The organism is Mesorhizobium sp. CNPSo 4661, assembly GCF_057784215.1.
Genome location: NZ_JBWGIO010000006.1, coordinates 112,089 through 309,950 on the forward strand (window position 1 = coordinate 112,089; position 197,862 = coordinate 309,950).

General features: G+C 63.8%; 198 protein-coding genes and 3 pseudogenes (1 of these 201 cut by a window edge). 87 read left to right on the plus strand and 114 right to left on the minus strand.

The features are described from left to right. On the minus strand, positions 1–576 hold the 5' portion of the coding sequence (locus tag AC0YKC_RS10665; protein ID WP_488511030.1) for an NADP-dependent oxidoreductase. It extends 348 nt beyond the left edge of the window; the window shows 576 of its 924 coding nt (coding positions 1–576); the start codon lies at positions 574–576; the stop codon falls past the left edge of the window. A 92-nt stretch (positions 577–668) separates the two neighbouring features. On the opposite strand from AC0YKC_RS10665, the gene AC0YKC_RS10670 reads away from it, so the two are divergent. After that, positions 669–1,070 carry a winged helix-turn-helix transcriptional regulator gene (locus AC0YKC_RS10670; protein ID WP_320293293.1) on the plus strand — a complete coding sequence of 134 codons (402 nt, stop codon included), beginning with the start codon at positions 669–671 and terminating at the stop codon, positions 1,068–1,070. A gap of 81 nt (positions 1,071–1,151) precedes the next feature. On the opposite strand, the gene AC0YKC_RS10675 is transcribed toward AC0YKC_RS10670, so the two are convergent. Beyond that, positions 1,152–1,529, minus strand: coding sequence for a flagellar export protein FliJ (locus AC0YKC_RS10675; protein ID WP_140811206.1), 378 nt, complete (start codon positions 1,527–1,529; stop codon positions 1,152–1,154). Between the two features lie 449 nt (positions 1,530–1,978). Between AC0YKC_RS10675 and ctrA the strand changes: the two genes are divergently transcribed. Next, on the plus strand, positions 1,979–2,674 hold the full coding sequence (gene ctrA / locus AC0YKC_RS10680) for a response regulator transcription factor CtrA (protein WP_006203583.1): 696 nt from the start codon (positions 1,979–1,981) through the stop codon (positions 2,672–2,674). Between the two features lie 70 nt (positions 2,675–2,744). On the opposite strand, the gene AC0YKC_RS10685 is transcribed toward ctrA, so the two are convergent. The 3 genes from AC0YKC_RS10685 to AC0YKC_RS10695 all read right to left on the minus strand — a co-directional run bounded on the left by AC0YKC_RS10685 (position 2,745) and on the right by AC0YKC_RS10695 (position 4,234). After that, positions 2,745–3,113: a response regulator gene (locus AC0YKC_RS10685; RefSeq protein ID WP_488511031.1), complete on the minus strand. Its 369-nt coding sequence runs from the start codon at positions 3,111–3,113 to the stop codon at positions 2,745–2,747. Positions 3,114–3,337: 224 nt separating this feature from the next. After that, positions 3,338–3,967, minus strand: a complete 630-nt coding sequence (chpT, locus tag AC0YKC_RS10690; protein ID WP_320293295.1) for a histidine phosphotransferase ChpT — start codon at positions 3,965–3,967, stop codon at positions 3,338–3,340. A gap of 15 nt (positions 3,968–3,982) precedes the next feature. Then, positions 3,983–4,234, minus strand: coding sequence for a hypothetical protein (locus AC0YKC_RS10695; RefSeq protein ID WP_320293296.1), 252 nt, complete (start codon positions 4,232–4,234; stop codon positions 3,983–3,985). 116 nt (positions 4,235–4,350) lie between these two features. Between AC0YKC_RS10695 and AC0YKC_RS10700 the strand changes: the two genes are divergently transcribed. Both AC0YKC_RS10700 and AC0YKC_RS10705 read left to right on the plus strand, forming a co-directional pair. Further along, complete coding sequence (locus AC0YKC_RS10700) at positions 4,351–4,887, plus strand: DUF1134 domain-containing protein (RefSeq protein ID WP_320293762.1); 537 nt, start codon at positions 4,351–4,353, stop codon at positions 4,885–4,887. A gap of 134 nt (positions 4,888–5,021) precedes the next feature. Continuing rightward, complete coding sequence (locus AC0YKC_RS10705; RefSeq protein ID WP_320293297.1) at positions 5,022–6,161, plus strand: coiled-coil domain-containing protein; 1,140 nt, start codon at positions 5,022–5,024, stop codon at positions 6,159–6,161. 166 nt (positions 6,162–6,327) lie between these two features. On the opposite strand, the gene AC0YKC_RS10710 is transcribed toward AC0YKC_RS10705, so the two are convergent. The 6 genes from AC0YKC_RS10710 to AC0YKC_RS10735 form a co-directional block, all read right to left on the minus strand. Continuing rightward, the gene (locus AC0YKC_RS10710) at positions 6,328–7,170 is read right to left on the minus strand and encodes a TrmH family RNA methyltransferase (RefSeq protein WP_320293298.1); all 843 of its coding nucleotides are present in this window, start codon (positions 7,168–7,170) and stop codon (positions 6,328–6,330) included. Positions 7,171–7,224: 54 nt separating this feature from the next. Next, positions 7,225–7,563: an ArsR/SmtB family transcription factor gene (locus AC0YKC_RS10715; protein ID WP_140645679.1), complete on the minus strand. Its 339-nt coding sequence runs from the start codon at positions 7,561–7,563 to the stop codon at positions 7,225–7,227. 155 nt (positions 7,564–7,718) lie between these two features. Continuing rightward, positions 7,719–8,489 carry a HugZ family pyridoxamine 5'-phosphate oxidase gene (locus AC0YKC_RS10720; RefSeq protein ID WP_488511032.1) on the minus strand — a complete coding sequence of 257 codons (771 nt, stop codon included), beginning with the start codon at positions 8,487–8,489 and terminating at the stop codon, positions 7,719–7,721. Between the two features lie 36 nt (positions 8,490–8,525). Next, positions 8,526–9,713, minus strand: a complete 1,188-nt coding sequence (locus AC0YKC_RS10725; protein ID WP_488511033.1) for a CaiB/BaiF CoA transferase family protein — start codon at positions 9,711–9,713, stop codon at positions 8,526–8,528. Positions 9,714–9,719: 6 nt separating this feature from the next. Then, positions 9,720–10,481 (minus strand): 3-hydroxyacyl-CoA dehydrogenase, encoded by a 762-nt coding sequence (locus AC0YKC_RS10730; protein ID WP_434723766.1) that lies wholly within the window; start codon positions 10,479–10,481, stop codon positions 9,720–9,722. Positions 10,482–10,508: 27 nt separating this feature from the next. After that, on the minus strand, positions 10,509–11,114 hold the full coding sequence (locus AC0YKC_RS10735) for a GNAT family N-acetyltransferase (protein ID WP_320293302.1): 606 nt from the start codon (positions 11,112–11,114) through the stop codon (positions 10,509–10,511). A 305-nt stretch (positions 11,115–11,419) separates the two neighbouring features. Here AC0YKC_RS10735 and AC0YKC_RS10740 point away from each other — a divergent pair, with 305 nt between their 5' ends. Further along, positions 11,420–12,406, plus strand: a complete 987-nt coding sequence (locus AC0YKC_RS10740) for a glutathione S-transferase family protein (RefSeq protein ID WP_320293303.1) — start codon at positions 11,420–11,422, stop codon at positions 12,404–12,406. On the opposite strand, the gene AC0YKC_RS10745 is transcribed toward AC0YKC_RS10740, so the two are convergent. Further along, positions 12,407–12,910, minus strand: coding sequence for an NUDIX domain-containing protein (locus tag AC0YKC_RS10745; protein WP_488511034.1), 504 nt, complete (start codon positions 12,908–12,910; stop codon positions 12,407–12,409). It lies immediately after the preceding gene. Positions 12,911–13,080: 170 nt separating this feature from the next. On the opposite strand from AC0YKC_RS10745, the gene AC0YKC_RS10750 reads away from it, so the two are divergent. Next, on the plus strand, positions 13,081–14,016 hold the full coding sequence (locus tag AC0YKC_RS10750; protein ID WP_434723763.1) for a metallophosphoesterase family protein: 936 nt from the start codon (positions 13,081–13,083) through the stop codon (positions 14,014–14,016). Here AC0YKC_RS10750 and AC0YKC_RS10755 read toward each other — a convergent pair. The 4 genes from AC0YKC_RS10755 to leuA all read right to left on the minus strand — a co-directional run bounded on the left by AC0YKC_RS10755 (position 14,006) and on the right by leuA (position 19,453). Beyond that, on the minus strand, positions 14,006–14,626 hold the full coding sequence (locus AC0YKC_RS10755) for a hypothetical protein (protein WP_434723762.1): 621 nt from the start codon (positions 14,624–14,626) through the stop codon (positions 14,006–14,008). The two genes, AC0YKC_RS10750 and AC0YKC_RS10755, sit on opposite strands and share 11 nt — an antisense overlap. Before the next feature lie 156 nt (positions 14,627–14,782). Continuing rightward, positions 14,783–15,586 (minus strand): alpha/beta fold hydrolase, encoded by an 804-nt coding sequence (locus AC0YKC_RS10760; RefSeq protein WP_488511035.1) that lies wholly within the window; start codon positions 15,584–15,586, stop codon positions 14,783–14,785. A 146-nt stretch (positions 15,587–15,732) separates the two neighbouring features. Then, entirely contained in the window at positions 15,733–17,505 is a 1,773-nt protein-coding gene (locus tag AC0YKC_RS10765; RefSeq protein ID WP_488511036.1) for a tetratricopeptide repeat protein, read from the minus strand. Positions 17,506–17,713: 208 nt separating this feature from the next. Then, complete coding sequence (gene leuA / locus AC0YKC_RS10770; protein WP_488511037.1) at positions 17,714–19,453, minus strand: 2-isopropylmalate synthase; 1,740 nt, start codon at positions 19,451–19,453, stop codon at positions 17,714–17,716. Between the two features lie 499 nt (positions 19,454–19,952). Here leuA and AC0YKC_RS10775 point away from each other — a divergent pair, with 499 nt between their 5' ends. The 3 genes from AC0YKC_RS10775 to AC0YKC_RS10785 are packed head-to-tail and all read left to right on the plus strand — an operon-like array spanning position 19,953 to position 22,214. Further along, on the plus strand, positions 19,953–21,119 hold the full coding sequence (locus AC0YKC_RS10775) for an ATP-grasp domain-containing protein (protein WP_488511038.1): 1,167 nt from the start codon (positions 19,953–19,955) through the stop codon (positions 21,117–21,119). Between the two features lie 4 nt (positions 21,120–21,123). Beyond that, complete coding sequence (locus AC0YKC_RS10780) at positions 21,124–21,900, plus strand: esterase family protein (protein WP_488511039.1); 777 nt, start codon at positions 21,124–21,126, stop codon at positions 21,898–21,900. Then, on the plus strand, positions 21,900–22,214 hold the full coding sequence (locus AC0YKC_RS10785) for a nuclear transport factor 2 family protein (RefSeq protein ID WP_488511040.1): 315 nt from the start codon (positions 21,900–21,902) through the stop codon (positions 22,212–22,214). Before AC0YKC_RS10780 ends, AC0YKC_RS10785 begins: the two co-directional genes overlap by 1 nt. 129 nt (positions 22,215–22,343) lie before the next feature. Here the strand turns inward: AC0YKC_RS10785 and AC0YKC_RS10790 are convergent, their stop codons facing one another. From AC0YKC_RS10790 to AC0YKC_RS10810, 5 genes are all read right to left on the minus strand, one after another. After that, entirely contained in the window at positions 22,344–23,096 is a 753-nt protein-coding gene (locus tag AC0YKC_RS10790) for an SDR family NAD(P)-dependent oxidoreductase (RefSeq protein WP_320293764.1), read from the minus strand. A 179-nt stretch (positions 23,097–23,275) separates the two neighbouring features. Continuing rightward, positions 23,276–24,379, minus strand: coding sequence for an AbrB family transcriptional regulator (locus tag AC0YKC_RS10795; protein ID WP_488511041.1), 1,104 nt, complete (start codon positions 24,377–24,379; stop codon positions 23,276–23,278). A gap of 67 nt (positions 24,380–24,446) precedes the next feature. Next, on the minus strand, positions 24,447–24,758 hold the full coding sequence (locus AC0YKC_RS10800; RefSeq protein WP_320293313.1) for a putative quinol monooxygenase: 312 nt from the start codon (positions 24,756–24,758) through the stop codon (positions 24,447–24,449). A gap of 45 nt (positions 24,759–24,803) precedes the next feature. Next, complete coding sequence (locus AC0YKC_RS10805) at positions 24,804–25,577, minus strand: SDR family NAD(P)-dependent oxidoreductase (RefSeq protein WP_320293314.1); 774 nt, start codon at positions 25,575–25,577, stop codon at positions 24,804–24,806. 81 nt (positions 25,578–25,658) lie between these two features. Continuing rightward, positions 25,659–26,093: a DsrE family protein gene (locus AC0YKC_RS10810; RefSeq protein ID WP_320293315.1), complete on the minus strand. Its 435-nt coding sequence runs from the start codon at positions 26,091–26,093 to the stop codon at positions 25,659–25,661. 98 nt (positions 26,094–26,191) lie between these two features. Here AC0YKC_RS10810 and AC0YKC_RS10815 point away from each other — a divergent pair, with 98 nt between their 5' ends. After that, a complete protein-coding gene (locus AC0YKC_RS10815; protein WP_488511042.1) occupies positions 26,192–27,283 on the plus strand; it encodes a hypothetical protein in 1,092 nt (363 codons plus the stop codon). A gap of 103 nt (positions 27,284–27,386) precedes the next feature. Here AC0YKC_RS10815 and AC0YKC_RS10820 read toward each other — a convergent pair whose 3' ends face one another. The 6 genes from AC0YKC_RS10820 to AC0YKC_RS10845 all read right to left on the minus strand — a co-directional run bounded on the left by AC0YKC_RS10820 (position 27,387) and on the right by AC0YKC_RS10845 (position 35,117). Then, entirely contained in the window at positions 27,387–28,316 is a 930-nt protein-coding gene (locus tag AC0YKC_RS10820) for a cation diffusion facilitator family transporter (RefSeq protein ID WP_430699214.1), read from the minus strand. A gap of 24 nt (positions 28,317–28,340) precedes the next feature. Next, positions 28,341–30,530, minus strand: a complete 2,190-nt coding sequence (locus AC0YKC_RS10825) for an anthranilate synthase (RefSeq protein WP_320293318.1) — start codon at positions 30,528–30,530, stop codon at positions 28,341–28,343. 235 nt (positions 30,531–30,765) lie between these two features. Beyond that, a complete protein-coding gene (locus AC0YKC_RS10830; protein ID WP_488511043.1) occupies positions 30,766–31,821 on the minus strand; it encodes a M14 family metallopeptidase in 1,056 nt (351 codons plus the stop codon). Between the two features lie 157 nt (positions 31,822–31,978). Beyond that, on the minus strand, positions 31,979–33,151 hold the full coding sequence (locus AC0YKC_RS10835; protein WP_488511044.1) for an MFS transporter: 1,173 nt from the start codon (positions 33,149–33,151) through the stop codon (positions 31,979–31,981). A 131-nt stretch (positions 33,152–33,282) separates the two neighbouring features. After that, positions 33,283–34,659 (minus strand): FAD-containing oxidoreductase, encoded by a 1,377-nt coding sequence (locus AC0YKC_RS10840; protein WP_488511045.1) that lies wholly within the window; start codon positions 34,657–34,659, stop codon positions 33,283–33,285. After that, on the minus strand, positions 34,656–35,117 hold the full coding sequence (locus tag AC0YKC_RS10845) for a DUF4126 domain-containing protein (protein WP_488511046.1): 462 nt from the start codon (positions 35,115–35,117) through the stop codon (positions 34,656–34,658). Before AC0YKC_RS10845 ends, AC0YKC_RS10840 begins: the two co-directional genes overlap by 4 nt. 143 nt (positions 35,118–35,260) lie before the next feature. Between AC0YKC_RS10845 and AC0YKC_RS10850 the strand changes: the two genes are divergently transcribed. After that, complete coding sequence (locus tag AC0YKC_RS10850) at positions 35,261–35,818, plus strand: sugar O-acetyltransferase (RefSeq protein ID WP_488511047.1); 558 nt, start codon at positions 35,261–35,263, stop codon at positions 35,816–35,818. Here the strand turns inward: AC0YKC_RS10850 and AC0YKC_RS10855 are convergent. Both AC0YKC_RS10855 and AC0YKC_RS10860 read right to left on the minus strand, forming a co-directional pair. Continuing rightward, positions 35,805–36,287, minus strand: a pseudogene (locus tag AC0YKC_RS10855) (helix-turn-helix domain-containing protein); the annotation flags it as partial. The gene AC0YKC_RS10850 and the pseudogene AC0YKC_RS10855 overlap by 14 nt on opposite strands. 128 nt (positions 36,288–36,415) lie before the next feature. Next, positions 36,416–40,441: an autotransporter domain-containing protein gene (locus AC0YKC_RS10860; RefSeq protein ID WP_488511048.1), complete on the minus strand. Its 4,026-nt coding sequence runs from the start codon at positions 40,439–40,441 to the stop codon at positions 36,416–36,418. Positions 40,442–40,876: 435 nt separating this feature from the next. Here AC0YKC_RS10860 and AC0YKC_RS10865 point away from each other — a divergent pair. Then, positions 40,877–41,106 (plus strand): annotated as a pseudogene (locus AC0YKC_RS10865) (LbetaH domain-containing protein); the annotation flags it as partial. A gap of 20 nt (positions 41,107–41,126) precedes the next feature. Here AC0YKC_RS10865 and AC0YKC_RS10870 read toward each other — a convergent pair. Further along, positions 41,127–42,122, minus strand: coding sequence for a helix-turn-helix domain-containing protein (locus AC0YKC_RS10870; protein WP_488511049.1), 996 nt, complete (start codon positions 42,120–42,122; stop codon positions 41,127–41,129). A 125-nt stretch (positions 42,123–42,247) separates the two neighbouring features. On the opposite strand from AC0YKC_RS10870, the gene AC0YKC_RS10875 reads away from it, so the two are divergent. Further along, a complete protein-coding gene (locus AC0YKC_RS10875; protein WP_488511050.1) occupies positions 42,248–42,889 on the plus strand; it encodes a cysteine hydrolase family protein in 642 nt (213 codons plus the stop codon). Between the two features lie 396 nt (positions 42,890–43,285). Then, a complete protein-coding gene (locus AC0YKC_RS10880) occupies positions 43,286–44,602 on the plus strand; it encodes a hypothetical protein (protein ID WP_488511051.1) in 1,317 nt (438 codons plus the stop codon). A gap of 66 nt (positions 44,603–44,668) precedes the next feature. Here the strand turns inward: AC0YKC_RS10880 and AC0YKC_RS10885 are convergent, their stop codons facing one another. The 9 genes from AC0YKC_RS10885 to AC0YKC_RS10925 all read right to left on the minus strand — a co-directional run bounded on the left by AC0YKC_RS10885 (position 44,669) and on the right by AC0YKC_RS10925 (position 56,228). Beyond that, positions 44,669–46,348: a formate--tetrahydrofolate ligase gene (locus AC0YKC_RS10885; RefSeq protein WP_434723746.1), complete on the minus strand. Its 1,680-nt coding sequence runs from the start codon at positions 46,346–46,348 to the stop codon at positions 44,669–44,671. 318 nt (positions 46,349–46,666) lie between these two features. Further along, positions 46,667–47,791: a DUF2333 family protein gene (locus AC0YKC_RS10890; protein ID WP_488511052.1), complete on the minus strand. Its 1,125-nt coding sequence runs from the start codon at positions 47,789–47,791 to the stop codon at positions 46,667–46,669. Positions 47,792–47,893: 102 nt separating this feature from the next. Continuing rightward, complete coding sequence (locus AC0YKC_RS10895; protein ID WP_320293332.1) at positions 47,894–49,192, minus strand: DUF6638 family protein; 1,299 nt, start codon at positions 49,190–49,192, stop codon at positions 47,894–47,896. 261 nt (positions 49,193–49,453) lie between these two features. Further along, positions 49,454–51,364 (minus strand): AAA family ATPase, encoded by a 1,911-nt coding sequence (locus AC0YKC_RS10900; RefSeq protein ID WP_488511053.1) that lies wholly within the window; start codon positions 51,362–51,364, stop codon positions 49,454–49,456. Between the two features lie 2 nt (positions 51,365–51,366). After that, positions 51,367–52,212 carry a Fic family protein gene (locus AC0YKC_RS10905; RefSeq protein ID WP_488511054.1) on the minus strand — a complete coding sequence of 282 codons (846 nt, stop codon included), beginning with the start codon at positions 52,210–52,212 and terminating at the stop codon, positions 51,367–51,369. Further along, on the minus strand, positions 52,205–53,350 hold the full coding sequence (locus AC0YKC_RS10910; protein ID WP_488511055.1) for a hypothetical protein: 1,146 nt from the start codon (positions 53,348–53,350) through the stop codon (positions 52,205–52,207). Before AC0YKC_RS10910 ends, AC0YKC_RS10905 begins: the two co-directional genes overlap by 8 nt. 136 nt (positions 53,351–53,486) lie before the next feature. Beyond that, complete coding sequence (locus AC0YKC_RS10915; protein ID WP_488511056.1) at positions 53,487–54,575, minus strand: hypothetical protein; 1,089 nt, start codon at positions 54,573–54,575, stop codon at positions 53,487–53,489. A gap of 279 nt (positions 54,576–54,854) precedes the next feature. Next, a complete protein-coding gene (locus AC0YKC_RS10920; protein ID WP_488511057.1) occupies positions 54,855–55,244 on the minus strand; it encodes a c-type cytochrome in 390 nt (129 codons plus the stop codon). A gap of 126 nt (positions 55,245–55,370) precedes the next feature. Next, positions 55,371–56,228 (minus strand): LysR substrate-binding domain-containing protein, encoded by an 858-nt coding sequence (locus AC0YKC_RS10925; protein ID WP_488511058.1) that lies wholly within the window; start codon positions 56,226–56,228, stop codon positions 55,371–55,373. 100 nt (positions 56,229–56,328) lie between these two features. On the opposite strand from AC0YKC_RS10925, the gene AC0YKC_RS10930 reads away from it, so the two are divergent. Beyond that, positions 56,329–57,225 carry a DMT family transporter gene (locus tag AC0YKC_RS10930; protein WP_488511059.1) on the plus strand — a complete coding sequence of 299 codons (897 nt, stop codon included), beginning with the start codon at positions 56,329–56,331 and terminating at the stop codon, positions 57,223–57,225. A 5-nt stretch (positions 57,226–57,230) separates the two neighbouring features. Here the strand turns inward: AC0YKC_RS10930 and AC0YKC_RS10935 are convergent, their stop codons facing one another. Then, complete coding sequence (locus AC0YKC_RS10935; protein WP_320293340.1) at positions 57,231–57,842, minus strand: thymidine kinase; 612 nt, start codon at positions 57,840–57,842, stop codon at positions 57,231–57,233. A gap of 232 nt (positions 57,843–58,074) precedes the next feature. Here AC0YKC_RS10935 and AC0YKC_RS10940 point away from each other — a divergent pair, with 232 nt between their 5' ends. The 5 genes from AC0YKC_RS10940 to AC0YKC_RS10960 all read left to right on the plus strand — a co-directional run bounded on the left by AC0YKC_RS10940 (position 58,075) and on the right by AC0YKC_RS10960 (position 64,526). Beyond that, the gene (locus tag AC0YKC_RS10940; RefSeq protein WP_320293341.1) at positions 58,075–59,010 is read left to right on the plus strand and encodes a choline ABC transporter substrate-binding protein; all 936 of its coding nucleotides are present in this window, start codon (positions 58,075–58,077) and stop codon (positions 59,008–59,010) included. Between the two features lie 121 nt (positions 59,011–59,131). After that, entirely contained in the window at positions 59,132–59,986 is an 855-nt protein-coding gene (gene choW, locus AC0YKC_RS10945) for a choline ABC transporter permease subunit (protein WP_320293342.1), read from the plus strand. Continuing rightward, on the plus strand, positions 59,983–61,164 hold the full coding sequence (gene choV, locus AC0YKC_RS10950; protein ID WP_320293343.1) for a choline ABC transporter ATP-binding protein: 1,182 nt from the start codon (positions 59,983–59,985) through the stop codon (positions 61,162–61,164). The genes choW and choV overlap by 4 nt, the downstream gene beginning before the upstream one ends. Before the next feature lie 109 nt (positions 61,165–61,273). Beyond that, positions 61,274–63,307 (plus strand): autotransporter family protein, encoded by a 2,034-nt coding sequence (locus AC0YKC_RS10955; RefSeq protein ID WP_488511060.1) that lies wholly within the window; start codon positions 61,274–61,276, stop codon positions 63,305–63,307. A gap of 181 nt (positions 63,308–63,488) precedes the next feature. After that, positions 63,489–64,526, plus strand: a complete 1,038-nt coding sequence (locus tag AC0YKC_RS10960) for an MBL fold metallo-hydrolase (protein ID WP_320293345.1) — start codon at positions 63,489–63,491, stop codon at positions 64,524–64,526. A 13-nt stretch (positions 64,527–64,539) separates the two neighbouring features. Here AC0YKC_RS10960 and AC0YKC_RS10965 read toward each other — a convergent pair whose 3' ends face one another. Beyond that, the gene (locus tag AC0YKC_RS10965; protein WP_488511061.1) at positions 64,540–66,609 is read right to left on the minus strand and encodes a transcriptional regulator; all 2,070 of its coding nucleotides are present in this window, start codon (positions 66,607–66,609) and stop codon (positions 64,540–64,542) included. Between the two features lie 170 nt (positions 66,610–66,779). Between AC0YKC_RS10965 and AC0YKC_RS10970 the strand changes: the two genes are divergently transcribed. Both AC0YKC_RS10970 and AC0YKC_RS10975 read left to right on the plus strand, forming a co-directional pair. Continuing rightward, positions 66,780–67,865 carry a PLP-dependent cysteine synthase family protein gene (locus AC0YKC_RS10970; protein WP_488511062.1) on the plus strand — a complete coding sequence of 362 codons (1,086 nt, stop codon included), beginning with the start codon at positions 66,780–66,782 and terminating at the stop codon, positions 67,863–67,865. Positions 67,866–67,961: 96 nt separating this feature from the next. Further along, positions 67,962–69,443 (plus strand): pyridoxal phosphate-dependent decarboxylase family protein, encoded by a 1,482-nt coding sequence (locus tag AC0YKC_RS10975; RefSeq protein ID WP_488511063.1) that lies wholly within the window; start codon positions 67,962–67,964, stop codon positions 69,441–69,443. A gap of 21 nt (positions 69,444–69,464) precedes the next feature. On the opposite strand, the gene AC0YKC_RS10980 is transcribed toward AC0YKC_RS10975, so the two are convergent. The 3 genes from AC0YKC_RS10980 to AC0YKC_RS10990 form a co-directional block, all read right to left on the minus strand. Further along, positions 69,465–69,839 carry a YciI family protein gene (locus AC0YKC_RS10980; protein WP_320293349.1) on the minus strand — a complete coding sequence of 125 codons (375 nt, stop codon included), beginning with the start codon at positions 69,837–69,839 and terminating at the stop codon, positions 69,465–69,467. A 95-nt stretch (positions 69,840–69,934) separates the two neighbouring features. Further along, positions 69,935–71,344: an ATP-binding protein gene (locus tag AC0YKC_RS10985; protein ID WP_320293350.1), complete on the minus strand. Its 1,410-nt coding sequence runs from the start codon at positions 71,342–71,344 to the stop codon at positions 69,935–69,937. Continuing rightward, the gene (locus AC0YKC_RS10990) at positions 71,341–72,057 is read right to left on the minus strand and encodes a response regulator transcription factor (protein ID WP_320293351.1); all 717 of its coding nucleotides are present in this window, start codon (positions 72,055–72,057) and stop codon (positions 71,341–71,343) included. Before AC0YKC_RS10990 ends, AC0YKC_RS10985 begins: the two co-directional genes overlap by 4 nt. Before the next feature lie 236 nt (positions 72,058–72,293). Between AC0YKC_RS10990 and AC0YKC_RS10995 the strand changes: the two genes are divergently transcribed. From AC0YKC_RS10995 to clpS, 4 genes are all read left to right on the plus strand, one after another. After that, positions 72,294–72,635 carry a hypothetical protein gene (locus AC0YKC_RS10995; RefSeq protein ID WP_320293352.1) on the plus strand — a complete coding sequence of 114 codons (342 nt, stop codon included), beginning with the start codon at positions 72,294–72,296 and terminating at the stop codon, positions 72,633–72,635. Between the two features lie 39 nt (positions 72,636–72,674). Next, positions 72,675–72,959, plus strand: coding sequence for a hypothetical protein (locus AC0YKC_RS11000; protein WP_488511064.1), 285 nt, complete (start codon positions 72,675–72,677; stop codon positions 72,957–72,959). Positions 72,960–73,111: 152 nt separating this feature from the next. Next, entirely contained in the window at positions 73,112–73,456 is a 345-nt protein-coding gene (locus tag AC0YKC_RS11005; RefSeq protein ID WP_320293354.1) for a hypothetical protein, read from the plus strand. A gap of 127 nt (positions 73,457–73,583) precedes the next feature. After that, on the plus strand, positions 73,584–73,889 hold the full coding sequence (clpS, locus tag AC0YKC_RS11010; RefSeq protein WP_434725759.1) for an ATP-dependent Clp protease adapter ClpS: 306 nt from the start codon (positions 73,584–73,586) through the stop codon (positions 73,887–73,889). A 44-nt stretch (positions 73,890–73,933) separates the two neighbouring features. Here clpS and AC0YKC_RS11015 read toward each other — a convergent pair whose 3' ends face one another. The 4 genes from AC0YKC_RS11015 to AC0YKC_RS11030 are packed head-to-tail and all read right to left on the minus strand — an operon-like array spanning position 73,934 to position 80,783. After that, complete coding sequence (locus AC0YKC_RS11015; protein WP_488511065.1) at positions 73,934–76,021, minus strand: hypothetical protein; 2,088 nt, start codon at positions 76,019–76,021, stop codon at positions 73,934–73,936. A gap of 3 nt (positions 76,022–76,024) precedes the next feature. Next, positions 76,025–78,847: a DUF4159 domain-containing protein gene (locus AC0YKC_RS11020; protein WP_488511066.1), complete on the minus strand. Its 2,823-nt coding sequence runs from the start codon at positions 78,845–78,847 to the stop codon at positions 76,025–76,027. Continuing rightward, on the minus strand, positions 78,844–79,779 hold the full coding sequence (locus tag AC0YKC_RS11025; RefSeq protein ID WP_488511067.1) for a DUF58 domain-containing protein: 936 nt from the start codon (positions 79,777–79,779) through the stop codon (positions 78,844–78,846). Before AC0YKC_RS11025 ends, AC0YKC_RS11020 begins: the two co-directional genes overlap by 4 nt. Next, entirely contained in the window at positions 79,779–80,783 is a 1,005-nt protein-coding gene (locus AC0YKC_RS11030; RefSeq protein WP_488511068.1) for an AAA family ATPase, read from the minus strand. Before AC0YKC_RS11030 ends, AC0YKC_RS11025 begins: the two co-directional genes overlap by 1 nt. Positions 80,784–80,938: 155 nt before the next feature. Between AC0YKC_RS11030 and AC0YKC_RS11035 the strand changes: the two genes are divergently transcribed. From AC0YKC_RS11035 to AC0YKC_RS11045, 3 genes are read left to right on the plus strand one after another with little or no spacing between them, the layout of a single operon-like run. Beyond that, entirely contained in the window at positions 80,939–81,598 is a 660-nt protein-coding gene (locus AC0YKC_RS11035; protein ID WP_488511141.1) for a DUF1285 domain-containing protein, read from the plus strand. Next, positions 81,598–82,230 (plus strand): CoA pyrophosphatase, encoded by a 633-nt coding sequence (locus AC0YKC_RS11040; protein ID WP_488511069.1) that lies wholly within the window; start codon positions 81,598–81,600, stop codon positions 82,228–82,230. The genes AC0YKC_RS11035 and AC0YKC_RS11040 overlap by 1 nt, the downstream gene beginning before the upstream one ends. Then, complete coding sequence (locus tag AC0YKC_RS11045; RefSeq protein ID WP_488511070.1) at positions 82,227–83,495, plus strand: CCA tRNA nucleotidyltransferase; 1,269 nt, start codon at positions 82,227–82,229, stop codon at positions 83,493–83,495. The genes AC0YKC_RS11040 and AC0YKC_RS11045 overlap by 4 nt, the downstream gene beginning before the upstream one ends. A 23-nt stretch (positions 83,496–83,518) precedes the next feature. On the opposite strand, the gene AC0YKC_RS11050 is transcribed toward AC0YKC_RS11045, so the two are convergent. The 5 genes from AC0YKC_RS11050 to hemF form a co-directional block, all read right to left on the minus strand. Beyond that, the gene (locus AC0YKC_RS11050) at positions 83,519–84,499 is read right to left on the minus strand and encodes a S8 family serine peptidase (protein ID WP_488511071.1); all 981 of its coding nucleotides are present in this window, start codon (positions 84,497–84,499) and stop codon (positions 83,519–83,521) included. Positions 84,500–84,579: 80 nt separating this feature from the next. Then, positions 84,580–85,158: a hypothetical protein gene (locus AC0YKC_RS11055; protein ID WP_488511072.1), complete on the minus strand. Its 579-nt coding sequence runs from the start codon at positions 85,156–85,158 to the stop codon at positions 84,580–84,582. Between the two features lie 282 nt (positions 85,159–85,440). After that, positions 85,441–85,626 carry a DUF1059 domain-containing protein gene (locus tag AC0YKC_RS11060; RefSeq protein ID WP_008877709.1) on the minus strand — a complete coding sequence of 62 codons (186 nt, stop codon included), beginning with the start codon at positions 85,624–85,626 and terminating at the stop codon, positions 85,441–85,443. A gap of 239 nt (positions 85,627–85,865) precedes the next feature. Further along, entirely contained in the window at positions 85,866–86,126 is a 261-nt protein-coding gene (locus AC0YKC_RS11065) for a DUF1344 domain-containing protein (protein WP_320293361.1), read from the minus strand. A gap of 257 nt (positions 86,127–86,383) precedes the next feature. Beyond that, complete coding sequence (hemF, locus tag AC0YKC_RS11070) at positions 86,384–87,298, minus strand: oxygen-dependent coproporphyrinogen oxidase (protein WP_320293362.1); 915 nt, start codon at positions 87,296–87,298, stop codon at positions 86,384–86,386. A gap of 120 nt (positions 87,299–87,418) precedes the next feature. Here hemF and AC0YKC_RS11075 point away from each other — a divergent pair, with 120 nt between their 5' ends. Beyond that, the gene (locus tag AC0YKC_RS11075) at positions 87,419–87,676 is read left to right on the plus strand and encodes a hypothetical protein (protein WP_320293363.1); all 258 of its coding nucleotides are present in this window, start codon (positions 87,419–87,421) and stop codon (positions 87,674–87,676) included. Positions 87,677–87,679: 3 nt separating this feature from the next. Here AC0YKC_RS11075 and soxR read toward each other — a convergent pair whose 3' ends face one another. Beyond that, complete coding sequence (gene soxR, locus AC0YKC_RS11080; RefSeq protein WP_488511073.1) at positions 87,680–88,123, minus strand: redox-sensitive transcriptional activator SoxR; 444 nt, start codon at positions 88,121–88,123, stop codon at positions 87,680–87,682. A 147-nt stretch (positions 88,124–88,270) separates the two neighbouring features. Beyond that, on the minus strand, positions 88,271–88,729 hold the full coding sequence (locus AC0YKC_RS11085; RefSeq protein ID WP_488511074.1) for a tRNA (cytidine(34)-2'-O)-methyltransferase: 459 nt from the start codon (positions 88,727–88,729) through the stop codon (positions 88,271–88,273). Positions 88,730–89,199: 470 nt separating this feature from the next. On the opposite strand from AC0YKC_RS11085, the gene AC0YKC_RS11090 reads away from it, so the two are divergent. The 5 genes from AC0YKC_RS11090 (at position 89,200) to AC0YKC_RS11110 (ending at position 95,895) form a co-directional block, all read left to right on the plus strand. Beyond that, on the plus strand, positions 89,200–89,619 hold the full coding sequence (locus AC0YKC_RS11090; protein ID WP_488511075.1) for a hypothetical protein: 420 nt from the start codon (positions 89,200–89,202) through the stop codon (positions 89,617–89,619). A 26-nt stretch (positions 89,620–89,645) separates the two neighbouring features. Then, a complete protein-coding gene (locus AC0YKC_RS11095; RefSeq protein ID WP_488511076.1) occupies positions 89,646–91,526 on the plus strand; it encodes an ABC transporter ATP-binding protein in 1,881 nt (626 codons plus the stop codon). Between the two features lie 275 nt (positions 91,527–91,801). Continuing rightward, positions 91,802–93,694, plus strand: a complete 1,893-nt coding sequence (locus AC0YKC_RS11100) for an ABC transporter ATP-binding protein (RefSeq protein ID WP_488511077.1) — start codon at positions 91,802–91,804, stop codon at positions 93,692–93,694. After that, complete coding sequence (locus AC0YKC_RS11105; protein WP_488511078.1) at positions 93,691–95,574, plus strand: ABC transporter ATP-binding protein; 1,884 nt, start codon at positions 93,691–93,693, stop codon at positions 95,572–95,574. The genes AC0YKC_RS11100 and AC0YKC_RS11105 overlap by 4 nt, the downstream gene beginning before the upstream one ends. A gap of 9 nt (positions 95,575–95,583) precedes the next feature. Next, entirely contained in the window at positions 95,584–95,895 is a 312-nt protein-coding gene (locus AC0YKC_RS11110; protein ID WP_320293370.1) for a DUF6665 family protein, read from the plus strand. Between the two features lie 137 nt (positions 95,896–96,032). On the opposite strand, the gene AC0YKC_RS11115 is transcribed toward AC0YKC_RS11110, so the two are convergent. Beyond that, positions 96,033–96,377 (minus strand): cupin domain-containing protein, encoded by a 345-nt coding sequence (locus AC0YKC_RS11115; RefSeq protein ID WP_488511142.1) that lies wholly within the window; start codon positions 96,375–96,377, stop codon positions 96,033–96,035. A gap of 312 nt (positions 96,378–96,689) precedes the next feature. Here AC0YKC_RS11115 and petA point away from each other — a divergent pair, with 312 nt between their 5' ends. The 5 genes from petA (at position 96,690) to AC0YKC_RS11140 (ending at position 101,029) form a co-directional block, all read left to right on the plus strand. Beyond that, a complete protein-coding gene (petA, locus tag AC0YKC_RS11120; RefSeq protein ID WP_042647595.1) occupies positions 96,690–97,250 on the plus strand; it encodes a ubiquinol-cytochrome c reductase iron-sulfur subunit in 561 nt (186 codons plus the stop codon). A gap of 16 nt (positions 97,251–97,266) precedes the next feature. Next, the gene (locus tag AC0YKC_RS11125) at positions 97,267–98,568 is read left to right on the plus strand and encodes a cytochrome b (RefSeq protein WP_488511079.1); all 1,302 of its coding nucleotides are present in this window, start codon (positions 97,267–97,269) and stop codon (positions 98,566–98,568) included. Positions 98,569–98,595: 27 nt separating this feature from the next. Then, positions 98,596–99,453, plus strand: a complete 858-nt coding sequence (locus tag AC0YKC_RS11130) for a cytochrome c1 (RefSeq protein WP_434723717.1) — start codon at positions 98,596–98,598, stop codon at positions 99,451–99,453. A gap of 140 nt (positions 99,454–99,593) precedes the next feature. Further along, a complete protein-coding gene (locus AC0YKC_RS11135) occupies positions 99,594–100,289 on the plus strand; it encodes an acid phosphatase (RefSeq protein WP_488511080.1) in 696 nt (231 codons plus the stop codon). A gap of 194 nt (positions 100,290–100,483) precedes the next feature. Next, positions 100,484–101,029: an adenine phosphoribosyltransferase gene (locus AC0YKC_RS11140; protein WP_488511081.1), complete on the plus strand. Its 546-nt coding sequence runs from the start codon at positions 100,484–100,486 to the stop codon at positions 101,027–101,029. 155 nt (positions 101,030–101,184) lie between these two features. On the opposite strand, the gene AC0YKC_RS11145 is transcribed toward AC0YKC_RS11140, so the two are convergent. From AC0YKC_RS11145 to AC0YKC_RS11165, 5 genes are all read right to left on the minus strand, one after another. Next, entirely contained in the window at positions 101,185–101,655 is a 471-nt protein-coding gene (locus AC0YKC_RS11145; protein ID WP_320293375.1) for a MaoC family dehydratase, read from the minus strand. Next, the gene (locus AC0YKC_RS11150) at positions 101,652–102,113 is read right to left on the minus strand and encodes a MaoC family dehydratase (protein WP_320293376.1); all 462 of its coding nucleotides are present in this window, start codon (positions 102,111–102,113) and stop codon (positions 101,652–101,654) included. The genes AC0YKC_RS11145 and AC0YKC_RS11150 overlap by 4 nt, the downstream gene beginning before the upstream one ends. A gap of 112 nt (positions 102,114–102,225) precedes the next feature. Beyond that, positions 102,226–103,200 (minus strand): magnesium/cobalt transporter CorA, encoded by a 975-nt coding sequence (gene corA, locus AC0YKC_RS11155; RefSeq protein ID WP_320293377.1) that lies wholly within the window; start codon positions 103,198–103,200, stop codon positions 102,226–102,228. Between the two features lie 135 nt (positions 103,201–103,335). Beyond that, positions 103,336–104,439, minus strand: a complete 1,104-nt coding sequence (ychF, locus tag AC0YKC_RS11160; protein ID WP_488511082.1) for a redox-regulated ATPase YchF — start codon at positions 104,437–104,439, stop codon at positions 103,336–103,338. Between the two features lie 112 nt (positions 104,440–104,551). Continuing rightward, positions 104,552–105,043, minus strand: coding sequence for a tetratricopeptide repeat protein (locus AC0YKC_RS11165; RefSeq protein ID WP_488511083.1), 492 nt, complete (start codon positions 105,041–105,043; stop codon positions 104,552–104,554). Here AC0YKC_RS11165 and AC0YKC_RS11170 point away from each other — a divergent pair, their 5' ends adjacent. Further along, entirely contained in the window at positions 105,044–105,340 is a 297-nt protein-coding gene (locus AC0YKC_RS11170) for a hypothetical protein (RefSeq protein ID WP_488511084.1), read from the plus strand. Positions 105,341–105,366: 26 nt separating this feature from the next. Here the strand turns inward: AC0YKC_RS11170 and pth are convergent, their stop codons facing one another. Together pth and AC0YKC_RS11180 are read right to left on the minus strand one after the other, a co-directional pair. Beyond that, the gene (pth, locus tag AC0YKC_RS11175; protein WP_320293380.1) at positions 105,367–106,089 is read right to left on the minus strand and encodes an aminoacyl-tRNA hydrolase; all 723 of its coding nucleotides are present in this window, start codon (positions 106,087–106,089) and stop codon (positions 105,367–105,369) included. A 109-nt stretch (positions 106,090–106,198) separates the two neighbouring features. Further along, a complete protein-coding gene (locus AC0YKC_RS11180) occupies positions 106,199–106,843 on the minus strand; it encodes a 50S ribosomal protein L25/general stress protein Ctc (protein ID WP_320293381.1) in 645 nt (214 codons plus the stop codon). A 350-nt stretch (positions 106,844–107,193) separates the two neighbouring features. Here AC0YKC_RS11180 and AC0YKC_RS11185 point away from each other — a divergent pair, with 350 nt between their 5' ends. Next, complete coding sequence (locus tag AC0YKC_RS11185; protein WP_488511085.1) at positions 107,194–107,838, plus strand: glutathione S-transferase family protein; 645 nt, start codon at positions 107,194–107,196, stop codon at positions 107,836–107,838. 76 nt (positions 107,839–107,914) lie between these two features. Here the strand turns inward: AC0YKC_RS11185 and AC0YKC_RS11190 are convergent, their stop codons facing one another. Next, positions 107,915–108,358, minus strand: coding sequence for a MarR family winged helix-turn-helix transcriptional regulator (locus AC0YKC_RS11190; RefSeq protein WP_320293383.1), 444 nt, complete (start codon positions 108,356–108,358; stop codon positions 107,915–107,917). A 147-nt stretch (positions 108,359–108,505) separates the two neighbouring features. Between AC0YKC_RS11190 and AC0YKC_RS11195 the strand changes: the two genes are divergently transcribed. Next, positions 108,506–109,363, plus strand: a complete 858-nt coding sequence (locus AC0YKC_RS11195; protein ID WP_488511086.1) for an alpha/beta fold hydrolase — start codon at positions 108,506–108,508, stop codon at positions 109,361–109,363. A gap of 77 nt (positions 109,364–109,440) precedes the next feature. Here AC0YKC_RS11195 and AC0YKC_RS11200 read toward each other — a convergent pair whose 3' ends face one another. After that, positions 109,441–110,670 carry an MFS transporter gene (locus AC0YKC_RS11200; RefSeq protein WP_488511087.1) on the minus strand — a complete coding sequence of 410 codons (1,230 nt, stop codon included), beginning with the start codon at positions 110,668–110,670 and terminating at the stop codon, positions 109,441–109,443. Positions 110,671–110,782: 112 nt separating this feature from the next. Between AC0YKC_RS11200 and AC0YKC_RS11205 the strand changes: the two genes are divergently transcribed. Together AC0YKC_RS11205 and AC0YKC_RS11210 are read left to right on the plus strand one after the other, a co-directional pair. Further along, positions 110,783–111,652: an AraC family transcriptional regulator gene (locus AC0YKC_RS11205; RefSeq protein WP_488511088.1), complete on the plus strand. Its 870-nt coding sequence runs from the start codon at positions 110,783–110,785 to the stop codon at positions 111,650–111,652. A 115-nt stretch (positions 111,653–111,767) separates the two neighbouring features. Then, complete coding sequence (locus tag AC0YKC_RS11210) at positions 111,768–112,337, plus strand: dihydrofolate reductase family protein (RefSeq protein WP_488511089.1); 570 nt, start codon at positions 111,768–111,770, stop codon at positions 112,335–112,337. Positions 112,338–112,518: 181 nt separating this feature from the next. Here AC0YKC_RS11210 and AC0YKC_RS11215 read toward each other — a convergent pair whose 3' ends face one another. From AC0YKC_RS11215 to AC0YKC_RS11250, 8 genes are all read right to left on the minus strand, one after another. Then, positions 112,519–113,034, minus strand: coding sequence for a hypothetical protein (locus AC0YKC_RS11215; RefSeq protein ID WP_320293768.1), 516 nt, complete (start codon positions 113,032–113,034; stop codon positions 112,519–112,521). 94 nt (positions 113,035–113,128) lie between these two features. After that, positions 113,129–114,064, minus strand: coding sequence for a ribose-phosphate pyrophosphokinase (locus tag AC0YKC_RS11220; RefSeq protein WP_434723708.1), 936 nt, complete (start codon positions 114,062–114,064; stop codon positions 113,129–113,131). A gap of 170 nt (positions 114,065–114,234) precedes the next feature. After that, positions 114,235–114,849, minus strand: coding sequence for a hypothetical protein (locus AC0YKC_RS11225; protein WP_320293389.1), 615 nt, complete (start codon positions 114,847–114,849; stop codon positions 114,235–114,237). Between the two features lie 55 nt (positions 114,850–114,904). Next, complete coding sequence (locus tag AC0YKC_RS11230) at positions 114,905–116,056, minus strand: M24 family metallopeptidase (protein ID WP_320293390.1); 1,152 nt, start codon at positions 116,054–116,056, stop codon at positions 114,905–114,907. Further along, the gene (gene pgeF / locus AC0YKC_RS11235; RefSeq protein WP_488511090.1) at positions 116,056–116,844 is read right to left on the minus strand and encodes a peptidoglycan editing factor PgeF; all 789 of its coding nucleotides are present in this window, start codon (positions 116,842–116,844) and stop codon (positions 116,056–116,058) included. Before pgeF ends, AC0YKC_RS11230 begins: the two co-directional genes overlap by 1 nt. An 88-nt stretch (positions 116,845–116,932) precedes the next feature. Beyond that, a complete protein-coding gene (locus AC0YKC_RS11240; RefSeq protein WP_488511091.1) occupies positions 116,933–118,000 on the minus strand; it encodes a class I SAM-dependent methyltransferase in 1,068 nt (355 codons plus the stop codon). Then, entirely contained in the window at positions 117,997–118,884 is an 888-nt protein-coding gene (gene lgt / locus AC0YKC_RS11245) for a prolipoprotein diacylglyceryl transferase (RefSeq protein ID WP_488511092.1), read from the minus strand. Before lgt ends, AC0YKC_RS11240 begins: the two co-directional genes overlap by 4 nt. 107 nt (positions 118,885–118,991) lie before the next feature. Then, positions 118,992–119,231 (minus strand): BrnA antitoxin family protein, encoded by a 240-nt coding sequence (locus AC0YKC_RS11250; RefSeq protein ID WP_320293394.1) that lies wholly within the window; start codon positions 119,229–119,231, stop codon positions 118,992–118,994. Positions 119,232–119,437: 206 nt separating this feature from the next. On the opposite strand from AC0YKC_RS11250, the gene AC0YKC_RS11255 reads away from it, so the two are divergent. From AC0YKC_RS11255 to AC0YKC_RS11265, 3 genes are all read left to right on the plus strand, one after another. Further along, positions 119,438–119,740 (plus strand): accessory factor UbiK family protein, encoded by a 303-nt coding sequence (locus AC0YKC_RS11255; protein ID WP_224636597.1) that lies wholly within the window; start codon positions 119,438–119,440, stop codon positions 119,738–119,740. A gap of 314 nt (positions 119,741–120,054) precedes the next feature. Further along, positions 120,055–120,555, plus strand: coding sequence for a type III secretion system chaperone family protein (locus AC0YKC_RS11260; RefSeq protein ID WP_320293395.1), 501 nt, complete (start codon positions 120,055–120,057; stop codon positions 120,553–120,555). An 18-nt stretch (positions 120,556–120,573) separates the two neighbouring features. Continuing rightward, entirely contained in the window at positions 120,574–120,933 is a 360-nt protein-coding gene (locus AC0YKC_RS11265; protein ID WP_488511093.1) for a tRNA-binding protein, read from the plus strand. Here the strand turns inward: AC0YKC_RS11265 and AC0YKC_RS11270 are convergent. The 4 genes from AC0YKC_RS11270 to AC0YKC_RS11285 all read right to left on the minus strand — a co-directional run bounded on the left by AC0YKC_RS11270 (position 120,925) and on the right by AC0YKC_RS11285 (position 124,967). Next, positions 120,925–121,989: a glycosyltransferase family 4 protein gene (locus AC0YKC_RS11270; protein WP_488511143.1), complete on the minus strand. Its 1,065-nt coding sequence runs from the start codon at positions 121,987–121,989 to the stop codon at positions 120,925–120,927. The genes AC0YKC_RS11265 and AC0YKC_RS11270 overlap by 9 nt on opposite strands. 273 nt (positions 121,990–122,262) lie before the next feature. After that, positions 122,263–123,678, minus strand: coding sequence for an ATP-binding protein (locus AC0YKC_RS11275; protein WP_434723702.1), 1,416 nt, complete (start codon positions 123,676–123,678; stop codon positions 122,263–122,265). Positions 123,679–123,730: 52 nt separating this feature from the next. Continuing rightward, positions 123,731–124,450 carry a response regulator gene (locus AC0YKC_RS11280; protein ID WP_040989639.1) on the minus strand — a complete coding sequence of 240 codons (720 nt, stop codon included), beginning with the start codon at positions 124,448–124,450 and terminating at the stop codon, positions 123,731–123,733. Continuing rightward, a complete protein-coding gene (locus tag AC0YKC_RS11285) occupies positions 124,437–124,967 on the minus strand; it encodes a MarR family winged helix-turn-helix transcriptional regulator (RefSeq protein WP_430699204.1) in 531 nt (176 codons plus the stop codon). The genes AC0YKC_RS11280 and AC0YKC_RS11285 overlap by 14 nt, the downstream gene beginning before the upstream one ends. A gap of 259 nt (positions 124,968–125,226) precedes the next feature. On the opposite strand from AC0YKC_RS11285, the gene AC0YKC_RS11290 reads away from it, so the two are divergent. The 3 genes from AC0YKC_RS11290 to AC0YKC_RS11300 all read left to right on the plus strand — a co-directional run bounded on the left by AC0YKC_RS11290 (position 125,227) and on the right by AC0YKC_RS11300 (position 127,341). Then, a complete protein-coding gene (locus tag AC0YKC_RS11290) occupies positions 125,227–126,120 on the plus strand; it encodes a branched-chain amino acid aminotransferase (RefSeq protein WP_320293399.1) in 894 nt (297 codons plus the stop codon). Between the two features lie 147 nt (positions 126,121–126,267). Next, the gene (locus tag AC0YKC_RS11295) at positions 126,268–126,570 is read left to right on the plus strand and encodes a hypothetical protein (protein WP_320293400.1); all 303 of its coding nucleotides are present in this window, start codon (positions 126,268–126,270) and stop codon (positions 126,568–126,570) included. Positions 126,571–126,702: 132 nt separating this feature from the next. Then, positions 126,703–127,341 (plus strand): MBL fold metallo-hydrolase, encoded by a 639-nt coding sequence (locus AC0YKC_RS11300; RefSeq protein WP_320293401.1) that lies wholly within the window; start codon positions 126,703–126,705, stop codon positions 127,339–127,341. A gap of 238 nt (positions 127,342–127,579) precedes the next feature. On the opposite strand, the gene AC0YKC_RS11305 is transcribed toward AC0YKC_RS11300, so the two are convergent. The 3 genes from AC0YKC_RS11305 to AC0YKC_RS11315 all read right to left on the minus strand — a co-directional run bounded on the left by AC0YKC_RS11305 (position 127,580) and on the right by AC0YKC_RS11315 (position 128,984). After that, positions 127,580–128,011, minus strand: a complete 432-nt coding sequence (locus AC0YKC_RS11305; protein ID WP_434723700.1) for a BA14K family protein — start codon at positions 128,009–128,011, stop codon at positions 127,580–127,582. Between the two features lie 309 nt (positions 128,012–128,320). Next, positions 128,321–128,533, minus strand: a complete 213-nt coding sequence (locus AC0YKC_RS11310; protein ID WP_006202521.1) for a cold-shock protein — start codon at positions 128,531–128,533, stop codon at positions 128,321–128,323. Between the two features lie 238 nt (positions 128,534–128,771). Beyond that, positions 128,772–128,984 (minus strand): cold-shock protein, encoded by a 213-nt coding sequence (locus tag AC0YKC_RS11315; protein WP_006202520.1) that lies wholly within the window; start codon positions 128,982–128,984, stop codon positions 128,772–128,774. 438 nt (positions 128,985–129,422) lie between these two features. Here AC0YKC_RS11315 and AC0YKC_RS11320 point away from each other — a divergent pair, with 438 nt between their 5' ends. Both AC0YKC_RS11320 and AC0YKC_RS11325 read left to right on the plus strand, forming a co-directional pair. Beyond that, on the plus strand, positions 129,423–129,809 hold the full coding sequence (locus AC0YKC_RS11320; protein WP_488511094.1) for a Kazal-type serine protease inhibitor domain-containing protein: 387 nt from the start codon (positions 129,423–129,425) through the stop codon (positions 129,807–129,809). 192 nt (positions 129,810–130,001) lie between these two features. Further along, a complete protein-coding gene (locus tag AC0YKC_RS11325) occupies positions 130,002–131,642 on the plus strand; it encodes a tetratricopeptide repeat-containing sulfotransferase family protein (protein WP_488511095.1) in 1,641 nt (546 codons plus the stop codon). Positions 131,643–131,911: 269 nt separating this feature from the next. Here AC0YKC_RS11325 and AC0YKC_RS11330 read toward each other — a convergent pair whose 3' ends face one another. The 7 genes from AC0YKC_RS11330 to AC0YKC_RS11360 form a co-directional block, all read right to left on the minus strand. Continuing rightward, complete coding sequence (locus AC0YKC_RS11330) at positions 131,912–132,265, minus strand: DUF1428 domain-containing protein (RefSeq protein WP_488511096.1); 354 nt, start codon at positions 132,263–132,265, stop codon at positions 131,912–131,914. Between the two features lie 194 nt (positions 132,266–132,459). Next, positions 132,460–132,876 (minus strand): VOC family protein, encoded by a 417-nt coding sequence (locus tag AC0YKC_RS11335; RefSeq protein ID WP_434723696.1) that lies wholly within the window; start codon positions 132,874–132,876, stop codon positions 132,460–132,462. 148 nt (positions 132,877–133,024) lie between these two features. Further along, entirely contained in the window at positions 133,025–133,207 is a 183-nt protein-coding gene (locus AC0YKC_RS11340) for a hypothetical protein (RefSeq protein ID WP_041012788.1), read from the minus strand. 93 nt (positions 133,208–133,300) lie between these two features. Continuing rightward, positions 133,301–133,690, minus strand: coding sequence for a nuclear transport factor 2 family protein (locus tag AC0YKC_RS11345; RefSeq protein WP_488511097.1), 390 nt, complete (start codon positions 133,688–133,690; stop codon positions 133,301–133,303). A gap of 100 nt (positions 133,691–133,790) precedes the next feature. Further along, positions 133,791–135,317 carry an ABC-F family ATP-binding cassette domain-containing protein gene (locus tag AC0YKC_RS11350; protein WP_488511098.1) on the minus strand — a complete coding sequence of 509 codons (1,527 nt, stop codon included), beginning with the start codon at positions 135,315–135,317 and terminating at the stop codon, positions 133,791–133,793. Positions 135,318–135,750: 433 nt separating this feature from the next. Next, positions 135,751–138,885, minus strand: a complete 3,135-nt coding sequence (gene uvrB / locus AC0YKC_RS11355) for an excinuclease ABC subunit UvrB (protein WP_488511099.1) — start codon at positions 138,883–138,885, stop codon at positions 135,751–135,753. Between the two features lie 369 nt (positions 138,886–139,254). Beyond that, complete coding sequence (locus AC0YKC_RS11360) at positions 139,255–140,508, minus strand: hypothetical protein (RefSeq protein WP_488511100.1); 1,254 nt, start codon at positions 140,506–140,508, stop codon at positions 139,255–139,257. Positions 140,509–140,647: 139 nt separating this feature from the next. On the opposite strand from AC0YKC_RS11360, the gene AC0YKC_RS11365 reads away from it, so the two are divergent. After that, positions 140,648–141,691 carry a CapA family protein gene (locus tag AC0YKC_RS11365; RefSeq protein WP_488511101.1) on the plus strand — a complete coding sequence of 348 codons (1,044 nt, stop codon included), beginning with the start codon at positions 140,648–140,650 and terminating at the stop codon, positions 141,689–141,691. 81 nt (positions 141,692–141,772) lie between these two features. Continuing rightward, positions 141,773–142,744: a DUF3137 domain-containing protein gene (locus AC0YKC_RS11370; protein ID WP_488511102.1), complete on the plus strand. Its 972-nt coding sequence runs from the start codon at positions 141,773–141,775 to the stop codon at positions 142,742–142,744. Here the strand turns inward: AC0YKC_RS11370 and AC0YKC_RS11375 are convergent. Then, entirely contained in the window at positions 142,651–143,199 is a 549-nt protein-coding gene (locus AC0YKC_RS11375) for a YegJ family protein (protein WP_488511103.1), read from the minus strand. The two genes, AC0YKC_RS11370 and AC0YKC_RS11375, sit on opposite strands and share 94 nt — an antisense overlap. Before the next feature lie 210 nt (positions 143,200–143,409). On the opposite strand from AC0YKC_RS11375, the gene AC0YKC_RS11380 reads away from it, so the two are divergent. Beyond that, positions 143,410–144,036, plus strand: coding sequence for a hypothetical protein (locus AC0YKC_RS11380; protein ID WP_488511104.1), 627 nt, complete (start codon positions 143,410–143,412; stop codon positions 144,034–144,036). Positions 144,037–144,101: 65 nt separating this feature from the next. Here the strand turns inward: AC0YKC_RS11380 and AC0YKC_RS11385 are convergent, their stop codons facing one another. Continuing rightward, positions 144,102–144,617: a hypothetical protein gene (locus tag AC0YKC_RS11385; protein ID WP_320293416.1), complete on the minus strand. Its 516-nt coding sequence runs from the start codon at positions 144,615–144,617 to the stop codon at positions 144,102–144,104. Positions 144,618–144,747: 130 nt separating this feature from the next. Continuing rightward, on the minus strand, positions 144,748–145,881 hold the full coding sequence (locus tag AC0YKC_RS11390; protein ID WP_488511105.1) for a hypothetical protein: 1,134 nt from the start codon (positions 145,879–145,881) through the stop codon (positions 144,748–144,750). Positions 145,882–146,784: 903 nt separating this feature from the next. Here AC0YKC_RS11390 and AC0YKC_RS11395 point away from each other — a divergent pair. Then, on the plus strand, positions 146,785–147,723 hold the full coding sequence (locus tag AC0YKC_RS11395) for a diacylglycerol/lipid kinase family protein (RefSeq protein ID WP_320293418.1): 939 nt from the start codon (positions 146,785–146,787) through the stop codon (positions 147,721–147,723). 72 nt (positions 147,724–147,795) lie between these two features. Here the strand turns inward: AC0YKC_RS11395 and AC0YKC_RS11400 are convergent, their stop codons facing one another. The 3 genes from AC0YKC_RS11400 to AC0YKC_RS11410 are packed head-to-tail and all read right to left on the minus strand — an operon-like array spanning position 147,796 to position 151,537. Beyond that, complete coding sequence (locus AC0YKC_RS11400; RefSeq protein WP_320293419.1) at positions 147,796–148,716, minus strand: NAD(P)-dependent oxidoreductase; 921 nt, start codon at positions 148,714–148,716, stop codon at positions 147,796–147,798. Further along, positions 148,713–149,924 (minus strand): mandelate racemase/muconate lactonizing enzyme family protein, encoded by a 1,212-nt coding sequence (locus tag AC0YKC_RS11405; RefSeq protein WP_320293420.1) that lies wholly within the window; start codon positions 149,922–149,924, stop codon positions 148,713–148,715. Before AC0YKC_RS11405 ends, AC0YKC_RS11400 begins: the two co-directional genes overlap by 4 nt. Continuing rightward, complete coding sequence (locus tag AC0YKC_RS11410; protein ID WP_488511106.1) at positions 149,921–151,537, minus strand: GMC family oxidoreductase; 1,617 nt, start codon at positions 151,535–151,537, stop codon at positions 149,921–149,923. Before AC0YKC_RS11410 ends, AC0YKC_RS11405 begins: the two co-directional genes overlap by 4 nt. A 188-nt stretch (positions 151,538–151,725) precedes the next feature. Here AC0YKC_RS11410 and AC0YKC_RS11415 point away from each other — a divergent pair, with 188 nt between their 5' ends. Beyond that, a complete protein-coding gene (locus AC0YKC_RS11415; RefSeq protein ID WP_320217521.1) occupies positions 151,726–152,121 on the plus strand; it encodes an acyl-CoA thioesterase in 396 nt (131 codons plus the stop codon). Positions 152,122–152,238: 117 nt separating this feature from the next. Continuing rightward, positions 152,239–152,457, plus strand: a complete 219-nt coding sequence (locus AC0YKC_RS11420; protein WP_488511107.1) for a hypothetical protein — start codon at positions 152,239–152,241, stop codon at positions 152,455–152,457. A 154-nt stretch (positions 152,458–152,611) separates the two neighbouring features. On the opposite strand, the gene AC0YKC_RS11425 is transcribed toward AC0YKC_RS11420, so the two are convergent. Then, on the minus strand, positions 152,612–152,980 hold the full coding sequence (locus AC0YKC_RS11425) for a winged helix-turn-helix transcriptional regulator (RefSeq protein ID WP_320293423.1): 369 nt from the start codon (positions 152,978–152,980) through the stop codon (positions 152,612–152,614). Positions 152,981–153,070: 90 nt separating this feature from the next. On the opposite strand from AC0YKC_RS11425, the gene AC0YKC_RS11430 reads away from it, so the two are divergent. Both AC0YKC_RS11430 and AC0YKC_RS11435 read left to right on the plus strand, forming a co-directional pair. Continuing rightward, a complete protein-coding gene (locus AC0YKC_RS11430) occupies positions 153,071–153,676 on the plus strand; it encodes an NADPH-dependent FMN reductase (RefSeq protein WP_320293424.1) in 606 nt (201 codons plus the stop codon). Positions 153,677–153,864: 188 nt separating this feature from the next. Then, positions 153,865–154,230: an avidin/streptavidin family protein gene (locus AC0YKC_RS11435; protein ID WP_488511108.1), complete on the plus strand. Its 366-nt coding sequence runs from the start codon at positions 153,865–153,867 to the stop codon at positions 154,228–154,230. Between the two features lie 18 nt (positions 154,231–154,248). Here AC0YKC_RS11435 and AC0YKC_RS11440 read toward each other — a convergent pair whose 3' ends face one another. Further along, positions 154,249–154,404 carry a hypothetical protein gene (locus tag AC0YKC_RS11440; protein ID WP_488511109.1) on the minus strand — a complete coding sequence of 52 codons (156 nt, stop codon included), beginning with the start codon at positions 154,402–154,404 and terminating at the stop codon, positions 154,249–154,251. A gap of 177 nt (positions 154,405–154,581) precedes the next feature. Here AC0YKC_RS11440 and AC0YKC_RS11445 point away from each other — a divergent pair, with 177 nt between their 5' ends. From AC0YKC_RS11445 to AC0YKC_RS11460, 4 genes and pseudogenes are all read left to right on the plus strand, one after another. Then, positions 154,582–155,130 (plus strand): winged helix-turn-helix transcriptional regulator, encoded by a 549-nt coding sequence (locus AC0YKC_RS11445; protein ID WP_488511110.1) that lies wholly within the window; start codon positions 154,582–154,584, stop codon positions 155,128–155,130. Next, positions 155,127–156,221 carry an HlyD family secretion protein gene (locus AC0YKC_RS11450; RefSeq protein ID WP_488511111.1) on the plus strand — a complete coding sequence of 365 codons (1,095 nt, stop codon included), beginning with the start codon at positions 155,127–155,129 and terminating at the stop codon, positions 156,219–156,221. Before AC0YKC_RS11445 ends, AC0YKC_RS11450 begins: the two co-directional genes overlap by 4 nt. Positions 156,222–156,297: 76 nt before the next feature. Further along, positions 156,298–156,957 (plus strand): annotated as a pseudogene (locus AC0YKC_RS11455) (MFS transporter); the annotation flags it as partial. Next, the gene (locus AC0YKC_RS11460) at positions 156,915–157,790 is read left to right on the plus strand and encodes an MFS transporter (protein WP_488511144.1); all 876 of its coding nucleotides are present in this window, start codon (positions 156,915–156,917) and stop codon (positions 157,788–157,790) included. The pseudogene AC0YKC_RS11455 and the gene AC0YKC_RS11460, both read left to right, overlap by 43 nt. A 46-nt stretch (positions 157,791–157,836) precedes the next feature. Here AC0YKC_RS11460 and AC0YKC_RS11465 read toward each other — a convergent pair whose 3' ends face one another. From AC0YKC_RS11465 to AC0YKC_RS11490, 6 genes are all read right to left on the minus strand, one after another. Continuing rightward, positions 157,837–159,132, minus strand: a complete 1,296-nt coding sequence (locus tag AC0YKC_RS11465) for a glucoamylase family protein (RefSeq protein WP_488511112.1) — start codon at positions 159,130–159,132, stop codon at positions 157,837–157,839. A 123-nt stretch (positions 159,133–159,255) separates the two neighbouring features. Beyond that, positions 159,256–160,566, minus strand: coding sequence for a hemolysin family protein (locus tag AC0YKC_RS11470; RefSeq protein WP_320293430.1), 1,311 nt, complete (start codon positions 160,564–160,566; stop codon positions 159,256–159,258). 167 nt (positions 160,567–160,733) lie between these two features. After that, positions 160,734–161,441, minus strand: a complete 708-nt coding sequence (locus tag AC0YKC_RS11475; RefSeq protein ID WP_320293431.1) for an LssY C-terminal domain-containing protein — start codon at positions 161,439–161,441, stop codon at positions 160,734–160,736. A gap of 66 nt (positions 161,442–161,507) precedes the next feature. Continuing rightward, complete coding sequence (locus tag AC0YKC_RS11480; protein WP_488511113.1) at positions 161,508–162,338, minus strand: extensin-like domain-containing protein; 831 nt, start codon at positions 162,336–162,338, stop codon at positions 161,508–161,510. Positions 162,339–162,476: 138 nt separating this feature from the next. Continuing rightward, the gene (locus tag AC0YKC_RS11485; RefSeq protein ID WP_488511114.1) at positions 162,477–163,523 is read right to left on the minus strand and encodes an extensin-like domain-containing protein; all 1,047 of its coding nucleotides are present in this window, start codon (positions 163,521–163,523) and stop codon (positions 162,477–162,479) included. A 75-nt stretch (positions 163,524–163,598) separates the two neighbouring features. Further along, positions 163,599–164,024 carry a DUF3775 domain-containing protein gene (locus AC0YKC_RS11490; protein ID WP_488511115.1) on the minus strand — a complete coding sequence of 142 codons (426 nt, stop codon included), beginning with the start codon at positions 164,022–164,024 and terminating at the stop codon, positions 163,599–163,601. 178 nt (positions 164,025–164,202) lie between these two features. Between AC0YKC_RS11490 and AC0YKC_RS11495 the strand changes: the two genes are divergently transcribed. Together AC0YKC_RS11495 and greA are read left to right on the plus strand one after the other, a co-directional pair. Continuing rightward, positions 164,203–164,739 (plus strand): tetratricopeptide repeat protein, encoded by a 537-nt coding sequence (locus AC0YKC_RS11495; RefSeq protein WP_320293435.1) that lies wholly within the window; start codon positions 164,203–164,205, stop codon positions 164,737–164,739. Between the two features lie 262 nt (positions 164,740–165,001). Beyond that, positions 165,002–165,475, plus strand: a complete 474-nt coding sequence (gene greA, locus AC0YKC_RS11500) for a transcription elongation factor GreA (RefSeq protein WP_027168132.1) — start codon at positions 165,002–165,004, stop codon at positions 165,473–165,475. A 205-nt stretch (positions 165,476–165,680) separates the two neighbouring features. Here greA and waaC read toward each other — a convergent pair whose 3' ends face one another. Genes waaC through rfaD form a run of 3 tightly spaced genes read right to left on the minus strand, consistent with a single transcriptional unit; the run spans position 165,681 to position 168,582 of the window. Then, positions 165,681–166,655, minus strand: a complete 975-nt coding sequence (waaC, locus tag AC0YKC_RS11505; RefSeq protein WP_488511116.1) for a lipopolysaccharide heptosyltransferase I — start codon at positions 166,653–166,655, stop codon at positions 165,681–165,683. Further along, on the minus strand, positions 166,652–167,659 hold the full coding sequence (gene waaF, locus AC0YKC_RS11510) for a lipopolysaccharide heptosyltransferase II (protein WP_488511117.1): 1,008 nt from the start codon (positions 167,657–167,659) through the stop codon (positions 166,652–166,654). Before waaF ends, waaC begins: the two co-directional genes overlap by 4 nt. Next, complete coding sequence (rfaD, locus tag AC0YKC_RS11515; protein ID WP_488511118.1) at positions 167,632–168,582, minus strand: ADP-glyceromanno-heptose 6-epimerase; 951 nt, start codon at positions 168,580–168,582, stop codon at positions 167,632–167,634. The genes waaF and rfaD overlap by 28 nt, the downstream gene beginning before the upstream one ends. 141 nt (positions 168,583–168,723) lie before the next feature. On the opposite strand from rfaD, the gene AC0YKC_RS11520 reads away from it, so the two are divergent. The 6 genes from AC0YKC_RS11520 to AC0YKC_RS11545 all read left to right on the plus strand — a co-directional run bounded on the left by AC0YKC_RS11520 (position 168,724) and on the right by AC0YKC_RS11545 (position 172,871). Then, positions 168,724–168,960 carry a type II toxin-antitoxin system Phd/YefM family antitoxin gene (locus AC0YKC_RS11520; RefSeq protein WP_488511119.1) on the plus strand — a complete coding sequence of 79 codons (237 nt, stop codon included), beginning with the start codon at positions 168,724–168,726 and terminating at the stop codon, positions 168,958–168,960. Between the two features lie 88 nt (positions 168,961–169,048). After that, positions 169,049–169,366, plus strand: coding sequence for a hypothetical protein (locus AC0YKC_RS11525; RefSeq protein WP_488511120.1), 318 nt, complete (start codon positions 169,049–169,051; stop codon positions 169,364–169,366). 31 nt (positions 169,367–169,397) lie between these two features. Further along, the gene (locus AC0YKC_RS11530; RefSeq protein ID WP_488511121.1) at positions 169,398–170,030 is read left to right on the plus strand and encodes a LysE family translocator; all 633 of its coding nucleotides are present in this window, start codon (positions 169,398–169,400) and stop codon (positions 170,028–170,030) included. Between the two features lie 153 nt (positions 170,031–170,183). Beyond that, a complete protein-coding gene (gene rfaE1, locus AC0YKC_RS11535) occupies positions 170,184–171,668 on the plus strand; it encodes a D-glycero-beta-D-manno-heptose-7-phosphate kinase (RefSeq protein WP_488511122.1) in 1,485 nt (494 codons plus the stop codon). An 8-nt stretch (positions 171,669–171,676) separates the two neighbouring features. Then, on the plus strand, positions 171,677–172,249 hold the full coding sequence (locus AC0YKC_RS11540) for a D-sedoheptulose-7-phosphate isomerase (protein ID WP_488511123.1): 573 nt from the start codon (positions 171,677–171,679) through the stop codon (positions 172,247–172,249). Next, positions 172,242–172,871: a D-glycero-alpha-D-manno-heptose-1,7-bisphosphate 7-phosphatase gene (locus tag AC0YKC_RS11545; RefSeq protein WP_488511124.1), complete on the plus strand. Its 630-nt coding sequence runs from the start codon at positions 172,242–172,244 to the stop codon at positions 172,869–172,871. Before AC0YKC_RS11540 ends, AC0YKC_RS11545 begins: the two co-directional genes overlap by 8 nt. 172 nt (positions 172,872–173,043) lie before the next feature. Here the strand turns inward: AC0YKC_RS11545 and AC0YKC_RS11550 are convergent, their stop codons facing one another. Beyond that, positions 173,044–173,520 carry an Lrp/AsnC family transcriptional regulator gene (locus tag AC0YKC_RS11550; protein ID WP_488511125.1) on the minus strand — a complete coding sequence of 159 codons (477 nt, stop codon included), beginning with the start codon at positions 173,518–173,520 and terminating at the stop codon, positions 173,044–173,046. A 276-nt stretch (positions 173,521–173,796) separates the two neighbouring features. Between AC0YKC_RS11550 and trxB the strand changes: the two genes are divergently transcribed. Both trxB and AC0YKC_RS11560 read left to right on the plus strand, forming a co-directional pair. Then, a complete protein-coding gene (gene trxB / locus AC0YKC_RS11555) occupies positions 173,797–174,771 on the plus strand; it encodes a thioredoxin-disulfide reductase (protein ID WP_140541479.1) in 975 nt (324 codons plus the stop codon). A gap of 72 nt (positions 174,772–174,843) precedes the next feature. Then, a complete protein-coding gene (locus AC0YKC_RS11560; protein WP_027168144.1) occupies positions 174,844–175,740 on the plus strand; it encodes a LysR family transcriptional regulator in 897 nt (298 codons plus the stop codon). Between the two features lie 15 nt (positions 175,741–175,755). On the opposite strand, the gene AC0YKC_RS11565 is transcribed toward AC0YKC_RS11560, so the two are convergent. The 3 genes from AC0YKC_RS11565 to AC0YKC_RS11575 form a co-directional block, all read right to left on the minus strand. Next, the gene (locus AC0YKC_RS11565) at positions 175,756–176,256 is read right to left on the minus strand and encodes a methyltransferase family protein (protein WP_320293445.1); all 501 of its coding nucleotides are present in this window, start codon (positions 176,254–176,256) and stop codon (positions 175,756–175,758) included. A 685-nt stretch (positions 176,257–176,941) separates the two neighbouring features. Further along, on the minus strand, positions 176,942–178,990 hold the full coding sequence (locus tag AC0YKC_RS11570) for an elongation factor G (RefSeq protein ID WP_434723675.1): 2,049 nt from the start codon (positions 178,988–178,990) through the stop codon (positions 176,942–176,944). Positions 178,991–179,214: 224 nt separating this feature from the next. Further along, the gene (locus AC0YKC_RS11575) at positions 179,215–180,744 is read right to left on the minus strand and encodes a putative bifunctional diguanylate cyclase/phosphodiesterase (RefSeq protein ID WP_488511126.1); all 1,530 of its coding nucleotides are present in this window, start codon (positions 180,742–180,744) and stop codon (positions 179,215–179,217) included. A gap of 311 nt (positions 180,745–181,055) precedes the next feature. Here AC0YKC_RS11575 and AC0YKC_RS11580 point away from each other — a divergent pair, with 311 nt between their 5' ends. Further along, the gene (locus AC0YKC_RS11580; RefSeq protein WP_320293448.1) at positions 181,056–181,451 is read left to right on the plus strand and encodes a (R)-mandelonitrile lyase; all 396 of its coding nucleotides are present in this window, start codon (positions 181,056–181,058) and stop codon (positions 181,449–181,451) included. Between the two features lie 60 nt (positions 181,452–181,511). Here the strand turns inward: AC0YKC_RS11580 and AC0YKC_RS11585 are convergent, their stop codons facing one another. After that, positions 181,512–182,714, minus strand: coding sequence for a pyridoxal phosphate-dependent aminotransferase (locus AC0YKC_RS11585; RefSeq protein ID WP_488511127.1), 1,203 nt, complete (start codon positions 182,712–182,714; stop codon positions 181,512–181,514). A 221-nt stretch (positions 182,715–182,935) separates the two neighbouring features. Here AC0YKC_RS11585 and AC0YKC_RS11590 point away from each other — a divergent pair, with 221 nt between their 5' ends. From AC0YKC_RS11590 to AC0YKC_RS11600, 3 genes are all read left to right on the plus strand, one after another. After that, positions 182,936–183,838 carry an EAL domain-containing protein gene (locus tag AC0YKC_RS11590; RefSeq protein ID WP_488511128.1) on the plus strand — a complete coding sequence of 301 codons (903 nt, stop codon included), beginning with the start codon at positions 182,936–182,938 and terminating at the stop codon, positions 183,836–183,838. Continuing rightward, on the plus strand, positions 183,835–184,695 hold the full coding sequence (locus AC0YKC_RS11595; RefSeq protein ID WP_488511129.1) for an EAL domain-containing protein: 861 nt from the start codon (positions 183,835–183,837) through the stop codon (positions 184,693–184,695). Before AC0YKC_RS11590 ends, AC0YKC_RS11595 begins: the two co-directional genes overlap by 4 nt. A 150-nt stretch (positions 184,696–184,845) precedes the next feature. Further along, positions 184,846–185,454: a glutathione S-transferase family protein gene (locus AC0YKC_RS11600; protein WP_488511130.1), complete on the plus strand. Its 609-nt coding sequence runs from the start codon at positions 184,846–184,848 to the stop codon at positions 185,452–185,454. 503 nt (positions 185,455–185,957) lie between these two features. Here AC0YKC_RS11600 and AC0YKC_RS11605 read toward each other — a convergent pair. Both AC0YKC_RS11605 and AC0YKC_RS11610 read right to left on the minus strand, forming a co-directional pair. Further along, positions 185,958–186,158, minus strand: coding sequence for a hypothetical protein (locus AC0YKC_RS11605; protein WP_320293453.1), 201 nt, complete (start codon positions 186,156–186,158; stop codon positions 185,958–185,960). A 327-nt stretch (positions 186,159–186,485) separates the two neighbouring features. Then, the gene (locus tag AC0YKC_RS11610; protein WP_027168154.1) at positions 186,486–186,698 is read right to left on the minus strand and encodes a cold-shock protein; all 213 of its coding nucleotides are present in this window, start codon (positions 186,696–186,698) and stop codon (positions 186,486–186,488) included. A gap of 258 nt (positions 186,699–186,956) precedes the next feature. Between AC0YKC_RS11610 and AC0YKC_RS11615 the strand changes: the two genes are divergently transcribed. Further along, positions 186,957–187,283, plus strand: coding sequence for a hypothetical protein (locus AC0YKC_RS11615; RefSeq protein WP_320293454.1), 327 nt, complete (start codon positions 186,957–186,959; stop codon positions 187,281–187,283). Between the two features lie 11 nt (positions 187,284–187,294). Here the strand turns inward: AC0YKC_RS11615 and AC0YKC_RS11620 are convergent, their stop codons facing one another. After that, a complete protein-coding gene (locus tag AC0YKC_RS11620) occupies positions 187,295–187,864 on the minus strand; it encodes a methylated-DNA--[protein]-cysteine S-methyltransferase (RefSeq protein WP_434723670.1) in 570 nt (189 codons plus the stop codon). A 245-nt stretch (positions 187,865–188,109) separates the two neighbouring features. On the opposite strand from AC0YKC_RS11620, the gene AC0YKC_RS11625 reads away from it, so the two are divergent. The 3 genes from AC0YKC_RS11625 to AC0YKC_RS11635 all read left to right on the plus strand — a co-directional run bounded on the left by AC0YKC_RS11625 (position 188,110) and on the right by AC0YKC_RS11635 (position 190,447). Beyond that, on the plus strand, positions 188,110–189,042 hold the full coding sequence (locus AC0YKC_RS11625; RefSeq protein WP_488511131.1) for a transglycosylase SLT domain-containing protein: 933 nt from the start codon (positions 188,110–188,112) through the stop codon (positions 189,040–189,042). 40 nt (positions 189,043–189,082) lie between these two features. Beyond that, positions 189,083–189,580 (plus strand): GNAT family N-acetyltransferase, encoded by a 498-nt coding sequence (locus AC0YKC_RS11630; RefSeq protein ID WP_488511132.1) that lies wholly within the window; start codon positions 189,083–189,085, stop codon positions 189,578–189,580. A gap of 339 nt (positions 189,581–189,919) precedes the next feature. Beyond that, positions 189,920–190,447: a phage tail protein gene (locus tag AC0YKC_RS11635; RefSeq protein ID WP_488511133.1), complete on the plus strand. Its 528-nt coding sequence runs from the start codon at positions 189,920–189,922 to the stop codon at positions 190,445–190,447. Between the two features lie 27 nt (positions 190,448–190,474). Here AC0YKC_RS11635 and AC0YKC_RS11640 read toward each other — a convergent pair whose 3' ends face one another. Continuing rightward, positions 190,475–190,819, minus strand: coding sequence for a hypothetical protein (locus AC0YKC_RS11640; RefSeq protein WP_488511134.1), 345 nt, complete (start codon positions 190,817–190,819; stop codon positions 190,475–190,477). A 159-nt stretch (positions 190,820–190,978) separates the two neighbouring features. On the opposite strand from AC0YKC_RS11640, the gene AC0YKC_RS11645 reads away from it, so the two are divergent. The 4 genes from AC0YKC_RS11645 (at position 190,979) to AC0YKC_RS11660 (ending at position 194,014) form a co-directional block, all read left to right on the plus strand. Then, positions 190,979–191,539, plus strand: a complete 561-nt coding sequence (locus AC0YKC_RS11645; protein WP_488511135.1) for a DUF4142 domain-containing protein — start codon at positions 190,979–190,981, stop codon at positions 191,537–191,539. A 332-nt stretch (positions 191,540–191,871) separates the two neighbouring features. Next, the gene (locus tag AC0YKC_RS11650) at positions 191,872–192,264 is read left to right on the plus strand and encodes a Rid family hydrolase (protein WP_488511136.1); all 393 of its coding nucleotides are present in this window, start codon (positions 191,872–191,874) and stop codon (positions 192,262–192,264) included. 429 nt (positions 192,265–192,693) lie between these two features. Further along, positions 192,694–193,308: a hypothetical protein gene (locus AC0YKC_RS11655; protein WP_488511137.1), complete on the plus strand. Its 615-nt coding sequence runs from the start codon at positions 192,694–192,696 to the stop codon at positions 193,306–193,308. Then, positions 193,274–194,014 (plus strand): thymidylate synthase, encoded by a 741-nt coding sequence (locus AC0YKC_RS11660; protein ID WP_488511138.1) that lies wholly within the window; start codon positions 193,274–193,276, stop codon positions 194,012–194,014. The genes AC0YKC_RS11655 and AC0YKC_RS11660 overlap by 35 nt, the downstream gene beginning before the upstream one ends. A gap of 27 nt (positions 194,015–194,041) precedes the next feature. Here AC0YKC_RS11660 and carB read toward each other — a convergent pair whose 3' ends face one another. After that, on the minus strand, positions 194,042–197,545 hold the full coding sequence (gene carB / locus AC0YKC_RS11665) for a carbamoyl-phosphate synthase large subunit (RefSeq protein WP_488511139.1): 3,504 nt from the start codon (positions 197,543–197,545) through the stop codon (positions 194,042–194,044). Positions 197,546–197,862 lie beyond the last annotated feature (317 nt).

Here is a 197,862-nt window from a genome sequence, read left to right on the forward strand (position 1 = left end):
GTCGACGACGTAGGCGCCGAGCGAGCGGACAAAATCGAGCTTGTCCGGGCTGGCTGTGGCGATGACGTAAGCGCCGCGCGCCTTGGCAATCTGAACCGCCAGATGACCGACGCCGCCGGCCCCGGCATGAACCAGCACGCGTTGCCCCGCTTGCAGGCCGCCATGGCGCACAAGGCCTTGCCAGGCCGTCAAGCCGGCCAGCGGCAAAGCGGCGGCATGCGCATGGTCGATGGCGGCAGGTTTGGCGGCGATCTCGTCTGCCGGCGCCGCGGCGAGCTCGGCATAGGCGGCTGCCTGCTTGGGGAAACGCGGCATGCCGAACACCTCGTCGCCGACCTTGAAGGCGGTCACGTCGGGACCGAGCGCCGCAACGGTCCCCGAAATGTCCCAGCCAAGGATGAATGGCGGTTCGCCGAGCAGGGGATAAAAACCGCCGCGCACGGCGCCGTCGACCGGGTTGATGCCCGCCGCCTTGACGCGGACGAGCACTTCGCCGGGCCGGGGCGAGGGGTCGGGCTGCTCGGCCACGAAAAGGACCTCGGGTCCGCCGACGGAAGTCTGGGTAACGGCACGCATGAACGCCTCCTGGTTCGATTGGATGTGCCGCTATCATTTGGAAAGTAATATTCATTTGTCGAGTATGCACATTTTCTATATATAGGCACCTTATGGATAGTGAAGACAGATCGCCACTCGGCTACGACGCATTCCGGCGCACCTGCCCGTCGCATACGGTGCTGGAGATGCTGGCCAGCAAATGGGTTTACCTCACGGTCTGCGCGTTGCGGCGCGGCCGGCTGCGCAATGGCGAGCTGGCGCGCAAGCTGGAGGGCATCACGCCCAAGATGCTGACGCAGACGCTGCGGGTGCTGGAGCGTGACGGCCTTGTCCGGCGCGAGGTGTTCGCGGTCATCCCGCCACGCGTCGAATACGAACTGACGGAACTTGGCCAGAACCTTGCGGGGCTGCTCAGCCAGATACGCTCCTGGGCGGAAGAGCATGCGCCGGATATCAAGGATGCCCGGGCCCGGGCTTCAGCCGATCACGGCGAGATGGGCGCTGCGTCCTGAACACCGCGGGGCCGATTTCTGCCGATTGCCGATCTGAAGGTGCCGGCAGGTCTCCGGCATGATTGCGAATATGCCCGGCAATCAGCCGATCATGGCGCTGCGGCCGCCGGTTTCGGCCTCGCGGATCTTGGTGTCGCGCGATTCCAGCATCTCCGCCTTGGACAGCTCCGCTTCAGCTTCGCCGAGTAATGATTCGGCGGCGCTTCGCTGCTGGGCGAGGTCGCTTTGTGAGTTCCTGAGGTTGTCGCGGCGCAGGCGAGCCGCCTTGGCGAAGGTCGGATAGGCGAAATGGTTGATGTCGGTGATGCCGGCTTTTTTCTCTTCGGCGATGATCTGCGCTTCCAGCTCCACGGCCATGCGCTCGAACTCGGCGATCATCATGTCCAGCTGCAAGAGCTGGCGCCGCTTCTCATTCACCTGAAACTGCTTCAGCCGAACGAGGTTTTCACGTGACTTCATGACTCGATACTCCGCAAACGCACACTTGCAATACCGTCCAGTCCGCCCGGAACGACCCAAGCGCCACCCGTTTCCACCGGCTTTCCCTGGGCTATGGGAAACAAAGCCCTAAAGATTTTTGCCGGCGGTAACCATTCGTTTACGGGCATTGTTAATCATACGGGCGAGGACTTAAGGCCGGGTAAAAATTCCGGCTCTCGGCGGAAGCCCTGGCCAGCGAGTCTCTGGAGTCACTTAGGCTGACTTATTAATGTGGTGCATTAGCGGTTTTGGTCTGTGATTCATTATTAGATTCAAGTGGGTGTAGAAAGGGGTTAAAAAATCTGGTATCGTGGATGGCACGAAATTAGGATTTGTTAACCAGTCAGTGGCACCTTCTGTTCAGGCAATCACTGCTCCGGGTCCCGGACGGGTCGTGACACGGTCCGGCAGCAGAAAAGGGGAATGAAATGCGTGTTCTGCTGATTGAAGATGACAGTGCAACCGCACAGAGCATCGAACTGATGCTGAAATCGGAGAGTTTCAACGTCTATACGACCGATCTCGGCGAAGAAGGTGTCGATCTCGGCAAGCTCTACGATTACGACATCATCCTTCTGGATCTCAATCTTCCCGACATGTCGGGCTATGAAGTCCTGCGCACCCTGCGACTTTCCAAGGTCAAGACGCCGATCCTGATCCTCTCCGGCATGGCCGGCATCGAGGACAAGGTGCGCGGCCTGGGCTTCGGCGCCGACGACTATATGACCAAGCCCTTCCACAAGGACGAGCTGGTGGCACGCATCCATGCGATCGTGCGCCGCTCCAAGGGCCATGCCCAGTCGGTCATCACCACCGGCGACCTGGTGGTCAATCTCGACGCCAAGACGGTCGAGGTCGGCGGCCAGCGCGTGCACCTGACCGGCAAGGAATACCAGATGCTGGAGCTGCTCTCGTTGCGCAAGGGCACGACGCTCACCAAGGAAATGTTCCTCAACCATCTCTATGGCGGCATGGACGAGCCGGAGCTGAAGATCATCGACGTCTTCATCTGCAAGCTGCGCAAGAAACTCGACGCGGCGTCCGGCGGCCAGAACTACATCGAGACGGTGTGGGGCCGCGGCTATGTGCTGCGCGAGCCGGAAGATATCCGCGTCAGCGCGTAAACGATCCAAGTGATTCGAACGAAAAACCCGGCTCAGGCCGGGTTTTTTGTTTGGAACAAGCCCTGGCGAATCAGGCGGCTATCTTCAGGACGCGGAAGCTTTCGAGCAGTTGCGCACGGTTGAAGGGCTTCAGCAGATAGCCCTGGGCGCCGGCGCGCTTGGCGCGCATGATCGCCGCGACGTCGACCTCGACCAGCGAGACCAGGATCTGCGGCTTGATGGGAGCTTCGATAGCACGGATGCGGCGAATAAGGTCCACGGCCGGGACGTCGGCAAGACCACCGTCGATGACGATGACATCGGGCATGGCGTCGGCGCAAATCTCGGAGGCCTCGACTCCTGTCGAGGCCTCGACGACAATCAAGTCCGAGCCGCCAAGAATGCGTTTTGCGACCTTCCTGATGACGCTCGAATCATCGACGAACAGGCAGCGCTTCATGTCCGGGTCCTCTTTGCCATCTGCCGCACCGGCAATCTCCGGGTAACTGCAAGGCACCATAGGCCAATCTGGTAAAGAAGCTGAAAAGCCGTTAGGTAAAGTTTTTCCAAACGGGCATCTTGCGCCGCTCTAGCTCCCGACGCCAATTATATGGATTGCAGCTGGCATTGCTCGACCGGCACTGCCAGCACAAATATTGGCAAGAAAAGATACTTCGACTTTTCTTAGGCAGCCTTCAGTACGATCTCCTCGGCGGTTGCGTGGATCGAGATCGTCATATTGGCCTCGCGCGCCAGAAGCAGCGTGTAGTAGGGCTGGACCGAATGGGCGTCGATCGGCTCCTCCGGCTTGTGGCCGGAATGCAGCTCGAGGAATTTCGGCGGCACGCGCAGCATCGGGCCACTGGCCGACAGCGAAAAACGCGGCTCGGTTTCGGGACTTTCCAGCGTGACCACCAGCTTGCCGCCGCGTGGTATGGCCGCGTTGGCGACGAGAATGAGGTTAAGCAGCAGCTTGACCTTGTTCTTAGGCAGCAGCGCACGGGGGCCGTTCCACAACAGTTCCGGCTTTTCGTTCTTCAAGAAGGCGAAGGCCACGGCCTCGGCATCGCCGGTGTCGATCATCATGCCGGCGGAACCCGCGGCGCCGAAGGCGATGCGAGCAAACTGCAATCGCGCCGAGGCGTTCTTGGCGCTCTGGCGAATGAGCTTCATGGCGTCTTCGTCGGCGCCGCCTTCGTCGAGCAACTCGAGGCCGTTATTGATGGCTCCGACCGGCGAAATGATGTCGTGGCAGACACGGCTGCAAAGCAGTGCCGCGAGATCTGGCGCGGAAAGGGTGAAAAGCTCGGCCATCGGCGAAATCCCTGCTCAAGTCATCTGTTCATGGCCGAGCGACCGTTTTCGCGCCTGCCCGCACGAATCACGCTCTTTTCCAAGGCTTTCTGAATACACAGGGCCCGAGCGCGCATCAACAAATCCAAAATTGTCGACGGCAAAAATGGTGTGTTCGCGGGGGGAAACCCGCCGCAGCGGCAAAAGTGCAGCCTTCGAACCGCCATCTTCGTGTGGGAGTTTAATGGTTGAAAAAGGATTACGGCATAGTTTGCCCGTAACAGCCATCCTGAACGGCCGGCAAGAGCCGTAGGGGTGCGAGGCGTCGGCGAAAGTGCTCCCTGACGGAGATTGGAAGCATGTTTTCCCGATACTACGACCGGACATTCGTCCGCGTCCTCACCATGACCATCACACTCCTGGGGGCTTTGGTCCTTTCGACCGCCGCGTCGCGGGCTCAGCAGTACACCGCTCAGGAGATCGTCGATTCCGGTCATAAATTCTTCGGCGAGACGTCCGGCGGCCTGGCCACCGTCGTCGAGAAGATCTTTGCCTCCTACGGCCTGCCCAACGGCTACCTGCTTGGCGAGGAAGGTTCCGGCGCCCTGATCGGCGGCCTGACCTATGGCGAAGGGACGCTCTACACCAAGAACGCCGGCGATCATAAGGTGTTCTGGCAAGGTCCGTCGCTCGGCTGGGATTTCGGCGGCGAGGGATCGCGGGTGATGATGCTGGTCTACAACCTCGACGATATCAGCAGCCTTTATAACCGCTTCGGCGGCGTCGCGGGCTCCGCCTATGTCATTGCGGGCGTAGGCTTCAATGTGTTGCAGTCCAATCGGGTGTTGCTCGTGCCGATCCGCACTGGTGTCGGCGCGCGTCTGGGAGTCAATCTCGGCTATCTGAAGCTCACCGAAAGGCCGACCTGGAACCCGTTCTGATCGGATTGCGCCCGCTATAATCGCTCGGACAGTGCTGATCGCGCCGTGGCAAGCCCTTGCCGCGGCGTTGAATTTCGGCCATGCCAAGGTGGCACAATCCAGCGATTGCCGCTCCGTAAAATGGATAGCACGCCTTGGTCCAGTCGGTTCTGTTCTTCGTTCTTGGTTTCCTCTGCGCCGTTTTTCTGGTGTCGCTGGTGGCGCCGGCGGTCTGGCGGCGGGCCGTTGTCCTGACGCGCAGGCGCCTCGAGGCTTCGCTGCCGCTGACACAAGCCGAAATCCAGGCGGACAAGGACCGGGTCCGTGCGGAATATGCCATGACGACGCGCCGACTGGAGATCACCGTCAAGAACCTGCAGGAAAAGACGGCCGAACAGCTGGTGGAGATCGGTCGCGGGCGCGAGGCGCTGAAGGGACTCGCGGTCGAAAAGAAGGACAAGAACCAGGCGCTCTCCGATCTGCAGGCAAAGAATGCGGAGCTCAGGCAGCGCGAGGAGGACTTGCATCGGCTGTCGGAAAAGCTCGCACAGACGGAGCGGGCGCTGGAGAAGCGCGCGCTGGAGTTGCAGAAGCTCGAGCAGATGTATGACGACGCCAGCTTCTCGTCCTCGAACCGCCAGATCGAACTGGTTGCCCGCGAATCGGAGCTGGAAAAGCTCGCCAGCGACATTGCGCTGCTCAAGGGCCAGCGCAAGGAGGCGGACCGACGCAACCAGGAGGTCGCGTCGGAAAGCAAGGCCGCGCGCGAGGCGTTGAAGGCGGAGAAGAAGAAAACGGCCGAGCTCGACAAGAAGGTCGAGCGGCTGCTTGCCACGCTTGCCGACCGCGAGGAAAAGCTCGACCGGCGCGAGAAGGATCTCGCTCGAATGCGCGAACGTTCGAAGGAGAGCGCCGCAAACGGCGTCGCGCGGCTCGCGGCCGGCGCGGATGCGAAAGGCGACGATGTCGACAAGGCAATCGCCAGGCTCGAGGCCGACCGGGAACGGCTTGAGGCAAGGCTGACGGCGCTGGCGCGCGAGAACAAGCGGCTGAAAACCGATCTTGCCGCCTCGGGAACGGCAATGCCCGAATCGGCGGGCGACGCACGCTCCGGCGCCGGCCTTCGCGAACAAATGAACGAGCTGGCCGCCGAGGTGGTCAATCTGACGATGAAGCTCGACGGGCCGGACTCGCCTATCGCCAAGGCTCTGGCGGGCGAGGGGCAGCAAAATGGGCGCGGCGTCAGCCTTGCGGACCGGGTGAGGGCCTTGCAGAAAGCCGGCTCGACCAACTGAGGTGTGTTGAGATTCAGGTGAGGCCGGCCTGCAAATGGCGGCTTCCTGCGCTTCCGGTGCTCACGTACTTTAAGTACGCTCCGCTCCGGTTCTCGGAACCCACCATTTTGGTCGCTTCGCGCCCGTCTTCGACTCCGACTCGGCCTGACCTGAATCACGACGCACCTCAAAGCGTCGCAGCTACTCGGGATGTGGGGTCGTTCTGAGGGTCGCTAGCCATCGAAAAGTGATGCAGGGCTATTGCCGACGCGGCGGCGACATTCAGGCTGTCGAAACCTTCCGCCATGGCGATCCTCACCGTTTGCAGCCGGGCAAGCAGGTCTCGCGGCAGGCCTTCGCCTTCGGTGCCGAGATAGAGCGCCAGGCGCGCTGATCGTTCCGCGGCGCGGATGTCGACGTTTCCGCCTGGCGAGAGCGCGAACTGGCCGAAGCCCAGCCGATCGAGCGTCGCGGTGAAGGTTCCGGTATCGCCGAAGGCGGCGAAGGGAACCTTCAGCGCCGCGCCAACCGAAACGCGGATTGCCTTGCGGTAGAGCGGATCGCAGCACGTCTGGTCGAGCAGCACCGCGTCGGCGCCGAAGGCGGCCGCATTGCGGAAGATCGCTCCCATGTTGTCGTGATTGGATATGCCGACCAGGACGACGGCCAACGCGCGCCGGGGCAAGGTCTCCACCAGAATCTCGGCGGGCACTGGGTCGCCACGCATGCCGATCGCCAGGATGCCGCGATGCATGTGGAAGCCGGCGATCCGGTCCATGACCTCGCTCGCGGCGACATAGACCGGAAACTCCGGGGGCGCCTTGCGCAGGATTTCCTGCACGCCGGCCAGTCTGTTTTCGAGGATGAGGGCAGACTCGGCGGCGAAGCGCCCGCTCGACAGCAGGAGGTCCAGCACCACCTTGCCTTCGGCGACGAAGCGGCCGTGCCGGCCGACGAGGTCGCGCTCGCGGATGTCGAGATAGGCGGCGACGCGCGGGTCCTTAGGGTCGTCGATCGGAATGAGGTTCATGCAAATCTCGCTGGAAAAATTGCCAGCGAGGTAAGGGGTTTTGGATGGCGCGGGTCAAGCCCCGGCGCGGCGCAGCCGATAGGCCATCTGGGAAAGGTCGCCGTCGCCGAAAATGCCTTCCAGCATGCGCAGCAATTCGCGCACCGCCTCGGATTTGCAGGAATAGTAGATCATCTGGCGGTCGCGCCGGGTCTCGACGAGATCGAGCGCCCTCAGCTTGGCGAGATGCTGCGACAGCGCGGACTGACTGAGCTGCACCTTCTCGGCGATGGCGCCGACCGACATTTCATCGTCGATCAGATGGGCCACGATCAGCAAGCGCTTTTCGTTGCCCATGAGGGTGAGAAACGCGGCCGCAGATTCCGCATTGGCGATTAGCTTATTTGAGATCATAGATCCCCCAAGGGTCTTGGCTCATCCAGGCGCCAGGGGGCAATGGCGCCTGATTCCGCAATGTTCAGATGTCGATGGGCGCTGAATCAGCGTCACTACAAAGGTAATTCATTTCGTCTAAATCTCAAGCGTTGCTTTCGCCGGCGAGCGATCAACTATCGCTCTTGCTCCGCTGCGCGTCCTGCCTTCGCCATCTCGATAAGCGCCGAACGCAATTCGCGCGCGCCTTGCAGAGGCCGGGGAAAGAAGATCCTGCAGGTCGCATCGGCTGCGGCGAGATCCATGCCATCGGGGTCGAAACCGGTCGCGATCCAGCCGTCGCCCTCGGCGCGGCCGAAATGACGGGCATAAAGGGCAAGCGCGTCGCGATGGTCGGCATTCATGTGATCGAGCGCTGCCTGCTCGCTGCCGGCGAACTCCTCGACAAGGGTGGCGCCGGCGATGAGATCATCGCGGTCGAGAAGAAAGGCCTTGCCGAAGCCGCCGTTCAGGCTGGCGCGCTCGGGCTCGAGCCGGAAGAACGAGAAGTCGCCGAGCCCGGCATAGAGCTTCGCCTTCGGATTGCGGTTGAGGTAGCGCCGCTCGGCGCGGATGTAATCGGCCGATCCCCGCTCCAGTCGCAGGGCCCGGCATGCCAGGCTGATGCGTGGATGCGCCAGCGGATCGCCCTTGCCGGGTTCGCCAAGCAGCAGAGAACAGCGCGGATCGGCGAGCAACGCGCCGGTATGCGCGGACAGCATCGAGATCAGGATCAGCGGCGCGCCGTCTATGTCGGTGGCGACACCAACCCTGCTTGCCAGCGGCGCGCCGGTGCCAGGCTCGATCGCCGCGAGCGCGCCGAAACGTGCCGCGCGGACCAAGGTTTTCGCCAGCCTGATCGCCTCAGCGTCGGTCTCGCGGATGACGTCCTTTTTCGGTTCGGTCACAAGCTCACCCGAGATAAGTTGATTTTCGTTATCCGGTTATCGACCGAGTATACCCGTCTTTGCAAGCGCTCCGATCTCCTCTTCGCTCAAGCCGAAACGGGTCAATATGCCAGAGGGCTCGCGATCGGCGACGGCCGGCGCTGCGGCAGGCGCTTGTACGCGTTGCGAGAAACGCAGCGCCGGCGCCGGGCGGTCGAGTTTGCCGGACTTCACGAAGCTTTGCCTGGCGCGATTGTGCGGATGGTTCCTGGCTTCGACCAGGGACAGTACGGGCGCCACGCAGGCGTCCGTCGCGGCGAAATGCGCGGCCCATTCGTCGCGCGTCTTCTCCTTGATCCGGCCGGCAATGGCGGCGCGCATCGCGGGCCATGCCGACTTGTCGTATTGGCTGTCGACAAAATGCCCGTCGAGCGGCAGCAGCCTGGCGAATTCGGCGAAGAAGCGCGGTTCGAGACAGCCGACGGCAATGTGCCTTGCGTCCGCCGTCTCATAGGTGTCGTAGAAAGGCGCGCCGGAATCGAGCAGGTTCTCGCCGCGCCTGTCGCTCCACAGACCCGATGCCATGTAGGCATGGATGGGTGCTGCGAGCATCGAGGCTCCCTCGATCATCGAGGCATCGACCACCTGGCCCTTTCCGCTGCGCGAGCGCTGGAAAAGAGCGGCGAGCACGCCCGCGATCAGCATCATGGCACCGCCGCCTTGATCCGCGACGAGGTTGAGCGGCGGCACCGGCGGCGCGTCTTGCCTGCCGATCGCATGCAAGAGGCCCGCATAGGCGAGATAGGTGATGTCGTGCCCGGCTCGCCCGGACAGCGGCCCGTCCTGGCCGAAGCCGGTCAGGCGACCATAGATCAGCGCCGGATTGCGCTGGAGAACGACATCCGGCCCCAGCCCGAGCCGCTCCATCACGCCGGGACGGAAGCCTTCGACGAGCAAGTCGGCCTGTGCCGCAAGGCGCAGCAGCAGTTCCGCGCCCGCCGGGCGCTTGAGGTCGAACTTGAGGATGGAACGACCGTGGCGGTCGAGATCGTATTCTTCCGGCAGGCTTAGAAGCGGCTGGCCGGCGTCGGCGCGTTCGATGCGCAGCACCTCGGCGCCCATCTCGGACAGCATCAGGGCGGCAAGCGGCACTGGGCCGAGCCCGGCCAATTCGATCACTTTCAGGCCGGCGAGCGGGCCGATCTTTCCGGTGGAAGCACCGGCGCCTGTAGGCGAGCCAGGCATCCCCGCTTATTTCGGCGCCATGCGGATGGCGCCGTCGAGGCGGATGGTCTCGCCGTTCAGCATCTGGTTCTCGACGATGTGGAGGGCAAGTGCCGCGTACTCCGATGGCTCGCCGAGTCGCGGCGGGAAGGGCACGGAAGCGCCGAGCGAATCCTGCACCTCCTGCGGCATGCCGGCCATCATCGGCGTCTTGAAGATGCCGGGCGCGATGGTGCAGACGCGAATGCCGGAGCGGGCGAGATCGCGCGCCACAGGCAGCGTCATGCCGACGACGCCGCCCTTGGAAGCCGCGTAGGCGGCCTGGCCGATCTGGCCGTCATAGGCGGCGACGGAGGCGGTGTTGACGATGACGCCGCGCTCGCCGCCGGCGAGCGGATCCAGTTTCGCCGCCCGGTCGGCGACGAGGCGGATCATGTTGAAGGTGCCGACCAGGTTGATCTCGATCACCTTGCGATACTGGTCGAGCGGATGCGGCCCGTCCTTGCCGATCGTCTTCACGCCGATGGCGATGCCGGCGCAATTGACCAGGATGCGCGGCGGCCCGAGCTTTTCAGCCGCTTCGGCGATCGCGGCGGCAGCGCTGTCGCCGCTGCTGACATCGCATTGGACGGCAATGCCGCCGATGTCGGCCGCGACTTTGGCAGCGCGCTCGACGCCCACATCGAGGATGGCGACACGGGCGCCCTTGGCCGCCAAGGCGCGCGCCGTCGCCTCGCCAAGACCGGATCCCCCGCCGGTGACGATCGCGATCTGGCCGTTCGGGTTCATGCAAGCCTCCCTGGATTTCGAATTATGCTATGAGGCGCGCAAAGGAGGCGCAACCGCAATAGCCGGGTCGATCGACGACTGCGCATTGGCGGCAGGCCGCGCCAGGGCCGGGGCAAATTCTGCAACCCTCGCCATGTTGGCGTGGCAGACATCGCCGGCAAAGCGGGCGACGGCGCCCGGCTTGATTTCGTGATGCAGCAGCCGGTCGAGATCGACTGGGCGCGGCATGGCGATCTGCCCGCGCGGAAAGCGCTTGAAGCCGAGCGGCCCATAATATGGCTCGTCGCCGACCAGGATGACGGCGGGCGCGCCGGCCTTCCTGGCCGCCTCCAGCGCGATAGCCACCAGCTTGCGGCCGATGCCGAGATTCTTGAAGGCGGGGCGCACCGCAAGCGGGCCGAGCATCATGGCGCGACCGGCGCCTGCTGCCACGCGCGTCATGCGCACCGAAGCGATGACCGTGTCGTCCTTGACGGCGACGAAGGACATCGAGCGGTCATGTCCGCCCGACTCGCGGATCTTGTAGGCGGCGAGCACGAAACGACCCGGGCCGAAGGCCTCGTCGTTGATGGCTTCGATTTCAGCATCATGCGCCGGGGTTTCCGGCAGGTATTTCACGTCGGCAAGGCTCATGGTCTTTGCGTTCCGGCATGCGAGGAAGGTTTGCTGCAAGCGGCAGCGTTCGCCAATCAGCGCTCTTAAGCGCGGGCGCCCTTTCGTCGTCGGTCGAACCGGATCGAGGCAAAGTCGAACATGGGCGCCTCCGCTAGCACCAATTTTGTGCCGCTGCAATCGGTGCTTTCCGGCTTTCTTTGCGTTGCATGACGAACCGGTCCATCGCTGGACCTATTCGCCATTTGACGAACTGTTCAGCGCCTGAGGGCTTCGCCAGCCCAGTCATCAGCCTAGATAATGGCAACCGCCAGGGAGATTTTCGCATGGGATTGCTGATTGAAGGCAAATGGCAGGACCGGCCGCACAACACCGACAGCGGCGGGCGGTTCATACGCACGGAGTCGCAATGGCGCGACTGGATCACGCGCGACGGCGCGCCGGCGGAAGGCCGCACGCGCGGCTTCAAGGCGGAACCCGGCCGCTATCACCTCTACGTGTCGCTCGCCTGCCCATGGGCGCATCGCACGCTGATCTTCCGCGCCCTGAAGAAGCTGGAGGGCATCATCTCCGTCTCCGTAGTGCACCATTTCATGGGCGAAAACGGCTGGACCTTCAAAGCCGAGGACGGCGCGACCGGGGACACGCTCTACGGCCTCGATTTCCTGCACCAGGTCTATGCCAAGGCCGATCCGGGCTATTCGGGCCGCGTGACGGTGCCGGTGCTGTGGGACAAAGAACAAGAGACCATCGTCAACAACGAGTCCTCCGAGATCATCCGCATGCTCAATTCGGCCTTCGACCAATGGGGCGACGCGGGTCTCGACTTCTACCCGGCGGCGCTGCGCGCGCAGATCGACAAGATCAATGCGCTGGTCTATCCGGCGATCAACAACGGCGTTTATCGCGCCGGCTTCGCCACCGCGCAGAAAGCCTATGAGGAAGCGTTCGGCGAATTGTTCCTAGCGCTCGATACGATCGAGGAGCGGCTTTCGAAGCAGCGCTATCTGACCGGCGAACACATCACCGAGGCCGACTGGCGGCTGTTCACGACGCTGGTTCGTTTCGATCCGGTCTATGTCGGCCACTTCAAATGCAACCTGCGCCGCATCGCCGACTATCCGAACCTGTCGAACTATCTGCGCGATCTCTATCAGGTGCCGGGCGTCTCGGGCACGGTCAACCTGCATCACATCAAGGCGCATTATTACGGCAGCCACAGGTCGATCAATCCGACGGGGATCGTTCCGGCGGGGCCGGAACTCGATTATGCCGCGCCGCATGACCGGGGACGGTTCAGGAAGGCGGCTTGATTACCAGTAAGCCGAGATGCGCTCGCCCTCAAAAATCTCCGCTATCCGCCGGAGCGTCGCCGGCGTCGTGCCCTCCGGCAACCGACCAAGCGGGAAGAAGCCGGCTTCGGCGATCTCGTGGTCAGGCAGTTTCGGCGCCGTCTGGCTGAAGGTGTCGATCAGATAAAGGCCGACATGATCGCGCTTGCTGGAGCGGCGGTTGAAATGCATCGACTTCAGCACCGGCGGAGCGGTCAGGGTGATGTTGCCTTCCTCGGCCAGCTCGCGGGCCAGCGCTTCCTCGAGGGTCTCGCCGACCTCGACGCCGCCTCCCGGCAATTGCCAACCTGGCACATAGGTGTGGCGGATCAGGAAGACGGCGTTGGAGGCACGGTCATAAACCAGCCCGCGCACGCCGAGCGTCATCGGGCGGCGCAGCAGGAAGTAGAAATGGAACAACCTTGCCCGCAACCCCGGCCAGCCGGTCTGGCGGAATGCCTCTTCCGGATCGGCTCGGCGGTTCATGCAACGATCCCCAAGCAGATGTTCGTGGGTTGCCCCACGAACATCTGCTTGGCTTTCCTTGTTTTTCGCAGATTCTGGCCGCAAAACCGTGGGAGACTTTTGCGGAACCTGCTTGGGCGAACAGCAAAGGGTGAGTGGAAAGCTTCGTCAGCGTCGCTTAAGAAGGGACCATGTTCAGGCTCGCGCATATTTCCGATGCTCATCTGGGACCGCTGCCCGATGTAACCTATCGCGACCTCGCGTCCAAGCGCGTGCTGGGCTACGTCAACTGGCAGCGCAACCGGCGCCGCCATATGCATGACGCGGTCATCGATACCATCGTCGCCGACATCAAGGCGAACGCGCCGGACCACCTCGCTGTGACAGGCGATCTCGTCAACCTGGCGCTCGACGGCGAGATCGAGATGGCCAAGCACTGGCTGGAGACGCTCGGATCGCCGCACGACGTCTCCGTGGTTCCCGGCAACCACGACGCCTATGTGCCGGGCGCCTTCGACAAGGTCTGCCGGGCGTGGGCTCCCTGGATGACGGGCGACGGGGTCAACAGTCCGGTCGACCGCAATTCCTTTCCGTATCTGCGCGTGCGCGGCAATGTCGCGCTGATCGGCGTCACCACGGCGCGCGCCACCGCGCCCTTCATGGCCAACGGCTTCTTCATGGAAGGACAGGCCGAGCGGCTCGGCAAGGTTCTCGACGACGCGGCGAAACAAGGGCTGTTCCGCGCCATCATGATCCACCACCCGCCGGTGCGCGGCGCCGTCACCCAGCATAAGCGACTGTTCGGCATCGCTCGCTTTCACAAGGTCATTCGCCGGCATGGCGCGGAACTCGTCCTGCACGGCCATTCGCATCTGCCGTCGCTGTTCACCATCGGCGCACGTGGCGCCAAGGTGCCCGTGGTCGGAGTCGCCGCCGCAGGCCAGGCGCCCGGTGGCAAACATCCGGCCGCTCAGTACAATCTGTTCGAGATCGACGGCGAAAAGGGTGACTGGCGTCTCCGCCTGATCCGGCGCGGCCTGACGGGGCCGGCGCTGCCGCCGTCAGACCTGCAAACGACGGATCTCGACGTGCCGGTCGCGAAGGACCGCGAACTCGTCAGAAGCTGATCTTCATGTGCACGATGCGGTCCCAGAACATCGCCAGCGAAACCGCCAGGCCGACAAGGGCACCGGCGGTAATCAGGCCGAGGCCGGCGAAGAAGGTGGTCCAGCCATTGCTGCGGCGGGTTTCGGATCGGATGGGCGGTTCCGCTTCCTGGACCACGTGGCGATGCAGGCCGGGAACGGCGCTTTCCATGCTCCCTTCCATCATGCGTTGCCGCTCGACGACCCGCTCGGCCACGTAGCGCGTCACCGCATCGGCGACGGCCTTCATCTCGGTCGTCTCGGCCAGCACAACACGGCCGACGCGCGTATCCTTGAGGAAGCGGTAGGTGCGGCGGTCGCGTCCCATGGCGACGTGGCTCACCGCGTCGATCCATAGCCGCGGCTGCAGGCCGGACGAGACGGCGAAGTCGAAGCTGTCCATGTCGGCCGGAACATCGGCAAAGATCGGGGCAAGCTCGGTTGCCAGAAGATCGAGCCGCATGCGGTGCGCCTCGCGCATGTCGACGACCACGTCGTCGCGGTCGGCGAAGGCGTTCTTGACGTCGCGTACGGCATCGGCGAGCTTCCGCGACGGCTCGATAGGGGTGATCTTGTCGCCTGCATCCTTCATGGCGGCTGCCTCACTGTTGGTTAACAGCGAGTTAACACAATCGCCGGCAAAATGCACTGCCGGTGACGAGCAGTGCGACCGCTGCGGTCTGGCGGAGCGGGTTGCGGATATTTTCGAGGCCGGTCCGAAGGGCCAATCCCGCAGGACAATCAGCGATCAGCTCGCCGCCGCGTCCCGTGATGGGCGCACCCGCCTGCGGCGCCGGCGCGTGTTGCGGCGGACGATTTCGGCGATCAGGCCCGGAGCCTCCTCGACCAGCATATGACCCGCGTCGAGAACATGGTGCAGATGGAAATGCGAGGGCAACGCCTCGGCCTGCTCGACTGGCAGCAGCGGGTCCTCCGCTCCCCAAACGACCATCACCGGCATGTCAAGCGTATCCAGCTGCGCGCGTGGGATGACCCCTTGCCGGTCATCCATTGTCATCGCGGCCGCTATATCGATCAAAGCCTGCAACTGGCCCGGCTGTTTGCGCATCCGGCACAATGCATCCACCACGTGGTCTGGCGGCACGCTCCGCGGACCCGACATGGCCGCGAGGCTGGCGCGGACCTCTCTCCTGCCGGTCGCGGCGGCATAGCGGCGCAACAAGCCTGCGTTGATTTCCGAGCCGAAGCCGCCGGGCGCCAACAGTGTGAGCGAGGCCACCCTGTCGGGGTCGGCAAGTGCCATCAATGTCGCGATCGCGCCGCCCATTGAGTGACCCACAAGATGGACTCTGCCTAGCCGCCGCGCGGCGAGATCGGCGAGGATGGCTTGCGCGGCCGGCTTGGCGCCGCCCATGCCTTCGCACTCCAGCGAATGACCATGGCCCGGCAGATCGTAGGCCAATATCCTTGCCTCCGTCGCGAGCGACAGCGCGACGTCACGCCAAATCTCGCTGCAGCCTCCGAAGCCGTGCAGAAAGACGATCGTCTTCAGGCCAGCGCCGCTCTCGACGGCATAGGGGAATGGAAGCATGAAAAATGGAGCAGTGAGCAAAGAGGGCAACACTTTCGAATTGTGGCTGGATTGCTCCTGATCCGGACCGTTGGCCAGTAAAATTTTCGCGACCGAAGCGATCCGTCAGGCGCTCGATCGGCCGCCGAAATGGGCCGAAGGCGTGTTCAGCTCGGGTTGCCGATCCCGGCCGCACGCAAGGATTGCACCAGCCGATCGGTGAGATCGGCGGGGTATTTGCGGTCGACGAATGTCGCCCGCGGGTCGGCGGCGAACTTCGGGAATTCGGCGGTGAGTTCGTTGGCAAGCTCGCCCGCCAGCTTGTCGCGGCCCGAAATCCTGGCGCCGATCAGGCGCGCGGCCAGGTAATGCGACTTGGATGCCGTCGTGCGCAGCGACTCGCTGGCGATCGCGGCCCGTTTCATATCGCCCTGCATGAAGGCTCCGACGAACAGGCCGTAATCCCACCAGGTCGGATGCCCGCTGAAGGCCTCGACCGCGTGGCTCAGGATCGGTGTTCCCTCATCATATTTGCCGGCGAAGATCAGTCCGTAGCCATAGGCGGCGGCCATGCCGAGATCATACGGGTTGAGTTCGTAGGCCCTGCGCGTCAAGCGGATCCCTTCGTCCGCGTTGCCGAGGCGCGAGTTGAGGTAGCCGAGGGCACGATGCGCGTGCGGGTTCATAGGCCCCATCTGGACGGCGCGATGCGCAAGCGACATGGCCTTTTCGAGCGTTGCTTCCGGTGGATAGGAATAGTGCGCGGTGACGGCCTCCCCATGAAGCGCGGCCAGTTCCGCATAGACAAGCGATGATTTGGTGCCTTCGGCGGCAAGCTTCTCCAGGCAGCGATAGGCAGCTTCATGGGTCTGGGCGTTCATGTCGAGAAAATAGCGGTCGTCGAGCACCAGGCAACCGATCTGGCTGGTCCGGATGTCGCTCTGGTCGATGTAGCTGTAGATCGCGCCGGAAGCGGGAACGGTCGATGTCAGAAGGCTGGCTATGTTGCTTTCAACCACGCCAGGCGCGGTTTCGGCCGATGTCAGGTTGCGCGACAGGAGAACCCGACCGGTCGCGACGCTCTGCAGTTCGACCGTGACGTCGCCGGCGGCGGGGCCGGGAACAATATCGAAGACGAAACTGATCGGGTCGGCCGATTGATCGCGCGTCGAATCCGCATCGCGCCCGATGAAGTCGATGGTGTCGAAACCGGCGAGCCCGGCGCGCAGCGACGACGCGACGCGAGCCGCCTCTGCTCCGTCGGCTTTCGTGGCAATGTAGATCAGCGGCAGGGAGTCGAACACCGGCTGGGCGGCGGTGCCGGCAACGCCCGCCGTTTCGGCCGTTGCCACCGTGTCGCCGCCGCCGAGGAAGACATCGCCCTGGCGAAGGATGAGCACGCCGAGCATGGCAATGACCAGGACCATGGCAGCCCAGAAGAAACGCAGTTGCCGCGTCAGCGATTGTGCAGGTGTGGCCGGGGCAATGGGGGCGGCAGGCTCGCCCAGCGTCGGCCTGTCGAGATGTTCGGCTTCGGCCAACACGTCGGGCCGCGCGGTGCCGTCGGAGGCGGACCTGGCGTTGCCAGGCAAGCGGATTGCGTTCAGCTCATAGGACGGGACATAACCGCCGCGCGGGATCGCGATGCGCACCGGCTCGGCAATGCCTTCATTGGCGAAGTACTGGTCCAGGAGCTCGCGCAGGCGGCCGGCCTGGACCCTGACCACGGCATCGGTGGAGGCGTCGAAATCGCCGTCCTTGCCGAAGACGTCCATGGCGATGGAAACACCCTTCAGCCTGTCCGCCTCGCCAGCCTGCTCGCGTTCGACCAGATAGCGTAAAAGCCTACGCGCACGCTCGGATCGTCCGAACGTTTCGCTGGCAAGCAGTCGCTCCAATGTCTCGCGCACTGCGGGGGCGGCAGGCGGGGCATGCTCCAAGTGTCGAGCCTTTCGAAGTCGGCACAGGTTAGGACGCGATAATATAGCGCCGGCGCCGGCGCACAAGGATGCTTCTATTATGCGATCGCGTAAGCCACCGGAAATTCCTCCGGCGGTTAACGAATGGCAGGCTTTCGCGTCTGTCTTTCGCGTCTGTCTTTGAAGTGCGGCGCATGTTGGATGCGCCACACTTCGATCGAGTTGCCGCTCAGCCGGCTTTATGGCCGATGATCCGGTTGGCGGCCGAAACGACGGCCTCCAGCGAGGCGGCCACGATATTGGTGTTGATACCGGCGCCGAACAGCTTGCCGCCCGGATACTCCATTTCGACATAGGAGATCGCCGAGGCGTTGGAGCCACGCTGCAAGGAATGCTCGGAATAGTCGAGCACCGACATGTCGACGCCGACATGGCGCGAGAGCGCATCGACAAAGCCGTCGATCGGGCCGGTGCCCGAGCCGGTGATGGTCACTTCCTTGCCATTGTCGAGGATATCCGCCTCGACCATGCGCCGGCCCTTTACCTCGGTGTCGGGATAGGTGCGATGGTCGAGGAACTTCAGCCGCGCGCCGGGCTGGTCGACATAGGTTTCGAGGAAGCGGTCATGGATGCGCTTGGCCGGCACTTCCTTGCCTTCCGCATCGGTGATCGCCTGGATCGCCTGGCTGAACTCGATCTGCAGATTGCGCGGCAAATTGAGGCCGTAATCGGCCTGCAGCACATAGGCGATGCCGCCCTTGCCCGACTGCGAGTTGATGCGAATGATCGCCTCGTAGGTGCGGCCGACATCGGCCGGATCGATCGGCAGATAAGGCACTTCCCAGATCGGCGTGTTGGCCTTCTTCAGAGCCTTCATGCCCTTGTTGATGGCGTCCTGGTGCGAGCCGGAGAAAGCCGTGTAGACCAGTTCGCCGACATAAGGGTGACGCTCCGGGATCTTCAGCTGGTTCGAATACTCGTAGACATCCTTCATCCGGTTGATGTCGGAGCAGTCGAGTTCCGGATCGACGCCCTGGGTGAACATGTTGAGCGCCAGCGTGACGATGTCGACATTGCCGGTGCGCTCGCCATTGCCGAACAGCGTTCCCTCGACGCGGTCGGCCCCGGCCATCAGGCCGAGCTCGGTGGTGGCGATGCCGGTGCCGCGGTCGTTATGCGGGTGCAGCGAGATGATCAGGTTCTCGCGGTTGTCGAGATTGCGGCACATCCACTCGATGCGATCGGCATAGACGTTGGGCGTCGACATCTCGACCGTCGAGGGCAGATTGATGATGAGCTTGTTGTCGGCCGTCGGCTTCACGATCTCGGTGACGGCGTTGCAGATCTCCAGCGCGACGTCGAGCTCGGTGCCGGTGAAGCTTTCGGGCGAATATTCGAAGCGATAGCCACCGCCGGCCTTGGCCGCCATGTCGGTGATCATCTTGGCGGCGTCGGTGGCGATGCGCTTGATGCCGGCGACGTCCTTCTCGAAGACGACGCGGCGCTGCAGCTCGCTGGTCGAATTGTAAAAATGCACGATCGGGCGATGCGCGCGTTTCAACGCCTCGAAGGTCCGCGTGATCAGCTCGGGGCGGCACTGCACCAGCACCTGGAGCGATACATCCTGCGGCACGCCGCCTTCCTCGATGCACCAGCGGGCGAAGTCGAAGTCCGTCTGCGAGGCCGAGGGGAAGCCGATCTCGATTTCCTTGAAGCCCATATCGAGCAGCAAGGCGAACATGCGCGCCTTGCGTTCATGGCCCATCGGGTCGATCAGCGCCTGGTTGCCGTCGCGCAGGTCGACCGAGCACCAGATCGGCGCCTTGTCGATGATCTTGTTCGGCCAGGTGCGGTCGATCAGGCCAACCGTCGGGTAGGATTGGTATTTGCGTGCTGCATCCGGCATGTGGCCGGCCGTGCGCTTTCCGGCTTCAGCCTCGCCGGCGCTGATTTCTTCTCGTGCGTTCATCGTCTCTTCTCCGGGCGGCTCGCGTTCGCCTTGGGCGGATTGATGGCGAGCGTCGCCTCTACCAGAATTTCGTTCGCTTGATTATGACCTTGCCAAGGAGCATGCGCCTGAGGCGGCTGGTACCGACCGCCGGGCGCTCCTTCAGCGAACCCGGCGATCGCCGATAAGGCCGAGAAGAAGCAGGGTCGAGGCGAGCGCGCACGCGGTCTCGCCGGCAAAGCCGGTGCGAGAGGAAGCGACGGAGCGGACGCGCGTGGTCATGGCGGCTCTCTTACAGGAGCGGCCATCGGGAGGCAAGTGCCGGCCAGGCCGCGCTTAAAGCGCTTCGCATCGAAATAGATTCGAGCGACGCGCTTTAAGCCTTTGGTTTTATGCATGTCGTTTTCCCAAAAGCGGCGCAAACTTTGGGCGACATGCATTAGCGCTGGCTCTTCCCCGCATCGGGCAAATGCGCCACACTCGCCCGACGCGGCCCATAGTGCCCCGGGGGAGGTTGTGCATGAATTTCGTGTTCTTCTCGCCGCATTTCCCGGCCAACGGCACGGATTTCTGCGACCGGCTGAAAAAGGCAGGCGCCACCGTGCTCGGCATCGGCGATGCACCTTACGAGACGCTGAACGGCAAGCTGAAGACGGCGCTTTCGGAATATTACCGCATCGCCGACATGGAAGATTACGATGCCGTGTTCCGCGCGATGGGGCATTTCATCCACAAATGGGGCCGCATCGACCGCTTCGAGTCGCTCAACGAGCATTGGCTCGAACTCGAAGCCAACATCCGAACCGACTTCAACATCTTCGGCACCAAGGTCGATTTCGTGAAGAATTTGAAGCGCAAGAGCCGCATGCGCGCCTTCTTCCGCAAGAGCGGCGTCGAGACCATTCCGCAGCGCAAATGCTCCGACCGCGCCGGCGCCATGACCTTCATCCGTCGTGTCGGCTACCCGGTGGTGGTCAAGCCGGATTCGGGCTCCGGCGCCTCGAACACCTTCAAGATCTCAAACGCCAAAGAACTGGACCAGTTCTTCAGGGACAAGCCCGAGGGCGTCACCTTCGTCATGGAGCAGTTCATCGAGGGGCTGGTGGTGACCTTCGACGGGCTGGTCAACCGCGATGGCGAGGTGGTGCTGGCGGCCAGCCACCGTTACGACCAGAGCATCATGGATGCGGTCAACAAGGACCGCCACATGAGCTACACCTGCTTCCCCGAGATCAGCCCTCAGGTCGAGGAGGCGGGCCGCAAGATACTCAAGGCGTTCGACGTGCGCGAGCGCTTCTTCCACATCGAGCTGTTCGAAACCAGGGACAAGCGCGTCATCGCGCTCGAGGTCAACATGCGCCCGCCCGGCGCCTGGATGACGGACGCCATCAACTACACGTTCGACATCGACGTCTATGCCGCCTGGGCCGACATGGTGGTCAAGGATGCCGCCGGCGGCCCTTACAAGGGCAAGTATTTCACCGCCTATGCCAGTCGCAAGCGCCATATCGACTATTTGCACAGCCATGCGGACGTGCTAGCCGCCCACGGCGACAAGATCGTCCATCACCAGGCCATCGAAGAGGTCTTCAGCCGCGCCATGGGCAACTACGCCTATCAGATGCGTTCGAAGGATCCGAAGGCGCTGCGCCAGGCGGTCGACTATATCCACGCGGAAAAGGCCTGAGCCGATGGACGTCTCCTATCACAAGGGCCATGCCCGCAATCTCGGCCGCGACATGGAATACAAGCGCTACGGCCATGCCGGGCGCCCGGTGGTGGTGTTCCCGACTTCGCAGGGGCGGTTCTACCAGTTCGAGGATTCCGGCGGGGTCGCAGCACTTGCCGACTTCATCGACACCGGCCGCATCCAGCTCTTCACGCTCGACGGCATCGATTCGGAGTCGTTCTTCAACAAGCATGCCGACGCGGCGCATCGCATCGCCCGCCACGAGGCCTATTTCCGTTATGTGCGCGAGGAAGCGCTGCCGGAGCTGCAGGCGGTCGCCGCCAAGGCCAATGGCGGTCGCGTTCTGAAGCCGCTGTTTTGCGGCTGCTCGATGGGCGGCTACCACTCGTCGAACTTCGTGTTCCGCTTCCCGGAGCTGGCGAGCGGCGTGATTTCGCTGTCCGGCGTCTATTCGGCCCGCGACTTCTTCGGCCGGACGCTGGAAGGCAATATCTATTTCAACTCGCCGCTCGACTACCTGCCCGGCATCGTCGACCAGAAGCTGCTCGGGCGGGTCAGAGCACTGCGGCTGATCTTCTGCTGCGGCCAGGGCGCCTGGGAAGAGCGCATGCTGGTCGAGACGCGCGAACTGGAGCAGGTGCTGCGCGACAAATCCATCCCGGCCTGGGTCGACTATTGGGGTGGCGACGTCAGCCACGACTGGCCGTGGTGGCACAAGCAGCTTGTCTATTTCTTCGGCCGCTGGCTGGACGATGATCTGATGAAGCGACTGGATTGATGACCACGCCCGATCCGATCCGCCGCTTTGTCGAAGCCACCAACGTCGGTGATACCGAAGCCTTTCTGGCGACATTCACCGACAACGCCATCCTCACCGACTGGGGCCGCGATTTCCATGGCCGCGACGGGGTCGCGCGGTGGAACCGCTCGGACAATATCGGCGTACAGTCCAATCTTCGCATCGTTCGCGTCGCCGAGCGCGACGGCGTCTACCATGCCCGCGTCGCCGTGACGGGCAATGGCTTCAATGGCGAGGGCGACATGGCCTTCACGCTCGACGGCGACCGGATCGCAAGCCTGGTTATCAGTTGACCTCTCTCGCCATCGGCTGATTTGGTGGACGGCTATCCTTCCTGGCAGGCCGGCAGCGACGCGACATCTTGCGGCTCGGCCGTACGCAATTCCGGACGGAAAACCGCTCACACTTTTCCTGGAATTGCTCTAGTAGGTCGTGCGCCCGCCGGAGAGGTCGAAGGTCGCGCCGGTGGTGAAGGAGTTCTCGTCAGACAGCATGAAGACGACCATGGCGGCCGCCTCTTCCACCTCGACGAAGCGGCCGCGCGGCACTTTGCCGAGCATATAGGCGACCTGGGCCTCGGTGAGCTGCTCGAGGATGCGGGTGCGGGCGGGCGAAGGCGTCAGCGCGTTGACGGCGATGTCGTGACCGGCGAGCTCCTTGCCGAGCGACTTGGTCAGCGCCAGCACGCCGGCTTTTGCAGCGGAATAAGCGGCGGCGTTGGGATTGCCTTCCTTGCCGGCGACCGATGAGACGTTGACGATGCGGCCATAGTTGCGCGCGACCATGCCGGGCACCAGGCGCCGGCAGCAGTAGAAGACGCCGGTGAGGTCGATGTCGACGATCTGGCGCCAGGCGGCGGGGTCGTAGTTCACAACGGTCGCCGCCGGCCCGGCAATACCGGCATTGTTGACGAGGAGATCGACGGGGCCAAGCGTCCGCTCGGTCTGGGTGGCGGCGCGATCGACGGCCTCGATCTGCGACTGGTCGCAAAGGATCGCTTCAACGCGGCCGAGCAAAGCGAGTTCGGCGACGGCCTTGGCCATCGCGGCCTGGTCGACGTCCCAGATGGCGACACCGGCGCCCGACGACAACAGGCGTCGCGCGACCGCTAGGCCGATGCCTTGCGCGCCGCCGGTCACCACGGCGACGCGGCCGGACAGATCGACGGCGTTCAAACGGCGGTTCATCGGCAATTCCCCCTCGTTTGCTTAGAGCAATTCAGCATCCTGACAGGATTGCTGAGCCGCTCCAATTTTCTGTTTCACGCAATTCCGGACGGAAGGCTACGGCGAATGCGCCGAGCCCAACCGCCGAGCGCTTTTCCTGGAACTGCTCAGGCATTGGATAGCCCGGATCAGGCCCCGACGTTTCGCGCCACCAGCTTGGCTACGCTTGGCCCAATCAGCAGTACGACCAGGAAGCGCGCCGACTGCAGCGCCATGACGAAGGAGATGTCGACGTTCCGTGCCGCGGCGGCGATGATGGCGACACTGTCCATGCCGCCAGGGCTGGTCGCCAGATAGGCGGTCAGCGGGTCGATACCGAGCAGGCGGCTGATGACGAAGGCCATGCCGCCGCAAAAGGTGATCAGCGCGACGATCGAGCCGACGATCTGCGGCAGGGCGCGCGCCGCGTGACGCAGGATCGGCCGGGTGAAATTGAGCCCGATCGACCAGCCGACCATGGCGTAGCTGATCGCCAGCAGCCAGGGCGGCAATTGCATCGGCACGCCGAGGCCGAGATGGATCACCGCGCCGAAGATGAAGGTGCCGAGAAAGAACGGCGAAGGCAGCCTGACCAGCTTTCCGAGCAGGCCGCCGACGATCGCAATGCCGATGGTGGCGGCGAAGGCGAAGGCGTCGATCGGCGGAAACCAGACGATGGGCGGCACCTCGACGCCGGATGTGTCGACCCACATCTTGGCAACGATCGCCGCCGTCATCGAAACGAAGATGACACGCAGATATTGCATGAAGGCAACCAGACGCTGGTCGGCGCCGAAGGCGCCTGCCATCAGCACCATGGCGGTGGCGGCGCCCGGCGAGGAGCCCCAGACTGCCGTGGTGCCGGGCAGGATGCGCCAGCGGCTGATCAGCCAGCCAAGCAGGCTGGAGGCGGCGACGGTCGCGATCACCACGGCGAGGAAAAGCGGCCATTCGGCATAGAACACGGGGAAGATGTCGGCCGAGATCGAACCGGCAACCAGGCAGCCGACGATCGCCTGGGCCGCGCCGAACAGCGGTCGCGGCACGCGCACCGTGGCGCCGTTGGTGCCGGCGAGGATCGCGGCAAGCATCGGGCCGATCAGCAGGGCCGCTGGCAGGGCGGCGAACTCCAGCGCACCGGCGAAGAGCAGCGAGAATACCAGAAGCACCAGCCATTGCCGCGGCGGGCGCAGGCGCTCCATGCGCTCGACGGGCGCTTGGTTCTGGGATGGCTGCTCTGGTGAAGAGTCCATGTCGGCTCTTAGACCGGATAAAGACAAATGCGAACCAGCTTTTCGCGGAAATTCCGCGTCCGCGCGGTTAGCCGGCCTTCTCGGAGGCGGGAAGGCCGAAGCCGCCGACCGGGTGGGTCTCGACCTGGAATTCGAAGCCGGCGATGAAGGGACGAGCCCTGGCGATCGCGGCCTGGACTTCCGGCAGTTGCAACGAGGCCTTGTGGCTCGCCTGGTCGGTCCACACTTCGGTCACCCAGATCGCGTCGGCGTCGGCCGGATCGGTGGCGATGATGTAGTTCAGGCAACCGGGGAGCGCGCCGGTGCTTTCGCGCAGCACGTCCATGACCGCATCGCGCTGGCCGCGCGCCGCCCGCATCTTGCCGATCAGTCCGTACATTGCCTGTCTCCCTCCGGATTACGCGAAGAGTATGCCGGTCTCGGCTCACGGCATCAACTGGCCGCCATTGACCTCGATCACCTGGCCGATGATGTAACCGCTCAAGAGGTCGGACGACAGGAACAGATAGGCGCCGACGCAATCCTCGGGCGTTCCGGCGCGGCCTTGCGGTATGGTGGCGACCATAGCCTTGATCTGCTCGGCGTTCGAATAGCGTTCGTGGAAGGGCGTCAGGATCGTGCCGGGCGCCACGGCGTTGACGCGGATGCCGAAGCCGATCAGTTCCTTGGCCATGCCGCGCGTCACGTTGGAGACGAAAGCTTTCGACGAACCATAGAGGCCGGCGCCGCCGCCGGCGCCGTTGCGGGCGGCGATCGAGGTGGTGTTGATGATGAAGCCGCCCTGGCGCTTCAGCCACGGTATCGCCTTGCGCGAGGCGGTCAGGACGGAGCGCGCATTGAGATCCATGACCGCGTCGTAATGCGCCTCGTCCTGATCGGCATAGGCGACGCGCCCGAGCATGCCGCCGGCATTGTTGACCAGGCCGTCGAGCCGGCCGAAATGTTTTGCGCTCTCTTCGACGACGCGCTCGACGTCGGCAGGTATCGAAAAATCGCCCTGGACCAGAAACACCTCGCCGCCATCGTCGCGGATGGTCCTGGCCACGGCTTCGGCGGGAGCGCGGCTCGCATTGTAATGCAGCGCGACCCGGCATTTTTGCGCCGCATAGGCGCGGGCGAGGGCGGCACCGATGCCGGTCGAAGCGCCGGTGACCAGCACCGCCTTTCCGGCAAGATCGGGGATGGCAGGTGTCGTCATGTCAGCTGGCCTCCGGGCTCCCATCCTTCGTAGGCCATTGCCGGCCTGGCCTTCAAGTGTTGGCGTTCAGTGTGGGCGCATTCAGGGTCTGAGATAGACATAGCCCTGATGCTGCAGCTCGGCGAGCTTCACGACGCCACCCTTCTCGGCAAGCTCGAAGCCCGCCAGCAGGTCGGTCAGCGTGATGTCCATGCCGTGCAGGGTGTTGCCGCAGGCTTGCGGGACAAGTCCCTGCTGGACGAGGCCGGCAAAGCGGCTGGAAACGGCGCCGGAAGCGCCCTTGGACTTGAAGGCGGCCAGGGCCGGGCCGTGCACCACAAGCACGATGTCGACATTGCCGCCGGTGCCCTCATAGTGGTTCTTGATGTTGCCGAGGACGAAGTTGACCTTGTCGGTGTCGCTGAGGTGATAGGCGACTTTCAGCCTTCCCTCGGCCGTTGCCGCATTTGCCCGGTTCAGGCCGAACAGGCCGGCGGCGCCTGCGAGACCGGCGCGAAAAATGTCACGGCGCAGCATCCTATCCTCCTTGCCTCGCCGCCTCGCATGATTTTGCATGGTCCGGGCGGCACTCCTAGACTAGCATACGCCAGTCCTGTCGGTGGGAGGAGGATCACATGACATCGAGGGCAAGGACTATGGCGGGCGCGGCGCTTTGCGCCGCCCTTGCCGCTTTTGCCGGCGCGGCGCGCGCCGAACAGCCGCCCAAACTTCCCGAGCTCAGCCCGACCGGCGCCGACGCCTGCTTCGGCCGTGTGTACGATGCCGCCCATCTCAAGGCGCATCCGCACCAGAAGGTGGCGCGCATCTTCTTCCTCTACGGCCATGACCCGGTCAGCCGGCCGAATGAAGAACCTCCCGCCAACCAGGATACTTCCTATAACGGCTTCCTCACCACCACGGTGCGTGGCGCCAAAAAACCGGAATGGGCGAGCAGCTGGTGCAACAAGGAAGACCCGAGCGACAAGGCGAGCGGCATCCGCTGCGGCATGGATTGCGACCGGACGCTGGCCTCGCTGAAGGTCGACGACAAGGGCAAGCTTCTGCTCTCCGGCCTGTCGCCGGATGTCTATCTCGACCCTGATGCGTCGGAGTCGATGAGCAAGGCGGAGTATGCCAGGCAGCAACTGGGCAGCGAGGACGACAATTTCAAGCTGGACCCGATGCCGGCCGACAGCTGCAGGGCGGAGTTCGCGCGCATCGACCCGATCGATCCGGCGCTGGGCGATCCGCTGCGCGTGCGGCTGAAGTCCGATCAGCCCTTCTGCTTCGGGCGCGACTACGACGATGCGCATCTGAAGTCGCATCCCAACCAGCTCACGCAATCGATCCGCGTCTTCCGCGGCCCGGTCGAGCTCGCCTCCTTCGCCGCCGGCGGCGATGCCGCGAACTGGCCCGACGGGGCGGATATCGCCGTTTCGGTGACGACGAGGCAGAAAGGGAAAAAGGTCACGCAGACCTATTCCTGCCAGGGCGAGGCCGACCAGTGGCGCTGTTCGGCCAGCTCGAAGATGAGCGATTTTTCCTGCGACATCTCGCAGAAGGAAATCTTCCTCAAGCGCGGCGCCAACGGCACGATGATGGTCGCGAACCCCAACAATGCGGTGGCGGTCCTCGATCTCTGCTCGAAGGCGGCGAACGGCAAGACGAGGTCGGACGACAAGGTCTATCGGCTGCAGCCGATGCCGCAATCGGCGTGCGCGCCGTAACCAGCGCTTCGTCATGTATGGACGGCCCCTCTTGCCCGAGAGGGGCCGTCCATACATGACGAAGTCTGAAGGCTTCAGCTAATTTCCAAGGTGGTTACTCGGCTCAGGCGAAAGGCACCGCCGTGGTGCCTTTCGGCAGCTTGGCCTCGTCGTCCGGCTCGACATGGATGGTGACGCGCACCGATGGGATCTCGGCCTTCAGCGCATCCTCGATGCGGTCGCAGATGACGTGGCTGGCGCCGACCGTCATGTCGGCGTCGACGACGAGATGGAACTCGATGAAGGTGGCGCGCCCGGCTATGCGCGTCTTCAGGTCATGCACCTCGAGCGCGCCCTTCGAATTGGCCGAGATGATGTCGCGGATCTGCATGTGCTCGTGGTTGTCGACTGCGCGGTCCATCAGCCCGTTCATCGACGAGCCGATGACATGCCAGCCTTGCCACAGGATGTTGAGCGCGACGATGACGGCAAGCGCCGGGTCGAGGATCTGCCAGCCGGTAAGCACCGCGCCGACGAGGCCGCCGAACACACCGACCGATGTCACCACATCGGTCATGATGTGCTGGCCGTCGGCGACGAGGGCCGGCGACTTCGCGTTCCGACCGGTGCGTATCAGCACCCAGGCCCAGATGGCATTGACCACCGTCGCGACGCCGTTGACGCCCAGGCCTTGCCAGGGCTGTTCCAAAGGCGCGGAATGTTGCCAGGACTGCCAGACCTCGTTGAGGATCAAGAGGGCCGCGACGATAATCAGAACGCCTTCGAGAACGGCGGAGAAATACTCGGCCTTGTGGTGGCCGAAGGGATGGTCCTGGTCGGCGGGTTTGTAGCTGACCTGGATCGCCCAGTAGGCGGCGATCGAGGCGATGACGTTGACGATCGATTCCGCCGCGTCGGAATAGAGGGCGACGGAACCGGTGATGTACCAGGCGGCGACCTTGAGCGCGAGCACGACGCAGGCGACGACGATCGACCAGAAGGCGAGCCTGGCAACCTTCTCCCGGGTCGCGGCTTTCGCCGCGGCCGCCGTCATGTCCTGCGTTGCGGCCATGTTCTCCTACGCGGCCTTTTCCTTGGCCTTGCGCGGCAGATGCGCGACGACGTTCTCGATGATGCGCATGCCGGCATTGTGCCCGAGTGTCATGATCGATTCCGGATGGAACTGCACCGCCGCGATAGGCTCCTTGCGGTGCTCGAAAGCCATGATGATGCCGTCCTCAGTCTCGGCGGTGACCACGAAGCCGTCGGGCAGGCGCACCGGGTCGGCGAAGATCGAGTGGTAGCGGCCGACGGTCACTTCCTTCGGCAGGCCGGAGAAGATGATGCCGGGCTTGGAGACGCGGATGCGCGACGGCTTGCCATGCATGGGGATGTGCAACTGCCTGAGCTCGCCGCCATAGGCCTCGGCCAGCGCCTGCAGGCCGAGGCAGACGCCGAAGATCGGCAGGTCGCGGCTGCGCGCCTTCTTGATGGTGGCGGCGCAGTCGAAATCCTTCGGCGTGCCGGGGCCGGGCGATAGCACGACGAGGTCGGGCTTCAGCCGCTCGAAGACCTCTTCGGGCACCGGCGAGCGCACGGTGGAGACATTGGCGCCGGTCTGGCGGAAGTAGTTGGCCAGGGTATGGACGAAACTGTCCTCATGATCGACGAGCAGGATGTTGACGCCGTCGCCGACGCGCGCGGTGGTGCGCTCGGTTCCGGTGGCGTTGCCGGTCTTGGCGTCGCGGATGGCGGAGAGCATGGCGGATGCCTTCAGTTCGGTTTCGGCTTCTTCTTCCTCGGGCACGCTGTCGAAAAGCAGCGTGGCGCCGGCACGCACCTCGGCGATGCCGTCCTTGATGCGGATGGTGCGGAGCGTCAGTCCGGTGTTCATGTCGCCGTTGAAATTGACCATGCCGATGGCGCCGCCATACCAGGCGCGCGGGCTCTTCTCGTTCTGCTCGATGAAGCGCATGGCCCACAGTTTCGGCGCGCCGGTAACGGTGACCGCCCAGGCATGCGACAGGAAAGCGTCGAAGGCGTCCATGCCTTCGCGCAGGCGCCCCTCGATGTGGTCGACGGTGTGGATCAGGCGCGAATACATTTCGATCTGGCGGCGGCCGATGACGCGCACGGAGCCCGGCTCGCAGACGCGCGACTTGTCGTTGCGGTCGACATCCGAGCACATGGTGAGCTCGGACTCGTCCTTCTTCGAGTTGAGCAGCTTCAGGATCTGCTCTGAGTCGGAAATGGCGTCGTCGCCGCGCTTGATCGTGCCCGAGATCGGGCAGGTCTCGACGCGGCGGCCGTTGACGCGCACGAACATCTCCGGCGAGGCGCCGATCAGATATTCGTTTTCGCCGAGATTGATGAAAAAGGAATAGGGCGACGGATTGATCGCTTTCAGCTTGCGCGAGATGTCGGAGGGCTGGGTCTCGCAGCGCTCGTAGAACATCTGTCCGGGCACGACCTCGAACAGGTCGCCGCGCTTGAAGCTCTCCATGGCGCGCCGCACCAGGTTGGCGTATTCGCCGGGCTCATGGTCGCCGCGCGGCGGGATGCGGTCGGCGGTCTTGAAGGGCTCGACATGGGCGTCGCGCGGCAGGCCTTCGGTCGAAAAGCCGTCGCCGGAATAGTCGTAGCGGTCGGTCCAGGCCTTGGTCGAATAGTGGTCGACGACGAGGATCTCGTCGGGCAGGAACAGCACCAGGTCGCGCTGGCTCTCTCTGCGCTCGAGCTTGTAGTCGACAGGGTCGAACTGGAAGGCGAGATCGTAGCCGAAGGCGCCGTAAAGGCCGAGATTGGCGTCCTCGGCGGTCTTGAACAGCGCGGTGATGGCGCGCAGCACGGTGAAGACGGAGGGAACGCGGCTGCGCTCCTCCTCGGTGAAGACACGGCCGGGTTTTGCCACATCGAGGCGGATGAGCGTCTTCGAGGTCTCGGCGATCGTCACGTCGTCGAGCTCGCCAAGCGCCCTGCCGATCACCGGCAGCAACACTTCGCCACGCTTGTTGAGCGCTTCGATGCGCATCGTGCGGCCCCGCGCGGAGATCACCAGCGGCGGATCGATGATGGCCGTATCCCAGCGCGTGTAGCGGCCCGGATATTCGTAGTTGGAGGAGAACACCGCGCCGCGGCGCGAATTCAGGCCGTCGACATAGGCATCGATCGCGCCTTCATAGGGCCTGTCGTGCCGCTCGCGGGTGATCGTCACGCCGCCCGCGGTAACGAAGCGCTCCGCCCCGTTGTCGAGAACTCTAGTCGTCATTGCCGTCTCCATCAGCGTTTTGGGCAACGGACCCGGGAATGGCTTTAAAAAACAAATGGCCGCCCGGACATTCCGTTGCGGCCACCCTCTACTTTCACGCGCACACGCACGAACAGGCCGCTGTCAGCGAGCCCACCACCAAACGGTCTTGTTCGAACGCATGTTCATGGCGACTCCCATAGCGGCGAATGGAGGTCGGTGCAACTGGATTTCACGTGCACGGAAGACAGAGGCTTCAGTCTTCCAGCGTACCGGAACGCGCGTCGCCGCTCCTGCCGTCGCCGGCCAGCTTCAAAAGATCCTCGCCGGTACGGATGATGCGGCGGGAGCGGCGGGTCAGGATGAAGCCCGACTGAGGGGCAAATACTTCCGTGCGGCCGCCGGTCTCGCCGGGCGCATGCACGATCGTCGCCAGCCTGTCGCCTTTCTTGACGCGGTCGCCGGGTTTGACGTCGTAGAGGATAGCGCCGGACTTGGGCGAGGGCATCATGTCGATGTTTTCCAGCGGCACGACCGGCCCGGAAAATGTCTCGAATTTGGGCATGGACGAGTCCTGGACGACGCCTCGCGCCACCAGCAGGCGATAGAGTCCCGCGGCATCGGACGCGGCCAGGGCGCCGTCGACATCGAGCATGCCGCGATATTCGACCGTGGTGACGGCGCGGCGGTCGAAGCGCGAGACGCTCGCAGGCACGTTCTGATAGGGCATGATCGAGGCGCCTTCGAAGGTGCCGGTGCTGTCCTCGCTCCACAGCAGGACGGCTTCGGCGCCCATGGCGGCGGCGCAGTCGGCCATATGCGGCCACAGGCTGGTGTGGATGTAGAGATAGGCAAGGCCTTCGTCGTCGCAGTGGAGGTCAAGGACGATGTCGTTGCCGAGCGAGAGCTGGACAAGCCGGTTCTTCAGCCGGCGATCGGCGCCGCCGAGGCTGACATCGGGCAAGAGCCGCGCGTCGGGCGCGGCAAGCAGCGGAAATGAGCGGTTGAAGTTGGTGCGGGTGCCGAGATTGAAGCGGCCCTGATGCTCGCCGAAATGATATTGCGCGCGGCCGATCGGGTTGGCCCAGGGCACGATGGTGATCGGACCCTTGATGCGGCCCTCGGCCTCGGCCTTGGCCAGCATCGGCATCAGCGCGTCGATGGCGACAACGCCCGGCAGTTCGCCCGCATGCAGCGCCGCCTGCAGATAGGCGGAAGGAGCCGCCTTGTCCTTGCCCTCGAAGCGGAAGACCGGAAATTCGTAAGCGACGCCCTCGCTGTCGCCGGCGATGCGTTCGATCGTCTTCTGCATGGGGTACCTCCAATGGAGGGCCAGACATGCATGTTTGCGGCAGGACTGTCGAGTGGTCCAGACGGGCCGGCCCGTCGGGGCAGAAGCTGGCTACGGCGAAGATGCCGAGCCCGCTACGGCGAAGATGCCGAGCCCGCTACGGCGAAGACGCCGAGCGTTATTCAGCCGGTTGCGGCTGCAGGAGAGTTCGGCGGTCGAGCGCCTGCGACAGCATGGCCACCGCGACGGCCAGAAGCGCGAGCGCCGCGCCCACCAGCGGCAGATTGGCGTAGGATACGCCCCAGGAAATGGCGAGGCCGCCGATCCAGGCGCCGCCGGCATTGCCGACATTGAAGGCGCCCTGGTTGAGCGTGGCGGCAAGGTTCGGTCCTTCGGCGGCCGCCTCGACGACACGGATCTGCAGCGGCGGCACGACGATGAAGATCAGCATGCCCCACAGGAAAACGATGGCGACAGCCACGCTGGCGATGGCGCCGAGCTCGGTGAAGACGAGGAACAGCAGGGCCATGGCGAGCAGCGTGGCGATCACCGTCGGCATCAGCTTCCAGTCTGCCAGCCTGCCGCCGATGACGTTGCCGATGGTCATGCCGGCGCCGAACAAGAGCAGCACCCAGGTGACGGTCGCCGTCGACAGGCCGGAGACGTCGGTGAGGTAAGGCTTGATGTAGGTGAAGACGGCAAACAGGCTGGCGGAAGCGAGCGAGGCGATCAGCATCGCCAGCCAGACCTGCAGCTTGCCGAGCACGCGCAGTTCGCCGACCAGGCCGCCGCCGCTGGGTTTGGCGACATCCGACGGCACCAGCCAGGCGATGGCTGCGACCGAGATCAGGCCGATGCCGACGACGGCGAGGAAAGTCGCGCGCCAGCCGAAAGCCTCGCCAAGCGCCGTGCCGGCGGGAACGCCGAGGATGTTGGAGAGCGTCAGGCCGGCGAACATCAGCGCGATGGCGCTCGCCCGCTTGTTGCGCGGCACGAGGCCCGCCGCAACCACCGAGCCGATGCCGAAGAAGGCGCCATGGCCGAAAGCGGTGAACACGCGCGCCGCCATCAAGAGCCAATAGTTCGGCGCGATGGCGCAGAAGATGTTGCCGATGACGAACAGCGTGGCAAGGCCGACAAGCACCGGTTTGCGCGGCAGGCGGGCGGTTGCCATGGCGACGATCGGCGCGCCGAAGACCACGCCCAGAGCATAGCCGGTGACCAGCAGGCCGGCCGAAGGGATCGAGACGCCGAGGTCTCCAGCGACTTCCGGCAGAAGACCCATGATGACGAATTCGGTAGTGCCGATGCAGAAGGATGCAATGGCTAGCGCTAGGATCGGCAGCGGCATGGGATGTCCGGACTGAATCGGTTCAAAAATCGAAACTGGCTTTGGGCATGCCCCCACACAAGCGACATTGTCGCAATGCAGCAATGCAGAAAGGCGAGGGCGACCCTTCGCCACCGGCCGACGGGCCAGCCTCAGGTCAGCGGCTTAAGCTCCTGGGCGATTGTGGGGAGCAACTCCGAGACATTGGGGTGAATGTGCATCGCCCGCGCGAGCGTCGAGATCGGCGCCTTGGCATACATGAGGTCGAGCACGCAGTGGATCGCCTCGTCGCCGCCTGGGCCAAGCACGGAGCAGCCGAGGATCTCGCCTGTGTCGGCATCGGCCAGGATCTTCATGAAGCCTTGCGTCTCGCCCTTTTCGACGGCGCGGCCGACACGCGTCATCGGCCGCTGGCCGACCAGCGCGCGGCGGCCGGATTTCTTCACCGCGGCCTCCGTCATGCCGCAGCGCCCAAGCGGCGGATCGATATAGAGCGCATAGGCTTCGATGCGGTCGCTGACCTTGCGCGGATCGTTGTCGAGCAGGTTGGCGGCGACGATCTCGAAGTCGTTGTAGGAGGTGTGGGTGAAGGCGCCCTTGCCGTTGCAGTCGCCCATCGCCCAGATGCCGGGCACATTGGTGCGCAACTGGTCGTCGACGACGACGAAGCCGCGCTGATCGACTGCGATACCGGCCTTGTCGAGGCCAAGATCGTCGGTGTTCGGAACGCGGCCGAGCGCCAGCAGCACGTGCGAGCCGACCGCCGCCGGCTTGTCGGCGGCGAAGGTGACGGCGACGCCGCTGCCTTGTTTGGCGAAGCTGATGTCGCCGGCGCCGACATGAACGGCGATGCCCTCGTTTTCGAGGATCGACAGGATGGCCGCGGAGGTGTCCTCGTCCTCGCGGCCGGTCAGCCGCGGCGCCTTCTCGATCACCGTGACCTCGGAGCCGAAGCGGCGGAACATCTGCGCGAATTCGAGCGAGATGTAGCTGCCGCCGACGACGATCAGATGGCTGGGCAGCACATCGAGATCCATCATCGAGGAGTTGGTGAGATAAGGGATATCGTGGACACCGGGCAGGTCGGGCACAGAGGCGCGGCCGCCGGTGTTGAGGAAGATCTTCGGCGCGGTGAGCAGCTCGTCGCCGACGCGCACCGTATTGGCGGATTCGAAACGCGCATGGCCGCGATAAAGCGTGCAGCCCTCCATGCCGGCGATCCAGGTCTCCAGCCCGGTGCGGGAAGCACCCGACACCTTGTCCTTGCGCGCCTTGATCGCCTTGTAGTCGACGCCGACCTCACCGGAAACGGTCACGCCATAATCGGCGGCGCGACGAGCAAGATGGGCGGCATAGGCGCTCGCCACCATCGTCTTGGTCGGGATGCAGCCGGTGTTGACGCAAGTGCCGCCGACCAGCTTGCGTTCGATCAGCGCCACCTTCATGCCGGCCGCGTCCAGCCGGCCGGCGAGCGGGGTGCCGGCCTGTCCGGCGCCGACGACGATGGCGTCGAAAGCTTTCGCGCTCATGCCACCGCCGCCACGATCAGCAGCCCGCCGATGACCGCCACCGCGTCCTCGATGAAGGCGGCGGGCGGATCCTTGCCGAAGGCGGCGGCCAGCCTGCCGCGGACCTCGGCGCCGCCCAGCGTGCCGATCACCGCGCCGATGGCGCCTGCCACCAGCCCGCCGATGGTGGCGCCGGCCGTGACGCCGATCACCGCGCCGGAGAAGGCGCCGGTCACGATGCGGGCGCCGAATTGCTGCGGCACCTTGCGGCTCGGCGTCGACGGCAACTGGTCGGTGACCAATTCGACGATCGCCAGGATGGTGAAGATGCCGACGGCGATCCAGTGGCCCATGAAGCTCGCCCAGGTGCCTGTGACCGGCAGCCAGCCGAGATACGAACCCCAGGCCACGGCAGCCGGCGCGGTCATGGCGCGCAGGCCGGCAACGACGCCTATCAGCAGTGCAAGAATGTAAAGCATGATCGACCCCCTCAAATGAGACCGTCGCATGGTCTCGCAACCGCAGGCTAGCATAGGCCAGGCGTTTGGCCACGGGGCTTTTGTCTGACAATCGATTATGCTTTGGCGATTATGCTTTGGCAGCAGACTCCGGAGGTGCCGCCATGACGACGAGCGAACGCATGAAGATGGCGGCGGGCGAATGGTACATCTGCATCGACGATGAGCTCGAGGGCTTGCGCGTTGCCGCGCGCGATGCGGTGTTCGAGCACAACAGCCTGACGCCCAGGCAGCGCGGCAATATCGCCCCGGCCTTGCGGGCGCTGCTCGGCGGCGCGGGCGAGGGGGCGCGCATCGAGGCACCGTTCCATTGCGCCTATGGCTTCAACCTCTTCCTCGGCGACGGCGTCTTCCTCAATGCTGGCTGCACCATCCTCGACACCGCGCCGGTGCGCATCGGCAAGGGAACGCTGCTTGGGCCCAATGTTCAGATCTACTGCGCCGAGCATCATCGCGAGCCCTCCGGCCGGCTGGCCGGGCTGGAGATCGCCAGGGCCGTGACGATCGGCGACAATGCCTGGATCGGCGGCAGCGCGGTGATCCTTGCCGGCGTCAGCATAGGCGAGGGCGCCATCGTCGGCGCCGGCGCGGTGGTGACGCGCGACGTGGCGGCGAACACCACCGTCGTCGGCAACCCGGCACGGGTCGTTACGAGAGGCTGAGCCCGCCTGGCGCCTGGGTGCTTCGGGAAAACTCGCGCCGGTAGCGCATCGGCGAGGTTCTGAGCCGCGCGGCGAAATGCTGGCGCAGCGGCGTGGCGCTGCCGAAGCCGGCTTCGAAGGCCACCATGTCCATCGATTTGTCCGTCTGCTCCAGCAGCCTCTGCGCCAGTGCCACGCGCTGGTCGGCGAGCCAGTCGCCGAAACTGGTGCCGATCGAGTTCTGGAAGCGGCGCGTGAAGGTGCGGCGCGTCAGGCCTGCCGTGTCGGCGACGCTGTCGAGACTGTGCGTTTCGCCGAGCGTTGCCCGCACCTTGTCGAGAGCGCGCGTGAACCGGTCGGCGTTCGGCGTCGGCGCGACCGGGCGCTCAATGAACTGCGCCTGGCCGCCCTGCCGGTGCGGCAAGAGCACGACGTGGCGGGCAAGGCGAAGGGCGACCTCCGCGCCGTAGCGGGCGCGCCTGATCCGCATTCCGGGTACGAGGGGCGCCTCCCGCGAAGTGGCGCCCTTCCGCGCTGATCGGCACGCGCCACCATATCTTGTGACGCGGTAGAATTAGGCAGAAACCGTTAAAATTGATCGGTCCATCAAGATCGTTCTTAGAACTTGATGGTGAGATTTGTTTTGACCGTGTGGGCGTTGAAGCCATTGCCGATCTGCCCGTTGTGGGAAAGGCCCAGTTTGGCGTTCGTTGCCAGATCGACATCGAAACCAGCTTCAAACACCAGCGCATCTTTGGCAATCGGCGAGCCCCTGTTGACGAAGATGTCACCACCTTTGAAGGCAAGGGCGGCTTCCGGCGTCACGTGGCCGACGGCATGGCGCCAGCCGATCATGCCTGATGCCGTGGCTCTCGTGCCGCCAAGCGAGAAGTGATGCGAGGCGCGCAGGCCGAGTGTCGTCGTTGTGACATCGGTGGAACTGCCGGAACCGGACAGACCGTAGGGACCGGAGTTTGTCTCCGCGAAGCCGTCAGTACTCAGATGCGTATAGGCGGCACCAACGAACGGTTCGAGGACCGCAAAGGCAGTATCGATCGTGTAGCCGGCTTCTCCAAAGATCTGCACGCTATCGCCACCGTAATTGGCTTGAGCGCTATATCCCGCGACACTGCGCGTTGTGTCGATGTCATGGCGGGCGTAGGCGGCACCGAAGCTGAGCCCAATCGCATCCCATCGCGTGCCGCCATAGACGCCGATCTGGTAGCTGTCGATGTTGGCAGAAGACGCCGCACCAAAGAGGGCGGTGTTAGCATAGCCGACCAGGAACCCCAGCCGCCAGTCGTTGGCGATGAAGCCGTCGGCACCGGTGAGGAAGCCGCCGATCTTCCGGTCAAGTTCGGCAGCGTTGCCGTCGCTGCCGATACTTGCCCACGATCCGTAAGCCTGAGCCCAGTTGGTGGGGGCAATCCCGGTATCATTGCTGGCATCCGTTGCTGCCGTCGTGGTGACGATGCCGCCCAGCGTGGCGCGCACCCGGGCGCTGGCGGCATCACGCACAATGCGGCCATCCTCGATCAACACGCCTTTGAGCGAGGCGTGGATATCGCCCGACAGCGCTGCGAAGGTCGAAGCCGGGTCGTCATCGATCGTCGAAGCCAGGATCGCATCATAAATCGGATTGCCGGCACCAAGCGATTCAATGCCGCTTGCAGTCTCCTGCTGGTTGAAGGTGCGTCCGACATCGGCAAAGGCAACACGGTTGAGCGTCAGCGTGACATCACCGGGATGATAGGCGAGATCGGTGCCGATGAAGGTGTAGTAGGATTGCGCGCCCGCGAAGGTGCCCTCGACACCGCCTGCAGCGGTCAGGATAGTGTAAGTCTGGCCCACCAGCGTATCCATGACCGCCTGGGTGAGCACAGGCGCTTCCGGGGTGACCATGACAACACCGCCGAGCAGCGTCGCTTTGCCGTCGACGGCAAGCTTGTCTGAATTGCCGTCCCCATCCACCTCGACCAGCAGGCTGCTGCCCTTCTCCAGTTTGGCGTCACCGCTGACCGAGAGCGTACCGATAGAATTGCCCGGCGATACCCAGCCGCCGTCCTTGGCCACCAGCGCCCCGACACGGCCGACACCGCCCAGTGTGCCGGCACTGTTGACGGTCACCGTCGACACAATCGAGCCGTCGACCGCCAGCAGGCCACCATTGACCAACGTGTCGCCGCCATAGGTGCTGTCACCCGTCAGCCGCAGCGAGCCAGGTCCGAGCTTCAACAACCCGCCAGGTGTGTATGTCTTCGTTAAAAGGGCATCGATAACAGGTTGTGTTGCGTTGTATTCAGCAATGGCCCGGCCGACGCGCTCTACTGCGATATTTTCAGCCAGCTTGCCGTCAGATGTGGTGGCCAGAAATTCAGCGTATTTTGCGGCTCCATTCCCTTCGTATTGCCATAATATATTCTCAACGCCTACGTTCAAGAACCTTCGATAAATCTCTTTGGCAACAGGGTCAGCATCAACAGCAGCCAAGGCCGCTTTAAGCAGCTCACTCGGGTTAAACCAATCATCGCTCGTATTGGTGGCCGCAGCGAAAACCGAGTCGATTAACTGGCGTGCTGCAGGCATCGCAGCAAGAATTGGGTCTCTGACGCCCGAGAGAATTTCGTCTGCCGAAGTCGCGTTCTCGATGCCGAGGGCGACTTTACGAAGATTCCAGGCTTCAATCCGGGCCTTGGCAGCGTCCGATTCATCGGTGATGTCGTTGTTCCATGTATCCGCGTTGCAAGATGAGTGCTTTTTTTCACCCAGGGCAAAACCGACATCCCGACAAACCGATCCGGGTTGCGTCGTCATCGCCGCCTTTTCGCCAGCCAGCTCGGCAATAAAAACGCCTCTGAGCACGGTCGGCCCATTCATGGCCTTGCGCATGTCTTCGACATCCCAGCCCATCCAGTCCTTAACGCCGGAACCATCGACAAGATGATCCGCGCCGGGTTCGCCGCTGATATCGATAAATCTATGGCGGGATGTGTCCATCAGGACATCCATCGCCTGTTGTCCGTCGAAGTAGGGGAACCGGTCCCGCACCCAATAGGAGGAAAGTTCCTGCGAGATAGGAATGAGATTTTCCAGTCCCGCTGTCTCAACCGGAATGACCTTTCCGTCCGGACCCAGAATCTGGCCACGCCATGAAATCAACCCCATGACGGGGAAAGTCTTCGACATGCCGGCATTGATGAAATCGGACGACAATCCCTTCTTTGCCGAAATGTCGTTCCAGTTGGCAACGAAAAGCCCGTCCGGCAGAATGCCGGTGGCAACATACTGGTCGATCGCCTTCTGAAACTGCCGCCCTGCCTCGGCTGGGTCCAATCCCTCCCGCGTATATCCATACCGGCCCAGCGTCGGCACGAAATAGTAATAGGGCGTGACGAGGTCGACCCATTTGACATCTTTGTCTGTTATCGCGTTATCGTGCCAGTTTTGCAGAACGATATTTGGATTTATCCCGGCATATTTCCCTGAACGTTCAAAACTCCATACGCGAATAGAATTGAAGCCATCCGGATTTGCATCGGATTTCGCGATCCTGTCATAAAGTAGGTTCAGATATTTCGTTGTTTGGGCACGCGAGTTATCCGATTCATCGCCGCCGAGATGAAAAACACCTGATTTGAACCAAGGTCGGAACTCATTGATGACGCCAACCACATAATCGGCGACGACCTGGAGTTTCTCGTCACTGCTAATATCGAAGGCACCGTACGCACCACCAAGCCATGGCAGGTCGGGATTATCCTGGTTGAACGCCCTCGAATGGCCGGGCGTGTCGATTTCCGGAATGATTGTCACCCCATATCGCGCGGCGGCCTCTTCGAGCCTGGCCCAATCCTCCTTCGTGTAAAACTTGCCATCCGGCGGCGTCAGTCCCGGATAGTTGTCACTCTGGAGACGGAAATATCCGAGTCCGGCATTGTCATTCACATGAAGATGAAGCTCGTTGAGCTTGTTCAGGCTCATCTTTTCCATATAGCCGATAATCTGATCGACGGGCATGAACAGGCGGCCGACATCCAGCATGACCTCCCGGCTCTCGAACGCCGGAAAGTCCAGCCCGGTTCCGCCGGCGATCGTATCATGCCGGCCAACGGACTTGCCGTCCGCCAACAGAAGCTGCGTGATCGTTTGCATGCCCCGCAGCGCGCCAAGGCCGGCATTATATTTGATGGTCAGGCCGTTTTCCCCGGACTGGAACTGATAGCCTTCGTTCAGTAGGTTGTTGCCGATGTCCTTGCTGACAGTGCCCTTGCTCCCCAGCGCTGTCAGCGTCAGCGTATCGGCCTGATCCGCCAGGCTTTGCCGGGTAAGAAAAATATCATTCTTGCCCGGCGTGCCAACAACGACATCCAGTTGCAGGCCCGTGGCATAGCGCAGGTTTTGAACCAAGCCGCGTGGAGCGGTCAGCGTTTCCATCAGGGCCGCGTCGTTGACATCCAGGACGATGCGGCTCGTGCTGTCCGGTTTGAAATCGGTATCGCCCCTGACAATTTGCTGGAACGCACTGGTCAATTGCTTGTCGGAAACCTGGGCCTGCGCCGGTGACAGGGCAGTCGTAGCCAGTAGCGCGGGACAGAGACCGATCCGCAGAGCACGCGATAAACCACGTAACTTTATCTGATTCATAGCATTCCCCCTGTTGTTTTTGACCGTCGAGCGCCCATTGGGCGAGATGCGCCATTGATGCGCATTGGGCGTTATTTCTTTACGCAACCTCAAAAAGTGGTATTTAATTGGTAGCGTCAATTTTGCAACTTAAGGTAAAGAAGACATCAATCACGTGCACATTTCAAGCGTTTTCTCGTGATTGTTCGAAGATTCTGCGAAATTTTAGCTGTTTGGAGGCGCGTATAGATACCACTTGTCCAAAATATAATACCACTTGGCCAGAGGTGGTTTGCGCATCTTGAAAGGCAGAAACAGAGGCCTTCTGCGTTGAACCGGGGCGGCGTCACCGCTCCACTCGCGGATGCGCCTCGAGGGCAATCCGCTTGTGCCGCAGCGGGTGATGTCGACGGCCGATGAGCACATAACGGTCGTCGAACCCAGCCCGCATCGGCAGGGGCAGGCTTGCAGATCTATTGCGCCGAGCATCACAAGGAGGCCGCAGGCGGGCTGGCGGGACCGGAGATCGCCAGGCCTTTCGAGATCGGCGACAATCTTGGATCGGCGGCAGCGCGATTCGCGGCGTTAGCATCGGCGAGGGCGCCATCGTCGGCGCGGTGGTGACGCGCGACGTTGCCGACAACCGCACGGTCGTCGGCGATCCGGCGCTGCCGACAAGGGAGGCTGAGCAAATCGTCCGGTCGGATCAGCGCGAGGAAGCGCGGGCGCGGCGCTCGCCTGAACCACCTCGCCTTGAGAATTCGCGCCGATATTGCAAGGGCGAGGTCTTGAGCCGCGCGGCGAAATGCTGGCGCAGCGACGTGGCGCTGCCGAAGCCGGCTTCGAAGGCCACCATGTCCACCGATTTGTCCGTCTGCTCCAGCAGCCTCTGCGCCAGTGCCACGCGCTGGTCAGCGAGCCAGTCGCCGAAACTGGTGCCGATCGAGTTCTGGAAGCGGCGCGTGAAGGTGCGACGCGTGAGGCCTGCCATGTCGGCGACGCTGTCGAGACTGTGCGTTTCGCCGAGCGTTGCCCGCACCTTGTCGAGAGCGCGCGTGAACCGGTCGGCGTTCGGCGTCGGCGCGACCGGGCGCTCAATGAACTGCGCCTGGCCGCCTTGCCGGTGCGGCGAGAGCACGACGTGGCAGGCTAGCCGAAGGGCGGCTTCCGCGCCGTAGCGGGCGCGCACGATGTGCAGGCAGCAATCGAGCCCGGCGGCGACGCCGGCGGAGGTGATGATGTCGCCGTCGTCGACATAGAGCACGTCGGCATCGATCGCGAGGTCGGGATGCAGCGCCTGCAACCGGTCGGTATAGGCCCAGTGGGTGGTCGCCTTGCGTCCGGCCAGCAATCCGGCGCCGGCAATGGCGAAGGTGCCGAGGCACAAGCCGACGATCAGCGCGCCGCGCCGATGCGCGCGTTGCAGCGCCTCCTTGAACGGCGCGGCCAGGGGATCCTCGAGATCCTTCCAACTCGGGATGATGACGATGTCGGCCTCGTCGAGCGCCGAAAGCCCATGCGGCACGACGATGCTCAGCCCGGCATCGGTATGAATGGGTCCCTCCTCCATCGCGCAGACGCGGAAGTCGAAGCGCGGCAGGCCAAGCTTGGTGCGGTCCGCGCCGAACACCAGGCAAGGCACGGAGAGATGGAACGGGCTGATGCCGTCGAAGGCGACGGCGGCGATGATCGGGTTCTTCATGGCAAGCATTGATCCGTTGAGAGCTGATTGTCCCAATTCTTTCGAGTGATGTCAATCGGGCCACTTTCTGGAGCTGAAGCAGCCGGCTAGCTTTGGCCCATCAACCCGGTCGAAAGGAAACCGCCATGTCCGCACCAGCCACCCAGCCACGCCGCGCGCTTGTCGTCGTCGATGTCCAGAACGACTACAATGGCGGCAATCTCGCCATCCAGCATCCGCCCTTCGCCGAGAGTGTCGCCAATGTCGCGCGCGCCATGGATGCCGCCGCGGCGGCCGGCATCAAGGTCGTCGTCGTCAAGCAGATGGCGCCCGAGACCTCGCCGATCTTTGCCAAGGGCAGCCATGGTGGCGAGCTGCATCCCGAGATCGCCAGGCGCGGCCGCGACCACTATGTCGAAAAGACGCTGCCTTCGGCCTTCACCGGCACGGATCTCGAAGCCTGGCTGCGCGCCAACGCCATCGATACGATCGTGGTCGTCGGCTACATGACCCACAATTGCGATCTGTCGACCATCATCCACGCGGTGCATATGGGCTTTGCCGTCGAGTTCCTTTCGGATGCCAGCGGCTCGGTGCCCTATGCCAACAGCGCTGGCTATGCATCGGCCGAGGACATACACCGGGTGGTGAGCGTCGTCTTGCAGTCGCGCTTCGCCGCGGTGCTGAAGACCGCCGACTGGATCGATTGCCTGAAGACCGGCGCCCTGCCTGAGCGCGACACGATCTACGCTTCGAACCAGCGTGCCTTGCAGCGGAACGCCGCCTAGCTGGAACCGCTTCGAACGGGAAGGCGCCGCGAGGATACGGCGCCTTTTTTTTGGCGCGCCAACTATCCAGGCAAAGCGTGAGCCATTTCACGGACGTCGCTCCGGTATTTTCCGAAAGTCGCCGCGCATGTGAGTAAGCGCGGTTGGCTTTTGGGGGCTGGATTGAAGGCGCGCGTTGCACGAACCCTGGTCGTTCTGGCTCTCGCCGTCGGCGCGGCGGTGCTGCCGTGGCCCGCTCTCGCGCAAGTTCCGCCGCACGCGCCGGGGACGATCTGCATCACCCAATTCTTCTGGTGCTGGGCGCAGCCACCCGGGCCGCCCGGCTATCCCTGCGGGTGCCCGTCGCAATATGGCTTCGTGCCGGGTTATCTGGGCTAGTCGTCGGAGGGGAGCGCGATGACGACGACATCCCACGATCCTCTCGTCTCCGGCTTGCTTGCCGACGCCAAGCTGGTTGCCGGCTACGGCCGCTACGGCGTGTTCAAGGACAGCGCGCTCTTCGCCGCGATCGGCGATGCGGAAAAGCTCAATGACGCGACGGCAAGCCAGCCCGAGGTCGTCAAGCTTCAGACGGTGCTCAACGACTGCTCCAACACCGTGCCGTTTTCCACCCTGGCTGCGCTCCGCACCGGCTGGTCGCCCGGCGACATGTCGCGGCGCTCCGCGCTCGCGACCTATTTTCTCATCGCCCTGTCGGTGACGATGATGATCGTCATCGGCAAGCTGACCTATGTCTACAACAGGGGCGTTTCGATCAACACGGAGCTGCAGGAGATCGACAACAACGAGTTCAGTGCTCGGTTCGGGCAGTCGATCCGGCAGGTCTGGGCGACGAAGAAGCAATTGAGCTCGGCCGCCGCCAAGCAGGCGTCGACGACCGACCTGACGCTTCTGAAGGATGCCTATTACAATTCCGTCGACAGCCTGCATTCGCTCGACCAGCGGTTCTCCTCGCTGCTGGTGCGGGCGCAGGGATTCATGACGCAGGAGGCGCCCTTTCCGCTCTGGGGCATGCAATGGGCCTATTGCAAGCTTTCGGCTTCGGCGGCCAAGGCGGGGGCGCCGCTTGATTTCTCGAACCCCAGGCAGATGGCCATAGACCAGTTCTGCGGCCAGCAAATCGCGCTGGCGCAACAGCAGAGCGGTGCCGAAAACAGCCAACCGCTCAAGCAGTCGGATTTCGATTGCAAGAACAACGGCAACATTCAAGGCGGCATGCAAGTCGTCAGCGCCACCGGCACCGCCGGCCAGACCGAAGATGTGAACGCGGATTTCGACGAGGCGACACGCGATCTGCAGTGCGAAGGCGTCATCACCATCACGCCGAATTCGATTTCGACGCTGACACTGCAGGCCAAGACGCTGAGCGAAGTCCTCAGCCCTTATGCGCTGTGGATCCTGCCCGCGCTTTACGGCGCGCTTGGCGGCATCATGTTCCACATGCGCATGATCCTGAACCCGCTCCTGCCCAATCCGCCGCTGTCGCGGCTCATTCACCGCATCGCGCTCGGCGGGCTTGCCGGCATGATCCTCGCCTGGTTCATGGCGCCCGGCACCAAGCTCGGCGGCGAGGTCACCGGCATAGGCTTCAGCCTGTTCACCTTCGCTTTTCTGTTCGGCTTCAGCCTCGATATCTTCTTCGCCATCCTCGACCAGTTCGTCTCGATGTCGGTCGCCGGCATCAAGAAATTCGGCTCGCCCACGGTGGCGTGAAAAGCTGGCGAAACAAAAGGGCGCCGCGATGATGCGGCGCCCTTTTTCCGTTCAGGTCAGTCTGGCTTAGAACAGGCCTTCGATCTGGCCGGCTTCGTTCAGGAAGATCTTCTCCGACGACGGCTTGCTTGGCAGGCCCGGCATGGTCATGACCTCGCCGCAGATGATGACGACGAAGCCGGCGCCGGCCGAAAGCCTGACCTCGCGCACCGGCACGGTGTGGCCGGTCGGCGCGCCGCGCAGGTTCGGGTCCGTCGAGAAGGAGTATTGGGTCTTGGCCATGCAGACCGGCAGGTTGCCGTAGCCGGCCTGCTCCCAGGCGTGCAACTGGTCGCGCACCGACTTGTCGGCGATCGCCTCGTCGCCGCGGTAGATGCGCTTGACGATGGTGTTGACCTTGTCGAACAGCGGCATCTCATCGGGATAGAGCGGCGAGAACTGCGAGGCGCCGGATTCGGCGATCTCGACGACCTTCCTGGCGAGGTCCTCGATGCCGGCCGAACCCTGCGCCCAGTGCTTGCACAGGATCGCCTCGGCGCCCTGCGCCTTGACGAAATCCTTCATCGCCTGGATCTCGGTGTCGGTGTCGGTGGTGAAGTGGTTGATCGCCACCACCGCCGGCACGCCGAACTGCTTCACATTCTCGATGTGGCGGCCGAGGTTGAGACAGCCCTTCTTGACCGCCTCGATGTTTTCCTTGCCGAGGTCTTCCTTCTTGACGCCGCCGTTCATCTTCATGGCGCGCACGGTGGCGACGATAACCGCCGCCGACGGCTTCAAGCCTGCCTTGCGGCACTTGATGTCGAAGAATTTTTCGGCGCCCAGGTCGGCGCCGAAGCCGGCTTCGGTGACGACATAGTCGGCGAGCTTCAGCGCCGTCGTGGTGGCGACGACCGAGTTGCAGCCATGCGCGATGTTGGCGAACGGGCCGCCATGCACGAAGGCCGGATTGTTCTCCAGCGTCTGCACGAGGTTCGGCTGCATGGCGTCCTTGAGCAGAACCGCCATGGCGCCGTCGGCCTTGAGGTCGCGGGCAAAGACCGGCGACTTGTCGCGGCGATAGGCGACGATGATATCGCCGAGGCGCTTTTCGAGGTCCTTGAGGTCGGTGGCGAGGCACAGGATCGCCATGACTTCCGAGGCGACGGTGATGTCGAAGCCCGCTTCGCGCGGATAGCCGTTGGCGACGCCGCCGAGCGAGCAGATGATCTCGCGCAGCGCCCGGTCGTTCATGTCCATGACGCGACGCCAGGCGACGCGGCGGGTGTCGATGCCGAGCTCGTTGCCCCAGTAGATGTGGTTGTCGATCAGCGCCGAAAGCAAATTATGCGCCGTCGTGATGGCATGGAAGTCGCCGGTGAAGTGGAGGTTCATGTCCTCCATCGGCACCACCTGGGCGTAGCCGCCGCCGGCGGCGCCACCCTTGACGCCGAAATTCGGGCCGAGCGAGGCTTCGCGGATGCAGACGATCGCCTTCTTGCCGATGCGGTTCAGGCCGTCGCCAAGGCCGACCGTGGTGGTCGTCTTGCCTTCGCCGGCAGGCGTCGGGTTGATGGCGGTGACCAGGATCAGCTTGCCGTCCTTGTTGCCCTTCACCGACTTGATGAACTCGGCCGAGACCTTCGCCTTGTCATGGCCATAGGGCAGCAGATGTTCGGTCGGGATGCCGATCTTGGCGCCGATCTCCTGGATTTGTTTTTTCTTCGCGGCGCGGGCGATCTCGATGTCGGACTTCACTTCGGCCATGACGGCTTTCCTCTGGATTGGGCGGTGGAAGGGACGGTTTTGATCAATTGTGCATGTTCGAACGCCGCACGGGCGCAGGGATATTTTCTAACCCTGTCGCGGCCTGGGCGTCAACTTTCATGCAACTATGTTTCCTGTAAAGAAAGAATATTGCTGTTCCCGGCTCGGCCCGCTTCGGGTCTTCGGCGCCCGGTCGCTTGCGGCGTATAGAAGCCAGAGCGGGGGCCGCTTCGCCGTCTCAAAACAGCCGCCTAATACGCGAAAAGCGACAGAGGCGACGGCGCAAATCCGCCATCGCAGTGTTGCTCCAACCCGGCGCTACTGCGTCAGCACGTTGCTGATCTCGACCATGTTGGAGCGCACACGCAGGATGTAGAAGCCCATCGTCGTCAGATGCGTCGGCAACAGCCAGCCATCCTCGCGGCCATTGGCGATGATGAAAGGCTGGATGCGCAGCGCCGAGACGAATTGCTGGTCCATCGTGTCCCACAGGTTCTGGAGGTGCTTCTCCTTGATCACGTCCTCGAAGTCGGCCTGGGCGCCCTTCATCAGGCCGTAATAGGCGTAGAGCTGGCCGTAGGCGAACCAGAAGCGGTCGTCGGCGCGGGTGTCGAACCAGCCATTGTTGTGGTTCTCGGCGCGTTCCTTGAGGATGGCCGAGGTCGAGCCGATGTCCGAAGCGATGCGGTCGATATATTGCTTCAGATTGTCGGCGCGGGCATCGAACGTCGCCTGGCAAGTGGCCAGACGCGCGTTGAAGGAGCGCAGCTTGCGCACCGCGTCGCGATAATAGCTCGGCGTCGGCGTCTTGGGGCCGAACGGATTAAGACCGAAATACCAGGTGTACTCGTCGAACTGCAGATTGCCGCGCGCATCCTGCAGGTCGGCGTCGATCTGCGAGGTGGTGCGCACGCGGCCGAGGTTGTCGGCAAGCTCGGTCGCGGTGCGCCGCACCGCCTGGTTGATGCCGCGCTGGAAGGAGGCCTTGTTGTCCATCCACGGCGTGTCGTCCCAGTCGATGCCGAACAGGCCGAGCTTGTAGAGGATCATCGAGGAGATCCAGGCATTCTGGTTGACGTTGAAGTCCGTCAAATCGGCGGCGACCTGCGCGATCGCCGAATTGCCGCAGGTCTTGGCCGTATCGGTGCCGCTGCCGGCCGCAACCTGCTCGCCGGCCGACACGTTGCGCTTCTCGAACGTGTAGGTGTCGGGATAGTTCGGGTTGAAATTGTTCCACCACTGCGTGGCGTAGAAGAAATTGGCGTAGAGGCCGATCAATACCAGAATGGCAAGGCCGACCACCGCCTTGAGAATCCAGCCGCGCTGTCCGTACCAGCGGCCGACCCACATGAACGGCCACAGGATGACGCCGATGACGAAGCCGATGCCGCGGCCAATCCACTGGAATATCCGGGTGAAGAAGTTCACGATCGGGTCGAGCATGGCTGTGGCACCCCCTTAGCATGATGCCAAAAAGTTGCAGACTTTTTGGACAACATCATGCGCCAAACAAAAAGTTAGAACGAAATGACGGTTCATTTCGTTCTAGTCAGTCAGGCCGTAAAGGCGCGCGCGGAACGCCACCTTGTCCTTCAGATATGTGGTTTTCAGAACGTCCACAACATGGCTTCGCCAGGCGTCGCTGAAGCCGTCATAGTCCTTGTAGAAACCCGGCTTGTTGAAGACGTAGCGCGAAACGAAGTCCTGCGGCACGAAATCCGAAATCAGCTGGTTGGTCAGCCAGGCATCGGGATGATCGGGCTTGGCGCGCACGACCAGGAAGCGCTGGCGCGGCGCCACGTCCTCGATCTTGAGATGACCGAACTGGGCGATCTCGCGCTTGGCGGCATTGAGGAACGGGAAATTGCCGTCGCTTGCGATCAGGTCGGCATGGCCGAGGATCCAGGTCTGCAGCCAGACCTTGTCGACGTCGGTCAGGTTGCGATTGGGCTCGGCGTCGCGGATCAGCGCCCGCACCACCATTTCGGCGCGATGTTCGAGATAGCCGGAAGCTTCGATCCAGGAGGCGCGCGGCAGGTCGAGGCGTCCGGTGGCGGCCAGGAAGCGGAACACCTTGTCGGCGTCGTTAATCGACAGATAGCTGACCTGCCAGGGTCGCGAGCGGCGGAAGCCGGGGGCGGCAGGATCGCAGATGACCGTCGTCATGTCGGGGTCGACGAAGACATAGAGCCCGCCGAAATGGCTGGTCCAGTAGGCGTTGTGGCGGAAGATGACCTGGTCCGGCACCAGCGCGTTCTCGCGGATGTCGCCGCAGACCTTGGCAAGATCGACCATGCGCTCAAGCATGGCGTTGTCGCGCCAGGCGTCGGGCTCCTGCTTCAGCCGGTCGACCAGCTTGCCGAGCTCGGCCGCCTTGCCCAGCACGTCCTCGGCCGACAACACCTTGAACTCGACCTGGTTGATCGACAGCAGGTCCTCGATGTCGTTGACCTTGGGGACCGAGTCCTCGATCTCGCCGTAGATCACGTCCTTGATGGTCAGCGCGTCGATGGCACGCTGGTTCTTCGACATGAACTCGAACATCAGCTGCGAGGTGTTGGAGAAGGCGGTGTGCACCACCGGCAGGTCGATCTGCGACGGCGTCAGGATGATGAAGCGGCGGTTGACCTCGTTGGGGTCGAGATAGTCATAATCGCCACACTCCTCGGCGATTTCGGGCGAGAAGCCGGTGCGGTCGATCTGGAAGCTTTTCAGCTTCGTCGGTTCGAGGCCGAAGGCGGCAAGCGCCTTGTTGTAGCGCTGGATAAGATGCGACTCGTCGATGGTGAGCAGCCGGCCGTAGATCAGCTCGTTGTCGCGCAGGAGGTCGGGCTTTTTCTTCACCTGTCCTTCTCCCCGTTCACGGGGAGAAGGTGCCCGAAGGGCGGATGAGGGGCGGCGCAGCCTTCCCTTCTCCCCTTGTGGGAGAAGGTGTCGCCGAAGGCGACGGATGAGGGGTGTTCCAGGGAACGCGAGCGCCTCACTCCGCTGGAGCACCCCTCATCCGTCTCGGCGCTGTCGCGCCGATCCACCGCACGGGGGCGAGCCACGGGTCTCGCCTCGTCCTTCGGACCCCACAAGGGGAGAAGGGGGCGTTGGCGCAGCTCACGCATTCCACAGCCCCTTCTTCTTCAATTCCTCCATCTCGCGCGCCGCTCTCTCGCGCAGCCTTGCGTCGCGCAGCAACTTCTCCACCGCGGCATCGTCGGACTTGTCGGAATAGCGGAACTCGGAATCGGCGTAGCGGTTGATCTCCTGCATGACCATGTCCATTGAGAATGGTCCGCGCAGTTCCTCGATCATCGCCTTCTTGTCGTCGTAGCTCTTGTGCATGAAGGCTTCCGGCTTCTCGAACCAGTCGTCCGGCAGCTCGATATCCATCGCGCGCATCTTGATGGCGTCGGTAACGTTCTTGATCGCGCGGCCGGTGAAGCGCGGCTCGGCGTCCTTGATCATGTGCAGGTAGGTGCCGACATCGGCCATGGTCTTCGGCGCGCCATTCTCCTTCATGTAGCGCTCATAGACCTTCATCAGCCCGTCTTCCTGCGGCTTCTCGTGTTCTTCATAGGCTTCGCTCACCGCACGCTGGATCTCCTGCGCGGCATAGAGCTCGTGCTTGCCCAGCGGGATCTCGTGGTTCTTGCCGGCGAGCAGCACGAAGATGTCGATATAGTCGTCGCGGGTCTGCGGTCCATCGACCAGCCACCGCGCGCCGGCGCGCTGGCGCAGCGCATCGTCGACATTTTCCGGATAGTTGGAAAACATGCCGAAGGAGCAGTTGCCGCGCACGACCGTCGAGGCGCCGGCGAAGGCGTCCATCAGCACACCGGTTATCTCTTGCTGCCCGGCGGACGCGCGGTCGTCGGAACGGCGCGCGGCCACCTGGTCGATGTCGTCGATGGTGCCGAAGCCGATGACGCGCGGATTGAGCACGTTGTTGATGAACTGCCGGCAGTTCTGGCCCGACTTGCCCTGGTAGGACGAGATCTGGTCGACGCCGAAATTCTCGTAAGCAAAGGGATAGCCGGCGACCTGACAGTAGCCGTTGACGAGGCCGGCGATCATCTGGATCAGCGTCGTCTTGCCGGTGCCCGGCGCGCCGTCGCCGATGAAGGTGAAGAGGAAGCCGCCGAGCTCGACGAAGGGGTTCAGCTCGCGCTCGAAATCATAGGCCATCAGCATCTTGGCCAGCCTGACCGACTGGAATTTGGCGATGTGGTTGCCGACCACCTCTTCCGGTTTCTTGAAGGTCATCACCAGCGGCTTGGATCGCTTGCCGGGCGCGACGTCGAAGCCGTCGAGGGTGAAATCGTCGACGTCGATGCGGATATGCGCATTCTCGAACGGGCCGATGCCGTCGAAGCGACCTTTTCGCGCAAGCAACCCGTCGATGGCGACGCGGGCGAAGGCGTGAGCGCGCGTCATCAGGTCGGCGTCGTCCTTCGAGCCGGCGATCGCCTTGTCGAGACCGGCGACGATCGACTTCACCGCGTCCTGCGGCGTGTCGAACAGGAAGTCGGGCTCGGGACTATCGTTCGGCGCCTCGCCGTCGCTGTCGATCAGCTGGAAGAGATAGGAAGCGAAACTGAAGGCGGAGACGTAGGCCGACGCCGACAGAAGCTTCTTGAAGGCGGCTGCCTCGTCGCCCTCCAGCGGCGCGCGCGCATTTTTCGCCTGCAGGCTTTCAAGGTCTGAGCCTTCGGCGAAGACGTCGGATATGGCGAGCGCGATCGCCAGGCCGCGGCGGGCGCGGTAGAGCAGCGTGTGCTGCGGGATCGTCATCAATTGGTCGTCGGGGTGGATGGCCGCGACCGTCTTCGAGAGCTCGACCTCGCGCGTGCGGCGCACCGAACCGACCGACACCGTCGAGACGAAGCGGCGGTTGGTGCCGGCAAGCGCGGTGCCGGATTCGCGCGAGGGATCCTCCAGCACGACGATGCGGGTGATGAAGCTCTGCGCGGTCGCGCGGTGCTTTTCGATTGCGGCTTCCGAGATCGTGGTCAGCCCGGTGTCCATGATCAGCTCCTCATCGGAATTATCTTGCCGGCACCGACGGACGGATCGCGAGCTTGATGCGCGGCATCGAGATAGAGGTCCAGCGTTTGGTCCAGCCTTTCGAAAAGCAGCCTGTCGAAGGCTGCATGACCGCCGCCGCGCTGGTCGATTTCAAGCGCCGCGATGTAGGCAGGGCGATCTTCGGGGCGGATTGCCACGGGCGGATAGCCGGCGCGCGCCAGCACAAGGTTCATCAACAGCCGCGCCGTGCGACCATTGCCGTCGTTGAAGGGGTGAATGCCAACCAGCCGCCGATGGGCCTCGAAGGCGGTTTGCGGCTTATTGCTTGCCGCGCCAAGCCAGCGGGAGAAAGCTTCCATCAGCGCGGGCACTTCGGTTGGCGTCGGGAAATTGTGAACACCGGCATCGGTGTTCACATAACGGGCGCGATCGGCGTAGCGGCCGGCGATCTCCGGCCTGGAATTCGCGACGACCAGGTGATGCAGGTTGCGGATGTCCGCCTCGATTATCGGAGCGTCGCGTTGGGCAGCGATTTCCAGCACCCAGTTCAAGGCCCGCGCATGATCGACCGCCTCGAGATGGTCCTTGAGGGGCTTGCCGCTGATCGTGATGCCTTTCTCAAGGACCAGGGCGGTCTCGGCCGCGCTCAGCGTGTTGCCCTCGATCGCGTTCGACGTATAGGTGATGTCAATCCGCTGGGTGTGCTCCAAGCCATCCAAGGCACCCGGGCGAGCTTTCTTTTTTAGAGCGTCAAGCTCTCTTTTCTTGGCGAAAACTCTGCCTGCTGGTGTCAATTTTCGCACCTCGCTCGCGCGCCGCGCCTCTGGCCGTGCAAGCATCTCATACATCGCTGATGACCTGTCCGTTGGACAGGACGTGGACCTTGTAGCCGGAAAAGATCTTCTGCGCCTCGCCCGCGGCGTAGAGCGCCTGATAGGCCTCGTGCGGGATCAGCGCGTGGTTCTCGTAGCTCGACACGCCCTGGCGTGCCGCTTCGAGGTCGTCGGTGTTGATGTAAAACTCCTGCGTCGTCTTTTCGCTGGAGAACAGGCCCTTGCGGCCCGGCTTCTCGCTCTTGGAAAAGACCTCCTGGATGGTCCAGGTGAGCAGCCAGGCGTTCTCCGGCTTGCGCACCTTGGCCAGAACCTCGGCCACGGTCGAATTGTTGTCGGTGATGCCGGCCGAGTAGAAAGGCCCAAGCACGACGCGCCGCAATTGCTTGGGATGCAGCGGCTCGAAATCCTTGTCGAGATTGACCGCGATCGTCGCCGGCGACAGCGTATAGGCCGAGTTCTTCTCGGTGAAATCGTCGAAGCGGTGCGCGAGCTCGGGATTGAGCAGGCCGTCGACGGGGAGGGGAATGTCGACCCGCTCGTTGAGCTTGCCGTTCACGTCGACCAGCTGGCGCACCATGCTGTCGGAGGAATCCTCGACTGTCACCATATAGACCAGCGGCAGGTTGGCGCTGCCGTCGAAAGAGGCCCAGTGCACCAGGTAATAGGGCCGCATGGTCTTCGGGTTGATCGAGACCTTCGCCGTCTGCGCCAGGGTGAACGGGCCGAAGGTCTCCTCGCTCTTGACGTCCTCCAGATAGAGCCGCTCGGCCATCGATTTCTGCAGCGCCTCGGGAAACTCCTTGTGGCGCAGGATGAAGTCGGCCATCTCCTCGCGCAGCTCACCGGCCTGCGGGATGTTGGCCAGCCGGGCATCGGCCTGCTGGCGGTCATTTTCCAATTCGAGCAGGTTCTGGAAAACGGGATAGCCGCTCTCGGCGCGCGAAATGCGGAACGTGTCCATGAAGCCGAGCCGGTTGCGCCAGCAGGCAAAGGACTTTTCCAACCGCGCGATATACTCCGCGACGATCCTGGCGACGATGCCGTGCCGGTAAAGCGGCGAGCGGTCGTCGCGCATGAACACTTCCAGCCCGCTCAGCGCCGCCGTGATAGCGGAGAAATAGCGCGCCGCCGCGTCGTTCTCAGGTGTCATGAGGCTGCCGTGGAAATGAAATCAGCGGCGCCGCCCAGGCAGATATTCGTGGGATACCCCACGAATATCTGCCTGGATTTCTTTGTTTTTCGCAGGTTCTGACCGCAAAACCGTGGGACACTTTTGCGGAACCTGCTTAGGACTGCACGTAGTTGGCGGAATTGTGCTTCTTCATCACATCGTCGAAGCGGCGGGCGAAAGCGTCGTCGGCGAGCTTCTTGCGGCGCTGGATGTCGGCTGAAGCCACCATGTTCTTCTCGTGCATTTCGAGCAGATCGCCGATGTGTTTCTGCGAGGCGGCGCCGATGCCGGCCATCGTCTCCTCGGCCGTGTTGTCGACTTGGCTGCCCAGCGTGTTGATCTTGTGGGCGACGTCCTGCTGGGCTGCGGTCTTCAGCGAATCTTCCAGCGCCTTGTACAGGACGATGCGCTGCTCGGTGTCGATGGTCAGCTTGTTGATCAGCGTCGACTGCGCGGCGATCTGGTTGTTGAGCGAATCGACGAAGGTCTGGAACATCGAGGTGTAGCGCTCCAGCGTCTGGCTTTCGGCCAGCAACTCCTGCTCCTTGGCCTGCTTTTCGTTGTATTCGGTCGCCATCTTCGAGCGCTCGCCCTCAAGCTCGGTGCGCTCCTTCTGGGTCGTGGAGGCGGCGATCTTGTTTTCGATGTCGAGAAGCTGCGGGTTGAGCTCCTCGATGCGCTTCTGCACCGCCTCGAGATTGGTCATGGTCACCTTGCGGCGCTCGATCACCTGCGACAGGCTGGCCTCCGAGGTCTTGTAGCGTTGGTCGAGGACCTGCTTCTGCGCCTTCAGGATGCCGACGATGGTGTCGGATTTCGCGAGCAGTTCCTGGAGGTTGCCGGCCAGCGACATGTTGCGGACGCGGTCGGTGCGCATGCGCTGCTTGCGCTGCGCCGAGAAGACGCCGACGAAGTTTTCCCAGCCGGTGTAGTTCTTCATGCTTTCGAATTCGGCGCCGAAGACGTTGGTGGCGTCCTCGAGCCCGATGATCAGGTCGGCGATGTTGCCTTCCATGACCTTCTGCTGCTTCAGCACGTCTTCGATGCGGGCGTTCTCGATGTCGAAATTGGCGTCGCCGATCTTCTTGTCGGCCTGGGCGAGCGTGTCGAGCACGGTGCCGGACTGCTCGATCTTGGTGCGCATGTCCTGCACGACCTGCTTGGTCTTGGCAATTTCGGCATCGAAATTCTGCAATGTCGCCATTGGGGCCTCCCGCTTCGGCATCCGTTTCCGTGTCGTGGCGGCGAATATATGTGGGGCTTCAAGGGATTGAAAGAAGGAAGACAAGGAGATGCGTCAAAACAAAAGAATTGGCTAGGTGCTTGAAAGGCAAGGCAAGCATGCGCATGGCGCCTAGTCATGCGCACCACCATCGAACAGCTTTAGCTGATATGCCTTAGGTCTTGTTTTTGCGAACGGCCAAGGTCATGAAACAACGTCGGCAAATGTCTTGCGGCGGCGATGCCGGGTTCACGGGGTCGATCAGGGCTTGGGGTCGGCCTTGAGATAGGCGATCACGTTGGCGATGTCGTCATCGCTGGTCAGGCCGGTGAAGGCCATTCTGTTGCCTGGAACCTTCTGTTTGGGCGCCTTGAGATATTGAGCGAGGTTGGCGTCGTCCCAGACGAGGCCCGCGGCGCCGGCATCCTTCATGGCTTGCGAATAATGGCTCGCGAAGCTTTCAGCGGAGCCGGCCTTGCGGCCGACGACGCCCATCAGATGCGGGCCGACCTTGTCGCGGTCGCTTGCCGCCTCATGGCAGGCGATGCAGCGGTTGAAGACCTTCTTGCCAAGCGCCGCGTCGCCATCGGCATGCGCGGCAAGGCCGCCGGCGAGCAGGAAAAGGGCGGCGCACGAGATGGCTCGAAACATGACGGGGTCTCCGGCTGGTTCTGGCTGACGACAGAAAATAGGGCGCGGGCCTTAACAAAGACATCATGGATTGGCGCGACGCCAAAGATTGCGCGTGATCCGGCCGCCTCGTCCAGATAGCCGCAATCAAGCTTGTTGGGCCAGGTCGCGGCGCAGGAAGTCGTTCAGCCGCTCGACGGCCGGCGTCGTCGACAACGGGTTGCGCAAGATGCCGATCTCGAGGTCCGGCAGCACCGGCAGCCCTTCATTGGCGCCGATGATGCGCAGCGACGGAGGCACGCTTCGCTGCGCCAGGCCGGCGACCGCGAGCCCGGCCTGCACCACGGCGACGAGGCCAAGCAGGGAGGCGCTGGAATAGGTGCAGCGATAGGACCTGTCGGCATCGCCAAGCGCCTGCAGGACGTTCATCCGCGCCGCACAGCCCGGTTCGAACAGGGCGACGGGCAAGGGATCGGCCTGCCAGGCGACGTGGTTCGGCGAGGCGACCCAGACGAAGCGCTCCAGCCGGATCACGTCGAGCGGCTGGTCCGGCAGACGGGTGACGATCGCCAGGTCGAGCCGCCCTTCGGCCAGGGTTTTCACCAGGGCGGTCGATTGCTCGCAGACGAGCTCGACAGTTACCAGCGGGTGTTCCTCGGCAAAACGCGACAGCACCGGCGGCAGCAGAAAGGCGGCGTAGTCGTCCGGCACGCCGAGGCGAACGCTGCCGGTTTCCTTCGGGCGGGTGACGCTCGCCCAGGCCTCGTCGGAGAGTTTCAGCAGCCGGCGCGCATAGATGAGGAAATCCTCTCCGGCCGCGTTGGGCGTGACCGCTCTCGGCCCACGCACCAGAAGCTGGTTGCCCACCGTCTCTTCCAGCCTTTGCATCTGCATGCTGACCGCCGATTGGCTGCGGCCAACGCGAGGTGCTGCGCTGGACAGGCTGCCGCTTTCGACGACGGCGACGAAGGTCTTCAGCAGGTTGAGGTCGAGGGGAGCGGCCATGGTGCTATCAGCATATCGAATAGGTCATCACAAATCTATTCGCTTGCTTGAGATCGCTGCAAGTGGCCAGATGGATTTCGACCCGCCGGAGAGCCTTGCGATGAGAGGCATATCGATCGACCGTTTCCCCGCCGCGACGCTTGCGCTGGCAATGGTGATTGCCGGCACGGTCGGCGCCTTCGTGACGGAATCGGGACAGCATCCGGTCACCGTCGTCTTCTGGCGATGCGTGTTCGGCGCCATATTCCTGGCCGCATGGTGCCTGCTGCGCGGCTACCTGCCGGATCGGACGCTGGCCTTATCGCGGCTTGCCCTGGCGGCACTCGCCGGCGCTTGCATGGTGCTGAGCTGGACGGCCTTCTTCGCCGGCTTCGCCATGACATCGATCGCAACCACGACGATCGTCTACCATGTGCAGCCGTTCTTCGTGGTGCTGCTTGGCGTTGCCTTCCTCAAGGAACGCATCTCGCTCGACCAGGTTCTGTGGATGCTCGGCGCGTTCCTTGGCGTCGTGCTGGCCAGCGGCCTGGTCGTCACGCGGGACCATGCCGACCCGAAATGGGCGCTTGGCATCGCGCTCACGCTCGGCGCCGCCCTGCTTTACGCGGTGGCGACGATTCTCGCCAAGGGTCTCGGACGGCAGCGCGCCGAGGTCACGGTGCTTTGCCAGACGCTGGTCGGGGTCGTGATGCTCGGCCCGTTCGCCGATATCGGTCATCCCATGCCGCCGGCATCGTGGGGCTGGCTGGCCGGGATCGGCATCCTGCATACGGGCATCGCCTATGTGCTGATGAATTCGGCCTTCCCGCGCCTGACGACGCCGGTGATCGGCATCCTCACCTTCATCTATCCGGTCGTTGCCATCATCATCGACTGGGCTTTGTATGCGCACCCGCTCCGGCCTGCGCAGGCCGCCGGCATGGCGCTGATCGCGCTGGCGACACTCGGCGTTCGGCTTGGCTGGCGGTTTCCGACACGGCGCGTCTCGGCTGCCTGAAACCGTCAGGCCCGGACAAAGCCGATGAAGTCGTCTGGCGCGGCCCGACCCATCTCTTCTTCCCAATGCCTGCGGCAGAGCGAGACATAGACATCCTTGCCGATCGCAACCTGGTCGCCCTGTTTCGCTACCTTGCCGTCGGGCCCCAGGCGCACCACCATCGTCGCCTTGCGGCCGCAGCGGCAGATGGTGCGCACCTCGCGCAGGTCGTCGGCGATGGCGAGCAGCGCCCGCGAGCCGGAGAACAGATTGCCCTGGAAATCGGTCCGCAGGCCGTAGCACATGACCGGAATGCCCAGACGGTCGGCGATGCGGGCGAGCTGCCAGACCTGCTCTTCCTCGAGGAACTGCGCCTCGTCGACAAAGATGCAATGCACCGGAGCGTGTTGGTGATGCTCGGTGACCCTGGCGTAGAGGTCGTCGCCGTCTCTGAACATCTCGGCCTCGGATTCGAGACCGATGCGCGACGAGATCAGCCCGTTGTCGCCCTTGCGGTAGTGGCCGGCGACGAACAGCATCGTCGACATGCCGCGTTCGCGATAGTTGTAGGACGCTTGCAGGAGCATCGTCGTCTTGCCGGCGTTCATCGTCGCGTAGTGAAAGTAGAGCTTGGCCATGTCGCCCTTCTAAGCCCACATGTCGGCGCACGGGGAGGGGGCCCCCGGCTCCGTCCACCAAAAACTGGATGTCGTTCAAAACCCCGTCATGTCGCTTAATGACCAGCGCGCGCCGTTCATCGCGATGTCGAACCGCTTGAAACAACATCAAAATGGTGTTTGGCTGACGAAACAAGGCGGGCGCAAGAACCGTAACTTCGCATCGCCTCGGAATCTTAATGGGAGAAAGTTCATGTCGCGTATGAAATCTTTCGTCGCAGGCCTCGGCCTCGCGGCGCTTCTGTCCACGACCGCTGCTTATGCCGGCGACCCGGCGAGCTGTAAGGCGGTTCGGCTCTCCGATGTCGGCTGGACCGACATCCAGGCCACCACGGGGCTGGCCTCGGTGCTGCTCACCGCGCTCGGCTATGAGCCGCAGACGATCCAGCTCTCGGTGCCGGTGACCATGGCTTCGCTAAAGAACAAGGACCTCGACGTCTTCCTCGGCAACTGGATGCCGTCGATGACCAATGACATCAAGGACTACACCGCAGACGGCTCGGTCGAGACGATCAGCACCAACCTGACCGGCGCCGGCTACGGCATCGTCGTACCGACCTATGTCGCGGATGCCGGCGTCAAGTCGCTGACCGATCTCGGCAAGTTCAAGGATAAGTTCAACGGCAAGATCTACGGCATCGAGGCCGGCAATGACGGCAACCGCATCATCCTCGACATGATCAAGAACCCGAAGGACAATCTCGAAGGCTTCGAACTGGTCGAGTCGTCGGAAGCCGGCATGCTGACGCAGGCCGAGCAGTCGATGAAGAACAATGAGTGGATCGCCTTCCTCGGCTGGACGCCGCATCCGGTGATGGGCGCCATGAAGATCACCTATCTCGACGGCATGGGCGACAGCGGCTTCGGCGCCGCCACCGTCTACACCAATGTGCGCAAGGGCTACACCACCGAATGCCCGAACGCCGGCAAGTTCATCGCCAACCTGAAGTTCAATCTCGACATGGAAGGCGAGATGATGGACGCGATCCTGAAGGGCGGCGACGCCCAAACGGTGGCGAAAGACTGGCTGAAGAAGCATCCCGACGCCGTTGCGCCCTGGATTGCCGGCGTCACCACCTTCGACGGCGGCGACGCGGCGGCAGCCGTCAAGACCGCGCTCGGGAGCTGAGCCGGCTTTGAGTCCGGAATGATCATCCGGAAGAGGGCAGCCAGATAGAAAAGGCTGCCCTTTTTCTTATCCTGTGAGAAGATGACCGTACGGCAAGCGCGGCGAAGCCGAGAGGGGAAAGATGGATCCGATTTCGAAACTCCTGACCGACTACAAGATCCCCATCGGGCCGTGGGGCAAGGCCTTCTTCGGCTTCCTGACCGACAATTTCGACACCATCTTCCGGGCGTTTTCAAACGGGCTGAATTTTATCCTCGACGGGGCGGTGGACCTTCTGCTGATGGTGCCGCCAGTGCTTCTGGCGCTGGTCATCGCGATCATCGCCTGGCTGCTGCAGCGTTCGCGGCCGCTCGCCATCGGCGTCTTCCTCGGCCTGATCTTCATCATCAACCAGAACCTGTGGAAGCAGACGGTGCAGACACTGGTGCTGGTGGTTGCCGCCGCCGCCATGGCCATGGCCATCGGCGTGCCGCTTGGCATCTGGGCCGCGCACAAGCCGAAGGTCTACCGGGTCATGCTGCCGGTGCTCGACCTGATGCAGACGCTGCCGACCTTCGTCTACCTGATCCCGGTGCTGACGCTGTTTGGCCTCGGCAACGCGCCCGGCCTCATCGTCACCATCATCTTCGTCATCCCGACAGCCGTGCGCCTCACGCATCTCGGCGTGGTTTCGGTGCCCAAGGCGATCGTCGAAGCCGGTGAAGCCTTCGGCGCCACCAAGCGCCAGCTTCTGTGGAAGGTGGAGCTGCCGTCGGCGCTGCCGACCATCATGGCGGGCCTGACGCAATCGATCATGCTGTCGCTGTCGATGGTGGTGTTCGCCGCCCTGATCGGCGCCGGCGGCCTCGGCACCGAAATCAACCGCGCGCTCGGCTCGCGCCGCATCGATCTCGGGCTTGAGGCCGGACTTGCGATTGTCGTGCTCGCTATCGTGCTCGACCGGATGACCCGCATCGGCGTTGGAGGCAAGAAATGACCGTCGCGGTTGACTTCAAGAACGTCGATATCGTCTTCGGGGCCGATCAGGCCGGTTCGCTGGCGATGATCGACAAAGGCGCTACGCGTGCCGAGATACTCGAAAAGACCGGCAACGTGCTGGGTTGCGCCGGCGCCAGTCTCACCGTGCATGAGGGCGAGATCTCGGTGCTGATGGGCCTCTCCGGCTCCGGCAAGTCGACTCTGCTTCGGGCCGTCAACCGGCTGAACGTCGTGTCGCGCGGCCAGGTGCTGGTCAAGGACGGCGACCGCACCGTCGATGTCGTCACCTGCGACGAGGCGACCTTGCGGCGGCTGCGGCAGAAGCAGGTGGCCATGGTGTTCCAGCAGTTCGGCCTGCTGCCGTGGCGCACGGTCGAGGAAAATGTCGGCTTCGGGCTCGAGCTTGCAGGCGTGCCGGAGGCCGAACGCAAGGCGCGGGTGCAGAAGCAGCTGCAGTTGGTCCATCTTGACCAGTGGTCGAAAAAATACGCCCATGAGCTTTCGGGCGGCATGCAGCAGCGCGTCGGTCTCGCCCGGGCCTTCGCCACCGAGGCGCCGATCCTGTTGATGGACGAGCCGTTCTCTGCCCTCGACCCGCTGATCCGCACCAAGCTGCAGGATGAATTGCTGCAGCTCCAGGCCGAACTGAAGAAGACCATCATCTTCGTCAGCCACGACCTCGAGGAGGCGCTGAAGATCGGCAGCCACATCACGATCATGGAGGGCGGCCGCATCGTCCAGACCGGCGCGCCGGAAGACATCGTGCTGCGCCCCGCCAACGACTATGTCCGCGACTTCATCGCCAACGTTAACCCGCTGTCGGTGCTGACGGCGTGGAACGTGATGCGCGACCGGCGCGATCTTGAGCACGGCGAGGACGGCTGGGTGTGGCTTGACCGGCGCAAGACGACGCGCTTCAAGATCGACGAGCATGGCCTGGTGGCCGCGGCCGAGCGCGACGGCAAGCCGGCGGTGTGGGTCTCCTGCGCTGATGTCGAGCGCCAGCCGGAGGAGGGGGCCCAGGTGTTCTGGGCCAACCCCGGCACGCCGCTGAAGACGGTGATGCTCGCCATGCATCGCTCGCAGACGGCGCCGGTGGCGCTGTTCGACGAAGGCTCGCGTTTCGTCGGCTCGATCGGCATCCGCGACGTGCTGAGCGCGGTGCTGCGGCGGTAGGCTTCTTCGCGGGTCGTTCAGCCCCGTCCAGGCGTTTTGCCCGCGGCTTGTGTTTCGTCTCCTTCGAGTGCAGAATCCGTCTGTTGCGTGCCCATGCGCCGAGGGGGTGATGCCGACGTCGCGCACAGGGGGTTCAGGCGCGGTTGCGCTGTCGATTTTCGCCGGGGTCTCGCTTGCAAGCGGCGCGGCGCTTTGCCAGAGCTTTGTCATCGGCAATGGCGCCACTGCCGGCCAGCAGACGATGACGGGCGCCGGCGACACTGGCATCGTGGCTGCAAACGGGGTGATCGAGACATTCGGCGCCGGCATCGATGCGGTGCGGATGCTCAATTCGGGCCAGCGGCTCACCAATGACGGGTTGATTGCAACATTGGGCGGCGGTGCCGCCAATGTGCATTCGCAAGGCAGCGGCGCGACCATCCTCAACAACGGAGGCATCCTGGCGATAGGCGATGCCTCGATCGGCATCTTGTCGGAAGGCGGCAATGCGCACATCGTGAACGACGGCGCGATCGAAGCGCTTGGCGTCGCCACATACGGCATCATCAGCGATGCCGCCGGCGGGCACGTCGACAACAGTGGCTTTATCGGCGTCTCGGGCACGGCCGCCGCCGGCATCATCGGCGACGGACCCGATCTGGAGATAAACAACAGCGGCTCGATCGAGGCCTATGGGACCGCCGCCGCCGGAATCATCTGGCAGAGCAACGGTCTTCAACTGCAAAATTCCGGTTCGATCGTCGTGTCGGGGCTGGCTTCCGTCGGCATCGGCGCCAGCGGCAATGACATCGCAATTGCCAACAGCGGCACGGTCGATGTCTTCGGGACAGCCTCGACGGGCATCGGCACCCTGTTCGGCAACGCCACGATCAGCAATTCGGGTTCGGTCATCGTGGGGGGCGTGGGCGGTGTGGCAATCGCCGCCCAGGGCGGCAACTCCGTCATTACCAATTCCGGCCGCGTCTTCAGCGACCAGAGCGTGGCGATCTATTTCGGCGCGCCCGACGCGGTGCTGAATCTCTTGGGCGGGACGGCCATCCAGGGGCCGATCGTCTTTTCCGGCGGCGGCAACACCGTCACCTTCGGCCCCGGACTGAACGCCGTCCTGAGCTTTTCAGGAAGCGGCCTGCCACAAACCATCGTGACCGGCGGCAGGCCGTTCGTGACGAGCGGCGACAGCGTGGCGGTGGTGGACATCACCGGGATTGCCAGCAGCGGGCCGCTGGTCGAGGACCTCGTCGACGGCATAGAAGGTGTCGCCGAGGCGCGCATGTCCGCCCCAGGCGACGATTTGCCCGCGACGCATAGAGGTCCAGACGCCTGGATCTCGACATTCGGCGGGCTACGCTCCCAGGGCGGTTCCGGCGCATCGGCCGGGTTCAGCGAGGCGCTAGGCGGCGTGGTCGCCGGCGCCGAAAGGCGCTCGGGCGACGGCTTCCTCGGCGGCTTGTTCCTCGGAGGCGCCGCCGGATCGACCGAGGTCGACGGCGCCGCGCAGGAGATCGTCCACCGTGGTGTGTTTGCAGGCGGCTACCTCGGCTATGACGGAGGCGCGCATTTTGCCGAGGCGGCATTCGTCGCCGGCCTGCTCCAGGAACGCAGCCGCCGCCGTGTCGCGAACAATCTGGTGCTCGACGGCATCGAGACGGCGCGGGCGGATTTCAACGGCGTTTTCCTCAGCCCATCGGTCACGTTCGGCATGCGGCTCCCAGTCAAGGCCGGTACGCTAATACCCAGCGTGCGGCTGCGTTACGCCGGGCTGTTCTTCGACGATTATGCCGAGACCGGTTCGGACGGCGATCTCGCGGTCGCGCGGCGCAACGTCAACGTCTTCGAGGCGCGTGGCCAGCTCGCGCTGGCTTTGGAGCCCGTCAGCACACCGAGCCAAGCCTGGCAAACCATGCTTCGAGCGGGGATCGACGCGATAGCGCAAAGCAGCGACGACGTTTCGGCGACATTGCTCGGCCAGGACATCTCGTTTCCCGCCGGCGGCAAGAAATTTGTGATGCGCGGCTTTGCCGGCGCGGACATCGCCGCGGAGGTGGGCGCCGGAATGATGCTGAATGCCGGCTTCGAGGCGGGCTACGGCAGCGACAATGCCTTCACCGTCCGGGGCGTAGCTCGTCTCAGCAAGGCTTTTTGAGGAAGCTGCTCGACCGGCCGGCGCCACATTTAAAGGTGGCATTCCGTCGCTATGGGGAAGGCCGTCTACCGACCTATATATTTTTCGAAATCCATTCCGATTCCGGAAGCCTATGCAGTAGAATGTTGCTGCGGCCGTACGGACGACGTCCGGCAGTGAAAATGCAGCGGGGTATGCGACGATGATCTTCCGTCAACTCTTCGATTCCGTCTCGGGCACTTACTCCTATCTGCTGGCCAGCCGGCGCGGCGGCGAGGCGCTGATCATCGATCCGGTGCTGGAGAAGGTCGAGCGCTACCTGCAACTGGTCAACGAGCTGGATCTGAGGCTGGTGAAGGCCGTCGACACGCATCTTCATGCCGACCACATCACCGGCCTCGGCGCGTTGCGCGACAAGACGCATTGCGTGACCGTGATGGGTGAGCAGACCAAGGCCGACGTGGTTTCGATGCGGCTTGCCGACGGCGACAAGCTCGGCATCGAGGGGTTGGCGCTCGACGTCATCTACACGCCCGGCCACACCGACGATTCCTACAGCTTCATCCTGCCGGACCGGGTCTTCACCGGCGACACGCTGCTCATCCGCGGTACCGGCCGCACCGACTTCCAGAACGGCGATCCGCGCCAGCAATATGAATCGATCTTCGGCCGCCTCCTCAAATTGCCCGACGAGACGATGATTTTTCCGGCCCACGACTACAAGGGCGAGACCGTGTCGACGATCGGCGAGGAAAAGGCCTTCAACCCGCGCCTGCAGGTGAAGTCGGTCGACGAGTATGTGAACATCATGAACAATCTCAATCTGTCCAACCCGAAGATGATGGATGTGGCCGTGCCCGCCAACATGCGGGTCGGGCTGCATCAGGACGATATTGCCAGCCGCGGCTGGGCGGTGAGCGCCGAGCAGGCGCTGGCGCTGGTCGGGCGGCCCGACGTGGCGCTGATCGACCTGCGCGAGCAGACCGAACGCGAGCGGCACGGCGTCATTCCCGGCGCGATCCATCTGCCCTATGCGCGGCTGCAGGAAAACATCGCCGCCGGCGGCATGCTGCACGAGCTGGCGAAATCGACGAGCAAGCAGCTCCTGTTCTACTGCGCTTTCGGCGAGCGCTCGGCGATGGCGGTGCAAGCGGCGCAGGATGTCGGTATTGCCAGCGCCCGCCACATCCAGGGCGGCATCGACGCCTGGCGGAAGGCCAGCGGGCCGCTCATGCATTAGCGGATGGCTGGATTCAGTTCAGCCCGATCAGCTTTGCGCCGCTGCGGAAGAGGGCTTCTCCATCCCGATCGAAGCGGAAGGTGGCGATGAAATCGTCGGCGCGATAGTTCGGCAAGGTGTTGCGGATGGCGGCGGCAAAGGTGCGCGCTTCATCCTGCCGGCCTGCCAGCGCCAGGCAGTGGGCGGCAATCGCCAGGATGATGATATGGGCGTTTGGCCTCGCGGCCGCCTTCAGCGCCCATTCCGCGGCTTCGTTGTATTCGCCGAGACGGGCATGCGCCATGGCGCGCGCGCCCATCATGCCGAACAGCAATGGATCGAAGGGGCTCAGATGGCGCGAATGGTCGGACGAACCGATCGCCGATTGCGGGTCGCCCGACTGCGAATGGACGAAGGACAGCGCGTAGTGGCCGAGCGCGAAATTGGGGCTGAGGTCGACGGCGCTCGCCAGCTCCAGCAGCGCGCCGTCCTGCTCGCCACGCAGCCATAGCGCGCGGCCCATCGCCCAGTGGGCGGCGGGGTTGCGGTCATCGACGAGCAGGCTGTGCCCGGCGCTTTCGAAGGCAAGCGCGGTCTCGCGGTCGCGGTCGCCCCAGCGCTGGAAAGCATTCTGCCAGTGGGTGAAGGACATGCCGGCATAAGCGCGCGCGAAAGTGGGGTCGAGCTTCAGCGCTTCGCTGAAGAAGTGCTGCGCCAGCTCGTTTTCCTGGCGGGTGAAGCGGTACATGTGCCAGAGGCCGCGATGATAGGCCTCCCAGGCATTGAGTGAGTTTGGCGCTTTCAGCAATGCGCGGTTGCGCTCCACCGTCGCGATCTCGGCGGCGATGGAAGAGACGATGCTGTTGCCGATATCTTCGATGACGATGAAGATGTCGTCGGGCTTGTGCTCGAAGGTCTCGGCCCAGACGATCCGCGCCGTGCGGACCTCGACGAGTTCGACCGACACGATGAACCGGCCCGGCAGGCTGCGCACCGAGCCCGCCGCGACATAGTCGACATTCAACCTGCGCCCGGCGTCGTCCGGTGCAATGTTCTTCTCGGCGAGCGCGAAGACCGAGCCGCGGGCGATGACGAAGAAATCGCGCAGCTTGGCAAGCCGCGTGATGATGTCATGCGTGAGACCGTCGGCCAGCCCGCCGCGGAAGCCGCCAGCGCCGGCGCTCTCCGCAAACGGCATCACCGCGAGCGACGCCCGGCGCGTCGCCGCGGGCTCGGATTCGATCGCGGCGACGGGCGGCTCCGAGGCCGGAAAAGCCGGCCCGGATCGGGCGCATGGCGTTGCGCCGGCGTTCCGGGTTCTTATCTCATGCCACGCCTCGCGCAGCGGGGTGAAGTCCAGCTCTTCGGAGTGGAACAGCTCCGCCGCCGTGGCGAGATGCTCTTCGCCGGCGCCGATCTGTCCGCGCCGGGCCAGATTTTCCAGCAGCGCCACATGCGCGCGGCGGTCGAAGGGCGCGAGCTCCAGCCATCTGTCGATATAGGCGCCGGCCTCCTCGGCCCCCTGCGGGACAAGACCGATGATGTGCTCCAGGACGGCGACATGGCATGCGCTGAAACGGCGGCGCTGCGCCGTCAGCCAACTGCCGAAATGCGGGCTGCGATCGAGCTCGAGACCGTCGAGAAAGTCGCCGGCGAAATGCTGCGAGAGCGCCTCCAACCGCATGAGATCGAGCGTCTCGACACCTTCGGCCACGGCCGAGGCGGCATCCAGCGCGTCCACATGGACATCATCGAGGCGAAGCGACACCGTATCGCCATGGGTTTCGACCCGGCGTCGATCCGGGTCGTCAAGCGCGGCGCGCAACTTGCTCAGGCACCAGCGCAGCTCGCCGCGCGGATCGTTGGGCACGTCCCAGAGAAGTTCGCAAAGGCGGCCGCGGCTGACAGGGTGGGGCGCCAGCGCCAGATAGGCAAGCAGCGCGCGCAGCTTGCGCGACGACGGCAAGGTAACAGGCACCCCGTCGCGGGCAATCGCCAGTTGCCCGAGCAGCCTTACGGACAGGCCAACGGGGCCGTTCAGGCTCGATCGGGTGGATTCCACGTATGTTTCCACGCTTTCTCCAACGCTGGCCAGTTGGTCCATATTCTATCACCAAAGATGGCAGGAGGCAGCCGGCAGCCCCATTCCGTACCGGAACGCCGCCGTTGCCGCTTTTGCGGCAGATCAAGCAACCTATCGCGGCCAGGTGTCGAAACCGCGCCGCCAAAGCTGCCGGTCTGTAACCGGCACGTGAGGACATCGAGGAGAAAGCCATGTTGCATCAAGTGAAAATCAGAACCACGTCCGGGCGCGGCCGTCTGTTCGACAGCATTCTCGATACGGTCGGCGACACGCCGGTCATCCGCATCAACAATCTCGGGCCGGGCCACGCGACCATCTATGTGAAGGCCGAGTTCTTCAACCCGGCGGCTTCGGTCAAGGACCGGCTGGCGCTCAACATCATCGAGGAAGGCGAGCGCAGCGGCAAGTTGAAGCCCGGCCAGACGGTGGTCGAGGCGACGAGCGGCAACACCGGCATCGGCCTTGCCATGGTCTGCGCGCAGAAAGGCTATCCGCTGGTGGTGACGATGGCCGACAGCTTCTCCATCGAGCGCCGCAAGCTGATGCGCATGCTTGGCGCCAAGGTGGTGCTGACGCCGCGCGCCCAGAAAGGTTTCGGCATGTACAAGAAAGCGGTCGAGCTCGCCGAAGCCAATGGCTGGTTCCTGGCGCGCCAGTTCGAGACGGAAGCCAATGCCGCCATCCACGAAGCGACGACGGCGCGCGAGATCGTCAATGATTTCGCCGGGTCGCGGCTCGATTATCTCGTCACCGGCTACGGTACCGGTGGCACGGTTGCCGGCGTCGGCCGTGTGCTGCGCCGCGAGCGCCCGGAGGTGAAGATCGTGCTCGCCGAGCCGGCGAATGCCCAGTTGGTCGGCAGCGGCAAGCAGCAGGAGCGCGGCGCCGGCGGGGCGCCGGCCGCCAGCCATCCGGCTTTCGAGCCGCATCCGATCCAGGGCTGGACGCCGGACTTCATCCCGAATGTCCTGCAGGAGGCGATCGACCAGCGCTACTATGACGAGGTGGTGCCGATCCCCGGTCCCGAAGGCATCAAATGGGCGAAGGCGCTGGCGCAGCAGGAAGGCATCTTCACCGGTATCTCCGGCGGCGCCACCTTCGCCGTGGCGCGGCAGATCGCGGGTACGGCGCCGGCCGGCTCGGTCATCCTGTGCATGCTGCCCGACACCGGCGAGCGTTACATGTCGACGCCGCTCTTCGACGGCATCGAGGCCGAGATGGACGCGGAGGAAACGGCGCTGTCGCGCTCGACGCCAAGCGGTCGGTTCGACGCGTAAGCGCGCTCCGTAGCGTGGGTTTTCGGGTGGGGACGCCAGATTGATTGGCGCAACGTGACCCTGTTCAGGGTCACGTTTGTTGTGCGGGAGAGATCGATGGACGGCTTGCCGGAAACCATAGCGACTGAGGAAACACTGGATCCGAGGGACTGGGCCGATATGCAGGCTCTGTCGCGCCGGATCGTTGATGACGCCATCGGCTATCTCAAGGACGTTCGGGATCGTCCGCCCTGGCGCGAGATGCCAGCCGAGGTGCGGGCTTTCTTTTCGGCGCCGTTGCCGCGCGGGCCGGCACCGCTCGCCGATGTGTACGGCGACGTCGCCCGCAACGTGATGGCCTATCCGATGGGCAACATCCATCCGCGCTTCTGGTCCTGGTACATGGGCTCAAGCAATTTCACCGGCGCGCTCGGCGATTTTCTGGCGGCGATCCAGGGTTCGAACCTCGGCGGCGGCAACCACGCCGCCGGGCTGATGGACAGCCAGGTGGTCGACTGGTGCAAGGAGATGGTCGGCTTTCCTGCCTCGGCCAGCGGCACGCTGGTCAGCGGCGGTTCGATGGCCAACATCATCGGCCTCACCGTGGCGCGCAACGTCAAGGCGGGCGTCGACGTGCGCGAACGTGGCGTCGGCGCCATCCCCAGGCCGCTGCGTTTCTACGCCTCGGACCAGGTCCATTCCTGCCACCGCAAGGCGATGGAAGCGCTTGGCCTCGGCAACCGGGCGCTACGGCGGATCCCAACCGATGCCGGTTTGCGCATCGATATCGATGCGCTGAAGACGGCCATTGCGGAGGATCGCGAGGCGGGCTTCAAGCCGGCCTGCGTGATCGGCACCGCCGGTACCGTCAACACCGGGGCCGTCGACGATCTTCAGGCGCTGGCGAGGGCGGCTACCGAAGAGGACCTCTGGTTTCATGTCGACGGCTGCATCGGCGCGCTGATCGCGATCGCGCCCGAGAGCCGATCGCTCGTCGCCGGCATAGAGCAGGCGGATTCGATCGCGCTCGATCCGCACAAATGGCTGCACGCGCCGTTCGAGGCGGGCTGCGCGCTGGTGCGGGACGCGTCCGCCCATCGCAACACCTTCGCCGTCACGCCCGAATATCTGGAATCGGCGCCGCGCGGCCTCGCCTCCGGAGAATGGCTGTTCGATTACGGATTGCAGACATCGCGGGGTTTCCGCGCGTTGAAGATCTGGATGGCGCTGAAGGAGCATGGCGTCGAGAAATTCGGCCGGCTGATCGACCAGAACATCGCCCAGGCCCGCTACCTCACGCGGCTGGTCGAAGCGGAGCCGGCGCTCGAACTGATGGCGCCGACCACCATCAACATCGCCAGCTTCCGCCACCGGCTGGCCGGCGCGTCCGAAGAGCGCCTCAAGGCTTTCAACACCGAGATCATGCTGAGACTTCAGGAAGAGGGCATCGCCGTCCTGTCCGATACCACCGTGCGCGGCCGGCACTGCCTGAGGGTGGCAATCACCAACCACCGCACGCGCCGCGACGACCTCGACCTGCTGGTCGCAGAGATGCTCCGGCTTGGACGGGAAATCGGGGCTGCCGCGACACCAACGTGAGCCACGCGGCCGAGGCGTATTTCAACCGGCTGCCAGCGCGGCGCCGGGCAAATAGAGCATGATCGGCCGGATCTCGTAGACGGCGGTGGGATTGACGCGCTTGAGATCGCGCGCGGCGGCAATCGCCTCGTCCTGGTTCGCGCAGTCGAGGACATAGAGGCCGAGCAACTGTTCCTTGGTCTCGGCGAAGGGACCGTCGATCACCATGCCGTCGCCCGGACCGCGCAGCGTCACGGCATCGGCCGTCGCGCCCAGCCTCGCCGCCGGCCCGAGCTTGCCCTCCCGTGTCAGCCTGGTGTTGACCTCGAGCAGGTCCTTCATCAGCGCCGCGTCCTCATCTGGCGTCCAGGACTGGACGGTGTCTTCGACGTGATAGGCAAGGACGGCGTAGAACATGGGTGGATTTCCCTCGTAACCAGGCAGGCCGCACTATCACAAGGATGGTTCGACTGATCCAGTAGGGCCGACGGCGGACAGAGCCCGCTCCTGACTCAAGCTGCCACCGGCAGCCGCAGCTCCGTCAGCAGCCCGCCGCCGGGGTAGTTGGAAAGATTGACCTCGCCGCCGGCGCCGCGCGCTATGTTGCGGGCGATGGTCAGGCCGAGCCCCAGCCCGCCGGTGGTGCGGTTGCGCGATTCCTCCAGCCGCACGAAGGAGCCGAACACCGCGTCCAGTTTCGTCTGCGGGATGCCGGGGCCTTCGTCGCGGATCGAAAGCGTGATCGTGTCGCCCGATCGTCGCACGCCGAGATGCGCCTTCTTGCCGTAGGTCACCGCGTTCTGGATGAGATTGGTGACGCAGCGCCGCAGCGCCACCGGCCGTGCGACGCAAATCAGGCCGCGCGACGGGACCACGTCTTCGTCGAAGGATGCGCCGTCGAAGGAGTCCGCGACCGATTCCACCAGCGACCAGAAATCGATCCGCTCGGCCTTTTCCTCGGTCACCTCGAATTTGGCGAAGTCGATGACCGAGCTGGCGATGCCTTCGATGTCGGCGAGATCATGCGCCAGCGCCTCGCGCGCCGGCGACCTGCGCAACAGTTCCAGGCGCAGGCGCATTCGGGTCAGCGGCGTGCGCAGATCATGCGCCAGCGCCGCCGCGAGGTGCTCGCGGTCCTCGACATAATCGCGCAACCGCATCTGCATGGCGTTGATCGCCTTCGCGGCCGCACGAATCTCGCGGCTGCCGCTTTCGGCGATCGGCGGACTTTTCAGGTCGTTGCCGATGCGCGTCACCGCCGTCTCCATCATCCGGTAAGGCGCCGTCAGGCGGCGCAGCGACCAGATCGACATGATCACGATCAAGCCGGCGATCAGCGAGTAGAGCGGCAGGCTGTCGAGGCTGAGGATCGGCCCCGGCGGTGTGATCGGTTCGGTGAAATTCAACCACTGTCCGTCGGAAAAGCGCAACGAAGCGGTCAGCTTGTCGCTCTGCGCGAAATCCGCGCCCAGCACCAGCAGGTCGCGCTCGACCTGGCCGACATCCTTGTTCACCGCCTCACCGTCCGGGACGTCGGACTCCTGGGTGGCCGGATCGCGTCGCACACGCGCGTCGGTGATGCCGAATTTCGACAGGCGGCCGACCAGGATGTCCTCCAACTCGGCAAGCTGGTCGTCGCCGGCGATCGAAGAGGTGACGGCGGGCGTGTCCGAAACCGTCAGCGCGTAGGTCGAGTTGAACAGGCCGGACGCGGTCGCCTTGCGCTCTTCGGGCGTGGCGTCATGCATCAGCTGAACCAGCGAATAGGCGCGGTCGTTCAGCCGGTAGAGATCGACGACACCGTTTGAGGCGGCGCGGTCGCGGGCGACGATGTAAAGCGTCGCCACCTGGCTGATCATCAGGCCGGCTATGACGATGAGCAGCACCCAGGCAGGCAGGGTCTGCGGCAGGAAGCGTTTCATTCCGACGTCGTTTCGGGCAGGAACTGGTAGCCGCCGCTGCGCACGGTCAGGATCAGTTTCGGCGTCTTCGGATCGTCTTCCATCTTGCGGCGGAGCCGGCTCACCAGGATGTCGACGCTGCGGTCGAAACTATAGCCGGTGTCGCCGCCGGACAGCTCGATCAACTGCTCGCGGGTCAGCACGCGCTGCGCGCTCTTGACGAAGGTCTGCAGCAGGTTGAACTCCGCCATCGTCAGCTCCACCCGCACGTCGTCGGGCGCCGTCAGGCGGCGTCGCGCGCAATCCATGGTCCAGCCGGCAAAGCGGTAGACCTGCTTGGCGGTCGAGCGACGCGGCTCGGCGCTGCCGTTGCGGCGCAGCACGGCGCGGATGCGCGCCAGAAGCTCGCGCGGGTCGAAGGGCTTGGGCACGTAGTCATCGGCGCCCATTTCGAGGCCGACCACACGGTCGGTCGTTTCGGTGACCGCGGTCAGCATAATGATCGGCGTGGTGTAGTTGGCGCGGATCTCGCGGCAAAGCTCAAGTCCGCTTTTGCCGGGCAGCATCACGTCGAGGACGATCAGGTCCACCGGCGTTCGGCGCAGGACCGCTTCCATTTCCGTGCCGTCGCCGGCCACCGTCGTGTGCAGCCCGCGCTTCTGGAAGAACTCCTGCAGCAGGTCGCGTATGCCCTTGTCGTCGTCGACGATCAGTATGTGTGCGTCGGATTTCACTGGTGCCCTGTCATTTGTTGGCCAAGCAATCCCTTCGCCGACCACCCACACGATAGAATTCGGGCCACATCTTGGCCAGTGGCCGCGATCGGCGCAGCGGCCGGCTTCCCCAGAAACAATCCAGAAACAAAATTCTACAATCGGGAAAAACTGGTGAAAGATTTAAAGGCCATAACCGGTGCCGTGGCGGTCAGCGATGGCTGCGACGCAAGTTTCCGGAGTAACGGGCAAGACCAATGCAGAGGTTCTGGATCAGCGTGACGGGTGCTTTGCTCAGCATGTCGCTCATCACAGCAGCAGCCGGCACCTCGACCCCCGCGAAGGTCGCGACTCCCGCGAAGGTCGCGGCCACCGCAAAGGTTGCCCCACTCACCCGGACCGAGCGTTGCACCGATCTCAGCCGTCAAGTTGACGAAGCCCTCGAAACCCATGCCGCGGCAACGCAGGTCACCGCGGCGAAAGCACTGCAAAGAAAGGGAAACCGGTTCTGCGCCAACAAGAAGCAGGCGCAGGGTATCCGGATGCTCGCAAACGCTTTGAAGCTGCTTGGAGTGACACCGGTCGACCCAGATCAGTGACGCTCGACTCTCCGACCCGCACAAAAAGGAAGCTAAGCCATGAAAAAGACCCTTCTCTCCGCTCTCGGCCTCGGCGTCGCCCTGGCCTTCTCGATGCCGGCTCTCGGCAACGCCGCCGCCACCACGACCGCCGCTCCGGCCGCCGCCACCACCACCACGACGACGACTGCTCCGGCGACCGACGCGACCGCCAAGCCTGCTCCGAAGAAGGTAGCGACCAAGAAGGTCTGCAAGCCGACCAAGAAGCACAAGTGCCCGGCCCCGAAGAAGGCGCCGGCCGCGAAGCCGGCCGATGCGAAGCCGGCTGCCAAGAAGAAGCCCTGATCCAGGGCCCGGCGTCACGCTAGACGAAAGCCGCTCCAGCCGATTTCGGCGGGAGCGGCCTTCTGGCGGCACTAGCCCGAAACCGGCAGGTTCTCGCCTTATGCGGTCGATCCTTAACCCGATTGCAATGCCGGTGCTGTAGGACAATCCGCATGAAGAAGCGGTTCTCGTCCCTGATGCGTTTGCTGACCCTCGGTGGCCTGATCGCCACCGCGGCGGCACGATCGTTGATCATCTTTACCGCAAGCCCCGTGCCGGATCCCGCCAGCGGCAGGACCGAGCCCGAGCTCTTCGCTCCACTGATCTCTTCAAGCTTCGACTACATCACGCCGGCGCAGTCCTGGATTCTGCTCCTGCTGACCGGCGCGACCATGATCGGCTTTGTCGGCTGGATGTTCTTTGCCTTCAAGGAGCGCGGCTCCGGCATGAATGGCGACGCCGGTTCCGGCAGGTCCGGCGCCGCGATGCGCCGCCCGGTCGGGCGCCAGGGCCGTTGACCCACCGCTAGCGCTTCCCCACATAGGGTTGATCTTCCAGGGGCCGTGGTTATCCGCGCGCAATTGGACGTATGCTTTCCCGCGTGACAAAGTGAGAGCGAGAGCCCAGTTCTCGCTGCCGGATCCGATGCCCGAAACCGTCATCAAACCCCGCACCAAGACGCAGCCGAAGACCGAGCGGCCGAAGCTCTACAAGGTCATTCTCGTCAACGACGATTTCACGCCGCGCGAATTCGTCGTGACGGTGCTCAAGGGCGAATTCAAGCTGAGCGAAGACCAGGCGCACCGCGTCATGATCACGGCGCATACGCGCGGCGTGTGCGTGGTCGCGGTGTTCACCAAGGATGTCGCCGAGACCAAGGCGACGCGAGCGACCGATGCCGGCAAGGCCAAGGGCTATCCGCTGCTGTTCACCGTCGAGCCGGAAGAGTAGGGGGCTCGCTTTCCCTTCTCCCGCAAGGGGAGAAGGGAAAGGCGCTACCGCCCTTCGCGATACCACATCGAGCCGATGGCGAGCAGCAGCAGGCCGAGGCCGAGGAAGCCGCCGAACAGAGGCACGCGCGACACGGCCTTGAGCGTGCTGTCGTCGGTGGTGCGCAGGCCTATCCAGTCGTCGCCCGACGCGGCCGCCGAAGAGCGGACCGGGACGATCGACGGCAAGGTCACGCCGCCGGCTAGATTGCCGAGCGCCGACGACGGGGCCAGTCGTCGCACGCTGCCGCCGGTCGCTTCGGCAGGTGCTTTCAGCCGATCCTCGGTCGAGATCACGTCCGAGAATTCCGGCGCGTTGATCGGACCGACATGGGCGAGCGCGGTCAAGTCGCCATTGCCGATCTGGTAGAGGCCGATCTCGCCGGTCTGCAGGCTGCCGGTGAAGATGCCGGGCTCGGCTTTCTCGAGCTTCACCGTGACCGCCTTGCCGGACGGCGTGATGACCTGGGCCGGACCCGGATCGTCGCTCATGGTCTGGCGGCGGATCTCGAGCATCATGCCGCGGCCGTCGGCGGTCAGCCGTTCTTCTTCGAGCTCCGGCTCCTTCATCAGCCAATGGGCGATGCGGCGATAAAGCTGGACATGCGGACCGCCGCCCTCGAAGCCGCGCGCCCACAGCCAGCCCTGGTCGGAGAGCAGCATGCCGACACGACCTTCGCCCTTGCGGTCGAGCAGGAGCAGCGGCCGGTCGTCGGCGCCCTTCATCACCACCTCGCCTTCCGGATTCTTGACGCCGATGGTGCGGAACCAGCGGCTCCAATGCGGCGGCTCGCTCGCCGAACCGTCGAGCCCGCGCGTCACCGGATGGCGCTGGCCGAGATCGGTCAGGCGCGGATAGAAGGCCTTGTCCACCACTTCGCCGGTTGGCATGGCCGGCAACGCGGCGTTCAGCGGCGTGCGGGCAATGGAGTTTTCGCCTGCGTATTCGGGACCGGCGGCAATCAGCAGCGCGCCGCCCTTTTCGACATATTCGGAGATGTAGTCGTAATAGAGGATCGGCAGCACGTCGCGGTGCTGGTAGCGGTCGAAGATGATCAGGTCGAAATCCTTGATCTTCTCGACGAACAGCTCGCGCGTCGGGAAGGCGATCAGCGACAATTCGTTGATCGGCGTGCCGTCCTGCTTTTCCGGCGGGCGCAGGATGGTGAAGTGGACGAGATCGACCGACGCGTCCGACTTCAAAAGGTTGCGCCAGGTGCGCTCACCGGCATGCGGCTCGCCGGAGACCAGCAGCACGCGCAGATTCTCGCGGATGCCGTCGACCAGGGCAATCGCCCGGTTGTTGGCATCGGTCAGTTCGCCGGGCTCGCGGTCGATGCCGAGCTGGACGATGTTGCGGCCGGCATTGGGTATGGTGACAGAGAGCTTCATCGGCTGGCCGACGGTCGCGTGCTCGACCGAGACCTGCTCGCCATTGACCGAGACGCGCACGTCCACCGGAGCGCCGTCGCCTTCCGTCGAAATGACGCGATAGGTCATGTCGAGCGGCTTGCCGACGAGGCCGAAGCGCGGCGCGTTCTCGAAGCGGATGCGGCGGTCCTTCTCGTGCTCGTTGCCGGTGATCAGCGCGTGCAGCGGCGCGCTGAACTCCGGCGCGCCGGCGGGCGCATCATGCACCTCGCCGTCGGTTATCATGACCGCGCCGCCGATGCGCGACGGCGGCACGTCGCGGAAGGCGCCCTCCAGCGCGCTGAACAGCCTGGTTTCGGTGCGGTCGTCGGCGGCTTCGGACTTGCCGGCCTCGACGACACGGACATCGAATTGCTTGAAGCGGGCAAGACGGTCTTGCATTCCGGCCAGCGCCTCGTCGGTCTGCTTGGCGCGGTCGCCGATGTCCTGGCTCTGGCTGCGATCGACGATGAGGGCGACGACGCTCTTCAGCGCCTCGCGCTCCTCGGCGAGGAACACGGGGTTGAGCAATGCCGCGGCTAGCGCGAGCAGCGCGACGAAGCGCAATGCCGAGCCGCGTTGGCGGAACCACAGGCCGACCAGCGCCAGCAGCAGCAACGGCACGAAGAGCAGGCCGAAAAGCGGCCAGGAGACGAGCGGTTCGAAAGAGATCGACCAGTTCATGACCTATTGCCCCAGCCGTTCGAGCAGCACGGGCACATGCACCTGATCGGATTTGTAGTTGCCGGTCAGCATGTACATCATGATGTTGACGCCGGCGCGCAGCGCGTAGACGCGCTGCATCGGATCCGGCGGCACGGTCGGCAGCATGGGATCGCCGTTCTCGTCGATGGCCCAGGCGCCGGCGAAATCATTGGCGGTGATCATGATCGGCGAGACGCCGTCGCCGGTGCGCACCGGGCGGTTCTCGGTGTTGCTGGCCTCCAGCGAGGCCTCGACCCAGAGCGGGCTGCCGTTGAAGCGGCCGGGGAACTCCGGAAGGATGAAGAAGGATTTGGTCAGCACGTGATCCGACGGCACTGGCTCCAGCGGCGGCACGTTGAGATTGCCGAGGATGTCGCGCAGCCGTTCGGTCGCCGGACTTGCCGAGCCGGCGCCGATGCCGTTCGAGAACTGGTCGCGCGTGTCGAACAGAACCGTGCCGCCCTGTTGCATATAGGCGTCAATGCGGGCGATCGCCGCCTGGCTGGGCATGGGCGCCGATGCGTCGATCGGCCAATAGATCAGCGGGAAGAAGGACAACTCGTCCTTGGCGATGTCGACGCCGGCCGGCGGGCCGGGCTCGAGCGCGGTCTTCTCGATCAGGAAACGCGTGAGGCCTTCAAGGCCGGCGCGGCTGATCGCATCGACGCCAGGCTCGCCGGTGATCACATAGGCGATGCGGGTTTTCGAAATGTCGTCGATCGCCTGAGCGTCGCCCGGCTTCGAATCGTCGGCGCGGGCAAGGTCGGCGTGACCGAAGAGGCCGCCCAGCACGATGAGAACGGCCGCGGTGGTTGCCACCGCTCCTGCGCGGCGCGGCCGTCGCGCCAGCAGGCCGCCCATCCAGAATACGGCCAGGGTGTCGAGCACCATCAACAGAAGGGCGATGGCGACGAGCGGCCCTTTGAGGTTCTCCGATTCGTCGAAGGCATAGGGGACGGTTGTCACCGGCAGCGACACCTGCGGGCGGGCCAGCGGCGCGAAGGTGCTCGAAGCGTTGAGAAGATTATGCGCGAACACACCCGTCTCCGAGCCGTAAAGGCCGGGCGGGTTTTCCAGCGTCACCGGCAGCGGACCGGCGCCGGGCACCAGCGGCCGCGCATCGGGCGATGGTGGCGTCAGCATGCCGTCGGCGCCGATCATGCGGTAGGGCGCGAGCGACGCGGCGGTGGCTTCGGCATTGGCGATCGCGGCGCCCTGGTTGCGAGACAATTGCACGACGCGCCGCAGCATTTCGACGAAGCTGCCGGAGATCGGCAGGTTCGACCAGGTCGCCTCGGGCGTGACATGGAAGAGCACCAGCGTGCCCTTGTCCTTCTTCATGCCAGTCACCAGCGGCGTGCCATCGGCTAGCGTGGCCCAGGTGCGCTCGACGATGTCGGGCGTCGGCTCGGCCAGAACCTGCCGGCTCACCGTCACCTCGGAGGGCGGGGAAAGATCGGCAAAGGGGCCGTTCTTCGGGAATTCGGTGACGGCCTGCGGCGTCGTCCACGACAGCGCGCCGCCCAGAGCGCGCTCGCCGCTGCGCAGCCTGACCGGCAAAAGGTCGTCGTCGTTGCCGGCCGCGGCAAGGCGCGGGCCGGCGAAGCGCACCAGCGTGCCGCCCTTGTCGACCCAGTCGACCAGCCGCTGCTTGACCTGCTCCGGGATGGTGCCGACATCGGCCATGATGATCATCGCCGGCTTCTGGTCGAGAAGCTGCGGAATGGCGTCGGCAAGGTCGGCGCTCGACGGCTCGACCAGATCGGCAAAGGGCTGCAGGGCGCGGCGGATATAGTAGAGCGGCGATAGAAGCGGCTGCGCCTGGTCGGCCTCGGCCTGCGACAGAAGGCCGACGCGGCGGCGCTTGGAACTCTCGTCGAGCACGCGCACGGCGCCGGCCTGGTGCTCGCCGTCGAGCGCGATCGAAGCGAAATCGTTGCGCAGCTCGAACGGGACCGTCATCGTCGCCGTGGCGGCGGCTTCGCCCGGCGCGAAGGTCAGCGTCGCATCGGCGATGCGGCGACCCTTGTCGTCGAAGGCGCCAGCGGTGACCTGCGCCGGCGCCGGATCGCCCGGCGCGCGGATGGCGGTCAGCGCGAAGCCGTCGACCTGGTTGTCGGCGCCAATCAGGCCGGTCAGGGAAGACCGGTCGGACGCGGCCCAGACCAGCCGTGTCGCGTTCTTTTCGAGCAGCGTCTTGAACGCGGCCTCGTCGCCCTTGGCGGCAAGTCCATCGGCGAGCACGGCAACGCTGGCGCCGGGCAGGCGCTCCAACGCGGCGGCGACGCGGGCGTAGACGGCGGGCCTGTCGGTGGGGACCGGCCGCGGCTTGGCGGCGCGCAGGTGATCGAGCGCGGCCGAGGCGTCGAAGGGGCCGATCTCGGCATTAGGCTTCTCGGCGGTGAAGGCGATGACGACCGGCACGCCGTTCGAGCCGGCATCGGCGATCAGCCGTTCGGCGGTGGCCACGCGCTTGCTCCAGTCGGCGGCGCTCGCCCAGCCATTGTCGACGACAAGCGCGAGAGCCGAGCCTTCCGCCGGCAGTTTCTCACGCGGATTGAAGACCGGCTCGGCCAGCGCCATCACGACGAGCGCCGCCATCAGCAGCCGAAGCAGCGTCAACCACCACGGGCTTTGCTGCGGGGTTTCTTCTCGCCTCAGCACCCTGGCGAGGATCTTCAACGGCGGGAAAACTTCCGTTTGCGGCTTGGGTGGGGTGAGCCGCAGCAGCCACCAGATCACCGGCAGCGCCAATAGGCCCCACAGCACCAAGGGCGCCCCGAAGGAAAGCGGCAGCCAGCTCATGCGACCGCCTTTCCGGCTCGATTGGCAATTGACGCTGCATGACCGCCTTCCACGGTCAGCGCCATGTGGATGCGCACCAGCGCCTCGGAGGCGAGGCGGTCGGTGTGGTTGACGGTGTAGCTCCAGCCGAGACGCTTGCACCAGGCAGCCAGTTCCTCGCGGCGGGCCCGGTAAAGCAGGCGGTATTCCTCGGCCAGCATCTCGGCGCGGCCGGCGGTCAGCTTGTCGCCGGTCTCGGGATCAGTGAACTCGGTGCGGCCGGCATAGGGGAAGGTTTCCTCGGCCGGGTCGGCGACCTCGATCAGATGCGCGCGCACGCCGTGGCGAGCGAGCACGTCGAGCCAGGCCATGGTTTCCTCGACCGGATCGAGGAAATCGCTGACCAGCACGATGTCGCAGAAACGGCGGATGGCCGACAGATCGGGCTTGGCGGGAAGCGCGGTGGCGTGGCTCAGCTGGGCGGCGATGCGCTCGGCGCCGTTGCGGGCGGTGAACGGGTCGGTCAGGCCCGGCCAGGCGATGCGCTCGCCGCTGCGCGACAGAAGCTCGGCCAAGGCGAGCGCCAGCACCAGCGCGCGCGATTCCTTGGAAACGCCGGCCCCGGCCGATTTATAGAGCATCGAAGGCGAGGGGTCGGCCCAGAGCCAGACGGTGTGCGCGGCTTCCCATTCGCGGTCGCGCACATAGGTGTGGTCGTCCCTGGCGGAACGGCGCCAGTCGATGCGCGAGGAATCGCCTTCGACATAGGGTCGGAACTGCCAGAAATTCTCGCCGATGCCGCGCTTGCGGCGGCCGTGCCAGCCGGCGATCACCGTGTTGACGATGCGGCGCGCCTCGACCAGCAGGTCCGGCACCAATGAAGCCCGCAACCGGCCACGGGCGAGAGCATCGCGCGTCGCAACCGGTGCCTGGACCTCGCCTATTCGACCCATCAGATGCCTTTTGCCAGCTTCGCCACCACGTCGCGCACCGAAGTGCCTTCGGCGCGGGCGGCGAAAGTCAGCGCCATGCGATGCTGCAGCACCGGCTCGGCCAAGGCGCGAACGTCGTCGACCGAAGGCGCCAACCTGCCATCATATAGGGCGCGCGCCCGGGCGCATAGGGTCAGCGCCTGGCTGGCACGAGGGCCCGGCCCCCAGGCGACGTGCTTATCGGTTTCGGCGTTGCCCTGGCCTGGCCGGGCCGAGCGCACCAGCTTGAGGATCGCCTCGACGACGCTTTCCGGCACCGGCATGCGGCGGATCAGCGTCTGGATTTCCCTCAGTCTCTCCGGCTGCAGCACATTCTCGGCCTTGGCCTCGTCGACGCCGGTGGTTTCGAGCAGGATGCGGCGCTCCGCCTCGATCTCCGGGTAGAGGATGTCGACCTGCATCAGGAAGCGGTCGAGCTGGGCCTCGGGGAGCGGGTAGGTGCCTTCCTGTTCCAGCGGGTTTTGCGTCGCCAGCACATGGAACGGCGAGGGCAGGTCGTGGCGGGCGCCGGCGATGGTGACGTGATATTCCTGCATCGCCTGCAGCAGCGCCGATTGCGTGCGCGGCGAGGCGCGGTTGATCTCGTCCGCCATCAGCAATTGCGTGAAGATCGGCCCGGAAATGAAGCGGAAGGAGCGCTTGCCGAACTCGTCCTGCTCCATCACCTCCGAGCCGAGGATGTCCGACGGCATCAGGTCCGGCGTGAACTGGACGCGGCGTGAATCGAGGCCGAGCACAATGCCCAGCGTCTCGACCAGCTTGGTCTTGGCCAGGCCCGGCACGCCGACCAGCAGCGCATGCCCGCCCGCCAGCAGCGCCACCAGCGTCCGCTCGACCACCGCTTCCTGGCCGAAGATCACCCGGCCGACCGCGTCACGGACCCTGGATATGTCGGCCAGCGCCTTTTCGGCCTCCTCGATCATCGCTTTTTCGCTGATCGGGCTTTCCTTGATCATCACGCTCATGCCGTTTCGATCCTTGTGGTTGGAAATACCGGCCTGCATTCTCAATTGGGCAGAATGCCGCGATTCGGCCCTGCCTGGCGCCTGCATTCGAACTTAAATCACAGACTTGGACGGACAAGGCTGACAATCGGGACAACAGTGACTATTTCGTGACCATGGCCGAACGCAGCGAGCATCGTGAACAAAGCCTGGGCGAACAGAGCCCTGGCAAGCAGAGCCTGACCGGCGCCACCGAGGCTCGCGGGCTGGAGGCGTTGATCTCGCGCGCGGCCCGGGCAGGCAAGGGGCCGGCGCCGGTCGAGCGCTGGAATCCGGATTTCTGCGGCGACCTCGACATGGAGATCAAGGCCGACGGGACCTGGTTCTACCTCGGCACGCCGATCGGCCGCATGCCGCTGGTGCAGCTCTTTTCCAGCGTGCTGCGCAAGGATGCGGACGGAAAGACCTATCTGGTGACGCCGGTCGAGCGGGTCGGCATCCGTGTCGCCGATGCGCCCTTCATCGCCGTCGAAATGAACGTGTCGGGGACGGGCGACGACCAGGTCATCACCTTCCGCACCAATGTCGGCGATGTCGTCGCCGCCGGCCCCGGCCGTCCGCTGCGCTTCGTCGACGAGGACGAAACCGGCGGACTGAAACCTTATGTGCTGGTGCGCGGACGGCTGGAGGCGCTGGTGGCGCGACCGGTGATGTATGAACTGGTCGAGCATGGCGAGGAGATCGACATCGACGGCAAGACGATGTTCGCGGTACGCTCGGGCGGCGAGGTCTATCCGATCATGCCGGCCGAGAAACTGCGGCGGCTGAGCGCGTGATGGACCAGGTGACGCCGGCGCCGTTTTCGATCGCTGACTTTCGTGCCCGCGTCGCGGCGCAGGCGGCGATCGTCTTGGGCGACGATTTCGGCGACCATCGCTTCAATCCCGGCCATCCCAGGCTCAACCACGTCAAGCCGCTGCGCGACGCGGCGGTGCTGATCCCGGTGATCGACCGTGCCGAGGGCGCCATGGTGCTCTTCACCAAGCGCGCCGAGAAGCTGCGCAGCCATTCCGGCCAGGTGGCCTTTCCAGGCGGCACGATCGATCCGACCGATCCCGGCCCCGAGGCCACGGCGCTGCGCGAGACCTTCGAGGAGATCGGCCTGGAGCGGGATTTCATCGAGATCATCGGCCGCATGCCCGACTACGTCTCCGGCAGCGGCTACCGGATCGTGCCGGTGCTTGCCATCGTGCGGCCGGGTTTTTCGCTGACGATCAATGCCGATGAGGTCGACGCGGCTTTCGAGGTGCCCCTGAGTTTCCTGATGGACCCGGCCAACCACGCGCGCGACAGCCGTTTCTGGAACGACCTCGAATGGTTCTTCTACGATATGCCCTATGGCGGCCAGCGCATCTGGGGCGTCACCGCCGGCATCATCCGCACGCTCTATGAAAGGCTCTATGGTTGAGTGCTGGGGTTTCTCTCTCGGGCAGGGCCGATTGGCTGGGCGACAAGCATCTGCAGAAGATGCTTGTCGCCCTGAAGCAGGGCGGCGAGGAAGCGCGTGTCGCTGGCGGCGCGGTGCGCAACGCGCTGATCGGCCAGCCAGTCGCCGACATCGATATCGCCACTACCACCGTGCCGGAGGAAACGATCCGGCGCGCCGAGGCGGTTGGCTTCAAGACGGTGCCGACAGGTATCGAGCATGGCACGGTCACCGTGGTCGCGGGCGGCAAGCCCTATGAGGTGACGACGCTGCGAGCCGATATCGAAACCGACGGCCGGCGCGCGAAAGTGATTTTTGGCCGCGACTGGAAAGCCGACGCCGAGCGGCGCGACTTCACCATCAATGCGCTCTATGCCGAAGCGGACGGCACGGTCGTCGACCTCGTTGGCGGCATCGCCGACATCGAAGCGCGCCGGCTGCGTTTCATCGGCGACGCGGAGGCGCGTATCCACGAGGACTATCTGCGCATCCTGCGCTTTTTCCGCTTCTTTGCCTGGTATGGCGACGGACGGCCGGACGCTGAAGGGCTGAAGGCCTGCGCCAGGCTGAAGGATGGGCTTGCGCGGCTTTCCGCCGAACGCGTCTGGTCCGAACTGAAGAAGCTCTTGTCGGCTCCCGATCCCTCGCGCGCGCTGTTGTGGATGCGCCAGGCCGGCGTGCTCACCGCCGTGCTGCCGGAAAGCGAGAAATGGGGCATCGACGCCATCCATGGCCTGGTCAAGGCCGGAAAGGATCTCGGCTGGACCACTGATCCGATGCTGAGGCTGGAGGCGATCGTCCCGCCCGATGCCGTGCGCATGAAGACGCTTGGCCAGCGGCTGCGACTTTCGAACGACGAGGCCGATCGCCTGCGGCATTGGGCGCTGACCACCGTACCAGATGCCAAGGCGACCGAGACGGAACTCGCCAAGAAACTCTATTACGGCGATCGCGACGGCTATCTCGACCGCATTCGGCTGGCGCTTGCCGCCGCGCGGACGCGTGCCGTCGAGGATAATCAGGCGATGATGGAAGCCGGCGGCTTTTCACGCCTGCTCAATTTCACGCTGAAGTGGGAAAAGCCGGTGTTCCCGATCAAAGGCGCCGACCTGACCGAGCTTGGCGCGTCGCCGGGGCCGAAACTCGGCGCCACGCTGAAGAACCTCGAGAAGGAATGGGTGGGGTCAGGCTTCACCCTGGAACGCGGCGCGTTGATGGAACGCGCCGCGCAAGCCCTTGAGGCTTAGACGGGCCAGAGCTCCGGTGCCGGTCAACGTATCGCGACGGGAGCCAGGGCGCGCGACAGACTTGCCTCGCCCTTGCCGTAGACGGACGGGTTGTAATTGACCAGCGTGTCGGTGCGGGCCGTGTTGAGCAGGTCGTTGGTGATCTGGACCGGCGTTGCGTTGGTGAACTTGCTGCCGATGATCGCGGCATAGCCTGAGATGATCGGCGCGGCGAAAGACGTTCCATAAAGACCGGTCTTGTCGCCCTCGACGCCGACCACCAGGAAGTGGCTCTGCACGAGCGGGTTGGAGCCGGCATAGTCGGAGTACCAGGCGAGCTGGGCCTTGTTGGCCGTCGTCCCGTTCGTCGACAGCGCGCCGACGAAGATCGCCGTCGATTTGCCGATCAGGGCAAGGTCGAGGTAGTCCTGCTGCCCGCCCGTGACGCCACCGACGGCGACCGCGTCGTTGCCGGCGGCCTTCGAGACGATGGCCGAGCCTTTGGTTGCATAATAGATGATCGACGCCTCTTCCGGAGCCCAGCCGATCTGGTTCACGCCGTAGCCCGCGGTGGCGTACATGCCGTAGCTGAGGTTGAGAACGTTGCGGCCGGCGGCCAGCGGGACGGCCGTGCCCGTCGAGAAATCCTTGGAGCGGATGGTCGCCGCGGGAGCGACCATGCTTGCCTCCTCGCGCGTCCATTCACCGTGCCGCTGGGTCTGCACGCCGAGGCCGAAATTGCCGGAAAAGCGCGACGAGCTGCTGAAGTCGTCGACCATGGTGATGGTGACGCCCTTGCCCTTGTAGCCGGCTGCCCACGCGGCGCCGACATCGGGGCTCATCCAGCTCTGTACAGCTTGCGTCGTCCGCGCGACCGGGATCGTTGCGCTTACGCAGATCGACCCACCGCCATGGCAGAGCGCAGCCATTTCGTCTGGGCTGAGAGCTTCCTGCGCCAATGCCATCGGCGCCGAAAGGATGGCCAAGGCAGCGGCGAGGCCGAACTTCAAGGACTTAACCGACATGTTCATTCTCCAGTCAGACAGAAGCAGGACGGGCGACCGTGGGTTTCGGGACAAGATGATTTCATTTGGCAGCCCTCCGATCAGAAAGTGAGACGGTAGTTCAGCCAGAGATGCATGGTCTCGGGCTTGGCGCTGACCAGATACTTCAGCGTTTCCTCAGGCGCGGTCTCGCCCGCCGCCAGCCGGCAGTTGACGCTGTAGGTTCCGAACGCGCCGTAGTCGGCCTCGCAAGGCTTTTCAGTCAGGTTGCCGCCGATGGTGGTGGTGACCGACAGGGACAGGGTGCTGTTGGGATTCGGATGGATCTGGGTGAGAAATCCGAGCTTGAGGCTCGGCTCGATACGATATTTCTCGGCTTGCTCTCCGGTGCCGAACCCCCAGAGAAAGCCGGTGTCGGGCGTGATCTGAGTGAGGAAGTCGACATGCATGTCGACCCAGCTCGCGTGATACCAACGGCTGAAGGAGACCCAGCTTCCGCTCTGCAGCTCATAGCCGCCGTTGCCGAGACCCCTGGCCTTGTCGCTGAGCGAAGAACCCTGATGGACATCGACGAGCGAGGTGGTCCATTCCTGCGCGGTTGCAGCGGACGCAAAGAGGGACACGCACGCCAGAAGCACCGCCGTGCAGAGACCGCCTCGGATGTTGGACCGCTCGCGCATGCGCGAAGCACCTCGCCCCACCATTCCGGACAGCGCCTTGATGGCGAAGGGCTCCTCGGGCAGCCGCCTCTGGCCGGATCATGCGCGGGAGAATCGCACGCAGACCGTTACCGCCAAGTTATCTAAGCTGTTACGAATATAAGAATTCGCTGGAATTGTGCATAAACAGTGCCTTGGCCAGCGATCGGAGGATCGCCGACGAAGAAGGCGGGATGCGCCGGAAAACAATGGCCCGCCGGCCTTGCCGGCCGGTGACGTCTGGAAGTCTGCGATCTGGCCCGGTCAGGCGGCGTCGCGAACCTTCTGGATGCGCGAACGGATCGCCTCGATCATGGTCTCGCGAATGACGGTCTCGCCATGCGTCTCGCGCATATGCTCGACGGCGCGGCGCATGACTTCGGCTTCCTCGTCGGCGCGCGTGTGCCAGTCACAGCCGGGAACCAGCGATCCGCATTGGAATTCCTTCATGACTCTTCCTTTCCTAGCGAGGTGGTTCGACCTTGGCCGGCCGCCCCTGATTTTTTGTCTTGGCAGTCCGGGAGGGAGACGGCGGCGCGCCTCTTCCGGTTGCTCTGCCGGACTACCATAACACGCGTCGGACGGTTCGGTTGCATCGAAAGTCCCCAGTCCCGGAATGGAAAGGAAAGGCGGAGCGCTATGCCCCGCCTTTCCCTGCTGCCTGAGAACTGGACCTTCAGAGCAAGGTCTTACTTCATGATCTTGACGGCCTCGGCGATCTTGTTCTTGCCGCTCGTGTCCCAGGATACGCGGACCTTCTCGCCGACCTGAACGCCTGGATCCTTGAAGGCCTTGGACAGGGTGAATGTCGACCCATCGTCCAGAACAAGGCTCATGGCCGTTCCGTCAAAGCTCTTGACGGTGCCGGTGGTGTGCTTGACCGCCGCGAATGCGGCGCCGCCGGAGGCGAGAAGGGCGGCGGCTGCCGCCGTCACGATAAGCTTGCGCATGGCATGCTCTCCTGGAAATAGGGGCGCCCGTTTGGGGAGGCACCCTTCTGGTCAGGGTCGTCAAGTCGCGTCGGGTCACGGCCAGCGGAGACAGGTGATCTCCGCTTCGACCGCCGGCGCTTCCCGACCCGACGATCTTAAATAGCTCAATTTTTTCAAATGGATATTAGACGAAAAAGATATCGTCCCTGCCACATTGCCCGCCAAGATTCGGCGAATGGGACAGCAATGCGGCCATGGCCGAGTTCACCGCATCGTTACGGCCATTTTACCTCGGGCGGCAGGCTGGACAGGATCGAGGCGACATTGCCGCCGGTCTTCAGGCCGAAGATGGTGCCGCGATCGTGAAGCAAGTTGAATTCGACGTAGCGGCCGCGCCGGATCAGCTGTTCGTCGCGCTCGCCATCGGTCCAGTCCCGGTCGAAGTTGCCCCGCACCAGATGGGCATAGACGACGAGGAAGGAGCGTCCGACATCCTGGACGAAATTGAGATCGGCGTTCCAGCCGCCCTTGTCCTCGTCCGAATGCAGCCAGTCGAAGAAGATGCCGCCGATGCCGCGCGGCTCGTTGCGGTGCGGCAGGAAAAAATACTCGTCGCACCAGGCCTTGAATTTGGGATAGTCGGCGACGGCGCCGTTCTTCTCGCAGGCGAACTGCATGGCGCGGTGGAAGGCAATCGTGTCGGGATCGTCCTGGGTGCGGCGGCGGTCGAGCACCGGCGTCAGATCGGCGCCGCCACCGAACCACTGGCGCGTGGTGACGACCATGCGCGTGTTCATGTGCACGGCCGGCACGTTGGGGTTCCAGGGGTGGGCGATCAATGAAATGCCGCTCGCCCAGAAGCGCGGGTCTTCCTCGGCCCCGGGAATCTGCCTCCTGAACTCGGGCGAGAATTCGCCATAGACGGTCGAGGTGTGCACGCCGACCTTCTCGAAGACGCGCCCGCGCATCATCGACATCGTGCCGCCGCCGCCGCGGCCTTCGTCGCGCTCCCAGGGGGTCTTCTCGAAACGGCCGGGCGACCATGACGCTTGCGGACCGGTGAGTTCCTGCTCGATCTGCTCGAAGGTGGCGCAGATGCGCTCGCGCAAGGCCTCGAACCAGAGGCGGGCCTTCATCTTCTTCTGCTCGATATCGGCCGGCAGGCCCACCGGAAGGTCAGGTCTTTCCAATTCGGTCTCCAGTCACAGGCTTATTGCCTGACAAATGACTCGTTTTTTTCGCCCGCGATCCCTAATCTCTTGAGGGCAAGGGTCAAGTCCTGTCTGATCCAGGTGCAAAGGAGTTCCTTCGTGCGCACCCCGGCAAGACCGCCGCTGGATGGCTTGAAGAAGAGGCTGGAACGTTCGCGGGCGGAGCGCGCGGGCCAGTCGCGAGACGGATTCCTGCGTGAGACCTTCGTGCTGCCGCGCCCGGATGCGCGCCTCAAGGCGAAGGAGTGGTTCGAGCGCTTTCCGAAGCAGGCCTACTGGACCGAGATCGAAAGCTGGTTCGAACGTCCAGGCGACGTGATCGAGTTCACGATGCGGCGGCTGCCGGCGGCCGACTAGGCATCAATTCACCACCAGCCGCCTCGCACCTGTACCCTCCCGGGCCAAGCGGTCTTCCTTATTCCTCAGCGGACACTTGTCGATCGACATGCAGCCGCAGCCGATGCAATCGGTCAGGCCGTCGCGCAATTTCTTGAGCTGGCTGATCTTATGATCGAGCCCGTCGCGCCAGGCTGTTGAAAGCAGGTTCCAGTCCTCGCGTGTCGGGGTGCGGCCCTCGGGCAGGGATTGGAACGCAGCGGCGATGTCGGCGAGCGAGATGCCGACTTCCTGGGCGACGCGGATGATTGCCACGCGCCGCAGCACGTCCCGGCCGTAGCGCCGCTGGTTGCCCGAAGTGCGATGGCTGCGGATCAGGCCGCGCGCCTCGTAAAAATGCAGCGCCGATACCGCCACGCCGCTGCGCACGGCCACCTGGCCGACCGTCAATTCCCTTACCGGAGCCATTCTCAAATTCTCGCTTGACCTAAAGTTAAGTTGAGCTTGTAGCCAAGAAATGTCGATAGGGCAATTGAGGAGAAGGCGATGTGCGCCTGGGCAAGAATGATTGCGGACGGGAAGCCCGTCCGAGACAGCGAGGAAGCGCGGCAGATCCTAGCCGAGCTGGCGAAGCGCTTCGCCGGCGACCATGGCGACCGACAGCGCGACATTGATGCTGCGCGCTCCCGGCCGCATCGGGATGGTCAGTCGCGCGTCGGCCGCCTGGTGGACTTCTTCCGTCACGCCGGCGGATTCGCGGCCGAACAGGAGAATGTCTCCGGCGGCAAAGCCGAAGTCCGTATAGGCGCTGGTGGCCTTGGTGGTGAGCAGCACAAGGCGGCGCGCATGCGCCTTTCGCCATTCCTCGAAGGCGTGCCAGTCGGCATGGCGGGAAAGCGCCGCCATTTCGAGGTAGTCCATGCCGGCCCGTTTCAGCGCCCGGTCGGAGAGCGGGAAGCCGGCCGGCTCGATGATGTCGACACCGATGTCGAGGCAGGCGGCGAAGCGCAGGATTGTCCCGGTGTTGCCGGCGATATCCGGCTGGTAGAGCGCGATGCGGAGACGATCGTTCATTTCCGCATCCTGCTAATAAGTGGCAGATCGGCCACAGGCGCCTCCGGCTTTCGGCGATTTCTGGACTGGCGGGTGGCCATTTTCTGCGAAGTCGAGTATATGCCCACCATCGTCAACCCGAACCGAATGGAGGGGAACACATGATGACCATGCACATCCAGCTCCCATCCGGGGCTCACGTATGCCCACCGGCGGTTTCGGTACGACGATTCTTCTGACACTTTAGGTCCTCATCGCACCGATTCCCGCCGAACCCAGTTTTCGGCCTTCGAAGGAATCTTGCGATGTTTTTCAAACTGCCAAAGGGGCGCCGCGCCCCCGCTGAACGTGTCAAGACCGATGCTTGCCGTCGTGTCGAGGCTGACGCTCGTCGTCTGGTCCCGGCCGAGTCGACCCGCGCCTTCGGCCGAATGCCGGTGGTCGAGGCCGCATCGCCCTTTTTAACGCATTTGCATATGGAGGACGGACCAATGTTCGATCCCTACAAGATACCGGGGTCAAGAAGCCTGCATGAGCGCAAGGTGGCCACCTGGGCGCTGCTGATCGGCGAGACCTATTCGTCGGCGGTGCATGCCGAGGAACGGCGCCGGCCGCATCGCGGCATGCTGCCGGACGTCGATTTCTCGCGCGCGGTGCCCGACCACAGCCGGCCCACGCTGGTGCGCCGGATCATCCGTTTGATCCGGCCAGGCGACAGGAAGCGGGCAGATTCCGGCCTTTCGTCCGGAAGTTCGGGGCCGTCAGGATCGTCAAACGAGCCTGTCGGCGAAATGACGGAGAAACCCTATATTGCGCGAAGCAGGGCCGGTGACGCGGATGATTCCGTATCGCCGGCCCGCAGCAATGCCGCGCGGCCGCAAAGCCTTGCCCATCAATCTCGCGCCGCGTGAGCGCATAGATAAATCGAGTGCCTGGGATGTTCCGCTGGTTTGAAAACAGGCTCGATCCGTTCCCCGCCGCGGAGCCGGTCGAGCCGCCGAAGACGCTGGTCGCTTTCTGCGTGCATTATACGCGTGGCGCCTGGCCTTATATCCTTATCGATGCAGCGCTGGTGACGGCGATCGCCGTCGCCGAAGTGTGGATGTTCGGCTTCATGGGCCATATCGTCGACTGGCTGTCCGGGCAGAACCGGGAAACCTTCCTGCAGACTGAGAGCTGGAAGCTCGCCGGCATGGCCTTCGTCGTGCTGTTTGCGCTGCCGGGCACGGTATGGCTGCATTCGCTGCTCAACCAGCAGACGCTGATGGGCAACTATCCCATGCGCATCCGCTGGCAGGTGCATCGCTATCTCTTGAAGCAGTCAATGTCCTTTTATCAGGACGAGTTCGCCGGCCGCATCGCCACCAAGCTGATGCAGACGGCACTCGCCGTGCGCGAATGCGTCATCAAGCTGATCGACGTCCTCAACTACGTCATCGTCTATTTCCTCGGCATGCTGTTCATCGTCGGCTCGGCGGATTTGCGGCTGGCGGCGCCACTTGCCGTCTGGCTGGTCGGCTATATCGGGTTGCTGCGTTATTTCATTCCCCGGCTGGGCAAAGTCGGCGAGGAGCAGGCCAATGCGCGCTCGACCATGACCGGCCGCGTCGTCGACAGTTACACCAACATCCAGACGGTGAAGCTGTTTTCCCATGCGCGCCGCGAAGCCACTTTCGCCAGGGAAGGCATGGCCGGCTTCCTCGAGACGGTCTATCGCTCGATGCGGCTGGTCACGGTGCTTTACGGCCTGCTCTACATCCTCAACGCGCTGCTCCTGTTCTCGGTCACCGCGCTGTCGCTGTGGCTGTGGCTCGGCCAGGCTGTCACGATCGGCGCCGTCGCCGTGGTCATCGGCCTGGTGTTGCGCATGTGGGGCATGTCGCAGTGGATCATGTGGGAGATGTCCGGGCTGTTCGAGAATATCGGCACGGTGCAGGACGGTATCCAGTCGATTTCGCTGCCGCGCCTGGTCGAGGATAGGCCGGGTGCGAAGGACATCGCCGTCAGCCAGGGTGAAATCCGCTTCGAGGACATACGCTTCCACTATGGCAAACAGAAGGGCGTCATCGAGAACCTGTCGCTGACGGTGAAGCCTGGCGAAAAGGTCGGCATTGTCGGCCGCTCGGGCGCCGGCAAGTCGACTTTGGTCAACCTCCTGCTGCGCTTCTACGATCTGGAGGCCGGCCGGATCTTGGTCGACGGCCAGGAGATCGCTTCGGTGAAGCAGGATTCGCTGCGCGCGCAGATCGGCATGGTGACGCAGGACACCTCGCTGCTGCACCGCTCCGTGCGCGAAAACATCCTCTATGGCCGCCCGGATGCGACAGATGAGATGCTCATCGAGGCGACGGGGCGGGCCGAGGCGCTGGACTTTATCGGCGGGCTCATCGATGCCAACGGCCGCACGGGATTCGATGCTCATGTCGGTGACCGCGGTGTCAAACTGTCCGGTGGTCAGCGGCAGCGCGTCGCGATCGCGCGTGTGATGCTGAAGGACGCGCCGATCCTCATCCTCGACGAGGCGACATCCGCGCTCGATTCGGAAGCCGAGGCGGCGATCCAGGAAAACCTCTACCGGCTCATGCAGGGCAAGACCGTCATTGCCATCGCCCATCGGCTATCGACCATCGCGGCGATGGATCGGCTCGTCGTCATGGACAAGGGCCGCATCATCGAGGAAGGCTCGCATGAGGAACTCGTCGCCAAGGGCGGCCTCTATGCGCAGCTCTGGCAGCGTCAGTCCGGCGGCTTCCTGCTCGATGAAGCGCCAGCCGAGGTCGATGCCAAGGCGCCGGAATCGGAGATGGCAGCGGAGTAACGCGATCGCGATTAGAGTCCAGGAAAAGTGCGTAGCGGTTGGGCTCGGCGGCTTCGCCGTAGCCGTCCGTTCGGAATTGCGCAAAACAAAGACTTGGAGCGGCCCGGCGGTTCTGTGAGCCGTCGAGCCGCTCCGGGATCAAGGTTGCGACGATTGCCGGGAATCGATCCCGGGCGTAACCACGACCTGGTCAGAGGGCTTGCCTCGACCTGGTCAGAGGCCTGCCGGCGGCCCCGATCGGGTGCCGGCGGGTTTTCGGCATCCATGAGAGAAAAATGCTCGACCGCATCTTCACCTGGTTCGAAAGCCGTTATTCGCCGGTAGCGCTGGCCGACGACCGGCAGCCGCCGATGGGGCTTTGGCGGTTCTACTGGTATTTCATAAGGCAGTTTCGCGCCGCCTATTGGCTGCGCATGATCATCGTTGCCGTCGCGGCGATAGTAGACGCGATGCTGCCGATTTTCGTCGGCCTGATCGTCGGCCTGCTCTCCAGCACCAAGCCAGGCGATTTCTTCGCGGCGCATGGGCCGCTGCTCGTCATGATGGCGATTGTCGTGCTGCTGCGTCCGCTGTCGATGGTCGTCGACGGGCTCATCCGCAACCACGCCATCGCGCCGAACCTCATCGACCTCATCCGCTGGCAAAGCCATTGGCATGTCGTGCGCCAGGACTGGTCGTTCTTCCAGAACGACTTTGCCGGCCGCATTGGAACCAAGGTCATGCAAAGCGGCGATTCGGTGGAGATGAGCGTCAACCTCACCGTGGATGCCGTCTGGTACGCGCTGGTCTTCGTTGCGGTCGCCATCGTTGTGCTGGCGCGGCTCGACCCACTTCTCCTGGCGGTGGTGGCGGTGTGGCTGGTGTTCTATTGCCTGATCTTCTGCCTGGCGATGCCGAGGATCACGCAACGCTCGTCCCAACTGTCGGAGCGGTGGTCGCAGGTGAGCGGCCGCATGGTCGACAGCTACACCAACATCCTGACGCTCAAGACGTTCTCGACCGGCGAGCACGAGGACGAATATGTCTCGCAAGCGGTGGTCGAGCATGCCGACACGTTCTACCGGCTGATGCGTGTTTTCACGTTGATGTGGTCGGCCCTGTTCGTCCTCAACGCGACGCTGCTCATCGCCATAAGCTGGCTGGCGCTGGGCGGCTGGAACGCCGGCGCCATGACCACCGCAGCCGTGGCGACGGCGATACCATTCGCGCTGCAGATCGCCAACATCTCCGGCAGGATCCTCGATGTCGGCGCCAACGTCTTCCGGCAGATCGGCGTCGCCAGCAATTCGATGACGACGATCGCACGTCCCATCAGCATGCAGGACGATCCAGGCGCGCCAGCCCTTGTCGTCAGCGCCGGCGGCATCGAGTTCGACAGGGTGAACTTCAACTATTGGCGCAAGGACGGCAAAGGCGGCGTCATCGACAATTTGTCGCTGACGATCGCGCCGGGCGAGCGGGTCGGCCTGATCGGCCGTTCGGGAGCCGGCAAGTCGACGCTGGTCAATCTCGTGCTGCGGCTGTTCGACGTGCAGGACGGCAAGGTGCTGATCGACGGGCAGGACATCCGCAACGTCTCGCAGGAAAGCGTCCGCGCGGCAATCGGCTTCGTCAACCAGGACACCTCGCTGTTGCATCGATCCGTTCGCGAAAACCTCAAATATGGGCGCCAGTCCGCCAGCGACGAGGCCATGTTCAGCGCCGCCAAGGCCGCTCAGATCGACGATGTGATCGCGGCACTGACCGATCCGCATGGGCAGAGCGGCTATGAGGCGCTTGTCGGCGAGCGCGGCGTGAAGCTCTCCGGCGGCCAGCGGCAGCGCATCGCGATTGCCCGCGTCATGCTGAAGGACGCGCCGATCCTCATCCTCGACGAGGCCACGTCCGCGCTCGATTCGGAGGTGGAGGCCGCCATCCAGGAGAACCTCTACAAGCTCATGCAGGGCAAGACCGTCATCGCCATCGCCCACCGGCTGTCGACCATTGCGGCGATGGACCGGCTCGTCGTCATGGACAAGGGCCGCATCGTCGAAGAAGGCTCGCATGAGACCTTGATCGCCAAGGGCGGGCTCTACGCTCAGCTCTGGCGGCGCCAGTCGGGCGGGTTCCTGCTGGAGGAAAAGCAGGCGGCCGACAGTTTGGCGACGAAAGGCGAAGCCGCCGAATGATGCAAGCCGTCTATCACTGGTTCGAGCGCTGGGTCTATCCGTTCCGCGAGCCGGCGAATCTGCGGCCGCCCGCCAGCGTCGGCGGCTTCCTGTGGCATTATGTCGGGCAGGCGAAGCTCGCCTTCTTCGCCATGCTGATCATCGGCGGCATCGCGCCGCTGGTCGAGGCCGGCCTGTTCTATTTCGTCGGAAGGCTGGTCGATATCCTCGACCAGTTGCCCGGCGAACGCAGCTGGCACGCGCTCTGGGCCGCTGCCGGGCCGGAACTCATGTTCATGGGCGCGGTGGTGCTCGTCATCCGCACTGCCGTCGTCGGCCTTTCGGCGCTTGTCGACGAGCAGACGATCACGCCCGGATTCTACAATCTGGTGCGCTGGCAGGCACACCGGCATGTCTCGCGTCAGTCCTACGCCTTCTTCCAGAACGATTTCGCCGGCCGCATCGCGACAAAAGTCTGGCAGGCCGGCCAGGCGACGGGCGACCTGATGGAGAGCTTCATCGAGGTCGTCTGGTTCATGATCGTCTACACGGTGACGACGCTGGCGCTGGTCGCGGGGCTGGATTTGCGGCTGGCAGTGATGGTCGTGGTGTGGATCGCGGCGTTCGGCTGGCTGGCCAAACTCTATCTGCCGGCGATCCGCAAGCATGCCGAGGCGACGGCCGAAGCGGGCTCGATGATCACCGGCCGCATCGTCGATTCCTATTCGAACGTCCAGACGCTGAAGCTGTTTTCGGCCGACGGCGACGACCGCTATATCCGCAATGGCTTCGACATCTATCTCGACGCGCTGCGGCCGTTCACGCGCCGGCTGACCGGCGTGCGCATGGCACTGACCATGCTTTCCGGCGTCATGATCACTTCGATCGCCGCCTTCGCCATCTATCTGTGGGTCGAAGGTTCGATCACCGTCGGCGCCGTCGCCTTCACGCTGTCGCTGGTGCTCAGGTTGAACATGCTGCTGGGACGGTTGATGATGCAACTCAATGGCATTTTGAGGAATCTCGGCGTGCTGGAGAATTCCAAGGCGCTGATCTCGCAGCCTCTGGGTCTGACCGACGCGCCGGATGCCAAGGAACTGGTTGTCACAGGCGGCCGCATCGAGGTCAGCAACGTCACCTTCCATTACGGCAAGGGGCGAGGTGTGCTCGACGGCATCGATCTCGTCGTGCGTCCGGGCGAGAAGGTCGGGCTGGTCGGGCCGTCCGGAGCGGGCAAGACGACTTTGGCCAATCTGATCCTGCGCCTCTACGATCTGGAAGGTGGCCAGATCCTGATCGACGGTCAGGACATCGCGCAGGTGACGCAGAATTCGCTGCGCGGCAATATCGGCGTGGTCAGCCAGGACACCGCGCTTTTCCACCGCTCGCTGCGCGACAACATCAAGCTTGGCATGCCGGACGCCACCGACGCGCAAGTGATCGCCGCGGCGAAGAAGGCCGAGGCGCATGAGTTCATCCTGGGACTGCGCGACAATCGCGATCGCGCCGGCTACGAGGCCTATGTCGGCGAGCGCGGCGTGAAGCTCTCGGGCGGCCAGCGGCAGCGCGTCGCGATCGCGCGCGTCTTTCTCAAGGATGCGCCGATCTTGATCCTCGACGAGGCGACCTCGGCGCTCGATTCGGACATCGAGGCGGCGATCCAGGAAAATCTGACGCGTCTGATGGAAAGCAAGACCGTGATCGCGATCGCGCACCGGCTGTCGACGATCGCGGCGCTCGACCGGCTGGTGGTGCTCGACGGCGGCCGCATCGTCGAACAGGGCACGCATGACGAGCTGGTGGCGCTCGACGGGCTCTATGCGCGGCTCTGGAAACGACAGTCCGGCGGCTTCCTTTTCAACGAGGAAAGCGTGCTGGAAGAGACGCGACCGGCGGAGTAGAACGGCGCCATGTCGGTACGCATGCCCACGAATTTCGGACGGTCAGGCGCGCAGGAAAGCGCGCTCGACCTGCTCGGCCACGAAATCCTCGCCGAAAAAGCCGCCGCGCTCGGCCGCGCCGGCCAGCGCGTGGAGGAAACCCTTGCCAAGTTGCGCGAGGGCGGCGAGGGCGAGCATCGCAACCGGTTGCTCAAGGAAGCGGCCGCGGCCGTTCACGCCTACTTCATCCAGCGCGAGCTTTGCGGCCTGCGCAAGCATGACGCCGTGATCCGTGAGTACGACATTCCAAGGGCGGTGCTGGTCAGGCTCGGCGCCAGCTAGTGCGTTTTACCGTTTCAGGGAAACGACGAAACGCTCTATCTCTTTGTTTTCACGCAATTCCGGACGGAGGGCTACGGCGAAGGCGCCGAGCCTGACCGCTCACACTTTTCCTGGAATTGCTCTAGGAACCGTCAAGGCTACTCCAGCCACTCGGTGATGAAGTGGCCGTTCTCGTGGATGTCGGTGCTTTCGAGCGGGCCGGGGCCGAGATTGGTGAATTTGTGCGGCGTGTCGGGGGGCACGATCAGGATCTGGCCGGCCGTGGCCCTGATTTGCTGGTCGCCGATCGTGAACAGGCCGGTGCCGGAGCGGATGACGAAGATCTCTGCATAGGGATGCTTGTGCAGGCGAGGGCCGCCGCCGACCGTCGGCTGATAGTTGAAGATCAGGCAGGAATTGGCGCCGAACTGGCCCCCTTGCAGTTCGCCTTTCCAGCGGTTGGGGGCCTCGGCCCAGCTGTCGCGTTCAATGACATGCGCCATGGCTGGACAATAGACCGGGCCAGAAGCCGATGTCGAGGCGAACATTGGCTCGATTTCACCCGGGATTTCCCGCTGTTTCATCCTGTCCGGCGGCCGAGCGGGGATGCGTCGGCCGCGGCCGCCGCGCATCCCCGCGACAATCTGCCCTTGTGCCTTCACCCGACTGGACAAAAACGGGCCGCACGCATAAACCGAAAATCCAAATGCCGGAGGAATTCGCTAGCCTGTTCGCCATGCGCTGTCGGGCAGGTGCGATTGAGCGGGGACAAGGCTCGGCCTCCGGTTAGGAAGAGGCGAAAGGATCAGGCACCCGTGAGCGCAACCGACATCCACGATCCCAACCGTCGCGATTTTCTCTATGTAGCCACCGGCATGGCCGCCGTTGTCGGCGCTGGAGCCGTCGCGTGGCCGTTCATCGACCAGATGCGTCCCGACGCCTCGACGCTGGCGCTGGCCTCGGTCGAGGTCGATGTCTCCTCGCTGCAGCCGGGCAGCTCGCTGATCGTCAAGTGGCGCGGCAAGCCGGTGGTGGTGCGCAACCGCACCGAAAAGGAAATGAAAGACGGCGAGGCCGTCAATCTCGCCGATCTCAAGGATCCGATCGCGCGCAATGCCAACCTGCCGTCCGACGCGCCGGCGACCGACGCCAACCGCACCACGCCCGGCAAGGAAGCCTGGATGGTGATGGTGCAGGTCTGCACCCATCTCGGCTGCATCCCGCTCGGCCAGGAAGGCGATTTCGGCGGCTGGTTCTGCCCGTGCCACGGTTCGCAATACGACACCGCCGGCCGCATCCGCAAAGGCCCGGCGCCGGAGAACATGGCGATCCCGGTATTCAAGTTCATTTCCGATACCAAGATCCTTATCGGTTGAGGCAGGGGATATTTCGATGAGCGAGGGACACTCGACCTATACGCCCAAGACCGGTATCGAGCGCTGGTTCGACGCCCGCATGCCGCTGCCGCGGCTGATCTATGACAGCTTCGTCGCCTATCCGGTGCCGCGCAACCTCAACTACATGTGGACGTTCGGCGGCATCCTGTCGATCATGCTGGTCTCGCAGATCCTGACCGGCATCGTGCTGGCCATGCACTACACGTCCGACACCACTCTCGCCTTCGATTCGGTCGAGAAGATCATGCGCGACGTGAATTCGGGCTGGCTGCTGCGCTATCTGCATGCCAACGGCGCCTCGTTCTTCTTCATCGCCGTTTACCTGCATATCTTCCGAGGCCTCTTCTACGGCTCCTACAAGGCGCCGCGCGAGCTCCTGTGGATCCTCGGCTGCATCATCTACCTCCTGATGATGGCGACCGGCTTCATGGGCTATGTGCTGCCCTGGGGCCAGATGAGCTTCTGGGGCGCCACCGTCATCACCGGCTTCTTCAGCGCCATCCCGCTGGTCGGCAACTGGATCCAGCAGCTGCTGCTCGGCGGCTTCGCCGTCGACGATCCGACGCTGAACCGCTTCTTCGCGCTGCACTACCTGTTGCCGTTCATGATCGCCGGCGTGGTGGTGTTGCACGTCTGGGCGCTGCATGTCGTGGGCCAGTCGAATCCGACCGGCATCGAGGTCAAGTCGAAGACCGACACCGTGGCGTTCACGCCCTATGCGACCATCAAGGACGCGTTTGGCATGATCGTGTTCCTGTTCGTCTTTGCTTATTTCATCTTCTACCTGCCGAATTATCTCGGCCATGCCGACAACTATATCGTCGCCAACCCGCTGAAGACGCCGGCCCACATCGTTCCGGAATGGTACTTCCTGCCGTTCTACGCGATCCTGCGCGCCATCACCTTCAACGTCGGGCCGATCAACTCCAAACTCGGCGGCGTGCTGTGCATGTTCGGCGCCATCGCCATGCTGTTCCTGGTGCCGTGGCTCGATACCTCCAAGGTGCGCTCGGCAGTGTACCGCCCGTGGTACAAGCTGTTCTTCTGGCTGTTCGTGGCCGACGCCATCCTGCTTGGCTGGCTTGGCTCGCAGCCGGCGGAAGGCGCTTATGTGTTCATGGCGCAGATGGCCACGCTCTTCTACTTCGCCTTCTTCCTGATCATCATGCCGGTGCTCGGCCTGATCGAGACGCCGCGCAGGCTGCCGAACTCGATCACCGAGGCGGTGCTGGAGAAGAACAAAGGCGGCAGCGGGCATCCGGCGGGCGCTACGGCCGCACCACAGACCAAGGGCTGAGCGGTAGAGAATCTAAGGGGATTTGGCATGAAGAAGATTCTCACCTCGCTGGCGCTGATCGGCCTTGTGGCTGCCGGCACCGCGGCAATAGCCGCTGAAGAGGAACACAACGCGGCCGCGCCGACGCATTTCCCGATCAACGAGCCGAAGGAAATGAGCTGGAGCTTCACCGGCCCGTTCGGAACCTATGACAAGGCGCAGCTGCAGCGCGGCCTCAAGGTTTATAAGGAAGTCTGCTCGGCCTGCCATTCGATGAATCTGGTGGCGTTCCGCACGCTGTCGGACCTCGGCTATTCCGAGGCCCAGATCAAGTCGCTGGCCGCGAGCTACACGATCCATGACGGCCCCAACGATGCCGGCGACATGTTCGATCGTCCCGGCAAGCCGTCGGACCATTTCCCGGCGCCGTTCCCGAATGTAGAGGCCGCGGCAGCTGCCAATGGCGGGGCCGCTCCGCCGGACATGTCGCTGCTCGCCAAGGCGCGCGGCGTCGAGCGCGGTTTTCCGCAGTTCGTCTTCGACATCTTCACCCAGTATGATGCGGGTGGCCCGGACTACATCCACTCGCTGCTGACCGGCTACGATCAGACGCCGCCCGCCGGCATGGTCATCCCGGAAGGCACGCACTACAATCCGTATTTCATGTCGGGCGTGTCGCTGAAGATGCCGAAGCCGCTCTCCGACGGTCAGGTGACTTATGACGACGGCGCGCCGCAGACAGTCGATCAGTATTCTCGCGATGTGGCGAGCTTCCTGGCATGGGCGGCAGAGCCGCATATGGAAGACCGCAAGAAGACCGGCTTCCGCGTGCTGGCGTTCCTGCTGCTGTTCGGCGCATTGATCTACATGACCAAGCGCCGCGTGTGGGCCGACGTGGCGCACTGAGGCGCTATCGACCGCACGCAATCCAAGAAGGGCGCCGCAAGGCGCCCTTCTTGCATTTCGGCATGCGTAAACCGGACCATGTCACATGGCCGTCATCGCGGGCGGTGATCCTGCCTTGCCCTCATCAAAGGATCACACCCATGAGAGGATACGTCTCGCTCGCTGCCGGCTTCCTGCTGCTCGTCACTGGATACGCCGCCCATGCTGACGAAGCCCAGCCTTTCGTCACCAACAAGGACATCGACCTGACGATGATCCTGCCGCCGCCGCCAGCCAATGATTCGGCGGAAACCAAAGCCGAGCTCGGCGAGGTGCTGACGTTGCAGGTGACGCGCACGCCGGAAATGGAAAAGCGCGCCATCGCCGATGCCGAAGAGAATGTCTGGCGCTTCGCGGATGTCATGGGGCCGAAGTTCAACAAGGAAACGCTGCCGAAGTTCAGCGCCTTCTTCGATCGCGTCGTGGCGACCGAAGGCGCCGTCGTCGATCCGGCCAAGGATGTCTGGAAGCGTCCGCGCCCACATCAGCTCAGCGACCTGGTCAAGCCGGTCGTCAAGCTGTCGAGCTCCGGTTCCTGGCCGTCGGGTCATGCGACGGTCGGCACCATGATGGGCATCATCCTCGCCGACATGGTTCCGGAAAAGCGCGCTGAGATCATGGCGCGCGCGGCCGAATATGCCCATAACCGCGTGGTCGGCGGCATCCACTATCCGTCCGATATCGAGATGGGCAAGATTTCCGGCAGCGTCATTGCCGCGGTCCTGCTCAACCGCCCCGATTTCAAGGCCGAATACGAAGTGGCGCGCTCCGAGTTGCGCTCGGATCTCGGCATGTAGTCGCGGCGATCTCGTCTGCTTTTCGAAGGGCGCCTTCGCAGGCGCCCTTTTCATTATGGCCGAGGCCGTTCAGGGGCTGATCCTTTGCCGGATGTGCTTGTCTCTGGCGTAACATCGCGGTAGCCCTTGTCGGTCGCGTCGGCAGCAATGGCCGACGCCGTCAAATCCGACAGCCGGACACGCGGAAAGCCTCGATGAAATCCTCCCTCGAAGACACGCTGCTTGCGGCCATCCGCACCATTCCGGATTACCCCAGGCCCGGCATCCTGTTTCGCGACATCACCACGCTGCTCGGCAATGCGCGCGCCTTTCGCCGCGCCATCGACGAGCTGGTGCATCCCTATGCCGGGCTGAAGATCGACAAGATCGCCGGCATCGAGGCGCGCGGCTTCATCCTGGGCGGCGCCGTGGCGCACCAGCTTTCGGCGGGCTTCGTGCCGATCCGCAAGAAGGGCAAGCTGCCTTATGAGACGGTGCGGGTGGCCTACAGCCTCGAATACGGGCTGGACGAGATGGAGATGCACAAGGACGGCGTCTCGCCGGGCGAGAAGGTGATCGTGGTCGACGACCTGATTGCCACCGGCGGCACGGCGGAAGCGGCGGTGAAGCTGCTCAGGCAGATCGGCGCCGACATCGTCGCGGCCTGCTTCGTCATCGACCTGCCGGACCTCGGCGGCCGCAAGAAGCTGGAAGCGCTCGACGTGCCGGTCAGGACGCTGATCGGGTTCGAGGGGCATTAGTCGGTGGTGAGTAGTGAATAGTGAATAGTGAATAGTGAATAGTGAATAGTGAATAGTGAATAGTGAATAGTGAATGGCTATTCGATGATAAGCGTCGAATTTATCCGCGCACACTACACACTACACACTACTCACCATTCACCATTCACCATTCACTACTCCACCTTCACCAGCACGGCGCTGTCGAACTCGATGACCTTGTCGCCGGTCGAATCGGAGGCCTCGCAGCGCAGCGTGAGCAGGTTCCAGCCCGGACGCCCGGCAAGCGGGCGGTGGGCCAAGGCGGTGCGCGTGAAGGTCACCGTCTCGCCGGCATAGACCGGCTTCAGCCATTTCAAATTGCGGAAGCCGGGCGAGGGGCCGAATTCGGGTTGCGGGCCGGGGCCGGTCCAGCGCACGCCCTCTGTCTCCATGCGCTTTTCGAGATTGTATTTCATCCAGGTGGCGGCGGTGTGCCAGCCGGAGGCGCAGAGCCCGCCAAGCACGCTGTTCTTCGCCGCCTCCTCGTCGACGTGGAAGACCTGCGGATCGTATTTCCTGGCGAACGCCTTGATCTCGTCGGCCTCGAATTTATGCGAGCCGAGCGTGACGGTCTGGCCGATCAGGAAGAATTCGTCGAGGGTCATGCCCCGGCCCCGCGGGTCAGGAACATACCGGTGTTCTCCAGCTCGAAGACGCTTTCGCCGCGCTGGTTGACGAGCTCGCTGCGCATGGTGATCAAACCGAGCTGCGGCCTCGATTTGGACTGGCGCTTGGACAGTATGGTGACCGTGCCGGTCAGCCGGTCGCCGGCCAGAACCGGTTTCTTCCATTTCACATGCTCGATGCCGGGGGAGCCCTGCGAGGTCGAATCGAGCAGGAAGGCGTCGCACAGCATGCGCATGAACATCGCGCAGGTGTGCCAGCCCGAAGCCGAAAGCCCGCCAAGGATGCTCGCCTTGCCGGCTTCCTCGTCGAGATGCATCGGCTGGGCATCGAATTCGCTGGCGAATTCGATGATTTCGGCAGCTTTTACGTCCTTGCTGCCGATGTCCAGCGAGGCGCCCTCGACAAAATCCTCATAGGCCCAGGTCTTTCCGGTCATGCTGACAATCCGGTTGACGACGTGCGATCCGTAGGTCGGGCACCCCGGATGAAGGCCAATGGCGATTTGGTCAAGTGATTTCTGGTAAGCCAGCCGTCGCCGGCAAACACCGTCAGAGCCAGCCGCGGCGGCGGAAATACCAAAAGGGCAGGATCGCCGAGACCACCATCAGGCCGATGGCGAAGGGATAGCCCAACTCCCATTTGAGCTCGGGGATGATGTCGAAATTCATGCCGTAGATCGACGCGACCAGCGTCGGCGGCAGAAAGATGACGGCGGCGACCGAGAAGATCTTGATGATGGCGTTCTGCTCGATCGAGATCATGCCAAGCGTGGCATCGAGCAGGAAGGAGATCTTCTGCGACAGGAAGGTGGCATGGTCGGCAAGCGAGAGCACATCGCGCGACAGCGTCTTGATGCGGGCGCGCACATCCTTGCTCATCTTGGTCTGGGCGGCGACATGGGCAAGAAAGCCGGCAAGGCGCTGCAGCGAGATCAGGCTGTCGCGGACCGAGGAAGCGATGTCCTCCTTGCGGCCGATGCCTTTCAGGAGCTCCTGGAAATCGCGGTTGCGCTTCGAGGCTTTGGTCGAGCGGGCTTCGAAGATGTCGCGCGAGATCACTTCGACCTCACGGCCGGCGCGCTCGAGGATGTCGGCCAGGCGATCGACGATCGCTTCCAGAAGACCGATCAGGATGGTGTCGCCGCTGGTACAGCCGGTCGCCACCTTTTCGGCGCGCAGCGGGAAGGTCTTGAAGGCTTTGGGTTCGTGGTAGCGGATGGTGATCAACCTCTTGCCGGCAAGCGCGAAGGTCACCGGCGACATCAAGGGATCGTCGGCCTCGGTCTGCGCCGGCAGCACGGCGGTCATGAAGTAGCCGCCGTCCTCGATATAGAGGCGGCTCGAAATCTCGATCTCCTCCATCTCCTCGCGGGTCGGGATGGCAATGCCCAGCCAGCCCTCGACGCGCGCCTCTTCCTCCTTGGTCGGGTTGAAGAGATCGGCCCAGACGACCCTGTCGCCATCGGCCGCAAGGTCCTCGGTGAGGCGCAGGCGATCATTGTCCACGACGAAGGTTTTTATCATCGCCGGGTCTCCCTTGCCGGAAAGGGTTTCGTTCGATTGCACCGGGATTGCCGGCGAAACACCGCCTGCAATAGCCGACTAGCCCCGTGATATCACAAGGTCAAGACAGCGGGCGGTAGCGGCACCGAAAGGGAATCAGGTGTTGAACTTGAACAGCATGATGTCGCCGTCCTGGACGACATATTCCTTGCCTTCGTCGCGCGCCTTGCCGGCTTCCTTGGCGGCCACCTCGCCGCCCAGCGTTACGAAGTCGTTGTAGGAGATCGTCTGGGCGCGGATGAAGCCACGTTCGAAGTCGGTGTGGATGACGCCGGCCGCCTGCGGCGCCTTATCGCCTTTGTGGATCGTCCAGGCGCGCGTCTCCTTCGGCCCGACGGTGAAATAGGTGATCAGATGCAGGAGTTCGTAGCCGGCGCGGATCACCTTGTTGAGGCCCGGCTCATCGAGGCCGATCGACGCAAGGAACTCCATTTCCTCCTCGTCGGAAAGCTGGGCAACTTCCGCCTCGATCGCCGCCGAGATCACCACCGTGCCGGCGCCCTGCGCGGCGGCCATCTTCTCCACCGCGTGCGTGTGTTCGTTGCCGGTGGCGGCGTCCGCCTCGGCGACGTTGCAGACATAGAGAACGGGATGCGAGGTGAGCAGGTTCAGCCCCTGCAGGATGCGCAGATCCTCCGCCGCGATGCCGTTCAACAGGAAGCGCGTCGGCTTGCCGGCCTGCAGCAGTTCAAGCGCGGCCTCCATCATCGGCAGGACGGCCATGGCTTCCTTGTCCTTGCCTGCGGCCCGCTTGCGGATCTGGGCGATGCGGCGCTCGAGACTTTCGAGGTCGGCGAGCATCAGCTCGGTCTCGACCGTCTCGGCGTCGGCGACAGGGTCGATGCGGCCTTCGACATGGGTGATGTCGTCATCCTCGAAACAGCGCAGCACATGCACGATGGCGTCGACCTCGCGGATGTTGGCGAGGAACTGGTTGCCCAGCCCTTCGCCCTTCGAGGCGCCGCGCACCAGGCCGGCGATGTCGACGAAGGAGATGCGGGTCGGGATGATCTCCTTCGACTTGCCGATCGCCGCGATCTTCTGCAGGCGCGGATCCGGCACCGCCACCTCGCCGGTGTTCGGCTCGATGGTGCAGAAAGGATAGTTGGCGGCCTGCGCGGCCGCCGTCCTGGTCAGCGCATTGAACAGCGTCGACTTGCCGACGTTGGGCAAGCCAACGATGCCACATTTGAAACCCATGTTCGTCCAGTCCTGTCGGAATTCGATTTTGGTGAGGGCTATGGGCGATAGGGGTGACGAACGTCAAGCCCCGATCGGCCGCCTCACGGCCGCTAATCTGGTTATCGCCGGATCACCGCGCAAGCTGGCGCAGCCGGGCGAGACGCTCCGGTTCGCTGCGGACGAAGGCCTGGTCCTTCTCCAGCACAGCCAGCGCCTCTCGGGCGCTGTCGCGAGCGCCGTCCAAGTCGCCGAGACGGGCGCGGCATTCGGCCAGCTCCTCCAGCACATAAGGCGCCTGCGCGCCGTCGGCGGCCGCCGCAGCTGCGGTTTCTTCGGCAAGCCGGTGGGCTTCTTCCAGGCGCTCCAGCGCACGCAACGTCCTGATCACGGCATAGCGCGCGATGCGCAGCTCGCGTTTCTCGCCGGCCGAGCGGCGCAGCTCGACCGCCTGCTCGAACAGCGCCAATGCATCCGCGAGCCGGCCGGCGTCGAAATAGGACCAGCCGAGATTGTTGAGCAGGGGGCCACGCCAGATACCGGCCTCCGGATGCTCGCCGATATGGGCAAGGGCCGTCGCGGTCCATTCGACGGCGTCGTCAAGCGTACCGACGATTGCCAGCATATGCGCGGCATCCGCGGCCAATGCACGAGCTCCGGCTGCCCGCGCCAGTCGCCAGGCTTCGCCGAACAGCGGCCGCGCCGTCTCGCGCTCGCCGGCGGAATTGTAGAGGCGACCGCGTTCGAGGGCGCAGAGCGCGCGGGCTTGCGGATCGTCGCCGGCCAGACGACAGGCCTGGTCGATCAGCGCGTGACCCGCGGCGAAGTCCCCGGCCAGGCCGAGTTTCTGGCGCGTGCCGCGATATCCGAAACACTGTCCGCCATGCCGATCTCACTTGTGGCCCGGGTGCGATGCCGCTGAGCGATCCCGCGCGGACGCGCCGCCCTTTAGTCTTTTCCAAACAGCTTCTTCAGCATGGCGGCCATCGGGCCGCTTTCGGGAAGTTTTGCCGCCGGCTGTTGCGGGCGCGCCTGGCGGACATGGCTTTGCTGCTTCGGCGGCTTGGGCGGCGGGCGGTCGTCATCGCCGGTCGGCACGAGCTTGTCGCGCAAGGCGAGCGTGACGCGGTTCATGAACGAGCTGTCGTCGCCCTTGGCCAGCAGACCGGCGTCGTCGGCGATTGCCGCCAGCAGGACATCGAGCCATTCGCGGTCGGCCTTGGCGAAATCGCCGAGCACATGGCCGTGCACCATCTCCTTGACGCCGGGATGGCCGACGCCAATGCGCACCCGACGAAAGGCGTTGCCGACATGCTGGTCGAGCGAACGGATGCCGTTATGGCCGCCGGAGCCGCCGCCGACCTTGACCCGAAGCTTGCCGGCGGCAAGGTCGATCTCGTCATAGAAGACGGTGAGGGCGGAAGGTTCGAGCTTATAGAAGCGCAGCGCTTCGCCGACCGACTGTCCGGAGAGATTCATGAAGGTCTGCGGCTTGATCAGCAGCACCTTCTCGCCGCCGAGCGTGCCTTCGCAGATCAGGCCCTGGAATTTTCTCGACCACGGCGAAAAGGAATGGCGGCGGGCAATCGCGTCCGCCGCCATGAAGCCGACATTGTGCCGGTTGTTTTCGTATTTCGCGCCCGGATTGCCGAGGCCTGCAAAGACAAGCATCGCCGTCTCCGGACCTAGAGCATGATGCCGAAAAGTGTGAAGCGGTTTTCGGAAAACATCATGCTCTATTCTCTGATTGGAGCCGGATGAAATCATCCGGCTCGGAGAATTACTTCTCTTCGGCCGCCGGGGCCGCCGTCTCGGTCGCCGCCGGCTCGGTGGTCGCTTCCGTCTCCGGCTTCATCGCCGACGAGCCGGCAACGGTCGCGATGGTGAAGTCGCGATCGGAGATGACCGGCTTGACGCCGGCCGGCAGCTTGACCGCCGAGATGTGGATCGAATCGCCGATGTCGGTGCCGGTGAGATCGACGGTGATGAATTCCGGGATCGCGTTGGCCGGGCAGTGGAACTCGACTTCGTGACGGACGATGTTGAGCACGCCGCCGCGCTTGATGCCGGGCGACTTGTCCTCATTGATGAAGTGGACAGGCACGTCGACATTGACTTCGGTGTCCTTGCCGATGCGCAGGAAGTCGACATGGACAGGAAAATCCTTGACCGGGTCGAGTTGGAAATCCTTCGGCAGGACCTGGATCTTCTTGCCGTCGACATCGATCGTGGCGATCGTGGTCAGGAACCCGCCGCCATGGATCTTGTAGAAGAGATCCTTGTAGTTGAGCGCAATCGCCAGGGGAGGCTGCTTGTCGCCGTAGATAACTGCAGGCACTTTACCGTTGCGGCGAACTGCACGGGCGGACCCCTTACCGACCTGTTCGCGCGCTTCGGCCTTGAGCTCGTAAGCATCGTGGCTCATGGCATTTCCTTTCGCGTGTTATGGAGCGCTTGCGGCAAGCACGAGGCCAACCGTAAACGTCGAAAGCCGTCGCGGCCCTGCACGATCTGTCCGATGCGTTTGGCGATCCAAATGCGTCTGGGGATCATGCGAGGCCTGGCCGGCCTTCCTCCGCGTTGCCTCCAAGGGTGTCTACGCGGGTGGCGGCTCTATAGCGGAAGGCGGGCAAGGGCGCAAGCGGTTGGGCTGGAAGGCTTGCAGGGTGGTTTCCAGCACCGAATGCATAAACCGGAAATCCCATTTGCGACAAATGTAGGAACAGGCGGTTCTCAGCCGTCCTGCGGCATGCAACCAGACCCGTGGGGACCACTATGAAACTCCTGTTCAGCCGCAATCCCAATCCTCGCCTCGCGGTCGCGACGGCGCGCTATCTCAAGGCGGAGATCGCGTTCGAGTTCGCATCGCCCATGGCGCCGGGGCAGGCCGAACGCTATCGCGCGCTCAACCCCAATCTGACCTTGCCGATCCTGGTCGGGCAGGGATGGAGCCTGTGGGAGGCCGACGCCATCGCCTGCCGGCTTTCGCGCGAGGTCGGCTCGGATTTCTGGCGCGGCGGTGACGACGAGCCGGACATGATCCGCTGGATCAGCTGGGGCAAGGAACGGTTCGCCTTCGCTTGCGACATGGTGCATTTCGAGCGCGGCACCAAGCAGCGCTATGGGCTCGGTCCCATCGATCAGGCGCTGGTCGAGGAGGGACTGAGGCAGTTCCATAAAGCCGCGGCGGTCCTCGAGCCTGAGCTTTCCGCGCGGGAGTGGCTGGTCGGCAGTTCGATCTCCTATGCCGACTTCCGCATGGCGACGTTCCTGCCTTTCAACGACGTCGCCGGGTTGCCGCTCGCCGACTATCCGGCGATCCGGCGCTGGTACGGCCGGCTGGAGGCGATCGACGCCTGGCGCGATCCGTTCCAGGGGCTGGAGGCGCCGCCGCTTCCACCGGTCAGGTTCGAGGCGTGACCCGCATCCGCTGAGCCCGTCCAAAGGTGCCGGGACGCAAACCCTTCCGCCGCGCTTGACCTCGTTTTCAGCACATCTAGGCGGCGTCGACCGCCAGGCCGCCGTTCAGCGCATCGCGCAGCGCCTGGATTTGCCGGTTCAAGGCATCGAGTTCCGCCAGTTTCATGCCTGAGCGCTCGATCAGCGTCTCGTTCAGGCAATTGCATTGGACGAGCAAGGCTCGTCCGCCAGGGGTCAGGTCGACCTGCACCTGGCGCTCGTCCGTATGGCTGCGCTGGCGGGTGACAAGGCCAGCCTGCTCCATTCGCTTCACCAGCGGCGTGATGGTGCTCGATTCCAGGGCCAGCCGATGCGCGATGCTGCCCACCGACATGCCGTCCGTTTCTCCCAGTGCGTTGAGCACGAGATATTGTGGGTAGGTGATCCCCATCTCGTCCAGCATCGGCTTGTAGGTGCGGTTGATCGCCATGCTGGTGGCGTAGAGCGTGAAGCAGAGCTGATTGTCCAACGGGAGAGGCACGACGCATTCCTTTTGCCGACTGAGCATCTATTGCATACCACGAAAAATGATATCGCGATACATATTTCCGTGGACAAGGGTTCCGGTCTCCGTTATCAGATGATTATCGCGATATTGTTTATTGCGATATCAACAAAGGAGACTGAGATGACCTCGCAGACCAAGCCAGGTTCGGGCAGCGGCACGATCACCACCAAGGATGGAACGCAGATATTCTACAAGGATTGGGGAGCCGGCCAGCCGGTCGTCTTCCACCATGGCTGGCCGTTGAGCAGCGACGACTGGGATGCCCAGATGCTGTTCTTCCTGGGACAGGGTTACCGCGTCGTCGCGCATGACCGGCGCGGCCATGGCCGTTCCAGCCAGACCGATACCGGCAACGAGATGGACACCTACGCCGCCGACGTGGCCGAGCTCACCACGCATCTCGGCCTCAAGGACGCCATCCATGTCGGTCACTCGACGGGCGGCGGCGAGGTGGCGCGCTATGTCGCCAAGTATGGCTCGGGCGGCCGCGTCGCCAAGGCCGTGCTGATCGGCGCGGTGCCGCCGATCATGCTGAAGACGGCGGCCAATCCGGGCGGCCTGCCGATCGAGGTGTTCGACGGTTTCCGCGCGGCGCTGGCGGCCAACCGCGCCCAGTTCTTCCACGACGTGCCGGCCGGCCCGTTCTACGGCTTCAACCGTCCCGGCGCCCAGGTTTCCGAAGGCGTCGTCGACAATTGGTGGCGCCAGGGCATGATGGGCGGCGCCAAGGCGCATTACGACTGCATCAAGGCCTTCTCGGAAACAGACTTCACCGAGGACCTGAAGACAATCGACGTGCCGGTGTTGGTCATGCATGGCGACGACGACCAGATCGTGCCGATCGCCGATTCCGCGCTCATCTCGATCAAGCTGCTCAAGAAGGGCGAGCTCAAGGTCTACAAGGGCTTTCCGCACGGCATGGCAACGACGCATGCGGACGTCATCAACGCCGACCTGCTGGCCTTCTTCAAGGCCTGAGGCAGGTCGCCAAACACGAAGCACCCGCCAAGCGGCGGGTGCTTCGATCTTCAGAGGCCGTTCGGAGTGCCCGGCAATCAGGCCCTTCGCGCTTCCTTCATGTTTGGCAGGAACAGGGTCAGCAGACCGAGGAAGGGCAGGTACGAGCAGACCTGAAATACGAAATCGATGCCCTTCATGTCGGCGACGACGCCGAGCACCGCGGCGGCGATGCCGCCCATGCCGAAGGCGAAGCCGAAGAAGATGCCGGCGATCGTGCCGACCCGGCCTGGCACCAGCTCCTGCGCGAACACCACGATGTTGGAGAAGGCCGAGGACAGGATGAGGCCGATCATCACGGTGAGCACCATCGTCCATTCCAGATTGGCGTAGGGCAGCGCCAGCGTGAAGGGCAGCACGCCGACGATCGAGAACCAGATCATCGCCTTCTGTCCGTAACGGTCGCCGAACGGGCCGCCAAGCAGGATGCCGAGCGCCGACGCGCCGAGGAACAGGAACAGCATCACCTGGCTCGTTTGCACCGAAACGCCGAACTTATGCATGGAGTAGAAGGTGTAGTAGCTGGCAAGCGAGGCGATATAAGCGTTCTTGGTCAGGACCAGCAGCGTCAGGACGGCGAGCGCGCCCATCACCTTCTTGCGCGGAAAGGGCGACACGTGGGCACCCTGCTTGCGAGCGGCCTGTGAGGCGCGCATACGGCTGTACCAGCCGCCGACCTGCCAAAGCACGAAGATGCCGATCAGCGAGCCGACGGCGAACCAGGAGATGCTGGTCTGCCCGAAGGGCACGACGATGAAGGCGGCGAGCAGCGGCCCCATCGACTGGCCGAAATTGCCGCCGACCTGGAACAACGACTGCGCGAGGCCGAAGCGGCCGCCCGAGGCGAAGCGGGCGATGCGCGAGGATTCCGGATGGAAGATCGCCGAGCCGATGCCGATCAGCGAGGCGCCGACCAGAAGCAGCACATAATGGCCGGCATAAGCCAGTACGATCAGGCCGACCAGCGACGAAGCCATGCCCCAAGGCAAGGAATAAGGCATGGGCCGCTTGTCGGTGACCATGCCGATAACCGGCTGCAGCAGCGAGGCCGTGACCTGGAAGGTGAAGGTCAGAAGGCCGATCTGCCAGAAATCGAGACCGTAATTGTCCTTGAGGAGCGGATAGATCGCCGGCAGCAGCGACTGCATGATGTCGTTGATGCCGTGGCAGAAGCTCACCGAAAGGATGACGGCAAAGGCCGTCGCCTGCGCCGAGGTGCTGCTTGCCGTCGCCGGCGCGGCGACGGATGTGGCGGTCGTATCAGTCAAGGCAAATGCTCCGTGGTCTTCTCGCGGCGAACCGCAGGCCGCCTTATAGGCCTGTTGCCAAGCGACTTCTTTCGTGGTTTGGTCCAATAATTTCGCAAGTGGGCCATCTCCGATGCCGCATGGCAGGGAAATCTTCAAAGGCGATGCCGCTGAGCTCGGGCGTCTGCACCAGACACGCTGGCAATGGCTGGAAGAGGCCGTCGGGCCAGCGGTGGCGCTGCCGACCGAATATCCGGACGGCTATCACGTGCCGCAGCACCGCCACAGCCGCAGCCAGTTGCTGCATGCGCTGGTTGGCGTGGTCCTGGTGAAGACCAGGCACGGGCGCTGGATGGTGCCGCCAGACCACGCGATGTGGATCCCTGCCGGCATCGAGCATTCCGTCGAGATGCTGGGTGATGTCTCGATGCGCTCGGTCTATGTGATGCCGGACGCCATTGCCGGCCTGCCGGAAGGGTTGCGCGTCGTCGGCATCACGGAATTGATGCACAGCCTGATCGTCGAATCGGAGAAGCTGCCGCAGGGCGGCGAGCTCGAGGGGCGCGCCGCGCTCGTCATGGGGCTTTTGTTGCACGAGATCCCGAACCTGCCGGAACGGCCGCTCGGCCTGCCTTTCCCGTCCGATCCGAAGCTCGCGGCGCTTTGCCGGCGCTTCGTGGCAGCCCCTTCACCGCATGCGACGATCGACGAATGGGCGGATGAAGCGGGGATGAGCCGCCGGTCGTTCACCCGCGCCTTCCATCGCCAGACCGGGCTGTCGCTGTCGACCTGGCGCCAGCAGGCCTGCCTGTTCGCGGCGCTGCCGAGGCTCGCCGATGGCGAGCCGATCACCAGGGTGGCGCTCGATCTCGGCTATGACAGCGTGCCGGCCTTCATCACCATGTTCAAGCGCATGCTTGGCGCCTCGCCGCGCGGCTATATGCGCGGCGCGCGCGATGCCGGTGAAAACCCGCGCCGCACAGGCGGTCCGATCGCCGCGTGAAGCAGCGCCGGCGGCGCTGAGCCGATGCGCCGGGTCCAGCCTAAGGTTCCAATTCCGATTGCAATTTGCAATCAGTTATGTTCCTTTTGCGAGAAAGCGAAATCGGAGGCCTCCCATGGCGACGATCGTTTATGCCATGCTGACATCGCTGGATGGCTATATCGCCGGGCCGAGCGGGGACATCGACCTGCCGGTGCCCGAGGAAGAACTGCATCGGCATTTCAACGACGAGATGCGACGGACATCGATCGCGCTTTGCGGGCGCAGGATGTATGAAACCATGCGTTTCTGGGACAGCCCCGAGCGCGAGATCGCCGCTGAAGACGTCGAGCGGGATTTTGCCTACGCCTGGCGAGAAACGCCGAAGGTCGTGTTTTCAACCACGCTTCAGGAGGTTGGGCCGAATGCCCGTGTGGTCAAAGGCGACGCGGAGGCAGTGGTGAGGGCGCTCAAGGCGGACACGGACGGCGAGATTTCCGTCTCCGGCGCCGAGCTTGCCGGGCATCTTGCGTGTGCCGGCCTGATCGACGAGTACCGGCTTTACGTGCATCCGGTCGTGCTGGGCGGCGGCAAGCCGTATTTCCGGTCCGGCCTGTCGCTGGCGTTGAAGCCGCTCGGCACGGAGCGCCTTGCGCAAGGGGTGACGCTGCTGCGCTATGCGCCCGCGGCCACCAGTTCCGATTAATCGAACAGGCTCGACACCGATTCCTCGGTTGCGGGGCGCGCCCGCTTTCGGCGTCTGCGTTCAGCGAATTCTTGCCGGGCGCGGAAACTGCTCGCTCGGATCAATCGAACAAGCTCAATCGATTCTTCGGTTGACGTGCGCGAGATCGCCTCACAGCGTGCCGTCGAACTCGAAGGTATCGTCAATCAGCCCTGGTCCAGCCGAAAACCAGCCACTTATAGCGCGAGGTCTTTTCGGGCTCCGCCGTGTAGGTCATCTGGAGGTCGCCGCCCTTGGCGTAAATGTCGAGCCTGGGCGCCGTATCCAGCGCAAGCCACAATGAATCGTTTTTGAAGGACCATGTCCCGCACCAAACGCAAGATCCCGATGCAGGGTCTCCCGGTTGGTGAAAATTGTAACGGCCGTCCGCCGTGATCTCCAGATAGTCGAACGCGCCGTAGAACGCCGTCACCGTTTGCTGAAATTCCGTCGCGGCCGCCTCCATGTCGGGCGATGCGGGCTCCTTCAGATCACGCGGCGGCCGGATAGCGGACCCAGTGATTGTCCATTTGCCAATGAAGTCCTTTTCGGTGGGCAGATATTGCGTTTGAGCCCGCGCGGTCGAAATCGAAGCAATAGTCGGTGCATAGGCCGTGCCGACGACGCCGATTGTCAGGAGCGTCGCCGCGACGCCAGCCATTTTGATTCGATTCAGCATCAGCTGCATACCTTTCGCGACGATGTCAGGACGTCTTGTCGTTCAGATTCTACGGGTCGTTCGGATTCTATGGGCGCCCCGACAGGGCGAAAAATCAGTCGAACAGGCTCGACACCGATTCTTCCGTGGCCGTGCGCGAGATCGCTTCGCCCATCAGGTCGGCGATCGAAATGACGCGGATGTTCGGGGCGTCGAGCACGCCCTGCGTCGGCTGGATGGAGTCGGTGATCACCAGTTCCTGCAGCTTCGATCCGGCGATGCGGGCAACGGCGCCACCGGAGAGCACGCCATGGGTAATGTAGGCGGTGACGGAGGTCGCGCCATTGGCGAGCAGCGCGTCGGCCGCGTTGCAAAGCGTGCCGCCGGAATCGACGATGTCGTCGATCAGCAGGCAGTCCTTGCCGGCGACGGCGCCGATGATGTTCATGACTTCCGACTCGCCGGGACGCTCGCGGCGCTTGTCGACGATGGCGAGCTGCGCGTCGAAGCGCTTGGCCAGCGCACGCGCCCGCACCACGCCGCCAATGTCGGGCGATACGACGACGACATTGCCGAGCTGCTTGTACTTGGCCTTCACGTCGCGGGCCATCACCGGCACCGAGAACAGATTGTCGGTCGGGATGTCGAAGAAACCCTGGATCTGGCCGGCATGCAGATCGAGCGTCAACACGCGGTCGGCGCCGGCACGGGCGATCATATTGGCGACCAGCTTGGCCGAGATCGGCGTGCGGCCGGAAGCGCGGCGGTCCTGCCTTGCGTAACCGAAATAGGGGATGACGGCCGTGATGCGCCTGGCCGAGGAGCGCATGAAGGCGTCCATCATGATGAGCAGTTCCATCAGATGGTCGTTGGTCGGATAAGAGGTCGACTGCAGGATGAAGACATCCTCGCCGCGCACATTCTCCTGGATTTCGACGAAGATTTCCTGGTCGGCGAAGCGCCTGACGCTGGCCTTCCCTAGCGGGATGTTGAGATAGCGAGCGACCGCTTCGGCCAGCACCCGGTTGGAATTGCCCGCGAAAAGCTTCATGCACCGTTCCTGGTGAAGGATGGAGAGGCCGGAGAGACTCTCAAGAGCCTTTTATGCGGGCTTTTAGCGGCCCGCGCCGGTATTGCAAGCCTCGTTGTGGGGAATCCCTCCGGCGACCGCAACAAACATGGAAAAACATCGCAAGCCGGCAACAGTTCGGCCGGCAATAGTCAACCGGCGCCGCCGCTGCCAAGCCAGGCTGCGAACTGGTCGATCGTCTGGTCGGCAATGGCCTGCATGGTCGCGGGCGCCACCGTGGGCCAGCCTTCGCCGCTGCCGGCCGCAGGCGCCTTCTGCTGGCCATTGATGCGGTGCAGGCGATTGCCCGAGGGGTCGTAAATGTCCCAGACATAGATGACGGTCGTGTCCTTGCCCTCGGACATCGTCGAAAAATAGCCTTTCAACACATGCGTCGCCGTCTGGTCCGTGCTGCCGACAAGCGTCAGGCCGCGCTGCCTCGCACGGGTCTGCAGTTCCGCCGTCAAGGGCGCCGCGGCCTCCACGGATGCGCCTACGATCGGCGCCACCTGCAGCCGCGTCTTGGCGAGGGCTGCGGTCTGGGTGGGCGTTGCGGGTGTCACGGATGTCGCCGTGGTCGAAGGAGCGGGCGCGGTCGTGGTCGGAGACGTGGCCGTTGTCGAGGTGCCCTGCGGGAAGGCCGAAGACTGGGCCGAGGTCGCCGGCGGGGTGATGGCCGAAGGCTCCAGGACGTCCTTGGCATTGGTGCAGGCGCCAAGCGCCAGCGCCGCAAGCAATGACACGGTCGACACCTGCGATCGTCTCATCTGCCTGAAAACTCCTTACTGGCGAACGCCCCCGCGTGAACCAACCATTATGGATTCACTGCACGATCAAGTCGAGATCATGGCGCGACAGCGGCTTGGGCGCCGATTCCGTGGTCAGGTAGGTGCGGCCGAGCGTCATCGCGGTCTCGGTCTCGGAGTCCATGATGATCATATGCGCGAACAGCGTCATGTTCGGTGCGATCGGCTCGGTATTGCCCTGGTAGAACATCGGCATGTCCATCCAGGACGGCGTGAAGCGGGCGCCGACCGAATAGCCGCAGGCATTCAGCCGGTGCTTGGTCAGGTTGTGCGCCTCGAGCGTGCGGGCATGCGCGTCGAAGACGTCGCCGAACGTGTTGCCCGGCGTCATCGCCTTTTCGACCGCGAGCAGGGCGGCACGGGAAGCGTCGAACAATTCCTGGTGGCGCTTCGACACCTTGCCGGTCAAAACGGTGCGCATCATGGGGGCATGGTAGTGGTGGAAGACGCCGGCCCATTCGAGCGTCAGCTGGTCGTTCTTGGTGAGCTTGCGGCGGCCGGCCTTGTAGCGGCAGAGCAAGGCATCGGGGCCAGAGCCGATGATGTACTCGTTGGCGGGATAGTCGCCGCCGCCGGCAAAGACCGCGCCCTGCATGGCGGCGAGGATGAGCCCTTCGTCGCCGCCCTGCTTGATCAGAGGCAAGGCGGCGTCCAGCGCGTCGTCGGAAAGATTGGCGGCCTTTTCCGCCTTGGCGATTTCGGCCGGGCTCTTGAACAGGCGCAGCCGGCCGACGATGCCTGAAGCATCGGCGATCTGGCCGAAAGTCTGCAACTGCTCGTCCACGCGGCGGCCATTGTAGGCGGTCAGGCCATGGGTGTCATATTCGACGCCGATGCGGGCGCCGAGCAGGTCGAGGTCGTTGAGCAGGTTGCGCAGGTCGATCGCCGGATTGGCGCCCTGGCGGTCGGTCCACAGCACGATGTTCTCGATGGTCGAGGTATGGCGCGCTTGCCTCAGATCAGCTGAACGGGTGAGCAGCACCATCGAGCCGTCGGCCTTCACCACCAGGCACTGGAAGAAGCAGAAGCCGAACGTGTCGTAGCCGGTCAGCCAGTACATGCTCTCCTGCGCGAACAAGAGCACGGCGTCGAGCTTCTTGTCGGCCATCTCGATCAGCAGCCGGTCGCGCCGCGCGTCGAATTCCGATCGTTCGAAATGCAGCGCCATTACTCTTTCTCCAGGACGATTGCTGAAACCTGGCGCCCGTAATCCGCTTCCTTGCGGTGTGTGGTACGCCGGTAGGAATAGAAAAGCTCTTCTTCCGCGTAAGTGCAGCGGCCGAGGCCCTCGGCGGTCACGCCCGCCTTGCACAGCCGGTCGACCGTATATTGGTTGAGGTCGAACATCGAGTGGCCGGCGGTCTTCGACGGCCTGAAATAGTGGTGATTGCCGGTATCGGCCTCGACGAAGCGGGCGACGAATTCCGGCCCGACCTCGTAATTGTCGGGGCCGATGGAAGGACCGAGCACCGCGACGATGCGCTCGCGACGGGCGCCGAGGCCTTCCATCGCGGTGATGGTGTTTTCGAGCACGCCGGTGAAGGCGCCCTTCCAGCCCGCATGCGCGGCACCGATGATACGCGCCTCGGCGTCGGCGAACAGCACCGGCCCGCAATCGGCGGTCGAGGCGCCGATGGCGATGCCCGGACGATCGGTGACGATGGCGTCAGCCTTCGGGCGAGGGCCCGCGAAGGGTTCCCTGGCGACGACGACATCCGGCGAGTGGATCTGGTGCGCGGTCAACAGACGATCCGCCGGCACGCCCATCCAGTCGGCAACGCGCCGCCGGTTCTCGGCGACCAGTGTCTGGTCGTCGCTGGAGCCCGTGCCGATGTTGAGCCCTCGATAGATGCCGTCGGAGACGCCGCCGATGCGGGTGAAGTAGCCGTGGCGCATGCCTTGCGCCTTTTCAAGCAGCGGCGAGCGTACTGGATCGGGTCTGGTCTGATTCAGCATGGTTGGGTTTGTCGTCTGTGCGGGGCGGTCTCGTCAAGGCGAAGTTCGGACGACTGGCAGGACCAGGCGTCGGGACCGCCTGCCAATCTCAAGCGGCTCTCGCCGCCGGCAGGATCTTCATCACCTTGAACAGCTCACCCATCGCGTCGGGGCCGGCCAGGCGTTCGACCGCGTCGGAAATGGCTTGACGGGCCTGCTCGTCGGCGTTCGCACCGAGCGCGCCGGCGCGCTCGATCAAGCCCATGCCAAGCAGGAATTCTCCCTGCGTCGTCATCTCGACACGAAGCCCATGCGGGCGGACCGCTGTCGCAAGCGCGGCGAAATCGACATGCGATGTGAGATCGGCCTCGCCGGGGCCGGCCAGCACGTCTTCATGCCGGTGCCGGCGCAAGGCCTGCAAGGTGTCGCCGATGCCAGGCTGCAAATGACCGTAGTCGATAAAGAGGCCCGCGCCGCCCTGGGCAGCGATGCGCCCCGCGATCACCGACATCAATGCAACACGGGCTGGCGCCACTTCGGCGATCGCGCCTTCGGGCGCGCCGGAGGCATCTTGGGGCAACAGCGTGGGATCGAGCGAGCCGGCGCCGGCAAAGAAGCGCAGCTCGTCATTGTCGCCGAGACCGACCATGCGCTCGCGCCAGCTTTCGCCGACATGCACGAACTGCCGGATCGGCACGGCGTCGAACAATTCGTTGCCGACGATGAAGAGCGGCTGTCGCGGCAGCACGTCGATGGTCTGGTGCCAGGCAAGCGCCGCGTTTTGGCCTGCAAGCGTCTGCTCCTGGATCTCAGCCAGGCGCGGGCTGGTCTCGATCATGGCAATGGAGGCGCCGGCCACGAGCGCCGGGTCGAGCCGCGACCACGTGCGCAGCATATCCTTCATCAAGGTGCCGCGGCCGGGACCGATCTCGGCAAAGGTCGCCGGCAAAGGCCGGCCGGCAGCTTGCCAGGCCTGGTAGAGCCAGACGGCGACTAGCTCGCCGAACATCTGGCTGATCTCGGGGGCGGTGATGAAGTCGCCGGCGGCGCCGAAGGGCTCGCGCGTCGTGTAATAGCCCTCGTCGGGATCGAACAGGCAGAGCGCCATATACTCGCTGACCGGGATCGGCCCCGTCGCGCCGATCAGGCCCTTGATGCGCTCCTTCAGCCGGGTCATGCCGCCTGCGGCTGCGCCGTCGGCTTTGCGGTGACCATGGCCCAGATGCCGGCCAGCACCATCGGCGTGGACAGGATCATGCCCATGGTCAGCCAACTGGTGCCGAGCAGGTAGCCGAGTTGCTGGTCGGGCTCGCGGAAAAACTCGACGAAGATGCGTGACAGGCCGTAGCCGCAGATGAAGGCACCGCCGACGAAGCGCGGCGTCTTCAGTTTCAGGCGTGAATGGGTGAGGAAGCGCAGCACCAGGAAGAGCACTAGGCCTTCGAGCAGCGCTTCATAAAGTTGGCTCGGATGCCTGGGGTCGAGGCCCGCAGGACATTGGCCAAGCGCCTGCTGGAGTCGGTCGTTGCAGAAGACGACGCCCCAGGGCATGTCGGTCGGCCTGCCCCAAAGCTCGGCATTGATGAAGTTGCAGACGCGGACGAGGCCTAGCCCAACCGGCACGCCGGCCGACACCACGTCGAACAGCGTCCAGGTGTGGATGCGGCGCTTAAGCGAAAACAGCGTCATGGCGAGGATGACGCCGAGCAGGCCGCCATGGAACGACATGCCGCCCTGCCAGACGGCGAAGATATCGAGCGGATGCGCGATGTAGCGCGGCAGGTCGTAGAACAGCACGTAGCCGGTGCGCCCGCCGAGCACGACGCCGATCGCCGCCCAGACGATGAAGTCGTCGAGGTCCTCGGGCTTCATCGGCAACTTGCCGTCCGGCCACAGGCGCGTATTGGTGACCAGCCGTTTGGCGTACCACCAGGCAAAGAGGATGCCGACGATATAGCCGACGCCGTACCAGTGCACCGCCAGCGGCCCGATTTGAACGATAACCGGATTGATGTTGGGGAAGGGCAGGGAGGCCAGCGGCAGCAGGAAATATTCGCTCAAACTGGGATCTCCCGGTTGCGGTCGTCTATCGGGCGCGGACCATGCGGCAGGGTTTTGGCAGGGTCAAGGCAAGGCGATTGATGTTCTGAACGCCACGGCGAGCGATTTCAAACCTGAGGTTTGCCGGCGACAATCTGCCTTAGAGCGTCGTTGATCCTGTCCTGCCAGCCAGGGCCATCTTCCTGGAAGTGGTCCAGTACAGCGCGATCGATCCTTATCGAAACAAGTTCTCTGACATTTGGCGCCGCCGCGGCCTCGCGAATTGGCGCCGCGGGCTTTTTGACGGGCTTGAAGGCGGCTTCCGCGGCTGCGAACGGGTTTGTCGGTCGGCGCGGGGGCGTTGCCATTGGTCAATCCTGACTGAGTGCTGGAACAATACACGAGCACAATAGGCGATTTGGCGGCTTCAAGTACAGGTCGGGGCGATGCGATAGCTCTGTTCAGGCATGGCACCGCCATGCGCCATAGCAACGCAGAGGCGGCATCAAACCTCAACGTTCTTGCATTCCGCGTCGCGCCCCACTACGTCAAATCAAGCAAGCGAGGATCTGCCATGTCGACCGGACCGAACCGCATTCTCGATGAATTCGCAAAGATCATGACCGATGCCGCGGGTGCCGCGCAGGGTGTGCGTCGCGAAGTGGAGACGGCGTTCCGGGCCCAGGCCGAGCGCATGCTGAATTCCATGGATGTGGTGCAGCGCGAAGAGTTCGAGGCCGTGCGCGAGATGGCGGTCAAGGCGAGGGAAGACAACATCCAGCTGGCGACGCGCGTCGAGGCGCTCGAGGCCAGGCTCGCCGAACTGACCGGGCAGGCCGCACCTGCGGGTGCTGCAAAGCCCCGCGCAAAAAAATAATCGTTAAACTTTTCCACATAGCGCGATCCGAAAAATCGCTTTGCCGTGAATCGCTTACCGGCATTGCATGAATCTTTGTGACAGCCACCTTTCCACATGCGGATGACGCAGTGCGAAAAATTGGGCTGTTCACGCGACTCCCGATCAATAGACTGAATTTGTTGCATGATTCGAAGCAGGGTCATGCGCCGGGCGGTGGGGTCCGGTTGGGGTCTTTGCGTTGGAAAGTCCTGACCGTCCGAGTTCTAGACAAGATTGTTCGTCGTGTGTGCCCCGCGGAGCGTGTGGCGCTCCCCTGAACACAGGAAGCATTCATGGAACTCCTCGAACTCGAATTCTCCCGCGAAATCCACCCGGTGGATGTCATCGAGCAGGTGGCCCACAACAACGACTGGTCCTTCGAGCGCGCCGGCGACGACGAGATTGCGATTTCGGTGGCCGGCAGCTGGACAGACTACCATGTCTCCTTTTCCTGGATGGAGGATTTCGAGGCGCTGCATCTGGCCTGCGCCTTCGATATCAAGGTGCCCGAAACGCGCGCGCTGGAAGTGATGCGGCTGCTGTCGCTGATCAACGAACAGATGCTGTTCGGTCACTTCGACCTGTGGGAACAGGAAGGCGCGATCATGTTCAGGCAGTCGCTGCTGCTTGCCGGCGGGGTCGAGCCGTCGAGCCAGCAGGTCGAGGTGCTGTTGTCCTCGGCGCTCGAGGCCTGCGAATGCTATTTCCAGGCCTTCCAGTTCGTCGTCTGGTCGGGTACATCGGCCAAGGACGCGCTGTCCAGCGTGCTCTTCGAGACCCATGGAAACGCCTGAGCCAGACCGACATCGCCGATGAGTTCCAGCAGCGAGCGCAAGCCCGAAATCAGCTTTGCCGATTTCGACCGTGTCGACATCCGTGCCGGCACGATCGTCGAGGCCGAGCCGTTTCCGGAGGCGCGCAAGCCGGCGATCAAGCTGAAGATCGATTTCGGTCCGGCGATCGGGGTGAAGAAGTCGTCGGCGCAGATCACCAAATACTACGCGCCGGAAACGCTTGTAGGCCGCCAGATCTTCGCGGTGGTCAATTTCCCGCCGCGCCAGATCGGCCCGTTCATGTCGGAAGTGCTGACCCTCGGCTTTCCCGATGAAGAAGGCGCGGTGGTGCTCGGCGCCATCGAGCGTAAAGTGCCGGACGGCGGGCGCCTATTCTAGGACGAGGCTGGGGCGACCTTGAGCCAGCCGATCCTGATCGGCGCGCTTGCTTGGCATGCCCAGCGCTTCGTCGACCACGTCGAGGAACATTTCGGCGCAGGCCTGCCAGCTGTAGCGCATCGCGCGCTGGCGGGCTTCGGCGCGGTCGACGTGAAGCGCCTTCATCGCCGCTTCACCAAGATCGTTCGACACGGCTCCGCCGACGCCATCGCCGACAATGTCGATCGGTCCGGTCACCGGATAGGCGGCGACGGGCGTTCCGCTGGCCAGTGCCTCGATGATGACGTTGCCGAAGGTGTCGGTGCGGCTCGGGAAGACGAAGACATCGGCCGACGCGTAGATCTCGGCCAGTTCGTCGTTCGGGCGATGGCCGAGGAAATGCGCCTTGGGATAGCGCGCCTTGAGCTTTGCCAGCTCCGGTCCCTCGCCGACGATAACCTTGCTGCCGGGCAGGTCGAGATCAAGGAAGGCGGTCAGGTTCTTTTCGATCGCGACGCGGCCGACGCACAGGAAAACCGGGCGGGGGAAGCCGGTTTCCTTGCGCTTGTCGGGCCGGAAATGGTCGGTGTCGACGCCGCGTGTCCAGGGCCTCAGCTTGGTGAAGCCGCGTGTCGCGAGATCGTCCGCCAGCGATTGCGTCGCGACGAGCGTGCCCTGTCCTAAATTGTGGAAGTCGCGCAGCCAGCTGTAAGCCCAGCGCTCCGGCACCGGCAGGCGGGCGCTGAGATATTCGGGAAAGCGCGTGTGGTAGCTGGTGGTGAAGGGGCGGCCCACCTTTCGGCAATGCCGGCGCGCCATGATGCCGAGCGGACCTTCGGTGACGATGTGGATGTGGTCGGCCTTGGCGGCGTCGATCATGCGCGCGACATGGCCCGGCGTCGCCAATGCGAGCCGGATGTCGGGATAGGTCGGCATCGGCAAGGTGCGAAAGCGGTTCGGCGTCAGGAAATCGAGCTCGACGTCGAAGGGTTTCAGCGCCTCGGTAAGGCGTTCCAGCGTGTGCACCACGCCATTGACCTGCGGCCGCCATGCGTCGGTGACCATCAGGATACGCATGGCGATCCTGATGTGCATGATGATCCTTTGCCGGAATGGCTATCGGACGCGCCGGCGCGGTGCCGGAACGGCAACCAGGCAGCGGCCCGCGCCTCGCTCCAGCGCACCCGGCTGGGCACGGGATCGAAGCAGGGCGGCAGGGCCGAATCAACGAGGGTCGCGCGCTTCATGCGCGCTCTTGACCATGATTTCATGACGCGCGGATGAAGCTGTTTTTGATTGAGCATGATCTTATCCGAAAACCGGCTTCCACTTTTCGGGATCATGCTCTGGCTAGGCGGGCACCTTGATCACGGCGCGCAGGCCGCCGAGCGGGCTGTCCTCGAGGCCGATGTCGCCGCCGTGGCTGCGGGCGATGTCGCGGGCGATCGACAGGCCAAGTCCAGTGCCGCTGGCGTCGAGGTTGCGCGCCTCGTCGAGCCGCAGGAAAGGCTTGAACACCTCTTCGCGCTTGTCGGCAGCGATGCCCGGCCCGTTGTCGTCGATGGTGACGGTGAGCGAGCCGCGGCCATGATTGGCGTGGACCTCGACGGTCTTGGCATAGCGGAAGGCATTGCCGATGACGTTGGACAGCAAACGGGCAAAGGCGTTCGGCCGCACATGCACGGCCGGATCACCGGTCAGCGTCGTCGTGAGCTTGCAGCCACGCAATTGCGCTTCCTCGCCAAGCTTCTGGAAATAGGCGTTGAGGTCGAAACGGCCGGTATCTTCCGCGGCCTCGCCACGGGCAAAGGAGAGATAGCCTTCCAGCATCGACTGCATGTCGTCGATGTCCTGGTTCAGCGCGGCCTTGGTCTCGGATTTGCCGCCAGCCAGCGCCAGCTGGAGCTTGAATCGGGTGAGGATGGTCCTGAGGTCGTGGCTGACGCCGGTCAGCATGGCGGTGCGCTGCTCGATCTGGCGCTCGATGCGCTCACGCATCTGGATGAAGGCGAATCCGGCGCGCCGCACTTCCTCGGCGCCGCGGGGGCGGAAATCGCGCGGCATCGGCCGGCCCTTGCCGAAACTCTCGGCGGCTTCGGCCAGCGTCAGGATCGGCCTGATCTGATTGCGCAGGAAGGGAATGGCGATCATCAACAGAACCAGCGAGGTGCCGACCATCCAGATCAGGAAGATGTGGGTGTTGGAGGCATATGCCTGGCTGCGCCGCACGAAAACGCGCAGCACCTTGCCTTCGAGCTGGACGCGGACCTCGACGACATTCGAGTTGCCGACCGTGTCGATCCAGAACGGACGGTTGATCTGTCTCGTGATCTCCGACGACAGCGCCTCGTCGAGGATCGAAAAGAACGGTTTCGGGCCGGGCGGCGGCAGCGGGTCGGGCGGCAAAAGATCGACCTTCAGCTGCATGCGGTCCTGGGCGATGCGGATGATGTTGGCGTAGTCGGCGTCATGCGGATAGGTCTCCATCATGTCGATGACGGCCGCTATGTCCGAGATCGTCGCCTGCGACAGGCGCTGGGTCACCGTCTGCCAGTGCCGTTCCATGAAGACGAAGGCAACAACCGACTGCAGCAGGATCATCGGCGCGATGACGATGATCAGCGAGCGGGCGTAGAGCCGCTTCGGCATGTAGAGCGCGACCAGGCGCCAGAACCGGTTCCAGGCGCGCGGCATCGCCCTCAGCGTCCGCAGCGCGAGATCGCCGGGGCCGCCTCCTTCAGGCTGTTCCAGTTGCGTGGTCGCCATTCGCCCTTCCGCTCGTCGATGGCCTGTTCAGCAAAGGGCCTTCGACGGTAGTTTATTCGACGCTGAGCCGATACCCAATACCGCGCACCGTCTGCAGCCATACCGGATTGGACGGATCGCGCTCGATCTTGCGGCGCAGCCGGTTGATCTGCACGTCGATGGTGCGTTCGCCGACATCCGATTCATCGCCCACCAGCTCGTGGCGCGGTATGGTCTCGCCCGCCCGCGCGGCGAAGATCGCGAGGATCTCCTGCTCGCGGTCGGTCAGCTTAAGCGCTTCGCCGCCGCGCTTCAATTCGCGCTTGGCGATCTGGAACGTGTAGGGCCCGAACACCAGCTGCTCGACCTTCGGCGTGGCCGCTGGGCCGCCACGGCGCAGAATGTTGTTGATGCGCAGGATCAGTTCGCGCGGATCGAACGGTTTCGGCAGGTAATCATCGGCGCCGGCTTCCAGTCCGGTGATGCGGCTGTCGGTCTCGGACAGCGCCGTCAGCATCAGGATCGGCACATTTTTCTCGGCCCGCAGCGCCTTGGTAAGGTCGACGCCGGTTTCACCCGGCATCATGACATCGAGCACCAGTAGGTCGAAGTCGAGGCCGGCGAGCTTGCGCCTGGCTTCGCCGGAATTGCCGGCCACGGTGACACGAAAGCCGTTCTCGGACAGATACTGCTTGAGCAGGTTGCGGATACGCGTGTCGTCATCGACAACCAGAAGATGCGGCGCGTCATCGTCGGGCGCTGCCGGATGATCGACCTTCTCAATGGTCTCCATGGTTCTTCCCCGATGTTTGCGCAGGCACAATGTCGATCTGCGCTCTTAGTTCCGGATTGACCATCGCTTCCAGGAAGCGCTCGATCGTGGCGCGTTCGGTGGCTCCGGAATCCTCCAATGCCGCACGGATGCGGCGCGACTGTGGCCGCGCCAACGCCAAGGCCAGGGCGCGACCCTTGGCGGTCGGGTAGAGTTCGCGCTGCCGGCGGTCGCGCGGACCCTGCACCTGGACGATATGGTCGGTGTCGATCAACTGCTTCAAGACCCGCGCGAGGCTCTGCTTGGTGATCTTCAGCACGTCGAGCAGTTCGGCGACGGTGAGGCCCGGCCTGCGGTTGACGAAGTGCAGCACGCGATGATGGGCGCGGCCGAAGCCGTAATCGGCGAGTATCTGGTCCGGGTCGGAGGTGAAATCGCGATAGGCGAAGAAAAAAAGTTCGATGATGGCGAAGTCGATGCCGTCCTCATCGGCGATCGCCGTCCTGATCGGTTTACCGGCTGCGGGGCTCGTCATCATTTCTCCATGCGAGGCGGGAATTATGTCAGTACTATTGACGTAATTTCCGGGCAATGATAATTTTTGACAAGCTTTTCGGCGGATTGCGAACGAAAAGGCAAGGGGAAGCCGTTTTTCCGGAACTTCCTGAGTTTGCCACGGATTGAATATCCGCCTACGCTTTCAGGCATTGGCCAGCGTTTCGGATCCTGGGGCGAGGCCGGTGCGAAAGGCTTTAAAAACACCACGATTTGCGGGCGCCTGCCCGCGGGAGGTTTCCATGGCATCCGTTCCCTTCGATCAATTGGACGGCTTCATCTGGATGAACGGCGAGTTCGTCAAATGGGCCGACGCCAAGGTCCATGTGCTGACCCATGGCCTGCACTATGCAAGCGCCGTCTTCGAGGGCGAGCGCGCCTATGGCGGCCAGATCTTCAAGCTGACCGAGCATAATGAACGCCTGCATGAATCGGCGCGCCTGCTCGGCTTCAAGATTCCCTATCCGGTCGCCGAGATCGACGAGGCCTGCCGCACGCTGCTGAAGAAACAGGGTTTCCAGGACGCCTATGTGCGCCCGATCGCCTGGCGCGGCAGCGAGCAGATGGGCGTCTCGGCGCAGAACAACCGCATCAACTGCGCCATCGCCATCTGGCAGTGGCCGAGCTATTTCGATCCGGCGCAGAAGCTCAAGGGCATCCGCCTCGATGTCGCCGAATGGCGCCGGCCCGATCCGCGCACCGCGCCGTCCAAGTCGAAGGCCGCCGGCCTCTACATGATCTGCACGCTGTCCAAGCACGCCGCCGAGGCCAAGGGCTACGCCGACGCCATGATGCTCGATTGGCGCGGCCAGGTGGCGGAAGCCACCGGCGCCAACATCTTCTTCGTCAAGGACGGCAAGATCCATACGCCGACGCCCGACTGTTTCCTCGACGGCATAACCCGCCGCACCGTGATCGGCCTTGCGAAGGATCGCGGTTTCGAAGTGATCGAGCGCCCCATCATGCCGGAGGAACTCGAAGGTTTCGAGCAGTGCTTCCTCACGGGCACCGCCGCCGAGGTCACGCCGGTTTCGGAGATCGGTCCGTACCGATTCGAGGTCGGCGAGATCGCCAAGACGTTGATGAACGACTATTCTGCCGCAGTGCAACCAAAGCATGCGATTGCCGCAGAATAGCGTTTAGTCACAGCTTTTTTATGCAACAGGGGCGGTTTTCGAGCCGCCCCTTTTATTTAAGCTTTCGCGCATTTGACTTTCGAACGGTTCGGCGTCTCATGGTGGTGTCGGCCCGAGGAGGCTGGCGGCTATGGAGGGACCAGTTACATGGATACGAACACGATTGTTCAGATCGTTGTACAGGTGATTGCGGGTGTTATCGGCGGACAGGCAGTAGGTGTGGCACTGAAGCAGGCGGCGATGGGCCAGCTCACCAAAATTCTCGGCGGCGCGATTGGCGGTGTCGGTGGTGCAGCCATCCTCGGTAGCCTGCTCGGCGGCGCCGATCCGGCAGCAGCCGCGGGAGCGGCGGGAAGCGCGATCGATCTGAAGAACATCCTTGGAGGCGCCGGCGGCGGCGCTATCTTGACCGGTATCATCGGCGCGGTCATGGGCGCGATGAAGAAGTAAGGCCTGCCACTTCAGGTTTCAAAATGGGCGGCTTCGGCCGCCCATTTCCTTTTGCGGACTATTCGCGTCGGCCGACGGTGGACGCGGCACGCCATGGCCTCTACATCACGGCTACATCTCGAAAGGAAAGCCATGGGTCAGCTCAATGCCGGCATAGTGCCGGTCACGCCGTTCCAGCAGAATTGCACCATCCTGTTTGACATGGACGACAAGACGGGCGTCGTCGTTGATCCCGGGGGCGATGTCGACAAGATCCTGTCGGTGCTGAAGGACAATGCCATCACCGCCGGCGCCATCTGGATCACGCATGGCCATATCGACCACGCCGGCGGCGCGATGGAGCTCAAGGATGCGCTGGGCATCGACATCATCGGCCCGCACGAGGCCGACAAGATGTTGCTCGACAATCTCGAGAACCAGGGCAGGCGCTACGGCATCGCCGGCGTGCGCAACTGCGTGCCGGACCGCTTCCTTGCCGAAGGCGAAACGGTGTCGTTCGGCAATCATCAATTCGAGGTGCTGCATTGCCCGGGGCATGCGCCGGGCCATGTCGTCTACTACAACCGGGCGGCCAAGTTCGCGCATGTCGGCGACGTGCTGTTCCGCGGCTCGATCGGGCGCACCGATCTGCCCGGCGGCGACCATGCCGCGCTGATCGCCTCGATCAAGGGCAAGCTCCTGCCGCTTGGCGACGACATAGGTTTCATCTGCGGCCATGGCCCGGGCAGCCGTTTCGGCGATGAACGGCGGACCAATCCGTTTCTGACCTAATGCATGTCGCGCAAAAGTGACCTCGGTTTTGCGGCAACGACATGCATCAAACAAAGGACCTAAAGCGCGTCGCCTGAATCCGTTTCAGCGCGATGTGCTTTAGGCTGTGCCGACGGAACCCGTCGCCCTCGGCTCGGCCTGACCTGAATCCCGGCGCAGCCATCATTGGCGAGTGCTTCAAAAAGAAAAAGCGCCGCTGGAGGCGACGCTTTTCTTGGGCAGGGAACCCTGGGTTGGCTTAGTTGGCGACGCAGAAGTGCTGGTCGCCGTCATTGCCGGTGAAGGTGCCGGTGCGCGAGTTGAAGCTGCGGTAGCGGTCCGAGCAATACTCGTACCAGGCGCGGGTCCACGGCTCGGCATAGCGGTCGGCATAGACGGTACGCGGCTGCACGTAATAGCGCGGCTGCTGCACGTAGTAGCGACGCACCGGCCGGTCGACATAATAGTCGTCACCATAGGCCGGTTCGTAATAGCGCGGCCCGGGGTTGCTGAGCGCGCTGCCGATCAGGGCGCCCGCCGCGAGGCCGACAACGCCGGCGGCGAGGGCGTCGCCGCCACGGTCGTGATGATGGCGCCAGCGCCAGTCATCGGCATTGGCCGCCGAGAAGGTGGCCAAGGTGGTCGCGGCAATGCCAACGCTCAGGATGGCGGTCTTGAGAAAGCGGTTCATTTTCGGTCTCCTTCGCGCCGGTCCGCGCATTTTTTCGGGGGATACAGACCGGCTTTAGCAAAGGTTAATAGAAGACCTTGGCTGAACGGAGGCTGAACGGAAATCGGCGCAAACGATTTTTCGTGGCCTGGCGATTTTTCGTGGCCTGGCGATTTTTCGTGGCTTGGCGATTTTTCGAGCCCGGGCGACTTTTTCGAGCCCGGGCGATTTTTTCGAAGCCGGGTCGACTTTTCCGGACCTGGGCACAATCCATTCCGGGCGGGAGCGGTCCCGCCTCAAAAGCTTCCGTCGGATCCGTCGTGAGCCGGCTTAGCCGATCGACAGATTGACGGCCTTCGGACCCTTGCCGCGCTTGTCCGGCTCGGTGTCGAATGTCACTTTCTGCCCATCCTCAAGACCGGGAAGGCCCGACGCCTGCACAGCCGAGATGTGGACGAAGACATCCTTCGCGCCATCATCGGGCGTGATGAAGCCGAAGCCCTTGGCATGGTTGAAGAATTTGACGGTGCCGGTCTGCGGCATGGGAAACTCCTTTGATCCCATCAAGTCAAGTCTCGGGCCGGCAAAACTGCCCGAGAGGAAATTTGTCCTTTATTTTAGCGCTATCGGCAAGAGAAAGTTTTCGCCTGCCGATGCAAGCATTTGCGCGCAAAAAAGGCGCGACCGTTTCGGTCGCGCCTTCGCAATTTCAGGCCTGTCCAGAAGCCGGTTCACGATCCTGCCGCATCATTGCATCCGCAAGGACAGGCGGTTCCTGCGATCAGGCGGCGCGCAGGTTGACCGCCTTCGGGCCCTTGCCCATGCGGTCCGGCTCGACGTCGAAGGTGACCTTCTGGCCGTCGACCAGCGTGCGCAGGCCAGAGGCCTCGATCGCGGAAATGTGGACGAATACGTCCTTGGCGCCGCCATCCGGCGTGATGAAGCCGAAGCCTTTGGTGGCATTGAAGAACTTTACGGTACCGGTCTGGGCCATTGGGGAAAACTCCTTCACCCGTGTCAGTCTTGTGGTTTGCCCGCTGCCTCGCGCCTTGGGCAAATCCTGGTGGTTGCTTCGGCGGTCATGCATTCGCGCACGGTCAAACCCCCCGCCGAAAAACGGGGTTGTCAGAGATTCACACTTATCGGGGAAAGGTCGTCCAAAACGTTCCGCTCTCCGGGTCGCAAATGCCCGAACATGATTTTTATTACACGGAAACGTGAGGGTTGCAATACGACGCTCGCGGGCGGCCCGCGGCGCGTCCAACGCTGGGCCTCGATAGACCCGGCCTCTTCACCGGTCATCGGCCAGAGACGGGCCAAGCATGGGCCAGCGCGAGGCTGCTCTCGGCTCCACAAACGGTGGTTGCGTTTGTGGCGGGGAATGCGAGGATATCGCGAGCCGGCGTCACGCGCCGGGATGGAGAAGGGACATATGCGGTTTCTTGCGGTCTCGCGGCAGGGCATCGTCATTTTCATGCTGTCCGCGCTGCTGGCGGCCTGCACCGTCGTCGTCGACGATGGCCCGCGCCCGCGGCCGCCCCGGCCACATCCGCAGCTCTGCACCATGCAATACCAACCGGTCTGCGCCCGGCGCGGCGGCGACCGCCAGACCTTCGCCAATGCCTGCCTGGCTGAAACGGAAGGCTACCGCATCGTGCGCGAAGGTCCTTGCCGCGACGGTGGTGGTGGGGAGCAGACGTTCTGCACGCGCGAATACGCGCCGGTTTGCGGCAGGCGCCACGGACAAGTGCGCACCTTCCCGAACGCATGCGAGGCGCGCGCGGCGGACTATCGCATCGTCCGCGACGGGCCCTGCTGAGAAGGCGGCGGCGTCCACCTTCGCGAATGGATACCGCGCTGGGCGCTGACGCTTTGTCTTGAATCTCGTGCCCGCATGGCTTAGGTCCGGCGGACCAACAAACACGGCAGGTTTCCCATTAACAGAGATCACAGAAGAGCGGCAAACGCCGGTGGCAGGCCAGGTGGCTCGGCCAGCCCGCTCGACCCGTATGTGCAAAAGGCGCTGCAACTGCATCAGGCAGGCCGGCGCCAGGAGGCCGAGGCACTCTACCGGCAGGTCCTGGGGCAGCAGCCAAACCATGCCGCCGCGCTGCATTTCCTCGGATTGCTGCTGCACCAGACCGGCAGGAGCGAAGAAGGGCTCGACCTCATCGAGCAGTCGGTGACCTTGCAGCCCGAGAATGCCGACTTCCTCAACAATATGGGCACGGTCATGCGCGACCTGGGGCGCATCGCCGCCGCGGTCGATTTCTTCCGCGGCGCGGTGGATATCCGGCCGGACCAACTGGCCGCGCGCGACAATCTCGGTTCGTCGCTGAAGCAACTTGGCCAGTTTGACACGGCCGAGGAGATCTATCGCGGCACGATCGGCCGCAACCCGTTCCATGTCCGCGCGCGCATCGGCCTTGCCGAGACGCTGCAGGAAGCCGGACGGCTGGACGAGGCGATCGCGCTGTTTCGCGAGGCGCTGTCGATCCGGCCGAAGGACGCCGAGCTGCTCTACGGGCTGGGCGTCGCGATGATGGAGAAGGGCAAGCTCGACGAGGCCGCCGATCTCGCGCGCCAAGCGGTGGCGATCGCTCCCGCCATGGCCAAAGCCTGGCTTCTGCTGACACAGGTCAAGCGCCAGACCGAGCGCGACAAGGAACTCTCCGGCATGGAGGCCGAGCACGCCAAGGCGCCACAGGGCAGCCTCGCGCGCATGCAGCTCTCCTTCGGCCTGGGCAAGGTCAATGACGACCTCAAGGACTATGGCCGCGCCTTCGACTATTTCGCCGAGGGCAATGCCATCCGCCGCAAGGTCATCAACTACGATGCAGCCCGCACGCGCAACGAGTTCGAGGCGATGAAGGCTGCCTTCGACGCGGCCTTCTTCGAGAAGCACAAGCCAAGCGGCATTTCCGACGACACGCCGATCTTCGTCGTCGGCATGCCGCGTTCCGGCACCACGCTGGTCGAGCAGATCATCGCCAGCCACCCCCAGGTCTTTGGCGCCGGCGAGTTGAACATCCTGAAGACGGCCGTCGGCAAGCAGTTTCCGATGAACATGCCGGGCGGCTTTCCCGCCGGTATCGCCGACGTGCCCGACAAGGCCTTCGCCGAAGCCGGCCAGGCCTATCTCGACATGCTGCATGCCCGCTATCCGGGCTATCGCCATGTCACCGACAAGATGCCGGGCAACTTCCTGCTGGTCGGCTTCCTGCACATGATGCTGCCGAAGGCCAAGATCGTCCATTGCGCGCGCGATGCGGCGGCGACGTGCCTGTCGATCTTCAAGGTGCATTTCCGCGGCGACAGCCACCGCTACGGCTACGACCTCGGCGAGCTCGCCGATTTCCATAATCTCTACACCGACATCATGGCGCATTGGCACAAGGTGCTGCCGGGCGTCGTGCACGATGTCCGCTATGAGGATTTCGTCGCCGACCAGGAAGGGCAGACAAGGGCGCTGATGGCGTATCTCGGCCTGCCTTGGGACGACAAGGTGCTGTCGTTCCACGAGACCGACCGGCCGGTGCGCACCGCATCGGCGGCGCAGGTGCGCCAGCCGATGTATCAGGGCTCCGTCGATCTATGGAAGCGGTATGGGGATAAACTCAAGCCGCTGCTGGACAAGCTCCAGAACGGATAGGGCGGCATTATACCGGTAGGCCGTTTGCTCTGAGTCATCGCAGACCTTCGAGATTAGCCGCTGCCTCGCAATTTCGTCATTCCAGGGCGAAGCAGGAGCGAAGCTCCATCGCGGAGACCCTGGAATCCATGCCGTTACCTGCGCGAAGATTGCAGCGGAACAGAATTCTGGACCGTAGCGGCGCCTCTATGTCACGGCATGGATCCTCGGGTCTGCGCAGGAGCTCCGCTCCTGCTCCGCCCGTGGATGACGACCGATGGGCCGCCCGACTACAGCTCTATGAACGGCTGGAAGCCGCCGAAGATCATGCGCTTGCCGTCGAACGGCATGGTGGACCAGTCCATCTTGAGACGCTCATCGGCCATCACTTTCGCCATGACAGCGTCACGGCTCTGTTTGGATTCGTAGACGACCCAGGAGAAGATAACGACCTCATCGTCCTTCGCCTGCACGGCGCGCGGGAACGAGGTCAGCTCGCCGTAAGGCACGTCGTCGCCGACGCATTCGACATAGGCGAGCGCGCCATGCTCCATCCAGACGGCGCCGCCCTTGTTGGCCAGCTTCTTGTAGTCGTCGAGATTTGCCTTCGGCACGGCAAGCGCGAAACCATCGACATAGGACATGATGAAACTCCTCGGTTGGGTGCAGCTCTCCCTTCTCCCCCTGTGGGAGAAGGTGGATCGGCGCGCAGCGCCGAGACGGATGAGGGGTGTTCCAGCTTGGCGCCAAGCTTACCCCTCACCCGGATTGCCAGCCGAATTGCGAAGGGCAATTCGGGGCAATCCGACCTCTCCCCCTGGGGGAGAGGTAGAAGGGCTCACTTCACCGGCGCGTTCATCGCCCAGGCGACTCCAAAGGGGTCTTTCACCTGGCCCCAGCGGTCGCCCCAGAACATCACCTGGAGCGGGGTGACGACCTCGCAGCCGGCATCGACCGCGCGCTTCCACCAGGCATCGATATCGTCGCTGCCGAGATGGAGCTGCAGCGTATAGCCCTGCGCCGCCTGGTGCGGATGGCCGTGCTCGGGATAGGCATCACCCAGCATCAGCGTCGAGCCGTTGACATAGAGATGGATGTGCATGGTGCGGCCCTTGTCGTCCGGCGGATAGGCGAACACTTCCTCCGCGCCGAAAGCCCTCTTGTAGAATTCGGCGGCCTTGATGGCGCCGTCGACCTGCAGGTAGGGGGTCAATCCGCCAAGGACCTTGGCGCGGGGCGGGGTCTGGTCGTTCATTCTCGTGTTCCTCTTCACGGGTTGATCTGGTTTGCCACCCAAGGACGGACGAAGCGGCGGCGATCCTACATGCCTCCCGAAAATTTTCTAAAGGGCCGGTTCCCGGCAGTCCGGGCGACCGGAGAACAATCGCATTGGATATGCCACTTTATATGACCTTCGCCGAGAAGGTGGCAGCGCGGCGGCTTTCGCGCGTTTCGAAAATCTCCGGAAAGCCGATGTCCTTGCGCAGCTCGGCGGGCAGCGAAAGCAGGATGCGCTCGCTGCGATGACGGGCACGCGCCGCGGCATAGCGGTTGGCGAGGCGGCCGATGGACGACAGTACCGACATGTTGGTTCTCCCTGGTTGATGCCGGCACCATCGTGTCGGCGTCCCAAGGACGAGGCGGCAGCAGGCGATCCGACAGATCGCTGCGATCTTTTTTCAGAACACCGACGCGGCCAGCGCGGTGTCGTAATATTCCACCATCTCGACGATCTCGCCGTCGCGCACCGTCCAGAAATCGGCGGTGCGCATGATGAACTCCTCGCCGGTGGCGCGTCGCGTCATGTGGATCTCGACCTGTGCCGCGACCTTGTTGCCGCCGTCGACGATCTCGACCGGGACGAAGTGCCGGTATTCGAAGTCGTCGTCGAGCGCCAGGAGCCTGGAGAGGAATTCCTGCTTGCCGTGCGCGGTGCCGGCATGACGCGATTGCCGGGGATCGGCAATCCAGCGGAATACGACATCCTCGGCGCAATGCGCGAGGGCGCCCTCGATGTCACGCTCCGCATAGGCCTGGTAGAGATTGCTGACGATGTCCACTGCACGCATGGCCCTTTCCCTCCATGGTTGAGCAGTTCAAGATGCTCCTTTTTTAGCAGATGGAAAAGTATTGCCGGGCCGGCGGTACCAGCCCAGCAGATATTGTCTCTCAGTTCGGCGTTTCGGCGACCGAGCGGAAGAACGCCTCAGGGTCGTCGATCTCGGTCAGCCGCCGCCTGTCGATCAGCCAGAAGCGGTTGCCGACGGCGCGGATGAAGGAGCGGTCATGCGAGGCAAGCAGACAGCTCGCCTGATGCTTCAGCAATTCGTCCTCCAACGCTTCCTGGCCGTCGATGTCGAGATGGTTTGTCGGCTCGTCGAGCAGATAGAAATTGGGATGGACGAGCCGGAGCACCAGCATCATCAGCCTCGACTTCTGTCCGCCGGACAGAGCGCCGATCTTCCGATCCTGCATCTCGATCGCGACGCCGGCGCCGGCGAGCAGCGAGCGGGCGCGTTGCTCGCCGACCTCGAAGCGGCGCGAGACCCTCGTAAGCGGCGTGTCGTCGCCATCGATACCCGACAGCGCCTGATCGCCATAACCGAGCACGGTCGACGGCGTCACCTTGATGTCCGCGACCGAACCCGGCTCGGCGATCGCGTCGCGGATCATCGCGATGAAGCGCGTCTTGCCGACGCCGTTGCGGCCAAGCAGCACGATGCGGTCGCCCTGGCAGATGTGGCGCTTGCCGGTCCTGAGCAGCAGCGTGCCGTCAGGGGTTTCGACCGCCGCGTCTTCCAGCGTGATCAGCACCTTGGCGTGGGTGCCGCGGTTGGCCAGCTTGATCGCGCCGGCAGAGCGCTCGCGATGCGCCGCCACGGCGGCATCCTCCAGCTTCTCGGCCCGCTCCTTGAGCTGCCTGGTCTTCACCGTCAAAAGGTCGCTGCCGGAATTGATGCCGATATTGTTGAGCTTGGCGGCCTGCTTGCGCAGCTGCTGGGCGATCTTGATGTCCCGCTCGAACTTGCGCGCCGTCGATGCGTCGAGCTCGTCGAGCGCCTGCCTGGCGCGGGAATAAGGCAGCGCGAACACCGGCGAGTCTTCGGGACGCAGGAACAGCGTGCGGTTGGTGGTGGCGTCGAGGAAGGCGCGGTCGTGGCTGGCGATGATCACCGGCACCTCGCGCGGCAGCGCATTGAGCCATGTTTCCAGCTGGCTGATCCTGACGAGGTCGAGATGATTGGTCGGCTCGTCGAGCAGAAGCACGTCCGGATCGGTGACCCAGACGCGCGCGATCAGTGCCAGCCGCTGCCAGCCGCCGCTCAGCGCGCGCATCGGCCGGGCGCGCATGTCTTCCGGCACTTCGAGCGAATCCAGCACGACATCGACGCGCCAGAGCTCGCTGTCGCGCTGCTCGGCCGGCAAGGCATCGGCAACGACGTCACGGAATCTGCGGCCGAGCAATGCGTTGGGGACAGACTGCTCGACATGGCCGACGCGCAGGCCGCGCGACCGGGTGATGTCGCCGAAGGTGACTTCGAACTCGCCGGCCAGGCATTTGAGAAGCGTGGATTTGCCACGGCCATTGGCCGCGACGATGCCGAGCCGGTCGCCGGCGCCGATGATGAGGTCGAGATTGGAGAAGAGCGGCGCACTCATGGTGACGCCGAGGGATTTGAGGCTGATCAGGGCCATGTCGATTTCTCTGGTCTGTCCGGAAAATCCGGCGAAATACACTTTGACGGCGCGCCGGCAGACCATCAGGCCAGGCTCAGCGACACCACGAAGGGCAGACCAAAAATCGAAGCGGGGGAAATTCCCGGACCGTCCTGGTCAGCCCTGCAAGCAAGCTCGCAGGGCGCAAATCGGGCCACGCTGACGATGGTGGTAATAGTTCACGCAGCCCTCCTTCAGGATGTTCGAGACGAGGGATGGGTACACCGGGGGAGGGGTTGGTGGCAAGGGCGCTTTACCTTCTCCCCTTGTGGGAGAAGGTGGCCGAGCGAAGCTCGGTCGGATGAGGGGTGTTCCAGGGAACGCAAACGTCTCACTCCGCTGGAACACCCCTCATCCGTCTCGGCGCTGCGCGCCGATCCACCTTCTCCCACAGGGGGAGAAGGAAAAGGCGCTACTGCCCCGGCCGCCCGGTCTTGCCCGGCCGTCGTTTCTGCCGGCGCTCGTCACCCGGGTCTTCGTAGGAACCGATGCCGGCGCGCTGGCGAACGATTGGTTTAGGGGAGTCGTCGCGTTCCTTCGCGCCCCCCTCTGTCCTGCCGGACATCTCGCCCATTTGGGGGGAGATCGGCTTTGGCTTCGCCGGCACTTTTCCCTCGACCGGCTTTTCCGTCCGGCGCACCGTCATTTCGTCGAGCGAGTTCTTGCGGAACAGCGGCTTGGTGCGATCGCCGGGAATGCCGAAATCGGAACCGTGCGCTTCGGACGCCGACTGTTTCTTGAACAGCGAGCGCGACACCGCGCCGGCCGGGGTTGTCATGTCCGTGCCTGGCCCCATGTCGTCGATCGACGGCTTGGCGAACAGCGGCTTCTTCACCGGCACGGCGCCGTCGGCGCCCATCTCGTCGAGATGCGGCTTGCGGAAGAGGTTGGGCCGGGCAGCCTTGGCCGCCTCCTCGGCGGCGCGGGCTTCGTCGAGTTGGCGGAAGCGCTCCTGTTCCTCGACCGTACGATGTTTGGCCACGCCCTTGTTGTGCTTGCCCTTTTCGCGGCCCGATGCGGGACTTTGGCTTTCCACCTCGCGCGCCAGCGGATCGTCGGAGATGGCAAGCTCCATCTCGCGCAACCGCTTGATCTCGTCGCGGACGCGCGCGGCCTTCTCGAAGTCGAGATTGGCGGCGGCGTCGCGCATCTGCTTGTCCAGCGCCTCGAGATGGGTTTTCAAATTGTTGCCGATCATGGCGCCGGCATCGTCGGTGAACTGCGAGATGTCGGCGCGGACATGGTCCTTCTCGTAGACCGAGTCGAGGATGTCGGCGATGCGCGACTTGACCGATTCCGGCGTGATGCCGTTGGCGGTGTTCCACTCCATCTGCTTCTCGCGGCGGCGGTTGGTCTCCGCCATCGCCCGCTCCATCGAGCCGGTGATCTGGTCGGCATAGAGGATGACCTTGCCGTCGACGTTGCGGGCGGCGCGGCCGATGGTCTGGATCAGCGAGGTTTCGGAACGCAGGAAGCCTTCCTTGTCGGCATCGAGAATGGCGACGAAGCCGCATTCGGGAATGTCGAGGCCTTCACGCAACAGGTTGATGCCGACCAGCACGTCGAAGGCGCCGAGGCGCAGGTCGCGCAGGATCTCGATGCGTTCCAGCGTGTCGATGTCGGAATGCATGTAGCGGACGCGGATGCCGTTCTCATGCAGGTATTCGGTCAGGTCCTCGGCCATGCGCTTGGTCAGCACGGTGACCAGCGTGCGATAGCCCGCCCGGGTCGTGTCCCGGATCTCGCCGACGACATCGTCGACCTGGCTCTTGGCCGGACGCACCTCGACCGGCGGATCGATCAACCCGGTCGGGCGGATGACCTGCTCGGCGAAGACGCCGCCGGACTGCTCCAGTTCCCAGCCGCCGGGCGTCGCCGAAACGGCCACCGACAGCGGGCGCATGGCGTCCCATTCCTCGAAGCGCAGCGGCCGGTTGTCCATGCAGGAGGGCAGGCGGAAACCGTATTCGGCAAGCGTGGCCTTGCGGCGGAAGTCGCCGCGATACATGCCGCCGATCTGCGGCACGGTGACGTGGCTCTCGTCGATGAAGATCAGCGCATTGTCCGGCACATATTCGAACAAGGTCGGCGGCGGATCGCCCGGCTGGCGGCCGGTGAGATAGCGGGAATAGTTCTCGATGCCGGCGCAGGAACCGGTCGCCTCCAGCATCTCCAAATCGAAGCGCGTGCGCTGTTCGAGCCGCTGCGCTTCCAGAAGACGGCCAGCCTTTTCAAGCTCTTGCAGGCGGTGCTTGAGCTCCTCCTTGATCGACTTGATGGCTTGATTCAAGGTCGGGCGCGGCGTCACATAGTGCGAGTTGGCGTAGATCTTGACGCTCTTCAGTTCGCCGGTCTTCTGCCCGGTCAGCGGATCGAATTCGGTGATCGACTCGATCTCGTCGCCGAACATCGAGATGCGCCAGGCCCGGTCTTCCAGGTGAGCCGGAAAGATCTCGATCGTGTCGCCGCGCACGCGAAACGAGCCGCGCACGAAGTTGATGTCCTGGCGCTTGTATTGCTGGGCGACGAGGTCGGCGAGCAGGGAGCGCTGGTCGAGCCGGTCGCCGACCTGCATCTGGAAGGTCATCGCCGTATAGGTCTCGACCGAGCCGATACCGTAGATGCAGGAGACGGAGGCGACGATGATGACGTCGTCGCGCTCGAGCAGCGAGCGCGTCGCCGAGTGGCGCATGCGGTCGATCTGCTCGTTGATCGAGGATTCCTTCTCGATATAGGTGTCGGTGCGCGGAACGTAGGCTTCCGGCTGGTAATAGTCGTAGTAGGAGACGAAATACTCGACCGCGTTTTCGGGGAAGAATTTCTTGAACTCGGCGTAAAGCTGCGCGGCCAGCGTCTTGTTGGGCGCCAGGATGAGGGCGGGGCGCTGCGTCTCCTCGATCACCTTGGCCATGGTGAAGGTCTTACCCGAGCCGGTGACGCCGAGCAGCACCTGGGTGCGGTCGTTCCGGTCGACGCCTTCGACGAGGTCCTTGATGGCGGTCGGCTGATCGCCGGCCGGCTCGAAATCCGATACCATCTTGATGGCGATGCCGCCTTCCGACTTTTCCGGCCGGGCCGGTCGGTGCGGCGTCCAGAGCTGGCCGTCCTTGTGCAGCGGATTGCCGGATTCGATCAACGCCGACAGTGCCGCGACGGTCGCGGTGACGCTGCTCGAGGAAACCGACTCGGCGTCCTCCAAGCTGATGTCGAGGCCGGCCACCGGGTTGAGGCCGGCAGCCGCGCGTTCCTTCGCCGACGCCGCGCCGCCCATCGAGGTGCCGCGCGCCGTGCGTCCGGGCGCCGAGGAACGTTCGGGTATCTTTTTCGGTGCTTTCGCCTTCGGCTGCTTCTCCGCCTCGCGCTCGATCTGCCCGGCCCAATCGGAGATCGAGCCGGTCAGCGGCGCGCCGGAAAACTCTGCCTGCGGCGCTTCGGCGAAGCCGCCTGGGTTCAGCGGTTCGGCGGCGTCGAGGAATTCGGTCAGCGGGTTGCGCCGCTTCGGCGCGCCGTCTTGCGAAGGCGTCTTCTTGTCAGGATGTCTGGCCATGACCCCGAATATGGGTGGACTCGGCCAAAATGGAAAGGGCCGAGTGATCGGGCGCCGGCCGAGCGCGGACGCTGCTGACAGAAGGCTGTCAGGAGAGACGTCATGACTTGGTGAGCCGGGTATCGTTTACCGCCGACGTTGCGGTCGCGGCAAGCGCCGCGGCGATGCTGCGTGTTGCAGGCCGCTATGGGCCACGAGCGCTATTGGTTGTCGCCACCTCGAGGATTGGGTTCCCGCCAGAGGCGGGGGAGAGGTGTCCGCGAAGCGGACGAAGAGGGGTCTTCGCAGGGCGCTCCCTCTCCGTCTCGGCTTCGCCGAGCCACCTCTCCCCCATTGCATGGGGGGCGCGGAACCCAGTCCTGCCATGTCTCAATTGAACCACAGCGCGAACGTCAAAAAGCCGGCGCCGCCGAACTGGCGCTGGATCTGGTCGAAATCGTCGCTGCTGAGGATCTTGCCGCTTTCGAGATAGGGCGCGATGCCGGGGCCGGTGATCGACAGCACCAGATCGAAGGGTTTCGGCTCGTCGAAGAAGCGCTTCATGTTGATGCCCTTGCCGGTGATGCGGAAATGCGGCAGCAGCACGCGGCCTTCGAGCAGGTCCTCGGCCACCGTCAGCGTGGCGAGCCAGGCCTGCACCTGTTCCTCGCCGACCTCGAGGCCGGTCAGTGGGTTGATGCCCTTCTGCTGTGGTCCCGGCAACCATTCGCGGTCGTTGTCGGTCTCGGCCAGGATTGCTTTCCAGTTCTCGCGCGACAGCCGGATCATCTCCAGCAGGTGGCGGCGCGCGGCCTGCCGGCGTTCCGGCTCGATCACCGGCCAGTTGACGAGATGCACCAACGAGATGAAGTCGGCGAAGCGCCATTCCGAGGCGAACATGTTGCCGCTCATGCCGCCGTCCGGCGGCACCAGTGCGTCCTGTAGCGGCAGTTTTGCCCGCGGGAAGAGCATGTGGAAGGAGCCGTCGAAGGCATTGCGGAAATCATGCGCCAGCCAGAAATCGGCCTGCGCCATCAGGAATTCGGCGTAGCCCTGCAGCCAGAAACCGTCGGCGCGGTCGAAGCGGAAGGTGAGCGAGGGCGCGGTATTGCTCGTGTCGATGCTGCCACGTGAGAGCGACGCCATGATGGCGGCGAAGCTTTCGTCCGGCGCGAGCTCGCCGTCCTCGTTGAGGTCGATGCCGACATGGGTGAGGTCGACGATCATGCCGATGTCGGCGTCGGCCGGCACGGAGCCGAGCGTGGCGGCGGATTTTTCGAGCCGGTCACGGAAAGCGACCAGGATGGCGCGGAATTCCTCGTAAGTCAGCGGTTCGGGGTTGGGATTGTCGGGCACGGGCAGCCGCATCAGCGGCAGCATGAAGGATTTCGGGCTCTCGAACCCGTGGCGATGCAGGCCGCCGGCGAGGAACTCAAGTGCGGTGAAGAATTCGCCGGCGCCGGCCGCATAGGCCGCTGCCGGGTCCTTGGCCGCTGCCGCCTCCAGCGTCGCCTGCGCAGTGTTCCGCTCGGCCACGCTTTTCGCTTCGAACATCGACTTGGCCGCGTCCGGCATCTCCGCCCAGGCGAAGGACGCCGGCAGGAACATCGACAGGGCAATTGCAAACACTGCTTTGAGCGACATCGTCATCGTCCTCCACTGCGCGGGCGCGGTGAGCATACACGTATTTTGGTCAGCCCGAGATATCTGCCGCGGGATCACTCGGCGGCCGGCTTCAACCGGCCCGTCAGACAGTCTACACAGGACAAAACTGGACGTGTCCGTGTCGAATTATCCGCTCTCCTACAAGCTGTCGTGGCTGCCTCGCCTGCTGAGACCGTCGCTTGCCGGCGACCGGAACGGTTTGGCAGCGCCCGCGGCGACGTTGATCGATCCGCAGCCCATGCGGAAGGCACGGGTGGCCTTCGTTGGCGACATTTCGGCGGTCGCCAATCGCGATGCGCCGGAATGCGATCCGGCGATCGCCGCGCTGCTTTCATCCGCCGACCTCGTGGTCGGCAATTGCGAAAGCCCGATCGTCGAACGCCCACATGCGGCAATGGGCACGTGGCTTGGCACGCATCACGCGATGAGCGAGCGTTTCCTGGCGCATGCGCTGAAAAATGCCGGTATCGCGCGCGACAGGCTCGTGCTGTCGCTGGCCAACAATCATGTGCTCGATCAGGGCATAGCCGGTTTCGAGGAAACGCTCGCGGCGCTCAGGCGGCTCGGGATTCGAACCATCGGCACGGTTGCGGGCGGACCGGTCCAGCGTCATGCCGCCGGACCGCTGGCGATCGGCTTTGCCGCCTTCACGCTCTGGCGCAACACGGACGCCGCGCCGTTCGAGGAGCGCATCTCGATGCGTGCGCCCGAATGGCCGCGCGACACTGTTGCCGGCATCGACCTCGCCTGCGCGGTGCCGCACTGGGACTGGGAGTTCCGGCACTTTCCACGGCCGGCGACGCGGGCGTTGGCGAGGCGGCTCCAGGATCGCGGCGCCCGGCTGATCGTCGGACATCACTCCCATGTCGTGCAGCCCGTCGGGCGCATCGGCGGCAGCGTGATCGCCTATGGTCTTGGCGATTTCCTCGGCACTGCCTTTGCCAGGCTGCCTTGGCCGGCACGCGTCGGCTCGATATTCGTCGTCGATGTCAGCGCCGATCCGGCCACGCGCGGCGCGATTGCCGCCTACAAGATGCATTTCTTCATGCGGCTGCGGGCAGGCAGCCATGAGCGGCTGGTGCCGTTCAAGGCCCTGGATGGCGCGCTCAAGCCGCGGGTCGCTGGCCGGCTGGAGACGATTTTTCCCACATCGGAAGCGTAGCCGCCTACCGCCGCGAGCGCAGGCGACTTTGGCGCAAAAGTCGCTATCATGGCCGCATCTCAGCGGCGGCCGGGGGTGGCCATGGAAGCAGCGGATTTCATGCCGAGCGAGGCGGTGATCGCGGGCATCAGGCGCGGCATCGAGGACTATGAGGCGAAACGGGCGTCGGCCCAGCGGCAGGTGCGCTGGCGGGTGCCGGTGTTCGTCGGCTTGGTCGTCTTCTTCGTCGCGCTCATTGCCTGGCTGTTCAACGCCGCCGCCGATCCCCACGAACAGTGGTTCTCGACGCCGCATGTCTTTCTCTACCTTGGCGGCATGGTCGCGGCGATGGTGCTCTATTTCCGGGCGCTGAGGCCGGCGACGCGGCTGCAGCAATCCTTCCGCGACACGCTGCTGCCGCTGATCTTCGGCTTCGTGCGCGATGTGCGCTACCAGCGCGGCGTGCGGCCGAACTCTTTCGACAGGATGCCGCGCGAAACCGTCGGCGCTTTCAACCGGCAGAGCTTCGACGACGTCATTTCCGGGCGCTACGAGGATTTTCCCTTCGAGCTCTACGAGGCGAAGCTCTGGGAGGGTTCCGGCAAAAGCGAGACGACCGCTTTCAAGGGCGTCATCGTCGCCTTCGAGACCATCGAGCCGTTCCCGGGCACGCTGGTCGCGGCGCGCAAGGCCGGCAAAGTGGTGCATTTCTTCCGCGGCATGTTCGCCAGCAAGATGCAGGAGCTGTCCTCCGGCGTCGAAGACCTCGATGCCACCTATGAATTCCGCACCGACAATGTCGAGGCGGCGCGGCCGCTGGTGACCGGCCGGATGGCGCAGGCGCTGACCTGGCTACGCGAGACATGGCCCTACGATCAGGCGCGGGTGGCGCTCAGCGGCAGCGACGGCTTTCTGTTGATGCCGCGATCGAAGAACTTCTTCGAGCTGCCGGATATTGCGCAGCCGATCGATTACACCATTCATGTCGCGCCGATGATCACCGATCTCGGCGCGATGCTGGCAACGGCGGCGCTGGTGCGCAAGATCGGCGCGAGGGACGAGGCGGCCGGGTAAGGTTCAGCAATCGAAGCCGTATGCAGAACGCAGGTTATCCGCCTCTTCCTTCGACATCTTCTTGAGCATAACGCAGACGGTAAGCTGCCGACCTGATGGCCGTTTTTGGTGTAGCCCCAGTCGGAAATATCGTCCCTGGTGAATTCGATGTTCTGGCCGAGGACGACGTTGCGGACGATTTCCGGTTCGTTCGCCAATATGCCGACGAAGCCGGTGTCGGTCCGCTTGAATGGTATGACCCAGAAATGCTCCGTCGCATTGCCGTCGACGATCATCACCTTCAGCTTGAACTTATCGGTTCCCGGCAGCGGAGCATCGGACAAAGCCAGGAATTCATCCAGGCCGGATCGCGCCTTCTCGATTGCCGCGGCCATCTCGGCGTCGTCCGAGGCGATCATCATGGCCTTGTCGTCGCTTTGCGCCCAAGCATGCAAAGGAGCGAGCGCCAGCAGCAAGCATAGCGCGATACGAATGGCAATTGTCATGACACCCCCCGGTCAAGGCCAATATCCTTGCGCATTATTTTCGAGCAATGTGTCGGCTTTATCAATCAGAGAACCGGCCCACGCCAATTGTCATCGGGGAATGATAAGGAAGCGGCTTCGGCTGCCGAAACGAGGCCGCCATCGAACGCGGTGATCAGAACTGCGCGGAGAGGACAGGATATGCGACTGAGATTAGCGGCAGCAGTGCTCGCGGTGATCGTGCTTTGCACCGGACCAACCCGTGCCGACGACCCGAAGGCGTTCAAGCTGACGATCGACGCCGTGACGGTCGACATCGATCCGGGCGAGGATATCGACGTGACGCTGCCCGGCGGCAAGACCAGCAAGGTGCGGATCGACCACAATGATTTCGCGACCTTCTCGGGCGGCACATTCTCCTTCGTCCATCCGAGCACCAATTCGGTCACCAAGACCGATCTTGGCGAAGGCATCGCCCAGTATCTGATGGCATCGGCGCTCGGCACCCTCGTCGTGGTGCAGAAATACGACAAGATGAACCCGGTCTCCCTCAACCAGCTGATGCTGCAGGAGATGACCAAGGAAACGGTCCAGGCGGGTGGACAGCTGACGCAGCGGGCGACGACCCGCAAGCTCGCCGACGGCAAGGAGTTGACGGGCCTCAAGGCCACCGTGAAGACGCGCACCGACAGTGCGGATTTCGAGATCGTCGGCTTCGGCACCGTCGATCAGGGGCTGCTCTTCATCACGCGCATCGGCGACCAGGACAACGCCACCGAACAGCCGCTGATCGACAAGTTCTGGGAGACCTTGAAGATTAAGCTGTAGGGCGCGTGACGATGTTCAGGTGAGGCCGGCTTAACTCGAGTCTCGACACGCCTTGTTGGACAGGCTCACAGCCCGGTCAGACCGGCCAGCCAGTTCGCCGAGCGCTTCGCCGCGTCCACCGTTGCGCCGGCGGCGCGGCTGAGATCGGTCTTGACCACGGCATAGCCGGCCGTGGTGCGGTAGAGCACGGCGCGTCCGCCATCGACCGACCCGTCGAAGGCCACGGGTTTCGCGGCCTCCGTTTCGCTGGCGGTCACCGTTCCACCGACCGGGGCGCTGGGGCGATGGTCCAGCTCGGGCGGCAGCGGGGCGATGGTTTCGACGACGCGGTTCCTGGGCTTCAGATCCGGCCTGGAGGCTTTCGCGGCAAGCTCGGACGACGAGGCCGAGCCCTTGACGCGGCAGATGCCTGAAACCAGCGGATAGTTGAAATTGCGCTGGTGCAGCATCTGGCTCTTCATCGCCGCCTCGCAGTCGGCGATCGTCGACCATTTGGCCGGCGTCTCGCCGATATATTCGCACAGCTTGGCGTCGCAGTCGCAGCCGACAATGGTCATGGCGACAAGGGCGGTCTTGATCACGGTCTTGTCCCTTCGAATTGCCTCCCAATCCCCAATCGCATCAACAAGGCGGGATTTGGCCGCGATTGTGAAATGTGGATGACGGGACGTTTCCGAAGGTTGCTCAGCCGGCCACTGTGACCGAAATGCCTCAGTCGTCGGCGTAAACATGTTCCAATTTGGCACCGGCCTTGGCCAGAGCCGGCAGGACCAAATGCAGCTTGCGCACGGCGACGGTCAGCGCGATGCGGCGCGTGTCGGGCGATACCGGGATCGGCTGGTTGAACAGGATGCGCGAGCCCTCGGGAGCGGTGATCTCCGCGCCCGCGGTCACCGTGATCATGATCTCGTCGTTGCCGCCGATCTCGACGAAGGAGATGCCCTTGTCGATGAGGCGCGGCAGCATCGCGGTAAAGGCCTGCGAGCGGCTGGTGACGAAGATGGTGCCGTCGCCGCCGAGATCGCGCTCGAGGAGCGTGTCCGGCTCGTTGCGCGCCGCCTCGCCGACCGGGCCCTTGGCCCAGACATGGATATCGGGCGGGCTCGGGTCGCCGGCGCCGGCCAAGGCCGATTTGCCGAGATCGGCGCCCCATTGCTTGACCGTGTCGGCCAGGCCGAAGGCGAGCTTGCGTTCGCTGGTGCGGATGGAGTCGTCGCCGGCTGCCGGCTCGACCGCAAACAAGCCGGCGCGCTTTTCGGCATAAGGAAAATCGGTCCAGGGTCCGGTGTCGAGAAAGGCGGCGTAGTCGGCGGCGACCCTGGCCTGGTAGATGTCGGCCGCGACGCGCTTGCCGGCGGTTGCCTCGGTCACCCGGCCGACCGTGTTCTCGTAGGCCCACTGGGTGGCGTAGTCGATCGTCAGGCCGGTGCCGATGAGCGTCGGCACGACGTAATCGAGGATGTCGATGCCGCGAGTGGAAGTCACACGGATGATCGTTGCGTAGTCCTGCCAGCAATGGCCGACATAGGCCCAATAGGGAAAGCCGCTCGGCTGATCCTTACCGACAAAGGCAGCGTAGTCGTGCGCAGCATGGACGGCCGCCCATTTCGGATAAGCGAGCCATGCCGCCTGCTCAGGCACCTGATAATCCCGTGTCGCCTGTCTCACCTTCGCGGCGAGCTGTGCCGGCGGAGCATGCTCGGCGATGCCGGGCAGTGGGGTCTTGTCGAGCGCCGGGGTGGTGAGAAAGCCGTAGGCCAGTCCCAGAACCGGGATCAGTACCACGAGAACGATCAGCCAGAGGATTGTCTTGATGAGCCGTCTCAGCCAGCGCAGCAGGAACATGTCAGGCCGCGCCTGGATCGAGGGGCCGGCATATCGGCATGCAAAGACCGGCACGGTCGGCGAAGATGCCGGCGACGGCAAGCTTGCGGATCAGCGGCATGAAGCATCCCCCTTCACGTCACGCTGAACGTTAGCCGATTTTAGCGCGGGGAACAGCCCGGTTGGGCAACAAAGGCGAAAGAGGTTCCCGGCGCGGGCGAGCCTCGCGCACCACTCGCCTGCCTGATGGCGCACGGCAGCGATCGGTGGGAAAGCTGTCCCAAAAAGACAGTTGGCGCTGGGATTTCTCCCAGCGCCTCCCTGTCAGATCAGGAACCGGTTGAGGCAGCAACTTCCGTAAAGTCGTCGCGCCAGGCCAGCCTTGATTTTGACGGTCCTGCCAGTCGCCACCCGAGGGCAGCTCCCGTTCCAGACCACGCCGATCTCCACCCTTGCGGGCTTCGCCCAGCGTGCCATCGAAGGTTTTTCCCGGCCTTCATGGCAGCATCGGTCCGCCGTCGGCGTTGGCACGCTTTCCGCGGCACCCGTAGGTCTCGGCATCCGTCCCTCCAACAGGCAAGCCTGCTCTCGTTCTGGGCCGTACGGGCCTCAGGAAATCCGCCTTGCGCTTTTGCCTTTCGGCTGGGGCGTTCAGTGGCCGCCTGAGATGGGTTCAACGTACGCCGGGTAAGGGGTTTGGGGAATGCCGGTGAGCCTGTGGATAGCGGGATTATCGGGGACCAATGGCAAAAGCCTCGGAATCCGCCGGCCGAACCCCTTAGACAGCCTGCCCCGCTTTTTTAGCAACCTTGGATGTTGGAGCCTTGCTCCGCCGCCCGGTCCGCGTTTCAATGCCGGCAAAAGAGTTTGGTCGCCAGAGCGGGTGCCGCCGCGTATTTGCGACGAGCCTCGGGGGAGGTCGGCTTGAAGGTCGGGGTGGTTCTCAATCCGATTGCCGGAGGCGGCAGGCTCAAGCGTCATTGGGCGGAGGCGGCGGCCTCGCTCAAGACGAATTTCGGCGATTTCGACCTGCGCGAGACGCAAGGCGGCGGCGACGCCGAGCGGCTGGCGATCGACCTTGCCGCCGGCGGATGCGACCTGGTGATCGCGGCCGGCGGCGACGGCACCGCCAGCGAGGTGGCCGACGGGCTGCTGCAGGCGCGGCAGGAGACCGGCCGCGAAAGCGCGCTTGGGCTCCTGCCGTGCGGCACCGGCATCGACTTCGCGCGCGGGCTTGGCCTGCCGCGCGGTATCGATGCGACACTGAAGCGGATCGCCGAGGCCGAGGGCCGCAAGATCGACGCCGGACGCATTTGCTACATCGACGACCATGGTGCGCTGGCCAGCCGCCATTTCATCAACATCGCCAGCCTCGGCCTGTCCGGCGCGACGGATCGCGCCGTCAATGCCGACAAGCGCAAGGGCAGGGCCTCGGCCAAGGCGCTGTTCTTCTGGCGCACGGTGCTCGAGTTCGTCCGCTACCGCTTCCAGGATGTCCGGATCACTATCGACGACGGCGAGCCGGTCGAGGCGCGCATGGCGCTGGTGGCCGTGGCCAACGGCAAATTCTTCGGCGGCGGCATGATGATCGCGCCGGACGCCGAGCTCGCCGACGGCCAGTTCGACATCGTCATCCTGCGCGCCGCCGGCAAGCTCGGCCTGATAAGGGACATCCGCCTGCTCTATGGCGGCCGGCATCGCAATCATCCGTCGATCACCATCCTGCGTGGCCGCAAGGTGCTGGTCGAGCCGCTCGGCGATATCGAGAAGAATAGCGCGCTGGTCGACATAGACGGCGAGTCGCCAGGCCGGATTCCAGCGACCTTCGAGATCCTGCCCGGTGCGCTGACGCTGAGAGGTTGAATCAACTGGCTGAGAGGCTGATTCAATGTTTGTGGTCAGGCGATTGAAATGGCTGGCTAAATTTTTGCCGGATTACAGTTCCAGCTTGGCTGGGAAGCCCGGCGCGCGAAGCTCCGTGCCGACCGCGTCTTCCAGCAGCTTGACGATCTTGGTCGACCAGGCATCGCCGCCATAGGCGCGCTTGCCCTCCTCGAAGATCGCGTTGACGCGTGACGCGAGATCGAGAGGCGCGCCGAAATCCCTGCCCATCGCGAGCGCGAAGCCGAGGTCCTTCAGCGCCAGGTCCATGGTGAAGCCGATGTCGTAGGAACCGTTCAGAATGAGCTGGCTCTCGGTCTCGTGGACGAAGCTGTTGCCGGAAGAGGCGGCGATGGCGTGATAGGCCTGGGCGAGGTCGAGCCCGCCCCGTTTGGCCAGCATCAGCGCCTCACCCGCGGCGACCAGATGGATGAAGGCCAGCATGTTGGTGATCACCTTGATCACCGCCGCCGAGCCGACCGGTCCCATCAGGAACGACTTCGCGCACATCGCCTCGATGGCCGGGCGATGGCGTTCGTAGAGCGCGGCGTCGCCGCCGACGAGCGCGGTGATCCTGCCCGCCGCCGCCAGATGCACGCCGCCGGTCACCGGGCATTCGAGCGTCTCGATGCCTTTTTTCGACGCAAGGGCGGCGAGCCGCAGGATCTCGTCGCGGCCATTGGTCGACATCTCGATCCAGGTGCCGCCGGCGGGCAGGCCCTGGAGCAATCCGTCGGGGCCGGCGAGCACCGCTTCACTGACCTTCGGCGAGGGCAGGCAGGTGATCGCATTGCCGGCACGGGCGGCCTCGGCGGGGCTCGCCGCCGCCGTGGCGCCGAGCGCGACGAGACGCTCGACCGCCGCCGGGTCGCGGTCGAAGACCGTGACGGCAAAGCCGTTGCGCCGCAGGCTGGCGGCAAGGTTGCCGCCAAGATGGCCAAGGCCGATGAAGGCGTAAGCGAGGCGCGCGGTCACGGCATCAGCGGCGTCTGCATCATCTGCAGATGCAGGTCCTTGCCGCTATAGGGATGGGCGTCGCAGACCTCCTCGTTGAGCTCGACGCCGAGGCCAGGCTCCTTCGACGGGATGACGTTGCCGTCCTGCCATTCGATCTTCTTCTTGAGCAGTTTTTCGTGGAAACCGTCCCACTGCCTGAGCGATTCCAGGATGAGGAAGTTGGGCAGCGTGACGGCAAGCTGGATGTTGGCTGCGCCGACGATCGGGCCGCAATAGCAGTGCGGCGCCACCTGGATGTGGTAGGCCTCGGCCATGGCGGCGATCTTCTTGGTCTCCAGAATGCCGCCGGAGCGGCCGAGATCGGGCTGCAGGATGGTGGCGGCGCGGTTCTCGATGACGCGGGCAAACTCGAACTTGGTCGTCAGCCGTTCGCCGGTGGCGATCGGAATGGACGTGCCGCGGGCGACTTGCGCCATTACCTCGGGCATGTCCGGCGGCACCGGCTCCTCGAACCAAAGCGGATCGTAGGGCTCGATGGCGCGCGCCATGCGCAGCGCGCCCGATGCGGTGAACTGGCCATGCGTGCCGAACAGGATGTCGGCGCGCGTGCCGACCGCCTCGCGGATCGCCTTGATCATGCGCGCCGACAGATCGATGTCGATCAGGCGCGGCTGGTGGCCGTCATAGGCGGTGTAGGGTCCGGCCGGGTCGAGCTTCACGGCGTTGAAGCCCTGCTCGACATATTCGAGCGCGCAGGCGGCGGCCATGTCGGGGTCGTTGTAGACGTTCCTGCCGCGTGCATCCTCCGAATGGACGCTGCCGGTGTGCGGATAGAGATAGGTGTAGGAGCGCAGCGTCTCATGCACCTGGCCGCCGAGCAGCTTGTAGACCGGCTTGCCGGCCTCCTTGCCGACGATGTCCCAGCAGGCCATTTCGAGCGCCGAGAAGCAGCCCATGCCGGAGACGTCGGGGCGCTGGGTGAAGCCGGACGAATAGGCGCGGCGGAAGAAATTCTCGATGTCGTGCGGATCGCGGCCGACGAGATAGCGTTCGGCCATGTCCTCGATCATCCTTGCGGTGACGTGCGCGGAGAAGGTCGCGTTGTAGGCTTCGCCATAGCCGACCACGCCGCCATCGGTGGTGAGCTTGACGAAGATGAAATACTTGCCGCCGATGCCGGGCGGCGGGTTGCCGACAACCCAGGTCTTCACATCAGTGATCTTCATGTGTGGTCCTCCAGAACCAGGTCGGCGCCTTTCCATCCGGTCAGGATCGAGGCGGCGTTGGTGTTGCCCGTGATGTTGTCGGGGAAGATTGAAGCGTCGATGACGCGCAAGCCGTACAGCCCGTGAACCCTCAGCCGCGGATCGACCACGGCGCGCGACGCGTCCGGCCCCATGCGGCAGGTCGAGACCGGGTGATAGACGGTGCCCGAGCGCTTCCTGAAATCCTGGATCAGGTCGGCGTCCGACTGTATCGAGGGGCCGGGCAGAACCTCTTCCTCGATGATCTCGGCCATGGCCGGCATCGCGGCGATCCTGCGCACGAACTTCACCGCCGCCAGCATCTCGTCGACATCGGCATTGGTCGAATAGGCGTTGGGGGTGATCCTCGGATAGTCGCGCGGATTGTTCGAGCGGATCATGATCTCGCCGCGGCTCGATGGCCGGCAGTTGGACAGGCCGATCGAGAAGCCCGGCCAGGGGTCGGGCGTCAGGATAGGACGCTCGCCGCTCTTCGGGATGACGGTCGAGAAGGCCTGGAAATAGAGCTGCATGTTCGGCCGCGTCATCGACGGGTCGGTGCGGAAGAAGCCGCCGGCATTGTTCATCGACAGCGACAGCGGACCAGAGCGCAACAGGATGTACTGCATGCCGACGAGCAGCTTGCCCCACCACGGCCGCAGGATCTGGTTGAGCGTCGGCAGCTTGCCTTTAAAAGTGTAGTTGATGCCGACATGATCCTGCAGATTGGCGCCGACATTGTCGTTGGCGTGGACGACCGGGATGCCGAGATCGCCGAGCAGTGCCGCGGGGCCAATGCCGGACATTTGCAGGAGTTGCGGCGAGTTGACCGCGCCGCCCGAAAGGATCACCTCTCGGCCGGCGCGCGCGGTCTTCTTCTCGCCGTTCTGCTCATATTCGACGCCGACGGCGCGCTTGCCCTCGAACAGGATCTTCGTCGCCAGGGCATTGGTCTCGACGCGGACGTTGCCGCGTTTCATCGCCGGCCGCAGGAAGGCGCGGGCGGCGGACATACGGCGGCCGTTCTTCGTCGTGATCTGGTAGACGCCGACGCCTTCCTGGGAGGCGCCGTTGAAGTCCGGATTGAGCGGCAGCCCGGCCTGCTGGCCGGCGGCAAGATAGCGCTTGGTCAGCGGGTGCACCGCGTCGGTGCAGTCGGTGATGTGCAAGGGGCCGCCGACGCCGCGCCACTGGTCGGCCCCGGCCGCATTGTCCTCCATCGCCTTGAAGGAGGGCAGAAGATCGTCATAGGCCCAGCCGGGATTGCCGGCGGCGGCCCAGGCGTCGAAATCCTCGCGCGCGCCGCGGATGAAAACCATGGCGTTGATCGAGCTCGAGCCGCCGAGCAGCTTGCCCCGCGGCCAATGATCGGCATTGCCGGCGAGGCCGGGATCCGGCTCGGTCTTGTAGTTCCAGTTGACGGCCGGGTCGAAGAAGGTCTTGCCGTAGCCGAGCGGCATCTGGACATAGAACCTTTGATCGGTTCCGCCGGCCTCCAGCACGAGTACCGAGAAACGGCCCGACGCCGACAGCCTGTCGGCAACGACCGAACCGGCCGAACCGGAGCCGACGACGATGAAATCATAAGTCTGCATGGTGGAAAGGCGGGCTCCGCAATGTCGGGCTTACCCTAGACATTGCCGGCTTGCGGCGTCGCCGTGGCTTCCGGCATGGCTTGTGAAAAAAGCGACCGGCGACGTGGCGCACATTTCGCTTTCAGCAGAGCTTGCGACATGGCAGTCGCATTGCTACGCAACAGCAACTGACCTCCAAGGATTTCGCCATGGTGCATTACGCGGACGGAAAACCCCTCGGCGATCTCACTTTGAGGACGCTCGCCATGCCCTCCGACGCCAATGCCGCCGGCGACATCTTCGGCGGTTGGGTGATGGCGCAGATGGACCTTGCCTGTGGCATCCGCGCCGCCGAGCGTGCCAAGGGCCGCGTGGTCACCGCCGCGGTCAAGGAGATGTCCTTCGCCAAGGCGATGAAGATCGGCGATACGCTGTGCATCTACACCCATGTCGAGCGCGTCGGCCGCACCTCGATGGTGCTCAAGGTCGAGGCCTGGGCGCAGCGCTATCTTTCCGACCTGATGGAGAAGGTCACCCATGCCGATTTCGTCATGGTGGCGCTCGACGGCGAAGGCAAGCCGAAGCCGGTTCCGGCCGAGAGCTGACGGGATACCGATTCTCCCAGGCTGGCCGTTTTGTAACAACGCCCGCGCGGGAGATGCGCTTCGCGACATCCAATGGTTGCCTTCGCGCCCCAGTTTGTGGGCGCGGGGGGAAAGACAATGCGTCAACATATGCTGAACGGCTGGCTCGTGGCAGCCCTTATTGCTCTGGTCTGCCTGCTCGGCATAACGGCCTATATGGAGGTCAGGAAAGACCTTCCACGCGTCGCCTGCATGCCGGATCACGCGGTAGCCGGCAAGAGGACCGCACAATCGGAAAGCTGCTCGACAGCGTGCTGCGGCGGCACCGCTCCAAACGCCTGGTCGGTGGCCGGCTAAAGACGGTCATCCTTGTCGAGGCGGTTGCGCGCAGACGCCGGCGAGGCTGGCGGCGTGGCCGCGGCGGATCCGATCAAAGCCGAACGCGAGACAGGGCCGGCGCCCAGCCGCACGGTTCATCCAATGGTTCAGAAACCATTGAACTACAAGGGTTTCAGGCCTGCTGGCTGTCGAATTTCGCGCGCGCTTCGCGGACCCGATTGGTGTTCTTGCGCGCCCATTCGCCGAGCGCGCCGACCGGCACGAGCAGTTCGTGGCCGAGCTCTGTCAGCTCGTAATCGACACGCGGCGGAATGGTCGGAAACACTTTTCGCGTCACGAAGCCATCACGTTCAAGACCGCGCAAGGTGGTGGTCAGCATCTTCTGCGAAATGCCGCCGACGGCGGCGCGCAATTCGTTGAAGCGCAACGCCCCGTCGCCCAGCTTGCCGACGACGAGGACGGTCCATTTGTCGCCGACCCGTTGCAGGATCTCCGACACGGCACGGCAGTCCTCGGTGATGTGCGGGTGCCTCAGTAACAAAAACGTGCCTCCTTGCGCGCCGATTTGTCAGTATCACATATAGCGCCGGTATCCAAACGATACCAGAAATTCCCGCAAGGAGAGCCCCTTATGTCCAAGCCCAAAATCGCCATTGTCGTCGGTTCGACGCGCGCCGCCCGCTTCGCCGACGTGCCGACGCAGTGGATCGCCAAGATCGCCAAGTCGCACGCCGATATCGACGTCGAGATCGTCGATCTGCGCGACTGGCCGCTGCCCTTCTTCGACGAGGTCGCTTCCTCCGCCTGGGCGCCGTCGCAGAACGAAGTGGCGCAGCGCTGGCAGAAGAAGGTCGCCGAGTTCGACGGCTTCATCTTCACCGCCGCCGAATACAATCACGCTCCGACCGGTGTCCTGAAGAACGCCATCGATTACGCCGCCAATGAATGGAACAAGAAGCCGGCTGGTTTCGTCGGCTACGGCTCGGTCGGCGGCGCGCGCGCGGTCGAACAGCTTCGCCTGATCGCCGTCGAGCTGCAGATGGCGCCGGTCAAGTCGGCCGTTCATATCGCCTGGGGCGATTTCCTTGCGGTGCGCCAGGGCGAGAAGAAGCTCGAGGACCTCGAGCACCTGAACCAGTCGGCCGCAGCACTCGTCAACGACGTCGCGTGGTGGGCCAAGGTGCTGAAGGCGGCCCGCGCCGCCGACGCGATCGCCGGCGAAGCCCAGGCCGCCTAAACGGTCGATAGAGTTTATCCTCCCAGTGGAAAAGGGGCGGCGCCAGCACCGCCCCTTTTCAATTTGCGAACCAAGCTGCCTGCCTTGCTTGGTCCCGGCCACGTTTTGGCGGTCACTTGACCGCCCGGGACGGCGCGTTAGATGCAGGCCCGAATCCGCCGAAGACGATATAGTCGTGGAGGAGCGAAATGCCTTGGCTTGGCAGATGGCGTAATCAATATGGGTCCGTCCTCGACATAACCGGCGAGGACGGCGGCTGGATCGAAGGCACGTTTCGCACGGCGCTCGAAGACAGCAGCTTCTATGGACAAACGGTGCCGATACTCGGCATCGCACATGGCGATGTGATTGGAGTGACTGCCGCCGGCGAGGGTACGGCCGGCCCCGCCGCGGTGAGCTACACCGGCATATTGCGGGACGGCAAACTGGAGACGATGTGGCTGACGGTGGCGGGCAGCACCATCACCGGCAAGGAGGGCGAAACCGCTTCCCGCAAGCAAGTAGGAACCTGGCGCGCCTTCGGCACCAGCCTCGACACCTTCGTCCGAGAATAGCCAAACAGCCAGCATGCACTAAGCGCCGTCCTCGCGCTCCACTATCGCGCGATCGTTGTTGGCGATCAGTTCGCGCCTTCTGCGGCATGTACATGCCGAAATTTGCGTGATGTCTACGCCAAGCCTTTTGATCGCCAGAAATGGCGCCATCGTCCGCAGCGTATGGTTGACCAAGCCGTCTCTCCGCTGACTCAATCTACGCGATGAAACCTCATGCTTCTCTCCGGCAGGCCCGGAGGCGCCGCTCACGACTCTGTGTCGGCCCAGATCCCAAGTCGCGCTGTTTGGTGACTTGCATTATGCAACTAACTAGGCTAGTTGTGACTTGCATCTTGATAGTGAGTCACGAAAATGGTTGCCAGGACAAGCTTCGAAACGCGCCCATGCCCCATAGCCCGCAGCCTCGACGAGGTTGGCGAATGGTGGAGCATCCTGTTGCTGCGCGACGCCTTCCAGGGCCTGACGCGCTTCGACCAATTCCAGAAGAGCCTGGATATCGCCCCCAACATCCTGACGCGGCGGCTAAACAGCCTGGTCGAGCGCGGGCTGTTCGAGAAACGCGCCTACTGCGAGCGGCCGCTTCGTTATGAATATGTGCTGACGGCCAAGGCCCGCGATTTCCGGCCGGTGCTGCTTACGCTGCTTGCCTGGGGCAACAGGCATCTGGCGCCCGAAGGTCCGAGCCTTGTCGTGGTCGACACGGCGGATGGGCGCTGGGCCGATCCCGTTCTGGTCGACCGGGAGACCGGCAGGGAGCTCGACGGCGGTGGCTTCACCATGGCGACAGGACCCAAGGCGAGCGACCGCATGCGGCAGCGCTACCGCTTCAGCAGCGAGGGCTCGGGCCTGCCGCTTGTGGAGAACGCTGCTGGCGGCGAGGAAGAGGCGAGAAGCAGATGAACAAGGCTCTTTCCCCGGCCGAATTGCAGGCCTCCGTCGTTGATGTCCCGAAGCCGGCCAGGAAGCGGCGCAAGCCGGTGCTGCTCGGCGCAGCGCTGATCGCGATCGCTGCCGCCGGATGGTACGGCGCCCAGTGGTGGCAGGCCAACCGCTTCCTGGTGACGACCGACGATGCCTATGTCGGCGGCAACGTCACGCCGCTCGCGCCGCGGGTCGCCGGGCATATCGACCAGGTGCTCGTCGAGGACAACCAGCATGTCAACGCCGGCCAGCCGGTCATCCGCATCGACGACAGGCCGTTCAAGGCGGCGCTGGAACGCGCGCAGGCATCGGTGCAGCAGAAGCAGTCGGCGCTCGACAACCTGCGCGCCCAGGTCTCGCTGCAGAACTCGCTGATCGAGCAGGCCAGCGCCGATCTCGAGGCCAAGAGCGCCGCCGCCGCGTTCACTGCGCAGGATGCCAAGCGCTACGCGGTGCTTGCCAGCGCCAGGACCGGCTCGCAGCAGGATGCCCAGAAGAGCGCCGCGGCCGACGGCCAGGCGCAGGCATCCGTCGCCGCCGCGCGGGCCGCGCTCGCCGCATCCAGACAACAGCTCGATGTCCTCAGCACCCAGATTTCGGAAGCGACCGCGGAAGTCGCGGCCGCCAGGGCGGATCTCGACACCGCTCAGCTCGACCTCGGCTTCACCGAAATCCGCTCGCCGATCGACGGCATCGTCGGCAACAGGCTGGCGCGGGTGGGCAGCTATGTCTCTCCCGGCAGCTATCTGCTGACCATCGTTCCTGCATCGGGCCTGTGGGTCGACGCCAATTTCAAGGAAGACCAGTTGCGCGCGATGACCGACGGACAGGCCGCCACCGTCTATGCCGATGTCGCGCCCGACCAACCGCTCAAGGGCCGCGTCACCAGCCTTGGGCCGGCCACGGGAGCGATCTTCAGCGTGATCCCGCCGCAGAATGCGACGGGCAACTTCACCAAGATCGTCCAGCGGGTGCCGGTCAGGATCACGATCGACGCCGACCAGGCGGCCAAGGTCGCGCTGCGGCCAGGCCTGTCGACTGTCGTCACCGTCGACACCGGATCGCATTGACGGCGCCATGTCAGCGCCGGCCGCCCCGCAATCCTTCTTCGCCAGCATCCTGCCGTTCATGGTGATGTGCGTGGGGATGTTCATCGCGCTGCTCGACATCCAGATCGTCGCCTCCTCGCTGCAGGATATCGGCGGCGGGCTGTCGGCCGCCCAGGACCAGATCGGCTGGGTCCAGACCTCCTATCTGGTGGCGGAGATCATCGTCATCCCGCTGTCGGGCTGGCTCACCCGCGTCTTCTCGACGAGATGGCTTTTCACCATCTCGGCGGCCGGCTTCACGCTGGCCAGCATGCTGTGCGGTTTCGCTTGGAACATCGAAAGCATGATCGTGTTCCGGGCGCTGCAAGGGCTGCTCGGCGCTTCGATGATCCCGACGGTATTCACCTCGTCCTTCCACTATTTCCAGGGCCCGAGGCGCGTCTATGCCGCGGCGGTCGTCGGCAGCATCGCCTCGATCGCGCCGACGCTCGGCCCCGTCATCGGCGGCTGGATCACCGACACCTTGAACTGGCACTGGCTGTTCTATGTGAACGTCGTTCCCGGCGCGATCATCACGGTCCTGGTCGCGCTGCTGGTCAGGATCGACAAGGCCGATCCGTCCTTGCTGAAGGGCGCGGACTATATCGGCATGGCGCTAATGGCGGTCAGTCTCGGCACGGCGGAATACGTCCTGGAGGAGGGTTCGCGCTGGAACTGGTTCGACGACGCCACGATCCGCAACGGCGCCGTCGTCGCCGTGGTGACGCTGGTTCTGTTCGTCGTGCGCAGCCTGACCTATGCGCAGCCGGTGGTCGACTCCGCGCCTTCGGCAACCGCAACTTCGCCATCGGCTGCTTCCTGTCCTTCATCACCGGCATCGGCATCTTCGCCACGATCTACCTGACGCCGCTGTTCCTCGGCTATGTGCGCGGCTACAACGCGCTCGAAACCGGACTGGCGGTGTTTTCCACCGGCGTCGCCTCGATGGTGGGCGTCCCGGTCTACATCTTCCTCGCCAAGCGCTTCGACACGCGCTGGCTGATGATGTTCGGGCTGGCGTCCTTCGGCGCGTCGATGTGGAGTTTCAGCGCCATCACCAGCCAGTGGGGCTCCGCCGAGCTCCTCATCCCGCAGCTGTTCCGCGGCTTCCCGCAGGTCTTTGCCGTGGCGCCCAGCGTCAATCTCGGGCTCGGCAGCCTGCCGCCGGACCGGCTGAAATATGCCAGCGGGCTGTTCAACACGATGCGCAATCTCGGCGGCGCGGTCGGCATCGCCATTTGCGGTGCGATCCTCAACAACCGGACCAACTTCCATTTCCTGACGATCGCTTCGCACCTGACGCCGCAGAACGAAGCCGCCATGCGCATGGTCGACACCGTGGCGCAGCGCTATGGACAGTTGCCCGGCGCCATCGACGACGGCCACGCCGCCGCGCTGAAGCAGCTTTGGCAGCTCGCCTATCGCGAGGCCTCGACGATGGCCTATGCCGATGCGTTCCTGGTCATCATGGTTGCGTTCGTCATCGCCACGGCGCTGGTTCCGTTCCTGCGCAACGTGACGCCGAAGGCGCCGCCGCCGGACGCGCATTGAGGCCGCCGTTGCGATAAGGTGTGGATCGGCATTGCTGTGCTTGCACCTACAGCCAGCCGCCCGAAAATCCGGCCCGCCGCAGGCCCGTGGCTATAGCCGGCACGCCGCGCATCAGTCGCCACAGGAAGTCCGACCGGTAATTCTCGATCATCAGCGCGATCGGCCCCTGGTTGATGCCGACATGGTCCGGCGAGACCCAGCCGCAGGGCCGGCCGCCGGCGTCGGCAATCGTCGGGTTGAAGCTTGCGGTGAAGCCGTAGGGATTGCCGTCATGCAGGTCGATCTCGTGGAAGTAGCGCAGCGTCGGTAGCACGATCTCCGGCGCAAAAGGCAGTGATGCGATCGCCGCCCAGGGCGACAGCGTGCCGTCATCGGGACCGAAAGGCGCGCCGCGCGCCAGGTAAGTGAAGAAGCGGCGCCCGCCGGCCCGGCTCTGTTGCGGGCCCGGCCCGTCGCTGGCCGTGATGCCCCAGCAATTCTCGCCGTAGCCGACGAAGCCCTTGGGGTTGCGGATGGCATAGTCGCGCTGCAGAAAGGTCGCCTGGCGGCTGTTCTCGAAATAGTCGCTGCCGACATTGCGCATGAAGGCGTCGCGAATGCCGCGAAAATCGATCCAGATATGCGAGAACTGGTGGATGAAGAGTGGACCGGCATAGGCTAGGTCCCGGCCGTAGATCTTCTTCCATTTGTAGCTCGACAGCCAGGCGGCGTAGCTTTCGGGCGGCAGCGGAAAAGTCGGCGAGCCGAGGCCCAGCATGTAGAGGATCAGCGCCTCGTCATAGCCTTCCCAACGGTAGCGCAGGAAGCCTTTTTCGGGCCGCCAGCCATGGGTGACGGTGGCGCCGCCATTGAGCGCCCAGCTCCAGTCGGCGCGGCGGTAGAGCGCATCGGCGAGCCGGCGGATCTCCAATTCGAACTCGTCGTCGGCATCGAAATAGGCGCCAGCCGTCAGGGCACCCGCAAGCAGAAGCGCGGTATCGATGGTGGACAATTCGCAGTTCCAGACGCGGCGTCCGGTCCGCATGTCGAGGAAGTGATAATAAAAACCCTTGTAGCCGGTGACGTCGGGCTCCGGCCCGTGCGGCGCGTTCCAGAAGAAGCGAAGCGTGGCGAGCGTCCGCTCGACCGCGGCAGAGCGCGTCATGAAACCGCGCTCGACGCCGACCGGGTAGGACGACAAAGCAAGGCCGACGGCGGCTATGCTGGCCGGCGATGCGGCGGTGTTGCGGTCGGCGACCAGGCCGTTGACCGGGTTCGCCTCCTTCAGAAAATAGTCGAAGGACAGGCGCTGGATGTCCGAAAGAAGCTCGTCGTTCAGCGCGTGGTCGCTCGATGCATCCATGGTTGCCGATATAGACGCTTTTGCAGCGCTTCAAAGCTTTCTGGCCAGTCAATCCTAAGTGAGGAAAGCGAGGCTTGACGGCGGCGTCAACCGCCCCATGCCAAGTCGAGCATTGCCGGATGGTCAGCGCGCCACCGGGCGATGGCCGTCGGGCAGGCGGGTGGCGATCAGCTTGTCGATGCGGCGGCCATCGAGGTCGACCACCTCGAAACGCCAGCCTTGCGCGTCGACGCATTCGCCGGTGGTCGGCAGATGATGCAGATGCGACAGCACATAGCCGGCGACAGTCTCGTAGTCGCGGTTCTCCGGCAGGTCGATGCCCAGCACCTCCGCCATCTCGTCGGCCTGCATGTAACCGGCAAGCAGCCAGGAGCCGTCATCGCGCTTGACGGCGTTTTCTTCCTCGCCGGCCTCGAGGTCGGAGCGGAAGACGCCGGTGATGGCTTCGAGGATATCGGCCGGCGTGACGATGCCTTCGAAATGGCCGTATTCGTCATGGACCAGCGCCATCGGCACGTCCGATTCCCTGAGCTTCTGCAGCACGTCGAGCGCGTCGGCCTGGTCATGCACGATGGGGGCGACGCGCACATGCTGGCGCGGATCCAGCACCCTGCCGGCGAGAAGGGCGGCCAGCACGTCGCGCGTCTGGATGACGCCGACCATGGCGTCGACATTGCCGTCGCCGACGGGCAGGCGCGAGTGCTGGGTATCCATCAAAAGCTTTCGAACCGTGGCTTCGTCGGACTGCAGGTTCAGCCAGTCGACCTCGGTGCGCGGCGTCATGACGGCGCGCACGGCGCGGTCGCCGAGGCGCATGACGCCGGCGATCATGCGCCGCTCGTCGGATTCGATGGTGCCGTGATGCTCGGCCTCGGCGACAAGCATCTTGATCTCCTCGTCGGTGACCTTCTCTTCCGCTTCGCCGGCCTGGCCGAGCAGCCACAGAACGGCACGGCCGGAGAGGTCGAGCAGGAAGACGAGCGGCGCCGAGATGGTTGCGAGGATGGTCATTGCCGGCGCGGCCCTGACCGCGACGCGTTCCGGGTCCTTGAGCGCGATCTGCTTCGGCACCAGCTCGCCGACGATCAGCGAGGCATAGGTGATGATGGCGACGACAATGCCGACGCCGACGGGGTCGGCGATGTTTTCGCGGATACCGGTCGACGTCAGATATTGCGCCAGCCTTTCGCCGAGCGTCGCGCCCGAGAACGCGCCCGAGAGAACGCCGACCAGGGTGATGCCGATCTGCACCGAGGACAGGAACTTGCCGGGATTGGAGCCGAGCGCCAGCGCGCGACCGGCACCCTTCACGTTGCGGTCGATCATCGCCTTGAGGCGGGCGGGCCGCGACGAGACGATGGCAAGCTCCGACATGGCCAGAAGGCCGTTCACCAGAATGAGGACGGCCACGACGGCGATTTCAACATAAAGCATGGGCGGTCAATAGCATTGCTGCAGCGCATTCGAAAATAGCTTGCCGGTATTTTTGGAAGATGACAGGCGCGTGTTCAAGCCACATCCCAGATCGGCGCCGAGAAATGCCCGACAAGCGCGTCGACGACGACGCGCACTTTCGGCGTCAGCGCGCGCGTGAGGCGCCGTCACTGCAGCGTCTTCAAAACGCCGATCACGGCCATGCCGTCGGTGAAATAGGGATCGCCGCCGCCGTTGCGTCCGGTCTTGGTGGCGCCGATCCCTGGTATTCTGCTGGTCGAGGCCAGCAGACCGGCAGCATCCAGGTCGCCGATGAGGAAATCACGCTCGGCGTCGATGTCGGGCCCGATGTGATGCGTGATCGCGCCCGTATCGTGGCTGAGACCGACGCCCCGGTCGAAGCTCGCGGCGCCCAACCAGAGCGGGCGGCCGTCGTCGCCGACGGTATCCGTCTCCCAGAAGCGGACGTGGTGGCGCCGGTCGGCGCTGTCGCCGACGGGCTTTTCGAAGGCAAGGTCCTGGGCGCGGCCCTCGAACAAAAGGCGGCTCATCGGCGCATCGGGGTAGGGGCGGGAAAACAACACACTTTCGCCGATGTCGATCGCGGTCCTGAGGGTGACGGCATCGGCCGTATCCCAGCCGGCGACGGCGAAGGCGTGGACGACCTCCTTTTCGGTGCCGACCAGGCCAAGATTGATCGGATCGCCGGGAATGCCTTGCGGCGTGTGCGTCACCATCTCGAAGGGCCGCGTGCGGAAGCCGCGCTCCCGCCAGGTCCAGAATTCCGGCGCGGCGACATAGGCGAGCGTCACGTAGAAGGCGAAAAACGCCGCCAGCCAGATTGCCGCGCGCCGCTTCAGGCTTCGCTCACCCACAGCCGACCGCTCCCAAATCCACGGGCGACCATTTTATGCGGTGTTGGCCGTTTTTGGCAGAGAGCCTCAGCGACAGGCGCGATAACCGCTTTTGCGGTTCTTGATGTCGAAATGGAAATGGTTGCGGTGGTCGTAATTGTAGCCGGGGCCGAGCACGGTGGTGAAATATTCGCATCCGTCGGCGCGAACGTTGTTGAGGAAGCCGCGTGTGCGGAACGCGAAGAGGCCGGGCTTGCGGACGTCGATGTCGTCGCCATTGTTGAGCTCGATGCTCATGACGTCGAGGGCGTTGCCCTTGCCGTGTTCGGAGAGCACGCCTTCGCCGGCTATGTTTCGGCAGGAATAGCTGGAACCCTGGTGAATCGCCTTGACGCCGGAGAAATAGCGCCAGCGGGCGGCTGGCTGCAGCTCGTTTTTCGTCCAGGCGGCGAAGGTCGCGGCCATGTTGCAGGTCAGCGTTGCCGCCGGCGTCATGGCGACGCTGCCGATGGCCGAGACTTTTACGGGGAAATCGATGCCGCACTGGCCTTCATGGATCGGCTGGACGTTCTGATAGACGACGCCCATCCGCTTCAGCTCGTTGCGGCAGTCGATCTCGCTGGCAGGCATCTGCTCGACCGGCGACATCGGCTCATCCATGCGCGGATAGGCGGCCTGGGTCATGTAGGGATTGGACGGAACGAGGCGCTGCATGCCGGCATATTGCGGCGCGTCGGGCTGCGGCACGGCTGCCGTCTGGCTGCCGACATCGACGGCCGGCTGCAGCGCAAAGACGTCGCCGGTCGTGCAGGCCGATATCGTCGCGATGGCTGCGCCCGCGGCCAGTCCGGCGACCGTGACGCGCGCACGTTTGTTCCGTTGCGCCAAGCCAAGCATAGCGCCAAGTCTTCGAGCCATCGAAAGGCGTCCTTGTCCCCGAATGGCACAAGGTTAACCCTCAACAGTAAAGGAAAGATCAGCGCCGGCATTCACGCATGGGGCGGAATTGCGGCGCTGATCTTGCCAGGGAGCGACTCGAAACTTTCGAGATCATGCTTACTGGCAGAAAGTGCCGCCGTGGCGGCGCGGCTCCAGGTCGAAGTGGAAATGCAGCGCATGGTCAGGGTCGGCGCCCGGCCCAAGCACCGTCTTGAACGGCCCGCAGGCAGCCTTGCGCACCGCGTCGAGGAACTTCGCGTCCTTGTCCGGCGGCGCCGGCCCAACCTCGATCTTCCTCCCGTCCGACAAGGTGAAGCTGGCGATGTCGAGCGCGTTGCCGAAGGCGTGTTCCGACAGCTTGCGCGTGCCGTTGCGCGGCCGGCAGACAAAGGCCGAGGCCTGGTTGATCGATTTCAGGTCGGCGCCGAGCTCGGCCTTTGCCGTGGGTTGGACGACATCGACCACGAAGCGCGCCGCTGCCTCGGCCATCGGACAGTTGAGCTCGGCGCCCGAATCGATGCCGATGGATTTGCCCAGTGTCCTTATGACGACAGGGTAGGGGATCGAGCAGCCGATCTCGGGATCGTGCTCTGCCTTATGCTCCTCGAACTCGACGCCGAGCGCCTTCAGCCGCTCGCGGCATGCGATCTCCTCTGCCGGCATATTGTCGGCCGGCATCTCGGCGGAACGCGGATCGGGGAGCATCTTTTCCTCGCCCGGCGATTCGGGTTTCTCGGGCGGTTGCGGCGCGGTTTCCGGCGGCTCGGACTCCAGTTCGGTGGGCTTCTGCGGGGGCGTGGGCACGACATCCGGCGTCTGCGGCTCGGATTCCGTCTGAGACTCGGATTGAGCGCCTTTCGAACGCGGTGGGCGGGCGTCCCATTTCGGATGCGACTTGTCCTGATTGAGGAAGTCGTCATTGCTGTCGAGGCGAGGTTTGTCCTGTCCGGACTTTTCAGCGCTGTTTTCCAGATCCTGCGGACGCGAACCTGGGACCGGTGTCGCCGCCGGCGTTTCCGGAGCCGGAGCGGCGCTTTGGCTGGTCGGCGGCAGGTGCCCCTTATGCCGGTGATGATGCTTGGCTGTGGCCGGCGTGACCAGCAGCATGGCAGCCGCCACAGGCAGCGCCAGTCTGTAAAGTCGCGAAAGGCTCAGCGTTGCCATCGCCCGGAAACGACGGTCGCGTTGCGAAGTTGCCTGCAAGATTCGCCTTGCCGATCACAATCGGTTACCGGCGCGTTACGCGCCGATGGCTTCAAGGCCTTCCTCCAACCAATCGGCAAGCATAGGCAGGCCGAGCAGATATTTGGCGGCGCGCTTCCTGGGTCGTTCCCTGGCAGCGGCCACCGCATCCGCCCATTCGGATGCGTCATAATCGCCGCGTCCGACCCAGGCGAGCGCGATCAGCTCGGCGGCTTCGTCGATATTGAGATCGTTGATCAGCTCGCGGAATTCCTCCTCGGTGAGGTCTTCCGAGGCTTCCTCGACAAGGCCGTCATGGTGGTGGCTGGCATGCGCGTCGCCGTCGAATTCGACCTCGTGCTCGGCGCCGTCGTCATAGTCCTCGTTGACGGCGGAGCTCAGCGCCTTCGCCTTGAGGATGAACAGGCGAACGGTGTCGGGATCGATCGAAAGATCCCACTCCTTCTCGAGGCGCTGCTGCACGGTCCTTCTCCACGTGATGCGCTTGGCTCCGATGATAGCTGAATTAAAGCGCGCGTCACGCCCGCAGGCAGCGGCTTCCTTCCGGCCGTCCAAAATAGTTCGGCAGCCGCTCGCATTTCGGGATGAAACCGCGCCAAGGCGGCGTTAATCTGGCATTGTCACCCTCATGGAGGCTTCGATGCGCAGACGTTTGCTTGTTCAGGTCATGGCTATTGCGGCGCTGCCGCTGTTCGTAGCGCCGGCTTTTGCAGCCGGTGAAAGCGGTAGCAGCGGTGGACAGACGACCACCACCTGCAAGAAAGGCGAGGTCTGGGACAAGAAGAAGAACAAATGCGTGAAGCCGCAATATGGCATGCTGGATGACGACAGCATCTATGAAGCGGGCCACGATCTGGCGATGGCCGGGCGCTATGACGAGGCGATCTCGGTGCTGACTTTAGCCGCCAACAAGCAGGATCCGCGCATCCTCAATTATCTCGGCTATTCGCATCGCCATTCGGGCCGCGTCACCGTCGGCCTCGGCTATTACGAGGAAGCGCTGCGTATCGACCCGAACTACACGCTGGTGCGCGAATATCTGGGCGAAGCGCATCTGCAGATCGGCGATCTCGCCGGCGCCCAGCAGCAGCTTAACGAGATCGAGAAGCGGACCGGCAAGGGCTCGCGCGAATACGGCATGCTGTCCGAGCAGATCGATCATTTCCTGAGGAGCTGATCGAGCTTCGACATTCCTCGAACCGGCTGTGAGCAATCGCAGCCGGTTTCTGTTATCCGCCGCCGGCCAATGGCCCGCGAAAGCGGTGATCATTTTGCCGAACTTCAATTTTTGGGCGTGAAAATCGCGCAAAGATCGCTATATTCAGCGAAATTGTGGTGAGACGGTTCCGTTAGCCCGAGGCTGCCGGACCGTTTTCTTTTTGTACCCATTGACAAGGTCCCTCCCGAAAACGGGGGTGGCGGCTGGAAAGGTCAGGCATATGATCAAGGTCCCGATGACAGGCGAGGGGTTCGCGTCATTGAAGGAAGAACTCCGCTGGCGCCAGCAGGAGGAGCGTCCTCGCATCATCGAGGCGATCTCCGAAGCGCGCTCGCATGGCGACCTGTCCGAAAATGCCGAATATCACGCGGCCAAGGAGTCGCAGAGCCACAATGAAGGCCGCATCAACGAGCTCGAGGACCTGATCGCACGCGCCGAGGTCATCGACGTCTCCAAGCTTTCCGGCGACAAGGTGAAATTCGGCGCGACCGTCGTGCTGGTCGACGAGGACACCGAGGAAAAGAAAACCTACCAGATCGTCGGCGACCAGGAAGCGGACGTGAAGTCCGGCCGCATCTCGATCTCCTCGCCGATCGCGCGTGCGCTGATCGGCAAGGAAGTCGGCGACGCCATCGAGGTCAATGCTCCGGGCGGTGCTCGGGGGTACGAGATCGTCCAGGTGCAGTTTATCTGAGGACCTTCTGATAATTCTACTCCGGCGGCCGACTAGCGTGGCTTTCTGCGCTTCCGGTGCTCACGTACTTTAAGTACGCTCCGCTCCGGCCTTCGCCGGCCGAAGCCCTCATAAGGATCTCCGTCCTATGAAGGCTACGGCCGGCGTAGGCCGGTTCTCGAAAACCACGCCATTCGACTCGCCAGAGCGAATTCTGAAAAGGTCCTCACGCTGGCGCGTTTGATCTGAGCGCCAGCTGGCGCTCAGCCTCCGCCACAACCTCAGCTGGCGTGATCTTGCCGCCGGCTGGCGCCATCAAGGTCGAGGCAAACTTCCCGCGCGGGCCGGTGAGACCCGGCTCCGTTGCCAGGAAGACGGCGACGGTCGGCAGGCCGAAGGCGCTGGCGAGATGGGTGAGGCCGGTGTCGGCGCCGATGACGAGCGTCGAGCGGCCGAGGATCGCGGCGATGTCCGCAAGCGGCGATTTCGCAAGCAGCGCCGTCCTTGGCACGGCACCGGCAATGGCTTGCGCCACCTTCCGTTCCGCCTCGTTCGACCATGTGACCACCGGCGTGAATTGGAGGTCTGCCAGCCGGCGCGCGGTTTCGATCCAGTCCGCCACCGGCCATTTCTTGTCCTCGCGGCTGGTGCCGTGCAGCAAGAACGCCGTTCTGCCTTCAATGCCGGGCAGGTCGCTAGGCGGCGGCACGATGCCTGACTCGAGCGTTGACAGGTCAGGTTCGTAGCCAAGCGCCAGCCCGAACAGCCGCCTGGTGCGCTCGATGGCGTGCAGGTCGCGCGGCACGGTGTATTGGCGCTGGTAGAACAGCGTTGCCGAAGGCTCGCGGGCGCTGGCCCGGTCGAAGCCGGCGATCGGCGCGCCAGCCTGGATGGCGACCAGCGCCGATTTCAGCAAGCCCTGCGCGTCGATGACAAGATCGTAGCGGGTGGCGCGGAGCGCTTTGCGCAGTCCGGCCATCTCGCGCCATGTGGCGCCGTCGAGAAGTCGCCTGCGCCAGCGCCGGATCGCAACCTTGTGGATAGTCTTAATCGCCGGATGCAGCGCCACGATCCCGGCAAAAGGCTCCTCCGCGCACCAGTCGAAGCTGATGTCGGGGCGATTGCGCGCCGCGTCCTCGACGGCGGGAAAGGTGTGGATGACATCGCCCATCGACGATGTCTTGACGATCAGCACCTTCATGCGGCCGCTGGAACCTTGAGCAAGCGCTCAGCGGCGGCGGTGACGCGGGCGACATCGAGCGTCTTCAGGCAGTTGAGATGCCCAAGCGGGCAGACCTTCTTGTGGCAGGGCGAGCAGGACAGATGCAGCCAGATCAGCTCGGAGCGTTCGCTGAGCGGCGGCGTGTTTTCCGGTGACGTCGAACCGTAGACGGCTACGATCGGCGTGCCGACGGCGGCCGCCACATGCATCAGCCCGCTGTCGTTCGAGACAGCAAGCTTCGCCGCGGCGATCAGGTCGATGGCGTCCTCGAGGCGTGTCTTGCCGGCAAGGTCGATGGCGCCCGGGGCAAGCGCTGCGATCTCGCCAGTGACGTCGGCATCGTTCTTCGAGCCGAGCAGCGCGACGGCCAGGCCCTTGGCCATCATGTCCCGGGCCAGCCCTGCATAGTGGTCGCTCGGCCAGCGTTTTGCCGGGCCGAACTCGGCGCCGGGCATGAGCGCCACGAATTTCTTCCCGGTCAGCCCGAAGCGCGCCAGCAGATCGGCCTGGTTGGCCTTGTCGACGGTAAGATGCGGCGCGCGAAAAGTGCCGCCGCGCGCGAGGCCGAAATAGGCGCGCGCGGTGCGCCGTTTCAGGGCTTCGGGCAGCGGCACGACATCCGTCAGCAGGCCGTAGCGCATCTCGCGCAGATTGCCGACGCGGTGCGGGATGCGGGCGAAGAACGGGATCAAGGCCGATTTCCAGCTACCCGGCAGGACATAGGCCATGTCGTAGCGGCCACGCAGAAGACGGCCGAAGCGCCTGCGGCTGCGGAATTCGAGCGCGCCCGGCATCAGCGGAAAGTCGATCTGGCAGCGAATCTCCGGCATGCGCTTGACCAGGGGCGCGGCCCAGGCCGGCGCCAGCACGTCGATCGCCGCATTCGGATGTTTTTCCTTCAGCGCCGCGAACAGGCACTGCGCCATGACCATGTCGCCCACCCAGCGTGGGCCGATCACGAGGATCGTTGGGCCTTCAGCCATTCGACATAGTCCCTGACGCCGGTTTCGACTGTGCGGAATTGGCCATTGTAGCCGGCCGCGCGCAAGCGGGACATATCAGCCTGCGTAAAACTCTGGTAGCTGCCCTTGAGATGGTCGGGGAAGGGAATGAATTCAATCTCGCCCTTACCCAGCGTGTCGATCACCGTCTCGGCAATCGCCCGGAACGGCTGGGCGCGGCCGGTGCCGCAGTTGAAGATGCCGCTCAAGCCGCGCTTCCACAGCCACAGATTGACCTCCGCCACATCGCCGACATGGATGAAATCGCGGCTCTGCTCGCCGGGCCCGAAGTCGCCATAGGCGCCGAACAGTTTCGGGTTTTCGCCGCGCTCGACCTGGTTGAACAGATGAAAGGCGACCGAGGCCATGGCGCCTTTATGCGCCTCGCGCGGTCCATAGACGTTGAAATAGCGCAGGCCGGCGACCTGCGAATGGTCGGTGTCGAAGACGTTTCGGCGCACATAGTCATCGAACAGCTTCTTCGAATAGGCATAGACGTTGAGAGGACGCTCGAAGTCCGGTTCTTCGCGGAATTCGCTGCCGCCGCCATAGACCGAGGCCGACGAGGCATAGAGGAAGGGCACGCGCAACGCCAGGCAGGCATGCAGCAGGCGCTTCGAATAGGCGTAGTTCACCTCCATCATGAACTTGCCGTTCCATTCGGTGGTGGTCGAGCAGGCGCCTTGATGGAAGACGGCTTCGATGCGGCCCAGCGCGCCGTCGTCGAGCCGGGCGAGAAAATCGTCCTTGTCGAGATAGTCGGCGATCTTGAGGTCGGCGAGGTTGGCGATCTTGTGACCGTCGGTGAGGTCGTCGACGACGACGATGTCGCCATGGCCCTCGGCATTGAGAGCGGCGACGATGTTGGAGCCGATCATGCCGGCGCCGCCCGTGACGATGATCATGAAGGCCTCTGCTGCTTACGATTCCGGCTCTTATAGGGGAGGCGGGCGGGGCTGTCGACAAAGCAGGCGCCGCTCGTCCTAAGTCGTTGATGCTTGTCTATTTTGTCTTTTTTGTCTATTATGCACAAAACGTGAGCGCCCATGAAACACTATCCGTCGACCGATCTGAAGCAGAATCTCGGAGATGTGCTTGCGGCTGCGAGCCAGCAGCCTGTCTCCATCACGCGCCATAACAAGCCGAGATACGTCCTGATGAGCATCGAGGCTTACGAGGCTCGCTTCGGCAACGATGGCCGCCGCGCCTACGCGGCGAAGGACACTCCATCGGAGCACGTAGAGATGCTCGAGGAGTACGCTGCCGAGTTGGATCGTGATTAGACCCATAGCCGCTGATGTCTGGCGATATCCATATTTGTGGTATAGGCAGCATGGCGACGGCGAAACCGAAGGCCGCAAGCAACGACCCGTGGCCTTCGTGGCCGTCCTTCCCGGGAAAGCCGGCGGCACGAACCTCTTCATCCTTGCAATCACCTCGACGCCGCCGGGCCGCGATCGTGTCACCGTCGCCATTCCGGAAATTGAACGCCGCCGCGCCGGTCTTGACCCTATCCCTCTTTGGGTCATAGTCGATGAGTACAACCACGATATCCTGGAATCGTCGGCCTATTTCGAACCGGGCGCGCCTATCGGCGCGTTCAGTCCGTCATTCCACAAGAAAGTCATGGCTGCCTTCATTGCGGTTGTCCGCAAGGGCCAATCCAAAGCCATCCCGCGTGCGGACTGAACGAGCTGCATCCGGATCATGAGGGACCAAAATGCCGTCGACTGAATTGCTGATCGCGTTTTTCGCCACGACGGCGATCTTCGCCTATATCCCGGGGCCCGCCATGCTCTACGCCGCCGCGCAGACGATGGCGCGCGGACGCTGGTCGGGGTTGACGGCGGCTCTCGGCATCCATCTCGGCGGCTATTTCCATGTCTTCGCGGCCGCCGCCGGCCTGTCCGTCCTGTTCCATGCGGTGCCGCCGCTCTATCTGGCGGTCAAGCTCGTCGGCGCGCTCTATCTGATCTGGCTCGGCGTCTCTATGTTCCGCAAACGGACGGATGGCGATGCGGCTCTGCCCTTGATCGAGCGGAAATCGGCCCGTCGCGCCTTTTTCGAAAGCATCACCGTCGAGGTGCTCAATCCGAAGACGGCGATCTTCTTCATGGCGTTCCTGCCGCAATTCATCGACGCCTGGGCGGCGTTCCCGGTCTGGCTGCAGTTCGTCGTGCTTGGAACCATCGTCAATCTGATGTTCTCGTCCGCCGACGTCGTTTGCGTTTTCCTTGCCGGCGCGATGATTGCGCGGCTGCGACGTTCGGGCCGGGCGCAGCGGCTGATGCAGCGCGCGGGCGGGGCGGTGCTGGTTGGGCTCGGCGTCCACGTCGCCCTGCAGAGGAGCTGATCGCGCAGCCGGCTTCGGCTGGGGTCGGCGCCGGGCCTGCCGTTGCGCTCGTTCGAATTGCGGTATATCGGCATCGCCTTGAGCAGCCCGCGCCACAATTCCGGCGCTGAAATCTAATCAAGTCCGGCCGTCTTCAGGCATATTTCGAGTGAGATGATCAAGCACCATCCGCCTTCCCCCGAGCCTTTGCATCGCACCATCGCCCGGTTCGGCGACGTCACCGTGCTGGTGGTGGGCGATTTCATTCTCGACCGCTTCGTCAGCGGCGTGATCGAGCGTATCTCGCCGGAAGCCCCCATTCCCGTGCTGCACGGCAAGGGCGAGACCGCGAACATGGGCGGCGCCGGCAATGTCGTCTCCAACATCGTTTCGCTCGGCGCAGCCGCCATCCCCGTTTCGGTGATCGGCGCCGACCAGGCCGGCAACAACCTGATGCGAATGCTCGGCGAGATCGGCGTCGACACGGACGGGCTCCTGCAGCGCGAGGGCCGCATGACGTCGTCGAAAAGCCGCTTCAGCGCGCTCAACCAGCAAGTGCTGCGTTTCGACGAGGAAGAGATCAAGCCGCTGACGGCCGCCGAGCGGGCGAAGCTCATCGACCATTTCCAGGCAGCGCTTGGCCGCGCCGACATCGTGATCCTCTCCGACTACGGCAAGGGCATCCTGCTCGACGGCGTCGCCGGCGAGCTGATCGCGATCTGCCGCGATGCCGGCAAGCCGGTGCTGGTCGATCCGAAGGGGCGCGACTATGCGCGCTATACCGGCGCCACGGCGGTGACGCCGAACCGCAAGGAGCTCGGCGAGGCGGTCGGGCGCAAGGTGTTCGGCGACGACGAGATCGTGGCCGCGGCGCGCGACTTGATCGCCGCGCATGATTTCGAGTTCATCGTCGCCACGCGCAGCGAAAAGGGCATGAGCGTGGTCTCCGCCGAGGATGCCCGCCACATCTCCACCCAGGCGCGCGAAGTGTTCGACGTTTCCGGCGCCGGTGACACGGTCATCGCCAGTTTCGCGCTTTCGCTCGCCGCCGGCGCCGACCGGGTGCATGCGGCCGTCATCGCCAATGCGGCTGGCGGCGTCGTGGTGGGAAAACGCGGCACCGCGCGGCTCAACGTCGAGGAACTGTCCGGCGCGCTGTTCCGCTCACATGGGCCGACCGGCCACCAGGACGCCATCCTCGATTTCAACGCCGCGGCCAGGATGGTCGCAGCCTGGAAGGAAGAGGGGCTGACCGTCGGCTTTACCAATGGCTGTTTCGACATCCTGCATGCGGGCCATGTCAGCCTGCTGCATGCCGCGCGCAGCCAGTGCGACCGGCTGGTGCTCGGCCTCAACAGCGACGCCTCGGTGCGCCGGCTGAAGGGGGAGGGGCGCCCGGTCAACGACCAGCACGACCGCGCCTGCGTGCTGGCGGCACTTGCCTCGGTCGACGCCGTCGTCGTCTTTGAGGAGGACACGCCGCTCAAGCTCATCGAGGCGCTCCTGCCGGACATCCTGGTCAAGGGCGCGGATTACACGGTCGAAACCGTTGTCGGCGCCGATGCCGTGCAGAAGGCGGGCGGGCGCGTGGTGCTGGTCGACCTCGTCGCCGGCAAAAGCACGACCAACACGATCGGCAAGATGCGCGCCGCAAACTGAGGGTTTCCATGTCCGAACTGAACGACTATCTGGTCCGCTCCGCGGCGGCGATCTCGGCGATGGTCGAGCGCGATCTCACCGGCGAGATGGAACGCTCGGTGAGCACGGTAGTGACGGCGCTTTCGCAAGGCAAGGCGCTGCTGATCTGCGGCAATGGCGGCTCGGCCAGCGATGCCATCCACATCGCCGGCGAGCTGGTCGGCCGCTTCCTCAAGGAGCGCAAGGCCTATAACGTCATCGCGCTGCCGGCCAATGCCGCGGTGCTGACGGCCTGGGGCAACGACTACGGCTTCGACACCGTCTTCTCTCGCCAGGTCGAGGCGCATGGATCGGAAGGCGCGGTGCTGCTCGCGATTTCGACCAGCGGCAATTCGCCGAGCATCCTTGCCGCCGCCGAACAAGCGCGGGCGATGGGCATGACGGTGATCAGCCTGACCGGTGAGACCGGCGGCAAGCTGAAGCCGCTGACCGACATCCTGCTCAACGTGCCGTCGACCTCGACGCCGATCATCCAGCAGGGGCACCTGTGCCTCTACCATTATCTGTGCGAGGCGGTCGAAGCGCGCCTCAGCAATGGCTGAGAGCGCAGGCTTTCCGCTTGCGGAGCCCGGCCTGTGGGTCGAGCGGATCGGCTCCACTGAGTTTCCAGCCAGCCGGCCGGCGCTGTTCCTCGATCGTGACGGCACGATCAATGTCGATACCGGCTATCCCGCTGATCCGGCGGCGATGGAACTGCGCGACGGCATCGCGCCGGTCATCGAGGCCGCGAACCAGCACGGCATTCCGGTCATTGTCGCCACCAACCAGTCCGGCATCGCGCGCGGCTATTTCGGCTGGGACGCGTTCGCCCGGGTCAACGGGCGGGTGCTCGACCTGCTGAGCGAAAAGAACGCTTTCGTGGACATGGTGCTTGCCTGCGCCTACCACGAGGCCGGCAGGGGCGCGTTGGCGATTGCCGATCACCCGATGCGCAAGCCCAATCCTGGCATGCTGCTGGAGGCAGGCCGCCAGCTCGGCCTCGATCTGGAGCGGTCGCTGATCGTCGGCGACAAGCCGGCCGATATGGAAGCCGGCCAGCGCGCCGGCCTCAAGCGCGGCTGGCTGGTCGACGGCGAAGGCTCGACGATAAGCGGGCTTTCGGTTTCGCCGTTGCGCGGCGCTCATGACCTTGAGGACCTGCTGAAGTCGATACGATCGCTCTGATCGCAAGTTGATTCAAAGCCTGGAGCTAAACCGGTTGTTTTTGCGGGCGAATTTCCGGAAGCCGGCACATTAAAGCGCGTCGCGCTGAAACGGATTCGGGCGACGCGCCTTAAGTCTTTGTTTGACGCATGTCGTTGTCCCAGAACCGCTGCACACTTCTGGGCGACATGCATCAAGTTGGAAAGGCTACCAACCCCTCGTCCTTGACGCGGCGGATGGTCAAGGCGGTGCGCACAGTGTCCACATTCGGTGCCGAAGCCAGTTCCTCGATGACGAAGGTCTGGAAGGTGCCGAGGTCGCTCGCCACGCAGTGCAGCAGGAAGTCGGATTCGCCCGAAACCATCCAGGCGTCGCGGACGATCGGCCAGCCGCGCGTGCGCTCGGCGAAGGTTTTCAGCTCGGCGTCGGCCTGGTGATGCAGGCCGATCAGGCAAAAGGCCACCACATCCATGCCGAGCGCCGGCGCGTTCAGGAGTGCGCGGTAGCCGCGGATGATGCCGGCCTCTTCCAGCCGCCTGACACGGCGCAGGCAAGGCGGCGCCGAGATGCCGACCCGGCTGGACAATTCGACATTGGTCATGCGGCCGTCGCCCTGCAGCTCGCGCAGGATCTTCCAGTCGATGGCGTCGAGATCGGCTTTCGGCGGCATGAAGGGCTTTCGCGCAAGAATCTTTCGCGATTTTGTAATTTGGTTTCGCGTAAGAGGCCATAGCTTTGCGATGATTTTCTCCTTGTTTTGATGCATGCGGTGATCCCGGGCCACGCGTACTCCTGAGTGACGCGCGTTCATGACGGGCGGCGATATGGCCCGATATGCATGGCGCGAAGCTTTCCGGGGACGAAGGCCAACTTGCCTTGCTGGTCTCCCGGGCAACACTTACATTACGCGCGACAAACCACGGCTGCGCGCCGCAGGGGACTTTTCATGAACACCAAACATGCGCCCGTTCTTATCATCGGTTCCGGTCCGGCCGGCTACACGGCGGCGGTCTACGCCGCCCGCGCCATGCTGAAGCCGATGCTGGTCGCCGGCCTGCAGCAGGGCGGCCAATTGATGATCACCACCGACGTCGAAAACTATCCCGGCTTCGCCGATCCGATCCAGGGCCCCTGGCTGATGGAGCAGATGCTCAAGCAGGCCGAGCATGTCGGCACCGACATCATCAACGACATCATCACCGAGGTCGACCTCAACGTGCGGCCGTTCCGCGCCACCGGCGATTCCGGCACGGTCTATACCGCGGACGCGCTGATCATCGCCACGGGCGCCCAGGCCAAGTGGCTGGGCATCCCGTCGGAGCAGACCTTCATGGGCTTCGGGGTGTCGGCCTGCGCCACCTGCGACGGCTTTTTCTATCGCGGCAAGGACGTCGCGGTGGTGGGCGGCGGCAATTCCGCGGTCGAGGAAGCGCTCTATCTGTCGAACCTCGCCAAGAGCGTCACCGTCATCCACCGGCGCAGCGATTTCCGCGCCGAGCGCATCCTGCGCGAGCGACTGCTCAAGAAGGACAATGTCCGCGTCATCTGGGACACGGTGGTGGACGAGATCACCGGGCGTCCGGGCAAGGCGCCGCTGCCGCCGTCCGTTGAAGGCCTGACGCTGCGCAACGTCGTGACCGGCCAGGAATCGAAGCTGCCGGTCGACGGCGTGTTCGTCGCGATCGGCCATGCGCCGGCGGTCGAGCTCTTTGCCGGCAAGCTGAAGCAGAAGCCGAACGGCTATCTGTGGACCGCGCCGGATTCGACCCGCACCGACGTGCCCGGCGTGTTTGCCGCCGGCGATGTCACCGACGATGTCTACCGCCAGGCGGTGACAGCGGCGGGGCTTGGCTGCATGGCGGCGCTCGAGGCGGAAAAATATCTGGCGGGCATCGAGGTTCACCGCGAAGCGGCGGAATGACAGATCGGCTGAAAGAAGCCGTTTAAAAGCCTGATTTTTCATTCAGACGCCAAAAGCAACGCGAGGGGAATCATGGCGCTGGACTGGGACAAATTACGCGTATTTCACGCAGCGGCGGAGGCTGGGTCGTTCACCCATGCCGCCGAGACGCTGCATCTGTCGCAATCGGCTATTTCGCGGCAGGTCAGCGCGCTGGAGCATGACGTCGGCGTGGCACTCTTCCACCGCCATGCGCGCGGCCTGGTGCTGACCGAGCAGGGCGAGATGCTGTTCCGCACGGCGCATGACGTGCTGATGAAGCTGGAAACCATCAAGACGCGGCTGACCGAGACCAAGGACCGGCCGTCGGGCGTGCTCAGGGTAACGACCACGGTGGGTCTCGGCGCCGGCTGGCTGACCGAACGCGTGCAGGAATTCATCGAGCTCTATCCCGAGATCAGCCTGCAGCTGATCCTCGCCAATGAGGAGCTCGACCTCACCATGCGCCAGGCCGATTGCGCCATCCGGCTGCGCCAGCCGCAGCAGCCCGACCTCATCCAGCGCCGGCTGTTCACGGTGCATTTCCACCTCTACGCGGCGCCGTCCTATATCGCCAAGTTCGGCAGGCCGGCCTCGATCGCCGAACTCAGGAACCACCGCATCGTCACTTTCGGCGTGCCAGTGCCTTCGCATCTGTCGGAGCTGAACTGGCTGGAGACGGTCGGCGATTTCGAGGGCGCGCAGCGTGTGCCGACGCTGCAGATCAACGACATCCTGTCGATCAAGCGGGCGGTGCAGGGCGGCGCCGGCATCGCCATGCTGCCGGACTATGTGATCAACAAGGACTCGAACCTGGTGCAGCTGCTGCCGGAGACCGAGGTGCCGTCCTTCGATACCTATTTCGCCTATCCCGACGCGATGAAGAACCAGGCGAAACTGCATGTGTTCCGCGATTTTATCATCGCCAAGGCGCGCAGCTGGTCCTATTGAAACGGCCGGCCGAGACTACTGCCCGCGCCAGGGTGTGATGCGCGGCAGCCAGCCGGGGACGGCGCGGCGGTAGACCTCGTATTCTTCGCCATAGCGGCTGGCCAGCGTCGGCTCTTCATAGATCTTGACGAAGGAGACCATCGCCGCCGCGGCGATGAGGCCGTAGACCAGCACCGCCCAGCTCGAAAAGATCAGCGCCTGGCCAAGGATGATCGTCAGCACGGCCACGTACATGGGGTTGCGCACATGGCGGTAGATGCCGCCAACGACCAGTTTCTCGGTCGGTGCCACGGGAGCGGGCGTGCCCAGGCCCTCGAGGGCAAAACGGCCAAAGGCATGAAGCAGGACGGCGACAGCTCCGACCACGAGAAGCGAGCCCCCAGGCACGAAGCCCGGCAGAACCGATAGCGGGTTGCGATAGTGGTCGGTCAAGAGCCACGGCGCCAGGCCGGCAACAACGCCGGGCGCAACGACAAGGAACAGCGCGCTGCCGGCGATTGCTGAAAAAGTTCGCATCATCGGTCTCCTGCCGTAAAAATAAACTCGGCTTGCCGAAATCGGCATCATTTCTCTGGGTCACATATTTCCGAGCAAAATCGGCTCGATTTTGCATTTAAGCAGTAGCTTTAGGGCCGGAAACGCGTCGGAATTGGCGATTTTTCTGGTCCTACGGGTTCCGGGAATAGGTTGGACCACAGCCTGCGTCTTTTTGCATGCGTGTGTTGCAAAATAGATGCTTGTTTCTTGGGCATGATGAGCACATATATAGTCACATCTCCGGGGCGCGTTCTCCTCCCATTAGCGCCCTCGAGTGTTCCCCTCTGGAGGTTAGCCTTAATCGGCACTTCCAATCAAACTCAGCCGGATCTTTATTGATCCGGCTTTTTTGTTGCCTGCGCGCCTTCGGGCCGGCAAAAAAACGACCGGATCCACCACGTAACGGTGACATGTAACATCGGGTAACATGCCGCAAACGCACTCTATGGTTTAAGTAGACGATAGGACGCGGTTGGTCGGTTCGGGAGATGGGGGCATCACTCGAAAGACCGGGCTCAGGCAAGCACCGCGTCCGAACCATTTTTCCGGATGCGGCGGACCAGCCGTTGCCTCCCAGGAAAACGGTCCGCAATAGGAACGGCGTCCGGATCATCCGGACGCCGTTTTCATTTCATCAACGCAGTCGCTCAGGCAGGCCGACCTGCTAGGCGGCTTTGCCGTTGGCGTTCATCGCCTCGTCGGCGAGCCGGCCGGTCAGCTCGGCCATATGGTCGAAAGCAGCCTTGTAACTGGCGACGCCGGCGGTCGCCGAGCGCAGCTCGATGATCAGGTCACCGATTTCGGCCTGAGGCATGGTCGCCTCGACGACGTCCCAGCCGGGCCAGTCGGGCCTTGCATCATAGCCGAGGATCTGGCCGCGCCGCTGTGGGATCAGCGCGATGATCTTCGAGGTCGCGTCGGAGGGCGTGACGATCTCGACCTTCATGATCGGCTCCAGCAGAACCGGCGAACAGGCCGCCATGCCTTCCTTCATCGCCAGCTTCGCCGCCATCTGGAAGGCCATGTCGGAGGAATCGACCGCATGGTAGGAGCCGTCCGACAGATTGACCGCGACGTCGACGACCGGGAAGCCGAGCGGGCCTGTCTTCAGATAGTCGCGAATGCCGGTCTCGACCGACTGGATGTAGGTTTTCGGCACCACGCCGCCGGTGATGGTGTCGGAGAACTGGAAGCCGGAACCGCGCGGCAGCGGCTTAATCTCGATCACCACGTCGCCGAATTGGCCGTGGCCGCCGGATTGCTTCTTGTGGCGGCCGCGCTGCTGCGCCGATTTGCGGATCGTCTCCCGGTAAGGCACCGCCGGTGCATGCCCCTCGATCGGGATCTGGTTCTTGCCCTCGAGGCGCTCGCGCACCACGCGCAGATGCATTTCGCCGTGGCCCGACAGGACGGTTTCGGCGGAATCCTGGTTGTGGCGCAGGTTGAGCGATGGATCTTCCTCGGCAAGCCGCTGGATCGCCGCCGACATCTTGACCTCGTCCTTGCGCTCCTTGGGGCGAAGCGCGAAGGCAAAGACCGGCTGCGGCGGCTCCAACGTGACCAATGGGCGGATGCCGCCCTTGGCCGAGCTCAGCGTCTGGCCGGTCTTGACGTTGTCGAGCTTGCCGAGCGCAACCGTGTCGCCCGCCTTGGCGGATGTCAGCTTCGACTGATCCTTGCCGAGCATCTTGTAGATGCCGGAGACCTTCGCCGTATCGCCGTTGGAAAGGTAGAGCTCGGCGGCGTCGGCCAATTGGCCCGAGAGCACGCGCGACACCGAAAGCTTGCCGCCATGCGCGGTGTGGATGGTCTTCATCACCTGCACAACCGTCTGGCCGTCCGGCGCGCCGAGGCGCTTCCTCGTTGCCTCGACGTCCGGCGCGTCGTGGCGGATGGCTTTCAACAGGCGCAGCACGCCGTTGCCCTTCTCGGCGGTGCCGATCAAGACCGGCGTCACCGCGCCGGCGCGCAGATCGGCCGAGAGATCGTCGAAGATCGCATCCTTCGGCGGCTCGATCTCCTCCAGCAACTGCTCCATCAGGTGATCGTCATGGTCGGCGAGCGTCTCCAGCATGGAGAAACGCGCTTCCAGCTCGCGCGCCTTGTCGTCGTTCGGGATTTCGGCGACCTGGCTTTCGGCATATTCGCGGTAGATGTAGGCGCGCTCCAGCGCCAGATCGATCGAGCCGATGACGACACCGTCCTTGCGCACCGGAATCTGGCGCAGCAACAGCGGCACCGAACTTGCCGGCTGCAGCATCTTCAGCGTGTCGCGCACGCCGGCGACCGCCTTGTCGACCTTGTTGAGGAACAGGATGCGCGGAATGGCGAGATCGTCGAGCTTGCGCATGATGAGCTGCAGCGCCGGGATCTTCTTCTCGTCAGCCTCGGCGACGACGACTGCGAGGTCGCAGGCGGCAAGCACGGGTTCGGCCTCGAAAGCGAATTCGATGGAACCGGGGCAGTCGACGAAGGTGATCTGCTCGCCCATGAAATCGGTGGTGGCGAAGGTCGCCTCGACGCTCATGGCGTGAGCGCGGGCCTCTGGCGAATGATCGGAGACGGTGTTGCCCGATGAAACGGGTGACTGGCGGGGAATGGCGCCCGTGCGGGCGAGTATTGCTTCGAGAAGTGTCGTCTTACCGCTTGCGAAGGGACCGACTATGGCGATGCATTTCGGTCCCGTGCGTCGTCCTCCGGCGCGAGTACCCATGGCTGACCTCCACTCAGGCGTTTCCCAAGAGAGCGATCAGCAAAAGTGGAAACCGGTTTTGCGTCCGATCGCACCCTATGCAGAGCGGCGGCCGGCCTGTTCGGCCGTCGCGGGCGGGGTTTATCCACCCCTTCCCAAAGCCATCGTCACACGGGTTCGCCGGGAGGGCAAGAAAAATAGGATGTTCGCCGGCTTGGGGTCGTCAGGCCGCCATTTCCTGTTTGTCAGGCTGTGAGGGCACGCGGCTCGCGAGCGGCGACGCACAACGCGCTTGCCTTGTCGCGCGGCGCCGGCTTGCCGAAGAAATAACCCTGGAAGCGGCTGCAGCCGGCGGTCTTGGCAAGGGTGAATTCCTCCGCGGTTTCGACGCCTTCCGCGACGATGGCGATATCCTGGATGCGGGCGATCTGGGCAAGCGCGGAAACGAAGATCTGCGCCACCTGGTCATGGGCGAGGCTGCGGATGTAGGAGCGGTCGATCTTGACGCTGTCGATGGGCAGCGACTTCAGATAGTTGAAGCCGCAATGGCCGGTGCCGAAGTCGTCCAGCGCAATGTGGAAGCCGAGGCCGCGCAGCGCCTCGAGACGCCTGAGGACCTCGGGCGTGGCGGCCGTCGCCACCGTCTCGGTGATCTCGATGATGAACTGCGAGGCGGACCGGCCGGTTTCGCGCAGGATCCGGTCGCACATCGTCACGATCTCGTCGCGCTTCAACTGCTCGCCCGAGACGTTGATCGAGATGCGCCGTCCGGGAAAATGCCCGATGTCGGCGCAGGCGCGCTTGAAGACCCATTCGCCGATCATGTCGATCAGCGTCGAGCGCTCGGCGATCGGGATGAATTCCGCCGGCGAGATCAAGCCGCGCACGGGATGACGCCAGCGGATCAAGCCTTCCAGCGCGTCGACCGAGCCGTCGGGATCGACGATCGGCTGGTAGTGCAGCTCCAGCTCGCCGAGATAGATCGCCGCGCGCAGCTCGCGTTCCACCAGCCGGCGATAGCGTTTGTCCGACAGCATCTCCTCATCGAAAACGGTGATGCGACCGCGGCCGCCCGCCTTGCTCTCGTAGAGCGCGAGATCGGCCAGCAGCATCAATTCAGCGCCGTTCGAAGCGTGCAACGGCGCGAGCGCGACGCCCACCGAGATCGACAGGGGAATGATCTTGCCTTCATGTCTCTTGCCGGCACGCATCGCATCGAGCAGCCGGCGCGCGTCCTTGCTGATAATGGCGACGTCGCCATGCGGAACCATGATACCGAACTCGTCGCCGCCGAGCCGGCCGATGACCCCGTCCTCGAAGATGCGCTGCGCTTCCGCGACGAGATGCGCCAGCGCCAGATCGCCGAACTGATGGCCGAACGTGTCGTTGAGCTGCTTGAAATGATCGAGGTCGATCAGAAGCAGGCTTGCCTGTCGGCGGTTGCGCAAGCCGCCCAGCCAGTCGCCCAGCGCTTCGATGAAATAGCGCCGGGTCATGGCGCCGGTCATGGCATCGACGGTGAGAAAGCGATGCTTCTCGACCTCGGCATCCGCCGCCGACTGCAGGCGCTGGACGACGCTCGAGCGCATATACATCAGCACCAGAAGCGCCATTAAGGTCGATGTCACCGACACCGCGAGCGCGCCTGCGCGGGAGGCGTTCCCCGTCAGCGCGAAAGCCGCAAGCCCGGTGGCGGCGATGCTCATCACGAGCAAGGCCTGGATGCCGCGATAGATACGGCCGCTGTGATCCTTGATTGTCGCCAAGATACTCATGTCCGCGCCCCCACAGCACGCGACATGGCTAGGACCTCAGCCGTTAAGAAACGCTGAGTGTGAGCGCCGCCTCGGCCGCTTCTTTCGCGGCTGCGTGGAGATCGCGATTTTATGGTTAAAAAGCAACGATTTATGACAGTTTTTAGACACGCTAATATGGCGTTCCGTTCGATGCCCGAGCGCGAAATCGAGGCTGCCGCCCGGCAGCAGCTCAAAGCCGGTTGCAACGGCCTCCCTGCGAGGCGAAACTACCGCATGAGATGGGCCGCGCGCGGCCCTTTGTTCGACCAACGCGTTCGAGGATATCAAGGATGAAGATCATTGCGTGCGGCAGTGTGCCGACGATCGTCGCGCCGGAGACGTATTTCACCGGGCGGGTTCTGCAGACGCCGATCATCGAGAAGGAGGCGCCGGCGCGGCTGAGAGCCACGCTGGTCAGTTTCGAGCCCGGCGCGCGCACCCATTGGCACACGCATCCGCTTGGACAGACGCTCTATGTCACCGCCGGCGCCGGACTTGCCCAGACCTGGGGAGGCCCCGTGCAGGAGATCAGGGCAGGGGATGTCATTTCCTTCGCGCCAGGCGAAAAGCACTGGCATGGCGCCGGACGTAAAACCGCCATGACCCATATCGCCATGCAGGAGGCACTGGACGGCGTCCACGCCGACTGGCTGGAAGAAGTTTCCGACGAGCAATATGGCGGTTAGGACGGACCCGACGAGAAGAACCCGGACTGAAGCCAGGTTCTTCTCGTCAGGCTGCGTCGATCAGGTCAGCGACGCGGTGAAGCGCTGGATGCGCGTGCAGGCTTCCTCCAGCAAGGCATCCGACGTGGCGTAGGAGATGCGGAAGTTCGGTCCGAGGCCGAAGGCCGAGCCGAACACCACCGCGACGCCTTCGGCCTCCAACAGTTCGGAGCAGAAGGTCTCGTCATTGTCGATCACCTTGCCCGCCTTGGTCTTCTTGCCGATCAGCTGGGCGCAGGACGGGTAGACGTAGAAGGCGCCTTCGGGCGACGGGCAGGAGATGCCGCGCGCCTGGTTGAGCATCGAGACGACGAGGTCGCGCCGGCCCTGGAAGATCGCCTTGTTCCTGGCGATGAAATCCTGCGGCCCGTTGAGCGCCTCGACGGAAGCCCACTGCGCGATGGTGCAGGCGCCCGAGGTCTGCTGGCCCTGGATCATGTCCATCGCCTTGATCAGCGGCACCGGGCCGGCGGCATAACCGATGCGCCAGCCGGTCATGGCATAGGCTTTCGACACGCCGTTCATGGTCAGCGTGCGCTCATAGAGGTTCGGCTCGACCTCGGCGATGGTCTTGAAGACGAAGTCGCCATAGGTCAGGTGCTCATACATGTCGTCGGTCAGCGTCCAGACATGCGGATGCTTGAGCAGCACGTCGGCCAGCGCGCGCAACTCGGCTTCCGTGTAGGCGGCGCCCGACGGGTTCGACGGCGAGTTCATCAACAGCCATTTGGTCTTCGGCGTGATCGCCTTTTCCAGCACGTGCGGTGTGAGCTTGAAGCCGTTGTCGATCGAGGTGTCGGCGAAGACCGACGTGCCGCCGCAGATCGCCACCATTTCGGGATAGCTCACCCAATAAGGGCGCGGGATGATGACCTCGTCGCCCGGGTTCAGCGTCGCCATGAAGGCGTTGAACAGGATCTGCTTGCCGCCGGTGCCGACGATGGTCTGCTCCGGCCGGTAGTCGAGATTGTTCTCGCGCTTGAACTTCTTGGCGATCGCCTCGCGCAGCGGCACGATGCCGGAAACCGGCGGGTATTTGGTCTCGCCGCGGCGGATCGCCTCGATCGCCGCGTTCTTGATGTTGTCGGGCGTATCGAAGTCCGGCTCGCCGGCGCCGAGGCCGATCACGTCACGGCCGGCATTTTTCAGCTCGCGCGCTTTCTGCGTCACCGCGATGGTCGCGGAAGGCTTAACGCGGGAAAGGGCGTCGGCGAGAAAAGCCATGACAGAATGTCTCCTAGGAAAAGCGGCCAGGAGCGGCCGCGGCGCCTCTCATGTCGCATCATCGGGCTAAGCGCAAGCATTGTGCGATGAGCCAGAGGTCAAGGAGGCGTGACCAAAGTCAGCCTGCGTGAGCGGCAACGCTAAATTCATCAACGGCCGGTAAACCCTTGGCTGGCAGGATCGCAGATCGAATTGCGCCAGTTGCACGGAAAGAGGAAGCTTTGTCGCGCAGCATCGGGCTTGCCCACATCATCCGTCATGACGACGGCACCTCGACGGGTGTCTGGGGCATCTATACGCTGCAGAGCGCGTTCCAGCCGATCTTCGCCTTCAAGGAGGGCAAGCTTTCAGTCGCCGCCTTCGAGGGGCTGATCCGGCCGTTCCGCGACGGCGAGCTACAGTCGCCGGGGGCATTCTTCGGCACCTGCCCGGCGGCCGACCGGCTGCATATCGAGGCGCTGACGCGCACGCTGCATCTTTTGAACGCGGGCGCCTGCCTGCCGCAAGAGGCGTCGATCTTCGTCAATTTCGATCCGTCGGTCTTCACCGATCGCGGCATCGCCGACAAGGCGTTGCGCGACATGCGGCTGGTGCTGCACGAAGCCGGCATCGATCCGCGCCGCATCGTCTGCGAGGTCACCGAGCAGAAATCCGCTTCGCAGGAAACGCTCTACGAATTTGTCGAGGCGCTGAGGGCCAACGGCTTCCGCATCGCGGTCGACGACTATGGCGCCGATGAATCCGACATCAACCGGATCAAGGAGCTCAAGCCCGACATCGTCAAATTCGATGCGCAGTGGATCACCCATCTGATGGAGTCAGGCGCCGGCTTCGCGTTGCTGACGGCAATGGTGCAGAGCTTCGAGAACCAGGGCATCCGCACCGTCTTCGAAGGCATCGAGGAAGGCTGGCAACTGGAGCTTGCCGAGAGGTCCGGCGCCTCCATGGTGCAGGGTTACGTGCTTGCCCGGCCGGAACTTGCCTCCACCAGCTTTCGCGTTTTCAGCGAGGGCGCGCAGCAACCCCAGGCCGCGGAGAACAAGGCGCCGGCAGCCGCAAGCCCTGTGGCGCCGGTCCGGCAGCCGCGGCCTGCAAGAGTGTTCGGGCGCAAGGTCGCGCCATGAGCGAACAACCAGACAGGCGGCGCAACGTCGCCGAGGCGATCTTCGCCGACGAGATCGGCCTTCAGTTCGGCATCTATGGCGAGTTCCGGCTGTGGAGCGCCTATCAGCCGATCTTCGCGCCGGAGGGCAAAGCACTCAGGGCGGTTGCCGTCGAGGGGCTGATCGAGCCGCGCCGCGTTGCGCAGCCGGTTGCCTCTTCGGTCTTCTTCGGCGGCATTCCGGCGCCCGACCTTCTGTTCGTCGAAACGATGTGCCGGATGCTGCATCTCGGCAATTACCGCAACATCGGCGTCGAGGGATTGACGCTGTTCTTCAACTATAATCCGAACATCAACGACCATCTCGGACGGGCGCTCGCCGAGATCCGGCTGATGACCAGGCATCTCGGCGATTTCGAGCTGGAGCCCGGCCTGCTGGTCTGCGAGATCACCGAACAGGCAGCCGACGACCGTGTCCTTGCCAGCCTCGTGCGCGAAATGCGGCGCGACGGCATGCGCATCGCCGTTGACGATTTCGGCACGGGGCATTCGACCGAGGCGCGCATCAACCTGCTTGCGCCCGACATCGTCAAGATCGACGGCGCGTGGTTCGGCGAGCTCTGCCGCCACGCCGCCGCCGAGCGCTTCTTCCGGCCGTTGGTGGCGACGCTGCACGATCGCGGCGCAAAAGTGCTGGTCGAGGGCATCGAAAACGCACAGCATCTGCGCGTCGCGCTTGAGGGCGGCGTCGACCTTTTGCAGGGTTTCCACCTCGCCCGCCCGGCGCTCGCAGGCACGATTTTCAAGGAAGAGCCGCTTTCCGTCGATGCCTTGCTCGACGTCGGCAACAAGGTCGTGCCCCTGCATCAGCATCGCTGATGCGACCAAGGAAAACGTATCAGCATCGCTGACGCCGACCAAAGAAGACATATCAGCGTCGCTGATGTTTCTTCTCAAAAACAAATCACTGGATGGGACCTAGCCGCGCGCGTTAGAGCGTTCCCAGGAGACTCGGAGAGGGCAAGAGGCATGATCCTTTACGACATGGCCGACAGCGGCAATTGCTACAAGCCGCGGCTGTTGATGGCGAAGCTCGGCATCCCCTTCACCCGGGTCGAGGTGAGCTCGCATACCGGCGAGACGCGCAAGCCCGACTATGTCGCCAAGAATCCGAATGCGATGGTGCCGATGCTCGAGCTCGACGATGGCAGGCGTATCGCCGAGAGCAACGCCATCCTGCTCTACCTCGCCGAAGGCACGCGCTTCCTGCCGGCCGACAAATATGACCGGGCGCAGGCCTATCAGTGGCTGTTCTTCGAACAATACAGCCACGAGCCCTATATCGCGGTGCGCAAGGCGCTGTTGACCTTTCCGGAACGGGCGAAGGATGCCACGCCGGAACGATTGGCGCAGACGCTGGAACGCGGCAACAAGGCGCTCGGCGTGATGAACAGCCACCTGCAGCAAAACGCGTTCTTCGCCGGCAGCGCCTACAGCGTCGCCGACATCGCCTTATATGCCTACACCCACACGGCTGAGAAAGGCGGCTTCCAGCTCGACGCCTATCCGGTCGTAGCCGCCTGGCTGAAGCGCGTCGAGGCGGACAAGGGGCATGTGCCGATCGAGTGGAAGGAATGATCTAGCGCCTGCTAAAGCAGGTCGCGTGAAAAAGGATTCACGCAACCTGCTTTAAGTCTTTGATCTTAAGCATGTCTTTGTCCCGAAACCGGGACCACTTTCGGGAGACATGCTTTAAAAGCGCGTCGCGCTGAAACGGATTCAGGCGACGCGCTTTAAGTCTTTGTTTTGATGCATGTCGTTGTCCCAGAACCGCTGCACACTTCTGGGCGACATGCATTAGCCGCTTTCGCTGGAGCATCAGCGCGGGGGTTATTTGATAAGTCGATCGTATTCGGCATGGGTGCCGATCCAGATCCAGTCAAAGCCATCGCCGCTTTCAAGGGCCAGGGCCCGATAATTGTCGTCTATCCTCGCCGACCAAAGCTCTCCCACCTTTTTGAAATGGAGGGATGGATGTCGCGGATTGGTCTTCATCAAAGTGAAGTTTTTGTCGGCTATGCGCCGAACCGCCTTTGGTAAGGAATTGTATTTTGTCCAGAAGCTAGCGGTGGCTCTGTGCCTCACAGGTCACGCAGTTTGCCAGCGGATATTTCGGCACGTGCTTCTGCCACCAGCTTGTCCAGCCGGCCCGATTTTGCGTCGGCCTCGATCTGCTGGTCCCACAAATCAGCCCGCAGCGCTTCGAACCATGCAGCGAACGCTTTGAGCTCATCTGGGCTGAGCTCTGCTACGGATTTTTCGATCTGTTCGAGTTTGGTCATGCATCAAAGGTAGCACTAATGGGCCAAAAGTGCCATCCGTGGGCCTGCCGGTCCGGAGAGGAACTCGCCCAAAATCCGGGCAACAAAAAAGGCGGGCAATGCCCGCCTTCCTATGCCGGTAGCCTGATCGGGAGCGTCTGGTCCGGGCTGGCAGCTATCTGCTGTTCCAGCTTGTCGGGTCTTTTCGCTCCGGCGCGCTTCTCTCGCGACCGTCAGTACATCCGTGACTTGCCGCGCGCCCCGAACCTTCGTCCGGCGCGCGCCTTTGCTTAGCCGCATTCTGCAACGCCAAGCGATTCCGCTTGGCTGCAAAATGCTTAAGCCAAATCAGGCTGCCTTGCTCAGAGACCCAGCGGCGGACTTGCCGGTGCGGCGGTCCTGCTCGATCTCGAAGTTGATTTTCTGGCCTTCAGCGAGGCTGGTCATGCCAGCGCGCTCGACAGCGGAGATGTGGACGAAAACGTCCGCGCCGCCATTGTCAGGCTGGATGAAGCCGTAGCCCTTGGTGGCGTTGAACCACTTGACCGTACCAGTTGCCATCTAAATGCCCTTCCACATTTGCTTTAGTTTGACCGGACCCGAAGTCCGGCCGGTGGTATCGAAATTTTGGAGACGTCAGCAAACGCGAGGGATCGCGAGGCCCGATCGATCGGCCAAATTCAATGGCCCGCATATAGGACAGTTTGCGAAAGAATACAAGATGGGTTGCCGGCGCGCTGCGCACGGCTGCATGGAAATTTTGACAGCGGCCGCGCGTTGTGGACGGATGAGATGCCCGTCGCTCAATGGAGGGAAACCATGAAGACCATTTTGCTTGCCGCCTGCTTCCTTTTGCTGGCCGCCGAGGCGCAGGCGGTGTCGCGCTACGATCCGACGCGCATGAGCTGCGACCGGGTGCAGGCGACGATCGCCAGGCAGGGCGCCGTCATCCTGCGCTACCAGTCGACGCGCGTGCCGGGGTTGCCGCTTTACGACCGCTATGTGCGCGACGAGCGTTTCTGCAACGCGGGCGAGGTGAGGGCGCGCGCCTATGTGCCGAGCGCCGACACCAGGTCCTGCATGGTCTATGTCTGCAAGCGTCCGGATTTCGAGCGGCGCTTCCGCCGCCGGTTCCTGCAGGACTGACAGGCAGCGCCTCAGAAACCGAACGAGGCCTGCGCCGCCGGCGGCGGGCCGACGCGAACGCCTTCCATGGCGAGCATCTTTTCCTTGGTGGCCGAGCCGCCCGGCGCGGAGAAGCCGCCGATCTTGCCGCCGGCCGCCAGGATACGGTGGCAGGGAATGACCAGCGGCACCGGATTGGCGCCGAGCGCCGCGCCCGTTTCGCGCGGAAGGCCGGCATGGCCGGCGCGCTTGGCCAGTTCGCCGTAGGTGGTGGTTTCGCCGAAGCCGAGCTTGCGCGCGGCATCGTAGATGGCGAGACGAAAATCATCGACGCCGTCGAGATCGACCGGCACGCCGGTGAAGTCGACATCCTCGCCAGCCGCATAGGCCTTGATCGACGCGATCAACTCGACCACCCAGGAAGGTTGGTTTGTCGAGGCTGAGACGCCGGGGTGGCGAAGCAGCCGACGCTCGACCGCTTCGCGGCTGCGCTCCGGCAGGCAAAGCCGGATCAGGCCCTTCTCGCTCCAGGCGATGCCCATGAAGCCGATCACTGTTTCTAACACTGCGTGGCCGGCCGTGATCTGAGATGTGGGTTTCATGGCGTATTCCTTCCGCAAAACAGCGAAAAACGAGTACATATCCAGAACAATATGGCACTCCCGCCCTGTTATCACCACCCGAAAACCGTCTGGCGGCCCCGATTGCCGGGGGTGAATCGCTGGTGTAAGGACTCCTTAACAACCGACAAACCGGACCGCACGGCTTGCCTGCTAAAATCATAATCACCGCGATCGGCGTGCTCGTTGCCGCTGCTGGTCTGAGCGGTTGTACCTCGACCTCGCAAATGAAGGCCGCGCCCGCGCTTGCGGAAGCCTCAACGCCTGTCGTCGCGGACGATACGCCGACCCTTGCGTTGCCCGAAACGGTGGCCGTCCTGCCGGAGCCTTCGGGCCTCGCGCAGGTGCAGACCGCGGCGCTGGCCGGCGATGCCGTTGCGATGGCGATCACACCCGGCGCGCCGGCGACGCAAAGCGCGCTCGCGACGCAAAGCGCGCTTTTGCCGCCGCCTGTCCAGCCTGGCGCACCCCTGTCCAGCGTTCCGCTGGCGCAACCCGCGGCTTTCGCGGGAGCGACGCCGATGGCCGGCAAGTTTCCGCCGCCCCCGGTGCTGACCGCTGGTGGCTCGCCGACCGGCCCCGGATCCATCAAGCAAGCAGCATCCATCAAGCAGGCGGCGGTCTACACGACCGCGGGCGTGGCCATGCCGGTCACCGGCCAGTCGGCGAAAGTCGCGCCGATGCCTGGTGTCCAGCAGGTCGCCTATGTGGCGCCGGAAAATCCGGCGCTGCTTGCCGCACCCGGCCAGCCCGAAGTGCATGCCAGCGGTCCACGCGGCGAGATCGAACGGCTGATCGAGAAATATTCGGCGATCTATGAAGTGCCGGTCGAGTTGGTGCGTCATGTCGTCAACCGCGAGAGCACCTTCAACCCGAAAGCCTTCAATCACGGCCATTGGGGACTGATGCAGATCAAGCACGCGACGGCGCGCGGCATGGGCTATGACGGACCGGCGACCGGCCTGTTCGACGCCGAGACCAATCTCAAATACGCGGTGAAATATCTGCGCGGCGCCTGGCTGGTCTCGGGCGGCAATGCCAAGCGGGCCGACATGCTCTACCAGACCGGCTATTACTACGACGCCAAGCGCAAGGGCCTGCTTGAGGCGACGGGCCTTGGCGTCGACCGCAAGCGGCGCCGCCTGCAACCCGACGCCTGAGTGGACTGTCAAATTCCGCGCGGCGTTTCGAGACAGCGCCATGCATGAAGACACGACGCCCCGCCCGCCGGCTCCCAACGACATCCGTCTGCGCAAGCTGCTCGACGATACGCTCGCCGCGCCGCATTGGCCGGAGGGTTGGGTCATGCGCGCGTTCGAGCATCGTGATGCGCACGCCCTCCACGCGCTGCTGCAAGAGGTGTTCGACGACGGCACCGACGGGCCGTTCGACGAATGGTGGCCGCGCATTGCCGGCGATGCTGAGTTCGACCCCGCTCTCTGTTTCTTGGCGATCGACGGCAAGGGCCTGCTGGCGGGCGCGGCGCTCTGCTGGACGTCCGGTTTCGTCAAGGACCTCGCCGTCCATCCGGAGGCGAGACGGCAGGGCCTCGGCGAAGCGCTGATGCGGCACGTGTTCCTGACCTTTCGCGATCGTGGGGCGGCCCATGTCGATCTCAAGACCAACACGGTGAAGAACACCGCGGCCTTCAGGCTCTACGAGCGGCTCGGCATGGTCCCGGTCGACTGGGAAGGCTGACGCTTAAAGCGCGTCGCGCTGAAACGGATTCAGGCGACGCGCTTTAAGTCTTTGTTTTGATGCATGTCGTTGTCCCAGAACCGCTGCACACTTCTGGGCGACATGCATTAAAGCGCGGCGTTGCAACCACCTGCGCGCATTCATTGTGAACGACTTCACATAGGCTGACGTTAGGGCATGCTAATGCGTCGTCGTGCCGGGCGGCCGATCGGCGGATCGACGCGGGCAAGGCGTCGGAGGAGGCTGTGCCGGCATGCGTCAGCCACTCCCAGGCGGGCTCCGGGGCGGGGGTTTCGGAGCCCGTCCGCTTTGCGTGTAGCGAGATGGAGGAGATCCCGCATGGCCCCGTTCACCGTCAACCCGCAGCGTTTCGACCCTTACAAGAACTACCGGTTCCGGTTGAAATGGGACGGCAAGTATGTTGCCGGCATATCGAGGATCAGTGGGTTGAAGCGCACCACCGAAGTCATCGAGCATCGTGACGGCGGCGCTGCCGGCAACACGCGCAAATCGCCCGGCATAACCCGCTTCGAGCCGATCACGATCGAACGCGGCGTGACCCACGACCTGGAATTCGAGCGCTGGGCGAACAAGGTGTGGGATCTGCAGATGGGGGTCGGCGCGGAAGTTTCGCTGAAGGACTTCCGCAAGGACATCATCCTGGAATTCCTCAACGAGGCCGGGCAACTGGCGCTCGCCTACAAGATCTATCGCTGCTGGCCTTGCGAAGTGCAGATGCTGCCGGAACTCGATGCCAACGCCAATGCGGTGGCGATCCAGTCGATGAAGCTGGAAAATGAAGGCTGGGAGCGCGACACCGCCGTGGTCGAGCCGGCCGAGCCCGGCTTCAGCGATCCGCCCGCCTGACCAACGCGAACCCTGAGCGCCGCCGGTTCAGATATCCGGCGCGTTGCCGACCTTCTTCTTCATCTCGAGCGCCCAGGCGCGCCCTTCATCGCCGCCCCACAGCAGCCAGGCGATGTAGCCGGCCGAGGGGTTGTCCTCGTTGCCGTAATTCTTGCCCTTCTTGTCCACCTCGTGGCGGGCGAAATAGCTGACCATGCGCCGGACGGTCGAAGGTGACAGGTTCCTGCGGTTCTTGAGCTCCGTCGCACGCGCGACGCCGATCTCGGTGCCGCCGCGGCCGAACTCCGCGCGCAGCCTGAGACCCTTGGCGGCATTGTCGGCCACGATCTGCGGGCAGCGCAGGTCGATTTCGTCGCTGTCGGTCTGGCGCATTTTTCTCCCTCGTCCCGGAAGGCTTAGCCGATGAAGGGAATGCGGCAAAGCGGGGCGAGGTTCCGGCGTGCCTCTTCAGGCGACCCGGGTTTTCAGGCAACCAGCGGGCTGGTGTCGCGTTGGGGAAGGCGGAGGGGCTGTTTCGGATCGGAGATCGAGATGAAAACGCTGCTGCCCCTGGTCGCCGTCGCGCTGTTTGCCGGCGCGCCCGCCGCGTTCGCCCAATCGGACGACACCAACAAGGATGCCGTGGGACCGATGGTGACCGACAACAAGGTCGACACCCAGACCTTCGTCACGACCGTGCCCAACGCCAATGAATTCGAGATCCAGTCGAGCAAGCTGGCGGAAGAAAAGTCGGCATCGGCCGACGTCAAGGCTTTTGCCGCCGATATGATCAAGGATCACACCAAGGTTGCCGAGGACTTCAAGGCCGCGCTCAGCCAGGGCCAGACCACCGCATCGATCAAGCCCGCCGGCCCGGCGCTGCAGCCGAAGGAGCAGCAGACGCTCGACGAATTGAAGGGCGCCACCGGCAAGGAGTTCGACGCCAAATACATCACAATGCAGACCGACGCGCACAAGGATGCGGTCGCGCTGTTTTCCACCTATGCCAATTCCGGCGACGACCCGGCGATGAAGGAATTCGCCAAGAAGACGCTGCCCGTGCTGAAGATGCACGAGAAGCACGTGAAGGCACTGGCGGTGGCGCATCAGTGAGGGTTCTGGCCGAAGCTAATCGGCCAGCGACGCGCTCTACGGCCCCCCTCTCTGTCCTGCCGGACATCTCCCCCTCAAGGGGGGAGATCAGCCGTCACGCCGGCTTTCGCCAATCTCCAACGTTGCAGAAAAGGCGCCGGCATCGAAGCTGCCAATCTCCCCCCTTGAGGGGGAGATGTCCGGCAGGGCAGAGAGGGGGCGAAGGAACGCTACGTTGCGCGCTTTCCACCAACTTTGGCAAATGCCGAACAGCCCGCCCGCAAGGGGGGAAGTCGGCGCTGGCGTTCGCTCGCCGCCACTGTAATCTCCTCCGCAAACAAGGGAGGACCGCCATGGACAAGGAAGTCATCGAAGTACCCGTGATGTCGGCGAAGGTGCGCGCGCTCGGCCTGCCGTGCTCGACAGCGGTGCGGGCCAACGGCTTCGTGTTCATCTCGGCGACGCCGCCGGTCGACATGGTGACCGGCGAGATGGTGCGCGGCGACATCGAGACCCAGACCGAGGCGTCGCTGAAGGCGCTGAAACACTGCCTGGAAGCGGCCGGCACCTCGCTGGACAAGGTGGTGATGGTGCGCATCTACGCCGTCAATTCCGGCTTCTACAACGCCATCAACCGGGTCTATGCGACGTATTTTGCGATCAACCCGCCGGCGCGCAGCTTCGTGCCGGTGGCGTCGTGGCCGATGGAGTTCGATATTGAGATTGAGTGCGTGGCGGTGGCTTAGCGGGTCGGTTGACGCTGGGTTTATGGCAGCGGCGAAACGCCGCTCAAGGCGGGCGATTGCACGACTTTTGCCAAGACAGCGGCAGCGGCCACCACATGATCAACCGTTCATCCGCCACGGCGCACTAACTGAAAGTCGGCAACCGGACGATGTGATTACCTCCTCCGACATCGACATGATGAGCCTGAGTTCGGATGGAAGGTAAGGTGGGAGGGCATATCCCGGGCAGGGATGAGCGGGGTTATCCAACCCACGTTTTGACCAACTCCTGTTGGTAGCCTACTTTCGTATGCTTTAGTCAATTGAGAATCATCGGTACTTTGCAGCAAAGGTCCGCTTATGCAGCCTCAAATTCGCAAAAAGTTATCAGAGATCGCTGCCGAATATGAGCTTGGCGCAGATGGGAACTTGCAAGACAGGACCTATCGTATGATTGAGTATGCTGTGGGTCGCCACGACTGGTACGAAGACCAGCGTGGAAAACTGTTTCAGGCCGCGCTGGGGATGCTCTCGTTTATTGCCGCCGCTGCTGCGATCGTTAATTCAGTTGGTGGATCGAAATACTTCGTTTTCTTTCTTGGAACTGGGCTGATTATACTTGGAATTACGGCTTGCAGATTGATTGTCATGTACACCCAGGTGTCAGAGAAAAATCACCCCTATAGGAAAGCTGCCGATATAAAAAGCTGGTATTATAGATACACCGTTTCCGGAGATATCATTGATGACCTTGATACCTTGGTTGGGAACGAGGATAAGGAGGCGGCTATCGATGACGTTCGGAAAAATTTCAGGGCCTTCTTGACAGCCATATCCGGATCTCTAGATGGCAAGGTGCTGCTGAAGGAAGATCTCCAGCAGGTATTCATTCTATATCTGCTTCAGAATTACAGGCAGGTGAATTTAAAGAAGATGTATGGGGTAACGAAGAGGGGAACCGTAGCGTCAATGGTTTTCTTCGGCCTGGCTTTAATCGTGTTGATGTGCTCCCCCGCAAAAGATATAATTAATGACATACGCGATAACGTCAAAATCGGAAACTGACGCCTGCTTCAGAGCTATTTCTGAAGTTTTTTCGCAAGGCAGGCGTGTCAAAAGATCCTTAGAGATCAGCCCGCTGGTCATATTTATACCCTATTCGCTGGACGATTTTGAGTATTTTTCGGGGCGGCGCCGAGAATTTGGTGAGTTACTCGGCGTACAAGGGCTTAAGGCGATCGAAAGAACGGCTCGGGTTTATACATCGGAAAAAGATCGAATTAGTAAACCTAGCTATCGCAACCGGCTTGAGAATTTTCCCGATACGGCTTCGCGACCCGTGCCTCTAAATGCCATTAATCAAACCGAAAAGCTCATAAGTGAGCTATCGGCGTTTCCGCGGGCCAGCACTCACGTTTTTACTTTCTTCAGGCCGTCCGACCTGTATAATAAAAGGTGGCCTGGCTACGTACCTTGCCCTACAAGTGGTGATTTTAAGTATAGGGATGGGAAACTATCTTTGAATGTTATGTTCAGGTCGTGCGATATACTAAATTTTCTTTACAACGATATATACTACCTGAGAAAAATACAATGCCTAGTTCTTAGTAAGGCAAAAGAGGTTGACGGCTCAAAGTTACCACGGACAGCGCAGCCAGGGGAGTTGAACCTGTTTCTCTCGAGAGCATTCATTCAGACGTGGGAGATAGACCCAATTAATAATCTGAATGATCTAGTGAACAGTACGAAACGTTTTCTCGCTGAGTCCTAGGTTATTTCGGTATCTACAGTAAGCTCGTCACCCAAAATACTCCTGCAGAGGGCGCACCTCCAAATTCCCCGCCCTTAACGCCGCAATCGCCTCGGCCACCGCCGCCGCCCCAGACAGCGTCGTGTAATACGGCACCTTCTGCATCAGCGTCGCCCTGCGCAGTGACTTCGAGTCCGACACCGCCTTCTGGCCGTCGGTGGTGTTGAAGACGATCTGGACCTGGCGGTTGCGGATGGCGTCCTCGATGTGAGGGCGGCCTTCGAGGACCTTGTTGATCTTTTCCGCCGTCACACCGTTCTCGGCGAGGAAGCGGGCGGTGCCGGAGGTGGCGAGGACCTTGAAGCCCTGGCCGGCGAGGCGCTTCACCGCCGGCAGGATGCCTTTCTTGTCCTCATCGCGCACCGAGACGAACAGCGTGCCGGAGCGTGGCAGATCAACACCCGCTCCCAGCTGGCTCTTGGCGAAGGCCAGCGCGAAATCGCGGTCGAGGCCCATGACCTCGCCGGTCGAGCGCATTTCCGGTCCGAGCAGAATGTCGACACCGGGGAAGCGGGCGAAGGGGAAGACGGCTTCCTTGACCGCGATGTGGCCGGGATTGCGCGGGTCGGGCATTGCGCCGTAATGCGCGAAGGCATTTTCCAGCGTCTCGCCGGCCATGATGCGGGCGGCGATTTTCGCAATCGGTCGCCCGATGGTCTTGGCGACGAAGGGCACGGTGCGCGAGGCGCGCGGGTTCACTTCCAGCACATAGACCGTGCCGTCCTTGATCGCATATTGCACATTCATCAGGCCGCCGACATTGAGCGCGCGCGCCAAGGCCGCCGTCTGCCGCTCCAATTCGTCGACGAGGTCCGACGGCAGCGAATGCACCGGCAGCGAGCAGGCGCTATCGCCTGAGTGGATGCCGGCCTCCTCGATATGCTCCAGAATGCCGGAGACGAAGGTCGCCTTACCGTCGCACAGGCAATCGACATCGACCTCGATGGCGCCCGACAGATAGGTGTCGAACAGGAGCGGGTTCTTGCCCAGCAGCGTGTTGATCTGGCCGGTCTTGTCGTTGGGATATTTCTGCTTGATGTCTTCCGGCACCAGGCCCGGCACGGTGTCGAGCAGGTAGGTCTGCAGCATGCCCTCGTCATGGATGATCTGCATGGCACGGCCGCCGAGCACGTAGGACGGACGCACCACCAGCGGGAAGCCGAGCTCGCCGGCGACCAGGCGCGCCTGCTCGACCGAATAGGCGATGCCGTTCTTCGGCTGGCTGAGGTTGAGCTTGTGCAAGAGCTTCTGGAAACGGTCGCGGTCCTCCGCCAGGTCGATCATGTCGGGCGAGGTGCCGAGGATCGGGATGCCGGCCTTTTCCAGCGCGTCGGCCAGCTTCAGCGGCGTCTGGCCGCCGAACTGGACGATGACGCCGACGAGCTCGCCGGACGCCTGCTCGGCGCGCAGGATCTCCAGCACGTCCTCCGCCGTCAGCGGATCGAAATAGAGGCGGTCGGAGGTGTCGTAGTCGGTCGAGACCGTCTCCGGGTTGCAGTTGATCATGATCGCTTCATAGCCGGCGTCGCGCAGCGCGAAGGCGGCATGGCAGCAGCAATAGTCGAACTCGATGCCCTGGCCGATGCGGTTCGGACCGCCGCCGAGGATGACGACCTTCTTGCGCGCCGAGACGCGCGCCTCGTTGGCGGGCTCGCCGATGAAGGGAACCTCATAGGTCGAGTACATGTAGGCGGTCGGCGAGGCGAACTCGGCGGCGCAGGTGTCGATGCGCTTGTAGACCGGATGAACGTCGAGCTTTGCGCGAGCCTTCTGAATCACGTCCGCGTCGGTCTTCGTCAACGATCCGAGGCGGGCGTCGGAGAAGCCCATGGCCTTCAGCATGCGCAGATTGACGGCGTCCTGCGGCAGGCCATGCTCGCGGACGCGCTCCTCCATGGCGATGATGCCGGCGATCTGCTCGAGGAACCACGGGTCGATCTTGCACATGGCGTGCACGTCTTCCAGCGAGGTGCCCATGCGGATCGCCTGCGCCACCATGCGCAGCCGGTCCGGCGTCGGGGTGCCGAGCGCGGCGCGGATCGCGTTGCGGTCGTCGGCATGGCTGGCGGCGGCGCTGCCATGGCCGAGGCCGGGGATCTCGATCTCGTCCAATCCGGTCAGGCCGGTTTCCAGACCGCGCAGGGCCTTCTGCAGCGATTCCTGGAAGGTGCGGCCGATGGCCATCACTTCGCCGACCGACTTCATGGCGGTGGTCAGCACCGGCTCGGCGCCGGGGAATTTTTCGAAGGCGAAGCGCGGGATCTTCGTCACCACGTAGTCGATGGTCGGCTCGAAGGAGGCCGGCGTCGCGCCGCCGGTGATGTCGTTCTCCAGCTCGTCCAGCGTGTAGCCGACGGCGAGCTTGGCCGCGACCTTGGCGATCGGGAAGCCGGTTGCCTTCGAAGCCAAGGCAGAGCTGCGCGAGACGCGCGGGTTCATCTCGATCACCACCAGGCGGCCGTCGGCCGGATTGACGGCGAACTGCACGTTGGAGCCGCCGGTCTCGACGCCGATCTCGCGCAGCACCGCGATCGAGGCGTTGCGCATCATCTGGTATTCCTTGTCGGTCAGCGTCAGCGCCGGCGCGACGGTGATGGAATCGCCGGTGTGCACGCCCATCGGATCGAGGTTCTCGATCGAACAGATGATGATGCAATTGTCCGCCTTGTCGCGGACGACCTCCATCTCATACTCCTTCCAGCCAAGCACGCTTTCCTCGATCAGCACCTCAGTGGTGGGCGAGGCGTCGAGGCCGGACTGGACGATGTCGTAGAATTCGGCGCGGTTGTAGGCGATGCCGCCGCCGGTGCCGCCCATGGTGAAGGAGGGACGGATGATGGCGGGCAGGCCGACATGGTCGAGCGCCTGGGCTGCGATCGCCATGCCATGGCTGATATAGCGCTGCTTGCGGTCGCCTTCGCCGAGGTTCCAGCGGGTTTCCAGCGCGTCGAGCGCGGCGTCGAGGTTTTCCGGGTTCTCGGCCTTCAGTGCCGCACGCTCGGCTTCATGCGTCTTGCGGTCGGCATTCTTGACGTCGGTGGCGTTGGCCAGCATCGACTTGGGCGTCTCCAGCCCGATCTTGCTCATCGCCTCGCGAAACAGCGCGCGGTCCTCGGCCTTGTCGATGGCGTGCGCGTCGGCGCCGATCATCTCGACTTGATAGCGCTCCAGCACGCCCATGCGGCGCAGCGAAAGTGCTGTGTTGAGCGCGGTCTGGCCGCCCATGGTCGGCAGCAGCGCATCCGGCCGTTCCTTGGCGATGATCTTGGCCACCACTTCGGGCGTGATCGGCTCGATATAGGTGGCGTCGGCCAGCTCCGGGTCGGTCATGATGGTGGCCGGATTGGAGTTGACCAGGATGACGCGGAAGCCTTCTTCCTTCAGCGCCTTGCAGGCCTGGGTGCCGGAGTAGTCGAACTCGCAAGCCTGGCCGATAACGATGGGGCCGGCCCCGATGATCAGGATCGACTTGATGTCGGTGCGTCTTGGCATATTCGAAAAATCCGTTCGGCGGGCAGCTTGCACGAAAAACCGGGACGGGAGGACCCGGCCGGTTGTGCTTGCGATTCTGGTATCAGGCTAGGAGGGCCTTATAGGGAAGAGTTTTGCGCGATGTAACCCCGAAAATGCGGGAGTAGGGCAGTAGGCAGTAGGCAGTAGTGGAGTGCACCCCAAAATTGAGACAGAGGTATAAGGGACAGTCCTAAGAGGGACTGATGCCCGGAAGACGCAAATTTAGCCGAGAGGTGAAGCTAGCAACCGTTGAGCGGATGCTGGCAGGTGAGGATGTGGGGGCCTTGTGCAGAGAG

Excerpts from the sequence above, each read along its gene's own strand:
- AC0YKC_RS10670 (WP_320293293.1), top strand. The coding sequence starts at position 669 with ATGGATAGTGAAGACAGATCGCCACTCGGCTACGACGCATTCCGGCGC.
- AC0YKC_RS10675 (WP_140811206.1), bottom strand. The coding sequence starts at position 1,529 with ATGAAGTCACGTGAAAACCTCGTTCGGCTGAAGCAGTTTCAGGTGAAT.
- ctrA (WP_006203583.1), top strand. The coding sequence starts at position 1,979 with ATGCGTGTTCTGCTGATTGAAGATGACAGTGCAACCGCACAGAGCATC.
- AC0YKC_RS10685 (WP_488511031.1), bottom strand. The coding sequence starts at position 3,113 with ATGAAGCGCTGCCTGTTCGTCGATGATTCGAGCGTCATCAGGAAGGTC.
- chpT (WP_320293295.1), bottom strand. The coding sequence starts at position 3,967 with ATGGCCGAGCTTTTCACCCTTTCCGCGCCAGATCTCGCGGCACTGCTT.
- AC0YKC_RS10695 (WP_320293296.1), bottom strand. The coding sequence starts at position 4,234 with ATGGCTGTTACGGGCAAACTATGCCGTAATCCTTTTTCAACCATTAAA.
- AC0YKC_RS10700 (WP_320293762.1), top strand. The coding sequence starts at position 4,351 with ATGACCATCACACTCCTGGGGGCTTTGGTCCTTTCGACCGCCGCGTCG.
- AC0YKC_RS10710 (WP_320293298.1), bottom strand. The coding sequence starts at position 7,170 with ATGAACCTCATTCCGATCGACGACCCTAAGGACCCGCGCGTCGCCGCC.
- AC0YKC_RS10715 (WP_140645679.1), bottom strand. The coding sequence starts at position 7,563 with ATGATCTCAAATAAGCTAATCGCCAATGCGGAATCTGCGGCCGCGTTT.
- AC0YKC_RS10725 (WP_488511033.1), bottom strand. The coding sequence starts at position 9,713 with ATGCCTGGCTCGCCTACAGGCGCCGGTGCTTCCACCGGAAAGATCGGC.
- AC0YKC_RS10730 (WP_434723766.1), bottom strand. The coding sequence starts at position 10,481 with ATGAACCCGAACGGCCAGATCGCGATCGTCACCGGCGGGGGATCCGGT.
- AC0YKC_RS10735 (WP_320293302.1), bottom strand. The coding sequence starts at position 11,114 with ATGAGCCTTGCCGACGTGAAATACCTGCCGGAAACCCCGGCGCATGAT.
- AC0YKC_RS10740 (WP_320293303.1), top strand. The coding sequence starts at position 11,420 with ATGGGATTGCTGATTGAAGGCAAATGGCAGGACCGGCCGCACAACACC.
- AC0YKC_RS10745 (WP_488511034.1), bottom strand. The coding sequence starts at position 12,910 with ATGAACCGCCGAGCCGATCCGGAAGAGGCATTCCGCCAGACCGGCTGG.
- AC0YKC_RS10750 (WP_434723763.1), top strand. The coding sequence starts at position 13,081 with ATGTTCAGGCTCGCGCATATTTCCGATGCTCATCTGGGACCGCTGCCC.
- AC0YKC_RS10755 (WP_434723762.1), bottom strand. The coding sequence starts at position 14,626 with ATGAAGGATGCAGGCGACAAGATCACCCCTATCGAGCCGTCGCGGAAG.
- AC0YKC_RS10760 (WP_488511035.1), bottom strand. The coding sequence starts at position 15,586 with ATGCTTCCATTCCCCTATGCCGTCGAGAGCGGCGCTGGCCTGAAGACG.
- leuA (WP_488511037.1), bottom strand. The coding sequence starts at position 19,453 with ATGAACGCACGAGAAGAAATCAGCGCCGGCGAGGCTGAAGCCGGAAAG.
- AC0YKC_RS10775 (WP_488511038.1), top strand. The coding sequence starts at position 19,953 with ATGAATTTCGTGTTCTTCTCGCCGCATTTCCCGGCCAACGGCACGGAT.
- AC0YKC_RS10780 (WP_488511039.1), top strand. The coding sequence starts at position 21,124 with ATGGACGTCTCCTATCACAAGGGCCATGCCCGCAATCTCGGCCGCGAC.
- AC0YKC_RS10785 (WP_488511040.1), top strand. The coding sequence starts at position 21,900 with ATGACCACGCCCGATCCGATCCGCCGCTTTGTCGAAGCCACCAACGTC.
- AC0YKC_RS10795 (WP_488511041.1), bottom strand. The coding sequence starts at position 24,379 with ATGGACTCTTCACCAGAGCAGCCATCCCAGAACCAAGCGCCCGTCGAG.
- AC0YKC_RS10800 (WP_320293313.1), bottom strand. The coding sequence starts at position 24,758 with ATGTACGGACTGATCGGCAAGATGCGGGCGGCGCGCGGCCAGCGCGAT.
- AC0YKC_RS10805 (WP_320293314.1), bottom strand. The coding sequence starts at position 25,577 with ATGACGACACCTGCCATCCCCGATCTTGCCGGAAAGGCGGTGCTGGTC.
- AC0YKC_RS10810 (WP_320293315.1), bottom strand. The coding sequence starts at position 26,093 with ATGCTGCGCCGTGACATTTTTCGCGCCGGTCTCGCAGGCGCCGCCGGC.
- AC0YKC_RS10815 (WP_488511042.1), top strand. The coding sequence starts at position 26,192 with ATGACATCGAGGGCAAGGACTATGGCGGGCGCGGCGCTTTGCGCCGCC.
- AC0YKC_RS10820 (WP_430699214.1), bottom strand. The coding sequence starts at position 28,316 with ATGACGGCGGCCGCGGCGAAAGCCGCGACCCGGGAGAAGGTTGCCAGG.
- AC0YKC_RS10825 (WP_320293318.1), bottom strand. The coding sequence starts at position 30,530 with ATGACGACTAGAGTTCTCGACAACGGGGCGGAGCGCTTCGTTACCGCG.
- AC0YKC_RS10830 (WP_488511043.1), bottom strand. The coding sequence starts at position 31,821 with ATGCAGAAGACGATCGAACGCATCGCCGGCGACAGCGAGGGCGTCGCT.
- AC0YKC_RS10835 (WP_488511044.1), bottom strand. The coding sequence starts at position 33,151 with ATGCCGCTGCCGATCCTAGCGCTAGCCATTGCATCCTTCTGCATCGGC.
- AC0YKC_RS10840 (WP_488511045.1), bottom strand. The coding sequence starts at position 34,659 with ATGAGCGCGAAAGCTTTCGACGCCATCGTCGTCGGCGCCGGACAGGCC.
- AC0YKC_RS10845 (WP_488511046.1), bottom strand. The coding sequence starts at position 35,117 with ATGCTTTACATTCTTGCACTGCTGATAGGCGTCGTTGCCGGCCTGCGC.
- AC0YKC_RS10850 (WP_488511047.1), top strand. The coding sequence starts at position 35,261 with ATGACGACGAGCGAACGCATGAAGATGGCGGCGGGCGAATGGTACATC.
- AC0YKC_RS10860 (WP_488511048.1), bottom strand. The coding sequence starts at position 40,441 with ATGAATCAGATAAAGTTACGTGGTTTATCGCGTGCTCTGCGGATCGGT.
- AC0YKC_RS10870 (WP_488511049.1), bottom strand. The coding sequence starts at position 42,122 with ATGAAGAACCCGATCATCGCCGCCGTCGCCTTCGACGGCATCAGCCCG.
- AC0YKC_RS10875 (WP_488511050.1), top strand. The coding sequence starts at position 42,248 with ATGTCCGCACCAGCCACCCAGCCACGCCGCGCGCTTGTCGTCGTCGAT.
- AC0YKC_RS10880 (WP_488511051.1), top strand. The coding sequence starts at position 43,286 with ATGACGACGACATCCCACGATCCTCTCGTCTCCGGCTTGCTTGCCGAC.
- AC0YKC_RS10885 (WP_434723746.1), bottom strand. The coding sequence starts at position 46,348 with ATGGCCGAAGTGAAGTCCGACATCGAGATCGCCCGCGCCGCGAAGAAA.
- AC0YKC_RS10890 (WP_488511052.1), bottom strand. The coding sequence starts at position 47,791 with ATGCTCGACCCGATCGTGAACTTCTTCACCCGGATATTCCAGTGGATT.
- AC0YKC_RS10900 (WP_488511053.1), bottom strand. The coding sequence starts at position 51,364 with ATGGACACCGGGCTGACCACGATCTCGGAAGCCGCAATCGAAAAGCAC.
- AC0YKC_RS10905 (WP_488511054.1), bottom strand. The coding sequence starts at position 52,212 with ATGTATGAGATGCTTGCACGGCCAGAGGCGCGGCGCGCGAGCGAGGTG.
- AC0YKC_RS10910 (WP_488511055.1), bottom strand. The coding sequence starts at position 53,350 with ATGACACCTGAGAACGACGCGGCGGCGCGCTATTTCTCCGCTATCACG.
- AC0YKC_RS10915 (WP_488511056.1), bottom strand. The coding sequence starts at position 54,575 with ATGGCGACATTGCAGAATTTCGATGCCGAAATTGCCAAGACCAAGCAG.
- AC0YKC_RS10920 (WP_488511057.1), bottom strand. The coding sequence starts at position 55,244 with ATGTTTCGAGCCATCTCGTGCGCCGCCCTTTTCCTGCTCGCCGGCGGC.
- AC0YKC_RS10925 (WP_488511058.1), bottom strand. The coding sequence starts at position 56,228 with ATGGCCGCTCCCCTCGACCTCAACCTGCTGAAGACCTTCGTCGCCGTC.
- AC0YKC_RS10930 (WP_488511059.1), top strand. The coding sequence starts at position 56,329 with ATGAGAGGCATATCGATCGACCGTTTCCCCGCCGCGACGCTTGCGCTG.
- AC0YKC_RS10935 (WP_320293340.1), bottom strand. The coding sequence starts at position 57,842 with ATGGCCAAGCTCTACTTTCACTACGCGACGATGAACGCCGGCAAGACG.
- AC0YKC_RS10940 (WP_320293341.1), top strand. The coding sequence starts at position 58,075 with ATGTCGCGTATGAAATCTTTCGTCGCAGGCCTCGGCCTCGCGGCGCTT.
- choW (WP_320293342.1), top strand. The coding sequence starts at position 59,132 with ATGGATCCGATTTCGAAACTCCTGACCGACTACAAGATCCCCATCGGG.
- choV (WP_320293343.1), top strand. The coding sequence starts at position 59,983 with ATGACCGTCGCGGTTGACTTCAAGAACGTCGATATCGTCTTCGGGGCC.
- AC0YKC_RS10955 (WP_488511060.1), top strand. The coding sequence starts at position 61,274 with ATGCCGACGTCGCGCACAGGGGGTTCAGGCGCGGTTGCGCTGTCGATT.
- AC0YKC_RS10960 (WP_320293345.1), top strand. The coding sequence starts at position 63,489 with ATGATCTTCCGTCAACTCTTCGATTCCGTCTCGGGCACTTACTCCTAT.
- AC0YKC_RS10965 (WP_488511061.1), bottom strand. The coding sequence starts at position 66,609 with ATGGACCAACTGGCCAGCGTTGGAGAAAGCGTGGAAACATACGTGGAA.
- AC0YKC_RS10970 (WP_488511062.1), top strand. The coding sequence starts at position 66,780 with ATGTTGCATCAAGTGAAAATCAGAACCACGTCCGGGCGCGGCCGTCTG.
- AC0YKC_RS10975 (WP_488511063.1), top strand. The coding sequence starts at position 67,962 with ATGGACGGCTTGCCGGAAACCATAGCGACTGAGGAAACACTGGATCCG.
- AC0YKC_RS10980 (WP_320293349.1), bottom strand. The coding sequence starts at position 69,839 with ATGTTCTACGCCGTCCTTGCCTATCACGTCGAAGACACCGTCCAGTCC.
- AC0YKC_RS10985 (WP_320293350.1), bottom strand. The coding sequence starts at position 71,344 with ATGAAACGCTTCCTGCCGCAGACCCTGCCTGCCTGGGTGCTGCTCATC.
- AC0YKC_RS10995 (WP_320293352.1), top strand. The coding sequence starts at position 72,294 with ATGCAGAGGTTCTGGATCAGCGTGACGGGTGCTTTGCTCAGCATGTCG.
- AC0YKC_RS11000 (WP_488511064.1), top strand. The coding sequence starts at position 72,675 with ATGAAAAAGACCCTTCTCTCCGCTCTCGGCCTCGGCGTCGCCCTGGCC.
- AC0YKC_RS11005 (WP_320293354.1), top strand. The coding sequence starts at position 73,112 with ATGAAGAAGCGGTTCTCGTCCCTGATGCGTTTGCTGACCCTCGGTGGC.
- clpS (WP_434725759.1), top strand. The coding sequence starts at position 73,584 with ATGCCCGAAACCGTCATCAAACCCCGCACCAAGACGCAGCCGAAGACC.
- AC0YKC_RS11015 (WP_488511065.1), bottom strand. The coding sequence starts at position 76,021 with ATGAACTGGTCGATCTCTTTCGAACCGCTCGTCTCCTGGCCGCTTTTC.
- AC0YKC_RS11020 (WP_488511066.1), bottom strand. The coding sequence starts at position 78,847 with ATGAGCTGGCTGCCGCTTTCCTTCGGGGCGCCCTTGGTGCTGTGGGGC.
- AC0YKC_RS11025 (WP_488511067.1), bottom strand. The coding sequence starts at position 79,779 with ATGGGTCGAATAGGCGAGGTCCAGGCACCGGTTGCGACGCGCGATGCT.
- AC0YKC_RS11030 (WP_488511068.1), bottom strand. The coding sequence starts at position 80,783 with ATGAGCGTGATGATCAAGGAAAGCCCGATCAGCGAAAAAGCGATGATC.
- AC0YKC_RS11035 (WP_488511141.1), top strand. The coding sequence starts at position 80,939 with ATGGCCGAACGCAGCGAGCATCGTGAACAAAGCCTGGGCGAACAGAGC.
- AC0YKC_RS11040 (WP_488511069.1), top strand. The coding sequence starts at position 81,598 with ATGGACCAGGTGACGCCGGCGCCGTTTTCGATCGCTGACTTTCGTGCC.
- AC0YKC_RS11050 (WP_488511071.1), bottom strand. The coding sequence starts at position 84,499 with ATGTCGGTTAAGTCCTTGAAGTTCGGCCTCGCCGCTGCCTTGGCCATC.
- AC0YKC_RS11055 (WP_488511072.1), bottom strand. The coding sequence starts at position 85,158 with ATGCGCGAGCGGTCCAACATCCGAGGCGGTCTCTGCACGGCGGTGCTT.
- AC0YKC_RS11060 (WP_008877709.1), bottom strand. The coding sequence starts at position 85,626 with ATGAAGGAATTCCAATGCGGATCGCTGGTTCCCGGCTGTGACTGGCAC.
- AC0YKC_RS11065 (WP_320293361.1), bottom strand. The coding sequence starts at position 86,126 with ATGCGCAAGCTTATCGTGACGGCGGCAGCCGCCGCCCTTCTCGCCTCC.
- soxR (WP_488511073.1), bottom strand. The coding sequence starts at position 88,123 with ATGGCTCCGGTAAGGGAATTGACGGTCGGCCAGGTGGCCGTGCGCAGC.
- AC0YKC_RS11085 (WP_488511074.1), bottom strand. The coding sequence starts at position 88,729 with ATGAACGATCGTCTCCGCATCGCGCTCTACCAGCCGGATATCGCCGGC.
- AC0YKC_RS11090 (WP_488511075.1), top strand. The coding sequence starts at position 89,200 with ATGTTCGATCCCTACAAGATACCGGGGTCAAGAAGCCTGCATGAGCGC.
- AC0YKC_RS11095 (WP_488511076.1), top strand. The coding sequence starts at position 89,646 with ATGTTCCGCTGGTTTGAAAACAGGCTCGATCCGTTCCCCGCCGCGGAG.
- AC0YKC_RS11100 (WP_488511077.1), top strand. The coding sequence starts at position 91,802 with ATGCTCGACCGCATCTTCACCTGGTTCGAAAGCCGTTATTCGCCGGTA.
- AC0YKC_RS11105 (WP_488511078.1), top strand. The coding sequence starts at position 93,691 with ATGATGCAAGCCGTCTATCACTGGTTCGAGCGCTGGGTCTATCCGTTC.
- AC0YKC_RS11110 (WP_320293370.1), top strand. The coding sequence starts at position 95,584 with ATGTCGGTACGCATGCCCACGAATTTCGGACGGTCAGGCGCGCAGGAA.
- AC0YKC_RS11115 (WP_488511142.1), bottom strand. The coding sequence starts at position 96,377 with ATGGCGCATGTCATTGAACGCGACAGCTGGGCCGAGGCCCCCAACCGC.
- AC0YKC_RS11125 (WP_488511079.1), top strand. The coding sequence starts at position 97,267 with ATGAGCGAGGGACACTCGACCTATACGCCCAAGACCGGTATCGAGCGC.
- AC0YKC_RS11130 (WP_434723717.1), top strand. The coding sequence starts at position 98,596 with ATGAAGAAGATTCTCACCTCGCTGGCGCTGATCGGCCTTGTGGCTGCC.
- AC0YKC_RS11135 (WP_488511080.1), top strand. The coding sequence starts at position 99,594 with ATGAGAGGATACGTCTCGCTCGCTGCCGGCTTCCTGCTGCTCGTCACT.
- AC0YKC_RS11140 (WP_488511081.1), top strand. The coding sequence starts at position 100,484 with ATGAAATCCTCCCTCGAAGACACGCTGCTTGCGGCCATCCGCACCATT.
- AC0YKC_RS11145 (WP_320293375.1), bottom strand. The coding sequence starts at position 101,655 with ATGACCCTCGACGAATTCTTCCTGATCGGCCAGACCGTCACGCTCGGC.
- AC0YKC_RS11150 (WP_320293376.1), bottom strand. The coding sequence starts at position 102,113 with ATGACCGGAAAGACCTGGGCCTATGAGGATTTTGTCGAGGGCGCCTCG.
- corA (WP_320293377.1), bottom strand. The coding sequence starts at position 103,200 with ATGATAAAAACCTTCGTCGTGGACAATGATCGCCTGCGCCTCACCGAG.
- ychF (WP_488511082.1), bottom strand. The coding sequence starts at position 104,439 with ATGGGTTTCAAATGTGGCATCGTTGGCTTGCCCAACGTCGGCAAGTCG.
- AC0YKC_RS11165 (WP_488511083.1), bottom strand. The coding sequence starts at position 105,043 with ATGCTGGCAATCGTCGGTACGCTTGACGACGCCGTCGAATGGACCGCG.
- AC0YKC_RS11170 (WP_488511084.1), top strand. The coding sequence starts at position 105,044 with ATGCGCGGCATCCGCGGCCAATGCACGAGCTCCGGCTGCCCGCGCCAG.
- pth (WP_320293380.1), bottom strand. The coding sequence starts at position 106,089 with ATGCTTGTCTTTGCAGGCCTCGGCAATCCGGGCGCGAAATACGAAAAC.
- AC0YKC_RS11180 (WP_320293381.1), bottom strand. The coding sequence starts at position 106,843 with ATGAGCCACGATGCTTACGAGCTCAAGGCCGAAGCGCGCGAACAGGTC.
- AC0YKC_RS11185 (WP_488511085.1), top strand. The coding sequence starts at position 107,194 with ATGAAACTCCTGTTCAGCCGCAATCCCAATCCTCGCCTCGCGGTCGCG.
- AC0YKC_RS11195 (WP_488511086.1), top strand. The coding sequence starts at position 108,506 with ATGACCTCGCAGACCAAGCCAGGTTCGGGCAGCGGCACGATCACCACC.
- AC0YKC_RS11205 (WP_488511088.1), top strand. The coding sequence starts at position 110,783 with ATGCCGCATGGCAGGGAAATCTTCAAAGGCGATGCCGCTGAGCTCGGG.
- AC0YKC_RS11210 (WP_488511089.1), top strand. The coding sequence starts at position 111,768 with ATGGCGACGATCGTTTATGCCATGCTGACATCGCTGGATGGCTATATC.
- AC0YKC_RS11215 (WP_320293768.1), bottom strand. The coding sequence starts at position 113,034 with ATGCTGAATCGAATCAAAATGGCTGGCGTCGCGGCGACGCTCCTGACA.
- AC0YKC_RS11220 (WP_434723708.1), bottom strand. The coding sequence starts at position 114,064 with ATGAAGCTTTTCGCGGGCAATTCCAACCGGGTGCTGGCCGAAGCGGTC.
- AC0YKC_RS11225 (WP_320293389.1), bottom strand. The coding sequence starts at position 114,849 with ATGAGACGATCGCAGGTGTCGACCGTGTCATTGCTTGCGGCGCTGGCG.
- AC0YKC_RS11230 (WP_320293390.1), bottom strand. The coding sequence starts at position 116,056 with ATGGCGCTGCATTTCGAACGATCGGAATTCGACGCGCGGCGCGACCGG.
- pgeF (WP_488511090.1), bottom strand. The coding sequence starts at position 116,844 with ATGCTGAATCAGACCAGACCCGATCCAGTACGCTCGCCGCTGCTTGAA.
- AC0YKC_RS11240 (WP_488511091.1), bottom strand. The coding sequence starts at position 118,000 with ATGACCCGGCTGAAGGAGCGCATCAAGGGCCTGATCGGCGCGACGGGG.
- AC0YKC_RS11250 (WP_320293394.1), bottom strand. The coding sequence starts at position 119,231 with ATGGCAACGCCCCCGCGCCGACCGACAAACCCGTTCGCAGCCGCGGAA.
- AC0YKC_RS11255 (WP_224636597.1), top strand. The coding sequence starts at position 119,438 with ATGTCGACCGGACCGAACCGCATTCTCGATGAATTCGCAAAGATCATG.
- AC0YKC_RS11260 (WP_320293395.1), top strand. The coding sequence starts at position 120,055 with ATGGAACTCCTCGAACTCGAATTCTCCCGCGAAATCCACCCGGTGGAT.
- AC0YKC_RS11265 (WP_488511093.1), top strand. The coding sequence starts at position 120,574 with ATGAGTTCCAGCAGCGAGCGCAAGCCCGAAATCAGCTTTGCCGATTTC.
- AC0YKC_RS11270 (WP_488511143.1), bottom strand. The coding sequence starts at position 121,989 with ATGCGTATCCTGATGGTCACCGACGCATGGCGGCCGCAGGTCAATGGC.
- AC0YKC_RS11275 (WP_434723702.1), bottom strand. The coding sequence starts at position 123,678 with ATGGCGACCACGCAACTGGAACAGCCTGAAGGAGGCGGCCCCGGCGAT.
- AC0YKC_RS11280 (WP_040989639.1), bottom strand. The coding sequence starts at position 124,450 with ATGGAGACCATTGAGAAGGTCGATCATCCGGCAGCGCCCGACGATGAC.
- AC0YKC_RS11285 (WP_430699204.1), bottom strand. The coding sequence starts at position 124,967 with ATGATGACGAGCCCCGCAGCCGGTAAACCGATCAGGACGGCGATCGCC.
- AC0YKC_RS11290 (WP_320293399.1), top strand. The coding sequence starts at position 125,227 with ATGGCATCCGTTCCCTTCGATCAATTGGACGGCTTCATCTGGATGAAC.
- AC0YKC_RS11295 (WP_320293400.1), top strand. The coding sequence starts at position 126,268 with ATGGATACGAACACGATTGTTCAGATCGTTGTACAGGTGATTGCGGGT.
- AC0YKC_RS11300 (WP_320293401.1), top strand. The coding sequence starts at position 126,703 with ATGGGTCAGCTCAATGCCGGCATAGTGCCGGTCACGCCGTTCCAGCAG.
- AC0YKC_RS11305 (WP_434723700.1), bottom strand. The coding sequence starts at position 128,011 with ATGAACCGCTTTCTCAAGACCGCCATCCTGAGCGTTGGCATTGCCGCG.
- AC0YKC_RS11310 (WP_006202521.1), bottom strand. The coding sequence starts at position 128,533 with ATGCCGCAGACCGGCACCGTCAAATTCTTCAACCATGCCAAGGGCTTC.
- AC0YKC_RS11315 (WP_006202520.1), bottom strand. The coding sequence starts at position 128,984 with ATGGCCCAGACCGGTACCGTAAAGTTCTTCAATGCCACCAAAGGCTTC.
- AC0YKC_RS11320 (WP_488511094.1), top strand. The coding sequence starts at position 129,423 with ATGCGGTTTCTTGCGGTCTCGCGGCAGGGCATCGTCATTTTCATGCTG.
- AC0YKC_RS11330 (WP_488511096.1), bottom strand. The coding sequence starts at position 132,265 with ATGTCCTATGTCGATGGTTTCGCGCTTGCCGTGCCGAAGGCAAATCTC.
- AC0YKC_RS11335 (WP_434723696.1), bottom strand. The coding sequence starts at position 132,876 with ATGAACGACCAGACCCCGCCCCGCGCCAAGGTCCTTGGCGGATTGACC.
- AC0YKC_RS11340 (WP_041012788.1), bottom strand. The coding sequence starts at position 133,207 with ATGTCGGTACTGTCGTCCATCGGCCGCCTCGCCAACCGCTATGCCGCG.
- AC0YKC_RS11345 (WP_488511097.1), bottom strand. The coding sequence starts at position 133,690 with ATGCGTGCAGTGGACATCGTCAGCAATCTCTACCAGGCCTATGCGGAG.
- AC0YKC_RS11350 (WP_488511098.1), bottom strand. The coding sequence starts at position 135,317 with ATGGCCCTGATCAGCCTCAAATCCCTCGGCGTCACCATGAGTGCGCCG.
- uvrB (WP_488511099.1), bottom strand. The coding sequence starts at position 138,885 with ATGGCCAGACATCCTGACAAGAAGACGCCTTCGCAAGACGGCGCGCCG.
- AC0YKC_RS11360 (WP_488511100.1), bottom strand. The coding sequence starts at position 140,508 with ATGTCGCTCAAAGCAGTGTTTGCAATTGCCCTGTCGATGTTCCTGCCG.
- AC0YKC_RS11370 (WP_488511102.1), top strand. The coding sequence starts at position 141,773 with ATGGAAGCAGCGGATTTCATGCCGAGCGAGGCGGTGATCGCGGGCATC.
- AC0YKC_RS11380 (WP_488511104.1), top strand. The coding sequence starts at position 143,410 with ATGCGACTGAGATTAGCGGCAGCAGTGCTCGCGGTGATCGTGCTTTGC.
- AC0YKC_RS11390 (WP_488511105.1), bottom strand. The coding sequence starts at position 145,881 with ATGTTCCTGCTGCGCTGGCTGAGACGGCTCATCAAGACAATCCTCTGG.
- AC0YKC_RS11405 (WP_320293420.1), bottom strand. The coding sequence starts at position 149,924 with ATGAAGATCACTGATGTGAAGACCTGGGTTGTCGGCAACCCGCCGCCC.
- AC0YKC_RS11410 (WP_488511106.1), bottom strand. The coding sequence starts at position 151,537 with ATGCAGACTTATGATTTCATCGTCGTCGGCTCCGGTTCGGCCGGTTCG.
- AC0YKC_RS11415 (WP_320217521.1), top strand. The coding sequence starts at position 151,726 with ATGGTGCATTACGCGGACGGAAAACCCCTCGGCGATCTCACTTTGAGG.
- AC0YKC_RS11420 (WP_488511107.1), top strand. The coding sequence starts at position 152,239 with ATGCGTCAACATATGCTGAACGGCTGGCTCGTGGCAGCCCTTATTGCT.
- AC0YKC_RS11430 (WP_320293424.1), top strand. The coding sequence starts at position 153,071 with ATGTCCAAGCCCAAAATCGCCATTGTCGTCGGTTCGACGCGCGCCGCC.
- AC0YKC_RS11435 (WP_488511108.1), top strand. The coding sequence starts at position 153,865 with ATGCCTTGGCTTGGCAGATGGCGTAATCAATATGGGTCCGTCCTCGAC.
- AC0YKC_RS11445 (WP_488511110.1), top strand. The coding sequence starts at position 154,582 with ATGGTTGCCAGGACAAGCTTCGAAACGCGCCCATGCCCCATAGCCCGC.
- AC0YKC_RS11450 (WP_488511111.1), top strand. The coding sequence starts at position 155,127 with ATGAACAAGGCTCTTTCCCCGGCCGAATTGCAGGCCTCCGTCGTTGAT.
- AC0YKC_RS11465 (WP_488511112.1), bottom strand. The coding sequence starts at position 159,132 with ATGGATGCATCGAGCGACCACGCGCTGAACGACGAGCTTCTTTCGGAC.
- AC0YKC_RS11470 (WP_320293430.1), bottom strand. The coding sequence starts at position 160,566 with ATGCTTTATGTTGAAATCGCCGTCGTGGCCGTCCTCATTCTGGTGAAC.
- AC0YKC_RS11480 (WP_488511113.1), bottom strand. The coding sequence starts at position 162,338 with ATGGCTCGAAGACTTGGCGCTATGCTTGGCTTGGCGCAACGGAACAAA.
- AC0YKC_RS11485 (WP_488511114.1), bottom strand. The coding sequence starts at position 163,523 with ATGGCAACGCTGAGCCTTTCGCGACTTTACAGACTGGCGCTGCCTGTG.
- AC0YKC_RS11495 (WP_320293435.1), top strand. The coding sequence starts at position 164,203 with ATGCGCAGACGTTTGCTTGTTCAGGTCATGGCTATTGCGGCGCTGCCG.
- greA (WP_027168132.1), top strand. The coding sequence starts at position 165,002 with ATGATCAAGGTCCCGATGACAGGCGAGGGGTTCGCGTCATTGAAGGAA.
- waaC (WP_488511116.1), bottom strand. The coding sequence starts at position 166,655 with ATGAAGGTGCTGATCGTCAAGACATCGTCGATGGGCGATGTCATCCAC.
- waaF (WP_488511117.1), bottom strand. The coding sequence starts at position 167,659 with ATGGCTGAAGGCCCAACGATCCTCGTGATCGGCCCACGCTGGGTGGGC.
- rfaD (WP_488511118.1), bottom strand. The coding sequence starts at position 168,582 with ATGATCATCGTCACGGGCGGCGCCGGCATGATCGGCTCCAACATCGTC.
- AC0YKC_RS11520 (WP_488511119.1), top strand. The coding sequence starts at position 168,724 with ATGAAACACTATCCGTCGACCGATCTGAAGCAGAATCTCGGAGATGTG.
- AC0YKC_RS11530 (WP_488511121.1), top strand. The coding sequence starts at position 169,398 with ATGCCGTCGACTGAATTGCTGATCGCGTTTTTCGCCACGACGGCGATC.
- rfaE1 (WP_488511122.1), top strand. The coding sequence starts at position 170,184 with ATGATCAAGCACCATCCGCCTTCCCCCGAGCCTTTGCATCGCACCATC.
- AC0YKC_RS11540 (WP_488511123.1), top strand. The coding sequence starts at position 171,677 with ATGTCCGAACTGAACGACTATCTGGTCCGCTCCGCGGCGGCGATCTCG.
- AC0YKC_RS11545 (WP_488511124.1), top strand. The coding sequence starts at position 172,242 with ATGGCTGAGAGCGCAGGCTTTCCGCTTGCGGAGCCCGGCCTGTGGGTC.
- AC0YKC_RS11550 (WP_488511125.1), bottom strand. The coding sequence starts at position 173,520 with ATGCCGCCGAAAGCCGATCTCGACGCCATCGACTGGAAGATCCTGCGC.
- trxB (WP_140541479.1), top strand. The coding sequence starts at position 173,797 with ATGAACACCAAACATGCGCCCGTTCTTATCATCGGTTCCGGTCCGGCC.
- AC0YKC_RS11560 (WP_027168144.1), top strand. The coding sequence starts at position 174,844 with ATGGCGCTGGACTGGGACAAATTACGCGTATTTCACGCAGCGGCGGAG.
- AC0YKC_RS11565 (WP_320293445.1), bottom strand. The coding sequence starts at position 176,256 with ATGCGAACTTTTTCAGCAATCGCCGGCAGCGCGCTGTTCCTTGTCGTT.
- AC0YKC_RS11570 (WP_434723675.1), bottom strand. The coding sequence starts at position 178,990 with ATGGGTACTCGCGCCGGAGGACGACGCACGGGACCGAAATGCATCGCC.
- AC0YKC_RS11575 (WP_488511126.1), bottom strand. The coding sequence starts at position 180,744 with ATGAGTATCTTGGCGACAATCAAGGATCACAGCGGCCGTATCTATCGC.
- AC0YKC_RS11580 (WP_320293448.1), top strand. The coding sequence starts at position 181,056 with ATGAAGATCATTGCGTGCGGCAGTGTGCCGACGATCGTCGCGCCGGAG.
- AC0YKC_RS11585 (WP_488511127.1), bottom strand. The coding sequence starts at position 182,714 with ATGGCTTTTCTCGCCGACGCCCTTTCCCGCGTTAAGCCTTCCGCGACC.
- AC0YKC_RS11595 (WP_488511129.1), top strand. The coding sequence starts at position 183,835 with ATGAGCGAACAACCAGACAGGCGGCGCAACGTCGCCGAGGCGATCTTC.
- AC0YKC_RS11600 (WP_488511130.1), top strand. The coding sequence starts at position 184,846 with ATGATCCTTTACGACATGGCCGACAGCGGCAATTGCTACAAGCCGCGG.
- AC0YKC_RS11605 (WP_320293453.1), bottom strand. The coding sequence starts at position 186,158 with ATGACCAAACTCGAACAGATCGAAAAATCCGTAGCAGAGCTCAGCCCA.
- AC0YKC_RS11610 (WP_027168154.1), bottom strand. The coding sequence starts at position 186,698 with ATGGCAACTGGTACGGTCAAGTGGTTCAACGCCACCAAGGGCTACGGC.
- AC0YKC_RS11615 (WP_320293454.1), top strand. The coding sequence starts at position 186,957 with ATGAAGACCATTTTGCTTGCCGCCTGCTTCCTTTTGCTGGCCGCCGAG.
- AC0YKC_RS11620 (WP_434723670.1), bottom strand. The coding sequence starts at position 187,864 with ATGAAACCCACATCTCAGATCACGGCCGGCCACGCAGTGTTAGAAACA.
- AC0YKC_RS11625 (WP_488511131.1), top strand. The coding sequence starts at position 188,110 with ATGAAGGCCGCGCCCGCGCTTGCGGAAGCCTCAACGCCTGTCGTCGCG.
- AC0YKC_RS11630 (WP_488511132.1), top strand. The coding sequence starts at position 189,083 with ATGCATGAAGACACGACGCCCCGCCCGCCGGCTCCCAACGACATCCGT.
- AC0YKC_RS11635 (WP_488511133.1), top strand. The coding sequence starts at position 189,920 with ATGGCCCCGTTCACCGTCAACCCGCAGCGTTTCGACCCTTACAAGAAC.
- AC0YKC_RS11640 (WP_488511134.1), bottom strand. The coding sequence starts at position 190,819 with ATGCGCCAGACCGACAGCGACGAAATCGACCTGCGCTGCCCGCAGATC.
- AC0YKC_RS11645 (WP_488511135.1), top strand. The coding sequence starts at position 190,979 with ATGAAAACGCTGCTGCCCCTGGTCGCCGTCGCGCTGTTTGCCGGCGCG.
- AC0YKC_RS11650 (WP_488511136.1), top strand. The coding sequence starts at position 191,872 with ATGGACAAGGAAGTCATCGAAGTACCCGTGATGTCGGCGAAGGTGCGC.
- AC0YKC_RS11655 (WP_488511137.1), top strand. The coding sequence starts at position 192,694 with ATGATTGAGTATGCTGTGGGTCGCCACGACTGGTACGAAGACCAGCGT.
- AC0YKC_RS11660 (WP_488511138.1), top strand. The coding sequence starts at position 193,274 with ATGACATACGCGATAACGTCAAAATCGGAAACTGACGCCTGCTTCAGA.
- carB (WP_488511139.1), bottom strand. The coding sequence starts at position 197,545 with ATGCCAAGACGCACCGACATCAAGTCGATCCTGATCATCGGGGCCGGC.